General features: G+C 69.0%; 195 protein-coding genes, 2 tRNA genes, 2 pseudogenes and 1 riboswitch (2 of these 200 running past the window's edge). Of the genes and pseudogenes, 129 read left to right on the forward strand and 70 right to left on the reverse strand.

The window, feature by feature from the left end:
- Together BLT45_RS04335 and BLT45_RS04340 are read right to left on the reverse strand one after the other, a co-directional pair.
- A protein-coding gene (locus BLT45_RS04335; protein WP_093295636.1) for a glycoside hydrolase family 99-like domain-containing protein crosses the window boundary here: on the reverse strand, positions 1 to 1,255 show its 5' portion. The gene continues 749 nt to the left of window position 1, outside the view; only the first 1,255 of its 2,004 coding nucleotides appear in the window; it begins with the start codon at positions 1,253 to 1,255; its stop codon lies off the left edge, out of view.
- A gap of 7 nt (positions 1,256 to 1,262) precedes the next feature.
- A complete protein-coding gene (locus tag BLT45_RS04340) occupies positions 1,263 to 2,873 on the reverse strand; it encodes an electron transfer flavoprotein-ubiquinone oxidoreductase (RefSeq protein WP_093295638.1) in 1,611 nt (536 codons plus the stop codon).
- Between the two features lie 82 nt (positions 2,874 to 2,955).
- On the opposite strand from BLT45_RS04340, the gene BLT45_RS04345 reads away from it, so the two are divergent.
- Entirely contained in the window at positions 2,956 to 3,579 is a 624-nt protein-coding gene (locus BLT45_RS04345; RefSeq protein ID WP_093295640.1) for an alpha-ketoglutarate-dependent dioxygenase AlkB family protein, read from the forward strand.
- Positions 3,580 to 3,584: 5 nt separating this feature from the next.
- Here the strand turns inward: BLT45_RS04345 and BLT45_RS04350 are convergent, their stop codons facing one another.
- Genes BLT45_RS04350 through BLT45_RS04370 form a run of 5 tightly spaced genes read right to left on the reverse strand, consistent with a single transcriptional unit; the run spans position 3,585 to position 7,942 of the window.
- Positions 3,585 to 4,217: an ABC-type transport auxiliary lipoprotein family protein gene (locus tag BLT45_RS04350; protein ID WP_093295642.1), complete on the reverse strand. Its 633-nt coding sequence runs from the start codon at positions 4,215 to 4,217 to the stop codon at positions 3,585 to 3,587.
- Complete coding sequence (locus tag BLT45_RS04355) at positions 4,214 to 5,140, reverse strand: MlaD family protein (RefSeq protein ID WP_093295646.1); 927 nt, start codon at positions 5,138 to 5,140, stop codon at positions 4,214 to 4,216. Before BLT45_RS04355 ends, BLT45_RS04350 begins: the two co-directional genes overlap by 4 nt.
- A 3-nt stretch (positions 5,141 to 5,143) precedes the next feature.
- The gene (locus tag BLT45_RS04360; RefSeq protein WP_093295649.1) at positions 5,144 to 5,953 is read right to left on the reverse strand and encodes an ABC transporter ATP-binding protein; all 810 of its coding nucleotides are present in this window, start codon (positions 5,951 to 5,953) and stop codon (positions 5,144 to 5,146) included.
- Positions 5,954 to 5,957: 4 nt separating this feature from the next.
- The gene (locus BLT45_RS04365; protein ID WP_093295652.1) at positions 5,958 to 7,073 is read right to left on the reverse strand and encodes an ABC transporter permease; all 1,116 of its coding nucleotides are present in this window, start codon (positions 7,071 to 7,073) and stop codon (positions 5,958 to 5,960) included.
- Positions 7,070 to 7,942: a DMT family transporter gene (locus BLT45_RS04370; RefSeq protein WP_139187927.1), complete on the reverse strand. Its 873-nt coding sequence runs from the start codon at positions 7,940 to 7,942 to the stop codon at positions 7,070 to 7,072. Before BLT45_RS04370 ends, BLT45_RS04365 begins: the two co-directional genes overlap by 4 nt.
- A gap of 103 nt (positions 7,943 to 8,045) precedes the next feature.
- Between BLT45_RS04370 and BLT45_RS04375 the strand changes: the two genes are divergently transcribed.
- Positions 8,046 to 9,293: a threonine/serine exporter family protein gene (locus BLT45_RS04375; protein WP_093298497.1), complete on the forward strand. Its 1,248-nt coding sequence runs from the start codon at positions 8,046 to 8,048 to the stop codon at positions 9,291 to 9,293.
- Between the two features lie 67 nt (positions 9,294 to 9,360).
- On the opposite strand, the pseudogene BLT45_RS04380 reads toward BLT45_RS04375, so the two are convergent.
- The 4 genes and pseudogenes from BLT45_RS04380 to BLT45_RS04395 form a co-directional block, all read right to left on the reverse strand.
- A pseudogene (locus tag BLT45_RS04380) lies at positions 9,361 to 9,726 on the reverse strand (H-NS histone family protein); the annotation flags it as partial.
- 97 nt (positions 9,727 to 9,823) lie between these two features.
- Complete coding sequence (locus tag BLT45_RS04385) at positions 9,824 to 11,518, reverse strand: proline--tRNA ligase (RefSeq protein WP_093298500.1); 1,695 nt, start codon at positions 11,516 to 11,518, stop codon at positions 9,824 to 9,826.
- Positions 11,519 to 11,578: 60 nt separating this feature from the next.
- Positions 11,579 to 11,857, reverse strand: coding sequence for a hypothetical protein (locus tag BLT45_RS04390; RefSeq protein WP_093295658.1), 279 nt, complete (start codon positions 11,855 to 11,857; stop codon positions 11,579 to 11,581).
- 8 nt (positions 11,858 to 11,865) lie between these two features.
- Entirely contained in the window at positions 11,866 to 12,258 is a 393-nt protein-coding gene (locus BLT45_RS04395) for a DUF4124 domain-containing protein (RefSeq protein ID WP_093295660.1), read from the reverse strand.
- Positions 12,259 to 12,350: 92 nt separating this feature from the next.
- On the opposite strand from BLT45_RS04395, the gene pssA reads away from it, so the two are divergent.
- Genes pssA through rimI form a run of 3 tightly spaced genes read left to right on the forward strand, consistent with a single transcriptional unit; the run spans position 12,351 to position 14,073 of the window.
- Positions 12,351 to 13,130: a CDP-diacylglycerol--serine O-phosphatidyltransferase gene (pssA, locus tag BLT45_RS04400; protein WP_093295663.1), complete on the forward strand. Its 780-nt coding sequence runs from the start codon at positions 12,351 to 12,353 to the stop codon at positions 13,128 to 13,130.
- Positions 13,127 to 13,567 carry a hypothetical protein gene (locus BLT45_RS04405; RefSeq protein WP_093298503.1) on the forward strand — a complete coding sequence of 147 codons (441 nt, stop codon included), beginning with the start codon at positions 13,127 to 13,129 and terminating at the stop codon, positions 13,565 to 13,567. Before pssA ends, BLT45_RS04405 begins: the two co-directional genes overlap by 4 nt.
- Before the next feature lie 50 nt (positions 13,568 to 13,617).
- The gene (gene rimI / locus BLT45_RS04410) at positions 13,618 to 14,073 is read left to right on the forward strand and encodes a ribosomal protein S18-alanine N-acetyltransferase (RefSeq protein ID WP_093298506.1); all 456 of its coding nucleotides are present in this window, start codon (positions 13,618 to 13,620) and stop codon (positions 14,071 to 14,073) included.
- Positions 14,074 to 14,172: 99 nt separating this feature from the next.
- Here the strand turns inward: rimI and BLT45_RS04415 are convergent, their stop codons facing one another.
- From BLT45_RS04415 to BLT45_RS04425, 3 genes are all read right to left on the reverse strand, one after another.
- Positions 14,173 to 16,944: a valine--tRNA ligase gene (locus BLT45_RS04415; RefSeq protein ID WP_093295665.1), complete on the reverse strand. Its 2,772-nt coding sequence runs from the start codon at positions 16,942 to 16,944 to the stop codon at positions 14,173 to 14,175.
- 112 nt (positions 16,945 to 17,056) lie between these two features.
- Positions 17,057 to 17,479 carry a DNA polymerase III subunit chi gene (locus tag BLT45_RS04420; RefSeq protein ID WP_093295667.1) on the reverse strand — a complete coding sequence of 141 codons (423 nt, stop codon included), beginning with the start codon at positions 17,477 to 17,479 and terminating at the stop codon, positions 17,057 to 17,059.
- Positions 17,480 to 17,501: 22 nt separating this feature from the next.
- Positions 17,502 to 18,971 carry a leucyl aminopeptidase gene (locus BLT45_RS04425; protein ID WP_093295669.1) on the reverse strand — a complete coding sequence of 490 codons (1,470 nt, stop codon included), beginning with the start codon at positions 18,969 to 18,971 and terminating at the stop codon, positions 17,502 to 17,504.
- A gap of 130 nt (positions 18,972 to 19,101) precedes the next feature.
- Between BLT45_RS04425 and lptF the strand changes: the two genes are divergently transcribed.
- Both lptF and lptG read left to right on the forward strand, forming a co-directional pair.
- Positions 19,102 to 20,181 (forward strand): LPS export ABC transporter permease LptF, encoded by a 1,080-nt coding sequence (lptF, locus tag BLT45_RS04430; RefSeq protein WP_093295672.1) that lies wholly within the window; start codon positions 19,102 to 19,104, stop codon positions 20,179 to 20,181.
- Positions 20,178 to 21,281 carry an LPS export ABC transporter permease LptG gene (gene lptG, locus BLT45_RS04435; RefSeq protein WP_093295675.1) on the forward strand — a complete coding sequence of 368 codons (1,104 nt, stop codon included), beginning with the start codon at positions 20,178 to 20,180 and terminating at the stop codon, positions 21,279 to 21,281. Before lptF ends, lptG begins: the two co-directional genes overlap by 4 nt.
- Positions 21,282 to 21,290: 9 nt before the next feature.
- On the opposite strand, the gene BLT45_RS04440 is transcribed toward lptG, so the two are convergent.
- A complete protein-coding gene (locus tag BLT45_RS04440) occupies positions 21,291 to 21,761 on the reverse strand; it encodes an RDD family protein (RefSeq protein ID WP_093295678.1) in 471 nt (156 codons plus the stop codon).
- A 36-nt stretch (positions 21,762 to 21,797) separates the two neighbouring features.
- Between BLT45_RS04440 and xerD the strand changes: the two genes are divergently transcribed.
- The 6 genes from xerD (at position 21,798) to BLT45_RS04470 (ending at position 31,897) form a co-directional block, all read left to right on the forward strand.
- The gene (xerD, locus tag BLT45_RS04445) at positions 21,798 to 22,751 is read left to right on the forward strand and encodes a site-specific tyrosine recombinase XerD (protein ID WP_093295680.1); all 954 of its coding nucleotides are present in this window, start codon (positions 21,798 to 21,800) and stop codon (positions 22,749 to 22,751) included.
- Between the two features lie 100 nt (positions 22,752 to 22,851).
- The gene (locus BLT45_RS04450; protein WP_093298509.1) at positions 22,852 to 23,682 is read left to right on the forward strand and encodes a DsbC family protein; all 831 of its coding nucleotides are present in this window, start codon (positions 22,852 to 22,854) and stop codon (positions 23,680 to 23,682) included.
- Positions 23,683 to 23,761: 79 nt separating this feature from the next.
- A complete protein-coding gene (gene purL / locus BLT45_RS04455) occupies positions 23,762 to 27,646 on the forward strand; it encodes a phosphoribosylformylglycinamidine synthase (protein WP_093295683.1) in 3,885 nt (1,294 codons plus the stop codon).
- A gap of 92 nt (positions 27,647 to 27,738) precedes the next feature.
- A complete protein-coding gene (gspE, locus tag BLT45_RS04460) occupies positions 27,739 to 29,451 on the forward strand; it encodes a type II secretion system ATPase GspE (protein WP_093295686.1) in 1,713 nt (570 codons plus the stop codon).
- A 2-nt stretch (positions 29,452 to 29,453) separates the two neighbouring features.
- Complete coding sequence (locus BLT45_RS04465) at positions 29,454 to 29,903, forward strand: hypothetical protein (RefSeq protein ID WP_093295689.1); 450 nt, start codon at positions 29,454 to 29,456, stop codon at positions 29,901 to 29,903.
- 170 nt (positions 29,904 to 30,073) lie between these two features.
- On the forward strand, positions 30,074 to 31,897 hold the full coding sequence (locus BLT45_RS04470; protein WP_175455723.1) for a family 43 glycosylhydrolase: 1,824 nt from the start codon (positions 30,074 to 30,076) through the stop codon (positions 31,895 to 31,897).
- A 41-nt stretch (positions 31,898 to 31,938) separates the two neighbouring features.
- Here BLT45_RS04470 and BLT45_RS18300 read toward each other — a convergent pair whose 3' ends face one another.
- Positions 31,939 to 37,731, reverse strand: coding sequence for an ESPR-type extended signal peptide-containing protein (locus BLT45_RS18300; RefSeq protein ID WP_175455724.1), 5,793 nt, complete (start codon positions 37,729 to 37,731; stop codon positions 31,939 to 31,941).
- A 598-nt stretch (positions 37,732 to 38,329) separates the two neighbouring features.
- Here BLT45_RS18300 and BLT45_RS04515 point away from each other — a divergent pair.
- The 13 genes from BLT45_RS04515 (at position 38,330) to BLT45_RS04575 (ending at position 50,850) form a co-directional block, all read left to right on the forward strand.
- Positions 38,330 to 40,129, forward strand: coding sequence for a S8 family peptidase (locus BLT45_RS04515; protein WP_093295694.1), 1,800 nt, complete (start codon positions 38,330 to 38,332; stop codon positions 40,127 to 40,129).
- 119 nt (positions 40,130 to 40,248) lie between these two features.
- Positions 40,249 to 41,463 (forward strand): type II secretion system protein XpsF, encoded by a 1,215-nt coding sequence (locus BLT45_RS04520; RefSeq protein ID WP_093295696.1) that lies wholly within the window; start codon positions 40,249 to 40,251, stop codon positions 41,461 to 41,463.
- A 22-nt stretch (positions 41,464 to 41,485) separates the two neighbouring features.
- Positions 41,486 to 41,920 (forward strand): type II secretion system major pseudopilin GspG, encoded by a 435-nt coding sequence (gspG, locus tag BLT45_RS04525; protein WP_093295698.1) that lies wholly within the window; start codon positions 41,486 to 41,488, stop codon positions 41,918 to 41,920.
- Between the two features lie 16 nt (positions 41,921 to 41,936).
- Positions 41,937 to 42,446, forward strand: coding sequence for a type II secretion system protein XpsH (locus BLT45_RS04530; RefSeq protein WP_093295700.1), 510 nt, complete (start codon positions 41,937 to 41,939; stop codon positions 42,444 to 42,446).
- Complete coding sequence (locus BLT45_RS04535; RefSeq protein ID WP_093295702.1) at positions 42,446 to 42,874, forward strand: type II secretion system protein XpsI; 429 nt, start codon at positions 42,446 to 42,448, stop codon at positions 42,872 to 42,874. Before BLT45_RS04530 ends, BLT45_RS04535 begins: the two co-directional genes overlap by 1 nt.
- Positions 42,871 to 43,542 carry a prepilin-type N-terminal cleavage/methylation domain-containing protein gene (locus BLT45_RS04540; protein WP_093295704.1) on the forward strand — a complete coding sequence of 224 codons (672 nt, stop codon included), beginning with the start codon at positions 42,871 to 42,873 and terminating at the stop codon, positions 43,540 to 43,542. Before BLT45_RS04535 ends, BLT45_RS04540 begins: the two co-directional genes overlap by 4 nt.
- Positions 43,539 to 44,390: a type II secretion system minor pseudopilin gene (locus BLT45_RS04545; protein ID WP_093295707.1), complete on the forward strand. Its 852-nt coding sequence runs from the start codon at positions 43,539 to 43,541 to the stop codon at positions 44,388 to 44,390. The genes BLT45_RS04540 and BLT45_RS04545 overlap by 4 nt, the downstream gene beginning before the upstream one ends.
- A complete protein-coding gene (locus BLT45_RS04550; RefSeq protein WP_093295710.1) occupies positions 44,387 to 45,529 on the forward strand; it encodes a PilN domain-containing protein in 1,143 nt (380 codons plus the stop codon). Before BLT45_RS04545 ends, BLT45_RS04550 begins: the two co-directional genes overlap by 4 nt.
- Positions 45,522 to 46,130: a type II secretion system protein GspM gene (gspM, locus tag BLT45_RS04555; protein ID WP_254771787.1), complete on the forward strand. Its 609-nt coding sequence runs from the start codon at positions 45,522 to 45,524 to the stop codon at positions 46,128 to 46,130. The genes BLT45_RS04550 and gspM overlap by 8 nt, the downstream gene beginning before the upstream one ends.
- Complete coding sequence (locus BLT45_RS04560) at positions 46,120 to 46,950, forward strand: hypothetical protein (RefSeq protein ID WP_093295713.1); 831 nt, start codon at positions 46,120 to 46,122, stop codon at positions 46,948 to 46,950. Before gspM ends, BLT45_RS04560 begins: the two co-directional genes overlap by 11 nt.
- A gap of 9 nt (positions 46,951 to 46,959) precedes the next feature.
- Positions 46,960 to 49,164 (forward strand): type II secretion system secretin GspD, encoded by a 2,205-nt coding sequence (gene gspD / locus BLT45_RS04565; protein WP_093295716.1) that lies wholly within the window; start codon positions 46,960 to 46,962, stop codon positions 49,162 to 49,164.
- Positions 49,161 to 50,009: a glycosyltransferase family 2 protein gene (locus BLT45_RS04570; RefSeq protein WP_093298530.1), complete on the forward strand. Its 849-nt coding sequence runs from the start codon at positions 49,161 to 49,163 to the stop codon at positions 50,007 to 50,009. Before gspD ends, BLT45_RS04570 begins: the two co-directional genes overlap by 4 nt.
- On the forward strand, positions 49,993 to 50,850 hold the full coding sequence (locus BLT45_RS04575; RefSeq protein ID WP_254771788.1) for a glycosyltransferase family 2 protein: 858 nt from the start codon (positions 49,993 to 49,995) through the stop codon (positions 50,848 to 50,850). Before BLT45_RS04570 ends, BLT45_RS04575 begins: the two co-directional genes overlap by 17 nt.
- Positions 50,851 to 50,861: 11 nt before the next feature.
- Here BLT45_RS04575 and BLT45_RS04580 read toward each other — a convergent pair whose 3' ends face one another.
- From BLT45_RS04580 to thiS, 5 genes are all read right to left on the reverse strand, one after another.
- Positions 50,862 to 51,251, reverse strand: coding sequence for an ACT domain-containing protein (locus tag BLT45_RS04580; protein WP_093295719.1), 390 nt, complete (start codon positions 51,249 to 51,251; stop codon positions 50,862 to 50,864).
- Complete coding sequence (locus tag BLT45_RS04585) at positions 51,248 to 53,116, reverse strand: SLC13 family permease (RefSeq protein WP_093295722.1); 1,869 nt, start codon at positions 53,114 to 53,116, stop codon at positions 51,248 to 51,250. Before BLT45_RS04585 ends, BLT45_RS04580 begins: the two co-directional genes overlap by 4 nt.
- A gap of 33 nt (positions 53,117 to 53,149) precedes the next feature.
- Entirely contained in the window at positions 53,150 to 53,884 is a 735-nt protein-coding gene (gene trmB, locus BLT45_RS04590) for a tRNA (guanosine(46)-N7)-methyltransferase TrmB (protein ID WP_093295724.1), read from the reverse strand.
- Positions 53,884 to 54,678, reverse strand: a complete 795-nt coding sequence (locus tag BLT45_RS04595; protein WP_093295726.1) for a thiazole synthase — start codon at positions 54,676 to 54,678, stop codon at positions 53,884 to 53,886. The genes trmB and BLT45_RS04595 overlap by 1 nt, the downstream gene beginning before the upstream one ends.
- Positions 54,679 to 54,741: 63 nt before the next feature.
- Positions 54,742 to 54,942, reverse strand: a complete 201-nt coding sequence (thiS, locus tag BLT45_RS04600; protein ID WP_093295729.1) for a sulfur carrier protein ThiS — start codon at positions 54,940 to 54,942, stop codon at positions 54,742 to 54,744.
- A 174-nt stretch (positions 54,943 to 55,116) separates the two neighbouring features.
- Between thiS and BLT45_RS04605 the strand changes: the two genes are divergently transcribed.
- The 6 genes from BLT45_RS04605 (at position 55,117) to BLT45_RS04630 (ending at position 60,851) form a co-directional block, all read left to right on the forward strand.
- On the forward strand, positions 55,117 to 56,916 hold the full coding sequence (locus BLT45_RS04605; protein WP_175455803.1) for an autotransporter domain-containing protein: 1,800 nt from the start codon (positions 55,117 to 55,119) through the stop codon (positions 56,914 to 56,916).
- Between the two features lie 79 nt (positions 56,917 to 56,995).
- Positions 56,996 to 57,069, forward strand: a tRNA-Gly gene (locus BLT45_RS04610).
- Between the two features lie 71 nt (positions 57,070 to 57,140).
- Positions 57,141 to 58,013, forward strand: coding sequence for a 30S ribosomal protein S6--L-glutamate ligase (rimK, locus tag BLT45_RS04615; protein ID WP_093295734.1), 873 nt, complete (start codon positions 57,141 to 57,143; stop codon positions 58,011 to 58,013).
- Between the two features lie 320 nt (positions 58,014 to 58,333).
- Positions 58,334 to 58,810, forward strand: coding sequence for a hypothetical protein (locus BLT45_RS04620; RefSeq protein ID WP_254771789.1), 477 nt, complete (start codon positions 58,334 to 58,336; stop codon positions 58,808 to 58,810).
- Between the two features lie 9 nt (positions 58,811 to 58,819).
- Complete coding sequence (locus tag BLT45_RS04625; protein ID WP_093295736.1) at positions 58,820 to 59,503, forward strand: response regulator transcription factor; 684 nt, start codon at positions 58,820 to 58,822, stop codon at positions 59,501 to 59,503.
- Complete coding sequence (locus tag BLT45_RS04630; protein WP_093295740.1) at positions 59,490 to 60,851, forward strand: sensor histidine kinase; 1,362 nt, start codon at positions 59,490 to 59,492, stop codon at positions 60,849 to 60,851. The genes BLT45_RS04625 and BLT45_RS04630 overlap by 14 nt, the downstream gene beginning before the upstream one ends.
- A 16-nt stretch (positions 60,852 to 60,867) precedes the next feature.
- On the opposite strand, the gene BLT45_RS04635 is transcribed toward BLT45_RS04630, so the two are convergent.
- The 6 genes from BLT45_RS04635 to ahcY all read right to left on the reverse strand — a co-directional run bounded on the left by BLT45_RS04635 (position 60,868) and on the right by ahcY (position 68,423).
- Positions 60,868 to 61,461: a hypothetical protein gene (locus BLT45_RS04635; RefSeq protein WP_093295743.1), complete on the reverse strand. Its 594-nt coding sequence runs from the start codon at positions 61,459 to 61,461 to the stop codon at positions 60,868 to 60,870.
- 101 nt (positions 61,462 to 61,562) lie between these two features.
- A complete protein-coding gene (metF, locus tag BLT45_RS04640; RefSeq protein WP_093295746.1) occupies positions 61,563 to 62,396 on the reverse strand; it encodes a methylenetetrahydrofolate reductase [NAD(P)H] in 834 nt (277 codons plus the stop codon).
- 71 nt (positions 62,397 to 62,467) lie between these two features.
- Complete coding sequence (locus tag BLT45_RS04645) at positions 62,468 to 62,980, reverse strand: gluconokinase (protein WP_093295749.1); 513 nt, start codon at positions 62,978 to 62,980, stop codon at positions 62,468 to 62,470.
- Entirely contained in the window at positions 62,977 to 65,349 is a 2,373-nt protein-coding gene (locus BLT45_RS04650) for a GH36-type glycosyl hydrolase domain-containing protein (RefSeq protein ID WP_093295754.1), read from the reverse strand. The genes BLT45_RS04645 and BLT45_RS04650 overlap by 4 nt, the downstream gene beginning before the upstream one ends.
- On the reverse strand, positions 65,346 to 66,716 hold the full coding sequence (locus tag BLT45_RS04655) for an MFS transporter (protein WP_093298536.1): 1,371 nt from the start codon (positions 66,714 to 66,716) through the stop codon (positions 65,346 to 65,348). Before BLT45_RS04655 ends, BLT45_RS04650 begins: the two co-directional genes overlap by 4 nt.
- A gap of 264 nt (positions 66,717 to 66,980) precedes the next feature.
- Positions 66,981 to 68,423: an adenosylhomocysteinase gene (gene ahcY, locus BLT45_RS04660; RefSeq protein ID WP_093295756.1), complete on the reverse strand. Its 1,443-nt coding sequence runs from the start codon at positions 68,421 to 68,423 to the stop codon at positions 66,981 to 66,983.
- Positions 68,424 to 68,462: 39 nt separating this feature from the next.
- A riboswitch (S-adenosyl-L-homocysteine riboswitch) is annotated at positions 68,463 to 68,551 on the reverse strand.
- A gap of 147 nt (positions 68,552 to 68,698) precedes the next feature.
- Here ahcY and ppc point away from each other — a divergent pair.
- On the forward strand, positions 68,699 to 71,422 hold the full coding sequence (gene ppc / locus BLT45_RS04665; protein ID WP_093295759.1) for a phosphoenolpyruvate carboxylase: 2,724 nt from the start codon (positions 68,699 to 68,701) through the stop codon (positions 71,420 to 71,422).
- A 103-nt stretch (positions 71,423 to 71,525) separates the two neighbouring features.
- On the opposite strand, the gene BLT45_RS04670 is transcribed toward ppc, so the two are convergent.
- The 6 genes from BLT45_RS04670 to metK form a co-directional block, all read right to left on the reverse strand.
- Positions 71,526 to 73,391 carry an ATP-binding cassette domain-containing protein gene (locus BLT45_RS04670; protein ID WP_093295761.1) on the reverse strand — a complete coding sequence of 622 codons (1,866 nt, stop codon included), beginning with the start codon at positions 73,389 to 73,391 and terminating at the stop codon, positions 71,526 to 71,528.
- 35 nt (positions 73,392 to 73,426) lie between these two features.
- Entirely contained in the window at positions 73,427 to 74,329 is a 903-nt protein-coding gene (locus BLT45_RS04675) for a phosphatidate cytidylyltransferase (RefSeq protein WP_254771840.1), read from the reverse strand.
- Between the two features lie 89 nt (positions 74,330 to 74,418).
- On the reverse strand, positions 74,419 to 75,018 hold the full coding sequence (locus BLT45_RS04680; protein ID WP_093295767.1) for a lysophospholipid acyltransferase family protein: 600 nt from the start codon (positions 75,016 to 75,018) through the stop codon (positions 74,419 to 74,421).
- Complete coding sequence (locus BLT45_RS04685) at positions 75,015 to 75,644, reverse strand: CDP-alcohol phosphatidyltransferase family protein (protein ID WP_093295769.1); 630 nt, start codon at positions 75,642 to 75,644, stop codon at positions 75,015 to 75,017. Before BLT45_RS04685 ends, BLT45_RS04680 begins: the two co-directional genes overlap by 4 nt.
- A 64-nt stretch (positions 75,645 to 75,708) precedes the next feature.
- Positions 75,709 to 76,206, reverse strand: a complete 498-nt coding sequence (locus BLT45_RS04690) for an acyl-CoA thioesterase (RefSeq protein ID WP_093295772.1) — start codon at positions 76,204 to 76,206, stop codon at positions 75,709 to 75,711.
- Between the two features lie 177 nt (positions 76,207 to 76,383).
- Positions 76,384 to 77,595: a methionine adenosyltransferase gene (gene metK, locus BLT45_RS04695; RefSeq protein ID WP_093295777.1), complete on the reverse strand. Its 1,212-nt coding sequence runs from the start codon at positions 77,593 to 77,595 to the stop codon at positions 76,384 to 76,386.
- Between the two features lie 208 nt (positions 77,596 to 77,803).
- On the opposite strand from metK, the gene BLT45_RS04700 reads away from it, so the two are divergent.
- The 3 genes and pseudogenes from BLT45_RS04700 to BLT45_RS04710 all read left to right on the forward strand — a co-directional run.
- Positions 77,804 to 79,528 carry a bifunctional ornithine lipid synthase OlsF gene (locus tag BLT45_RS04700; protein ID WP_175455725.1) on the forward strand — a complete coding sequence of 575 codons (1,725 nt, stop codon included), beginning with the start codon at positions 77,804 to 77,806 and terminating at the stop codon, positions 79,526 to 79,528.
- Positions 79,525 to 80,343, forward strand: coding sequence for a UDP-2,3-diacylglucosamine diphosphatase (locus tag BLT45_RS04705; RefSeq protein ID WP_093298542.1), 819 nt, complete (start codon positions 79,525 to 79,527; stop codon positions 80,341 to 80,343). The genes BLT45_RS04700 and BLT45_RS04705 overlap by 4 nt, the downstream gene beginning before the upstream one ends.
- 32 nt (positions 80,344 to 80,375) lie before the next feature.
- A pseudogene (locus BLT45_RS04710) lies at positions 80,376 to 81,335 on the forward strand (metal-dependent hydrolase); the annotation flags it as partial.
- Between the two features lie 120 nt (positions 81,336 to 81,455).
- On the opposite strand, the gene BLT45_RS04715 reads toward BLT45_RS04710, so the two are convergent.
- From BLT45_RS04715 to BLT45_RS04740, 6 genes are all read right to left on the reverse strand, one after another.
- The gene (locus BLT45_RS04715) at positions 81,456 to 81,770 is read right to left on the reverse strand and encodes a hypothetical protein (RefSeq protein WP_093295783.1); all 315 of its coding nucleotides are present in this window, start codon (positions 81,768 to 81,770) and stop codon (positions 81,456 to 81,458) included.
- Positions 81,771 to 81,949: 179 nt separating this feature from the next.
- Positions 81,950 to 82,771 (reverse strand): class I SAM-dependent methyltransferase, encoded by an 822-nt coding sequence (locus BLT45_RS04720; RefSeq protein ID WP_093295786.1) that lies wholly within the window; start codon positions 82,769 to 82,771, stop codon positions 81,950 to 81,952.
- Between the two features lie 17 nt (positions 82,772 to 82,788).
- Positions 82,789 to 83,781, reverse strand: coding sequence for a tRNA dihydrouridine synthase DusB (dusB, locus tag BLT45_RS04725; RefSeq protein WP_093295788.1), 993 nt, complete (start codon positions 83,779 to 83,781; stop codon positions 82,789 to 82,791).
- Between the two features lie 61 nt (positions 83,782 to 83,842).
- Positions 83,843 to 84,829: a ribokinase gene (locus BLT45_RS04730; RefSeq protein WP_093295791.1), complete on the reverse strand. Its 987-nt coding sequence runs from the start codon at positions 84,827 to 84,829 to the stop codon at positions 83,843 to 83,845.
- Positions 84,830 to 84,924: 95 nt separating this feature from the next.
- A complete protein-coding gene (locus BLT45_RS04735; protein ID WP_093295794.1) occupies positions 84,925 to 86,223 on the reverse strand; it encodes a NupC/NupG family nucleoside CNT transporter in 1,299 nt (432 codons plus the stop codon).
- A gap of 70 nt (positions 86,224 to 86,293) precedes the next feature.
- On the reverse strand, positions 86,294 to 86,866 hold the full coding sequence (locus BLT45_RS04740) for a TMEM165/GDT1 family protein (protein WP_217629529.1): 573 nt from the start codon (positions 86,864 to 86,866) through the stop codon (positions 86,294 to 86,296).
- A gap of 312 nt (positions 86,867 to 87,178) precedes the next feature.
- Here BLT45_RS04740 and BLT45_RS04745 point away from each other — a divergent pair, with 312 nt between their 5' ends.
- From BLT45_RS04745 to BLT45_RS04765, 5 genes are all read left to right on the forward strand, one after another.
- Positions 87,179 to 88,150 carry an aldo/keto reductase gene (locus tag BLT45_RS04745; protein WP_093295797.1) on the forward strand — a complete coding sequence of 324 codons (972 nt, stop codon included), beginning with the start codon at positions 87,179 to 87,181 and terminating at the stop codon, positions 88,148 to 88,150.
- A gap of 79 nt (positions 88,151 to 88,229) precedes the next feature.
- Positions 88,230 to 88,436: a hemin uptake protein HemP gene (locus tag BLT45_RS04750; RefSeq protein ID WP_093295800.1), complete on the forward strand. Its 207-nt coding sequence runs from the start codon at positions 88,230 to 88,232 to the stop codon at positions 88,434 to 88,436.
- A gap of 137 nt (positions 88,437 to 88,573) precedes the next feature.
- Positions 88,574 to 90,811 (forward strand): TonB-dependent hemoglobin/transferrin/lactoferrin family receptor, encoded by a 2,238-nt coding sequence (locus BLT45_RS04755; RefSeq protein WP_093298548.1) that lies wholly within the window; start codon positions 88,574 to 88,576, stop codon positions 90,809 to 90,811.
- An 11-nt stretch (positions 90,812 to 90,822) separates the two neighbouring features.
- Positions 90,823 to 91,455 (forward strand): ChuX/HutX family heme-like substrate-binding protein, encoded by a 633-nt coding sequence (locus BLT45_RS04760; RefSeq protein ID WP_093295803.1) that lies wholly within the window; start codon positions 90,823 to 90,825, stop codon positions 91,453 to 91,455.
- An 11-nt stretch (positions 91,456 to 91,466) separates the two neighbouring features.
- On the forward strand, positions 91,467 to 92,426 hold the full coding sequence (locus tag BLT45_RS04765) for a DUF6607 family protein (protein ID WP_093295806.1): 960 nt from the start codon (positions 91,467 to 91,469) through the stop codon (positions 92,424 to 92,426).
- A gap of 100 nt (positions 92,427 to 92,526) precedes the next feature.
- Here the strand turns inward: BLT45_RS04765 and BLT45_RS04770 are convergent, their stop codons facing one another.
- From BLT45_RS04770 to BLT45_RS04780, 3 genes are read right to left on the reverse strand one after another with little or no spacing between them, the layout of a single operon-like run.
- On the reverse strand, positions 92,527 to 93,708 hold the full coding sequence (locus BLT45_RS04770) for a PDZ domain-containing protein (protein ID WP_093295809.1): 1,182 nt from the start codon (positions 93,706 to 93,708) through the stop codon (positions 92,527 to 92,529).
- Between the two features lie 27 nt (positions 93,709 to 93,735).
- Complete coding sequence (locus BLT45_RS04775) at positions 93,736 to 94,452, reverse strand: hypothetical protein (RefSeq protein WP_093295812.1); 717 nt, start codon at positions 94,450 to 94,452, stop codon at positions 93,736 to 93,738.
- A complete protein-coding gene (locus BLT45_RS04780; RefSeq protein ID WP_093295816.1) occupies positions 94,445 to 95,008 on the reverse strand; it encodes an RNA polymerase sigma factor in 564 nt (187 codons plus the stop codon). The genes BLT45_RS04775 and BLT45_RS04780 overlap by 8 nt, the downstream gene beginning before the upstream one ends.
- A gap of 136 nt (positions 95,009 to 95,144) precedes the next feature.
- Between BLT45_RS04780 and BLT45_RS04785 the strand changes: the two genes are divergently transcribed.
- From BLT45_RS04785 to BLT45_RS04815, 7 genes are all read left to right on the forward strand, one after another.
- The gene (locus BLT45_RS04785; protein ID WP_093295818.1) at positions 95,145 to 96,110 is read left to right on the forward strand and encodes an SPFH domain-containing protein; all 966 of its coding nucleotides are present in this window, start codon (positions 95,145 to 95,147) and stop codon (positions 96,108 to 96,110) included.
- Position 96,111: 1 nt separating this feature from the next.
- The gene (locus BLT45_RS04790) at positions 96,112 to 96,543 is read left to right on the forward strand and encodes an NfeD family protein (RefSeq protein ID WP_093295821.1); all 432 of its coding nucleotides are present in this window, start codon (positions 96,112 to 96,114) and stop codon (positions 96,541 to 96,543) included.
- A 4-nt stretch (positions 96,544 to 96,547) separates the two neighbouring features.
- Positions 96,548 to 97,069 (forward strand): hypothetical protein, encoded by a 522-nt coding sequence (locus BLT45_RS04795; RefSeq protein WP_093295824.1) that lies wholly within the window; start codon positions 96,548 to 96,550, stop codon positions 97,067 to 97,069.
- Positions 97,070 to 97,133: 64 nt separating this feature from the next.
- The gene (gcvT, locus tag BLT45_RS04800; RefSeq protein WP_093295826.1) at positions 97,134 to 98,255 is read left to right on the forward strand and encodes a glycine cleavage system aminomethyltransferase GcvT; all 1,122 of its coding nucleotides are present in this window, start codon (positions 97,134 to 97,136) and stop codon (positions 98,253 to 98,255) included.
- A gap of 82 nt (positions 98,256 to 98,337) precedes the next feature.
- Positions 98,338 to 98,733: a glycine cleavage system protein GcvH gene (gene gcvH / locus BLT45_RS04805; RefSeq protein ID WP_093295829.1), complete on the forward strand. Its 396-nt coding sequence runs from the start codon at positions 98,338 to 98,340 to the stop codon at positions 98,731 to 98,733.
- A 1,023-nt stretch (positions 98,734 to 99,756) separates the two neighbouring features.
- Positions 99,757 to 100,203 (forward strand): histone, encoded by a 447-nt coding sequence (locus tag BLT45_RS04810; RefSeq protein WP_093295832.1) that lies wholly within the window; start codon positions 99,757 to 99,759, stop codon positions 100,201 to 100,203.
- Between the two features lie 115 nt (positions 100,204 to 100,318).
- The gene (locus BLT45_RS04815; protein WP_093295834.1) at positions 100,319 to 100,852 is read left to right on the forward strand and encodes an SRPBCC family protein; all 534 of its coding nucleotides are present in this window, start codon (positions 100,319 to 100,321) and stop codon (positions 100,850 to 100,852) included.
- Between the two features lie 39 nt (positions 100,853 to 100,891).
- Here BLT45_RS04815 and BLT45_RS04820 read toward each other — a convergent pair whose 3' ends face one another.
- Positions 100,892 to 102,319, reverse strand: coding sequence for a serine hydrolase domain-containing protein (locus BLT45_RS04820; RefSeq protein ID WP_093295837.1), 1,428 nt, complete (start codon positions 102,317 to 102,319; stop codon positions 100,892 to 100,894).
- 85 nt (positions 102,320 to 102,404) lie between these two features.
- On the opposite strand from BLT45_RS04820, the gene BLT45_RS04825 reads away from it, so the two are divergent.
- From BLT45_RS04825 to BLT45_RS04835, 3 genes are all read left to right on the forward strand, one after another.
- A complete protein-coding gene (locus tag BLT45_RS04825) occupies positions 102,405 to 103,004 on the forward strand; it encodes a LemA family protein (protein ID WP_093295840.1) in 600 nt (199 codons plus the stop codon).
- Positions 103,005 to 103,091: 87 nt separating this feature from the next.
- A complete protein-coding gene (locus BLT45_RS04830; RefSeq protein ID WP_093295843.1) occupies positions 103,092 to 105,005 on the forward strand; it encodes a M48 family metallopeptidase in 1,914 nt (637 codons plus the stop codon).
- Between the two features lie 143 nt (positions 105,006 to 105,148).
- Positions 105,149 to 107,215: a phospholipid carrier-dependent glycosyltransferase gene (locus tag BLT45_RS04835; protein WP_093295846.1), complete on the forward strand. Its 2,067-nt coding sequence runs from the start codon at positions 105,149 to 105,151 to the stop codon at positions 107,213 to 107,215.
- An 18-nt stretch (positions 107,216 to 107,233) separates the two neighbouring features.
- Here BLT45_RS04835 and BLT45_RS04840 read toward each other — a convergent pair whose 3' ends face one another.
- Positions 107,234 to 108,814, reverse strand: a complete 1,581-nt coding sequence (locus BLT45_RS04840; protein ID WP_093295848.1) for a GMC family oxidoreductase — start codon at positions 108,812 to 108,814, stop codon at positions 107,234 to 107,236.
- 212 nt (positions 108,815 to 109,026) lie between these two features.
- Between BLT45_RS04840 and BLT45_RS04845 the strand changes: the two genes are divergently transcribed.
- Entirely contained in the window at positions 109,027 to 110,358 is a 1,332-nt protein-coding gene (locus BLT45_RS04845) for an NTP/NDP exchange transporter (RefSeq protein WP_093295850.1), read from the forward strand.
- 88 nt (positions 110,359 to 110,446) lie between these two features.
- Positions 110,447 to 110,797: a DUF1304 domain-containing protein gene (locus BLT45_RS04850; RefSeq protein WP_093295852.1), complete on the forward strand. Its 351-nt coding sequence runs from the start codon at positions 110,447 to 110,449 to the stop codon at positions 110,795 to 110,797.
- A gap of 31 nt (positions 110,798 to 110,828) precedes the next feature.
- Here the strand turns inward: BLT45_RS04850 and BLT45_RS04855 are convergent, their stop codons facing one another.
- From BLT45_RS04855 to BLT45_RS04870, 4 genes are all read right to left on the reverse strand, one after another.
- Positions 110,829 to 111,197, reverse strand: coding sequence for a hypothetical protein (locus BLT45_RS04855; RefSeq protein ID WP_093295854.1), 369 nt, complete (start codon positions 111,195 to 111,197; stop codon positions 110,829 to 110,831).
- A 1-nt stretch (position 111,198) separates the two neighbouring features.
- Positions 111,199 to 111,678 carry a hotdog fold domain-containing protein gene (locus BLT45_RS04860; RefSeq protein ID WP_093295857.1) on the reverse strand — a complete coding sequence of 160 codons (480 nt, stop codon included), beginning with the start codon at positions 111,676 to 111,678 and terminating at the stop codon, positions 111,199 to 111,201.
- 67 nt (positions 111,679 to 111,745) lie between these two features.
- A complete protein-coding gene (locus BLT45_RS04865; RefSeq protein ID WP_093295859.1) occupies positions 111,746 to 114,223 on the reverse strand; it encodes an acyl-CoA dehydrogenase in 2,478 nt (825 codons plus the stop codon).
- Positions 114,220 to 115,080, reverse strand: a complete 861-nt coding sequence (locus BLT45_RS04870) for an alpha/beta fold hydrolase (protein WP_343123877.1) — start codon at positions 115,078 to 115,080, stop codon at positions 114,220 to 114,222. The genes BLT45_RS04865 and BLT45_RS04870 overlap by 4 nt, the downstream gene beginning before the upstream one ends.
- A gap of 235 nt (positions 115,081 to 115,315) precedes the next feature.
- Between BLT45_RS04870 and BLT45_RS04875 the strand changes: the two genes are divergently transcribed.
- Positions 115,316 to 115,924, forward strand: coding sequence for a TetR/AcrR family transcriptional regulator (locus BLT45_RS04875; protein ID WP_093295865.1), 609 nt, complete (start codon positions 115,316 to 115,318; stop codon positions 115,922 to 115,924).
- Positions 115,925 to 115,987: 63 nt separating this feature from the next.
- Here BLT45_RS04875 and BLT45_RS04880 read toward each other — a convergent pair whose 3' ends face one another.
- From BLT45_RS04880 to BLT45_RS04890, 3 genes are read right to left on the reverse strand one after another with little or no spacing between them, the layout of a single operon-like run.
- On the reverse strand, positions 115,988 to 116,404 hold the full coding sequence (locus BLT45_RS04880) for a hypothetical protein (RefSeq protein WP_093295868.1): 417 nt from the start codon (positions 116,402 to 116,404) through the stop codon (positions 115,988 to 115,990).
- Between the two features lie 23 nt (positions 116,405 to 116,427).
- Positions 116,428 to 117,246, reverse strand: coding sequence for a DUF2145 domain-containing protein (locus BLT45_RS04885; RefSeq protein WP_175455727.1), 819 nt, complete (start codon positions 117,244 to 117,246; stop codon positions 116,428 to 116,430).
- Positions 117,247 to 117,250: 4 nt separating this feature from the next.
- Positions 117,251 to 117,697, reverse strand: a complete 447-nt coding sequence (locus BLT45_RS04890) for a hypothetical protein (protein WP_093295874.1) — start codon at positions 117,695 to 117,697, stop codon at positions 117,251 to 117,253.
- Positions 117,698 to 117,804: 107 nt separating this feature from the next.
- Between BLT45_RS04890 and BLT45_RS04895 the strand changes: the two genes are divergently transcribed.
- From BLT45_RS04895 to BLT45_RS04905, 3 genes are all read left to right on the forward strand, one after another.
- Complete coding sequence (locus BLT45_RS04895) at positions 117,805 to 118,548, forward strand: helix-turn-helix domain-containing protein (protein WP_093295877.1); 744 nt, start codon at positions 117,805 to 117,807, stop codon at positions 118,546 to 118,548.
- 465 nt (positions 118,549 to 119,013) lie between these two features.
- Positions 119,014 to 120,819 carry a phosphoenolpyruvate carboxykinase (GTP) gene (locus BLT45_RS04900; protein WP_093295879.1) on the forward strand — a complete coding sequence of 602 codons (1,806 nt, stop codon included), beginning with the start codon at positions 119,014 to 119,016 and terminating at the stop codon, positions 120,817 to 120,819.
- A 133-nt stretch (positions 120,820 to 120,952) separates the two neighbouring features.
- A complete protein-coding gene (locus BLT45_RS04905) occupies positions 120,953 to 122,590 on the forward strand; it encodes an NAD+ synthase (RefSeq protein ID WP_093295881.1) in 1,638 nt (545 codons plus the stop codon).
- 69 nt (positions 122,591 to 122,659) lie between these two features.
- Here the strand turns inward: BLT45_RS04905 and BLT45_RS04910 are convergent, their stop codons facing one another.
- A complete protein-coding gene (locus tag BLT45_RS04910; protein WP_093295883.1) occupies positions 122,660 to 123,547 on the reverse strand; it encodes an outer membrane protein assembly factor BamD in 888 nt (295 codons plus the stop codon).
- Between the two features lie 117 nt (positions 123,548 to 123,664).
- On the opposite strand from BLT45_RS04910, the gene rluD reads away from it, so the two are divergent.
- The 4 genes from rluD to BLT45_RS04930 all read left to right on the forward strand — a co-directional run bounded on the left by rluD (position 123,665) and on the right by BLT45_RS04930 (position 126,566).
- Positions 123,665 to 124,639, forward strand: coding sequence for a 23S rRNA pseudouridine(1911/1915/1917) synthase RluD (gene rluD, locus BLT45_RS04915; RefSeq protein ID WP_093295887.1), 975 nt, complete (start codon positions 123,665 to 123,667; stop codon positions 124,637 to 124,639).
- Positions 124,636 to 125,406 (forward strand): peptidoglycan editing factor PgeF, encoded by a 771-nt coding sequence (gene pgeF, locus BLT45_RS04920; RefSeq protein WP_093295890.1) that lies wholly within the window; start codon positions 124,636 to 124,638, stop codon positions 125,404 to 125,406. The genes rluD and pgeF overlap by 4 nt, the downstream gene beginning before the upstream one ends.
- Complete coding sequence (locus BLT45_RS04925; protein ID WP_175455728.1) at positions 125,391 to 125,930, forward strand: DUF4166 domain-containing protein; 540 nt, start codon at positions 125,391 to 125,393, stop codon at positions 125,928 to 125,930. Before pgeF ends, BLT45_RS04925 begins: the two co-directional genes overlap by 16 nt.
- A 219-nt stretch (positions 125,931 to 126,149) precedes the next feature.
- The gene (locus BLT45_RS04930; protein ID WP_093295895.1) at positions 126,150 to 126,566 is read left to right on the forward strand and encodes a thiol-disulfide oxidoreductase DCC family protein; all 417 of its coding nucleotides are present in this window, start codon (positions 126,150 to 126,152) and stop codon (positions 126,564 to 126,566) included.
- A gap of 279 nt (positions 126,567 to 126,845) precedes the next feature.
- On the opposite strand, the gene BLT45_RS04935 is transcribed toward BLT45_RS04930, so the two are convergent.
- A complete protein-coding gene (locus BLT45_RS04935) occupies positions 126,846 to 129,278 on the reverse strand; it encodes a TonB-dependent receptor plug domain-containing protein (protein WP_093295897.1) in 2,433 nt (810 codons plus the stop codon).
- A gap of 332 nt (positions 129,279 to 129,610) precedes the next feature.
- Here BLT45_RS04935 and BLT45_RS04940 point away from each other — a divergent pair, with 332 nt between their 5' ends.
- From BLT45_RS04940 to BLT45_RS04955, 4 genes are all read left to right on the forward strand, one after another.
- Positions 129,611 to 130,087, forward strand: coding sequence for a DUF3574 domain-containing protein (locus BLT45_RS04940; RefSeq protein WP_175455729.1), 477 nt, complete (start codon positions 129,611 to 129,613; stop codon positions 130,085 to 130,087).
- 73 nt (positions 130,088 to 130,160) lie between these two features.
- Positions 130,161 to 131,744, forward strand: a complete 1,584-nt coding sequence (locus BLT45_RS04945; protein ID WP_093295900.1) for a SulP family inorganic anion transporter — start codon at positions 130,161 to 130,163, stop codon at positions 131,742 to 131,744.
- A 163-nt stretch (positions 131,745 to 131,907) separates the two neighbouring features.
- Positions 131,908 to 134,496, forward strand: a complete 2,589-nt coding sequence (gene clpB / locus BLT45_RS04950) for an ATP-dependent chaperone ClpB (protein WP_093295903.1) — start codon at positions 131,908 to 131,910, stop codon at positions 134,494 to 134,496.
- Positions 134,497 to 134,644: 148 nt separating this feature from the next.
- Entirely contained in the window at positions 134,645 to 136,912 is a 2,268-nt protein-coding gene (locus tag BLT45_RS04955) for an EAL domain-containing protein (protein WP_175455730.1), read from the forward strand.
- 18 nt (positions 136,913 to 136,930) lie between these two features.
- Here the strand turns inward: BLT45_RS04955 and ybaL are convergent, their stop codons facing one another.
- Positions 136,931 to 138,619 (reverse strand): YbaL family putative K(+) efflux transporter, encoded by a 1,689-nt coding sequence (gene ybaL, locus BLT45_RS04960; RefSeq protein WP_093295909.1) that lies wholly within the window; start codon positions 138,617 to 138,619, stop codon positions 136,931 to 136,933.
- Positions 138,620 to 138,778: 159 nt separating this feature from the next.
- The gene (locus tag BLT45_RS04965) at positions 138,779 to 141,169 is read right to left on the reverse strand and encodes a TonB-dependent receptor plug domain-containing protein (protein WP_093295912.1); all 2,391 of its coding nucleotides are present in this window, start codon (positions 141,167 to 141,169) and stop codon (positions 138,779 to 138,781) included.
- A 205-nt stretch (positions 141,170 to 141,374) separates the two neighbouring features.
- On the opposite strand from BLT45_RS04965, the gene BLT45_RS04970 reads away from it, so the two are divergent.
- From BLT45_RS04970 to BLT45_RS04980, 3 genes are read left to right on the forward strand one after another with little or no spacing between them, the layout of a single operon-like run.
- Positions 141,375 to 143,225 (forward strand): ABC-F family ATP-binding cassette domain-containing protein, encoded by a 1,851-nt coding sequence (locus BLT45_RS04970; RefSeq protein WP_093295915.1) that lies wholly within the window; start codon positions 141,375 to 141,377, stop codon positions 143,223 to 143,225.
- Between the two features lie 56 nt (positions 143,226 to 143,281).
- Positions 143,282 to 143,611, forward strand: coding sequence for an FmdB family zinc ribbon protein (locus tag BLT45_RS04975; RefSeq protein ID WP_093295917.1), 330 nt, complete (start codon positions 143,282 to 143,284; stop codon positions 143,609 to 143,611).
- Between the two features lie 45 nt (positions 143,612 to 143,656).
- Complete coding sequence (locus BLT45_RS04980) at positions 143,657 to 144,256, forward strand: hypothetical protein (RefSeq protein ID WP_093295920.1); 600 nt, start codon at positions 143,657 to 143,659, stop codon at positions 144,254 to 144,256.
- A 15-nt stretch (positions 144,257 to 144,271) separates the two neighbouring features.
- Here BLT45_RS04980 and BLT45_RS04985 read toward each other — a convergent pair whose 3' ends face one another.
- Positions 144,272 to 145,171: a DUF3011 domain-containing protein gene (locus BLT45_RS04985; RefSeq protein WP_093295923.1), complete on the reverse strand. Its 900-nt coding sequence runs from the start codon at positions 145,169 to 145,171 to the stop codon at positions 144,272 to 144,274.
- 165 nt (positions 145,172 to 145,336) lie between these two features.
- Between BLT45_RS04985 and aspS the strand changes: the two genes are divergently transcribed.
- The 3 genes from aspS to BLT45_RS04995 are packed head-to-tail and all read left to right on the forward strand — an operon-like array spanning position 145,337 to position 147,925.
- Positions 145,337 to 147,088: an aspartate--tRNA ligase gene (gene aspS / locus BLT45_RS04990; protein WP_093295925.1), complete on the forward strand. Its 1,752-nt coding sequence runs from the start codon at positions 145,337 to 145,339 to the stop codon at positions 147,086 to 147,088.
- Between the two features lie 16 nt (positions 147,089 to 147,104).
- Positions 147,105 to 147,401, forward strand: coding sequence for a DNA primase (locus BLT45_RS18305; protein ID WP_175455731.1), 297 nt, complete (start codon positions 147,105 to 147,107; stop codon positions 147,399 to 147,401).
- Between the two features lie 2 nt (positions 147,402 to 147,403).
- The gene (locus tag BLT45_RS04995) at positions 147,404 to 147,925 is read left to right on the forward strand and encodes a GNAT family N-acetyltransferase (protein WP_093295928.1); all 522 of its coding nucleotides are present in this window, start codon (positions 147,404 to 147,406) and stop codon (positions 147,923 to 147,925) included.
- Positions 147,926 to 148,345: 420 nt separating this feature from the next.
- On the opposite strand, the gene BLT45_RS05000 is transcribed toward BLT45_RS04995, so the two are convergent.
- Positions 148,346 to 149,287 (reverse strand): alpha/beta fold hydrolase, encoded by a 942-nt coding sequence (locus BLT45_RS05000; RefSeq protein ID WP_093295931.1) that lies wholly within the window; start codon positions 149,285 to 149,287, stop codon positions 148,346 to 148,348.
- A gap of 41 nt (positions 149,288 to 149,328) precedes the next feature.
- Entirely contained in the window at positions 149,329 to 149,757 is a 429-nt protein-coding gene (locus BLT45_RS05005) for an organic hydroperoxide resistance protein (protein ID WP_093295934.1), read from the reverse strand.
- A gap of 122 nt (positions 149,758 to 149,879) precedes the next feature.
- On the opposite strand from BLT45_RS05005, the gene BLT45_RS05010 reads away from it, so the two are divergent.
- The 17 genes from BLT45_RS05010 (at position 149,880) to BLT45_RS05090 (ending at position 163,589) form a co-directional block, all read left to right on the forward strand.
- Positions 149,880 to 150,707, forward strand: a complete 828-nt coding sequence (locus BLT45_RS05010; protein WP_093295937.1) for an AraC family transcriptional regulator — start codon at positions 149,880 to 149,882, stop codon at positions 150,705 to 150,707.
- Between the two features lie 75 nt (positions 150,708 to 150,782).
- The gene (locus BLT45_RS05015) at positions 150,783 to 151,385 is read left to right on the forward strand and encodes an esterase/lipase family protein (RefSeq protein WP_093298553.1); all 603 of its coding nucleotides are present in this window, start codon (positions 150,783 to 150,785) and stop codon (positions 151,383 to 151,385) included.
- A 61-nt stretch (positions 151,386 to 151,446) separates the two neighbouring features.
- Entirely contained in the window at positions 151,447 to 152,178 is a 732-nt protein-coding gene (locus BLT45_RS05020) for a YebC/PmpR family DNA-binding transcriptional regulator (protein ID WP_093295939.1), read from the forward strand.
- A gap of 9 nt (positions 152,179 to 152,187) precedes the next feature.
- Complete coding sequence (ruvC, locus tag BLT45_RS05025) at positions 152,188 to 152,709, forward strand: crossover junction endodeoxyribonuclease RuvC (RefSeq protein ID WP_093295943.1); 522 nt, start codon at positions 152,188 to 152,190, stop codon at positions 152,707 to 152,709.
- The gene (gene ruvA, locus BLT45_RS05030) at positions 152,706 to 153,293 is read left to right on the forward strand and encodes a Holliday junction branch migration protein RuvA (RefSeq protein WP_093295946.1); all 588 of its coding nucleotides are present in this window, start codon (positions 152,706 to 152,708) and stop codon (positions 153,291 to 153,293) included. Before ruvC ends, ruvA begins: the two co-directional genes overlap by 4 nt.
- A gap of 52 nt (positions 153,294 to 153,345) precedes the next feature.
- Positions 153,346 to 155,262, forward strand: a complete 1,917-nt coding sequence (locus tag BLT45_RS05035) for a potassium transporter Kup (protein WP_093295949.1) — start codon at positions 153,346 to 153,348, stop codon at positions 155,260 to 155,262.
- A 36-nt stretch (positions 155,263 to 155,298) separates the two neighbouring features.
- Entirely contained in the window at positions 155,299 to 156,339 is a 1,041-nt protein-coding gene (ruvB, locus tag BLT45_RS05040) for a Holliday junction branch migration DNA helicase RuvB (protein ID WP_093295952.1), read from the forward strand.
- A 67-nt stretch (positions 156,340 to 156,406) separates the two neighbouring features.
- Positions 156,407 to 156,844, forward strand: a complete 438-nt coding sequence (gene ybgC / locus BLT45_RS05045) for a tol-pal system-associated acyl-CoA thioesterase (RefSeq protein WP_093295955.1) — start codon at positions 156,407 to 156,409, stop codon at positions 156,842 to 156,844.
- Between the two features lie 39 nt (positions 156,845 to 156,883).
- Entirely contained in the window at positions 156,884 to 157,657 is a 774-nt protein-coding gene (gene tolQ, locus BLT45_RS05050; protein ID WP_056879662.1) for a protein TolQ, read from the forward strand.
- 12 nt (positions 157,658 to 157,669) lie between these two features.
- A complete protein-coding gene (locus BLT45_RS05055; protein WP_093295958.1) occupies positions 157,670 to 158,113 on the forward strand; it encodes an ExbD/TolR family protein in 444 nt (147 codons plus the stop codon).
- Positions 158,103 to 159,143: a cell envelope integrity protein TolA gene (gene tolA / locus BLT45_RS05060; protein WP_093295961.1), complete on the forward strand. Its 1,041-nt coding sequence runs from the start codon at positions 158,103 to 158,105 to the stop codon at positions 159,141 to 159,143. Before BLT45_RS05055 ends, tolA begins: the two co-directional genes overlap by 11 nt.
- Positions 159,144 to 159,246: 103 nt before the next feature.
- Positions 159,247 to 160,566: a Tol-Pal system beta propeller repeat protein TolB gene (tolB, locus tag BLT45_RS05065; protein ID WP_093295964.1), complete on the forward strand. Its 1,320-nt coding sequence runs from the start codon at positions 159,247 to 159,249 to the stop codon at positions 160,564 to 160,566.
- 59 nt (positions 160,567 to 160,625) lie between these two features.
- The gene (gene pal / locus BLT45_RS05070; protein ID WP_093298556.1) at positions 160,626 to 161,141 is read left to right on the forward strand and encodes a peptidoglycan-associated lipoprotein Pal; all 516 of its coding nucleotides are present in this window, start codon (positions 160,626 to 160,628) and stop codon (positions 161,139 to 161,141) included.
- A gap of 33 nt (positions 161,142 to 161,174) precedes the next feature.
- The gene (gene ybgF / locus BLT45_RS05075) at positions 161,175 to 161,981 is read left to right on the forward strand and encodes a tol-pal system protein YbgF (RefSeq protein WP_093298559.1); all 807 of its coding nucleotides are present in this window, start codon (positions 161,175 to 161,177) and stop codon (positions 161,979 to 161,981) included.
- A 61-nt stretch (positions 161,982 to 162,042) separates the two neighbouring features.
- Positions 162,043 to 162,726: a 7-carboxy-7-deazaguanine synthase QueE gene (gene queE, locus BLT45_RS05080; protein ID WP_093295967.1), complete on the forward strand. Its 684-nt coding sequence runs from the start codon at positions 162,043 to 162,045 to the stop codon at positions 162,724 to 162,726.
- A gap of 47 nt (positions 162,727 to 162,773) precedes the next feature.
- Positions 162,774 to 163,439, forward strand: a complete 666-nt coding sequence (gene queC, locus BLT45_RS05085) for a 7-cyano-7-deazaguanine synthase QueC (RefSeq protein ID WP_093295971.1) — start codon at positions 162,774 to 162,776, stop codon at positions 163,437 to 163,439.
- Positions 163,440 to 163,513: 74 nt separating this feature from the next.
- Positions 163,514 to 163,589: transfer RNA gene (locus BLT45_RS05090), tRNA-Lys, on the forward strand.
- Positions 163,590 to 163,625: 36 nt separating this feature from the next.
- Here BLT45_RS05090 and BLT45_RS05095 read toward each other — a convergent pair.
- Entirely contained in the window at positions 163,626 to 164,234 is a 609-nt protein-coding gene (locus BLT45_RS05095; protein WP_093295973.1) for a GNAT family N-acetyltransferase, read from the reverse strand.
- Between the two features lie 241 nt (positions 164,235 to 164,475).
- Here BLT45_RS05095 and BLT45_RS05100 point away from each other — a divergent pair, with 241 nt between their 5' ends.
- From BLT45_RS05100 to BLT45_RS05110, 3 genes are all read left to right on the forward strand, one after another.
- Positions 164,476 to 166,503 (forward strand): M3 family metallopeptidase, encoded by a 2,028-nt coding sequence (locus BLT45_RS05100; protein ID WP_093295976.1) that lies wholly within the window; start codon positions 164,476 to 164,478, stop codon positions 166,501 to 166,503.
- A gap of 120 nt (positions 166,504 to 166,623) precedes the next feature.
- The gene (gene bglX / locus BLT45_RS05105; RefSeq protein ID WP_093295979.1) at positions 166,624 to 168,804 is read left to right on the forward strand and encodes a beta-glucosidase BglX; all 2,181 of its coding nucleotides are present in this window, start codon (positions 166,624 to 166,626) and stop codon (positions 168,802 to 168,804) included.
- Positions 168,805 to 168,809: 5 nt separating this feature from the next.
- Positions 168,810 to 169,961: an MFS transporter gene (locus tag BLT45_RS05110; RefSeq protein WP_093295982.1), complete on the forward strand. Its 1,152-nt coding sequence runs from the start codon at positions 168,810 to 168,812 to the stop codon at positions 169,959 to 169,961.
- A gap of 4 nt (positions 169,962 to 169,965) precedes the next feature.
- Here the strand turns inward: BLT45_RS05110 and BLT45_RS05115 are convergent, their stop codons facing one another.
- From BLT45_RS05115 to BLT45_RS05125, 3 genes are all read right to left on the reverse strand, one after another.
- Complete coding sequence (locus tag BLT45_RS05115; RefSeq protein ID WP_093295985.1) at positions 169,966 to 170,424, reverse strand: hypothetical protein; 459 nt, start codon at positions 170,422 to 170,424, stop codon at positions 169,966 to 169,968.
- Between the two features lie 103 nt (positions 170,425 to 170,527).
- Positions 170,528 to 172,324, reverse strand: a complete 1,797-nt coding sequence (gene recQ / locus BLT45_RS05120) for a DNA helicase RecQ (RefSeq protein ID WP_093295988.1) — start codon at positions 172,322 to 172,324, stop codon at positions 170,528 to 170,530.
- 126 nt (positions 172,325 to 172,450) lie between these two features.
- Positions 172,451 to 172,999 carry a Dps family protein gene (locus BLT45_RS05125; protein ID WP_093295991.1) on the reverse strand — a complete coding sequence of 183 codons (549 nt, stop codon included), beginning with the start codon at positions 172,997 to 172,999 and terminating at the stop codon, positions 172,451 to 172,453.
- A gap of 89 nt (positions 173,000 to 173,088) precedes the next feature.
- Here BLT45_RS05125 and hrpA point away from each other — a divergent pair, with 89 nt between their 5' ends.
- A complete protein-coding gene (gene hrpA / locus BLT45_RS05130; RefSeq protein ID WP_093295994.1) occupies positions 173,089 to 177,198 on the forward strand; it encodes an ATP-dependent RNA helicase HrpA in 4,110 nt (1,369 codons plus the stop codon).
- A 6-nt stretch (positions 177,199 to 177,204) separates the two neighbouring features.
- Here hrpA and BLT45_RS05135 read toward each other — a convergent pair whose 3' ends face one another.
- Positions 177,205 to 177,753 carry a hypothetical protein gene (locus BLT45_RS05135; protein ID WP_093295997.1) on the reverse strand — a complete coding sequence of 183 codons (549 nt, stop codon included), beginning with the start codon at positions 177,751 to 177,753 and terminating at the stop codon, positions 177,205 to 177,207.
- Between the two features lie 71 nt (positions 177,754 to 177,824).
- On the opposite strand from BLT45_RS05135, the gene BLT45_RS05140 reads away from it, so the two are divergent.
- Together BLT45_RS05140 and BLT45_RS05145 are read left to right on the forward strand one after the other, a co-directional pair.
- Complete coding sequence (locus BLT45_RS05140; protein ID WP_093296000.1) at positions 177,825 to 179,972, forward strand: RelA/SpoT family protein; 2,148 nt, start codon at positions 177,825 to 177,827, stop codon at positions 179,970 to 179,972.
- Positions 179,973 to 179,989: 17 nt separating this feature from the next.
- Positions 179,990 to 181,576: a hypothetical protein gene (locus BLT45_RS05145; RefSeq protein WP_254771790.1), complete on the forward strand. Its 1,587-nt coding sequence runs from the start codon at positions 179,990 to 179,992 to the stop codon at positions 181,574 to 181,576.
- Here the strand turns inward: BLT45_RS05145 and BLT45_RS05150 are convergent.
- Entirely contained in the window at positions 181,573 to 183,669 is a 2,097-nt protein-coding gene (locus BLT45_RS05150) for a glycosyltransferase (protein ID WP_093296003.1), read from the reverse strand. The genes BLT45_RS05145 and BLT45_RS05150 overlap by 4 nt on opposite strands.
- 95 nt (positions 183,670 to 183,764) lie before the next feature.
- On the opposite strand from BLT45_RS05150, the gene mrcB reads away from it, so the two are divergent.
- The 8 genes from mrcB (at position 183,765) to BLT45_RS05190 (ending at position 195,046) form a co-directional block, all read left to right on the forward strand.
- Entirely contained in the window at positions 183,765 to 186,182 is a 2,418-nt protein-coding gene (gene mrcB, locus BLT45_RS05155) for a penicillin-binding protein 1B (RefSeq protein WP_093296007.1), read from the forward strand.
- A complete protein-coding gene (locus BLT45_RS05160) occupies positions 186,179 to 186,766 on the forward strand; it encodes a hypothetical protein (RefSeq protein ID WP_093296010.1) in 588 nt (195 codons plus the stop codon). Before mrcB ends, BLT45_RS05160 begins: the two co-directional genes overlap by 4 nt.
- 58 nt (positions 186,767 to 186,824) lie before the next feature.
- Positions 186,825 to 188,873 (forward strand): ATP-dependent DNA helicase, encoded by a 2,049-nt coding sequence (locus BLT45_RS05165; RefSeq protein WP_093296013.1) that lies wholly within the window; start codon positions 186,825 to 186,827, stop codon positions 188,871 to 188,873.
- 42 nt (positions 188,874 to 188,915) lie between these two features.
- Positions 188,916 to 189,656, forward strand: a complete 741-nt coding sequence (tsaB, locus tag BLT45_RS05170; RefSeq protein WP_093298565.1) for a tRNA (adenosine(37)-N6)-threonylcarbamoyltransferase complex dimerization subunit type 1 TsaB — start codon at positions 188,916 to 188,918, stop codon at positions 189,654 to 189,656.
- Positions 189,657 to 189,748: 92 nt separating this feature from the next.
- The gene (locus tag BLT45_RS05175; protein WP_217629530.1) at positions 189,749 to 190,159 is read left to right on the forward strand and encodes a GntR family transcriptional regulator; all 411 of its coding nucleotides are present in this window, start codon (positions 189,749 to 189,751) and stop codon (positions 190,157 to 190,159) included.
- Positions 190,160 to 190,174: 15 nt separating this feature from the next.
- Entirely contained in the window at positions 190,175 to 191,083 is a 909-nt protein-coding gene (locus BLT45_RS05180) for an ABC transporter ATP-binding protein (RefSeq protein WP_093296016.1), read from the forward strand.
- Between the two features lie 10 nt (positions 191,084 to 191,093).
- Positions 191,094 to 192,935 (forward strand): hypothetical protein, encoded by a 1,842-nt coding sequence (locus BLT45_RS05185; protein ID WP_093296019.1) that lies wholly within the window; start codon positions 191,094 to 191,096, stop codon positions 192,933 to 192,935.
- 26 nt (positions 192,936 to 192,961) lie between these two features.
- A complete protein-coding gene (locus tag BLT45_RS05190; protein WP_093296022.1) occupies positions 192,962 to 195,046 on the forward strand; it encodes a S9 family peptidase in 2,085 nt (694 codons plus the stop codon).
- A gap of 6 nt (positions 195,047 to 195,052) precedes the next feature.
- On the opposite strand, the gene BLT45_RS05195 is transcribed toward BLT45_RS05190, so the two are convergent.
- The gene (locus tag BLT45_RS05195; protein WP_093296026.1) at positions 195,053 to 195,928 is read right to left on the reverse strand and encodes an energy transducer TonB; all 876 of its coding nucleotides are present in this window, start codon (positions 195,926 to 195,928) and stop codon (positions 195,053 to 195,055) included.
- A 1-nt stretch (position 195,929) separates the two neighbouring features.
- A complete protein-coding gene (gene gshB, locus BLT45_RS05200; RefSeq protein ID WP_093296029.1) occupies positions 195,930 to 196,874 on the reverse strand; it encodes a glutathione synthase in 945 nt (314 codons plus the stop codon).
- 243 nt (positions 196,875 to 197,117) lie between these two features.
- Here gshB and BLT45_RS05205 point away from each other — a divergent pair, with 243 nt between their 5' ends.
- The 6 genes from BLT45_RS05205 (at position 197,118) to BLT45_RS05230 (ending at position 207,872) form a co-directional block, all read left to right on the forward strand.
- Positions 197,118 to 197,519 carry a response regulator gene (locus BLT45_RS05205; protein WP_056879689.1) on the forward strand — a complete coding sequence of 134 codons (402 nt, stop codon included), beginning with the start codon at positions 197,118 to 197,120 and terminating at the stop codon, positions 197,517 to 197,519.
- A 53-nt stretch (positions 197,520 to 197,572) separates the two neighbouring features.
- Positions 197,573 to 198,103: a chemotaxis protein CheW gene (locus BLT45_RS05210; protein ID WP_175455804.1), complete on the forward strand. Its 531-nt coding sequence runs from the start codon at positions 197,573 to 197,575 to the stop codon at positions 198,101 to 198,103.
- A 35-nt stretch (positions 198,104 to 198,138) separates the two neighbouring features.
- Positions 198,139 to 200,175 (forward strand): methyl-accepting chemotaxis protein, encoded by a 2,037-nt coding sequence (locus BLT45_RS05215; RefSeq protein ID WP_093296035.1) that lies wholly within the window; start codon positions 198,139 to 198,141, stop codon positions 200,173 to 200,175.
- A gap of 90 nt (positions 200,176 to 200,265) precedes the next feature.
- The gene (locus BLT45_RS05220) at positions 200,266 to 206,172 is read left to right on the forward strand and encodes an Hpt domain-containing protein (protein ID WP_093296038.1); all 5,907 of its coding nucleotides are present in this window, start codon (positions 200,266 to 200,268) and stop codon (positions 206,170 to 206,172) included.
- Positions 206,138 to 207,391, forward strand: coding sequence for a chemotaxis protein CheB (locus tag BLT45_RS05225; RefSeq protein ID WP_093296041.1), 1,254 nt, complete (start codon positions 206,138 to 206,140; stop codon positions 207,389 to 207,391). The genes BLT45_RS05220 and BLT45_RS05225 overlap by 35 nt, the downstream gene beginning before the upstream one ends.
- A 10-nt stretch (positions 207,392 to 207,401) precedes the next feature.
- Entirely contained in the window at positions 207,402 to 207,872 is a 471-nt protein-coding gene (locus BLT45_RS05230) for a chemotaxis protein CheW (RefSeq protein ID WP_093296044.1), read from the forward strand.
- 105 nt (positions 207,873 to 207,977) lie between these two features.
- Here BLT45_RS05230 and BLT45_RS05235 read toward each other — a convergent pair whose 3' ends face one another.
- A complete protein-coding gene (locus BLT45_RS05235; protein WP_093296047.1) occupies positions 207,978 to 208,709 on the reverse strand; it encodes a 16S rRNA (uracil(1498)-N(3))-methyltransferase in 732 nt (243 codons plus the stop codon).
- Positions 208,700 to 210,100: an adenosylmethionine--8-amino-7-oxononanoate transaminase gene (gene bioA / locus BLT45_RS05240; protein ID WP_093296050.1), complete on the reverse strand. Its 1,401-nt coding sequence runs from the start codon at positions 210,098 to 210,100 to the stop codon at positions 208,700 to 208,702. Before bioA ends, BLT45_RS05235 begins: the two co-directional genes overlap by 10 nt.
- A gap of 74 nt (positions 210,101 to 210,174) precedes the next feature.
- Here bioA and nudE point away from each other — a divergent pair, with 74 nt between their 5' ends.
- The 6 genes from nudE to BLT45_RS05270 are packed head-to-tail and all read left to right on the forward strand — an operon-like array spanning position 210,175 to position 213,581.
- Positions 210,175 to 210,723, forward strand: a complete 549-nt coding sequence (nudE, locus tag BLT45_RS05245; RefSeq protein ID WP_093296053.1) for an ADP compounds hydrolase NudE — start codon at positions 210,175 to 210,177, stop codon at positions 210,721 to 210,723.
- Positions 210,720 to 211,556 (forward strand): 3'(2'),5'-bisphosphate nucleotidase CysQ, encoded by an 837-nt coding sequence (cysQ, locus tag BLT45_RS05250; RefSeq protein ID WP_093296056.1) that lies wholly within the window; start codon positions 210,720 to 210,722, stop codon positions 211,554 to 211,556. Before nudE ends, cysQ begins: the two co-directional genes overlap by 4 nt.
- Entirely contained in the window at positions 211,540 to 212,361 is an 822-nt protein-coding gene (gene mazG / locus BLT45_RS05255) for a nucleoside triphosphate pyrophosphohydrolase (protein WP_093296059.1), read from the forward strand. Before cysQ ends, mazG begins: the two co-directional genes overlap by 17 nt.
- 25 nt (positions 212,362 to 212,386) lie before the next feature.
- The gene (locus BLT45_RS05260; protein WP_093296062.1) at positions 212,387 to 212,710 is read left to right on the forward strand and encodes a YnfA family protein; all 324 of its coding nucleotides are present in this window, start codon (positions 212,387 to 212,389) and stop codon (positions 212,708 to 212,710) included.
- A 16-nt stretch (positions 212,711 to 212,726) separates the two neighbouring features.
- Positions 212,727 to 213,029 carry an Mpo1-like protein gene (locus BLT45_RS05265; protein WP_093296065.1) on the forward strand — a complete coding sequence of 101 codons (303 nt, stop codon included), beginning with the start codon at positions 212,727 to 212,729 and terminating at the stop codon, positions 213,027 to 213,029.
- Positions 213,030 to 213,035: 6 nt separating this feature from the next.
- Positions 213,036 to 213,581, forward strand: coding sequence for a hypothetical protein (locus tag BLT45_RS05270; RefSeq protein WP_093296068.1), 546 nt, complete (start codon positions 213,036 to 213,038; stop codon positions 213,579 to 213,581).
- A 29-nt stretch (positions 213,582 to 213,610) separates the two neighbouring features.
- On the opposite strand, the gene BLT45_RS05275 is transcribed toward BLT45_RS05270, so the two are convergent.
- A complete protein-coding gene (locus BLT45_RS05275) occupies positions 213,611 to 213,949 on the reverse strand; it encodes a DMT family protein (RefSeq protein ID WP_093296071.1) in 339 nt (112 codons plus the stop codon).
- A 130-nt stretch (positions 213,950 to 214,079) separates the two neighbouring features.
- Here BLT45_RS05275 and BLT45_RS05280 point away from each other — a divergent pair, with 130 nt between their 5' ends.
- From BLT45_RS05280 to BLT45_RS05320, 9 genes are all read left to right on the forward strand, one after another.
- Entirely contained in the window at positions 214,080 to 214,781 is a 702-nt protein-coding gene (locus BLT45_RS05280) for a response regulator transcription factor (RefSeq protein WP_056879702.1), read from the forward strand.
- 52 nt (positions 214,782 to 214,833) lie between these two features.
- A complete protein-coding gene (locus BLT45_RS05285; RefSeq protein WP_093296074.1) occupies positions 214,834 to 216,105 on the forward strand; it encodes a sensor histidine kinase in 1,272 nt (423 codons plus the stop codon).
- A gap of 95 nt (positions 216,106 to 216,200) precedes the next feature.
- Positions 216,201 to 217,739, forward strand: coding sequence for an efflux RND transporter periplasmic adaptor subunit (locus BLT45_RS05290; RefSeq protein WP_093296077.1), 1,539 nt, complete (start codon positions 216,201 to 216,203; stop codon positions 217,737 to 217,739).
- On the forward strand, positions 217,736 to 218,467 hold the full coding sequence (locus BLT45_RS05295; RefSeq protein WP_093296079.1) for an ABC transporter ATP-binding protein: 732 nt from the start codon (positions 217,736 to 217,738) through the stop codon (positions 218,465 to 218,467). Before BLT45_RS05290 ends, BLT45_RS05295 begins: the two co-directional genes overlap by 4 nt.
- Complete coding sequence (locus tag BLT45_RS05300) at positions 218,464 to 219,705, forward strand: ABC transporter permease (RefSeq protein WP_093296082.1); 1,242 nt, start codon at positions 218,464 to 218,466, stop codon at positions 219,703 to 219,705. The genes BLT45_RS05295 and BLT45_RS05300 overlap by 4 nt, the downstream gene beginning before the upstream one ends.
- A 46-nt stretch (positions 219,706 to 219,751) precedes the next feature.
- Positions 219,752 to 220,708 carry an isoaspartyl peptidase/L-asparaginase family protein gene (locus tag BLT45_RS05305; RefSeq protein ID WP_093296085.1) on the forward strand — a complete coding sequence of 319 codons (957 nt, stop codon included), beginning with the start codon at positions 219,752 to 219,754 and terminating at the stop codon, positions 220,706 to 220,708.
- On the forward strand, positions 220,709 to 221,395 hold the full coding sequence (locus tag BLT45_RS05310) for an RNA polymerase sigma factor (RefSeq protein WP_093296088.1): 687 nt from the start codon (positions 220,709 to 220,711) through the stop codon (positions 221,393 to 221,395).
- Complete coding sequence (locus tag BLT45_RS05315) at positions 221,392 to 221,769, forward strand: VOC family protein (RefSeq protein ID WP_093296091.1); 378 nt, start codon at positions 221,392 to 221,394, stop codon at positions 221,767 to 221,769. The genes BLT45_RS05310 and BLT45_RS05315 overlap by 4 nt, the downstream gene beginning before the upstream one ends.
- Before the next feature lie 205 nt (positions 221,770 to 221,974).
- A complete protein-coding gene (locus BLT45_RS05320; RefSeq protein WP_217629531.1) occupies positions 221,975 to 223,348 on the forward strand; it encodes a S8 family peptidase in 1,374 nt (457 codons plus the stop codon).
- Positions 223,349 to 223,408: 60 nt separating this feature from the next.
- On the opposite strand, the gene BLT45_RS05325 is transcribed toward BLT45_RS05320, so the two are convergent.
- Positions 223,409 to 224,149, reverse strand: coding sequence for an SGNH/GDSL hydrolase family protein (locus BLT45_RS05325; RefSeq protein WP_254771791.1), 741 nt, complete (start codon positions 224,147 to 224,149; stop codon positions 223,409 to 223,411).
- Between the two features lie 216 nt (positions 224,150 to 224,365).
- Here BLT45_RS05325 and BLT45_RS05330 point away from each other — a divergent pair, with 216 nt between their 5' ends.
- From BLT45_RS05330 to lgt, 6 genes are all read left to right on the forward strand, one after another.
- The gene (locus BLT45_RS05330; RefSeq protein WP_093296096.1) at positions 224,366 to 224,746 is read left to right on the forward strand and encodes a diacylglycerol kinase; all 381 of its coding nucleotides are present in this window, start codon (positions 224,366 to 224,368) and stop codon (positions 224,744 to 224,746) included.
- Positions 224,747 to 224,775: 29 nt separating this feature from the next.
- The gene (locus BLT45_RS05335; protein WP_093296099.1) at positions 224,776 to 225,510 is read left to right on the forward strand and encodes a TerC family protein; all 735 of its coding nucleotides are present in this window, start codon (positions 224,776 to 224,778) and stop codon (positions 225,508 to 225,510) included.
- A gap of 159 nt (positions 225,511 to 225,669) precedes the next feature.
- Positions 225,670 to 226,311: a LemA family protein gene (locus tag BLT45_RS05340; protein WP_093296102.1), complete on the forward strand. Its 642-nt coding sequence runs from the start codon at positions 225,670 to 225,672 to the stop codon at positions 226,309 to 226,311.
- 48 nt (positions 226,312 to 226,359) lie between these two features.
- Positions 226,360 to 227,226, forward strand: coding sequence for a TPM domain-containing protein (locus BLT45_RS05345; protein ID WP_093296105.1), 867 nt, complete (start codon positions 226,360 to 226,362; stop codon positions 227,224 to 227,226).
- Positions 227,226 to 227,717, forward strand: a complete 492-nt coding sequence (locus BLT45_RS05350; RefSeq protein WP_093296108.1) for a TPM domain-containing protein — start codon at positions 227,226 to 227,228, stop codon at positions 227,715 to 227,717. Before BLT45_RS05345 ends, BLT45_RS05350 begins: the two co-directional genes overlap by 1 nt.
- Positions 227,718 to 227,798: 81 nt before the next feature.
- Positions 227,799 to 227,871, forward strand: the start of a protein-coding gene (gene lgt, locus BLT45_RS05355) for a prolipoprotein diacylglyceryl transferase (RefSeq protein ID WP_093296111.1). The gene runs 812 nt beyond the window's last position; only the first 73 of its 885 coding nucleotides appear in the window; its start codon is at positions 227,799 to 227,801; its stop codon lies off the right edge, out of view.

Below are 227,871 nucleotides of genomic sequence, written 5' to 3' on the forward strand. Positions count from 1 at the left end.
CGAACGCCATGTCAGGTTCGAGAGCTGCACCCTCGGCCCATTCGTTCCAGGCATTGATGAATACCAACGGCGTATTTCCAGCGGGGGTTCCAGGCTTGGGGATGCAGGCAGCGAGCCAGTTGCGGAAGGCGCGCGCTGAGCTGTAGGCAAAGGTTCTGCCTCTCCCAGTGCGGCGCGCTTCGTTGTCCCAGGAGGGCGTCACTCCCCGGTAAAGGGGCAGGTCGCTGACGGGTTCCTTATGCAGGAACTCGGCGGCCATCTGCCTCCAGTCGATAACCTGACCTGCATAGTCCGGGTTCAACAGCTGCGGTGGAGCGACTGGGCGGGCGGTGGTGAGGTTGGGAGGGAACTCGATAGCCGCATCGAAGCCGATAGATTCCGGGGCGGGCGCAGCAAAACTTTGGACGTAGGCCAGGTGGATCTCACCAATTCCGGAACGTACGCAATAGTCGCGCCAGCGCTGCGTGCTGGAGGCCAGGTTGTCGAAAACCTCGGGTCGATACACCACGAGCATGGGCTTGCCATCGACGCGCAGATACCGCGGGTCCCGCATGTACTCCGCAACATGCTCGATGAACGCGAGGTCGTCCTCGGGGCTGTGTTGCTGGTCGATCAGGATTTCGTTTCCGCGGCCGTCCCAGGTACGGGTCCATTTTTCGTTCGCCCAGCACAGGCAGAACTTCAGGTCGATGGTCTTGTCGTTGAGCCAGTTGCGTAGCGGGGTTTCGAGCAGGGTCTTGCCGCCGAACCAGTAGAAGTAGAAGCAGAACGCGCTGATGCCGTACTCGCGGGCCAGGCGCGCCTGTTCGTGCATCACCTCGACGTTGCGCAGGTCGTAGAACCCGAGGTCGCCGGGAAGTTTGGGCTGGTAGTGGCCTTCGAACTGGGGCAGGGCGCGGGTTACGTTGCGCCACTCGGTGAAGCCCTTGCCCCACCATGCGTCGTTCTCGGGAATGGTGTGGAACTGAGGCAGGTAGAAGGCGACGAGCGTGGCGGGCAGCGGATCCGGCAGCTCGCCCTTCTCGTAAGGCACGTAACCGATGGCGCGCTCGTCCGAGCGGACGTAGGGCCTGCGCGGCAGAACGCCCTCGGGTGCCTTGCCCGTCGGGCCCTCCGGCACCCAATCGCCGCGCGTATCGAGGAAACGCTGACGCAGCCGGTCCCGCGTCGCCTGCGGCATGGGCGTAAGACGAAAGGCCGCGCGCAGCGCGTAGAACAGGGTGGTGCGGACCCGACGTGACAGGGGGTTCGTCACAGGCTTCCTAGAGGTTCTGGTAATTCGGCCCCGAGCCGCCTTCCGGCGTCACCCAGTCGATGATCTGGTAGGGGTCCTTGATGTCGCAGGTCTTACAGTGCACGCAGTTGGCGGCATTGATCTGCAGGCGCTTGCCGTTGCCGTCGTCGACGATCTCATACACCCCTGCCGGGCAGAAGCGCGTGCAGGGGTTGTCGTACTCCGCGGCGCAGCGGCTCACGCATACCGAGGTGTCGAGGACGCGCAGGTGGACGGGTTGGTCTTCGTCGTGCTCGGTGGCGGCGAAATAGACGCCCTGCAGGCGGTCGCGCGGGGCGAGCGTGCGGTCCACGTAATCGCGCTTGGGGTCCTCGTGTTCGCCGATCTTGTCGAGCGAGGACCAGTCGGGCTTCATCTTCAGCGTCCATGGCGAGTGACCGCCGGTGACGGTCTCCCAGGCGGCGTTGGCCATGCCGAACCACAGGCCTTTCTTGAAGCCGGGCTTGATGTTGCGTACCGACTTCAGCTCGGCCATCGCCTCGGAGCTGCGCAGTTTCGCGTCGAAACCTTCGGGCGCGAGTTGCGACGCCGCCAGGTGCTCGGCCGCCAGCATGCCGCTGCGGATCGCCTGGTGCGTGCCTTTGATCTTCGGCACGTTGAGCAGGCCGGCGGTGTCGCCGATCAGTAGGGCGCCCGGCATCTCCACCTTCGGCAGCGACTGCCAACCGCCGGTGACGATGGCGCGCGCGCCGGCCGACAGGATGCTGCCGCCCTCGAGAACCGGTTTGATCAGCGGGTGGTTCTTCCATTGCTGGAAAGCTTCCCACGGCTTGTACTCCGGATCCTTGTAGTCCAGGCCACTGACGTAGCCCAGCGCGATCTGGTTGTTGTCCAGGTGGTACAGGAAGCTGCCGCCGTAAATGTCGTTGCTCGCCGGCCAACCCAGGGTATGCACGATCTTGCCGGGCGTGACGCGGCCTTCCGGCACCTGCCACAGCTCCTTGATGCCGATCGAATACGCCTGCGGGTCGCTGTCCTTGTCCAACGCGAAGCGCTTCACCAGCCGCTTGGTCAGGTGGCCGCGTGCGCCTTCGGCCAGCACGGTGACCTTGGCCCGGATGTCGATGCCCTGCGTGTAGCCGGGCTTGTGGCTGCCGTCCTTCGCGATGCCCATGTCGCCGATGCGCACGCCGATCACCTTGCCGTCCTCGTCGTGCAGCGTCTCGGCGGCGGCGAAGCCCGGATATATTTCCACGCCCAGCGCTTCGGCCTGCGGCGCCAGCCAGGCGCACATCGCGCCGAGCGAGACGATGAAGTTGCCGTGGTTGCGCATGCCGGGCGGCACCATCGGGAACTTGCGGCCTCCCTCCTTGCTGAAGTACCAGAACTCGTCGTCCGCGGCCGGCACGCAGACCGGCGGCGGGCTGTCGCGCCAACCCGGGAGCAGGGCATCCAGCGGCGCGGGTTCTATCACGGCGCCGGACAGGATGTGCGCGCCGATGGTGCTGGCCTTCTCGATCACGCAGACGGAGATGTCGGGATTCAGCTGCTTCAGCCGGATGGCGAATGCCAGGCCCGAGGGACCCGCACCGACGGTCACGACGTCGTATTCCATTACATCGCGTTCGACATCGGACATCGCTGCGGCTCCGGCATGGCATTTGGCTGCCGGTATTTTCGGGGTTTGCGCGGACCGGGGCAAATCCGCCAGCATCGGCGGCATGACCATACCTCTGCCGCTGCCCACGGATGGAATCGGCACGGGCCTGCCCGGGGCCTCGCTTGGGTTCTGGCCCGACTGGCTGGGCGCGGACGCTGCGGATCGGCTGTTCGATGACCTGATTGATGCGCTGCCCTGGAGCGTGCACCGGATCCGGCTGTTCGGTCGCGAGGTCGATTCGCCCCGGCTCAGCGCGTGGATTGGCGACCCGGACGCGGTGTATCGCTATTCGGGTACGCGGTTCGCGCCCCTTCCCTGGACGGACGCACTGTCCGCGGTGCGCGTCAGGCTCCAGTCAGCGCTGGGCTCGCCGTTCAATAGCGTGCTGGCGAACCTGTACCGCGACGGACGCGATGCGATGGGATGGCACAGCGATGATGAGCCGGAACTGGGCCTCAAGCCGTTGATCGCATCGGTGAGCCTGGGGGCGCCACGACGATTCCTGCTGAAGCATCGGGAAAACCCGGCGGTGCGTAGCGCGCTCGTACTGCCGCACGGCAGCCTGCTCGTGATGTCGGGCGATACCCAGCGCCTCTATCGGCATGCGCTGCCGCGCACGGCGCGTCCTGTGGGACCGCGTATCAATCTGACGTTCCGCCATGTGGATTCCGGCAGGCGGCGCTGACGCGTTCAGCGACGCAGGGGCGCGTCGTCCTGGCCGGAGGCCAGCACCCAGCCCACCATGTCGCCCGTCACGGCCGCGAGCGCACCGTCGAACGCCTGCGCGACTTGGGCGACGTCGACGGACGTGGCGGCCTGCTGATTGAGGAACGTGCGCGATGCCACCACGCGCTGGTCGCGGCTGCTGACCAGCTTGGCGCTGACCTCCACGACGGCGGAAGGCACGGTGGCGCCCGCGTAGTCCGCTTCGAAGCGGCGCACATCCATCACCAGCTTGTAGTCGCCCAGGATGCCGGCATCGGCGCTCGCCACGGCAGGGATGCGCCCGGAATCCTCCAGCGTGCGTTGCACGGCGTCCTGCACCAGGTCGGTTGCCGGCTGCGCCCATGAAACGCCGCGGTAGACCTGCAGTTCGCCCGGCGTGGGCCGCACCGAGATGCGCGGGCTGTCCACGACGCGGGCCGCGGTGGGCTTTGCGATCACCAGCGACCAGCGAACGGTGGGCCATTCCGCGCGCACGGGCACGCGCACATCGGGGGCGTAGATCGTCACCGGATCGCGCTGCTCGCCGCCCAGCACCGAACAACCGGCCAGGGCGAACGCCAGCATCGAAACACACAGGGCGGAGCGCAGCGCTTTCATTTCGGGTCGAACTCCTTCGGTGCGTCGCGGCCCAGCAAGTAGCGCGCGGGATTGCCTTCGAGACGATCGCTGACGCGGCGGAGGTCGCGTACCAGTCCGCGCAGCTCGGTGAGGGTGGGGCCCAACTGGCCGAGGCCATCGTTGGCGAAGCTGTTGATGGCCGCGCGATTCTCGCCAATGATCGCATCGGCGTTGCCGGCGGCGGAATCCAGCTTGCCCAGCGTGCTTTCGAGCTTGGCCAGGATGTCGGGCAGCTCGCGCACCAGGTTCTGGTCCAGGCGCTCGATGGTGCCGTTGGTGGTGGTGAGGGTCTTGTCGAGGTTCTGAGCGGCATCGCGCGCGCTGACGATCAGCGACTCCAGCCCGTCTTCGCGACTGGCCAGCGAGGTGCTCATCGCCTCCAGGTTCTCGAGCGTGGTGGTGATGCTGGCGACGTTCTTGTCGCTGAGCACCTGGTCCAGCCGTTCGACGATGCGGTTGGCGGTGTCGGTGATGTTCTGCAGTGCGGAAGGCGCCGTCTGGATCACCGGCGCTTCGCGCGTGTCCACGCTGGTCAGCGACGGCGCCTGCGGGGTGCCGCCGCTGAGCTGGATGATGGTCGGGCCGGTCAGGCTGGTGATGGCGAGCTTGGCGCGCGTATCGGTCTTCACCGGGGTGTAGGACTCCACCCGGATGCGCGCGATCACCTGGCGCGGATCGTTGGGCGCCAGCGAGAGCTTCGTGATCGAGCCGACCGCGATGCCGTTGTACTGGACGGGGCTGCCGACCGACAGGCCGGTGACGGCCTCGCGGAAGACCACCTGGTATTCCTGCCAGGTGCGTTCGGACGAATACTTGGCCGCCCACAGGCCGAACAGCAGCAGCGCGGCGGCGATGATCAGCGTGAAGGCGCCGATGAGCACGTAATTGGCACGGGTTTCCATCGATCAGACCGCCGTTTGCGTGTGGGGTGGCCCGAAGGCCGTCTGTCCGTCGCGCGCGGCGCGTGCGCGGGGACCGTGGAAATACTCCTGCACCCAGGGGTGGTCGAACCGTTCGACTTCGCTGAGCGGCGCCACGGTGACGACCTGCTGGTCGGCCAGCACGGCGACGCGGTCGCAGATGGCGTACAGCGTATCCAGATCGTGGGTGATCAGGAACACGGTCAGCCCGAGCGCCTCCTGCAGCGTCTTGATCAGTCGGTCGAAGGCGGCCGCGCCGATCGGATCCAGGCCGGCCGTGGGCTCGTCGAGGAAGAGCAGGGGCGGGTCGAGCGCCAGCGCGCGCGCCAGGCCGGCGCGCTTGCGCATGCCGCCGGACAGTTGCGAGGGCAGCTTGTTGAGCGCGTCGGCGGGCAGGCCGGCCAGTTTCACCTTGAGCAACGCCAGTTCGTAACGCCAACTGTCGGGCAATTCCGGATGGTGTTCCTTCAGCGGCACCTGCACGTTCTCGCCGACGGTCAGCGACGAGAACAGCGCGCCATCCTGGAACAGCACGCCGGTGTTGCGTTCTATGTGCTGGCGCGCGGCAGGATCTTCGGAGCGCGCATCCTCGCCGAGCACCGTGATCTGCCCTTCATCGGGCTGGCGCAGGCCGAGGATCGAGCGCATCAGCACGGACTTGCCGGTGCCCGAACCGCCTACCACGCCGAGGATCTCGCCGCGGCGCACGTCCAGGTCCAGGCCTTCGTGCACGGTCTGCTCGCCGAAGCGGTTGACCAGGCCACGCACGCGGATGATGGGGCTGTCGTCGCTCATCGCCTCACCAGTCCATGTGCATGAACCACAACGCGGCGAGCGCGTCGATGATGATGACCAGCGAGATCGTCTGCACCACGCTCGAGGTGGTGCGCTCGCCCACCGACTGCGCGGTGCCTTCCACGCGCAGGCCTTCGAGGCAGCCGATCAGGCCGATCACCAGCGCGAATACCGGCGCCTTGGACAGGCCCACCAGGAAGTGTTTCACCTCGATCGTTTCGTGCATGCGCGAGATGTACATCTGCGGCGGGATGCCGAGGTCGAAGGCGCCGACGGTGACGCCGCCGGCCAGGCCGGCCATCATCGAGATGAAGGTCAGCAGCGGCAGCATCACCAGCAGCGCGATGAGGCGCGGGATCACCAGCAGGTCCACCGGGTCCAGGCCCAGCGTGCGGATCGCGTCGATCTCCTCGCGGCTCTTCATCGCGCCGATCTGGGCGGTGAACGCCGAGGCGGTGCGCCCGGCCAGGACGATCGCGGTCATCAGCACGGCGAACTCGCGCAGGAACGCGATGCTCACCAGTTCCACCACGTAGATTTCCGCGCCGAAGTCGCGCAGCACGGTGGAGCCGAGGAACGCGATCACCGCACCCACCATGTACGACAGCAGGATCACCAGCGGCACCGCATCCAGGCCGACCGCTTCCATGTGGGCGACGGTGGCGGTGGGGCGGAAGCGGCGCGGCTCCTTGACCATGCGCACCAGCTTGACCAGGTTCTCGCCGGTGAAGCTCAGCAGGGCGACGATCTCCTGGCCATTCTCGTGCACGCGGTAGCCCAGGCGCGAGAGCGCGGCCAGCACGCCGTAGTCGCGCTTGCGCGGCGGCCGGTCGTCGGCGACGTCTTCGATGGTGCTGACCAGCGCGCGATGGTCCTGGCGGAACGCGATGTCGGACAACTCCATGCCGCGGCGCTTGGCGAACCGCAGCAGCTGCAGCACGCCGGCCGAATCGATGCGGTCGATCGCGGTGGCGTCGATGCGCTCCACCGCATCGGGGAGCGCACGCAGCTGCTCCGCCACCACCAGCGCACTGGACAGCGTCCAGTCGCCGCCCAGCCGCACCTGTCCGGGCTCGGCGGGATCGGCTTCGCAGCGCGGGCGGGCAAGGGTGGGGGTCATGGCGTCGCTCGGCCAAGGAGCATACAGGCTATACCGCTGAACGTGAGGACCACGCCGATGAACGCCCGCTTGCCGAGCGGCTCGCGCAGCCACAGCGCTGCGAGCACCACCAGGAAGACCGACGCGGATTCGTTGAGGATCGCCGCCACCGAGGCCGACGTGAACTTGTAGCCGCCCAGCCAGAGCACCATGGACAGACCCTGGCCGATCAGTGCGGCCAGTACCAGACGATGCCACGGCACGTCGGCGGCGACGAAGCGCATGCGCGCCCGCATGGCGGGCAGCACGGCCAGCACGAGCAGGCCCGCGACCGCGCCCGCCAGTCGCAACAGGGTGACCCAGAGCAGCGGCTGGCTTTCCAGGGTCCGCTTGACCATCACGATGGCGATCGCCATCAGCGCGATCGCGACCAGCCCGATCATGACGCCACGCGCCGTGTGCTGCGGATGCGTCTTCCACTCGCCGGGCGGGCGGCTGACCAGCAGGACGCCCAGCCCCACCAGCGCGAAGCCCAGCCACTGCCCCGCGCCCAGGCGTTCGTCCAGGAACACGAAGCCGAGCAGCAGCACCAACGGGCTGTAGAGATTGCCGATCACGCCCATCCGTCCGGCGCCCAGTTCGTTGAGCGCACGGAAGTACAGCGTGTCGGCCAGCGCGATGCCGATGACGCCGCTGGCGACGACGATGGCGAGTTCGCTCGCCGGCAACACGGGCCATGCGCCGGCGTGGACCACCAGCGCCACCGGCGCCAGCACGGCGAGCACCAGCCCGTTCTTGAGCAGATTGAGCGCGAGCGGCGGCAGGTGCGCGCCCAGCTGGCGCGCCAGGATCACGCCCACCGCCCACGTCGCCGCGCTGCCCAGTGCCATGGCTTCGCCGATGCCCACCCGTTCCCCTGCCTGTCGTTTACCCGCGTAGTGTAAGCAGCGTCCGATGAAGGCGTCGGCCCGCGGCTTCGGCGATACTGTGGCGATGCCCGACGAGACGCTCACGACCGCCACCTACGCCCAGCGCATCGCCTTCGTGTGCGAGATCGCCGGCCGGCTGCACAGCTACGGCACCACCGCGCAGCGGCTGGAAGGCGCGGTCGTCGGCCTGTCCCAGCGCCTGGGCCTGGATTGCGAACCCTGGTCCAATCCCACCGGCCTGATCCTGAGCTTCAGCGATCCGGTGAGGCCGCTCGGCGCCAGCGACAGCACGCGGGTGATCCGGCTCGCGCCCGGCGAGACCGACCTGCACAAGCTGAGCGAAGCCGACCGCATCGCCGACGCCGTGTCGGCGGGCGAGATGAGCATCGCCCAGGGCCATACCGCGCTGCGCGCGCTGGACCGGACGCCCGGCGTCCGCTGGCGCGCGATGCAGATATTCGCCTCCGGCCTGGCGGCGGCCGCCGTCGCCGGCCTGTGGCGCCTGCCGTGGCTGGACATGGCGACCGCCGGCCTCATCGGCGTGATCATCGGCGTGCTGGGCGAACTGATCGCGCGCCGGCCGCAGATGAAGGAAGCCAGCGACGCGATCTCCGCGCTGGTGGCGGGCTTCGTCGCGATCCTCGTGGCGAATTTCATCGGCCCGTTGAACCTCAACACGGTGATCATCGCGTCGCTGATCGTGCTGTTGCCCGGCATGGCGCTGACCAACGCGGTGAACGAGCTCACCAGCCAGCACCTGGTCTCCGGCGTGGCGCGTTTCGCGGGCGCGCTGGCGACCGTGCTGAAGCTCGCCGTGGGCAGCATGATCGCGGTGACCCTGGCCCAGCTGCTGGGCCTGTATCCGGAGGTGCGTGCCTCGCGGCCGCAGCCGGAGTGGGTGGAGTGGGGCGCGATGGTGGTGGCGGCCTACGCGTTCGCGGTGCTGTTCAAGGCGCACCGGCGCGACTACTTCTGGGTGATGGCGGCCGCGATCGCCGGCTACAGCATCTCGCGTTACGCGGGTGCGGCGTGGGGAAGCCCGGTCGGCATCTTCCTGTCGGCGTTGACGCTGACCGCGGCCGGCAACGCCTTCGCACGCTGGGCCAACCGGCCTGGTGCGCTGATCCGCGTGCCGGGCATCCTGATGCTGGTGCCCGGCAGCACCAGCCTGCGCGGCCTGCTGACGCTGGTGCAGCAGCAGGACGTCGGCGTGGGCCAGTCGGCGCTGCTGGCCGTCACCAACGTGGTGATGGCACTGATCGCGGGCCTGCTGTTCGGCAACCTGCTGATCTCCTCGCGCAAGAATCTCTGAAGCCTGCGCAAACGAAGAACGGGAGGCCAGGCCTCCCGTTCGTATTCGCTTCCGAAACGGCTTACTTCTTCTTGATGAGGAAGTCTTCGGCCTTCTTGCCCTTGGTGATCAGCGCGGCCATCCAGCGCGGATGCTTGCCACGGCCGGTCCAGGTTTCCTTGGGGTTGGCCGGGTTGCGATACTTCGGCGCCACCTTGCCCAGCTTGCGGCCGGCACGCGAGACCGCGGGCTTGGCGGCCGTCTTCGGCGCGCTGCGTCCGGCGGTACCGAACAGCTCCTCCACCGTGTAGCCCTCGGCCTTCGCGAACTTGGTGATCTTGCCGCGCACGGTGGCGATGGGCGTGCGCTTGGCCAGCTTGGTCTGCTGTTCCTTGGCCTTCGCGATCAGGGCGCCAAGTTCCTTGGCGGACAGGTTACGCAGGTCGATCGACATCAACTATCTCCAGTCGGGAAGGGAAGGCCCGTCCATGGCAGTCGCCCGATCATAAGCGAGCGGGCGAGCGCGGCACAAACCGCGCCGCGCCCGATCTTCAGGCGCGCACGCGCGCCAGCAGTGCGTCGCGTCCGATGTTTTCCGCTTCGGTCTCACGGCGTGCGCGGTACTCGAACGTGCCAGCCGCGAGGCCGCGCTCGGACACCACCACGCGGTGGGGAATGCCGACCAGCTCGATGTCCGCGAACATCGCGCCCGGACGAAGGCCACGGTCGTCGAGCACCGCTTCGATGCCGGCCGCCTGCAGGTCCGCCAGCAACTGCTCGGCCGCCGCGTTTACCGCGGCATCGTTCTTCGGGTTGATCACGCAGACCGCCACTTCCCAGGGCGCCATCGGCACGGGCCAGATGATGCCGTTGGCATCGTGGTTCTGCTCGATGGCGGCGGCGACGATGCGCGACACGCCGATGCCGTAGCAGCCCATCGCCGGCGCGGCGGCCTTGCCGCTGTCGTCCAGCACGGTGAACTTCATGGCTTCGCTGTACTTGCGGCCGAGCTGGAACACGTGGCCGACCTCGATACCGCGGACGAGGCGGATCTCGCCGCCGTCGGCCGCCTTGTCGCCTTCCACCACGTTGCGGATGTCGGCCACGGTCTCGGGCTCCTGCAGGTCGCGGCCCCAGTTGACGCCGGTCAGGTGGTAGCCGGCCTCGTTGGCACCGACGACGAAGTCCGCCATCGCGGCGACGTCGCGGTCGGCCACCACGCGGATGGCGTCGCGCGGCTTCACCGGGCCGAGGAAGCCCGGCTCGCTGCCGAGGTGGGCGGCGATTTCCGCCTCGCTGGCCATGCGGTAGTCGGCCAGGCCGGCAACCTTGCCCAGCTTGATCTCGTTGACGGCGTGGTCGCCGCGCACCAGCGCCAGCACGAAACCGCCCTCCGTCATCACCGCGATCGACTTCACCGTACGCTGCAACGGGATGCTGAGCAGCGCGGCGACGTCCTCGCAGGTCTTCTGCGTGGGCGTGGCCACCTTGTTCATCGTTTCCGATGCGGCGGCACGCGGGCCCGGCGCGGCGGCCTGGGCCTTCTCGACGTTCGCCGCGTAGTCCGAACCGGTGGAGAACGCGATGGAGTCTTCGCCGGAGTCCGCCAGCACGTGGAATTCCTGCGAGGCGTCGCCACCGATGGCGCCGCTGTCCGCCTGCACGGCACGGAAGTCCAGGCCCAGGCGGGTGAAGATGCGCGTGTAGGCCGCATGCATGTTGCGGTATTCGCGCCCCAGGTCCTCGTCCGTGATGTGGAAGGAGTAGGCGTCCTTCATCACGAACTCGCGCGCCCGCATCACGCCGAAGCGCGGGCGGATCTCGTCGCGGAACTTCGTCTGGATCTGGTAGAAGTTGACCGGCAGCTGCTTGTAGCTGGACAGCTCCTGGCGCGCGAAGTCGGTGACCGCTTCCTCGGCCGTCGGGCTGTAGCAGAAATGCTGCTCCTTGCGGTCGGTGATCTTCAGCAGCTGCCCGCCGAACTTCTCCCAGCGCCCGGTCTCTTCCCACAGCTCGCGGGGCTGGATGGTCGGCATGATCATCTCGATCGCGCCTGCGCGGTCCATTTCCTCGCGCACGACGGTCTCCACCTTGCGCAGCACGCGCAGGCCCAGCGGCGACCAGGTGTACAGGCCGGCGGCCAGTTTGCGGATCATGCCGGCGCGCAGCATCAGCTGGTGGCTGACCAGCTCGGCGTCGGCCGGGGTTTCCTTGGTGGTGCGGAGGTGGAACTGCGACAGGCGCATCGGCATCGGCGTTCAGGGGATGAATCGCCTATTTTGCCAGCCTTGGCCGCGCGCGGGGCGTTATCGCTCCGTGTCCGCAGGCTCGCCGCTTACCCGGATGCCTGCCGCGGTCTCGCGGTCGATGCGCTCGAAGGGCCGGTGCCTGGGCGGCTTCTCGGTGATCTGGAGCACGCCGGCGTCGTCGCGCCAGCGGTACAGCGATGGCCGGGTGTCGACGGGAGTGGACGTCCGACGCGCCTCACGCCGCTCGTTGCCGGCGTCGGGTCCGTCTTTCGAAAGCCACCAGGCGATGCCGACGCCTATCCCGAGGCCTGCCGCGATGGCCAGCCACGCACGCATCTACCGGATCAGGGGCCGGCGGGAGTGCAATAGGCCTTCACGGCCGCTTCGGCGAGGCCGCGCTGGTTGGCGCGGGCGGTGTCATCGAGGGTCGTGTCGGGCTTGCCGTCGCCATCCGTATCCTGCCGGACCGCGCCCTTGCTGTTGGTCAGGATCTGCAGGTTCGAGCGGGCGGTCAGGCACTGCGGGTTCTCGACGGACTTGCCGACGGGCTGCGTGTCCGCCGTCGCAGCGCCGTACTGGTTGATGCGCCGGTTCTGGGTCGCCTGATTCGGCGGGGGACTGTCGGAGTAGTGGGTGACCCCGTTCTTGTCCTTCCACTGATAGACCTGCTGGGCCTGTGCGGTGGTGGCGACGGTGAGGCACAGCGCCAGCGCGGCGAGGCAGGGGGCGAGGCGCATGGCAGGCTCCGGGACCGGGGAACCGCGATTGCAGCACCCCAAGCGCGCGCAGGCAAGCCGGGAGGCGGAATCGTTGGGCTAAACTGCGACCCATGAACGAAATCAAACCGCCCCCGCGCTCCCGCGGGATCTACCTGTTGCCCAACCTGTTCACCACCGCGGGCCTGTTCGCCGGGTTCTTCGCGATCATCGCCGCCGCCAACGGCCAGTTCGTCAATGCGGCCATCGCCGTGTTCGTCGCGGGCTTGATGGACGGCATCGACGGCCGTGTGGCGCGCCTGACCGGCACCAGCAGCGACTTCGGCGTGCAGTACGACTCGCTGGCCGATCTGGTCAGCTTCGGCCTGGCGCCGGCGCTGGTGATGTACCACTGGTCGCTGTCCGCGCTGAAATTCGACGGCGGCGTGATGGGGCGGGTCGGCTGGGTGGTGGCGTTCCTCTACGCGGCCTGCGCGGCACTGCGGCTGGCGCGCTTCAACACCCAGGTCGGCACGGTGGACAAGCGCTGGTTCATCGGCCTGGCCAGCCCGGCGGCGGCCGGGCTGATGATGTCCTTCGTCTGGGCCTTCGCCGACGGCGAGCTGGGCTGGACCGGCGAAGAACTGCGCTACGTGGCGCTGGCGGTCACGCTGGTGGCGGCGTTGTTGATGGTCAGCCGGATCCGCTTCTGGAGCTTCAAGGGCACGGGCGAGGGCGGTGCCAAGGCCGACCGCATCCCGTTCGTCGTGCTCGCCCTGGTGCCGCTGGCGCTCGCGATCCTGTTCATCGATCTGCCGCGCACGCTGTTCGCGGTGGGCGTGGTCTATGCGTTGTCCGGGCCTGCCCATTGGCTGTGGCAGCGGACGCGCCGCACGCGGGACGGCGCCGCATGACGCTGGCGGCGGACCGTTTGTGGTCGGCCGAGCAGCAGGGCTGGCTCGGCGCGCTCGGCCACACGGTGTACCTGCCCGCGGACTGGCCGACCGAGGCCGGTGCGCCGACACCGGTCGCGGACGCGTCGACGGCGCGCGTCGAACGGATCGAACGCGAATCCCCCTCTCCCGCACCACGCAGCCGTCCGCCGGTACGCGAAGCTGAAGATCGTCCCACCCCCGCGCGGTCCGCACCGGCACCGCGTGCCCCGGGTGCGCGGCTGCCGGATCGCTTGCATTTCGCCCTGATCCGCGCGTCGGGATGCAATCCGAACGCGCCCGGTGCGGCTGAGCTGTTCGCGCAGTGGCCCAGTTCGGCCGAGTTGCGCGGGAATCCCGCGGCCAAGCGTGCGCTGTGGCCCACCTTGCGCCGCCTGCGTCGGAGTGCGCCGGCGTGAGCGCGCTGGGCGTCGAGGCTTCGCCCGCGTCCGCCCCCAGCCTGCGGCCGATGCGCGAGGCCGACCTGGATGCCGTGCTGGCGATCGAGCAGCGGGGCTATCCCTTCCCGTGGACACGCGGCATCTTCCGCGACTGCCTGAAGGCCGGCTATCCCTCGTGGGTGCTCACCGAACACGGCTTGGTGATCGGCTACGGTCTGTTGAGCATCGCCGCCGACGAAGCGCACGTGCTGAACATCTGCATCGCGCCGGAGCGCCAGGGGCGCGGGCTGGGCCGCTACCTGCTGCGTGCACTGGTGAAGATCGCCCGCGACCTGAGAGCGCAGCGTGTGTTCCTGGAAGTGCGTCCGTCCAACCCGGGTGCGATCGCGCTGTACCACAGTGAAGGCTTCAACGAGATCGGCCGCCGCCCGCGTTATTACCCGGCCCGCGACGGCCGCGAGGACGCGTTGGTGATGGCGATCGAACTGGTCGCCGACGACATCACCACGATGCCTCCGCTGTAGAGCGGAGCTTGCTCCGCTTCTTTCCGGTCAGTCGATCAACGGTGCCGCTTGCGCGGAGTCGAGCAAGCTCGACGCTACGGGGCCGGGATGACGTGAGCCTCAGAGCTTCGCGCGCTGGCCGTGCAGGGCGGCGAGCTGGTGGCTCCATTCGACCAGGCGCTGGCGCTCCTGCTCGACCACCGCGGCGGGCACCTTGTCGGTGAACTTGGCCAGCTTGGCTTCGCTCTTGTCCTTCTCGCCGGCCACGCGCGCGATCTCCTTGTCCAGGCGTGCGCGCTCGGCGTCCAGATCGACCAGGCCCTCCAGCGGGACCAGCAGTTTCAGCTCGCCGACCACCGCTGCGGCGGAGGCGGGCGCTTCGGCGCCGGCGTCGAGCCACGCGATCTCGTCCAGCTTCAGCAGGAACGACAGCGACGGCGAGAAGCGCGCGATGCGGACGCGGTCGTTGTCGGTGCCGTCCTGCAACAGCAGGCGGACCGTCTTGCCCGGCGAGACGTTGAGCTCGCTGCGCACGCGACGCAGCGTGGAGACCATCGTCTTCAGCCACTCCACGTCGGCGTCGGCCTGCGCGAAGTCATGACCCGCAACGTCGGCAGCGGCGGGGTAGGGTCGCAGCGAGATGGTGCCGCCCTCGAGGCCCAGCTTCGGCGCGACCTGCTGCCACAGTTCCTCAGTGACGAACGGGGTCAGCGGGTGCAGCAGGCGCAGCAGCGACTCCAGCACGTACAGCAGGGTGTGGCGCGTGCTGGCGGCGGCCGCGGCGTCGGTGCCGTTGAGCGCGGGCTTGGCCAGTTCGACGAACCAGTCGCAGAACTCGTTCCACGCGAACTCGTACAGCGCCTGCGACAGCAGGTCGAAGCGGTAACCGGCGAACTGCGTCTCGGCCTCGGCGGTGACCTTGGCCAGACGCGACAGGATCCACTTCTCCGCATCGGTCGTCGGTTGCGGTACGCCGGTGGCGGTGAAGCCGTCGGTGTTCATCAGCACGAAGCGGGTGGCGTTCCACAACTTGTTGCAGAAGTTCTTGTAGCCCTCGGCGCGGCCCATGTCGAACTTGATGTCGCGGCCGTGCGTCGCCAGCGCGGCGATGGTGAAGCGCAGCGCGTCGGCGCCGTGCGGCACGATGCCGTCGGGGAATTCCTTGCGCGTGGCCTTCTCGATCTTCTCGGCCATCTTCGGCTGCATCAGGCCGCCGGTGCGCTTGGCGACCAGGTCCTCCAGCGAGATGCCGTCGATGATGTCGAGCGGGTCGAGCACGTTGCCCTTCGATTTGGACATCTTCTGGCCGTCCTTGTCGCGGATCAGCCCGGTCATGTAGACGTCGCGGAACGGTACCTGGCCGACGAAGCTGTCGGTGGCCATCACCATGCGCGCGACCCAGAAGAAGATGATGTCGAAGCCGGTGACCAGCACCGACGACGGCAGGTAGCGGTCGAAGCCGCGCGCGGCCATCGCCTGCGTGTCCGGCCAGCCCATCGTGCTGAACGGCCACAGCTGCGAGGAGAACCAGGTTTCCAGCACGTCGCTGTCCTGCGTGAGCACGACGTCGGCGGACAGGCCGGCCTTCGCGCGCGCCTCGGCTTCGTCGCGACCGACGTAGCAGGTGCCATCGGCATCGAACCACGCCGGGATGCGGTGGCCCCACCAGAGCTGGCGGCTGATGCACCAGTCCTGGATGTTCTCCATCCAATGGCGGTAGGTGTTGATCCAGTTCGGCGGGACGAACTTCACTTCGCCCGACTCCACGAGCTCAAGGCCGCGCTTGGCCAGCCCGTCCATCTTCACAAACCACTGGTCGGTCAGGTAAGGCTCGATCACCTGGTTGGTGCGGTCGCCGCGCGGCACCTGCAGCTTGTGCGGCTTGGTCTCGACCAGCAGGCCGAGGTCCTCGAGATCCGCCAACACGACCTTGCGCGCTTCGTAGCGGTCCAGGCCGCGGTATTTCTCCGGCGCGTTCTCGTTGATTGCCGCGGTCGGCGTCAGCAGGTTGATCAGGGGCAGATCGTGGCGCAGGCCCACCTGGTAGTCGTTGAAGTCGTGCGCGGGCGTGACCTTGACCACGCCGGTGCCGAACTCGCGGTCGACGTAATCGTCGGCGATGACGGGAATCTCGCGGTCGGTCAGCGGCAGCTTCACCGCCTTGCCGATCAGGTGCGCGTAGCGCTCGTCTTCCGGATGCACCATCACGGCGGTGTCGCCGAGCATGGTTTCCGGACGCGTCGTCGCGACCACCAGCGCGCCGCTGCCGTCGGCCAGCGGGTACTCGATCGACCACAGGAAACCGTCTTCCTCGACGTTCTCCACTTCCAGGTCCGAGATCGCGGTCTTCAGTACCGGGTCCCAGTTGACCAGGCGCTGGCCGCGGTAGATCAGGCCCTGTTCGTGCCAGCGCACGAAGGCTTCGATGACCGCGGTCGAGGCGGCGTCGTCCATGGTGAAGGTGCTGCGCGACCAGTCGCCGGACGCACCCATGCGGCGCATCTGCCGCTCGATGGTGTCGCCGGACTGCGCTTTCCATTCCCACACCTTGGCGATGAAGCCGTCGCGCCCCAGCGAATCGCGGGTCTCGCCCTTGCCTTCCTGCGCCAGGTTGCGGCTGACGACCATTTCCGTCGCGATGCCCGCGTGGTCGGTACCCATCTGCCACAGCGTGTCGTAGCCGCGCATGCGGTGGTAGCGCACCAGCGCGTCCATCAGCGTGTGCTGGAACGCATGCCCCATGTGAAGCGTGCCGGTGACGTTCGGCGGCGGCAGCAGCACGGTGTACGGCTGGCCCGTGCCGCTGGGCTTGAAGTAGCCGGCGGCTTCCCACTGCGCGTACAGGCGGGATTCGAAGGATTTCGGGTCGTAGCTGGAGGCGAGGTCGGTCATCTTGTTCGTCGTTCCCGCGAAGGCGGGAATCCAGTGTCTTGGAGTGTCATTGATTGAGGTACTGCAGTGCTGAACGTCGCTGGGTTCCCGCCTTCGCGGGAATGACGATTCACTACATATCGTGCTTGTTCACTTCAAAGCCGCGCGCCTTGTACTGCTTCCAGCGCTCGCGCAGCGGCTCGCGCGCGGACGGGTCGGCGGGCACCACTTCCAGCACACGCTCGCACGCGCCGGCGAAGGCGTCGTCGCGCAGGTTGATCACCAGCGCGCGCGCCGGCACATCGACGTCCGGCGTGGCGATCAGCACGGGCGTCAGCTCGTCCTCTTCGTCGCCGGCGATCTGGTGCGGGATGTAGGCGTCCGGATCGAACTCCCACAACAACTCATCCAGTTCCTCGGCCTGTGCGGCGTCGCGCGCCAGCACCAGCGTCCACTGGTTGCTGTCGTAGGCCTTGCGGACCAGCTCGCAGACCAGCTTGAGCGGTTCTTCGAGGAAGCGCGGCTTGGCGATCAGGTAGAAGTCGGCACGGGCCATGGCGTCGGGCACGCGTCGCCGATCAGGCGACGCGGTCCAGCAGCCACTGGCTCAGCAGGCCGACCGGGCGACCGGTGGCCATGCCGCGCTTGCCCTCGTCGTTGGAGACGCCGGCGATGTCCAGGTGCGCCCAGCGCTGGCCTTCGGTGAAGCGCGCGAGGAAGCAGCCGGCGGTGATCGCGCCGGCCCAGCGGCCGCCGATGTTGTAGACGTCGGCGAAGCTGGATTCCAGCTGGGTCTGATACTCGTCCCACAGCGGCAGGCGCCAGGCGCGGTCGAACACGGTCTCGCCGGCGCCCAGCAGTTCGCTGCTGAGGTCGTCGTGCTTGCTCATCAGGCCGCTGGCGTAGCGGCCCAGCGCGACGATGCACGCGCCGGTCAACGTGGCCACGTCGACCAGCGCGGCGGGCTTGAAGCGCTCGGCGTAGGTGAGGGCGTCGCACAGGATCAGGCGACCCTCGGCATCGGTGTTGCCGACTTCGATGGTCTTGCCGGACATGCTGGTGATGACGTCGGACGGACGATAGGCGTTGCCGTCGATGGCGTTCTCCACCGCCGGCACCACGACCACCAGGTTGAGCGGCAGCTTCATCTTCGCGGCGGCCACGAAAGTGCCGATGACGCTGCCCGCGCCGAGCATGTCGTACTTCATTTCCTCGATGCCGCCCTGGGTCTTCAGGTTGACGCCGCCGGTGTCGAAGGTGATGCCCTTGCCGACCAGCACGTACGGCTTGGCGTCGCCGCCGCCGTTCCACTTCAGCACGATCAGGCGCGGACGATTGGCCGAGCCGCGAGCCACCGCCAGCAGCGAGCCCATGCCGAGCGCGTCCATCTGCGCTTCGTCGAGGATCTCGGCCTCGGCGCCGGTCTCGCCGGCGTACTTCTCGGCCTGCTCGGCCAGGTAGACCGGGTTGCAGATGTTCGGCGGCAGGTTGCCCAGCTCGCGGGTGACCTGCACGCCGGCGGCGATCGCCACGCCCTGCGCGAGGGCCTGCGCATCGTCGCCGCTGACGGCGAACTGGGTCAGGCCCGGGTCATCGTTCTTCTTCTTGCCCAGCGTGGCCGTGTAGCGGTAGCAGGCGTGGTCCGCGGCGATGACGGCCTGGCGGATCTTCCACGCGGCATCATGCTCCTTCACATCCACTTCGGACAGAGTGAACAGCGCGGTCTTCACCGGACCGATCTTCAGGGTGCGGGCGGCATCGCCCACGGCCTTCAGATACTGCGCGACGCCGAACTTGGCGGCCTCGCCCAGGCCCACGACCAGCACGCGCGGCGCGGTCACGCCGGGCAGGTCGTGCAGCAGGGTGGTCTTGCCGGTCTTGCCGCCGACATCGCCGCGCTGGACCAGGGCCGAGAGCTTGCCACCGCTGGCCGCGTCCACGGCCTGGGCCGCCGGCGTCAGGCTCTTGTCGGCGTAGGCGCCGACCACGACGCAGTCGACGCCGGCCTGGGCGGGGGCTTCGTGGTTCAGGGTGAATTCCAGCGTCATTGATCAGATTCCCGGTTCAGTTACGTACAATCGCGGGCCGGATGAAAGGTGGCTGATGCCATCCCGGACCGCAGAGACCGCCGCCGCAGGCGCGGCGCACAAGCCCGAGATTGTAAATCAAGCCCCCCTGATGCCGAAGCTGGACCGCTACCTCTTCCGGGAATTCACCCAGAGCTTCCTGGCCACCCTGATCATCCTGCTGATGGTCAGCGTGGGCGGCGTGATGGCGGACCTGCTGGGCGACGTGGCCGACGGCAAGGTGCCGGCACGCCTGCTGCTGTCGCAGCTGGGCCTGCAATTCCTGAACTACATGCCCTACATCATCCCGCTGGCGCTGATGCTGGGGTTGCTGCTGGCGTTCTCGCGCCTGTACCGGGATTCGGAGATGGCTGTGCTGACGGCGACCGGCATCGGCCCGCGCCGGCTGCTGCGCCCGCTGCTGATGCTGGTGGTGCCCGTCGTCGTCCTGGTGGGTGCCTGCTCGCTGTGGCTGGGCCCATGGGCGCTGCGCACGGCCCACGCGATGCTGGACCACGCCAACCGAAGCCTGGTCGTTTCCGGCCTGGATGCCGGCAAGTTCACGGTGCTGTCGAGCGGCGCCGTCGTCTACGTGAGCGCGCTGTCGCCGGACGGCACCGGGCTGAGCAAGGTGTTCATGCACCGCTCGAAGGACGGCCGCATCGACGTGGTGACGGCCAAATCCGGGCAGATGTTCTTCGAGGGCGAGCGCAACCGCTACCTGCGCCTGGACGACGGTTTCCGCGTCGAGGGACCCGATGCCGCGGGCCTGGATTACCGGCTGATCCGCTACCGGTCCAATGAAGTCGCCCTGCCGGACCGGGCCGACACGCTGGACAAGGACGATCCCGAACTGCTGCCCACCCCGCAGCTGCTGGCCGATCCGCGCCCGGAAGCCCATGCCCAGATCCATGCCCGCCTGACGCCGCCGCTGCTGGCGCTGGCGTTCGCCCTGCTGACCCTGCCGCTGTCGCGCAGTTCGCCGCGCCAGGCCCGTTACGGGCGGGTGATGCTGGGCTTCCTGGCTTACCTGGTCGGCGTCAGCCTGATGTTCAACGGCACCCAGCTGCTGGCCGACGGCAAGCTGCCGGGCCTGGTCGGCCTGTGGTGGCTGACGCTGCCGCTGCTGGCGGTCGCGATCTGGTTGTATCTGCGCGACGGCACGCTTTCCCGCCCGCGGAGGCGCGCATGAGGCTCACCCCGCGCCTGCACGACATCTACATCGGCCAGGTCGTCCTGGTCACGGTGCTGCTGACCTGGGCGGTGCTGGTGGGCCTGGACGTGGTGATGGCGCTGTCGGGCGAGGTCAGCGACCTAGGGCAGGGCAACTACACCTTCGGCCATGCCGTGGCCTGGGTGCTGTACACCGTGCCGCGCCGCGCCTACACGATGTTCCCGACCGCGGCGGTGATCGGTTCGCTGATGGGTCTGGGCCAATTGGCCGCGAGTTCCGAACTGACCGCACTGCGCGCGCTGGGCCTGTCGCGCCGGCGGCTGAGCATCTCCGTGGCCGCGGCCCTGGCCATCCTGACCGCCCTGATGGTGTTCAGCGGCGAGACCCTGGGCCCCTGGGGCCAACGCCAGGCGGACGTGCTGAAGATGAGCGCCCGCACCGGCAACGTGGCGATGGACCGGTATTCCGGCCTGTGGGCGCGCGAAGGCAATACCTTCCTGTACGCGCAGAGCGGCGAAGAGAAGGACCAGGGCGGCGGCAAGGTCGCGCTGCAGCTGCGCGACGTGCGCATGTATGAGCTGGCCGAAGACGGCCGCCTGGCGTCGATCGCGCACGCGGCCACGGCCGAGCACCTGGACGGCTACTGGCTGCTGAAGAACGTGCGCCGCACCACCTTCAACGAGCGTTCGGCCACCCAGACCACGGTACTGGGCGAGCGCTGGGAATCGGAGCTGGACGCGGCCGTGCTGTCGTCCAGCCTGGTGCGCGCGCGCAACATGCCCAGCCACGAGCTGAGCCAGAACATCGAGTACCGCAAGCGCAACGGCCTGGACGCGCGCGACTACGAAGACCAGTACTGGGGCCGGTGGTTCTACCCGCTCAACGTGCTGGCGCTGTGCTTGGCCGCGATCCCGTTCGCCTTCGGCAGCCTGCGCAGCGGCGGCATGGGCAAGCGCCTGTTCCTCGGCATCGTGTTCGCGGTCGGCTTCTGGGCGCTGCAGACGATGTTCGTGCGGCTGGCCGGCGCGTTCCGCCTCGACTACCGCATCGCGTACGCGGTCCCGCCGCTGGCGCTGCTGGCGATCTCGTGGGTCATGTTCGGCCGACGAAGCCGGTAGCGCGCGGGCTCAGCGACGCTTCGGCAGCCGGATCATGCGGGTGCCGCTGAAGCGATCGTGGAAGGTCAGGCGGTCGCGATCGACCCAACCCCACCAGAATCCCAGGCCACCCGCGAGCGTCGACAGGGTCGCCAGCGCGAACCGGCGCCACAGGGCGCCCAGCGTGGGCGCCGTGCCGTCGGCGGCCACCACTTTCAGGCGCCACGGGCGCATGCCCAGCGTCTGCCCGCCGCGCCGCCAGCTGAGCACGGCATAGAGGCCGGTGACCAGCCAGCAGCTGCCCCATTCCAGCCAGGCCAACAGGCTGAAGGGCTCGACGTTGTGGCGGACGTTGCCGCTGGCGGCCACGTCGACCAGCACGAACGGAACGGCGACGACGAACCACATCGCCAGCACAGGCCACACGTCGTACAGCAGCGACAGCAGGCGCCACACGATCAGTGCGCGGGGTTTTTCGGCAACGGCAGCGGCATCGGTCATCCGCACAGGATAGCGTTCAAGCCCTAAGCTTGCGGCATGACTGCACGCACCCCCGCCGAACGCCGCCAGCAGGCCCATGCGTTACCGCCCGTGCCGACGGAAGACGCGGCCGCGATCGCCGCCTTCCTCGATGCGATCTGGGCCGAAAGCGGACTGGCGCGTCCCACGCTGGACAGTTACCGGCGCGATCTGGAGGGCTTCGCGCGCTGGCGCAACGGACGCGAGGGCGGCCTGTCCGCGAGCGACCGCGCCGGCCTGTTCGACTACCTGGCGTGGCGGACGCGCGAAGGCTATTCGCCGCGCAGCAACGCACGCCTGCTGTCGGCGTTGCGCGCGTTCTTCGCCCATCGGTTGCGCCTGGGCCTGCGGCGCGACGACCCCACCGCGCTGCTCGATCCGCCGCGCCTGCCGCGCTCGTTGCCGAAGGCGCTGTCCGAGACCGAGATCGACGCGTTGCTGGCCGCGCCCGACACGGATGCGCCGTTGGGCCTGCGCGACCGCGCCATGCTGGAGCTGATGTACGCCGCGGGCCTGCGCGTCAGCGAACTGGTCAACCTGCCGTCGAACGCGGTGAACCTGCGTCAGGGCGTGCTGCGGGTGACCGGGAAGGGCAGCAAGGAACGGCTGGTCCCGCTGGGCGAAGAATCCCAGCACTGGCTCGAGACCTACCTCGCCCGCGCGCGGCCGGTGCTCGCCGGCAAACGCAGCCTGCCGTCGCTGTTCCTGGAGGCGGACGGCGAGCCGCCGACGCGCCAGCGCTTCTGGTCGTTGGTCAAGCGGCATGCGGGCACCGCCGGCATCGACCCGGTCCGGATCAGTCCGCATGGCCTTCGGCACAGTTTCGCCACCCACCTGCTGAACCACGGCGCCGATCTGCGTGCCCTGCAACTGCTGCTGGGGCACAGCTCGCTGTCGACCACCCAGATCTACACGCTGGTGGCGCGCGAGCACCTCAAGCAGCTGCATGGACGGCACCATCCACGCGCTTGAAGCCGGTCACACTTGTGGACGGTTAAGCCGCCCCGGTTGCCCGCTGTGCCAGAATCCCGGTCCTCGCCGCACGACGTGGCCCGCTGTCCGGATGCCCATGATGACCCGCCTGATCACCGCCGCCCTGCTGGGTGCCCTCAGCCTGACCGCCTGTGCGCAGGCGCCGCAGCCGGATGCCGCCGCGGCCAAACCTGCCGCGGCCAAGCCCGCCTCCGCCGCCTCGGCCGCCAGCGGTTCGGCGGATGACCGCGCCCGCGCCGCGATCGCCAAGCTCAACCCGCGCGCGAAGGTGGAATACGTCGGCGCCGCGCCGCTGCCCGGTTTCCGCGAAGTCATCGCCGGCGGGCAGCTGCTGTACGTCAGCGACGACGGCCGCTATCTGATGCAGGGCGCCGTGCTGGACCTGGAGCAGCAGGAAGACCTGATGCAGAACAGCCCCGCGCTGGCCGGGTACCGCAGCAAGCTGATCGCCACCATTCCGAAGTCCGAGCGCATCGTGTTCGCACCGCCGAACGCGAAGTACACGGTCACCGTCTTCACCGACATCGAATGCGGCTACTGCCGCAAGCTGCACGGCGAGATCGGCGAGCTGAACCGCCAGGGCATCGCGGTCGAGTACCTCGCCTTCCCGCGCATGGGCCTGGGCAGCCAGGACCACAAGGACATGATCTCGGTGTGGTGCTCGCCCGACCGCAAGCGCGCGCTGACCGACGCCAAGGCCGGCAAGCCGGTCGCGTCGCGCGACTGCAAGAACCCGGTGACGATGGAATTCGACGTGGGCCAGCGCATCGGCGTCAGCGGCACCCCGGCGATCTACTCGACCGAAGGCGTCCAACTGGGCGGCTACTTGCCCCCGGCCGCCCTGCGGGCCAAGCTCGACGAGCTGGCGGCCAAGAAGGCCCCGGCGGCGGCCGGCGGCGCCGCCCCGTGAACCCCGGAAGCCGGCCTCGCGCCGGCTTCGCTACAATAGCGGGCCCCGTCCTGACGGCACGCCCCCACGGTTCCCGGACATGATCGTCCTCGAAGGCCAATCGGCCTTGTCGCATTTCCGCCGCGCGCGGCTCGAATCCAAGCTCCAGTCCCTCGTTCCCGAAGTCCGCGTCCGCGGCGCCTGGCACGTGTACTTCGTCGAAGCCGAACCCGGCGCCACGCCCGATCCGGCCATCCTGCGCCGCGTGCTGCAGGCCAATGACGCGGATGCGCCGTCGGCATCCGGTACCGTCTCCCGCTTCGTCACGCCCCGCCTGGGCACGCTGTCGCCCTGGGCTAGCAAGGCCACCGAGCTGCTGCGCGGCGCCGGCCAGCCGGTCAAGCGCGTCGAGCGCGGCCTGCGCATCGACCTGGAAGGCTGGGACGACAGCTCGCCGGCACTGGCCAAGGCGCTGCACGACCCGATGACGCAATCCCTGCTCGCGAGCCGCGAACAGGCGCAGGCGCTCTTCGCCGCGCCGGCGCGCGGCGCACTGGAGCGCATCCCGCTGGCGCAGCTGGAGGCCGCCAACGCGCGCCTCGGCCTGGCGCTGGCCGAGGACGAGATCGACTACCTGCGCACGCGCTACACCGAACTCGGCCGCGATCCGTCGGACGTCGAACTGATGATGTTCGCGCAGGCGAATTCGGAGCACTGCCGCCACAAGATCTTCAACGCCAGCTGGACCATCGACGGCAAGGAGCAGGACCGTTCCCTGTTCCGGATGATCAAACACACCCACGCGCAGACGCCGGAGCACACGCTCAGCGCGTACAGCGACAACGCCGCCGTGATCGAGGGCTACGCGTCGGCGCGCTTCCGGCCCGATGCCGGCGGCCAGTACCGCCTGGAAGCGACGGTCGATTCGGCGTTCTGCATCAAGGTCGAGACCCATAACCATCCCACCGCGATCGCGCCGTTCCCGGGCGCGAGCACCGGTGCCGGCGGCGAGATCCGCGACGAGGGCGCTACCGGTCGCGGCGGCAAGCCCAAGGCCGGCCTGACCGGCTTCTCGGTCTCGCACCTGCGCATCCCCACGCTGCCGCAACCGTGGGAGGCGCCCCGCGCGCTGAACCCGCGCATGGCGCCGGCGCTGGAGATCATGCTCGACGGCCCGCTCGGCGGCGCGGCGTTCAACAACGAATTCGGCCGGCCAAACCTGCTGGGCTACTTCCGCAGTTTCGAACTGCCGGAAGGCGACGCCCTGACCCGCGCCTACGACAAGCCGATCATGCTGGCCGGCGGGCTCGGCGCGATCGACCGCATCCAGGTGGAGAAGAAGACGCTGTCGGCCGGCGATGCGGTGATCGTGCTCGGCGGTCCGGCGATGCTGATCGGGCTGGGCGGCGGCGCCGCCAGTTCGGTGGCCTCCGGCGAGAGCGCGGAGGAACTGGATTTCGCCAGCGTGCAGCGCGACAACCCGGAGATGGAGCGCCGCTGCCAGGAAGTCATCGACCGCTGCGTGGCGATGGGCGAGGACAATCCGATCCTGTGGTTCCACGATGTCGGCGCGGGCGGCCTGTCCAACGCGATCCCCGAACTGCTGCACGACTCGGGCGTCGGCGGCGTGATCGACCTGGGCAAGGTGCCCAGCGACGACCCCTCGCTGTCGCCGATGCAGTTGTGGTGCAACGAGTCGCAGGAGCGCTACGTGCTGGGCGTGCCGCAGGCGCGCCTGGCCGAGTTCGCGGCGCTGTGCGCGCGCGAGCGCTGCCCGTTCGCCGCCGTCGGCGTGGCGACGAAGGAAGAACACCTGGTGGTCGCCTACGGCGCCACGCCCGGCAACACCCCCGCGGATGCGCCCATCGATTTGCCGATGGACGTGCTGTTCGGCAAGCCGCCGAAGATGCACCGCGACACCGCGCACCCGGCGCCGCCGAAGTGGCCCGCGCTGCGGACCGACACGCTGGACCTACATGAAGCCGGCCTACGCGTGTTGGCGCACCCGACCGTGGCGGCCAAGCAGTTCCTGATCACGATCGGCGACCGCAGCGTCGGCGGCCTGACCGCGCGCGACCAGCTGGTCGGTCCGTGGCAGATGCCGGTGGCCGACTGCGCGATCACGCTGAGCGGATACGAAGGCTACGTGGGCGAAGCGATGGCCATCGGCGAACGCACGCCGCTGGCGCTGCTCGACGCCGCGGCCGCGGCCCGCATGGCGGTGGGCGAAGCGATCACCAACCTGTGCGCGGCGCCGGTGCAATCGCTGCATCGCGTGAAACTGTCGGCCAACTGGATGGCCGCCTGCGGCCACGCCGGTGAGGATGCGCTGCTGTTCGACGCGGTGAAGGCCGTGGGCATGGAGCTGTGCCCCGAGCTGGACATCAGCATCCCGGTGGGTAAGGACTCGCTGTCGATGCAGGCGCAATGGCACAGCGATGGCGAGGCGCAGAAGTCCGTGTCGCCGGTCTCGCTGATCATCAGTGCGTTCGCGCCGGTCACCGACGTGCGCCAGCAACTCACGCCGCTGCTGGCGCGTGAAGAGGACAGCGACCTGTGGCTGATCGGCCTGGGCGCCGGCAAGAAGCGCCTCGGCGGTTCGGTGCTGGCGCAGGTCCATCCGCAGTCGGGCGGTGACGGCGCGTGGCCGGCGTTCGCCGGCGAGGGCGTACCCGATCTGGACGATCCGCAGCGCCTGCGCGATTTCTTCCACCTGATCGCCGATGCGCGCGACGCCGGCGTACTGCTGGCCTACCACGACCGCAGCGACGGCGGCGCCTTCGCCGCGTTGTGCGAAATGGCGTTCGCCTCGCACGTGGGCCTGGACATCAACCTGGACGGCTGGGGCGACGATCCCTTCCGCACGCTGTTCGCCGAAGAGCTCGGCGCCGTCGTGCAGGTGGCCGCGGAAGACCGCGCCGCCTTCGCCGACCTGGTCGAGCGCCACGCGTTGACCGAGTGCGCGCAGCGCATCGCGCGGCCGACGACGGCCGCCGTGGTGCGCGTGCAGCAGGAAGGCGACGTGCTGGCCGAATGGCGTTGGGAAGAGCTGTTCGATGCCTGGTGGTCGGTCACCCACGCCATGCAGAAGCTGCGCGACAACCCGGACGCGGCGGACCAGGAGCGCGAGGTCGCGCGCCAGTTCGGTCGCACCGGCCTGAAGCCGAAGCTGTCGTTCGATGCCGGCGAGGATATCGCCGCACCTTTCATCGCCACCGGCAAGCGCCCGAAGGTGGCGATCCTGCGCGAGCAGGGCGTCAACGGCCAGATCGAGATGGCCTCCGCGTTCACGCGCGCCGGCTTCGACGCGTTCGACGTGCACATGAGCGACCTGATCGCAGGCCGCGTGGCGCTGGCGGATTTCAGCGGCCTCGCCGCCTGCGGCGGCTTCAGCTACGGCGACGTGCTGGGCGCGGGCCGCGGCTGGGCGACGTCGATCCTGGAGCGCAGCGACCTGCGCGATGCCTTCGCGGCGTTCTTCGCCCGCGCGGACACGTTCTCGCTGGGTGTCTGCAACGGCTGCCAGATGATGAGCCAGTTGAAGGACATCATCCCCGGTGCGCAGCACTGGCCGACGTTCCTGCGCAACCAGAGCGAGCAGTTCGAAGCGCGCGTGGCCTTGCTGGAAGTGCAGGAATCGCCGTCGGTGTTCTTCCGCGGCATGGCCGGTTCGCGCATCCCGGTGGCGGTGGCGCACGGCGAGGGCCGCGCGCAGTTCGACGGCGCCGTCGACCAGGCCGCCGCGCGCGTGGCGTTGCGCTACGTGGACGGCGACGGCCAGGTGGCCACGCTGTATCCGCAGAACCCCAACGGCTCGCCCGACGGCATCACCGGCCTTACCAGCGACGACGGCCGCGCGACCATCCTGATGCCGCATCCGGAACGCACGCCGCGCAGTGCCAACCACAGCTGGCATCCGGCCGGGTGGCCGGACGACTCGCCGTGGTTGCGCATGTTCCGCAACGCGCGGGTGTGGGTGGGTTGAACCCGTGGCCCGCGACGACGCGGGCCACGCCGGCCGAACGCGCCACCTGATACAGTCCGGGCCGATAGCGTCAACAGGCTCTAGGAACCCCCGTGAACGCAGCCGTGTCCGACCCCTCGCTTTCCGCTGATGAGCGCATCGTCGCGGCGCTGCTCGCCCGGGGGCGGCTGAAGGAAACCGACCTGGTGCGTGCGCGCCGGTTGCAGGAAGAGACCGGTGGCAGCCTGCTCGCGCTGCTGTCGCGGCTGGGCCTGGTGTCCGAACGCGACCACGCCGAGACCGTCGCCGACGTGCTCGGCCTGCCGCTGGTCAGCGCCAAGGATGCGCCGGACGCGCCGCCGGAATCGGTGGTGCTGTCGCAGCGCTTCCTCAAGCAGTTCCACGTCTGTCCGGTGGGCGAGGGCGAGCACCACGTGGACGTGCTGATGGCCGATCCGCAGGACGCCTACACGCTGGACGCCGTCCGCCTGGCCACCGGCCGCGGCGTGCGCCCGCGCGTGGCCCTCCGCTCGGAGATCGACGACCTGGTCGAGCGGTACTACGGCCAGGGCCGCAGCGCGATGGGCGCCATCGTCGAGAATGCCGACGGCGACGCCACCGCCGATCTGGACGACGTCGAGCACCTGCGTGACCTCGCCTCCGAGGCGCCGGTCATCCGCCTGGTCAACCTGGTGATCCAGCGCGCCGTGGAACTGCGCGCCTCGGACATCCACATCGAGCCCTTCGAGAACCGGCTGAAGGTGCGTTACCGCATCGACGGCGTGCTGGAAGAGGGCGAGAGCCCGCCGGCCAACCTCACCGCGGCCGTGATCAGCCGCGTGAAGATCATGGCCAAGCTCAACATCGCCGAGCGCCGCCTGCCGCAGGACGGCCGCATCATGCTGCGCGTGCAGGGCAAGGAACTCGACCTGCGCGTGTCCACCGTGCCCACCGCGCACGGCGAGAGCGTGGTGATGCGCCTGCTCGATCGCGAGACCGTGGTCTTCGACTTCAAGCGATTGGGCTTCACCGATGCCTTCCTGCCGCAGTTCCAGAAGGTGCTGGAGCAGCCGCACGGCATCCTGCTGGTCACCGGCCCCACCGGTTCGGGCAAGACGACCACGCTGTACACCGCGTTGAGCAAGCTCAACACCAGCGACGTGAAGATCATCACCGTCGAGGATCCGGTCGAATACCAGATCGAAGGCATCAACCAGATCCAGGCCAAGCCGCAGATCGGGCTGGATTTCGCCAGCGCGCTGCGCAGCATCGTGCGCCAGGACCCGGACATCATCATGATCGGCGAAATGCGCGACCTGGAAACCGCGCGGATCGCGATCCAGTCCGCGCTGACCGGCCACCTGGTGCTGTCCACGCTGCACACCAACAACGCGTCCGGCGGCATCACCCGCCTGCTCGACATGGGCGTGGAGGACTATCTGCTGACCTCCACCGTCAACGGCATCCTCGCCCAGCGCCTGGTGCGCCGGCTGGAGTTGTCCAACGCCGAGCGCTATCCGGCGTCGCCGGAGGAGATCGAGAAGTTCGGCCTGCGCCGGTTCCAGCCGGAGGGCGAGATCTTCCTGTTCCGGCCGCGGGCATCGGCCGCGGCGCCGACGGGTTACCTGGGCCGCACCACGATCATGGAATTCCTGGTCATGAGCGACGAGATCCGCCGCGCGGTGATGCGGCATGCCGGCATGGGCGAGATCGAACAGCTTGCGCGCGAGGCGGGCATGCGCACGATGTACGAGGACGGCATCGCGAAGGCGCTGGCCGGCGAGACCACGATCGAGGAAGTGCTGCGGGTCACCGAGGAGGGTTGAGCATGACGAAGATCGGGATGCGCGCGTGCCTGGTGGCGGTCCTGCTGATGGCGCTGCCTGCCGCCGCCAGGGACAAGGTCCCGCGCACGCTCGCGCGCGCCGAACTGCCGCACGGCTTCGCGATCGGCAGCGGTTCTCCGGTGCTGGCGCTGCAGGTGGAGGTCGCCGACGGCAAGGTGGCGTCCTGGAGCCCGGCGGGCGAGGGCACCGGCAACCTGCGCGGCACGCGCAGCGGCGACGCGGCGCAGACCACGCTGATGGTCTCCAGCGCGCTGCAAGAGGCGATCAAGTTCGACCTCTACGTGTCCACCGACGGCGAGCGGTTCGAGTACGCCAGCACCTGCGGCGTGACCCCGGGCGTGTCCTCGTTCGAGATGTGGGAGCGGCCGATCGCGGCGTTCGCGATGGGCAATCCGCGGGTGTTGCCGAAAGGGCGCATGGACTGCGACTGAGCGCGTCCACGATCACGACGCAGCTTCCGAAGGCCCGGCCCACGCCGGGCCTTTTTCATGCCGCGGCTCCTTCGCTGCACTGCGGCTTTCCGTTGCGCCCCCCGTAAGGAAAAATACCCTCGTGTAAACGTTTACATGGGGGTGCGATGGACAGGGTCCGGATCGTTGCGATGGGGATGGCAGCGGCGTCCTGCCTGGCGATGGCCGACGGGGCCCGTGGCGCGGAACGACGCACCTACGCGAATCCCATCGACATCGACTACCGCTACAACTTCGAGCAGGAAAGCCGCGGCATTTCCTACCGCACCGGTGCCGACCCGGTCGTGGTCCGGCATGGCGATGCCTACTACCTGTTCCAGACGCTGGCGGACGGCTACTGGCGCTCCACCGATCTGGTGGACTGGCAGTTCATCGCGCCCAGCCGCTGGCCGTTCGACAGCATGGTCGCGCCTGCGGTGATCTCCGACGGCGATCGTCTGATCCTCATGCGGTCCCTGTTCTCGCCGGGGGCGGTGCTGGTGTCGCGCGATCCCGCCAAGGGCCGTTTCGATTTCCTCACCCGCATGCTGCCGGAGCTGCCGAACGCGGTGCCCCCGGGGCGCGATGTCGGCTTGCCCGGTTGGCGCAATGGCGATCCGCAACCGGAAAAGGTGCCGCCCGGGCCGTGGGATCCCGCGTTCTTCAAGGACGACGACGGGCGCTGGTACCTCTACTGGGGCTCGTCGGACACGTTCCCGCTGTACGGCATCGAGCTCGACGTGTCGAAGGGCATGCGCTACCTCGGCACGCCGCGCGCGCTGCTGGCGCTGGATCCCGAGACGCATGGTTGGGAACGCTTCGGCCAGGACCATCGCGGCGCGTTCTTCCCCGACGGCAAACCGGTCGGCAACTACATGGAAGGCGCATGGATGACCAAGGTGGGCGGGCGCTATTACCTGCAGTACGGCGCACCGGGCACCGAGCACAACGCCTACGCGACCGGCACCTATGTCGGCGACAGTCCGCTGGGGCCGTTCGAGTACGCGCCCTACAATCCGGTGGGCTACAAGCCGGGCGGTTTCGTGCAGGGCGCGGGGCACGGCTCCACCTTCCAGGATCTTCACGGCAACTGGTGGAACACGGGCACGCCGTGGCTGGGCCGCAACTGGACGTTCGAGCGGCGCATCGCGATGTTTCCCGCGGCCTTCAGCGACGACGGCCAGATGTCGGTCAGCACGCGCTTCGGCGACTTCCCGCACTACGTGCCGGATGGTCCGAACGCGGATCCGGAGGCACTGTTCACCGGCTGGATGCTGCTCTCGTACCGCAAGCGCGCGATGGCTTCCAGCACACGGGACGGCTTCAGCGCCGGCGATGTCACCGACGAGAACCCGCGCACGCTCTGGGTGGCCGGGAAGAACGAGGCCGGGCAGACCCTGGACGTGGATCTCGGTGCCGTGAAGACGCTGCGCGCGGTGCAGGTGAACTTCGGCGACTACGAATCCGGGCGCTTCGGCGACGCCGACGACATCTATACCGAATTCACGCTCGAGCATTCGCTGGACGGCCGGCACTGGCAGCCGCTCGCGGCCACGCCGGCGACACGTCGGGACAGGCCGAACGCCTACTTCCCGTTGCCCGCACCCGTGCGCACGCGGTACGTGCGTTACGTGCACGGGCACGTGGGCGCCGCACACCTCGCCATCAGCGACCTGCGCATATTCGGTCATGCGGACGGGCGCGTGCCGGTCGCGCCGCGGCAGGTGACGGCCCGGCGCGATGCCGATCCGCGCAATGCGTTCGTGCGCTGGCGACCGGTGAAAGGGGCGGTGGGCTACAACGTGCGTTGGGGCATCGCACCCGATCGCCTGAATTCGACGTACCAGGTGTTCGCCGACCAGCCCACCCAGCTCGAGCTGCGTGCGCTCAGCCGCGGCGTGGGGTATCACGTCGCCGTGGAGGCATTCGACGAGAACGGCGTGTCCGCGCCGAGCCCGACGGTCGCTGTCCCCTGAAGAAAGACGGGGTCCGGCGGGATGCCGGACCCCGCTGCGGGTTACAGGTCGATACCGAAGCCCACGCCGGCCGACTTCTCGTCGCCACTGAACGCACCGCCGATGCTGAACGATGCGCGCTCACCGATCGGCTTCGAATAGCCGAGCGACAAGGCGTTCTCGCCGTTCTGCCAGCCCGCACCCACCGCGATGCGTCCGCGAGGACTGCGGCTGCCGGCCGCGTTGATCGCCATGTTGAGCATGGCCGAGCTCATCGCGCCCATCCTGTCGAGACGGCGGTCCTGTTCGGAGAACCGGCGGTCGACATCGCCGCGGAAGGCATTGAAGTCGTCCTCCAGCGCCTTGACCTGGAAGTCCGCGTAGGCCTTCGCGCTGGCCAGCGTGTCGGCGGATGCCGCGTCGGCATAGCTGCGCGCGCTGTCGAGTGTGGCGACATCGCCGGCATCGGCGTAGGCCGCCGCGGCGGCGGGCGCATCGGCAGGATCGGCCGATGCCGCCACCGCAGGCTGGCTGCCGGCGACGGCGCCGCCGTTGCTCTCCTCGGCGCCGGTGGCTCCGCCGCGCGCGGTTCCGTTGCCCGCGCCTCCCGACGACGCCGTGCCGGTGGAGGCCGTCTCGCTGGCGCCGGCCCCGCGCGCCTGGCTCGCCTGTGCGGGAGGCGTGCCGCCGGTGGGCGCAGTGCTGCCCGTGCTCAGCTCGTCGTACATCCCGAACAACTGGTTGAGCTTGGCGTCGACCGCCGTGAAGGCCGCGCCGATGTTGTTGTACGAGGTGCCCTGGATCGTGTAGCTGGGCGCGATGAACACGCCACCGGAGAAGCCCGCGCCGCCGCCGAGCGAACTGGCCACGGAACTCAGCTGCGACAGGTTCACCGCGTCGGTGGCCTGGGTACCGGCCGCCACGTTGGTGACCTGCCGTTCGCTGCCGGCGCTGCCGACGGACACGGTGTCCTCGCGATCGGCGACCGAATCGCCACCGATGGCCACGCTGTTGTCGGCTTCCGCGGTGGCGAGGTTGCCCAGCGCGACCGCGTTGAAACCGGGCGTGTACGCGCCGCCGCCCACTGCGACGGAATAGTCGCCCGAGGCTTCGGTGGGTACGAACCCGAAGAACGCACCGCCGACCGCCACGCTGTTGTCGCCGCTGGCGACCGCATTGGACCCCAGCGCGGTGGCGTCATAGTTGCTCGCCACGGCCCCGAAGCCCAGCGCCGTCGCGCTCTCCTGCGACGCCTCGGCGCCATAGCCGAAGGCCGAGGCGCCGAACGCCGACGCGCTGCTGTAACCGCCGACGGCGGCGGTCGCATCCTCGGAGGCATCGCTGCGGAAGCCCACCGCGGTGGCCTGGACGCCCGATGCGTTGGCCTCGGTACCGACGGCGGAGGCGTACGCGCCGGAGGCATTGGCGCCCGCACCGTTCGCGGTGGCGCCCACCTCGCCGGCCACCGCGCCGGCACCCACGGCCGTGGCGTCGTCCGCCGTGGCCTCGGTGCTCGCATAGACGGGGTTGCCGTCTTCGTCGAGCAGCGGGTCGCCGTTGTCGTCGAACAGCTGGCGCTGCCCGCCGATCGCGACGGCGCCCGCGCCCCCGGCCTGCGCACCGGTGCCGTTGGCAACGCTGTTCGCCCCGGTCGCCGTGGCATTGAAGCCCGTCGCCGTTGCGCCGTCGGCCAGCGCGAACGCGCCGGAGCCGGTCGCCGTCGCGCCCACGCCCTCGGCGAGCGCAGCGGAGCCCGACGCGGTGGCGTAGTCGCCGGTGGCGATCGCATCGTCGCTGCCGTCGCCTGCACCGTTCGCCTTGAAGTAGCGCGTCGCGTTCTCCGATGCTTCGGCTACCGCATTCAACTGGTCCAGGTTGACGGCATCGGTACCTTCGGTGCCTGCCGCGACGTTGGTGATCTGGCGTTCGGCGTCCACGTCGCCCACCGACACGGTGTTGTCGCGGTCGTTCCACGAGTTCGCGCCGATCGCGACGCTGTTGCTCGCGCCGGCCACCGAGTTCACGCCCAGCGCCACGCTCTCATCGCCGTCGGCATAGCTGTTGTGGCCGATGGCCGTGCTGTACTCGCCGGTGGCCCAGGCGCCGTTGCCGAACGCCGAACCGCCGGTCCCGCTCGCGCGGGTATTGATCAGCCCGAAGAACGTGGTGCCGCCGACGGCGGTACTTTCGTCGCCGCCCGCGCTCGCGCCTTCACCGACCGCGGTCGCCCCGCTGCCGCCGGCATCGGCGCCGTAGCCGAAGGCCGAGGCGAAGTCGCCGCCCGCGCTGCTGTAGCCACCGACCGTGGTCGACGCGAGTCCGCCTGCGCTGCTGCGGAAGCCGACGGCCGTCGACTGCGTTTCGGCGGCGGAGGCTTCCGTGCCCAGTGCGGTGGAGTAGGCGCCGGTGGCTTCCGCGCCGGCACCGACGGCGCTCGCACCGGCTTCGCCGGCGACCGCGCCGGCACCGATGGCGGTGGCGTCGTCCGCCGTGGCTTCGGTGCTCGCATAGACCGGGTTGCCATCCTCGTCGAGCAGGGGATCGCCGTTCTCGTCGAACAACTGGCGCTGCCCGCCGATCGCGACAGCGCCGGCGCCCGCCGCCTGCGCACCGGCACCGTTGGCGACGCTGTTCGCCCCGGTCGCCGTGGCATTGAAGCCGGTCGCCGTCGCGCCATCGGCCAAGGCGAACGCGCCGGAGCCGGTCGCGGTCGCGCCGACGCCTTCGGCCAGTGCGGCCGAACCGGATGCGGTCGCGTAGTCGCCGGTAGCGACCGCATCGTCGCTGCCGTCGCCTGCACCGTTCGCCTTGAAGTAGCGCGTGGCGTTCTCCGAGGCCTCGGCCACCGCGTTCAACTGATCGAGGTTGACGGCATCGGTGCCTTCGGTGCCGGCGGCGACGTTGGTGACCTGGCGTTCGTTGCCGGCATCGCCGACCGAGACCGTGTTGTCGCGGTCGGCCGTCGAGTTGGCGCCCAGCGCCACGCTGTTGTCGCCCAGCGCCGTGCTGTAGAAGCCGACCGCGGTGCTGTTGTCGCCGCTGGCCCACGATTCCGCACCCAGTGCCGTGGCGTAGTCGCCCGGCGCATAGGAGAAGAAGCCGGCGGCGGTGCTCTCGAGTCCCGAGGCTTCCGACAGGCTGCCGGCCGCGAGGCTGTAGTCGCCGGCCGCGATCGCGCCCGAGCCGAACGCCGCGGCGCTGAAGCCGCTGGCCTGCGTGTAGACGAGCAGGCCGAATCCGGGAATCAGGTCCGCCGGTCCGCCGACCGCCACGCTGTAGTCACCGGTGGCGCCGCTGGCGTGGCCGAAGCTGGACGCGTACGAACCGGTGGCGGTGCTGCCGTAACCGAACGCGGAACTGGCTTCGCCACTCGCTTCGCTGAGCACGCCGAACGACGCACTGCCGAGCCCCGAGGCCAGGCTGCCGGACCCGACGGCCGTCGCGCCCAGGCCGGAGGCCACGGTGTTGACGGTGATCGGGTTGCCGTCGGCGTCGAACGCGTCCACCTGGCCGCCGATGGCGATGCTGGATTCGCCGCTGGCTTCCGCGCTACTGCCGGTGGCCACGCTGTTGCCGCCGGTGGCGGTGGCGTTGAAGCCGGTCGCGGTCGCGCCATCGGCCAGCGCGAATGCGCCGGAGCCGGTCGCGGTCGCCCCCGCGCCGTCGGCGTAAGCAGCGGAACCGGACGCGGTCGCGTAGTCGCCATTGGCCACCGCATCGTCGCTGCCATCCTCCTCGCCATTGGCCTTGAAGTAGCGCGTGGCGTTTTCGGAGGCTTCCGCGACGGCGTCCAACTGGTCGAGGTTCACCGCATCGGTGCCTTCGGTACCCGCTGCGACGTTGGTGATCTGGCGCTCGCTGCCGGCGCTGCCGACGGACACCGTGTCCTCGCGGTCGGCGACCGAATCGCCACCGATCGCGACGCTGTTGTCGGCTTCGGCGGTCGCGAGGTTGCCCAGCGCGACCGCGTTGAACCCGGGCGTATAGGCGCCGCCGCCCACCGCGACCGAGTAGTCGCCCGACGCTTCGGTTGGAATGAGGCCGAAGAAGGCGCCGCCGACCGCGACGCTGTTGTCGCCGCTGGCGATCGAGTTGGAACCGAGCGCCGTCGCGTCCCAGTTGCTCGCCACGGCGCCGAAGCCCAGGGCGGTGGCGCTGTTGCCGCTGGCCTCCGCGCCATAGCCGAACGCGGATGCGCCGAAGTTGGACGCGCTGCTGTAGCCACCGACCGCCGTCGCGGCGTCATCGGAGGCGTCGCTGCGGAAACCGACCGCGGTCGCCTGGATGCCGGACGCGCTGGCCTCGGTGCCGACGGCCGAAGAATACGCACCGGACGCGTTCGCGCCCGCGCCTGCGGCCGTCGCACCGACCTCGCCGGCCCCCGCGCCGGCGCCGACAGCGGTGGCGTCGTCCGCCGTGGCCTCCGTGCTCGCGTAGACCGGATTGCCGTCCTCATCGAGCACGGGATCGCCGTTCTCGTCGAGCACCTGCCGTTGCCCGCCGACGGCGACGGCACCCGCGCCTGACGCCTGCGCGCCCGCACCGCTGGCGATGCTGTTCTCGCCCGTGGCGGTGGCATTGAAGCCGGTCGCCGTCGCGCCGTTCGCAAGCGCGAAGGCGCCGGAACCCGTGGCGGTCGCACCCACGCCCTCCGCCAGCGCGGCCGACCCGGACGCGGTGGCATAGTCGCCGTTCGCAACGGCGTCGTCCGTGCCATCGTTCGCGCCATTCGCCTTGAAGTAGCGGGTGGCGTTCTCGGACGCCTCGGCCACCACGTTCAGCTGATCGAGGTTCACCGCGTCGGTGCCTTCGGTGCCGGCGGCGACGTTGGCGATCTGGCGCTCGTTGCCTGCGCTGCCGACGGAGACCGTATCCTCGCGGTCGGCGACCGAGTCGCCGCCCAGCGCCACGCTGTTGTCGGCGCTCGCCGATGCCAGATTGCCGATGGCCGTGGCGTTGGTGCCGGGCGCCCAGGCACCGCCACCGACGGCCGTGGAGAAGTCGCCGGAGGCTTCCGTCGGCAGCAGGCCGAGCAGGGACCCGCCGACCGCGACGCTGTTGTAGCCGGTCGCGATCGAACCCGAACCCAGCGCGGTGCTGTCGCCGCCGCTGGCGTCCGCGCCATAGCCGACGGCCGTGTCGAAACTGCCCGAGGCGTTGGCGAATCCGCCGACGGCGACGGTCGCGATGCCGGTCGCGCTGCTCGTGTGGCCCGCGGCCAGCGCCTGCGTGCCCGAGGCGGTGGACGCACTGCCGAAAGCGCCCGCGTACGCGCCGCTCGCACGGCTTCCGGTGCCCACGGCACTGGCGCCCGCGCCGGTGGCGCTGGCCAGGGTGCCGACCGCGGTCGCCTGCGCGCCGCTCGCGTTGCTCTGGCTGCCGAGCGCCGTCGCGCCCTGCGCGGCCGCGCTGCTGTCGTAGCCCACGGCGGTCGCATTCACGCCCGTGGCTTCGGCATGCCCGCCCAGCGCGGTGGCGCCGCTCTTGTTCGCGATGGCCTTGTAGCCGACGGCGACCGCATGGCGCCCGGACGCATCGACACCTTCGCCGCAGGACACCGCGTTCTCGCCCGGACGACCATCCTTGATCGGATTGCCACGCGCATCCACGCAGTAGGCAGGACCCGTCCCGATCTGCGGCTTGTCGTTCTGCGGTTGGCTTTTCTGCTTGTCGTGGGCCAGCGCCGCGCCGAAGGGGGCACCGGCCAGCAGCGCAGAGACCAACAGCGTGATGCCGAGGCGCGCGCGCACGCGCGCGCCGGAGGTCATCACGCCGTGCGCACGACGCGCGAATTCAGAGGCCACCACCAGCATGCCGAGGGAGGGGTTCCACACCTTGCTGTAAATCCTGTTCATGGATCACGTCCTTCATCTGTGTTTTCGGGGGAATACGACAGCACCCATGCACGGACGGCATGGAGGTCAAGGCGGATTGCGTCAGGGAAACGGACGACGCGCCGCGCGACAGGGGAGACGCGCGATCGCGACGCACGAAGCGATGCCATCGGAAGAAGGTTGCTTGAGGCCGGAAAAGCGCGCGCCGTGGCGCCGCTTCGATCGCGAAGACGACGGCGCGTTCGCACCGCGTCGCAAAAGACGTGCAAGTGGATCCTTGAAACAAGAAATCGCGCCAGCGATGGATTTCCGCATTCCCCATCCCCTCATCCCGAGATGACACCAAAAAACTCCGTGTGATCGAACACTACAACCGCGTTGTGCAATTTGCGAGAGATTTGCTACGTTCAGCGCCACGCGAGAAAAACGCTGAAAACAAGGCGTTAACGCCATGTGTACGGCGCGTGCAGAAGATGTGTTCGTCGCGTGAAGAGTGTCGTGGCAGGTAAACAGGATTACGTGCACGACCCGCTTGAAATGGAAGTCGCAAGTCGTTGAGTACGCACGTCGTAAACGGGTTAATCAGTTCGTTCATCCTTGTAGACACGGAGCAGGTCAAGTGAACCCTCATTCTTCTTTCCGCAACTCGCGTCGCCATCCCCTCGTTGCTGCACTCGCCGCAATCGTCGCGCTGGGAGCGTTCGCCGGCTCGGCATCGGCCGGCGATGTCAGTACCGCCGGTCTGCGCGATGGCGAAACCTACGATCGTTTCATCGTGAAGTACCGCGACGGCAGCACCGCGCGCGCCAGCAGCGCGACGTTGCAGCGTTCGCTGCTCGGTGCGGTGTCCCGGGCCGCGCTCGGTCCGGCGAACGGCAAGGCCGTGAGCGCGGCGAAGCTGCGCCGACTCGGCATCGGCGCCGAGCTGGTCCAGACATCGCGCAAGCTGGACCGCGTGGAGGCCGAGAGCCTGCTCCGCCAGCTCGCCACGGATCCCGAGGTCGAGTTCGTCGAAGTGGACGCGCGCCGCTACGCGCGCCTGGTGCCCAACGACACCTACTACAACCAGTACCAGTGGCATTTCAAGGATCCGGTGGGCGGCATCAACCTGCCGGCCGCGTGGGACAACGCGACTGGTGCGGGCGTGGTGGTGGCGGTGCTGGACACCGGCATCACGACGCACAGCGACCTGGATGCGAACATCCTTCCCGGCTATGACTTCATCAGCGATACGTTCGTCTCGCGCGATGGCGACGCCCGCGATGCGAATCCGCGCGACGAGGGCGACTGGAATCCGGTGGCGGGCGAGTGCTACACGGGTTCACCGGTGCAGGACAGCAGCTGGCACGGCACGCACGTGGCCGGCACCGTCGCCGAGGTCACGAACAACGCGAAGGGCATGGCCGGCGGCGCGTTCAACGCCAAGGTCGTGCCCGCGCGCGTGCTCGGCCGCTGCGGCGGATACACCTCCGATATTTCCGATGCGGTGATCTGGGCGTCCGGCGGTACGGTGGCCGGCGTACCTGCGAACGCGAATCCCGCCGAAGTGATCAACCTCAGCCTCGGCGGTTCCGGCGCGTGCAGCGCGGTGGAGCAGAACGCGTTCAACATCGCCATCGCCAACGGCAGCACGGTGGTGGTGGCGGCCGGCAACGATGCCGGCAATGTCAGCGGCTATTCGCCCGGCAACTGCGCCGGCGTGATCACCGTCGGCGCCACGCGGATCACCGGCGGCATCGCGTCGTACTCCAACTACGGGACGCGGATCGACATCTCCGCACCGGGCGGCGGCGGCGGCGTGGACGGCAATCCGGGCGGATACGTGTGGTCCACCGGCAATTCGGGCACGACCGTGCCGACCACCGAAACCTACTTCGGCATGGGCGGAACATCGATGTCCGCGCCGCACGTGGCGGCCGTGGTGGCGCTGATGCAGAGCGTCGCGGAAACACCGCTGACCCCGGCGCAGGTGCTCGCCACGCTGAAGTCGACGGCACGCCCGTTCCCGGTGGCGCCTCCGGCGAACCGGCCGATCGGCGCGGGTATCGTCAATGCGGCGGCCGCGGTGCAGGCGGTCATCGGTGGCGGCGAGCCGCCCACCGCGACCGTGCTCACCAACAACGTGGCCGTCGGCGGCAACACCGGTGCGAAGGACGCGGTCGTGCAGTACGCGCTGGTCGTTCCGGCGGGCGCGACCAACCTGTCGTTCATCAGCTATGGCGGCACGGGCAATGCCGACGTGTACGTCAAGTTCGGCAGCGCGGCGACAGCGACGAACTACGATCTGCGTTCGACGCGGCCGGGCAACAACGACGTCGTCAACATCGCGGCCCCGCAGGCAGGCACGTACTACGTGTCGCTGGTGGGCAAGACGAAGTTCGCCAACGTCAGCGTGCGGGGCAGCTTCACCTCGCCCTGAGGGCGGCGGATGCGAAGGGGTGGCCCCGGCATGCCGGGGTCATCCGTTCCGCCCAGGCCGCGCATGACGGTTGCCGGGCGAATGCGGTAAGTTGGCGCATTCTTCCCGGCCCGTCCTGCATGCCGCTCTACCGCTACAAGGCCCTCAACGCACATGGCGAAATGCTGGAGGGCCAGATGGAGGCCGCCAGCGACGCCGAGGTCGTGACGCGCCTGCAGGAGCAGGGCCATTTGCCCGTGGAAGCGGCGTTGGCGGTGGCGGGCGCGGGCCGGAGCTGGAACCAGCTATGGCGTCCGAACGCCTTCGGCGGCGACCGGCTGGTGCAGTTCACCCAGCAACTCGCGACCCTGCTCGGCGCGGGCCAGCCGCTGGATCGCGCGCTGGGCATCCTGCTCGACCTGCCCGAAGACGAGAAGGCGCGCCGGGTGATCACCGACATCCGCGACGGCGTGCGCAGTGGCGCGCCCTTGTCCGCGGCGCTGGAGCGGCAGCACGGCATCTTCTCGCGGCTGTACATCAACATGGTGCGCGCCGGCGAGGCCGGTGGCAGCCTGCACGACACGCTGCAGCGACTGGGCGACTACCTGGAGCGCACGCGTGCGCTGAAGGGACGCGTGATCAACGCGCTCGTCTATCCGGCGATCCTGCTGGTGGTGGTGGGATTCGCGCTGTTGTTCCTGCTGGGCTACGTGGTGCCGCAGTTCGCGGTGATGTACGAGAGCCTGGACGTCGCGCTCCCCTGGTTCACGCGCGGCGTGTTGTGGGTCGGCAGCTTCGTCCGCGACTTCTGGTTCGTGCTGATCGCCGGGCCCGCGCTGGCGGTGCTGTGGTTCGACCGGCGTCGCCGCGACCCCGCGTTCCGGGGTCGGCTGGACGCCTGGCTGCTGGGTCGCCCGCTCGCCGGACCGCTGCTGGCCCGCCTCGAGACCGCGCGGCTGGCGCGCACGCTGGGCACGCTGCTGAAGAACGGCGTGCCGCTGCTGACGGCACTGGGCATCGCCCGCAACGTGCTGGGCAACCGCGCGCTGGCCGCCGATGTCGATGCGGCGGCCGACGACGTGAAGAACGGGCATGGCCTGTCCGCATCGCTGGGCAAGGGCAAGCGCTTTCCCCGGCTGGCCTTGCAGATGATCCAGGTGGGCGAGGAGTCGGGCGCCTTGGACAGCATGTTGCTGAAGACGGCCGAAACCTTCGAGCAGGAAACCGCTCAGGTGCTGGACCGTATGCTGGCCGCCCTGGTGCCTGCCATCACCCTGATCCTGGCCGCGGTGGTGGGTGTCGTCATCATCGCCGTGCTGGTCCCTCTGTACGATCTGACCGGCGCCATCAACTGAGTACACCGGAGAGCCCGCGACCATGTCCCGCACGCGTTCCAATCCCGCCTTCCGTTCCGTCCGCTCGCAGCAGGGTTTCAGCCTGCTGGAGATCATCATCGTACTGGTGCTGATCGGCGGCATCCTGGTCCTTGTCGGCAGCCGCGTCATGGGCGGCGCGGACAGCGGCAAGGTGAAGCTGGCGCAGTCGCAGCTGCAGACGCTCTCCGGCAAGATCGAAACCTACCAGCTGGATACCGGCAGCTATCCGGCGCAGCTCTCCGACCTGGTCGCGCAGCCCGGCAATGCGACCGGCTGGCTGGGGCCGTACGCGAAGGAGAGCGAGCTGCAGGACCCGTGGAAGAATCCGATCGAGTACCGCATTCCCGGCGAATCGCAGCGCTTCGACCTGATCAGCTTCGGCGCCGACGGCAAGGCCGGCGGCGACAGCGTGGACGCCGACATCAAGAACGAGTAAGCGTACGCGCCCGCCCATGGCTGCCTGCGTCCCGCCACCGCGTCCGCCCGCGCGTGTCGTCGCAGGACGTGCGTCGCTCGCGGGTTTCACGCTGCTGGAAACGCTGCTGGTCCTCGCCCTGATCGCGGCGGCGGCCTTGCTGGCGGCGATGGCGTTCACCGGCGGCCTGGAGGGCATCCGGTTGCGCGCCGAATCCAAGGAGATCGCCGCGCAGCTGCGCTACACCCGCGCGCGCGCGATCGCCACCGGCCAGCCGCAGCGTTTCCGCATCGATCCGCGCGGGCACCGTTGGGAAGCCGCGGGCGACCATCGCGGCCGCATCCATCCCGGCCTGTCGGTGAGCTTCACCGGTGCGCGACAGGCGCAGGCGCGCGCGGGCGAAGGCGCCATCCTGTTCTTCCCGGATGGCGGCGCGACCGGAGGGCGGGTGACGCTGAAGGCGGAGCGTGCGGCATGGAGCGTGGATGTCGCCTGGCTCACCGGCGAAGTGCGGGTGTCGCGCGAGACGATCGGGGGCGCGCCGTGATGCGCGGCGCGCGCGTCGGTCAACGCGGCTTCACCCTGCTGGAGGTGCTGGTCGCGTTCGCGCTGCTGGCGCTGGCGCTGACACTGGTGCTCGGTGCGCTCTCCGGTGCGGCGCGACAGGTACGGCACGCCGCCGACAGCAGCCGGGCCACCCTGCACGCGCAGTCGCTGCTGGCGCAGTTGGGCTCCGGCGAACCGCTGCAGCCGGGCCAGCGCGACGGTGAGATCGAGCGCGGGCGCTATCAGTGGCATCTGGACGTGACGCCGTTCGCCGATCCGCTCGCCGCACGCGCGCAACTCGATCCCGGTGCGCCGCAACTGCTCGATGTGCGCCTGGTCATGCGCTGGGGTAGCGCGCGCGGGCAATCGCTGGAATGGCACACGTTGCGATTGGCGCCGCGCGACATCAATCAGGCGACGCCGCCATGATGCGCCGCCACGCCGCCGGGTTCACGCTGATCGAAGTGCTGGTCGCCCTCGTGCTGATGGCGGCAGGCCTGGCACTGGCCTTCGCGACGCTGCGCTCGTCGACGGCGGTCGCCACGCGCGGCGAAGAGATGGCGCAGGCGAGCGAACGCGTGCGCGCGGTGCACGGCTACCTGCGCGCGCGGCTCACTTCGGCACAGCCCATCGTGTTCGCCACCGACCGCAGTACGCTGCGCCAGGCGCGCTTCATCGGCACGCCGCAGCGCATGCGCTTCGTGACCGACCTGCCCGATTACCTGGGTCACGGCGGTCCGTACCTGCACGACGTGGTGGCCGATGACGACGGTCGCCTGCTCGTCGGCTTCTCGGTGGCGCAGCCCGATACATCGCTGGAGGATCTGGACCAACGGGCGGAAACGCAGCGTCCGGAGCGGCTTGCCGACGGCCTGCGCGCGGTCCGTTTCCGCTACCGCGGTCTCGACGAAGAAAACCGCTTGGGTCCCTGGCAGGACCGCTGGGAAACCTCCGACATGCTGCCGCTGCAGGTGAAGGTGGAAGTCGAGGCCGCGCGCGGCGGACGCTGGCCGGACCTGGTGGTGACGCTGGCGCGCAGCGAAGGAGGCGCCGGTGGCGGCCTGCTGCCGGGCGGATCGAATCCGGTGTTGCCATGACGCACCAACGCGGCGCCGCGCTGCTGCTGGTCTTGTGGCTGGTGGCCTTGCTCACCGCGCTGGTCGGTGCGTTCGCGCTGACCGCGCGGATGGAGGCCATGCAGGGACAGGTGGGCAGCCGCGGCGCGGTGGCGCAGGAAACCGCGCGTGCAGGCCTCGAGTACGCCCTCGTGCGCGTGGCCGATCGGAATCCGCAGACGCATTGGCAGCCGAACGGGCGGCCCTACGCGTGGTCGTTCGATGGGCATGCGGTGGAAGTCCGCATCATCGACGAGACCGGCAAGGTCGATCTCAACCAGGCCGATGCGGGCCTGCTGTCGCGCCTCATGCAGGCGCTGGGCGAAGCGCCGGATGTCAGCGATGCGCTCGCGGGCGCCATCGTGGACTGGCGCGACGCGGACAACCTCAGCCAGCCGTCCGGTGGCGCCGAGGACGACGATTACGCTTCGGAAGGTCGCGACTACGGCGCGAAGGACGCGCCGTTCGAGACCGTGGCGGAAGTGGAGCAGGTGCTCGGCATGACGCCGGCGCTGTACGCGCGGCTGGCGCCCTTCCTTACGCTGTACTCGGGGCGCGGACAGCCCGATGCCACCTACGCGCAGGGGCCGGTGCTGGTGGCGATGGGCATGGATGCCGCCACGTGGCTGGCACAGCGCAACGCCATGGGCGCGACCGGGGACACCCAACTCGTCGGCACCGGCAGCGGCACGTATAGTATCGAGAGCCGTGCGCGGCTGACCGATGGCCGCGAGGCGTCACTAAGGACGGTGGTGCGCGCAGGCGCCAATCCCGTGCCGGGATCGGCCTACACCTTGTTGCGCTGGGAGGAGGGAGCGTCACCACAATGAGCGGCGTACGCGACACCTTGCAGCAGTTCCGGGCACGCCTGGGGCCGGGGCCGAAGAGCTTCCTGGCCTGGTGGGGCCAGGCGTTGGCCAGCTGCCTGCCCGCGCGCTGGCGCGTGCTGCTGGGGCTGACCCGTGAACGCGTGTTCTTCCAGCGCGAAGGCGACGAGATCGCGATGAGCTGGATGGAAGGCGCGACGCGGCGCGAACTCGCCCGCCTGCCGTCCACCGTGAGCCCCGCCGAACTCGATGCCGTGCTGGGCAGCCGCCTCTCCGGGTTGCCGCGCTGGTGGTTGGTGCCGGGCGGCATGGCCCTGCGGCGTCGCCTGCCGCTGCCGGCCGCCGCCGCGGACCGCCTGCGCGACGTGGTCCGGTTCGAACTGGACCGGCAGACGCCCTTCACCGCGCAGGACGCGTGCTTCGATGCGCGCGTTGTCGGCGTGCGCGAAGACGGCCAATTGGATGTCGAACTCGCCGTCGTGCCGAAACCGGCGTTCGACGCCGCACTCGCACAGCTGGGCGCACTCGCGCCCGTCCTCGCCGGTGCCGACGTCGAGGATGCCGCCGGCCTGCCGGCCGGCGTGAACCTGCTGCCGGAAAACCTCCGGGCGGCGAGCCGGGCACCGAATCGTGGCCTGCACCTGGCCCTGGCCGCCGTGGCGGTCGTCGCCCTGGTGCTGGGCGCCTGGCTGGTGCTGGACAACCGGCGCGCGGCCGCCGACGCCTTCGCCGAGCAGGTGGAAAGCCGGGCGGACGAGGCACGCCGCGTGGCGGCCGGTCGACAGCAGCTCGTCGACCTGGTCGCCGGCATCACCACGTTGAACGCCACGAGTGCGCGTCGTCCCACCGCGCTGGAGGTCATGACGGAGGTGACCCAGCGGCTGCCCGACAACACCTACCTGGAAAAGCTGGCCATCGAAGGCGACCGCCTGACCCTCATCGGATTCAGTCCGGAGGCGTCCGGCCTGGTCGCGCGGTTGCAGGGCTCGAAACTGTGGCGCAACCCGGCGTTGAGCGGCGCGCTGCAGCCGGACCCGCGCACCCGCATGGACCGTTTCACGCTGACGGCGGAGCTGCTGGGCAAGCAGGAACCCGCCGCCGCGGCCGCCAAGGGAGGGCCCGATGCCGCCGGCGATGACTGACCGCGACCGCGCGCTCGCCCTGGCGCTGCTCATCGCGGCGCTGCTGCTGGGCTACTTCGTGCTGGTGCACCCCTGGTGGACCGTGCCGATGCAGGAGGTGGGCACCCGCGTCGGCGAATTGCGCTCGCGCGAACTGCGCATCCGTACCCAGCTGACGCAGGCGCCGCAGGTGCAGCGCGAACTGTCCGCGGCACTGGCGCAGCAGGCGCAGCGTCCCGGCTTCCTGCCGGAGGCGACGGTGGAACTCGCCACGGCAGGGCTGGTGCAGCGCCTGGAAGCCATCGTCAAGCAGGCCAGCCCCGGCAACCGCAGCTGCGCCATCGCCAACCAGTCGCCGTTGGCGATGACGGGACGCGAGGTCTATCCGCGCGTGGTGGTGCAGGTGCGCCTGCGCTGCGGCGCGCCGGAGCTCGCGTCCGTGCTGCACCAGATCGAATCGGGCAGTCCGCGGCTGTTCGTCGAGAACCTCAACATCCTGGCGCAACGCTACGCCTTCCAGGCCAGCGAGAGCGGCGCTGGCGGGCTCGACGTGAACTTCGATCTCTACGGCTATCTCAAGCCCGCACCCGCCGCACCGCAGGAGGCGCCCGATGCGCCCTGAGGCCTGGACCGCGCGCACGTGGATCCTGGCCACCGTGGCCGGGTGGGCCGTGCTCGTGCTGGCACTGGCGGTGTTCGGCCTGGGCGGGCGCATCACTCCGCTGCCGGCGGACCCTTCCCTCGTTCAAGCGTTGCCGAAGCTGCCGCCCGCGCCGCCGGAGCGACTGGGGGACATGCCCCGGTACGCCGAGGTCGGTGAGCGGCCGCTGTTTTCCGAGGACCGGCGGCCGAAGCCGTTCTTCCTGTCCGGTGAGGAAGCGGCCGCACCGGCGTTCGACCTGGTCCTGAGCAGCGTGCTGATCACGCCGGCACTGGAGCTGGCGATCGTCCAGCCCGCCCAGGGCGGCGAAGGCCTGCGGGTGAAGGTGGGCGACGCGCCGGAGGGCTTCCCGGGCTGGCGCCTGACCGAACTGTCGCCGCGCCGCGCCGTGTTCGACGGGCCCGAAGGGCGTCGCGAGCTGGAGCTCCGGGTGTTCAACGGCGCCGGTGGCCAGCCGCCCACGGCGATCGCGGTGCCGCCGGCCGCGGGTCCTGCACCCAATGCGCTCGTCGTCCCGCCCGCTGCCCGCCCGACCGGTGGCAATGCGGGACCGGCGGTGATGCCGACGGTGCCGTCGCCGTCGTCGACCCCGTCGGCCGTGCCCGCACCGGTGCCGATGCCCACGCCGAATCCGTCGTCCCCACCGCCGACCGCGCCGGCCACGACGACCGAGCAGCAGATGGACGCGATCCGCCAGCGCATCGAACAGCGCCGCGCGCAGCTGCGCCAGCAGCAGGCCAACCCCAATCCGCCGCCGGCAACGCCCGGCAAGACACAGTAGAGTGCCGGCATGACGTCACGCGTGATCTTGTTTTCCCTCTGCCTGGGCCTGTTGGCCGGCTGCGCCAGCGCGCCCGTGCCGGACGTGCGCCGCACCGCGCCCGCCACGGCAGGCGAGGTCGTTCCCGGCACCGCGCAGACCGCGCCGCTGCAGGAAGCCGAGGCGCCTTCGGCCGGTCCGCAGGCGCAGATCCGCCGCGGCAGCGGGCAGATGATCAATCGCAGCGCGGCCGGCGCGCCGCTGCCGTCGCTGGGCGGGGCCAGCAGCGGGTCGGCCACGTTCAACTTCGAAGGCGAGTCCGTGCACGCGGTGGTGAAGGCCATCCTCGGCGACATGCTGGGACAGAATTACGTGATCGCGCCCGGCGTGCAGGGCACGGTGACGCTGGGCACCCCCAAGCCGGTTTCGCCGGCCGAGGCGCTGAACCTGCTGGAGATGGTGCTGGGCTGGAACAACGCGCGCCTGGTCTACACCGGCGGCCGCTACAACATCATTCCCGCCGACCAGGCGCTGGCCGGCAGCGTGGCCCCGCGTACGGGTCCGGCCGCCAACGCGCGCGGCTACGAGGCGCGCGTGGTGCCGCTGCGCTTCATTTCGGCCAGCGAGATGAAGAAGGTGCTGGAGCCGTACGCGCGCCCCAACGCCATCGTCAACGTCGACAGCACGCGCAACGTCATCACCTTGGCCGGCACGCGCAGCGAACTTGAGAACTACCTGCGCACCGTCGAGATCTTCGACGTTGATTGGCTGTCCGGCATGTCGGTGGGCGTGTTCCCGCTGCAGTCCGGTCGCGCGACGCGCGTGGTCGCCGACCTGGAGAAGGTATTCGGCAACGACAGCAAGACGCCCAGCGCGGGCATGTTCCGCTTCATGCCGCTGGAAGGCGCGAACGCGGTGCTGGTGATCACCCCGCAGCCCGCCTACCTGGACCAGATCCAGCAATGGCTGGAGCGCATCGACGGTGCGGGCGAGGGCAGCCGCCTGTATTCCTACGAGCTGAAGTACATCAAGGCGCGCGAACTCGCGCAGCGCCTGGCCGAAGTCTTCGGCGCTTCCGGCGGCAACGCCTCCAGCGACGGCCGTTCGACCGGCGGCAGCGGCAATGTCTCGCTGATGCCGGGCACCGACCCGGTGCAGATCAACGACAGTGGCATGAACGCCAACACCAGCTCCGTCGACTTCGGCGGCAGCAGCGGAAGCGGTTCCGGTGGCGGCCTCGGTGGCGGCTCGCTGTCGCTCAACCAGCGCGACAACGGCAACGGCGCGGTGACGCTGGAAGTCGATGGCGCGCGCGTGGGCGTGGCCGCTGTCGAGGAGACCAACACCTTGCTCGTGCGTGCGAGCGCCAGCGCGTGGAGCTCGATCCGCGAAGTGGTCGAGAAGCTGGACGTGATGCCGTTGCAGGTCCACATCGAGGCGCAGATCGCCGAAGTGTCGTTGACCGGCGACTTGAGCTACGGCGTGAACTGGTACCTGGAACGCGCGATGACGGACAACGGGCTCGGCCCGTTCGCCGAAGCGGCCGCGGGCGGTCCCAGCCGCTGGAGCACGCTGGCCGGCAGCATCGGCGGCGTGAGCGGCGCCGGTGCGGTCTGGACGCTGGTGAAGAACGACGCCGCCGCCGTGATCAGCGCGCTGGATGAGGTCTCCGACGTGCGCCTGCTGCAGACGCCGTCGATCTTCGTGCGCAACAACGCCGAAGCCACGCTCAACGTGGGCAGCCGCATCCCGATCTCCTCGGTGACGGTCAACCCCGGCCTGGGCACCGACAACACCTACAGCCAGGTGCAGTACCTGGACACCGGCGTGATCCTGAAGGTGCGCCCGCGCGTGACCAAGGACGGCATGGTGTTCCTCGACATCGTGCAGGAAGTGAGCTCGCCGGGCAGCGAGCCTGACGCCAACGGCAACGTGCGCATCAACACGCGCCGCTTCAAGACCGAGGGCGCGGTGCAGGCCGGCAACACGGTGATGCTGGCGGGCCTGATCAGCGACACCGCGACGCAGGGTTCGTCCGGCATCCCGGGCCTGAGCCGCCTGCCGATCATCGGCGGCCTGTTCGGCAAGAAGACCACCGGCACCGAGCGCAGCGAAGTCATCGTGCTGCTGACGCCGACCATCGTCAGCAACCCGCAGGAAGCCAACGACCTGACCGACGAATACGGCAAGCGCTTCCGCGCGCTGGAACCGCTGAACACACCGCGCTCCAAGTGACGTCGTCGGCCGCATCGTCCCTGCCCATCGTCCTGTTGCCCATCGGCACCGATGACGATGCGCTCGATGCGTGCCTGGGAGCATTGGATGCCGGCACCCCGGAAGGCGCGCGCCTCTGGCTCGCGGACGATGCCCAGGCCGGTCCGCGCGGTCTGGCCATCATCGAGCGCTGGCTGACGCGCACGCACCTGCAGGCCGACTACACGCGTCGCCCGCGCATGCTCGGCGAGGTGCCGCACATGGACCAGATGCTCGCGGCCTGCGGCGATGCGGACGTGGTCGTGCTGTCGCCGGATGCGCAGCCCTTGCCCGGCTGGCTGCAACAGCTCGCGGCCTGCCTGGCCCGCGATGCGGCCATCGCCACCGCGACGCCCTGGTGCAATGCCGGCGAAACCACGGCCTGGCCGCGGCTGGGCGAAGTGAGTCCGCCACCGGAAGATGTCGAACGCACCGCGCATGCGTGCGCCGCCATGCCCCCGCTGCATCCCGAACTCCCCGCCGCGGTCGCCCATGCGGTGGCCTTGCGCGGCAGCGCACGCAAGCGCGTCGGCGGACTGGATGCCGCGAGCTACGGCTCGTGGTACGCGGCGCTGGTGGATCTCTCGCTGCGCCTGTCCGGCCTCGGCTGGCGCAACGTGCTGTGCGAAACCGCGTTCGTCGCGCGCGGCGGCGAGGGCGGGCCGTCCGATGGCGACATGGATGCCTTGAATGCGCGCTGGCCCGCCTTCACGCCTCGGCTGGCGACCTTCCTGATGGCCGATCCGCTGCGCGAGCCGCGCGAGCGTCTGGCTGCCCTGTATGCCGATGTCGGATCGCCGGAGCGCCAGCGTGACCTCTTCGGCTGAGCGGGGCGGCATCGCCGTCGTGGTCGTGACCCACGCCAGCGCGAGCACCATCGACGACTGCCTGATGCGCCTGCGCGTGGCGCATGGCGTGGATGAGATCCGCGTGGTGGACAACGCCTCGAGCGATGGCACGATGGAGATCGTGCAGCGGCATGCGCTGCAGGACGCGCGCCTGCGCTTCATCGCCAATCCCGACAATCCCGGCTTCGCCGTGGGCTGCAACCAGGGCGCGCGCGATACGCAGTCGCCGTGGCTCTCCTTCGTGAACCCCGACCTGATGGTGGAGATCGACACGCTGTCGCGCCTGCGCGCGCACGCTGCCGGCGTCGCGGGCGACGCGTTGCTCGGTGCCGACCTGGTCGATGAGGACGGCGTGCGCGATGCGGCGGCGCGCCGGCGCGAACCGGTATTCGCCGCGATGCTGGCGTCGCCCGGCGCGGCCTCCAGGCTCGGCGTGCCGGTCGACGAGACCAGCATCCTGCAGCCCGTGGATATCGTCTCCGGCGCGCTGATGCTGCTGCCGCGCACGCTGTTCGAACGCCTGGGCGGCTTCGACGAGCGCTACCGGTTGCACGCCGAGGACATGGACCTGTGCCGCCGCGCGCGCCAGGCGGGTGCGCTGCTCGCCGTCGCCAACGACATCCGCGTCCTGCACATCCGCGGCGTGTCCAGCCGCTCGCGGCCGGTGTTCGTGGAATGGCACAAGCACCGGGGCCTGTGGCGCTACTTCCGTACGTTCGAGGCGCCGCAGCGCGGCGTCTTCACCCGGCTGGGCGTGTTCGGCGCGATCTGGCTGCATTTCGGCGCGGTGTTCGCGCGCATCCTGCTGCGGCGCGGCTAGCCGGAGACGGGTCAGGCCTCGACGCGATGGCCGGCGCCGCGCAGGGCCGAAAGCGCTTCGTCCAGCTGGTGCGCCTGCACCAGGACGTAGTCGGTGTCGTAGGTCGACAGGGCGAAGATGCCCACGCCGGCGGCGGCCAGCGGATCCAGCACCGCTTTCAGGATGCCGGTCAGTGCGAAATCGAACGGGCCCTGCAGCTTGAACATGCGCCAGCCGCGCTGGCAGCGCACGTCATCGGGAACGTGGCGTTCTTCGCAGACGAGCGACAGTTCGTCATCCGTCCAGCCTGCGTGGCGCATGCCGCTCGCCGGCCACCAGTGGGGCAGCGCGGCACCGGCAGGCAACTGCGCCACGGCATAGTGCGCCGGCAGCAGCGCAAGCGTCAGCGACGGCGCGGTCATCCGGCGCGGCCGTTCCACCAGAACAATGCATTCACCGCGAGCACCACCACGACGGTGTAGATCAGGGACAGCGGTCCGCCCACCCGCCACAACTGGCGTGAGGTGTAGTTGGCTGGTCCGACCACCATCGAGATCACCGGGTTCGAGGCCGTCATCAGGTTGTTGGACGCCGACAGCGCCACGATCAGTGCGAACGCGGTGGGATTGCCGCCCGCGGCCAGCGCCAGGTTGATCGCCATCGGCACCATCACGATGGTGGCGCCCACATGGCTGATGACCAGCGAGAACGCGGTCGTCAGCAGCGCGATGGCGATCTCCAGCACCCAGACCGGGATGCCGTCCGGCAGGCGCTCCACGGTGTGTCCTGCCACCCAGGCGGCCGCGCCGCTGCTGTCCATCGCCCAGCCCAGCGGGATCAGCCCGGCCATCAGGAAGACGGTCTTCCAGTTGATCGCACTGTAGGCCTCGTCCATGCGCAGCACGCCCGTCAGGAGCATGCCGGCGACGCCGGTCATCAGGGTCAGCGCGACCGGCAGCTTGGAGGTCAACGCGATGATGATCGTGATCGCGAAGATGGTCATCGCGATCTTGAACTTGTGCGGGCGTTGTTCGCCCTTGGGGTAGTCGGTGACGACGACGAAGTCGCGGCTCTCGGCCGCCAGGCCCAGGTCCTGCCAGATGCTGTGGAACACCAGCATGTCGCCCGCGCGCAACTTCTCCTCGCGGACGTTCTCGCGGATGACCTTCTTGTCGCGGTTGATGGCCAGCAGGCTGATGCCGTTCTGCTTGCGCAGGCGCAGCTCGCGAGCGGTCTTGCCGATGAAGCGCGACGTCGGCGGCACCACCGCCTCGGAGATGCCGGCGCGGCTCGGGTTGAACAGGTCGCCGAAATGGCGCAGTCGCGAGGACATGCGCAGGAACTGGTTCTGGGCGAAGTCGCTGATCGCCTGTCGCGTCCCCATCACGCCCAGCACGCTGCCGACCCAGATGCGCATGTCGGCCGGCGGCGCCAGCCGCGTGTCGTTGCCGGTCTGCAGCGCCAGCATCAGCGGCGCATCGTGCAACGCTTCGGCCTCGCCCAGCGACATGCCCACCAGCGGGCTTTCCGCACTCACCACCAGTTCGAAGACATCGCCCTCGATGCCGTAGGTGTTGGCGAAGTAGCTTTCGGTGCGCGCCGGCGTCACCGCGCCGTCGCCGCCCTGCGTTTCTTCCTTGAGCTTGCGGTCGCCGAAGTAACGGAAATAGACCAGCGATGCGATCACCAGCGCCAGGCCGATCGGCCATGGCGCGAACATCCGCAGCGGCTCCAGCGTCGCCATGCCGGAGGGCAGGTTGTTGTTCGCCGAGACCAACAGGTCGTTGAGCAGGATCAGCGGCGAGTTGCCGACCATGGTGAAGGCGCCGCCCATGACGATCGCGGCCGCGATCGGAAGCAGCAGCCGCTGCAGCGACAGCCCGGTCCGCGAGGACAGGCGCGAGGCCACCGGCATGAACAGCGCCATGACGGAGGGGTTCTGCATGAAGGACGAATTGAGGCTGGCGATGGCGGTGGTCATCAGCAGCAGACGCTGCTCGATGCCGTGGCCACGCCGCAGCAGCCAGGACGCGAGCCGGTTGAGCGCCCCCGTGCGGTCCAGTCCCGCCCCCAGGATCATCGTGGCGATGATGCTCATCACCGCGTTGCCGGAGAAGCCGCCGAAGATCTCCTCCGGCGCGATCAGGCCGGTGATGCCCAACACCACCAGCACGACCAGGGCGACCAGGTCCGCGCGGATGCGCTCGAACAGGAACATCGCCATCGTGAAGCCGACCAGCCCGAGGACGAGCTTCATGTCGTTGGTCAGCGTCAGCGCGTTTTCCATGTCGCGGTCGGGTTCCGTGGGGCCTGGTGGTGCTTACTCGCGGTCGTACAGAAGATCCCACACCCCGTGGCCGAGCTTCTGGCCGCGGGTCTCGAAATGGGTCTGCGGGCGCCACGCCGGGCGCGGCACGCTGCCGCGCGGGCCGGCACGATTGGTCAGGCCCGGCGTCGCATCCAGCACGTCCCACATGTGTTCGGCATAGGCCTCCCAGTCCGTGGCGCAGTGCAGGCGCCCGCCGGAACGCAGCTTGCGCGCGATGAGCGCGGCGAACTCGGGCTGCACCAGCCGGCGCTTGTTGTGGCGTTTCTTGTGCCACGGGTCGGGGAAGTAGATGCGCACTTCGTCCAGCGAGCCATCCGCCACTTCGTGCTGCAACACTTCCACCGCATCGTGGTGGTAGACGCGCACGTGGTCGCTGCCGTCCTCGGCCAGCGCGTTCAGCAGGCGGCCCACGCCGGGCGCGTGCACTTCCAGGCCGAGGTAGTCGCGGTCCCGGTCGTGGCCGGCGGCGAAGCGCAAGGCCTCGCCATTACCGAAGCCGATCTCCAGCACCCGCGGCGCATGGCGGCCGAACACCGCGTCGAAATCGCGCGGGGCGCCGGTGTAATCCAGCCCGAACCGTGGCCACTGCGTATCGAAGGCGCGCTGCTGGGCGTCGGTGAAGCGGCCCTGGCGCAGCACGAAGCTGCGGACCTCGCGCCGGCCTTCGGTGATGGTGAACGGTTTGGGCGGCGTCTTGGCGCCCGGACTGGAGAACGGATCGGTCATCAGCCGATCAGTCCGTCGATCGGGCTGGAGGCCGAGGCGTTGCGCTTGCGCGGAATGCGTCCGGCCAGGAAGGCTTCGCGGCCGGCTTCCACGGCCTTCTTCATGGCGCTGGCCATCAGCAGCGGGTGTTTGGCGCCGGCGATGGCGGTGTTCATCAGCACGCCGTCGCAGCCCAGTTCCATGGCGATGGCGGCATCGGATGCGGTGCCCACGCCGGCGTCCACCAGTACGGGGACCTTGGCGTTCTCGATGATTTCCAGCAGGTTGTACTTGTTCTGCACGCCCAGGCCCGAGCCGATCGGCGCGGCCAGCGGCATCACCGCCACGCAGCCGATCTCTTCCAGGCGGCGGGCGAGGATGGGGTCGTCGCTGGTGTAGACCATCACCTGGAAGCCGTCGGCGACGAGCTTCTCGGCGGCGGCCAGCGTCTGCACGACGTCGGGGTAGAGGGTCTTCGGGTCGCCGAGCACTTCCAGCTTCACCAGGGTATGGCCGTCGAGCAGCTCGCGGGCCAACCGGCACGTGCGGACGGCATCGTCGGCGGTATAGCAGCCGGCGGTGTTGGGCAGCAGGGTGTAGCGGTCGGGCGGCAGCACGTCGAGCAGGTTGGGCTCGTTCGGCGACTGGCCCAGGTTCGTGCGCCGGATGGCGACGGTGACGATCTCGGCGCCCGCGGCCTCGGTGGCCAGGCGGGTTTCCTCGAAATCCTTGAACTTGCCGGTGCCGGTCAGCAGGCGGGAACGGTAGGACTTGCCCGCGATCACCAGCGGGTCATGGGGGACGGTGTTGGACATCGCCCGATTATCGCCGATGTTGAGGGTGCGGTGGCACCGCGGGGAACGCCACGCGGGCCGGGATCAGCCGCCGCCGAGGGCGTGCACGATCTCGACGCGGTCGCCGGCTTTCAGCTGCGCATGCGCATGCTGGCCCCGCGGGACGATCTCGCCATTGACCTCGACCGCGACGCGGCGCTCGGCGAGGCCCTGCTGTTCGAGCAGCGCGAGGAGGGTGCTGTGCTCGGGCAGTGCGTGCGACTGCCCATTCAACTGGATGTCCATGGCGCATTGTCGCCCATGCCTGGTGTGATTGCCGCATTGCAGCGTGTGCGGTGCGGGGCTTGGTGAAAGGATGCCCGCCATGCGCAGCCGTACGGAAGAGCCGGCGCGTAGTCCAGTCCATCCAATGCCCCGGGAGAGTCCATGAAGCGTTCCAGTTCGCCCGTCCGTTCCCTGCTGGCCGTCGCGCTGGCGATGGCGGCAGTCCCCGCCCTTGCCCAGGACGGTCCCTACACGCAGACCGTGTTCTTCGGCGACAGCCTGACCGACGCCGGTTACTTCCGGCCGCTGCTGCCCGCCAACGTGCGTGCGGTGACCGGCCAGTTCACCACCAATCCCGGCTTCGTCTGGTCGCAGTACCTGGCGGAATACTACGGCACCAGCGCCTACGCGAACGGCAACGGCCAGGTGGGCACCAACTACGCCGCAGGCGGCGCCCGCGTGGGCACCAACACCACGGGTGCGCTGGGACCGATCCCCTCGCTCGCCACCCAGGTCAACACCTACCTGACCTCGACCGGCGGCCGTGCCGATCCGAATGCCCTCTACACCGTGTGGGGCGGCGCGAACGACCTGTTCACCATCACCAGCGGCGGTGCGAACCCGACCACCACGATCGGTGCCGCGGTGACGGCGCAGGTCGGCATCATCGGCACCCTGCAGAACGCGGGTGCGCGCTACATCCTGGTGCCCACCATCCCGGACCTGGGCGTGACACCCGGCTTCCGCGCGCAGGGCACGGCCGCGGCCGCCGCCGGCACGCAGCTCTCCACCACCTACAACACCGCACTGTTCAACGCGATCGATACAGCGGGTTTCCGCGTGATCCCCCTAGACACGTTCACCCTGTTGCAGGAAATCGTGGCCAGCCCGGCCGAGTACGGCTTCGCCAACGTCACGGGTACGGCCTGCCAGCCGCAGATCACGGCCAACTCGCTGACCTGCAACCCGACTTCTTACGTCACGCCCAACGCGCCGGACACGTATGCGTTCGCCGACGGCGTGCATCCGACCTCGCGCGCGCACAGCATCCTGTCGCAGTACGCCGTGTCGATGCTGGAAGGGCCGCGCCAGATCGCGCTGCTGCCGTACACGGCCTCGGTGCACGGGCGCGCACGCGCCGACCGCGTGGCCTCGCACGTGGCCGGCAAGCCGGAAGCCGACGGCATGCGCTGGTGGGGCGACCTGCGCGGGGATTTCCTGCGCTACGGCCACGGCGACCTGTACGACGGCGCGGGCCCGATGGGCACTTTCGGCGTCGATTGGTCGCGCGGTTCGCTGGTCTACGGTGCGTTCGCCGGCTATGGCCGCGCGAAGTACGACTTCGGCCAGCGCGCCGGCAGCTTCGACGAATCGGATGCCACGCTCGGTGGTTTCGCCGGCTGGTACGGCGATCGTCTGTGGGCCAACGCCCAAGTCAGCTACAGCTGGATCTCCTATGACGTGGACCGCGAAGTGCAGCTGGGCGACGTGACCCGCCGTCACAGCGGCTCACCGGACGGCACCAACCTGAGCCTGGGCTTGAGCGCCGGCTACCAGTGGGGCGAGGGCGCGTTCCGTCACGGCCCCGTGCTCAGCGTGGTGTCCCAGACCATCGAGATGGACGGTTACAGCGAGAGCAACCTCAGCTCGAGCGCGCTGGCCTATCCGGACCAGGACTTCGACTCGCTGATCGGCAGCGCGGGTTACGAGCTCAGCTATGCGATCAACGACCATCTGCAGCCGTACGCGCGCCTGACGGTAGACAAGGAGTTCGAGGATCCGGCGGAGGAAGTGTTCGCGCAGGCGCTGTCGCTGCCGGGCACGAGCGCGTATGCCGTGCCCGGTCTGAACACCGACGACGGCTATGGCACGCTGTTGATGGGCGCGCGCACCCAGCTGTTCGGCTTCGATGCCAACCTGGGCGTCACCACGACGGTCAACCAGGGCGGCGGCACTAACACCACGGCGTTCATGACGTTGGGTGGCAACTTCTGATGCACCTGCGCAATGCGGCGCCGGCCTCCGGCGCCGCATTGCCTTGCCGCCCCGAGCGGCATAGACTGCGCCCGTCCGCGCGGGTGTAGTTCAATGGTAGAACTGCAGCTTCCCAAGCTGCTAGCGTGGGTTCGATTCCCATCACCCGCTCCACTCCCTCTTCCCGTCATCGTCCAGCCTTCCGGACGTGCGATGCTGGCTGCGATCCCGGTGATCCCGTGCCCATGAAGCTCGCCATCCTGTCGCGCAACAGCAAGCTGTATTCGACCCGCCGGCTCGTCGAAGCCGCCCGTCAGCGCGGCCATACCGCGCGCGTGCTCGATCCGCTGCGCTGCTACATGCGCATTTCGTCCTCGGGTTTCCAGCTTCATTACAAGGGCAGGTCGCTGGCCGACTACGATGCCGTCATCCCGCGCATCGGCGCGTCCATCACCCGCTACGGGACCGCGGTGTTGCGGCAGTTCGAGCTGATGGGCACGTACAGCCCGAACCCCTCCGATGCCATCCTCCGTGCGCGCGACAAGCTGCGCGCGCACCAGTTGCTGGCGGCGCAGGGCATCGACCTGCCGGTGACGGTGTTCGGCGACAACCCCGACGACACCACCGACCTGCTTTCGATGCTCGGTCCGCCGCCCCACGTGATCAAGTTGAACGAAGGCGCGCAGGGCGCCGGGGTAATGCTCACCGAGAAACCTTCCGCCTCGCGCAGCGTGGTGGAGGCCCTGCGTGGCCTGTACGCGAGCTTCGTGGTCCAGGAGTTCATCGGCGAGGCCGCGGGCGCCGACCTGCGGTGCTTCGTGGTCGGTGACGAGGTGGTCGCGTCCATGCGCCGCCAGGCGCCCGAGGGCGACTTCCGCTCCAACCTGCATCGTGGTGGCACGGCCGAACGCATGGAGGCCACCGACGAGGAGCGTGCGGTCGCCGTCAGGGCGGCCCGGGTGCTCGGCCTGGGCGTGGCGGGGGTGGACCTGATCCGGGCGGCCCGGGGTCCCCTGGTCCTGGAGGTCAATTCGACCCCGGGGCTGGAGGGGATCGAGGCCGTCTGCGGGGTGGACGTGGCCGGGAAGATCGTGGAACACCTGGCCGCCAGGGCCTGAACAGGGGCGCGGCCGGGAAGCCGGTCAAAAATCCTGGATTTCACGCAGATTTAACGCCGTCTTTAACGGGTGTTTAATCGATTTCCGCGTAGCCTTGTCCGGACCGCAGCTCTGCGTTCCTCCCGGTGATACATCTGGAAAGCACAGGATTACGGTAATCGGGGCTTTATTTGGCCCAAGCGGGTGTCCACCCGCTTGGGCCTTTGTTTTTTTGCACGCCTCTGCCGCTGCGTGCTATGACAGAATCCGAATTATCGTGGCGCACCGATCGGTCCCTATCGGTCGGGCATGCCATTCCTTCCTGACGAACGAGGTGTTGAATGTACAAGGTGGTACTCGGCTCCATGCTGGCGCTGGCTGCGGTGACGGCTTCCGCCAAGATCGACAGCGACGGTGCTCCCACGAAGGTCAACCTCAGCGGCTCGTTCGAAGAGCAGCGCGTGGCCATCCTCAAGGATCTCGACGGCGGCAAGGTCTACTCCGAGATCTCGGCGAAGGAGCGCGGCGACGTCAAGGATGCGCTGAACCGCATCTCGGGCGTCCTGCAGGCGCCGAGCGGCGTGCAGGGGCTCAACGAGGAGCAGAAGGCGAAGGTCTTCAACGACCAGGAACTGGTCAACGCCATCCTGACCCGCGCCGGCGAAGACAGCCGCCTGGTCTGCACGCGCGAGAAGGTGGTGGGTTCGCACCGTCCCACGACGCAATGCTTTACCGTCGCAGAGCGCCGCCGTATGCGGGAAAGCGACCAGGACACGCTGCGGCAGAAGAACCGGGTCATTCTCCGCGGCAACAACTAAGGGCTCCTGATGCGCATCCTCGTCATCGAAGACAACAGCGACATCGCCGCCAACCTCGGCGATTACCTGGAGGAGCGTGGCCACACCGTCGACTTCGCGGCCGACGGTGTGACCGGGTTGCACCTCGCGGTGGTGCACGAGTTCGACGCGATCGTGCTCGACCTCAACCTGCCGGGCATGGATGGCCTGGAGGTCTGCCGCAAGCTCCGCAACGAAGCGCGCAAGCAGACGCCGGTGCTGATGCTGACCGCGCGCGATTCGCTGGACAACAAGCTGGCCGGCTTCGATTCCGGCGCGGACGACTACCTGATCAAGCCGTTCGCGCTGCAGGAAGTCGAGGTTCGCCTCAACGCGCTGTCGCGGCGCGGCAAGGGCGTGCAGACGCGCGTGCTGGAAGTGGGCGAGCTCGAGTACAACCTCGACACGCTGGAAGTGCGCCGCCAGGGCAAGCTGCTGCAGCTCAACCCGACCGCCCTGAAGATCCTGCAGGCGCTGATGGAAGCCTCGCCCGCGGTGGTGACGCGCCAGGAACTGGAAACCCGCGTCTGGGGCGAGGAGCTGCCCGATTCGGATTCCCTGCGCGTGCACATCCACGGGCTGCGCGCGGTAGTCGACAAGCCGTTCGACGCGCCCTACATCCAGACCCGCCACGGCATCGGATACCGCATCGCCGCGCCCGATGCCAGCAACTGAGTCGTCGAAACCCCGCCGCCACCGCCGCTTCCGGCGGCGGCTGCGCACCCGCATCATCCTGTCGTTCGTCCTGTTGGGTTTCGGCCTGACCCTGCTATTGGCGTTTTCCGCCAACTGGGTTCGGAACCGGGTCGAAGAGGACATCGTGGTTGATGCGATCAGCCAGAACATCATCGAGTACCAGCATCGTTACGAGGCAAGCGGCGGCCGCGAGCGCGACCTTCGCGTGCAGACAATGCGTGGATACGCGTTTGCGCCCGACAAGTTTGAGCAGCTGAAGCTCGATCAGCCCGAGTGGTACGAACTGCCGAACGGCATTCATACCGTCAGCGGCACGGATGATGACGGGTCGCCCTTCTCCTACTGGCTCGCGGTCCAGAAAACGCCGGAAGCCTGGTTCTTTCTCGCGTACGACAAGACCGAATCGGTCAAGGCCAAGAGCAAGTTCAACAACGCGCTCGTGGGTGTGGTCGTCGTGTTCACGGGCATTTCCTTGCTGATCGGCTGGTGGTCCGCTGCGCGCGTGATGAGTCCGGTCTCCGAACTGGCGGCTCGTCTGCGCGCCTACAGGGGGAGCAGCAATCCGAGGCCCTTGGCGGCGCACTTCCCGCAGGACGAAGTCGGCGAGCTCGCCAAGGCGCTGGACGATTACTCCGAGCGCCTGACCGAAGTCGTCCAGCGCGACCGGGAGTTCAACGCCGACGTCAGCCATGAGCTCCGTACGCCCTTGGCCATCATCCGGGGTTCGGTGGAACTGATGCTGTCGCGGCCGGACATGGACGAGAAGACGCGTACGCGCATCCAGCGCGTGCAGCGCGCAGAGCAGCAATGCACGGACCTGATCAGTGCGCTGCTGCTGTTGTCGCGCAACGAGCGCGGCCACGGCAATACGGATGTCGCGCGCGTGGTCGACCAGTTGCTGGACGCCCACCGGGCCACGCTCGGCGGCAAGCCGCTCACGCTGCGCGTGGAAGGCGAGGAGGGCGCACGGGTGGATTCACCGGAAGCCGCGCTCTCCGTGGCGCTGGGCAACCTGATCGGTAACGCGGTGAAGTACACGAAGGAAGGCGAGGTCGTGGTCCGCCTGCTGCCTGACGCCGTCGAAGTCGTGGACTCCGGACCCGGGCTGAGCAAGGAGGACGCCGCGCGCCTGTTCGAGCGGGGTTATCGTGGTACCCATGCCGGCCATTCGCAGGGCGGCGGCATCGGCCTGTCCATCGTCAGCCGCCTGTGCGCGCTGTACGGCTGGGAGGTGGGTGTGCGACCCGGCGAATCGAAGGGCGTCGTGGCGACGCTGCGGTTCGCGCCTGCGCGGGATGCGTCGGGCGAAGGTCAGGCGCGTCCCTGAGCGCCGCGTCGCCGCGCTACAGGGTGATCCAGAAGCAGTTGTAGGCGCGCCGCAGTCCGAAGGTGGTGTTGGACGGCGTGGCGCTGTTCTTCAGCGTCTGGATCACGCGCAGCCCCACGGGACGCGTGCGCTGCGCGGTGGTGGGGTAGTAGCCATCCTGGTTGGCGTCGACGACGGTGCCTTCGGCATCGAGCACCGGTGCAGGGTCGGGCCTCACGGGCACGATGTCCACGAGCGGCCGCTGGGCCACGGCATCGAGCTGGTTGAGGATGCGCAAGGCCGTGGCATCGGACACGCCGCTCCAGTGGTAGACGCCGGCCAGCCGGTTGACGTCGCCGGCGTTGATCGCCATCGACACCTGCGCCACCAGATCGCTCAAGGTACGGGAACACCCGCCCCGGTAGAGCGCGCCCGTCGCCGATGGTCCGGTGCTGCCGGCGGACGGCAGCCGATCCATCGCGCCGACGTCTTCGCAGTTCTTGTCCGTGTAGACGGTGTCGCCGGACATCGTCGTGCAGCGCTGCACGCCCTGTTGTTGCGCGCGCGCCGCGGGTGCTTCGAACGCGGCCCACAGGCAGAGGCTGGCGAAAGGGATGAGCAGGAAACGCATCCCCGCAGCGTAATCGGGGCACGGCATCCGGTCACGGCACGCATGCGCGGAGTGCGACCGCCGTTCACGTGCGGGTGGGGCGCACGGCGCGCCCCGGGTGTTCAGTCCGCCCAGCCGAGGCGGGCGAGGACCGTCTGGGTCGGCTTGGCGAGGTTCAGCGTGTAGAAGTGCAGCGCCGGCGCGCCGCCGGCGACCAGGCGTTCGCAGAGGCCGGCCACCACGTCGGCGCCGAAGTCGCGGATCGCGTCCGCGTCATCGCCGAGCGCCTGCATGCGCTTGCCGATCCAGCGCGGGATCTCGGCGCCGCAGGCTTCGGAGAAACGACGCAGCTGCGCGAAATTGGAGATCGGCATGATGCCCGGGATGATCGGGATCTCCACGCCGAGCTTGCGCGACGCATCGACGAAGTGGAAATACGCGTCCGGGTTGTAGAAATACTGGGTGATCGCGCCGTCGGCGCCGGCATCGACCTTGGCCTTGAAGTGGCGCAGGTCCGTCATCGCGTCCTCGGCCTGGGGGTGCGTTTCGGGGTAGGCGCCGACTTCGATGTGGAACGTGTCGCCGTGTTCGGCGCGGATGAACTCGATCAGTTCGGAGGCATAGCGCAGGTCGCCCGGATGGCCCATGCCCGAGGGCAGGTCGCCGCGCAGGGCGACGATGCGCTTGCAGCCGAGCGCGCGATACAGGCGCAGCAGTTCGCGGATCTCCTCGCGGCTGCCACCGACGCACGACAGGTGCGGCGCGGCGTCGAAGCCGTGGTGCTGGTTGAGATGGCGGACCGTTTCGGAGGTGTAGCTCAGGGTGGAGCCGCCGGCGCCGAACGTGCAGGACACGTAATCGGGCGCATGCGCCTTCAGTTTGTCCGCGGTGCGGTCGAGCTGGGCGCGCTGCTCGTCGGTCTTGGGCGGGTAGAACTCGAAACTGATGGCGGGCATGGCGGCGTCCTGTCGTGGCCCGGGATTATATCTCTTCATCCGGATGCGTGTGAATACTTGTCGGCGATCTGTCAGGCCGGAAACGTCCCGATCTGCGCCAGTGCCTGGCTCAGCTGGACGGCAGGAACGTCTTCCATCCGGATCGGGAAGATATCGGCTTCATCGCGGGGTTCTTCCAGTGCGGCGAACTGGCTGTCGACCAGCGCCACCGGCATGTAGTGGTCACGGCGTGCGAGGACGCGAGCGGCCACCAATGCCTTGTCGCCCTGCAGGAACAGGAAGCGCAGCGGCACGCCGCTGGCGCGCAGCCGGTCGCGATGGCGACGGCGCAGCCCGGAGAAGGCCAGCACCACACGTTCCCCGGCGGCCACGCGACGCTGCAGATCCAGCGCGATGCGGCGCACCCAGGGTGCCCGCATGCGGTCCGTGAGCGGGTAGCTCCCGGCCATGCGCGCTTTCGCCGCCGGACTGTGGAAATCATCGGCGTCCAGGAAGGTCGCCGGCCAGGCCTCGGCCAGTGCCTGCGCCAGGGTGGTCTTGCCACTCCCCGCCACGCCCATCACCACGACGACGCGGCCGCTCATGCCGGTATGTCCACCTGTACCTCGTACGTGCGCCCGGCCTGGAAGCCGCGAATGAGGAGCGCCTCCTGCCACAGGCCGTCCACGGCGACGCGCGGCTGCGAAAGACCCTCGACGCGTTCGATGCGCACGTCGAAGCGGGCGCCACGGAAGCGCCGCAGGGCGCGTGCCGATGGCCAGTGCGAGGGCAGTCGCGGTTCGACCCGCAAGGCATCGCCTTCGCCGCGCAGGCCGAAGAGTTCCTCCACCAGGCAACGGTACAGCCACGCCGCCGTGCCGGTGTTGAACAGCTGGCTGGAACGGCCTGCCGTGCGCGGGTGCAGGCGCCACGCGCCCCGGTAGTAGTTCGGTACGAACACCGGCAGCTGGCCGCGCTGGAGGCAGTCGGTGGGCGCCTCCGTCGGCAACATCGCGCGCAACACGCGCCAGGCACGGTCCCCATCCCGGACCTGGTACAGGCTGTACAGGTAGAACGCCGCGGCGTGGTTGTAGACCGCGCCGTTCTCCGCCGTGCCCGGAAACTTCTGCGTGACCCGTCCGATGTCTTCGCGCATGCGGGTGTAGGGCGGGTCGTACATCGCCACGCCGTAGGGCGAGACCAGATGCGTATCGATCGCCGCGAGCATGCGCGCCTGCCGCTCCGCATCCGCCGCGCCACTGAGCAGCGCCCAGCTCTGCGGGTTCAGGAAGATGCGGCCTTCGGTATCCGAGCCGACGCCGAAGGCGACGCCGTCATCGGTGATGCCACGGCCGTACCAGTCGCCATCCCACAAGTGCGTGTCCATGGCGGCATTGCAGGCGGCGGCGCCGTCGCGGAATTCGTCGGCGAGTCCGCTGTCGCCGCGTCGCTCGCACAGTCCCGCCCATTGCTTCAGCGCGTACGCGCTTGCCAGCGTCAGCCAGCCGGACACGCCACGGCCGCGCCAGCCCACCATGTTCATCGGATCGCACCAGTCGCCCTGTGCGATGTAACTCAGACCGCGCGCGTCCCGTGCCTGCAGCAACCAGCGCATGGCACGCGTGACGCGCTCGGCGACCGGCGCAGCGTGGCCTTCCCGGTCGACCACCACGGCGTCGAGGATCGCGTCATCGCCCGTCTCGTCCAGATAGGCGCGCAGGCACAGGGGCAGCCACACGCAGTGGTCGGTATGGGGGATCTGGTTGATGTACTTCAGCTCGGCGCCCTCCACCAGCAGGATGCCATCCGGCATCGCCCCGGACGATTCCTGCTGCGACAGCGCGTGCAGGAACGCCGCCCGGGCGACCTCGGGCTTGAGGAAGGCCATTCCCATGTGATCCTGCAGATAGTTGCGCGTCTGGGGATCGGTGGTCAGCCGGTTGACGTCGCCTTGATAGAACACCTGGCGCGGCAACCAGTGATTGGCGAACGCATCCAGCCAAGGATCCGGCGTTTCGATGCGAAGGCAACCCGCACCGTCGTCGATGTGCGCCGCATGTTCGTCGCGCGCGGCAGTGAAGCCTGCGTGCGACAGGTGGCGTGCACGCAGTCGCCGGACCTCGTCGTCGTCGCGCGCCGGCGCGAAAACGAAGCGATACTCCTGGACTTCGTCGTCTTCCAGCGCCACGGAGTACTGCAACACCGTGGTGGGCATTTCGTACGCAGCGTCGCCGCCGCCCAGGCGTGCCTGCGCGACGATCCCATGCGGCGCCTGCAGCCCGCCTTCGCCTTCGAACTGCGCCTGGTTGGCTTCCCATGCGTCCGGGACGCGCTCGTACAGCAGTACGGTACGGTCCTTGAAGTCGCGCTGGCGGAAGTAATCCTCGACCTTCTGGTACGGCGTGACGCTGTCGCAGACGATGCCGTTCAGATCGGGCCGGTGCCGGCCGGACTGGTGCATCCACGACATGTATCCGACCGGGAAGTACGGATAAAGGCTCAGGCGCCGGTGCCGACCCGAGCGGTTGCGCACGCGCAGCGTCCACAGTTCGGCCACGTCGTCGGCCGGCAACGTCACGCTCATGTCGACTTCGATGCCCGCGCAGCGCACGCGCCAGGCGACGTCGCTCAGGCCTACGGAGAACGAGAACGCTTCCGGCGCTCGGCGCACGGGTTCGTGCGGCACGGAAAACAGGCCGCCGTCCTCCTCGTCCTTGACGTAGCAGAACCGGCCCGGATGGTGGGCATAGTACGGCTGCTCCGGCTGCATGAACGTCCTGGCTTCCAGCGCAGGCGCGTGCGCGTACTTGGCCGGCTCCGGTTGCATGAATTGCGCGGTGGCGAAGCCGCGGCAGTTCAGTTGCAGCAGCATGCGCCGGTTCCACAGGAAGGTCGACGCCGCGGGCATCGCCGTGGCGCTGGTGAGGACGAAGCGGCGTCCGTCTTCCTCGAAGCCGTATGGACCCTCGGTCATGCCGTCGCCTCCCGACGCGAACGCAGGTCCGCCTGGACGTGCGACAGGGTGGTCGCATCCAGCGGATAGAACCGCATCACCCACGCCGCCAGCAGGGCGATGCCCCCCGGGATGACCGTCAACAACAGCGCGATGCCCAGGCGCGAGCCGTCCGATTGCGTCGCGTTGGCCACGTATCCCATGCCGGCGAGGATCCACGCGATCGTGGCGGATGCCAATGCGCCCCCGAGCTTCTGCGAGAACGCCGCGGCGGCGAACGTCATCGCGGTGGCGCGGCGACCGGTCTTCCATTCGGTGTAGTCGGCGCAGTCCGCGTACATCGAGAACGCGAGCGGCGATTTGGGCCCGAGCATCAGTCCGACCAGAAGATTGAGCGCCAGCATCAGCCAGACCGATTCTGGCGGGACGAGGAACATCGTGCAGCTCACCACGCCGACGCCCGCCATCAGCCATGCCATCAGCCGCCGCTTGTCCACGTAGCGCGTCATCAACGGGGTGAGGCCCGCACCCACCGCGAGGGCGAGGGCATAAGTGCCCAGGAAAAGACCGGTCAGGTCGGGGCGTCCGATGTGGTACTTGAGGTAGTACGCCAGCGATCCGCTTCGCATCACGATGGTGACCATGATGATCAGCGCGAGTGCGAACAGCACCATCCATGGCCGGTTGTGCAGCAGGTCCATCACGTCCTGGCGGACGGCGCTGCGTTGCTCGGGCGGCGGTGCGACACGCTCGCGCGTCGTCAGGAACGCCGTGACGAAGGCCGCGGTGGCAATCACCCCGTACAGCGACAGCGTCAGCTGCCAGCCGAGCGCGTCATCGCCGCGGCCGAGCCATCGGACCAGGTCGAGCGTGAGCCAGTTCACCGCCATCGTGCCGGCGAACGCAGCGATGAAGCGGAAGCTGATGAGCTGCGTGCGCTGCTGGCTGTCGGCGGTGATCACGCCGGACAGCGCCGAGTACGGAATATTCAGCACCGTATAGGTGAGCATCATCAGGGTGAAGGTCGCATAGGCCCATACCAGCCGTGCACCTTCGCCCACGTCGGGGACGGTCCAGGTCAGCACGCCCGTGAGGGCCATCGGGATCGCCGCATAGAGCAGGTACGGCCTGAACCGGCCGAACCGGCTGCGCGTGCGATCGGCCAGCGCGCCCATCAGCGGATCGGTGATGGCGTCCACGATCTTGGTGATGAGCATCATGGTGCCGACGGCGGCGGCGGCCAGGCCCATCACGTCGGTGTAGAAGATGAGCAGGAAAGCGGAGATGTTGGCCCAGTAGAGATTGAAGCCGAAGTCGCCGATGCCGTAGCCCACTTTTTCGCCCAGGCGAGGTCCCGTGTCGGGTGCCGTCGGGCGGGCGGGCTGCATGGCGTCGCCGCCTCCCTGATCGCGTCGCATGTCCACTCCGGGTGTTGGGTCGTTGCGCCGCAAGCGAAATGCCGGGCCAGGGCGACGGTACGGCGACCTCGCCATGACCGCAACAGGGAGGCAAGCGACCGGCTCCCAAGGATCGAACCAGGCGATCGCGCGCTTCGTCGCCGTACGTCATCGTACGTATGCCACGCACGTTCAAACGCAGAACGGGCGCCCTGAGGCGCCCGTTCCTTGCTTACAACGGCATGGCCGCAGCCATCAGTAGCGGTAGTGCTCCGGCTTGTACGGGCCTTCGACCGCCACGCCCAGGTAGTCGGCCTGGTCCTTGGTGAGCGTGGTCAGCTTCACGCCGATCTTCTCCAGGTGCAGGCGCGCCACTTCCTCGTCCAGCTGCTTCGGCAGGATGTAAACCTTGGCTTCGTACGTGTCCTTGTTCGCCCACAGGTCGATCTGCGCCAGCGTCTGGTTGGAGAAGCTGTTGCTCATCACGAAGCTGGGGTGGCCGGTGGCGCAGCCCAGGTTCACCAGGCGGCCTTCGGCCAGCAGGAAGATCGCGTTGCCGTTGCCGAAGGTGAACTTGTCGACCTGCGGCTTGATGTTGGTCTTCACCGCGCCGCTGGCGTACAGCGCATCGACCTGGATCTCGTTGTCGAAGTGGCCGATGTTGCAGACGATCGCCTGGTCCTTCATCGCCTGCATGTGGGCGAGGGTGATGATGTCCTTGTTGCCGGTGGTGGTGACGTAGATGTCGGCGCGACCGAGGGTATCCTCGAGCGTGGTCACTTCGTAGCCTTCCATCGCCGCCTGCAGCGCGCAGATCGGATCGATCTCGGTGACGATCACGCGGGCGCCATAGGCGCGCAGCGACGCCGCCGAACCCTTGCCCACGTCGCCGTAACCGCAGACGACCGCGACCTTGCCGGCCAGCATCACGTCGAGCGCGCGCTTCAGGCCATCGGCCAGCGATTCGCGGCAGCCGTACAGATTGTCGAACTTCGACTTGGTGACCGAGTCGTTGACGTTGATGGCCGGGACCAGCAGCTTGCCCTGCTCGGCGATCTGGTACAGGCGGTGCACGCCGGTGGTGGTCTCTTCGGAGACGCCCTTCCAGTCCTTGACCACGCGGGTCCAGAAACCGGGGCGCTCGCCGGCCACGCGCTTGAGCAGGTTCTTGATGATCTGCTCTTCATGGCTGCCGGAGGCGCCGTTGACCCAGCTGTCGTCGCCCTGTTCCAGCTCGTAACCCTTGTGGATCAGCAGGGTGACGTCGCCGCCGTCGTCCACCACCAGCTCCGGACCCGTCTGGGTACCGTCGGCCAGGGTGAAGGTCAGCGCGTCCAGCGTGCAGTCCCAGTACTCTTCCAGCGTCTCGCCCTTCCAGGCGAACACCGGCGTGCCGGTGGCGGCGATCGCGGCGGCGGCGTGGTCCTGCGTCGAGAAGATGTTGCACGAAGCCCAGCGCACGTCGGCGCCGATGTCCTTCAACGTCTCGATCAGCACCGCGGTCTGGATCGTCATGTGCAGCGAGCCGGTCACGCGCACGCCCTTCAGCGGCTTCGTGGCGGCGTGCTTGCGGCGGATGGACATCAGGCCGGGCATCTCGTGCTCGGCGATGTCGAGTTCCTTGCGGCCCCAATCGGCCAAGGAAATGTCGGCGACCTTGTAGTCGCCCTCGGTGGAAAACTTGCGTACGGCGTTCATGGTGTTGGCTCCGGGAAAGGTGGCGAGCGAGGCTCGCAGCTTGACCGGGCGCCGTTGCAAAAATCCTGCCGAGCCTGGCCGTGCTTGCCTGTTGAACAGACATCACGGTCGCAGCGCCCCTCGGCGGCCAGCATTATATCGCTTGTTCCGGATGAAACGATGAGGCACGCCCGGGCATGATCGGGTAGGCTTCGATGCTGCCCTGCAGCAGACCAATTGTCCGCAAGGACAATACCAATCCAGGCCAAACGATCGACGGGAACCACGCCGCACGCATGAACAGCCCCCGCAGCCTCGAGTTCGCCCCCCCCGATGTCCCGCTCCGTGAAGACGTCCGGCGCCTGGGTGCGCTGGTCGGGGAGATGCTGGCTGAACAGGTTTCCCCGGCGTTCCTGGCCGATGTGGAGCGCGTACGCACCACCGCCATTGCCCGGCGCCAGGCAGGCGAGCCGCCGCAGTCGCTGGCGGGCCTGCTCGATGGCCAGTCGCCGGCGCAGGCGGAATCGCTGATCCGCGCGTTCAGCACCTATTTCCAGGTGGTGAACATCGCCGAGCGCGTGCACCGCATCCGCCGCCGCCGCGACTACCAGCGGACCGGCAGCGAACGGCCGCAGCCCGATGGCCTGCACGATGCCCTGGTCCGCCTGAAGGCGCAGGGCGTCACCCTCGATGAACTCGCCGACTGGCTGCCGCGCATCGACGTGGAGCCGGTGTTCACCGCGCATCCGACCGAAGCGGTGCGTCGCGCGCTGCTGGAGAAGGAGCAGTTGATGGTGGCCAGCCTGATCAACGGGCTGGACGGCACGCGCACGCCGGGCGAACTGGCGACGGACACGGCGCGCTTCCGCATGGCGTTGACGTCCGCCTGGCAGACGTCCGATTCCTCGCCGGTGCGTCCGGGCGTGGAAGACGAGCGCGAGCATGTCGGCTTCTACCTGATCGAAGTGCTGTACCGGGTGATCCCCGTGCTCTACGAAACGCTCGAAAGCGCGATCACCGACGTCTACGGCGCCGCGCCCGAGGTCACCGCGCGGCTCCCGCGCGTGCTGCGCTTCGGCACCTGGGTCGGTGGCGACATGGACGGCAATCCCAACGTGGATGCGCGCACCGTGACCGCCACGCTAGACGCGCAGCGGCGCGCCATCCTCACGCGTTATCTGAAGGAACTGCGCCAGCTGACCACGCTGCTCAGCCAGTCGACGTCCGTCGTCGGGGTGTCGGACGAAGTGGTCGCACAGGTCGAACGTTATCGCGCCCTGATGCCGGATGCCGCGAAGAAGTCGCGCCCCCGGCACGGCGACATGCCGTACCGCCTGCTCAACGACCTGATGCGCGCGCGCCTGCAGGCCACGCTCGAGGATCGCCCCGAACGCTACGCGGCGCCGGAGGAGCTCGCGCAGGATGTCGAACTCATCCTGCGCAGCCTCGAGGCCAACCGGGGCATCCATGCCGGCTGGTTCGCGGTGCGTCGTCTGGCGTGGCGCGTGCGCACGTTCGGCTTCCACCTCGCGCGGCTGGACGTGCGGCAGGAGTCCAGCGTGCACGCGCGTGCGGTGGCCGCTGCGCTGGGCGATGAAGGTTGGGAACAGCGCGATGCCGTCGAGCGCGCCGCGCTGCTGGGACCGCATGCGAGCGGCGACAGCGTGCTGCCGGCGTCGGACCAGGAAGGCAACGAGCGGCTGGATGCGGTATTCAAGGCCCTGGCCGATGCGCGCGTGCGCCATGGCACCGATGCTCTGGGGACCTACATCATCAGCATGGCGCACAGCCGTGCCGACGTGCTGACCGTACTGGCGCTGGCGCGCCGGGGCGGCCTGGTCGACGACGCCGGGCAGGTGCCGCTCGACATCGCGCCGCTGTTCGAAACCATCGACGACCTCGGCCACGGCACGGAGGTGCTGCGCGACCTGCTGGCCGATCCGGTCTATCGCGCCCACCTCGCGGCGCGCGGCAACGTGCAGATGGTGATGCTGGGCTACTCGGACAGCGGCAAGGACGGCGGCATCGCCGCGTCGCGCTGGGGACTGCAGCGGGCGCAGGTCGAGCTGGTGGACGCCGCGCAGGAACTGGGCATCAGGCTGACGTTCTTCCACGGTCGCGGCGGTTCGATCATCCGCGGCGGGGGCAAGACCACGCGGGCGCTGGAAGCCGCGCCGCGCGGCAGCGTCGACGGGCGCCTGCGCGTGACCGAACAAGGCGAGGTGATCCATCGCAAGTACGGCATTCGTGCGTTGGCGCTGCGCTCGCTGGAACAGTCGGTCGGCGCCGTGCTGCTGTCGAGCCTGCGGCCGCGTCCGCCGGAGCCGCGGGAAGCGCGCTGGCGCGAGATCATGGCGTTGGTGGCGGGCGAGAGCACGCAGGCCTATCGCACCTTCGTGCAATCGCCGCGCTTCATGGATTACTTCCGCAGCGCCACCCCGATCGACGTGATCGAGCGGATGACGCTGGGCTCGCGTCCGTCGCGCCGCCTGGGCCAGGACGCCGCACTGGGCAACCTGCGCGCGATTCCCTGGGTGTTCGCGTGGAGCCAGGCGCGCGCCGTGATCCCGGGCTGGTATGGCGTGGGCACGGGCCTGCAGGCCGCGGTGGACGCTTACGGCGAAGACGCGCTGCGCGAGATGGCGCGCGACTGGCCGTTCTTCAAGACCTTCCTCGACGATGTCTCCATGGTGCTCGCCAAGGGCGACCTCAGCATCGCCGAGATGTACTCGAAGATGGCCGGCGACCTGCATGGGGAATTCTTCCCGAAGGTGCAGCATGAACATGCCGCCGCGGTGCGCTGGGTGCTGGCGCTCAACGGCAACGAATGGCTGCTGCAGCACGACCAGCGATTGGCGCTGTCGATCCGGCTGCGCAATCCCTACATCGACCCGATCAGCGTGATGCAGGCCGACCTGCTGAAGCGCTGGCGCGCCAGCGACCGCGAGGACGACGCGCTCCTGCATGCGCTGGTCGCCAGCATCAATGGCGTGTCGCAGGGTGTGCAGAACACTGGCTGAGCGCGAGATCTGTGGTGTAGGAGCGACGTAAGTCGCGATGAGGCGTTACCGGCATGCCATCGCGACTTACGTCGCTCCCACACCTGCTCCCACCGTCCTGGGCTTATCCATCCAGCTCCGACCAGCGCTGGTACGCATGGTCCAATTCCGCCTGCTTCGCGGCGAGCTCGTCGTTGGCACGCTGCAGGTCGGCCGGGGATTGCTGGTAGTAGGCGGCGTCGTTCATCGCTTCAGTGCGCTTGGCCACCTCGGCTTCCAGCGCTTCGATGCGCGCCGGAAGCTGTTCCAGCTCGCGCGCCTCCTTGAACCCCAGTTTGCGCTTCGCGGCCACCGGTTCGGGCTGCTTCGACAACCCCGGCTTGACCGGCGCGGATGCCGTGGCGGCGCCCGCCGGCATGCGGCGCTGGCGCAGCCAGTCCGAATAGCCACCGACGTAGTCGCCCAGTCGTCCTTCGCCTTCCAGCACCAGCGTGCTGGTGACCACGTTGTCGAGGAAGTCGCGGTCGTGGCTGACCAGCAGCAGCGTGCCCTTGTAGTCGAGCAGCAGTTCTTCCAGCAGTTCCAGCGTCTCGACGTCCAGGTCGTTGGTGGGTTCGTCCATCACCAGCAGGTTGGACGGCTGCGCGAACAGTTTGGCCAGCAACAGGCGGTTGCGCTCGCCGCCGGACAGTCGGGTGATCGGCGCGCGGGCGCGTTCGGGCGAGAACAGGAAGTCCTGCAGATAACCGATGACATGCTTGCGGCTGCCATTGATCTCGACGAAATCGCTGCCTTCGGCGACGTTCTCCAGGGTGGTGCGTGAATCGTCCAACTGGCTGCGGTGCTGGTCGAAGTAGGCGATCTGCAGGCCGGTGCCCAGCTTCACTTCGCCCTGCTGCGGGGCGAGCTCGCCCAGCAGGATCTTCAGCAGCGTCGACTTGCCCGCGCCGTTGGGTCCGACGATGCCGACGCGGTCGCCGCGCATGATCGTCGCCGACACGTCGTCCAGCAACGTGCGGCCGTCGTAGGCCTGGGTGATGTCCTTGGCCTCGATGACCTTCTTGCCTGACGACTGCGCGGCGGCGGCTTCCATCCTGACGTTGCCAGACAGGTCGCGCCGTTGCGCACGCTCACGGCGCATCGCCTTCAAGGCGGTGACGCGGCCCTCGTTGCGGGTGCGGCGCGCCTTGATGCCCTGGCGGATCCAGACCTCTTCCTGCGCGAGCAGCTTGTCGAAGCGCGCGTTCTCCTGCGCTTCGGCATGCAGCCGTTCCTCGCGGCGGCGCAGGTAGTTGTCGTAGTCGCCGGGCCAACTGGTCAGCTGGCCGCGGTCGATCTCGAGGATGCGCGTGGCCAGCGAGCGCAGGAAGCTGCGATCGTGGGTAACGAACACGATGCTGCCACCGAAGGACTTCAGGAACCCTTCCAGCCAGGCGATCGCCTCGATGTCGAGGTGGTTGGTCGGTTCGTCCAGCAGCAGGATGTCGGGGTTGCGCACCAGCGCCTGCGCGAGCAGCACGCGGCGCTTCATGCCGCCGGACAGCGCGGCGAAGTCGGTTTCCTCGGGCAGTTCCAGACGCGTCAGCACCTGCTGCACGCGCAGGTCCAGGTCCCAGCCATGCTGCGCCTCGATCTGCGCCTGCGCCTCGCCCATCGCGTCCATGTCGCCGTCGTGCAGCGCATGGTGGTAGCGCGCCAGCAGATGGCCCAGGTCGCCCAGGCCTTCGGCGACCACGTCGAACACCGTACCCTGCGTGTCCTGCGGGACCTCCTGGGCCATGCGTGCGACCACCACGCCGTTCTGCACGCGGATCTCGCCGTCGTCGGGCTTCAGTTCGCCGGCCATCAGCCGCATCAGCGTGGACTTGCCCATGCCGTTGCGGCCGACGATGCAGACGCGCTCGCCGGGTTCGATGGACAGGTCGACGTGTTCGAGGAGGAGCGGCCCGCCGACGCTGAAGTCGACCCGCTGGAATTGCATCAGGGACATGCGCCCATTGTAGCCGGCGCGAGGGGCGCGGCGGCTTACTGGAAGTTGTAGCGCACTACGTGGAAGAACACCGGCGCCGCGAAGACCACCGAGTCCAACCGGTCCAGGGCGCCGCCGTGGCCTTCGATCATCGTGCCCCAGTCCTTGGCGCCCAGGCTGCGCTTGGTCGCCGACAGCGCCAACCCGCCCAGGAAGCCGCACAGCACGATCAGCAGCGACAGCAGGGCCGACTGCAGCGGCGTGAACGGCGTCACCCACCACAAGGCGGCACCGATCAGCGCCGCGGACAGGCCGCCCCCGACCAGACCCTCGACGGTCTTGGACGGGCTGACCTTGGGCGCCAGCAGTCGCTTGCCGAACAGTTTGCCGAACACGTACTGGAGGACGTCGCTCAACTGCACCACCAGCAGCAGGTAGAACAGCAGCATCAGGTTCTGGCCTTCGTAGCCGGGGATGCTCAACAGCATCAGCGCCGGCGCATGGCTCAGGCAGTAGACGGTGAGCATCAGGCCCCATTGGACCTTGGTGTTGCGTTCCAGGAAATCCTCGGTGTCGCCCTGCAACGCCGTGATCGCGGGCAGCAGCAGGAAGCCGTAGACCGGGATGCACATGACGAACAGGCCGTACCAGTCCACGCCGATCAGCCAGTACTGCAGCGGGATCGCGACGTAGAAGCACAGGCACAGCGCCAGGTGATCGCCGCGCCGGGTAGGCGTGAGGGTGAGGAACTCGCGCAGCGCGAAGAACGACAGCAGTGCGTACAGCACCAGGGTGGCGATCTTGCCGATCAGGAAGCACACCAGCAGCACGCCGACCATCACCCACCAGGCGTTGATGCGCGCGTTGAGGTTGTCGACCACGGCCGAGGGCCTGCGCCTGCCCAGCAGCCAGCCGATGGTCGACGCCACCACCAGCAGGGCGATCACGCCGCCGATCATCCACCAGAACTTGCCCGGCGCCTGCGCGATGGCGGTGCGGATGAAGCCGTTGAAAGGCAGGGAGTCCATGGTCGCGGTCCTTCGTCGGATCAGGGAGCGAGCGCCAGCACGGCGTCGCGTGCGCGCTGCAGGAAGCCGGCCTTGTCTTCGCCCGGCTGCGTCGCCAACGGCGTGCCGAAGCGCACCGTGCAGATCAGCGGCACCGGCAACAGGCTGCCCTTGGGCATGCTGCGCCGGGCGTTGTCGAGGTAGACCGGGATCAGCTCGACCCGCGGATAGCGCTGCGCCAGGTGGTACAGACCGGATTTGAACGGCAGCAGCGTGGTGTCGGGATTGCGCGTGCCTTCCGGAAACAGGATCAGCGACGCACCCGCGTCCAGTGCTTCATACAGCGGCTGCAGCGGATCAGCATCGGCGTCCACGCGCTGTCGGTCGATCAGCACCACGTTGAGGCCCGGTCCCGCGATCAGGCCCTTGAGTCCGCCGCCGCCCCAGTAGTCGCGCGCGGCGACGGGCCGCGTCGTGCGACGCAGCGCGGGTGGCAGCGCCGACCACAGGGCCACCGTGTCGAGATGGCTGGCATGGTTGGCGAAGTAGATGCGCTGGCGGGGTTCGGGTTGGCTGCCGATCCAGCGCGGGTAGGCGCCGATCAGCGCTTTGCTGACAGCGGCCAGCAGGTGGCTGATCATGCGCCGTCCCGTGCGTGCAGCGCCGCGGCGATGGCATGGCTGCGGGTGATGCAGGTCAGCAACGCGCCCAACGCGATGACCCATGCGGCGATCCGCAACGCCCAGCCGGTGTGCGCGAAGGCCGCTTCCGCAGCGCCCAGCAGGCAGGCCGCCGTCAGTACCGCCATGCGGTGCTGCTTGGCCATCGGTCCCCTGAAATCCTGTGGCAGACCCAGGCTGCCGCCGGCCAGGCGCACGTAGGCCGTGAGCGCGGCCGCCAGTGCACCCAACCACCCCAGCCATGCCGCACCGCAGGCGTATCCGAGGGCGACGAACAGCAGCGAGTCGGCCACGCGGTCCGGGAACTCGTTGTACAGCGCACCGGTCGGCGTCTTCTTCCCGCCTTCCATCGCGACCATGCCGTCCAGCAGGTTGCAGACCAACCGCAGCTGGATGCACGCCGCCGCGGCGATCAGCGCGAGCGGCGTGGCGAGCCACAGCAGCCACGCACCCAGGGCGGCGAAGACGATGCTCAGCACCGAGATCTGGTTCGGGGTGACGGACGAGCGCGCGAGGGCGGCGCTGATCGAGCGCGCCCATCCGCTGGCGCGGGCGGCGATGGGACGCCGGTTGCTGTCGTGTGACATACGGTCTTCCTGACGTGTGCCGCGATCCTAGCGGCAGGCGAGGGGGCGCCGCCAGTCGCGCCGATCAGGCCGTTTCCGTTGCCCGGCTGCCCAGTTCGGCGTGGCGCCGTTCCATCTCCTCGCGCAGCTGGCGGCGCAGGCGCGCGGCGGCGAAGCGGCGGATTTCGTCCGGCGTGGTCGGCTCCAGCGGTGGCACCGGGGTGGTGCGGCCCTCGTCGTCGACCGCGACCATGGTGAAGAAACAGCTGTTGGCGTGGCGCACGCTCTGCTTGCGGATGTCTTCGGCCACCACCTTGATGCCGATCTCCATCGACGAGGTGCCGGTGTGGTTCACCGAGGCCAGGAAGGTCACCAGTTCGCCCACGTTGATGGCCTGGCGGAACATCACCTGGTCCACCGACAGGGTGACCACGTACTTGCCGGCGTAGCGGCTGCCGCAGGCGTAGGCCACCTGGTCGAGCAGCTTGAGGATGGCGCCGCCGTGGACCTTGCCGGAGAAGTTGGCCATGTCCGGCGTCATCAGCACCGTCATCGAAAGCTGGTGGCTCTTCAGCGATTCCATGGCATGCCTCCGCAGGGTGAGGCGCGCAGGCTAACCGATCCCGGGGTGGGGCGTGCGGCCTTCGCCGGAAAAGAAAACGGGCCGCGTGAGCGGCCCGTTTCTTGAGTCACTGGATCTCCGCCTGCGCGGGGATGACGGCCCGGCAAAGGCGCCTGCGAAGGCAGGCGCGCCGGGTCGTCACTTCAGCTTGGCGTCCTTGCGCAGGGCTTCGGCGCGGTCGGTCTTCTCCCAGGAGAAGGCGGTCGCGGTCTGCTTCTTGCCGGCGCCGTCCACGTAGCTGATCTCGCGCGGCTTGCGGCCGAAGTGGCCGTAGCTGGCGGTCGGCTGGTAGATCGGGTGCTCCAGGTCGAGCATCTTGGTGATGCCGTACGGGCGCAGGTCGAAGTGCTTGCGGATCAGCTTCTCGATCACGTCGTCACCGACCCGGCCGGTACCGAAGGTGGTCACCGAGATCGACGTCGGCTCGGCCACGCCGATGGCGTAGGAGACCTGCACTTCGCACTTGTCGGCCAGGCCGGCGGCCACGATGTTCTTGGCCACGTAGCGCGCGGCGTAGGCGGCCGAACGGTCCACCTTCGACGGATCCTTGCCCGAGAACGCGCCGCCGCCGTGGCGGGCCATGCCGCCGTAGCTGTCGACGATGATCTTGCGGCCGGTCAGGCCGCAGTCGCCCACCGGGCCACCGATGACGAACTTGCCGGTCGGGTTGATGTGCACCTTGTTCTTCGGCAGCGCGTCCAGCCACTTCTTCGGCAGCACCGGCACAAGGATCTCGGCGCGCACGGCTTCGATCAGGTCCTTCTGCTTGATGTCCGGGTCGTGCTGGGTCGACAGCACCACGGCGTCGAGGCCCAGGACGGTGTTGCCGTCGTAGCGCAGGGTGACCTGCGACTTGGCGTCGGGGCGCAGCCACTTCAGCTTGCCCTTCTTGCGCACTTTGGCCTGCTGTTCCACCAGGCGGTGGCTGTAGTACAGCGGGGCCGGCATGAATTCCGGCGCCTCGTTGCAGGCGTAGCCGAACATCAGGCCCTGGTCGCCCGCGCCCTGTTCTTCCGGCTTCTTGCGGTCGACGCCCTGGTTGATGTCGGGCGACTGCTTGCCGAGCATGTTGATGATCGCGCAGGTGTGGCCGTCGAAACCGACGTCCGAATTGTCGTAGCCGATGTCGTTGATGACCTTGCGGGCCAGCGACTCGATGTCGACCCACGCGGTGGTGGTGACTTCGCCGGCGACGATGGCGGCGCCCGTCTTCACCAGCGTCTCGCAGGCCACGCGTGCGCGCTTGTCCTGGGCCAGGATGGCGTCCAGCACGGCGTCGGAAATCTGGTCGGCGATCTTGTCCGGATGGCCTTCGGAGACCGATTCGGAGGTGAACAGGTAGCTGGACATCAGGCTTATTATCCTTTGATTCGGATGAAAAGATGGGCGCGAATGATACACGCCGGAGGCGGTGCGTGCATTCTGCGCCGTTCAGGGTCGCCGGGGGTTAAGCACGGATCAAGCGGCGCGCTGTCACCTGACTGCCAGAAAACGGAAACCGTGCTGTCGCCGGCCAGGCGCAGGCTGCGCGGCGAAACCCCGCCGCCAGCCCCTGCCCATGCACCCGCTGGAACGCCAGATCGCCGAACGCTATCCCCACTGGTTCCGCGGCCGCCGTGCGCGGCTGACGGGTCCGTTGCTGCGCACCCTGGGCCGCTGGTCCCGGCTGGACCAGGCCTACGCTTTCCTGGCCGACCATGGCCACCTGCTGGGCCTGGACTTCATCGACGCCGCCATCGACCACCTCAATCTGCGGCCTGCCGTCGCCGATGAGGACGCACGGCGGATCCCGGCGCAGGGACGCCTGCTGATCGTGGCCAATCATCCGTCCGGTGCGCTGGATGCGCTGGCGCTGCTGCAGATGGTCGGCCGGGTACGGCGCGACGTCCGCATCGTGGCCAACGACATGCTGTCCGGGATCACCCCGATCGCCTCGCTGCTGCTTCCGGTGCGCATCCTCGGCGGCAAGCCCAGCGCGGACAGCGTGCGCGCGGTGGAGCAGGCGCTGGAAGCCGAGCAGTGCGTGATCGTGTTCCCGGCCGGCGAAGTCTCCCGCCTGGGCCCGCGCGGCGTGCGCGACACGCGCTGGCGCCGCGGCTTCCTGCGCTTCGCCCGGGCCACCGGCGCACCGGTATTGCCGGTGCGCGTGGTGGCGCGCAACTCCGCGTTCTTCTACGGCGCATCGGCGCTGTTCAAGCCGGCGGGCACGGCCTTGCTGGCGCGCGAGATGTTCCGCCGCAGCCAGCGTCGCCTGCAGCTGCACGTGGGCCAGCCGCTGCGGCTGGATCCGGCCGTCGACCCCGCCACGCTCATCCGCCAGGTGCGCGAGGCGCTGTACGCGCTCGGCCGCCGTGCCGCCAAACGCGTGGCGCCGCCGGCCGAGGTGCAGGAACCCCTGGTCGACGCGCTGGCACCGGATGCGCTCGTGGTCTGCATCGATGCGCTCGACGTGCTCGGCGAGACCACCGACGGCAAGCGGATCTGCGTGGGCCGGCTGGCCGGCGGTTCGCCGCTGCTGCGCGAGATCGGGCGGCTGCGCGAACTGACGTTCCGCGCGGTGGGCGAGGGCACCGGCAAGCGCATGGACGTGGACGCGTTCGACACCTGGTACGAGCACATCGTGCTGTGGGATGCCGCGCAGAAGAAGATCGCCGGTGCCTACCGGCTTGCGCGCGGTGCGCCCGTACTGGCGGCGCAGGGCCTGAAGGGCCTCTACACCGCCTCGCTGTTCGACTACGCGGACGACGCCTTGCCCCGCCTGGCGTCCGGCATGGAACTGGGCCGCAGCTTCGTGGTGCCCGACTACTGGGGCAGCCGCAGCATCGACTACCTTTGGCAGGGCATCGGTGCCTACCTGCGCCGACATCCGCGGGTGCGTTACCTGTTCGGCGCCGTGTCGATGAGCGCGGCCCTGCCGCTGCATGCGCGCGAACAGATCGTGGCGTACTACGCGCACTACTACGGCGATCCGAACGGCGAGGCGCGCTCGCGCCATCCGTTCCGCTACACGGCCACGCCGCCCTGCTTCGATACGCTCGAGGCCGATACCGCTTTCCGTGTGCTCAAGACCAACCTCGATACCCTGGGGGCGACGGTGCCGATGCTCTACAAGCAGTACACCGAGCTTTGCGAACCGGGCGGCGCGCGCTTCCTCGCCTTCGGCGTGGACCCGGACTTCAGCGACTCGATCGACGGCCTGATCGAGGTGGACCTGCATCGCATCCGGCCGAAGAAGCGGGAACGCTACCTGGGCGACGCGTGGCCGACGGAGACGGCGGCATGAGTCCGCTGGCCGCGCCACCCCCGATGCGGCGCGCGGTCTTCGTCTCCGACGTGCACCTGGGTTCCAAGCACTGCCATGCGGCCGAGTTCGCGGACTTCCTCGGCGGCCTGCGCTGCCGGCGGCTGTACCTGGTCGGTGACATCGTCGACCTGTGGTGGATGGCGCAGCGCCGCGCGTCCTGGGACGCGGCCCACAACCGGGTGATCGAGGCGCTGCATGCGCTCGTGCGCAACGGCACCGAGCTCATTTATGTGCCGGGCAACCACGACAGGCCGATCCGTCGCTTCTGCGGCCTGATGCTGCCCGCCATGCAGGTCAGGCGCCGCGCGATCCACACCACGCTGGACGGACGCAGGCTGCTGGTCACGCACGGCGACGACTACGACGGCATCACCCACTTCGGCGGGCTGCAGGAAAAGTTCGGCGACTGGCTCTATTACCGCATCCTCACCGGCAACCGGCTGACCAACCAGCTGCGTCGCCGGTTCGGCCTCCGCTACTGGTCGCTGGCGGAATACCTGAAGCGGCAAAGCGATGCGGCCGAGCGCTACATCGCCCGTTTCGTGCAGGCGGGACTGGACGATGCCCGGCGCCGCGGACTGGACGGCATCGTCTGCGGCCACATCCATCGTGCGTCGCTGCTCCAGCGCGACGGCCTGCTGTACGCGAACGACGGCGACTGGGTCGAAAGCCTCACGGCACTCAGCGAGGAAGCCGACGGCAGCCTGTGCCTGCTGTCGCACACGGGCCAGATCCTGGCCGAGGTCGCGCCGCGCCTCCGCCTGGTGCCGCAGGACGTGCCGCGCGCGGCGTGAGGAATCCCGGCGGCGGCTGCTAGGATCGCCGCATGGATTCCCTCAGCCAGATCGTCCTCGGCGGCGCCCTCGCCGCCGCCATCGCCCCCGCGGCGCATCGACGTGCCGCCCTGCTCGCCGGCGCGGCCCTCGGCACGCTCCCCGATCTCGACAGCCTGCCGATCGCGTTGTTCTCGGACAACCCGGTCACGCTGATGACCGTGCACCGCAGCTTCAGCCATTCCCTGTTCGTCCTGCCGCTGCTCGGGTGGCTGCTGTGGTGGCTGTTCAAGCGCTTCGGCCACGGCCGCGTCGCTGCGGCGCCCACGCGCTGGTTCTGGGCGATCCAGCTGGCGCTGCTCACGCATCCGCTGCTGGATGCCTTCACCGTCTACGGCACGCAGCTGTGGTGGCCGCTCACTCCGCCACCGACGATGTGGTCCAGCGTCTTCATCATCGATCCGCTGTACACGGTCTGGCTGCTGATCGCCTGCGTGGCGGCGTGGTTCCTGCGCGAGCGCGCCACCGCGCAACGCGCGCTGGTGGCGGGCCTGGCGCTCAGCAGCGCGTACCTGGGCTGGTCGCTACTGGCAAAGGCCATGGTGGACCGCGAGGCCGAACGCACGCTCGCCGCCATGGGGCTGGGCGATGCGCCGTACTTTTCGGTGCCGATGCCGTTCAACACGCTGCTGTGGCGGGTGGTGGCGATGACGCCGTCGGGCTATGTCGAAGCCGAACGCTCGGTTTTGGTCGACGACGGCCGGATGCACTTCCGCGGCTATCCCTCGAACGTGCAGGCCTTGCGGCTCGCGCGGGGGATTCCCGCGGTCGATCGCTTGTCGTGGTTCAACCGCGGCTTCATGCGCGCGCAGGTCCGCCAGGACCGGCTGGTGCTCTCGGACCTGCGCATGGGACTGGAGCCGAACTACACCTTCAGTTTCGACGTGGCCGCGCTACGCGAGGGGCATTGGCAGGCGGTACCGCCCCGCCAACACCCCTGGGAGTCGCCGGTGAAAGGCTACGACGGCTTGCGCGACCTGCTCGATGCGATGAGGCAACGGATCGCCGACCCTTCATCGACGGCCCTGCATGCGCTGGCCGTCGATGCCGAAGGGCCGCCAGCCGCGCCCTGATCACGAGCCGGCGGCGGTGCCATTCTTGTCGGTCGCCGGTGCCTTGTCCGCAACGGCGCGCTCGGCGTCGGGCGCTGCCCGGCGTTCCAGCACGACCTGTTCGCCGTTCATCAGCCGCCGATAGTTCTCGTCGCCGACGGCGCGCTTCAGGGTCCAGTTCACCCGATCGAACTGGGTGCGGTACTCCGCATACGGGGTGCGGGCGCCGAGCACCATGCGGATGTTGCGTTCGCTAAGGCCGGTTTCACGTGCGAGCTGGGCGACGGAGTCGTCGGCATGTGCGGCGAAGGGAGAGACGGCCAGAACGGCCGCCATCAGGGACGCGGTTCTTGCGTTCATGGGGATCCTCCGGGGGAGGTGATTACCGCTTGTGGCTGCGGTGTCCTGCAGGCCGGCAGGGGAACCGGCGCGCTCATCCTCCTGCGGCGGAGCGCGGCGCCCCAGTGCCGGAACGCACCGTGACTCCGGTCATGTTTACCGTCCGCTTACCTTCGTCAGTAAACCGTTGCGCGGGCCTGCACGAAGGCATAGAAGAACACCGCATCGGGATCGTTCTGCACGTCGTGCATCTCGCGGCGCATGCCGTCGACGATCTCCTGCGTCACGCGGTCCGCGGCGACCAGCGAGTCCGCCGCCGACAGCAGCAGTTCTTCCCAGAACGCGATCATGTCCTTGCGCCGAGCGGGCTCGCGGTTGTCGAAGTGCACCGTCTTGATCTCGGTGACGACATCGCGGAAGCCGCCCGCCAGCAGCAGGTTGCCCAGTTTCGCGCCGATGAAGGGATCGCCGCCGCTGTCGTACTGGAAGTCGTTGAACGCCATCCAGTAGCGCCACGTGTTGGGCGAATAGGGGTGCAGCAGGAAGGAGGAATTCATCACCTCGGTGACGTAGATCGGCGAACCCGGTGCCAGCACGCGACGCACCTCGCTGAGCACGCGCGCGGGGTTGGGCACGTGCTCGAGGATCCAGCACAGGAACGCCGCATCGAAGTCCCGCGCGCCGTACGGCAGGCGGCTCGCGTCGGCCTGCTGCAGGGTGTAGCGGTCGCGGCACCACGGCATCCTCGCCAGGTTGTCGCGCGCGGCATCCAGTTGCACCTGGTTGAGGTCCACGCAGGTGGCATGCAGGTCGGGGAAGCGCCGGAGCAGGATCTCGGTCTGCGCACCCACGCCGCTGCCGACTTCGAGCAGGCGGCGCACGCCCGTGTAATCCACGTGGTTGAAGAGCGTGCTTTCGAGCAGTCGGGCCTGCTTCACCAGCCGGGCCTGTTCCACCGTCGAGAAGCCGTGCAGGTAGGGCGCGTCGGGTTCGGTCATGGGAGATCTCCGTGGCATCAGGCCGCTGTCGGCAGCACATCGCCGGCGATCAGGGCGTCGAAGTAGTCGCGGGTCAGGCGCAGTTGTTGCCCAGCGCTCTCCGCGCGGTTCACGACGGCACGGAAGGCGAGATTCTCGGGCCTGTCCTTCGCGTACCAGCCCAGGTGCTTGCGGGCGATCCGCACGCCCTGCGGTTCGCCATAGAACGCGTGCAATGCTTCCAGGTGGCCGAGCAGGATGTCGCGCACGTCCTCCAGCGCTGGCGGCGGCAGCAGCTCGCCGGTGGCGAGGAAATGCGCGATCTCGCGGAAGATCCACGGCCGGCCCTGCGCGGCGCGGCCGACCATCACCGCATCGGCGCCGGTCTTCGCCAGCACGTGCGCCGCCTTGGCCGGCGAGTCGATGTCGCCGTTGGCGACCACCGGGATGCGCAACGCGGCCTTGATCGCCGCGATGGTTTCGTACTCCGCAGTGCCCGTGTAGTGCTGGTCGCGCGTGCGGCCATGCACGGCCAGCGATGCGATGCCGCTTTCCTCCGCGATGCGCGCGATGGCCGGCCCGTTGCGGTGGTCGCAGTCCCAGCCGGTGCGGATCTTCAGCGTCACGGGCACGTCGACGGCCTTCACGACGGCTTCGAGGATGCGGCCCACCAGCGCCTCGTCGCGCATCAGCGCCGAGCCTGCCCAGGCGTTGCAGACCTTCTTGGCCGGGCAGCCCATGTTGATGTCGATGATCTGCGCGCCGTGGTCGGCGTTGTAGCGCGCGGCGTTCGCCAGCTGCTCCGGTTCGGTGCCGGCGATCTGGACGCTGACCGGGCTGGGCTCGCCGTCGTGATCCATCCGGTGCAGGGACTTGGCGGTGTTCCAGAAACGCGGGTCGCTGATCGTCATTTCCGACACCGCCAGGCCCGCGCCCAGCCGCTTGCACAGCAGCCGGAACGGCTTGTCGGTGACGCCGGCCATCGGGGCCAGCATCACGGGTGGGTCGAGGCGGTAGGGACCGATCTGCATGCCGGCATTATCCGCCGCTGCGCGGGCCGGCGAAACGGGCCGGCGAACCGGGCCGGAGCGTTTACTCCGGATGCCGCGCCAGCAACTCCGCACGCGTCGGCATCGCCAGCGCGGCGCCGGCGCGTTCCGTCGACAGCGCGGCATAGCGGTTGGCGAAGCGCACGTGGTCGGCGAAGGAAGACGCCGCGTTCTCCGCGAGCGACGCCGCGAGCGCGCCATTGAACGCGTCGCCAGCCCCGGTGGTATCCACCACGGTCGCCGCTTCGGCGGCGACGCGATAGTGCGGACGCGCGTCTCCCCGCAGCGCCTCGTCGGGGTGCGAGACATACACGCCGGTGGCGCCCAGCGTCACCACCACCGTGCCGTGGGGGAACAACTGGCGGCAATGCTGGTGCAGTGTCACGCCATCGAGCGTGGCCACGTCGTCCGCGCTCAGGCGTTCGCCAAGGTGGCGGGCCAGCAGCGCGGCGAACTCCGTCTCGTTCGGCGTGATGACGTCGGCCTGGGCCAGCAGTTCGGTCGTGGTGCCGGCGTTGGCCGGCGCCGGATTCAGGACGGTCGTCGCGCCCCGCTGGCGCGCGTTCTGCAGCGCGGCCAACACGGTGTCCGCGGGCGACTCCAACTGGGTCAACAGGACGGCGGCGGAGGCCAGGACCTCTTCCTGCGCCGCCAGGAACGCCGGATCCAGCACGGCGTTGGCGCCCGCACCGATCACGATGGTGTTGCGGCCGTGCGCGTCCACGTAGATGCCGGCGGTCCCGGTGGGTTCGTCGCTGGCCTGGGTGCGCAAATCGAGCCCGTCCTCCGCCGCCAGCCCGCGGGCGAGCGCGCCGCCCGCATCGTCGCCCAGCGCGCACACGAACGTGGTGGCCGCGCCTGAGCGCGCCGCGGCCATGGCCTGGTTGAAGCCCTTGCCGCCCGCACCGCTGGCGTAGCGGCCAGCGATGGTGGCGCCGGCGGCCGGCAAGGCATCGCAACGCCACACGTGGTCGACATTGAAGGAGCCCACGACGGCGACGCGGGCGGACAGGGAAGAGGACGTGGTCATTTCAGGGTACCTGGGGTCCGGACGGCAGCGATGCCGCCGTCACCGGAGGAGAACGTAAACAGGACGCCGGATGCGGCCGTCGGCCGCATCCGCGGTCAGCCGAAGTGCGACAGCACGCCGGCGATGGTGGCCGTCATCAGCGTGGCGATGGTGCCGCCGAGCACGGCGCGCAGGCCGAACCGCGCCAGGTCGGAACGCCGCTCCGGCGCCAGGCCGCCGATGCCGCCGATCTGGATCGCGATCGAGCTGAAGTTGGCGAAGCCGCACAGCGCGTAGGTCGCGATCAGGCGACCTTCCTCGGTCAGCGTCACGCCGGGCGTCTGCCCGTTCACGATGCCGGCCAGCTGCAGGTAGGCGACGAATTCGTTGATGACCACCTTCTGGCCGATCAGCGAACCCACCGTGGTCGCGTCCTGCCACGGCACGCCGATCACCCAGGCGATCGGCGCCAGCAGGTAACCGAAGATGGTGGCCAGGTCGGTCGGCTTGCCGATGGCCGACGCCAGGCCCGTGATCTCGCCCAGCCAGGTCAGCGGCGCGTTGATCAGGGCGATCAGGGCGATGAAGGCCAGCAGCATCGCGCCGATGTTCAGCGCCAGCCTCAGGCCATCGCCCGCGCCGGCGGCAGCGGCGTCGATGATGTTGCTGGACGTCTTCTCGACTTCCATCTTCACCGTGCCGCGGGTCAGCGGCGTGCCGGTTTCGGGGATGAGCAACTTCGCCACCACCAGCGTGGCGGGCGCCGCCATGATCGACGCGGCCAGCAGGTGCTTGGCATAGAAGGCCTGCTGTTCCGGATCGCCGCCGCCGAGCATGCCCACATAGGCCGCCAGCACGCCGCCTGCGATGTGGGCCATGCCGCCGATCATCATCGTGATCAGCTCGGACTCGGTCATCTTGGGAATGTACGGACGCACCGTCAGCGGCGCCTCCGTCTGTCCGATGAATACGCTCGCGCAGACGCTGGTGGTCTCGGCGCCCGACACACGCATCACCTTGGTGATCGCCAGCGCCATCATCCGCACGATGAACTGCATCACGCCGAGGTGGTACATCACGCCCATCAGCGCAGCGAAGAAGATGATGGTGGGCAGCACCTGGAAGGCGAAGATGAAGCCGAACTTTTCGGTATCCATCAGGCTGCCGAAGATGAAGCCCGAGCCTGCCTTCACGAACTCCAGGATCTTCACGAAGCCGTGGCCCAGCCAGTCGAAGACTTCACGCCCGCCCGGCACCAGCAACACCAGGGCGGCGAAGCCGATCTGCAGCGTGACGCCCGTGGCGACCAGCTTCCAGTCGATGGCCTTCCGGTTGTTGGAAAACAGCCAGACGATGCCGATCAGCACCGCCAGGCCGAACAGGCCGAAGCCGATCCGCCCCAAGACTTCCAGCATGTACTCCCCCAGACCTTGCGTGTTGTTCTGACCGGGCAGTCTAGCAGCCGTGCGGCCCCGTCCCGGTCGTTCAGCCTACGCCGCGCCAGGCCACCCACGCGGCGAGGGCGAGGAACACCACGGCCGCCAGACTGCGGGCCAGCTTCAGCGGCAGCTTGTCGGCGAAACGGTGGCCCAGCCAGACCACCGGCAGGTTGGCCAGAAGCATGCCGATCGTGGTGCCGGCGATGACCTGCCACAGCGGGTCGTACTTGGTGGCCAGCAGGACCGTCGCGACCTGGGTCTTGTCGCCGATCTCGGCCAGGAAGAACGCCACCGTGGTGGCCAGGAAGGCGCCATGCGCCGGCAGGTTGTCGGCTTCGTCCTCCAGGGTGTCGGGCTTGAGCGTCCACAGCGCCACGGCCAGGAAGCTGCCCGCCACGACCCAGCGCAGGACCTCGGGAGACAGCCATTCGGTCAACTCGGCACCCAGCCAGGCGGAGATCGCGTGGTTGACCAGGGTCGCGGCCAGGATGCCCAGCGCGATCGGCCACGGCTTGCGGTAGCGGGCGGCCAGCAGCAGGGCCAGCAATTGGGTCTTGTCGCCGATTTCGGCAAGCGTGACGGTGCCGGTGGAGACCAGCAGGGCGTGCAGGGACAACATCAAGGACTCCGGGGCCAGGCATTCGCGATGGACGCGAAGGCAAACGACGCACTGCCCGGCCCGGGTTAGCGCGACGCCTGCCTTCGGTCTTGCCCGGCGAAGCGTTTCGCTTCGTCCCGCGCACCATGGTCGTCGACCAAGTGTGTTGACGCGCGGACCCCGTCTGGACGGGTGGGCTACTCCCCGGAGGAGGAAAGTGCGCGGATTGTACGGCGCACGTCGCGCCGATGGCGGAGCCATTCTCATTTGTCGCCGTGCCGTCGACCGGAACGGGCGCTAGGATGGGGTGTTAAGCCACCGCTGGAGCACGCCATGCAGTATCGCCGCCTGGGTACGTCGGGACTTCAGGTTTCAGCGCTGTCCTTCGGCGCCTGGCTGACCTTCGGCCAGCAGGTCGGGCCGCGGGAGGCAGGCGAACTCATCGCGCTGGCCTGGGACCACGGGGTCAATTTCTTCGACAACGCCGAGGTCTACGGCCACGGCGAGGCCGAACGCGTGATGGGCGAGGCGTTGCGTGCGCTGGCCCTGCCGCGGGATGGCTATTGCGTGTCCAGCAAGGTCTGCTTCGGCGCGGCGGAAAATCCTCGGCCGACCCAGCGCGGCCTGTCGCGCAAGCATGTCACCGAGGCCTGCCACGACGCATTGCGTCGACTGCAGGTGGAGCACCTCGACCTGTTCTTCTGCCATCGCCCCGATCCGGACACGCCGGTCGAGGAAACCGTATGGGCGATGGACACGCTGATCCGTCAGGGCAAGGTGCTGTACTGGGGAACGTCGGAATGGCCCGCCGCGCGCATCCGCGAGGCGGCCGCGATCGCGCGCAGGCACCACCTGCACGGCCCCACCATGGAGCAGCCCCAGTACAACCTGCTGCACCGCCAGCGGGTGGAGCTGGAGTACGCGCCGCTCTACGCCGAACTGGGCCTGGGTACGACCACCTGGTCGCCGCTGGCGTCGGGCCTGCTGACCGGGAAGTACGGCAAGGACATCGCCGGCGACACCCGACTCGGCCGGGCCGGGCACGAGGATCTGCGCCGGATGATCCTGGGCGCGGCCGGCGCAAAGCGGCAGGAACGCGCGACCCGCTACGCCGCGGTCGCGGCCGAACTGGGCGAAAAACCGGCGCCGCTGGCGATCGCGTGGTGCCTGCAGAATCCCCACGTATCGACCGTGATCCTGGGGGCCAGCCGGCCGGAGCAGCTGCGGGAGAACCTGGCCGCGCTCGATCTGGCGGCCCGCTACGACGAAGGGGTGTGGGCGCGGCTCACGGCCGCCGCCGACTGATGCCTTCCATGTGGGCGAGGGTGTTGACTCGCAAATAAGAATCATTATCATCAGGAGCCGTTCCACCCGGAGCTTCCCGATGATCTCGAACGTCACTGCACTGCCCACGGCCGATTCGCTGGCGCTGCGCGAGCGCCTTTCCCTGCCGCACGCCGAACCGCGCGCCGAGGACGTCCTCGACAGCGCCGCGCTGCTGAAAGGTCAGCGCGAAGTGCTGATCCGCCACGGCGACCGCATCTACCGCCTGCGCCACACCAGCAACGACAAGCTGATCCTCACCAAGTAATTCGCGCACCGTCCCTGCGACGATGCGCCGCCACGGTGCCCCGCGGCGAACCACCTCTCTCCACCGGGCGCCAGCCAAGGAACTTCCGGCCGCCAGCCTTCCGGGTCTTCTTACCACCCACAGGAATGCTGTACGCCATGATGCGTCCCACGCTGCTCACCGCGGCCGTGTGGCTGGCCCTTGCCGGCCATGCCCATGCCGCTCCCGCCGCCGATGCGGCTTCGTCTTCCTCCCCCAGTGCCGATGCAAATGAGCTGACGCGCATCCAGGTCACCGCCACGCGCAGCGAGCGCGCTGTCGCCGACGTGCCGAACACCGTCAGCGTGATCGACCGCGAGGAACTGGACGACCGCCTGGTCCGCGACATCAAGGGCCTGGTGCGCTACGAGCCTGGCGTGACGGTGACCTCCAGCTTCGGTCGCTTCGGCCTGGGCGGGTTCCGCATTCGCGGCCTGGAAGCCAACCGCGTGCGCATCCAGACCGATGGCATCCCGGTGCCCGACGCGTTCTCGATCGGCAGCTTCTCCAACGCGAACCGCAACTTCGTCGATCTCGATACGCTGAAGCAGGTCGAGATCGTGCGCGGGCCGTCCAGTTCCCTGTATGGCTCGGACGCGCTCGGCGGCGTGGTCTCCTTCATCACCAAGGACCCGTCGGACTACCTCGACGACGGCAAGGATGCGTACTTCGGTTTCCGCCTGGGCTATGACGGCAGCTGGAACGGCTTGTTCGGCAACGCCACCGCGGCGTTCGGCGGCGAGCGCTGGAGCGGCCTGGTCAGCGTGGGTCACCGGCAGGGCCAGGAAACCGAGAACCAGGGCGATGTCGCCGGCATCGGCGCCGCGCGCACGCTCCCGAATCCGCAGGAGCGCGACGGCCGCAGCCTCCTGACGAAGCTGGTCTTCGCGCCGAGCGAGGGTCAGCGGTTCCGCCTGACGGTGGAAGGCAATGAAGACAGCGCCGATACCGACCTGCTGACCCAGCAGGGCTTCCAGTCGCTGACGCGCGCCACCAACGACCGCGTCATCGCCCGCGACCACCAGGCGCGCGCGCGCGTCGCCTTCGCCCACGAGTGGGACGATCTTTCGGCCGGCTTCGCCGACAGCCTGGACTGGCAGGTCTACCGCCAGGACAGCGAGACCACCCAGTACACGCGCGAGGAACGCACGCTGCCTGCGCCGACACTGCGCGACATCCGCGAGCGCGAATTCAACTTCGACCAGCGCACGTACGGCCTGCAGGCGAACTTCCGCAAGGCGTTCGGCGCGACGGTCCGGCACGATCTGATCTATGGCGTGGACGTGACGCGCACCGAAACGCGGCAGAAGCGCGACGGCCTGCGCACGTTCCCGCTGACCGGCGTGAGCACGCCGGTGATGTCGCCGGACACGTTCCCGGTGCGCGACTTCCCGGTGAGCAAGACCACCACCGCGGCGCTCTACGTGCAGGACGAGATCAGCTTCGCCGACGGCGCCTTCCGGCTGGTGCCGGGCCTGCGCGTGGACCACTACCGCCTCGACCCGCAGCACGACGCCATCTTCGATGCCGACAATCCTGGCGTCGCGCTGGCGGATATCCGGGAGACCAGCGTGTCGCCCAAGCTCGGCATGGTGTGGACCTTCGCGCCGGCCTGGTCGCTGTTCGGCGGATACGCGCATGGCTTCCGCTCCCCGCCCTACAACGACGTCAACATCGGCTTCACCAACGTGCAGTTCGGCTACACGGCGATCGCGAATCCCGACCTGAAGCCCGAAACCAGCGACGGCGTGGAGCTCGGCGTGCGATACGCCGGCAAGGTGGCGTACGCCAGCCTGTCGGGTTACTACAACCGCTACGACGACTTCATCGAGTCGATGCGCTTCATCGGCTACAACGATGCGGGATTGATGGTCTACCAGTCGCAGAACATCGCGGAAGCCCAGATCCACGGCGTGGAGCTGAAGGCCGGCCTCGATATCGGCGCGTTGTCCGACGCATGGTCCGGCTGGTCGCTGCGCGGTGCGGCGGCGTGGTCGCGCGGCAAGGACCGCAGCACCGATACGGCGCTGGACAGCGTCGATCCGTTGACCGCGACGCTGGGCCTGGCGTACGACGCCGACGTCTGGGGCGCGGAACTGGCGGGACGCTTCGTCGACCGCAAGCGCCGCGTCTCCGATCCGGACTATTACCGCCAGGGGGGCTATGGCGTGCTGGACCTGTACGCGCACTGGAACTTCGCACCCGGGGCCAAGTTCAACGTCGGCGTGTTCAACCTGGCCGATCGCCGTTACATCGATGCGGGCGACATGACGCTCGTCGCCACCGGCAGCACCACGCTGGATCGCTACACCGCGCCGGGCCGCACGTTGTCGGCCAGTCTGGCGGTGAGCTGGTAACCGCCATGCCGATGCTGCGGGCACTCCCGGGTCCCGTCGCGGGCGCATCCGCGGATGCGTTCCCGGGTGCCGCGCAACTGGCGGCGCTGGGCCCGGTGCTGTGCCTGTACCGCACGCAGCACGGCAGCGAACTCGCCGGCTGGCAGCAGGCAGTACGGGTGGAAGCACACACCGGCGTGGGCAGCGACGGCCTGGACGAACGCCTGCTGTTCTTCGACGCGCAGGGCCGCTGCTGCTGGCGCCTGTGCCTGTTGCCGGACAGCGACTTCGTCGCCTGGGATCGCCTGGTCGCGTCGCTGCCGCAAGGCACCGATGGCGAGGCCGCCGGCCTGGCCGACCGCCTGTGGCAGCGGCTTGCCGGGCGCCTGCTCGGCGGCCAGTGGCACGCGTGCGCGCTGCAGCTGCACGCGGTGCCGCAACCCGCCGCACTGCCCGTGCTCGCGGCCAGCCTGTCGCTGATGTCGGTGCTGGGCGTGAACACCGCGCGCCGCATTGCCCAAGCGGAAGGCGCGGAGCTGGAAAGCGGACTGCACGACTGCTGCTGCGCGTCGTCGCTCCGCTACACCGCGCCCGCGCCGGGCGCGGATCGACAAACCCCCAAGGAGACGGACGACAAGGTCGTTCCGCTGATCAGACTCACATGAGAGAAGCCACCATGAACACACCGGTCGCCACCCTGCTGTCCACCGCGTTGCTGCTGGCCGCAAGCCAGGCCAGCGCGGCCGATCCCGTCCGCGACCGCCAGTCGATCCTGGCGATGCAGGGCGATTACACCGTCGACTTCGCCTTCGACGAAACCGTCCTGCTGCAGCCCGGCTACGAGCGCCAGGCCGCCATGCGCAGCGGCGGCGACGAAACCGTCATCGTCGTCGAGGACACGCCGACGCGGATCGTCCTCCAGCACATCCTGGTCGATGCCAAGAGCGGACACGTCACCAAGCACTGGCGGCAGGATTGGACCTACGAGGCACCCATGCGCTTCGAGTTCAGCGCCGACCAGACGTGGAACGTGCGCGCGATTCCCGCCGATGCCACGCGCGGCGCGTGGACGCAGTGCGTGTACGAAGTCAGCGATGCGCCGCGCTACTGCGGTACCGGGCGCTGGGACTACACCAACGGCGTCGCCACCTGGACCAGCGACCTGAGCTGGCGCCCGCTGCCGCGGCGCGAATACACCAAGCGCAGCGACTACAACGCGCTCTCCGTGGTCAATCGCCACACGTTGACGCCGAACGGCTGGACCCACGAGCAGTTCAACACCAAGGTGCTGCGCAAGCCCGACGGCTCGCAGGTGGAACTGGCACGCGAGTTCGGCTTCAACGATTACCTGAAGACCACCGAGATCGACTTCAAGCCGGCGCGCGACTACTGGCAGGCGACCGCCGGGTACTGGGCCAAGGTGCGCGCGCATTGGAACGGCTTCCTGGCGCAGGCGCCCGGCGTGCGCCTGAAGACGAAGGTCGACGGCATGGCGATGATCATCCCGCTGTTCACCCAAGCCGGCGACGTGCAGGACGGCAAGCCCGTCGCGGATGCGGCCATCGCCAAGGTGTTCGCCGACTGGGTCGAGCCCGCACCCACGGAACGTGCCGCCACGGCCGGGCCGTCCCGCTGAAGGTTCTCTCCGGCACAGGGACGTGCCGCTCTTCGCCAAAAAAAGACCCCCGCGGATGCGGGGGCAGGGGATTCACGGGTTTCTCTTCTAATAATGCGTGTCAGAGCAGCGTGCCGCCCTTGCCGGAAGGGGGTGCGGGCGGCGCGGGCGGCGGAGGCGGCAGCGGCGTCTCGCCGCCGTCGTCCTCGAAGGTCTGCACTTTGCCGTCCTGGTCGACGATCATCACGCGCCGTCGCTCCACGACAGTCGGCGCCTTGCCGGCCGTTTCGGCCACGCGCGGCTTCACCACGACGCGCGAGGTCGACGGGAACCGGAACGCAGCGGCCTTGGGCACGGTGACGGTGCTGGTCCGCGTCTGCCGATCGCGCAGGTACTCGACCGCGACCTTGGCGTCCTCCGGCTTGTCGCGCAGTGCCTGGGTGACGTCGCGCGGCGTCGCCACCGGCTTGCCGTCCACCTTGCGGATCACGTCGCCGGCCTGCAGGCCGGCGAGTTCCTCGCCCACGGACAGGACGAGCACGCCGTTCTCGGTGCCGAAGTAGCGACCGAGCGAGGCATCGACCGTCGCCAGGTTGAGGTTGCTCCAGCGGAAGGCCTCGGCCAGCGCGGGCAGGCGGCAATCCTCGCCCTTGCAGTCGCCCAGCCGGCCGAGTTGGCGCAGCTCGCGTTGGACCTCGGGCGCGATGACGGTGTCGATCTCGCCCATCGGCATCGGCACGCCTTCGATCCGTGGCATGCCGCCTTCGCCCGTATGGAAGAAGACCGCGCCCGGACGTTCGCCCGCGAACGCGACGCGCGGCGACACCTGCGTGGGCGTGACGCCCGCCTCGTGCGTCTTGCCGTCGCGCTGGTAGGTGATCCGTACGGGCGTATCGACCTTGAGGTCGGCGAGCAACTTGCGTGCGTGCACCACGCGCGCGTCGCCGGTACTGCCGTTGACCGTTTCGCCGCCGACACGCACGAGGCGGTCGCCCGCCTTCAGCCCGGCCTTGGCAGCGCCGCTGTCCGGCGTCACCCCGGTGATCCGTACGCCTGTCGCGTCGTCGCCCGACAGCAGCACCCCCAGGCGCGGGCGGCGCACGATGAGGTGATCGATCTCGACCGGCGAACGGACGGCGCCGGCGCCTCGCGAGAGTTCGGCCACGCGCTTGGCGGCGCGCTGCAGGTCGGCGCGCGCGGCGTCGAGTTCCTTCTGCTGGGCGGCATCGTCCTGCTGCGCGAAGACCGGCAGGGGTGCGGCCAGGGCCAGGGCCAGCAGCGTCGTGGAAATGGGCTTCAGCATCGTGGGTTCCTCGTTGCGTGTGCTTGATCAGTAGATGGCGGTATCGGCGGTGTCGTCGTTCAGGGCGACCTGCCAGCGTTGGGTGGCTTCCACGCCGGTGAGCTGGCGCAGGGTGTCGACGCGCTGTTCCCACAGCGAGGTCCGGGTGGCGACCGGCAAGGCGGGCTGGGAAAGCGCGAGATCGATATGCGTGACCTGGTCCTGCAGGTCCGCGCTGACCGCGAGCGCGGCGACGTTGCCGGTGTTGCTGTCGGGCAGCTGCGCGAGCACGGCTTCGAGGCGGGCGGACTCGATATAGAGCGCATCAAGCCGGGCAGGCTCGCTCGCCGCCGGGGCGGGCGCGTGGCGCGCGACCGCCGAGCGCTTCGGCGGCGCATGGGCGACCCGCGGTGTCGTGGCGACGCCCGGCGGAACGACCGTCGCGGGTTCGGTATCCGCCGGACGACGCGGCGTGTCCGGACGCGCCGGTGTCGTGGTGGCGATGGCCGGTGCGCGCTGCAGCGGTGGCGCGGAGACCTCGGCGTTCCGCCATTGCATGAGCGGGATCACCGCGGCGAAGAAGACGGTCGCCGCCAGGGCCAGGGCGGGGCGCTGCCACCGCGCCGGTCGCGCGGGCGCCTGCACCGGCGGCAGCGTGGCGGCGAGGCGCTGCCATGCACCGTCGGGAGCTCCTTCCAGCGGCAGCGCGGCGAAAGCGTCGCCCCAATCGTGCGGCGAGGGTTCGCGGGCACGGGAATCAGGCATGGACGGTCTCCTCGATGTTCAACAACGCCCGCAGGCGGCGGGTGCCACGGGACACCTGGGATTTGGAGAAGCTCGGCGTGCGCTGCATGAGCGCGGCGATCTCCTCGTGGGTGTAGCCCTCGGCGTGGTACAGCCACAGCACGCTGCGGGTCGCCGCGGGCAGCGCCTCGAGCGCGCGCTGCAGCAGCGCGGCATCGGCAGCGGCCGCCGGCGGCAGGCCCTGGTCCTGCGGCAGGTCCTCTTCGTCCACCGAGATTTCCGTCACCAGCCGCTTCTGCCGGCGCAGGCGCAGCAGCGCCTCGTTGACGGCGATCTGACGCAACCACCCCCAGAAGGGGCAGTCGCCGCGGTAGTCCGGCAGATGGTGGAAGAGTTTCAGCATGGTGTCCTGCAACACGTCGCCCGCGTCCTCCCGGTCGCCGCAGATCCTGAGGGCCAGCGTGAACACCGGCCGCTCGAAGCGCCGGTAGATCTGTTCGAACGCTTCCCGGCACCCGGAGCGCGCGCGGGCGACCAGGTTCTCGGGGACGTCGATGGCGAACTGCGAGCGGCTCAAGCGGGAGGATTCTCGTGGCTGTCGGGAGTAGGGATGCCGCAGCGGGCAATACCGTCGCAGCAGCCGGAAAGTTCCTTCCGGCCGCCGGCTCCGGGCATGCCTATAATCTGATCCACATCACAGGAAGGGGGTCAGCATGGAGTTCGGTCTTTCGACATTGGTGGTCGCGGCGGTGCTGCTGTTCATCGTGGTCACCTTCTTTAAAGGTGTCCGCGTGGTGCCGCAGGGCTACGAGTTCACGGTCGAGCATTTCGGCAAGTACACCCACACCATGTCCCCCGGCCTGCATTTCCTGATCCCGTACATGCAGAGCATCGGCCGCAAGGTCAACATGATGGAGCAGGTGTTCGAAGTGCCGTCGCAGGACGTCATCACCAAGGACAACGCGGTGGTGAAGGTGGACGGCGTGGTGTTCTTCCAGGTGCTGGATGCGGCCAAGGCCGCCTATGAGGTGTCCAGCCTGGACCAGGCGATGATCGCGCTGGTGCAGACCAACATCCGCACCGTGATCGGCTCGATGGACCTGGACGAGTCGCTCAGCCAGCGCGAGACCATCAACGCCAAGCTGCTGGGCGTGGTCGACCACGCCACCAGCCCGTGGGGCGTGAAGGTCAACCGCATCGAGATCAAGGACATCCAGCCGCCGCGCGATCTGGTCGATGCGATGGCGCGGCAGATGAAGGCCGAGCGCGACAAGCGCGCCTCGATCCTGGAAGCCGAGGGTGCGCGCCAGTCGGAAATCCTGCGCGCCGAGGGCGACAAGCAGAGCGCCATCCTGGAAGCCGAGGGCAAGCGCGAAGCGGCCTATCGCGAGGCCGAGGCCCGCGAGCGCCTGGCGGAAGCGGAAGCCAAGGCCACCGAACTGGTGTCCAACGCCATCGCGCAGGGCGACGTGCAGGCCATCAACTACTTCATCGCGCAGAAGTACGTGGAGGCCTTCAAGGAACTGGCCACCGCGCCGAACCAGAAGTTCGTCCTGATGCCGATGGAGGCCACCGGCATCATCGGTTCGATCGCCGGCATCGCCGAGCTCGCCAAGGAGGCGCTGAACAAGCAGCAGGTGGTCGCGCCGCCGCGTCCGCCGCGCGTCCCGGGAGGCTGACATGAGCTTCAAGTTCGCGTTCTGGGCGATCGGGGCGCTGGTGCTGTTCGCCGCGGAGGCGATGGCACCGGGCGCCTTCATGCTGTGGTTCGGTTTCGCCGCCGTGGCGATGGCGGTCGTGGTGCTGGTGGCGCCGGGGTTGGGCTGGCTGGCGCAGGCCGTGCTGTTCTCCGTGCTCGCGCTGATCTCCGTGGCGGTCTACCGCAAGTGGTTCCGCGGCAAGGGGCGGCAGAGCGACAAACCGCTGTTGAACCGGCGTGCCGAGCAACTGGTCGGCACGGTCGCCGTGCTCGACCAGGCAACCGCCGGTGGTCGCGGCCGGGTCAAGATCGACGATGCGTTCTGGACGGTGGAAGGCCCCGACCTGCCGGTCGGCACCCGTGTGCGGGTGGTGGCCGTGGATGGCATGACACTGAAGGTCCAGGAGGCCTGAGCGCATGGGACAGGGCGTGGCGCTGGCGGCGTGGATGAGCATGCTGTTGCCGGCCGCGCCGGTCGGCGGGCAGCAGCTGGTCGGCCTGACCGTACCGCCGTATCCCGACGCGTTGGAGGACATGGGCGGCAGCTGCGTCTCCGAGTCCACCGCCTACGAACACGTATGCGACTACTCGGTGTCGGTGCTGGCGGTGCCGTCGCCCGACGCTGAGGCCGGGCCGGTGCCGCGCTTCGTCGTCGCCGGGAAGATGGCGGGGCGCGACGGCAATCGCGCGCGCTGGCAGATCACCGATGCCCGGCCCTACCCGCAGGGCCGGCAGGACTACTACCTGCAGTTCGGCACCTGCCGCATCGACCGCCAGCCGGATGCGCGCGTGGCCGCGCTCGTGCGCCAGCACGCGAACGATGGCGAATGGCTGCGCGATGTCGCCTGGGCCGGACGCCTGGAACTCCCTGCCGGCCGCTTCACCGCGTTGGATGCCGGGTCGGTGGACTGCATCAACACGGCCTACGAAGGCCTCTGAAGCCGGCGCACCCCGCTGGTGCGTTCTGGGATAATGGCCCTCTTTGCCTGTCCCAGGACCCGCCATGACCCAGAAGACCATCCTCAACGACACCCATCGCGCGCTCGGCGCCAAGATGGTCGACTTCGGCGGCTGGGACATGCCGATCCACTACGGCTCGCAGATCGAGGAACACCATCAGGTGCGCCGCGACGCGGGCATGTTCGACGTCAGCCACATGACCGTGGTCGATCTGCGCGGTGCGGGGACGCGCGAGTTCCTGCGCCACCTGGTGGCGAACTCGGTCGACAAGCTGCAGAAGCCGGGCAAGGCGCTCTACACGGCCATGCTCGACGAGGCCGGTGGCGTGATCGACGACCTCATCATCTATTTCATGGCCGACGACTTTTTCCGCCTGGTGGTGAACGCCGCCACCCGGGAGAAGGATCTCGCCTGGATCGGCCGACAGGCCGCTCCCTTCGATGTCGCCGTCACCGAGCGCCCCGACTACGCCATGGTCGCCGTGCAGGGCCCGACCGCGCGCGAGCGTGTGCACGGCCTGCTACGTGAGGAAGACCGCGCCAGGGTCGGCAAGCTGACGCGTTTCGCTGCGGCCGACGCCGCCAGCCTCGCCGGCGTGCCGCTGTTCGTGGCGCGCACCGGTTACACCGGCGAGGACGGCTACGAGATCGTCCTGCCGCAGGCCGACGCGGTCGCGTTCTGGAATGCGCTGCTGGAGGCCGGCGTGAAGCCCGCCGGCCTCGGTGCGCGCGACACGCTGCGCCTGGAGGCGGGCATGAACCTCTACGGCCAGGACATGGATGAATCCGTCTCGCCGTATGAGGCCGCCCTGGCCTGGACCGTCGCGCTCGACGAAGGCCGCGCCTTCAACGGGCGCGCCACGCTGGAGGCGCAGAAGGCCGCCGGCGCACCGCGCCAGATGATCGGTCTGGTGATGGACGAGAAGGGTGTGCTGCGCCACGGCCAGAAGGTGCTCACCCCGCACGGCGAGGGCGAGATCCTCTCGGGCACCTTCTCGCCGACGCTGGGCAAGGCGATCGCCTTCGCGCGCGTCCCCGCGGGCGACATTCCGCTGGGCGCCGCCGGCGACGTGCGCGTGGACATCCGCGGCCGCGAAGTGCCGGTGCGCGTGGTGAGGTTCCCGTTCGTCCGCGAGGGCCAGGCGCAGCCGGGCGTGCTCGAGTGATGGCGCCGCTTCCTTCACCGGCATCTTCCTCCGCTAAACTATCGTCTCTTCCCCGACCCACCGCACTTTTCCGGAGTACCCCATGAGTGAGATTCCTGGCGATCTGAAATTCCTCAAGTCCCATGAATGGGCCCGCCTGGAAGGCGGTGGCCGCGTCACCGTCGGCATTTCCGACCACGCGCAGGGCCTGCTGGGCGATCTCGTGTACGTCGAGCTGCCCAACGTCGGCGACCGCATCGAAGCGGGCAATGCCAGCGCCGTCGTCGAGTCGGTCAAGGCGGCATCGGACGTCTACAGCCCGGTGACCGGCACGGTGCTCGAGGTCAACGCGGCGCTTGCCGACAAGCCCGAGACCATCAACGAAGACGCCTATGGCGACGGCTGGATCTTCGTGATCCAGGCCGAGGAGCCGGAGCAGCTCAACGAGCTGCTGTCGCCCGACGACTACGCCGAGCTGATCGAGGACGAAGACCACTGAGGCAGCCCGGCACGCGGCTTCCTTGCGGGGAGCCGGTGGCGACGGAGCGGATCCGTCGTCGCCGGCTCCCCGTTTCGTTTCCGGCGACGCGAGCGGCCCGCATCGCCGATGCGTGACCGATGGCACGGGGCGTCGTTGCCTGCGCGCGCATGTCGGAATCCCGACGCGGTCGACCATCCGCGACCGACGAACGGCGAAATGGAATGCGCGGTACGCCTCCCTCGCGGCAGTCGCGAGCGTCGGAACGGGACGTCGATGCATGCCCGCGTGCGCGCGGTTCGCGTGCCCGATGCGGCGAAGTCATCGCCAACAGGCGGGAAATTTTTTGCGCAAATCGGCGCATTCGGGCTTGTGCGGCACGGAATCCGTTGCCCTTCGAGGAAGTTTTTTTAGCCTGCGTTCAAGCCGTTCCGACGCCCGTCTATGCACTTCCCGGCAACACGATGCGGGCGCGTCGTCGATGCCGGTGGGCGCGCATCGCAAAAAAAAATGCGCGTTTTCCCGATGTTTTTTTCATGCGTGCTTTTCAGGAGCGCGACGCGCGACGCGATCGGCGGCGGCCGATGGGGTGCATCCATGCCGGTCGCCGCCGACGCATGCGCCGGGCGGGACGAAAAAAAGTTGCGGCCAGGTGTTGACACCTTGAAAAACCGTGATTAGGTTTCGCCCCAAGCAGAGCATGCTGCGGAAGCGAGTGAGTCGAATCAACACGACAGCGCGAGAGACAACACAGCCCATCGTCACCCGTATCGGGGTGGACGCAGGCCTCGCTTCCCCCGGAAAAACGCAACGCACCCTATCCAAGACACCCGCGTCGCCAGGCGACGCGGGTGTTCTCGTATTTGTAGGGAGCCGGGTTTCGCACGCCCGGTCCCCTGGGGAATCCGCTTCGCCGCGCGTGTCGCGGTGGCGGCTGCCGACGGGTCCGACTCCCGCGGCGTTTCTTGCAGCTGGGCCTGCCTCCGGGCAGATGTGCTGTAACCAGACGTAAAAATCCATAGTTCACTGACGAGGAGCCATCACATGGCAACGAAGAAAGCTGCGAAGAAAAAACCGGCCGCCAAGAAGGCCGCCAAGAAGGCCACCAAGAAGTCGGCTGCCAAGAAGACCGTGAAGAAGGCAGCCAAGAAGGTCGCCAAGAAGGTCGCCAAGGCCAAGAAGGCGGTGAAGAAGGTCGCCAAGAAGGCCGCCAAGAAGGTCGCCAAGAAGCCGGCGAAGAAGGCCGCCAAGAAGTCCGTGAAGAAGGCAGCCAAGAAGGTCGCCAAGAAGCCGGCCAAGAAGGCTGCGAAGAAGGCCGCCAAGAAGACCGCGAAGAAGGCCACCAAGAAGGCCGCCAAGAAAGTAGCCAAGAAGCCGGCCAAGAAGGCTGCGAAGAAGGCTGCCAAGAAGCCCGCCAAGAAGGCTGCCAAGAAGTCCAAGAAGAAAGCGGCCCCGGTCGCGCTGCCGGCTACCCCGGCTCCGCTGATCTAAGCCAACCCCGATTAGCCGTAACACCATGAACTCTCTCCCTGTGCCCAGCGGGGGGAGAGTTTTTTTATGCGCGGCCGGCTAGGCTGTCGCCGTCGCGATTCCCCAGGAGGGAGACATGAAACTGATCAAGTGGGTGCTGGCCCTCATCGTCGGCTTCGGGCTGGTGCTGACCGTGGGCGGCCTGCTGCTGCCGGCGGCGACACACGTGGAGCGCAGCGTCGTCATCGCACGCAGCCCCGAGCAGGTCTTCGCCACGCTCGATTCTTTCCAGCGCTTCAATGCCTGGTCGCCCTGGGCGGAGTACGACCCGCAGGCGAAGTACACGTTCGAAGGACCGGCCCGCGGCGTCGGTGCGCGGATGCGCTGGGTCGGCAACCGTTCCGTGGGTAGCGGCAGTCAGGAGATCACCGCCAGCGAACCGAACCACCGCATCGCGGTCGCGCTCGACTTCGATGGCAGCCAGGCCGACGCGACCTATCTGCTGGCGCCGGAGGGGCAGGGCACGCGGGTGACGTGGGCGTTCGACACCGAGCACGGCTTGAATCCCTTCAAGCGCTGGCTGGGCCTGCTGTTCGACCGGATGATCGGTGCGGACTACGAGAAGGGCCTCGCCAAGCTCAAGGCGATGGAAGAAGGCGCGCAGCCCTGACGTCGTGAGGCGTGGCCGCGTGGCGGCCAGCGCAGGGGATCAATGGGGCGATGCGGTGCCGCGCTGGGAGGAGGTGCCGCTGTCCTTCGGAGCGTCGGCCGGCGCAGCGCCGGGCGACTCCGCCAGCAGCAGGTCGTAGTCCGCAGGTGTCTCGACCCACGGCTGGCCGGGCAGGCCCATCGCGCGATCGAGGATCGTCGGCAGCAGGCCCGACGGCAGCGAACTGTCGCTGTTCCAGACCAGCGCGATGCCGAGATCCTGGCCGGGCACCAGCGCGACCAGGCCGCGGTACCCCTGCACGGCGCCGGCATGGAACACGACTTCATGGCCCGCGTAATCGAACACGCGCCAACCCAACGCGTAGCTGGCCGAATGGATGCGCTCACGGCGCCAGCCACCGCGCATCTCGCCCGGCGTGGTCACCACGGGTGCGTGCAGCGTGGCCAGCAGCGGCGCAGGCAGCACGTCCGGACGATGGCCGGTCTGCGCGATCAGCCACTGCGCCAGGTCGCTGGCGCTGGCGTTGACGCCCGCCGCGGGCGGCAGGCGGTAGTAGGTCGGTTTCGGCGTGGACGACACCCAGCCGTTGCGGCTGCGCACATGCGGACGCGCCCAGCGCGTGCTCGCCTGGATGCCGGCCAGGCCCATGCTGGCGTCGTTCATGCCCAGTGGCTTGAAGATGCGGCGGTCCACCGCCTGGTCGTAGAAGGTGCCCGACGCCGCGAACACCACGTCGCCGATCAGGCTGAAGGCCACGTTCTGGTAGGCGTAGCAGTCGCCCGGGGCGCACTTCAGCGGCGCGTACGCCAGCTTGCGGGCGACGTCGTAGTACTCGCCATTGGCTTCGATGTCGCGGTCGAACGCGTTGTGCGCCTGCAGGCCCACGCTGTGGCTGAGCACGTCCGCCACGGTGACATGCGAGGTGGCATTGGGATCGCTCAGCTGGAAACCCGGCACGTACTGGCTGACCTTGCTGTCCCAGCGCAGCGAACCGTCCTGCACCATCAGGCCGGTGAGCGTGCTGGCGAACGCCTTCGAGAGCGAGGCCAGGCGGAACACCGTGTGCGCGTCGATCGGCTGCGGCGCGGCCACGTCGGTGACACCGTAGCCGCGCGCGCTGAGCACGCGGCCGTTGTGCACGATCGCCATCGCCATGCCGGGAACGCGCTGGCCCACCGTCAGGTGCTCGGCCATCTTCTCGAAGGCGGCCACGTCGAAACCCGCCGCCAGCGGCTGCACCGTCTGCCCCGACAGCGACGCGAGATACGGGCGTGGCTGGGTGGGCGACACATAGCGGGCCGCGTTGACCGATGCGGTAGTGGCCGAGGTCGTGCCGTTGTCCTGCGCCGTCGAGGTCCAGCGCAACGGGGTCTGCGCCGTGGACGAGAGCGTGAGGGGCAACAGCAGCCCGACCAGACCGATCCGGAAGGTGGAACGCAGCGGCCGCCGGCCTGCCTTGTCTTTCATCGTGCGTGACGCCTGCGTAAGCTCTGTCGAGGGGATCATAACGCCGCTTTTTTCGATTGCACAAACAGGGAGAAGTTCCGTGTCCATGTTGTTCATCCTGCTTCTGATTGTGGGTGTGGCGGTCGTCGCAGTTCTGTGGGGCGTGGGCATCTACAACGGGCTGGTGAGCGCCCGGAATGCGTTCAGGAATGCATTCGCCCAGATCGACGTGCAACTTCTGCGCCGTTTCGACCTGATCCCGAACCTGGTGGAGACCGCCAAGGGCTACATGAGCCACGAACGGGAGACGCTGGAGGCCGTCGTGGCGGCGCGTTCAGCCGCACAGGCGGGCCTGAACGCGGCAAAGGCCGCGCCCGGCGATCCTGACGCGATGGCGCAGCTGGCGGCCGCGCAGGGCCAGCTGAATGCGGGTCTGGGTCGTCTGCTCGCCGTGGCCGAGGCCTACCCGGAGCTGAAGGCGAACCAGAACATGATGCAGCTGACCGAGGAGCTGACGTCCACCGAGAACAAGGTGGCGTTCGCGCGGCAGGCCTACAACGACGCCGTGATGGCGTACAACAATCGGCGCGAGATGTTTCCTTCCAGCCTGGTGGCTGGGGCGTTCAACTTCGCGCAGGCGGCGCTGCTCGACGTGCCCGCGGACAAGGCGGCGCAGGTGCGCGAAGCGCCGAAAGTGCAGTTCTGAACAGGGCACCGCATGCGTGCGCATGCGGCGTCGGGGACGGCGCGGGTGGGGTCCGCGCCGCGATGATCGTGGCATGAAGGGGCGTGCATGAACTTCTTCGAACACCAGGCCGCGGCGCGCCGCGGTTCGTTCCGCATGGTGGCGCTGTTCGCGCTGGCCGTCGCCGGCATCGTGCTGGTCATCGACCTGATCGTGCTGCTGCTCGTCGGGATGCAGATGGAGAGCAGCGACGGTGGCGCGTTGCTGGGCCTGCTGGCGGTATCGACGCTGGCCACGCTGGCGGTGATCGGCCTGGGCTCGCTGTACCGCCTGGCCAGCCTGCGCACCGGCGGTGAAGCGGTCGCGCAGCAGATGGGCGGGAACGAGGTCTCGCACGACACCCAGGAGCCGTCGCTGCGGCGCCTGCGCAACGTCGTCGAGGAGATCGCGATCGCGTCGGGCGTGCCCGTGCCGAGGATCTTCGTGCTGGAGCACGAGGCCGGCATCAACGCGTTCGCCGCCGGCTACGCGCCCGCCGATGCGGTGGTGGCCGTCACCCGTGGCGCGCTGGACCGCCTCAATCGCGACGAGTTGCAGGGCGTCATCGCGCACGAGTTCAGCCACATCCTCAACGGCGACATGCGCCTGAATGTCCGCCTGATGGGCGTGCTGTTCGGCATCATGATGCTGGGCATCATCGGTCAGCGGATCCTCGTCTACGGCCGTGGCAGCCGTGGCAAGGACGCCTTGCCCGTGTTCGCGATCGCCGGCGCCGCGGCGCTCGCCGGTTTCGTCGGGCTGTTCTTCGGGCGGATGATCAAGGCCGGCGTCAGCCGCCAGCGCGAGATGCTGGCCGATGCCTCTGCCGTCCAGTTCACCCGGCAGACCGCCGGGCTCGCGGGTGCGCTCAAGAAGATCGCCGGCGTGGGCAGCGGTTCCGCGCTCGCGGACGCCGGCAAGGCGGAGGAAGTGAGCCACATGCTGTTCGGCGAGGGTCGCACGTACGCGCGCCTGTTTGCGACCCATCCGCCACTGCTCCAGCGCATCCGCATGCTGGATCCGCTGTTCGGCCAGCACCAGCTCGACGAACTCGCGCGCCGCTGGGCCGTCGCGCCGCCCGACGGGTTGCTGGAAGACCAGAGCCTGCGCGTGGCCCCGGGCGGACCGCCGCCGCTGCCGGCCGCGACGGCCGCGCTCCCGCTGACGCCGCCGATGGTGGTCGCCCAGGTCGCCACGCCGACGCCGGACGACTACGGACGGGCGCGCGTCATCGCCACCACGCTGCCCGAGCCGCTGTACCTGCTCGCCAAGCAGCGCGAGCAGGTCATGCCGCTGCTGTTGGCGCTGGTGATCGACGATGCGGCCCCCGTGGCGACGCGGCAGCGCTTCGAGATCGCGGCCCGGATGGGCGAAGCCACGGCGGCGCGCGTCATCGAACTTCGCGAGACACACGTTCGCGCGCTCCATCCCGCGCACCGCCTGCCGCTGGCGGCGCTCGCGTTCCCGGTGCTCCGGCGCTTTCCGCGCCCGGAACTGGATGCCTTCATCGACACGGTCGATGCCGCCGTGCACGCCGACGGACAGGTGTCCCTGTTCGAGTACTGCCTGGCGCGACTGCTGCAGGTGCAGGTCCGCGAAGCGTTGTCGCCTTCGCATGTACGGACGTTCGGCCGGCGCAAGCCGCACGACGTGCGTGTGCCGTTCGCCACCCTGATGGCCGTCGTCGCGCAGGCGGGCCACGACACGCCGGCGAAGGCGCAACATGCCTATCTCGCCGGCCTGCAGCGCGTGCTGCCGCGCGACCACCTGCCGTATGCGCCGCCGCCGCAGGGCGTGCTGGCCCTGGACGACGTCTGGGAGCCGCTCGACGCGCTCGATCCGTTGGCCAAGCAGCTGCTCGTCGAAGCCGTGACCGCCGCGGTCAGCCACGACAACCAGGTGCGGGTGGCCGAAGTCGAGCTGCTGCGCACCGTTTGCGGGGTGTTGCACTGCCCGCTGCCGCCGATGCTCGAGAAGGGCTGACTGGCCGATTGTCCGGCGGGCTCCCGTTGGATTCGGAGCCCCGGGGAACATGCTGCACGTGAAGCTGGCTGCAGGCGAGGCCGGGGCGCCTCACCGTCGTGTGCTGTTCCTTCGTTGTCCTGCCGGATACCGGGAGCCCCACCATGCGTCGTACGGCCCCATCCCCGACCGTCCAGCGTTGGCTGGCCGGTGGTCTGATCGTCCTGCTCGCGGCCCTGGCCGTCGCGCGTTCGTGGTACGGCACGCGCCTGGACAGCTTCACCATCGACGAGCCTTGGCACATCGTCGCCGGCACGGTCTACGTGCGGGGCGGCGACCGGCACCTCAACCCCGAGCATCCGCCGCTGGCGAAGTTGTGGGTCGGCGCCTGGATGCCGGCCACGTTCCGCGTCGGTCCCGAGCCGGGCCTGCGCGAGAAAGCGCAGGAACGCGAGTGGGTCGAGCAGACGATGTTCGAGCAGAACGACCCGGAGCGCATCCAGCAACGTGCCAGGGTCGCGATGTGGAGCTTGAACGCCCTGTTGCTGGTCGCGCTGGGCGGGCTGCTGTGGCGTGCCGCCGGTGTCGCGTGGGCGGCCGGCACGCTCGCGTTCCTGGCACTGGAGCCCACCCTCGGCGCGCACCTGCCGGTCGTGATGACCGACGGCTTGCTCGCGCTGACGCTCTCGCTCGTCATCGTGGCGGCGGGTGTGCTGGCGGCGACGTGGCAATGGCGGTGGGCGGCCGTATTCGGCATCGCGGTGGGATTGGCCTTGGGCGCGAAGCACTCCGCGCTGGCCGGGTTGGTCGGCGTCGGTGGCGTGCTCGTGGTGGCCGCCATCGCAGGTTTCCGAAAGGGCGGTGGGCGCGAGGTGCTGTGGCGACTCGCGAAGCTGGCGATGGCGATCCTGTTGGGCGTTGCATTGCTGTGGGCGCAGTACGGGTTCCGCTTCCATGCTGACGGCACGGGCGGCGACGCCTTCAACCTGGCAATGGACGCCAAGATCGCGGAAGTCACCAAGCCGGCATTGCGCGCGGCGATCGGTGTGTCCGATGACTTCCACCTGTTGCCGCGCGCCTATCTGTGGGGCTTGGCCGACACGGTCCGCACCGGCATCGAAGGCCGCGGCGGTGCCCTGCATCTGATCTGGGGCCAGGTGTTCGAAGGGCGCACGCCCTGGTTCACCTGGCCGGCGATCCTCGCCGCGAAGATCCCGCTCGCGTTGGCTGCGCTCTCGCTGCTCGGGCTCGCGCTGCTGGTGCGTTCGCCGCTGACACCCGCCACGCGCTGGATGCTCGCCGCCCTCGCCGCGGCGAGCACGCTCCACTTCGCCGCGCTCGTCGTCTCGCCGCAGGCGTGGGGCGGCGTCCGTCATGCGACGCCATTGCTGGCCGCCGCCGCGGTGCTCGGGGGTGGCGCGGTGGCGGAGGCCTGGCGACGGCGCTCGCGGGCCTGGGCCGGCGTGGTCGCGGCGCTGTTCGTGGCGGCCATCGGCATGACGATCCGCGAGCCGCGTTTGTGGGAGTACCACAACGAACTGGTCGGCGGCACCGAGGGCGGCTATCGCGCGTTCCGCAACGAGGGCGTGGACCTGGGCCAGCGCTTCGGCGAGATCCGCGACTTCCATCGCCGCGTGATCGCCGGCTCCGGCGAGCGCCTCTATCCCGACTACTGGGTGATGGAGCGGCAATGGCGCGCGGCGCACCTGGACTACCACCGCTTCGTCGAAACCCTCGACGACACCAACACGGCCGGCGTGTGGGAAGGCTGGTTCATCTACACCCCCGTCGACGAGCTGCCCTGGCCGCAGTACGAGTGGAATCCGGCCGAGGTGTTCAAGGACATGGAGAAGGTCGCGCAGCTGGGCTACGCCGGCGTCTGGCGTGGTCGGCTGATGCGGCCGGAGACGCGCGCATCGGGCATCGGCGAGAAGGTGATGGAATACCTCTACGAGGAGAACGGCCAGGACTACGCACTGGTCGCGCGACGGCTGGAAGAAGTCGCCGTCATCCGCCCGCAGAACGTCGGCGTGGGCGTCGAGTTGGGCAATGCCTACCTGCGGCTGGGCCAGGGCGACAGCGCCGCGCGCGCCTATCGTCGCCTGCTGGAGCAGACGCGGGTGAAGCTCGACCGCAAGGTCGAGCGTCAGTTGCGCGACCAGCTGGCGCGCATCGAGGCCGGCGAGGATCCGGCGAAGATCGCCCCGATGCGCAACCCCTGGATGGAATAAGCGACCGCGTGCGGCGCGTCAGGCGTGGCGGATCATGTCCGCCGCCTTCTCCGCGATCATGATGGTCGGCGCGTTGGTGTTGCCGCCGATCAGCGTGGGCATCACCGAGGCGTCGATCACGCGTAGCCCCTCCAGCCCGTGCACGCGCAGCGAGGGGTCCACGACGGCCTCCGCGTCGGTGCCCATCCGGCAGGTGCCGACCGGGTGGTACACCGTCTCGGCCTTGGCGCGGATGAAGGCGACCAGTTCGGCGTCGGACAGGTCGCTGCGCGTCGGGTGGATCGGCGCGCCGCGGTAGGCGTCGAACGCGGGCTGCGCGAACAGCTCGCGCGACAGCTTGGCGCATTCGACCATCATCTTCAGATCGAAGCCTTCCGGGTCGCCCAGGTAGTTCGCCTCGATCCGCGCATCCGCGCGCGGGTCGGCGCTCGCCAGCAGGATGCGGCCGCGGCTGCGCGGGCGCAGGAAGCAGGCGTGCGCCGTGTAGCCGTCGCCGGGCAGCCGGTTGCGGCCGTGGTCGTCCAGCATCGCCGGGACGAAATGCATCTGGATGTCCGGGCGCTCGTCCGGCGCCCGCGACGAGCGGACGAAGGCGCCGGCTTCGGCGATGTTGCTGCTGCCCGGGCCACGATGACCGCGCAGGAAGTAGTCGAACGCGGTCTTGAGTTCGCTGGTACGGTCGTAGGTGACGCGCTGGGTACTGTGCTGCAGCGTGCAGATGTCCAGGTGGTCCTGCAGGTTCGCACCCACGCCGGGCAAGGTGTGCCGCGCGGTAATGCCGTGCGAGACCAGGTGGTCGGCAGGACCGATGCCCGACAGCATCAGCAGTTGCGGCGAATTGATCGCGCCGCCGCTGAGCAGGACCTCGCCCTCGCAGCGGACGATCACTTCGTGGCCGTCGCGCGCATAGGCCACGCCGATCGCGCGACCCTTCTCCAGCAACACGCGGCGGACCAGCGCGCCGGTGACGATGTCGAGATTCTGGCGATCGCGCGCCGGGTCCAGGTAGGCCACGGCCGAAGAACAGCGGGCGCCATTCTTTTGCGTGACCTGGTAGAGGCCGAAGCCCGCCTGCGCCGGGCCGTTGAAGTCGCCGTTGCGCGCATGGCCGGCCTGCACGCCGGCTTCGATGAAGGCGGCCGACAGCGGGTTCGTGTAGCGCAGGTCGGAGACGTACAGCGGGCCCTCGGCGCCGTGCAGGGCGTCACCACCGCGGCTGTTCCGTTCCGAACGGCGGAAGTAGGGCAGCACGCTGTTCCAGTCCCAGCCCTCGGCACCGGCTGCGGCCCAGTCGTCGTAGTCCTGCGGTACGCCGCGGATGTAACACATCGCGTTGATCGAGCTGGATCCGCCGAGCACCTTGCCGCGCGGCCACCAGAGGCGCCGGTTGTCCAGGTGCGGCTCCGGCGCGGTGTCGTAGTTCCAGTTCACGCCCTTCTGGCCGACCAGCTTGGCGAGCCCGGCCGGCATGTGGATGAAGGGGTGCCAGTCGCGTGGACCGGCTTCCAGCAACAGCACGCGGCACGCGGGGTCTTCGCTGAGGCGGTGGGCCAGCACGCAGCCGGCGGAACCGGCGCCCACGATGATGTAGTCGTACACATGCAGCCCAATGACAAAGACCGGCCGAACCTAGCGGCGGGGGATAGAGCAAATGCTCTGCCGTCCTGCCTTCGCGCGCCGCATCGGAGCGGGCCGGGGCCTGGGCGTCGGTGGGTCCGCAAAAACGCTGGCGATGTTGCAGTGCATCGGATACCTTGCGCGCCACAGGCGGGCCTTGCCCGCGCCGAAGACGCGATCGCAGGCCGCAGACCATGGACCCGTCCCCCGCAGCGACTTCCCGGTTCGGCCGGTTCCGCTCGGCGATGTCCGAATCGCCGCCGCTGCTGTGGTCCTTCGTCTACTTCTTCTGCCTGCTGTCCGGCTATTACGTGCTGCGGCCGGTGCGCGACGCGATGGGTGCGTCCAGCGATGTCGAAGCGGTGTTCCCGCCGGCGATGATCGGGTTCTTCGCCGCGCGCGGCATTCCGTTGAAGGAGTTGATCCTGCAGGTGCTGTCCACCTGCTCCTTCATCCTGATCCTGATCGCACAGCCGATCTACGGCGCGCTGGTCAGCCGCCTGCCGCGCCGGGTGTTCCTGCCGGTGTTGTTCGGCTTCTTCATCGTGTGCCTGCTCGGTTTCCACCTGCTGTTCGACAGCCAGGTCGCCGGGCGCGGACTGGTGTTCTTCCTGTGGGTGACGGTGTTCAACGTGTTCTCGGTGGCCGTGTTCTGGAGCTTCATGGCCGACGTGTTCTCCCACGCCGATGCGAAGAAGTACTACGGCTACATCGGCGCCGCCGGCACTGTCGGTGCCTTCACCGGTCCGCTCATCACGCGCGCGCTGGCCGAGAAGGTCGGCCTGGCCAACCTGATGCTGGTGTCCGCCACCTTCCTGGCGGCGTGCGTGGTGTGCATCTGGCGCCTGCGCGGCTGGGCGTTGCTGCGCGAGGCGAAGGTCGGCCGCGACAACGAGAGCGCGATGGGCGGCGACGTGCTGGCCGGGTTGAAGCTGATCGCGAAGGAGCCGCTGCTGCGCTGGTTGGCGGCGCTGGTGTTCCTGGGCGTCGGCATCGGCCAGCTGCTCTACAACGAGCAGGCGGTCATCGCGCGCGAGGGCTTCGCCACCGCCGAGGCGCGCACCGCGTATTACGCCGGCATCGACATCGCGGTGAACGTGCTGACCTTGATCGTGCAGTTGTTCGCCACCCGCTGGCTGCTGTCGCGCTTCGGGCTGGCGCCGGTGCTCCTGATCCCCATGGCGGCCTTGCTGCTCGGTTTCGCGGTGCTGACCGCGTCGCCCCTGCCCATCGTGGTCGGCATCGTCCAGGTGGTGACGCGCTCCAACGAGTTCTCGCTGATGAAGCCGGGGCGCGAAACCATCTACACGCGCGTCGACCGGCAATGGCGCTACAAGGCGGGTGCGGCGATCGACACGGCGTTCTTCCGTGGGGGGGAGATCACGTTCTCGTGGACCTACAAGGCGCTTTCGGTGCTGGGCTCGCAGGTGGTGTTCGGTGCAGGCCTGTTGATCGCCGGTGTGATGACCGCCAGCGCGTGGCGGCTGCTGCGCGAGGAGAAGAAGATTCCGCACGACCCGCAGTGACGCGGCGGAGTGTCTTCGCACCCGAGCGCAGGAAGCCCACGCAATCCCGGGTTGACGTTATGCTTCCCGCCAACGACGGGAGGCGCGGATGGATGTGATCGCAGCGGTGTTGGTGGTGCTGGTGGCGGCGTTGCACGCTTGGTTCCTGGTGCTGGAGATGTTCCTCTGGACCAAGCCTGCGGGCCTCAGGACCTTCCGCAACACACCCGAGAAGGCCGAGACCACCCGCGTGCTAGCCGCCAACCAGGGGCTCTACAACGGCTTCCTCGCCGCCGGCCTGGTGTGGGGCCTGGCGACCTCGCAATGGAACGTCGTCGTCTTCTTCCTGCTCTGCGTCGTCGTCGCCGCGCTGTACGGCGCGTGGAGTGTCAGCCGGCGCATCTTCTACGTGCAGGGCCTGCCCGCCATCGCGGCGTTGGCCGCCGTGTTGTTCATCTGAGCGAGACGCGGGGAAGGCGCCGGCTGCGCGATCAGCGCAGCGACCACGCCAGCAACAACCCACCCGACGCGAACAGCACCACCCACGACAGGTGGCGGCCGCGAGTGAAGATCAGCGGCAGCAAGCCGGAAAGTCCCAGCGTGACGGCCAGGGTGGTGGCGATGCGGCGTCCGTCGGCATCGGGCAGATCACCGACCTGCAGCACCACGGCCGCGAGTCCCCAGGCGATGACCGTGGTCAGATGCCATGCGAAACGCAGCGTCTGCGTGGTGAACGCCGTGCCGCCGAGCAGCTTCGGCAGATCGGGGCGGCGGAACAGGCGGATGAGCAGGTAGCGTTCGCCCAAGACCGAATGCGCCAGCCCCAGCAGGAACATCAACGCGGCGGCGGCCACCAGCATGTCAGCCGCCCTTGCCGGCCTTCGGCGACACCCACATGCTGATGCGCGCGCGGAACACCGGTTCGCCCTGCGGGTTGCTGACCACCACGTCCATCGGCAGCTCATAGCCGTCGGTGGATTCGCGCGGCTCGAAGGCCGGGGTGGCGACCGCGGTCATGGTGCCGACGGCCTTCTTCAGGTATTCGACGGTCATGCCCTTGGGGATCCAGCGCATCGCGCGCGGGATGCTCACGTCGGTGGTGAGCCCGCCGACGAATTCGGCCAGGTTGCACAGCGCGATCGCATGCACGGTGCCGAGGTGGTTGGTGACCGAACGCCGGTGCCGGATCGTCGCCTCGCCGCAGCCCGGCTCCAGCCGCGTCATCCGCGGGCCGATGCTGCCGAAATAGGGCGCCTTGAAGCAGATCAGGCGCGAGAACAGCCAGTGGCCCAGGGGCTTGCGGCTCAGGTTGCGGTAGATCGCGAGGACGTCGGCGCTCATCGTGGGCTCCTGGTGCGACGACGGCGGGACATGCCCGCCGTCGTCGTGTCTTCCGGTGGTGGTGGCGTCAGGCCGCTTCGCGCGGCTGGCGCTTGTTCTGCGGCAGGTCGTAGTAGCTGGCGGCGCGCAGCTCGTGCACGTCGAAATCGTCCACGGTGATCGTGTCCAGCGTGATCGCGCGCAGTTCCTCGAGCTGCTTGCGCTCTTCCACGGTGATCCAGCCCTCGCGCACGCCTTCATCCAGCTGCGCGCTGTAGTCCAGGGCTTCGATGTCCTTGGTCTTCAGCGCCTTCAGGAACTTGCGCTCCACCGGCTCGGCGGCCACCGCCGCAGCCAGGTAGCTGTCGATGCGGCCACCCGGGTTGTTCTCGCACGGAGTCAGGAACACGCCCTGGCCCAGGCGGTCGCGCGCTTCATTCGGCGCCATCAGCAGCATGGCGACGCGATGGCTCAGGCGGTCGCCCGGGGCCACGGCGCGGCGACCGAACGGGAACACCACCGGCCACAGCAGCCAGCCCAGCGGCTTGATCGGGAAGTTGCGCAGCGCCTGCGACAGCGCCAGTTCGATCTCGTAGGCGCTGTTGTGGAAGGCCCAGGCCAGCAGCGGCTTGTCGGCTTCCGGCGCGCCTTCGTCATGGTGGCGCTTGAGCACCGCGCCCATCATGTACAGGTGGCTGAGCACGTCGCCGAGGCGACCGGACAGCGATTCCTTGAACTTCAGCTTGCCGCCCAGCGCGCCCAGCGAGATGTCGGTCAGCAGCGCCAGGTTGGCCGCGTAGCGGTCCAGCTTGCGGAAGAACTTCTTGGTGTACGCATCGCCCGGCACGCTGCCGATCTTGGAGCCGGTGATGCCGAACCAGAACGAGCGCACGGCGTTGGAGATCGCACCGCCGATATGCGGGTACAGCACGGCGTCCAACTGCTGGATGCCGGCCTTGGTGTCCGGGTCCTGCGCCGCGCGCATCTCCTTGATGATGTACGGATGGCACAGGATCGAGCCCTGGCCGAAGATCAGCAGGCTGCGCGTCATGATGTTCGCGCCTTCCACCGTGATGGCGATCGGCGAGGCCTGCCACGCGCGGCCGGCGAAGTTGCGCGGGCCCAGGATGATGCCCTTGCCGCCGACGATGTCCATCACGTCCTTGGCGACGTCGCGGCCCATGTTCGTGCAGTGGTACTTGGCGATGGCCGACGGCACCGACGGCACGTCGCCACGGTCCACGGCGGCGGCGGTGGCCTGCGACAGCGCGCTGATCGCATACGCCTTGCCGCCGATGCGGGCCAGCGCCTCCTCGACGCCTTCGAAGCGGCCGACCGACAGGCCGAACTGCTTGCGGATGCGCGCATAGCTGCCGGTGACGCGCGCGCCGAACTTGGCGCCGCCGCTGGCGGTGGAGGGCAGGGTGATCGAGCGGCCCACGGCCAGGCACTCGTTGAGCATGTTCCAGCCCTTGCCGGCCATTTCCACGCCGCCGATCAGCTGGCTCAGCGGGATGAACACGTCGCGGCCGTGGATCGGGCCGTTCTGGAACGGCGAGTTCAGCGGGAAGTGGCGACGGCCGACGTCGACGCCGGGGGTATCGCGCGGCAGCAGCGCCAGGGTGATGCCGATATCGCGGGTGTCGCCCAGCAGGCCATCCGGGTCGTACATGCGGAAGGCCAGGCCGATGATCGTGGCGACCGGTGCCAGGGTGATGTAGCGCTTGTCGAAGGTCAGGCGCAGGCCCAGCACGTTCGCGCCGTTCCATTCGCCCTTGCAGACGATGCCGTAGTCGGGGATCGAGGTCGCGTCGGAGCCGGCGAACGGACCGGTCAGGCCGAAGCAGGGCACTTCCTGGCCGATCGCCAGGCGCGGCAGGTAGTAGTCCTTCTGTTCCTGCGTGCCGTAGTGGTTGAGCAGCTCACCCGGGCCCAGCGAGTTGGGCACGCCGACGGTGGAGCTGACCACGCTGCTGACCGAGGCGATCTTCTGGATCACCTTGTGGTGCGCCAGCGCGGAGAAACCCAGGCCGCCGTACTGCTTCGGAATGATCATGCCGAAGAACTTGTTCTTCTTGATGTAGTCCCACAGCTCCGGCGGCAGGTCGGCGTGGATGTGGGTGATTTCCCAATCGTTGGTCATCTTGCACAGCTCTTCCACCGGGCCGTCCAGGAAGGCCTGCTCTTCGGCGGTGAGCTGCGGCTTGGGATAGGCCAGCAGCTTGTTCCAGTCGGGATCGCCGGTGAACAGGTCGCCCTCGAAGCCGACCGAACCGGTTTCCAGCGCGATGCGCTCGGTCTGCGACAGCGGCGGCAGTGCGCGCCGCAGGAAGCCCAGCGCCGGCGCGGTGATCAGCGGCTTGCGGATCGCCGGGATCAGCAGCGGCACCGCGATTGCCACGACGACCAGCGCCGCGACGAGGGTCGCCGTGGGATTGGCACCCAGCAACCAGCACGCCACCAGCAGGCTGGCGGTGATGGCCGCCCAGTAGGCGAGCCGGAGCCGGTGGTAGGCGGCGAACGCGCCCGCCAGCAGGAACGCGAGGAAGGGGATGGCGATGCTCATGGGGTTGCTCCGGACACGGATTCGGTTACATCGGACTCGGCATTACCCGGTGCGGCCGACAGGCCTGCCAGGTATTCCAGCACGGTGGCGGTAAATGCGTCGTTGTCGTCGCCGGCCACCATGTGGGTGGCCTGCGGCAGGTGCACGTGGCGCGCGTGCGGCACCAACAGCTTGAACTCCTCGACGGTCTTCTCCGAGACCAGGTCGCTGCGGCCGCCGCTGATCAGCAGCACCGGACACTGCACGCGGCGCGCGGCCTCGGCGATGGCGTCCTGGTGCTGGGCGCTGTCGCGCGCCAGTTCGTCGACCAGGCGCGGGTCCCAGTGCCAGCGCCAGCGGCCATCGGCGCCTTCGCGCAGCAGTTCGCGCAGGTCGTCGGGCGATTTGCGCGTGCGGCGCTGCGGCTGGTACGCCGCGATGGCGTCCGCCGCCTGTTCGAGCGAATCGAAGCCGTCCGGGAACGCGGTCATGAAGGCGAGGATGCGCTGCAGGCCGGCATGTTCCCAGCGCGGGGTGATGTCCACCAGCACCATGGCACGGAACAAGCCCGGCCAGCGCGATTCGGCGATCAGGCCGAACAGGCCGCCCATCGACGCGCCGACCAGCACCGGCGGTTCCGGCTGTTCGCCGGCCACCACGATCAGGTCGTCGGCGAACTGGTCGCCCGTGTAGGGCTGGTCCGCGGCATTGCGGTCCGAGTCGCCGTGGCCGCGCGCGTCGTACGCCAGCCCGGGGTAACCGTGCGCGGCCATGGCCTGGCCGGTGCGGTTCCACGCGCCGCGCGTCTGGCCGAAGCCATGCGCATAGATAAGTGCAGGGTGGCCCTGAAGTGCACGCGGTGAAGGGAAGCGGCGCACGGCGAGCGCGAAATCGCCCTGTCCGCTCAAGACGCGATCCGGTGCACCGACAGGGGTGGCGGTGGCGGCGTCATGGGCGGGAGAAGTGCTCTTCACCATACGGTCAAGTATGGGCTCTCGCATTTAGAGTAGTCAATCGGTTCGCGAAAGGCGTTTCGCATGCAACCGATTGATTTGGCTTTATTTGTTGTGCGGCGCAGCATACATACCGCTACACACCGCGCCGTATGGTTAAATGCGGAACATGAACACACCCAGCCCTGACAGCTCCTCCGCCACGCCGACCCGCAACGCGCGCCTCAGCGCGGACGACTGGGCGCAGGCGGCCCTCGACCTGATCGCGGAGCAGGGTGTCTCGGCCGTGGCGGTGGAACCGCTGGCACGCCGGCTCGGTGTCACCAAGGGCAGCTTCTACTGGCACTTCCCGTCGCGCGATGCCTTGTTGCAGGCGGCGCTGGAACGCTGGGAGGCGGTGGAACAGGAGAGCATCTTCGGCAGCCTGGAGCAGGTGGCCGATCCGCGCGAGCGCCTGCGCGCGCTGTTCCAGTTGGTCGGCCATGAAGTGAAGCCGCACATCATCTACAGCGAATTGCTGAAAGCGCTGGACCATCCGTCCGTGCAGCCGGTGATCGACCGCATCTCGCAGCGTCGCCTGGAGTACCTGGTGGCGATGTTCCGCCAGGCGGGCCTGCAGCGCACCGACGCCACGCACCGTGCGCGCCTGACCTACGCGGCCTATGTCGGTTTCCTGCAGTTGTCGCTGCAACTGCAGCAGCCGCGCATGACCTCGGAAGAATTCGAGACCTACCTCGAACACGTCATCTCGACGCTGATCCCGACCTGATCGTAGGGTGGGCCTTGGCCCACCGCGCGTGATCGTGTCGTCGATGGTGGGCCAAGGCCCACCCTACGGAGCCGCGGAGGACGCCGCCCGCTTCAGCTCCGACAGCCTCACCACCACATACGCCAGCAACGCCACGGCGAAGAACGCCAGCAGCATCCAGGCGATGCCCTGCAACGTCTCGATGATGGTGCGGTAGACCTCCAGCACCCAGCGTTCGGTCGTCAGCGCGATGATCTGCGCCTTTTCCTTGTCCATCCATTGCGGGGCGGTGATGTAGCGCTCCAGCTCGTGGATGCGAACGCCGGACGACACACCCACCACGAGCGTGGCGAACTGCATGTAGCGCAACCACGCCTTGCTGATGTCGTCGGCGATGATGCGGGTGAGGATGCGGTCGATGGGTTTGGAGAACATCCACGTCACGCACCAGGCGACGGTGGCGGACAGCAACAGCGTGACGGCAAGCAGGGTCAGGAACATGTCGATTTCCTCATGAAAGGCGGCTAAGCCGGCCCCATCGCACGCTGCCGCACGCCACCGCGCCATTCCCGTTGCTCGCGCACATGCCCGCTGCGTTCCAGCCAGCGGAAGATCGCGCGCACGGTGACGACGGGATAGTCGCCGGAGAGGCGGGTGCCGACGGAATGGTCGGTGAAGTCGGTGTTCGCTGAGAAAAGGCCGCCCAACACGCGCTTGGAATATGCGATGTGCACGGTGTCGGGCACGAAGCCGTCGCCGCGGGCGTAGGCGTAGGCGCTGCGGCGGTCGTAGAGGCCATGGTCAGCCAACGCGGCCGCCATCACTTCCACGATCCAGGCGGTGGAGTTCTGGTAGTCCTCGCTGCCCGGCCGGGCGATCAGGTTGTAGCGCGGGTGGTGCAGGCTGTGGCGCGGCATCTGTTGCAGGCGCGCGGCGAGCCGCTCAGCGACGTCGGGCGTGAACCACACGATGCGCAGGTCCTGGTTCACCAGATCGTCGGCGAAGAAGTTCACCAGCCCCTGTGCGTACAGGCCCGAGCGGTCGCTGCCGCATTCGTTGAGCAGGTGCACCACGGTCCAGCGGCCGTGCGCATTGTCGCGCACGGCGAAGCCGGCATGGCTGTAGACCAAGCCTTGCCTGGAAAGATCGGTACCGACGCGGGCGAGCAGGGCGACGGGCGCATCCACCTCGTCCAGCTGTTGCGCCGCCAGCAGCGCGGTGCGCGCCGCCTCGGCCACCTTCTGCGGCGGCATCTCCATCTGCTTGCAGGCATCGCCCGCGTGTGCCGTCCCTGGCAGCACGAGGACGAAGACAAAACTGGCCACCGCGAGCGCGCGCAGCATGCGATCACCCGCCGTAGCGATGGCTGTGGATGTGCGGGCGCGCGGCATCGTTGGCGATGAAGCACAGCGCTTCGCCGGCGGCGCTGAGGATCCAGCCCGTCGCCACCACGGTGACGCTGATCGCCGTGCCGACCGCGATGCCCAGGCGGCGGATCGCCTCCACGCTCAGGTAGACCACGAACGAGGCGCCGGCCACCGCGCCCGCCGCGGCGACGGAAACCGTCACCGCCACGCTGCCGGCCACCACCGCCACGCCGGTGACCACGGCCGAGGCGCCATGGCCCAGCGCGTGGATCACCGCCACCGGCACTTCGATGGAGGCCTCCAGGCTGGCCTGCGACATCCGGCTGGCGCCGTCGGATTGCGGTGCGGCCTGGGTGGGGAGGGCCAGGCCGCCGGACAGGGAGGTGGCCAGGGCGAGGGTCAGCGAGCGGGCGATCAGGCGGGGCATGCGGGAACCTCCGGGGTGCCGCAGCCTTGCCCCGGCCCGTGTCCCGGTTCAACCGGCATAGACGAGGTAAGCTCCTGCGCATCACCCGGTATAGGAATGCGCTACCGATGGCGGTCTCGGTCGACCTGATTGATGCACTGAAGCGTTGCCTGCGCGCACAGGCGATGACCTACCGCGAGCTGGCCGGCCGGATCCGGATGAGCGAAGCGGCGGTCAAGCGCATGTTCTCCCGTCGCGCGATGAGCCTGCAGCGGCTGGAGCAGATCTGCGAGGTGCTCGACGTGGGCCTGGCCGAACTCAGCGCCGAGGCCTCGCGCGGGCGCAAGGCGATGGCGCTGCTGAGCGAGGCGCAGGAGCAGGCGCTGGTCGACGAGCCCACCCTGCTACTGGCGCTGTTTCTGACCCTCAACCGCTGGCGGCAGGAGGACGCGCTGGGCCACTTCGGCTTCTCGCCGGCGCAGTGGACCGGGCTGCTGGTGAAGCTGGACCGGCTGGGCATCATCGAACTCATGCCCGGCAATCGCGGCCGTGCGCTGACGGCGCGCAACTTCCGCTGGCGCGCCGATGGCCCGATGGAGCGCTACTTCCGCCACACGCTGCTGACCGACTATTTCGCCGACGCCTTCGATGGCGAGCAGGACGCGCTGCTGCTGCTCAGCGGCAGCCTGAGCATCGACGGCGTGAAGCAACTGCGCCAGCGGCTGGAGGAAGTCGCGCGCGAGTTCGACGCGCTGCTGGCCCGCGACGCCACGCTCCCGGCGGAAGACCGGGTGGGCGTCAGCCTGGTGCTGGCGCAGAAGCCGTGGCTGCTGCAGCTGTTCAATCCCTACCGGCGCTCGCGCGAGGCCTAGCCGCCGGGGCGGAGATGAGCTCGGAGTGCCAAGGATCGGGCTCGGAAAGCCATCGATGGCCCTTTTTGCTCCATCGATCGCCCTTTGAGCCTCGTCGATGGCACTTCGAGCTCCATCGGCAGGGCCCTCGGGGCTCCATCGATCGGGCTCCGTGCTCCATCGATCACCTTCCGAGCCCGATCGATGAGGCTCCGCGGGCGATCGATGGCATCGGGAGCGCCATCGATGGCTTTCGGAATGCCATCGATGGGGTGTCGGTGCCCCATCGTTGACTCTCCGAGCCCGATCGATGGCCTTCAGCGCTCTGTCCACAGGGCGCAACGCCTTGTGCGCCGGGCTTTCTCGGGCTCCTCTGAGACGCAATCACCCTCGCCCGGCCCTCCGGGATGACCGCCTGCCGACGTTCTCCTCGTCTGAAGGACAAGACATTGGTATCATTTTGGTCTCACTTTTCGAGGGTGGCGCATGAACGCAGCGGTCGATGTTTTCAAACGCAACGAATTTCCGGGCAGTTCGCTGGATGCGTTGAACGCCTGGGTTGCCGAGGTCGCCGCGCTCACCCAACCCGACCGCATCCACTGGTGCGACGGCAGCGATGCCGAGAACACGCTGCTGACCAAGCAGATGCTGGCCGACGGCACCCTGCTGCCACTGAACCCGGAAACCCACCCGCACAGCTGGCTGCACCGCTCCAGCCCGAGCGATGTGGCGCGCGTGGAGCACCTGACCTTCGTCTGCACCGCGCAGCCCGAAGACGCCGGCCCCAACAACCACTGGATGGCCCCCGCCGAGGCGCACGCGAAGATGGACGCGCTGTTCGCCGGCTGCATGCGCGGGCGCACGCTCTACGTGATCCCCTACTGCATGGGTCCGATCGATTCGCCGCTCTCGCGCTGCGGCGTGGAGATCACCGATTCGCCGTACGTGGTGGCGAACATGCGCATCATGACCCGCATGGGCGCGGCGGCGCTGGCGCGCATCGAACGCGAAGGGACGTTCGTGAGGGGCCTGCATTCCACCGGCGAGCTGGACCCAGACCGCCGCTTCATCATGCATTTCCCCGACGAGCTGACCATCAAGAGCTTCGGCTCCGGCTACGGCGGCAACGCGCTGCTGGGCAAGAAGTGCCACGCCCTGCGCATCGCCTCGCACCAGGCGCGCAGCGAAGGCTGGCTGGCCGAGCACATGCTGATCGTCGGTATCGAGAACCCGCAGGGCGAAACGCATTACATCGCCGCCGCGTTCCCGTCGGCGTGCGGCAAGACCAACCTGGCCATGCTGATCCCGCCGGAAGGCTACCGCCAGGCCGGCTGGAAGGTGTGGACGGTCGGCGACGACATCTGCTGGATGCGCCCGGGCGCCGACGGTCGCCTGTACGCGATCAATCCGGAAGCCGGTTTCTTCGGCGTCGCGCCAGGCACCTCGGACAGCTCCAATCCGAATGCGCTGGCCACCATCAGCCACCACACCATCTTCACCAACGTTGCCGTCACCGACGAGCAGGAACCGTGGTGGGAAGGGCTGGACACGCGCACGCCTGCGCTGGACTGGCAGGGTCGCAAGTTCGACCCGGCCAACGGCCCGGCCGCGCATCCCAACTCGCGCTTCACCGTGTCCGCGCGCCAGTGCCCGAGCTATTCGGCCAAGGCTGAAGACCCGCAGGGCGTGCCGATCAGCGCCATCGTCTTCGGCGGCCGTCGCGCCTCGCTGGTGCCGCTGGTGTTCGAAGCGCGCGACTGGACCCATGGCGTGCTGGTCGGCGCGGCGATGGGGTCCGAAACGACGGCCGCCGCGACCGGCGCGGTCGGCGTGATGCGCCGCGACCCGATGGCGATGAAACCGTTCTGCGGCTACAACTTCGCCGACTACTTCGCCCACTGGCTGTCGTTCGGCGATGCCGATGCGAAGCTGCCGAAGACGGCTCTTCCCAAGATTTTTCACGTGAACTGGTTCCGCAAGGGCGGCGACGGCAAATTCCTGTGGCCCGGCTTCGGCGAGAACCTGCGCGTGCTGGAGTGGATGATCCAGCGCGTCGAAGGCACGGCCGACGCGGTCGAGACCCCGATCGGCCATCTGCCGCGCGCGGAGGACCTGAACCTGGACGGCGTGGCGCTGAGCGACGAAGCCCATGAGGTGCTGTTCGGCTTCGAGCGTGCCGGCTGGCAGGCCGAATTCGCCAGCATCGGCGCATACCTGGAGGAGTTCGGTGCCCGCACCCCGCAGGCACTGAAGGACGAACAGCAGCGCATCGCCGCCCGCTTGGCGCCCTGATTCCCCGCCTCGCGCATCCTGTTTCCTGCGCAGCCCCGCGCGCGTCCCGGACGCCGCGGGGCTTTTTTATGCGCGCCCGCCCGGCGCGTGCGGTCTGGGATAATGGCCGCGTTCGTTCCCATCGAAGGCCGACATGACCCAGACCCTCCGCATCGCGATGGCGCAGTTCGATTTCCCGGTCGGCGCGGTGGCGCAGAACAGCGAAAGCATCCGCCGCATGATCGCCGAGGCGCGCGACGAGTACGGGGCCGACGTGGTGCTGTTCCCGGAACTGGCCGTCAGCGGCTACCCGCCGGAAGACCTGCTGCTGCGGCCGCGCTTTCTCGCCGATTGCGAAACCGCGCTGACCGAGATCGCGGCCGGCACGCACGGCATCGTCGCCGTGGTCGGTTGGCCGCAGAGCGCGGGCAGCGTGGTCTACAACGCCGCCAGCGTGCTGCGCGACGGCGCCATCGAGACCACCTACCGCAAGCGCGAACTGCCCAACTACGCGGTGTTCGACGAACGCCGCTATTTCGACGTGGATCCGGACGGTGGCGCCTGCACGTTCGAGGTGAAGGGCGTGCCGCTGGGCCTGGTGATCTGCGAGGACCTGTGGTTCCCCGAGCCGCTGGCCGACACCGCCGACGCGGGTGCGGTGCTGACGCTGGTGCCGAACGCCTCGCCGTTCGACCGCGACAAGCACGCCCAGCGCGACGCGCTGATCGCCGAGCGCACGCGCGAGACCGGCATGGCCCTGGCCTACCTCAACATGGTGGGCGGGCAGGATGCGGTGGTGTTCGACGGCGCCTCCGTGGTCGCCGATGGCGATGCCACCGTGCATCCGGCGGCCGCGGCGTTCACCGACCAGTGGCTGGTGGTGGATTTCGACGTGGCCACGCGCAAGTTCAGTCCGGTGGTCTGGATGGACGACGGCGACGAGAGCCGCGATGCGCTGGCCTGGCGCGCCATCGTGCGCGGCATCCGCGACTACTGCGGCAAGAACGGATTTTCCAAGGTGTGGCTGGGCCTGTCCGGCGGCATCGATTCGGCGCTGGTGCTCGCGTTGGCGGTGGATGCGCTGGGCGCGGAGAACGTCACCGCGGTGCGGCTGCCGTCGCGCTACACCGCCGGCCTGTCCAACGACCTGGCCGCCGAGCAGTGCGCGGCGATGGGCGTGAAGCTCGAGGCGATCTCGATCGAAGCGCCGTTCAAGGGGTTCCTCGAAGCGCTGGGGCCGGTGTTCGGCGACAAGCCCGCCGACACCACCGAGGAGAACCTGCAGTCGCGCAGCCGTGGCGTGATCCTGATGGCGCTGAGCAACAAGTTCGGCGGCCTGCTGCTGACCACCGGCAACAAGAGCGAATACGCCGTCGGCTACGCCACCATCTACGGCGACATGTGCGGTGGCTACGCGCCGATCAAGGACCTGTACAAGACCGAGGTGTTCGCGCTGGCGCGCTGGCGCAACACCGTCGGCGGCGCGCCGGTGATCCCGCCGGCCGTCATCGACCGCCCGCCGTCGGCCGAGTTGCGCGAGAACCAGAAGGACCAGGACTCGCTGCCGCCGTACGACGTGCTGGACGCCATCCTGTTCCGCTACGTGGACCTGGAGCAGTCGCGCGACGAGATCGTCGCCGCCGGTTTCGACGCCGCCACCGTGGACCGCATGCTGCGGCTGGTGCGCCTCAACGAATGGAAGCGCCACCAGGCCGCGCCGGGACCGAAGGTCTCGCGCCGTGCATTCGGCCGCGAGCGCCGCTATCCCATCACCAACCGCTACACGCTGTAGCGCGCGCCCGGTCGCGCGGACAAAGAAAAAGGGCCTTGCGGCCCTTTTTCGTGCCTGACCGCGGCGCGGTCAGTCCTTGTTGCGCTTGTCCACGGTGTTGCTGGACTTCTCGCCGGCGAACGGGTTCAGGCGGCGGACCATCCACGGATAGTCGGGGAATTTGCCGGCCAGCCACGGGTGCTGCGGGTCGTTGAGTTCCAGCACGCGCTTGGCGTCGGCGGCCAGCGTCTCGTTGCCCAGCTGCGTGTAGGCCTCGGCCAGCACGGCGACGGCATCGTTCTGGTAGGCGCTCTGCGGGTAGGTTTCCAGCAGGTACTTGGCACGGCTGGCGGCGGACACCCACGCGTCGCGGCGCAGGTAGTAGATCGCCGTGTCCAGCTCGTGCAGGGCGAACTGGTTGCGCAGCTCCACCATGCGGTTGCGCGCATCGGCGGCATAGCGGCTGTTCGGATAACGCTCGGCGACGGTGTTGAAGTCGCTGTAGCCCTGCATCGGCGTGGCCAGGTCGCGGCGGCTGGCGTCCAGGCGCCAGACCTTCTGCAGGAACACGGTGTCGCGGTTGGAGTTGGCCAGCCCGCGCAGGTAGTACATGTACGGGATGTTGCGGTGGGTCGGATAGGTACGGATGAAGCGGTCAACCGTGGTCACCGCGTCGTCGAGCTTGCCGGACTTGTACTCGGCGTAGGCGGTTTCCATCAGCGCCTGCTCGGTGTACGGGCCATACGGGTACTGGGCGATCAACTGGCGGAAGCGGATCACGCCGCGCTCCCAGTTGTTCACCTGCATGGACTGGTGGGCCTCCTGGTACATGACCTCGACCGGCTGGTTCTCGGGCGCTTCCTTCTTCTTGAAGATCTTGCCGCAACCGGTCCCGGTGAAGGCAATCACCAGCGCCAGCAGGGCGAGGCGGGCGGACGCGGAGAGGCGGGCGGAGCGGGGAAGGGCACGCTGGGTCATGGGCTGGCGGCAGGCCGCGGCAGGGAAACAGGCCGTCGATGATAGCCTAGGCGCCGCCCTCGCCATGAACATTCGGCCAATAGGACCGAGGCCGAGGCCTCCCTGGACGCTTTCCGCATGACCGATACCGACTCTCCCGATACCCCCCGCACGGCCATCGTGCCCGCCAGCGCGGCCGGCCGGCGCTTCGACGCCGTGCTCGCCGAGCTGTTTCCCGAGTTCTCCCGCTCGCGCCTGTCCGAATGGATCAAGTCCGGGGACGCACGCCTGAATGGCGAGCAGGTCCGGCCCCGCGACCCCGTGCGCGGCGGCGAGACCGCCAGCCTGGACGTGGTGCTGGATACCCAGACCCATGCCGAGCCGGAAGACATCCCGCTGGACATCCTCTACGAGGACGAGCACGTCTTCGTGCTGGACAAGCCGGCCGGGCTGGTCGTGCACCCGGGTGCCGGCAATCCGACCGGTACCCTGGTCAACGCGCTGCTCTTCCGTGATCCGTCGCTTTCGGCGCTGCCGCGCGCCGGCATCGTGCACCGGCTGGACAAGGACACCTCCGGCGTCCTGGTGGTGGCCCGCACCCTGCCTGCGCACACCTCGCTGGTCGCCCAGCTGGCCTCGCGCGATGTGCACCGCCAGTACCTGGCCGTGGTCGTCGGGGCGATGGTCTCCGGCGGCACCGCCGACGCGCCCATCGACCGCCACCCACGCGACCGGCTGAAGATGGCCGTGCGCGACGACGGCCGCGACGCGGTGACCCACTACCGCCTGCGCGAGCGCTTCCGTGCGCACACCGCGCTGGAGTGCCGCCTGGAGACGGGCCGCACGCACCAGATCCGCGTGCACATGGCGCATATCAAGTACCCGATCGTCGGCGACCCGCTGTACGGCGGTCCGCTGCGCCTGCCCAAGGGCGCCAGCGATGACCTCGTCGCGGTGCTGCGCAGCTTCCGCCGGCAGGCCCTGCATGCGGAAACGCTGGAATTCGCCCACCCCGTCAGCGGCGAGCCCGTGCGGGTCACCGCGCCGGTGCCGGCCGACATGGTGGCGCTGCTGGCCGCGTTGCGCGCGGACACCCAGGCGCAGCGCAAGTGAACCGTGCGCCCGTCGTGCCGGCCAGCTGGCCCGCACCGGCGGGCGTGCACGCCTTCACCACGCTGCGCCATGGCGCCGGCGTGTCGGAGGCGCCGTTCGACGCCTTCAACCTCGGCAACAAGTACGCGGCCGACGGCGATGATCCGGCCGTGGTGGCGCGCAACCGCGCGCAGCTGGCCGAGCTTGCCGGCTTGCCGTCAGTACCGCACTGGCTGAAGCAGGTGCACGGCATCGAGGTCGTGCGCGTGGACGCTCCAGCGGACCCCGCCGCGGCCGAGCCCGTGGCCGATGCGCTGGTGACGTCGACGCCCGGCGTGGTGCTGGCCATCCTCACCGCGGATTGCCTGCCGGTGGTGTTCGCGGCGGAGGACGGTCGCGAGATCGCCGCCGCGCATGCCGGCTGGCCAGGCCTGTCCAAGGGCATGCTGGAGGCGACGCTGGCGGCGATGCGCACGCCGGCGGAGGCGCTGGTCGCCTGGATCGGTCCGGCGGCAGGGCCGCAGCGCTATGAGGTCGGCGAGAACGTCTTCGACGCCTTCGTTTCCCAGGATGCGGGCGCGGCCGCGGCGTTCGCGCCGACGCGTCCGGGCCATTGGTTGGCCGATCTGCCCGCGCTCGCGCGCCGCCGCCTCGTCGCGCGCGGCATGCGCGCCGATGCCATCCACGGCGGCGATCTCTGCACGATCAGCGAACCCGACCGCTTCTTCTCCCACCGTTGCGACGGCCGCAGCGGCCGCATCGCCACCCTGGCGTGGATGCAGCCGTAAGCCCGCTGTTCGCCGTGCTGCTGGGCCCGGCCTTCGATGCGCTGCCGGCGCCGGTGCGCGCGCTGCATGTCGCGCAGGGCCTACGCCGTTACACCGGAACAGTCGACGTCGACCGCGGGCCGGGGCTGCTGTCGCGGCTGGTCGCCTTCGCCACGCATCTGCCGCCGGCCGGGTCGGGTCCGCTGTGCGTGGAAATCGAGGCCACGCCGCAGCAGGAACGCTGGACCCGCTTCATCGGTGGCCGCGCCATGCCCTCGCGGCTGTGGCGCGACGGCGAAGTGCTGTGCGAGCGACTGGGTCTGGCGACCTTCGGCTTCCGATTGGAGGTCGAGGACGGTGCGCTCGCATGGCGCGTCGCCCGTGTCCGCGTGTTCGGCATGCCGTTGCCAGCGCGCTGGTTCACCGGCGTGGGCGCGCGCGAATCCGCCGAGGACGGGCGTTATCGGTTCGACGTCTGGGCGTCATTGCCTGTCGCGGGGCGGCTGGTGCATTACCGGGGGTGGCTCGATGTACGCGACGAGTGAATGGCCGTCCTTCTCCCCGCATGCGGGGAGAAGGTGCCCCGGAGGGCGGATGAGGGGCGCTTCTCGTTGCCGGCACGGGGAGCGCGCGTCAATGCATCGCGCATTGCACCTGTGCGGTGGCGCGATGGGTGGCAGGCTCCGTTCGCCCCTCACCCGCCGTTGGCACGCTCTCCCCGCATGCGGGGAGAGGGCAGTCATCCTGTTTGACGGAGACGTTGCGTGACGAAAGGGGATCCATCCAGCGCGCAAGCGCCGGTCATCGTCTTCGATGGCGTCTGCGTGCTGTGCAATGGCTGGGTGAAGTTCCTGCTCAAGCACGATCGTGAAGGACGCTATCGCTTTGCGGCGATGCAGTCGGCAGCCGGGCGGGCGTTGCTCGCCGGGCATGGTCTGGATCAGGACGATCCGGCGTCGTTCCTGCTGGTCGAGGGCGAGCGCGCGTGGACGGACAGCGATGCGATCCGCCGCGTGTTGACGGGGCTGGGCGGCGCGTGGCGGCTGGCGGCGGTGATGGCGGTGGTGCCGCGCGGTGTGCGCGATCCGCTCTACCGGTGGGTGGCACGAAATCGCTATCAATGGTTCGGGACGACGGCGTGCCATCTGCCGACAGACGAAGAGCGGGCGCGCTTCCTGTAGGTGTCCACGTTGTTCAACGTCCACGCGCATGGCGATGTCTTCGCTCAGCGTTAAGTCGCAAAGCGGTTTCCGCATGGTTTGCCATCCGGGCGCGTGGCGACGCGTTCTTCTTCCTGCACGCCGCTTGTTCCTTGCTGCGCGGTCTGACCGTCCGGGCGCCGGCGCGCAGCTGGCCAGCCAGCCGCTCCGCGCGACGGTTGCCCGCCCGTTCCCGTGCCGCGGCGCCCGTCCGATCAGTAGGTGGCCGCCCCCGCAGGGAGGCGGCGATGCACGTGGGTGTCAGAACGTGTAGCGCACCCGGGTGTAGTAGTACGCGCCGTTGCTGCCGATGGGCGACAGCACGTCGTAGGGCAGGTTGCCGAAGTAGTAGATGTCCTCGTTCGACAGATCCGGATATTCGTCGGTGAGGTTCAGGCCGCCGAGCGCGACGCTCCACTTCCGCGTGATCCTGTACTCCACTTCCGCGTCGAGCTGCCATTCGGCGCCGTAGCGCTGTTCCGGCTCGAAGCCGCCGCCGAAGTTGAACACGCGCTTGGCGCTGCCGTGGCGGCTGACGCGGCCCAGCAGGTTCCAGCGGTCGCTGCCCCAGTTCGCGGTGAACTGCGCCCGGGTGCGCGGCGCGGCATCGGTCAGCGTGTTGCTCTCTTCCACGCCGAACAGGACGTAATCCGGATCCAGCGCGAGCAGTTGCGCGGGGGTGGCGACGAGGTTCTTCAGCTCGGTCTTCGCATAGCTGTAGGTGCCGGTCAGCAGCAGGTTGCCGCCCGCCAGCGTCTGCCGCCAGTTCGTCACGAGCTCCACGCCCTGGGTGCGGGTGTCGGCGGCATTGGTGAAGTAGCTGACGCTCTGCACGCCCGGGACGCCGAATTCCGCGTCGATGAAATCGGTGAGCGCATCGCCGGTGATGCTCTCCGAAAGCGCCACGCGGTCGTCGATCTCGATGTGGAACACGTCCAGCGACAGGTCGAAGTGCTCGCCGATCCGGCTGGTGAAACCGAAGCTGGCGTTGATCGACTTCTCCGGATCCAGATCCTGTGCGCCGAGCGCGCGAGCGATCGGGTTGTTGACCGACAGCAGGCGGCCCTGGGTCAGCTGGCCGGCGGCGTTGTAGCCGGTCGAGGTCGACTCGTATCCGATCTGCGCCAGCGACGGCGCGCGGAAGTTGTTCGACAACGCGCCGCGCAGGGCGAACGCGGGCGCGAACTCGTAGCGGGCGGCTACCTTGCCGGTGAGTTCGCCGCCGAAGTCACTGTAGTGCTCGTAGCGCAGCGCGACGTCGGTGGTCAGCTTGTCGCCGAAGCGGCTGGACAGCGCGGCATACACGCTGGCGACGTCGCGGTCGAGGTTGGCCACGTCCTGCGGCGTCAGGCCGCCACCGGCCTGCGAGCCGGTCGGCCGGTCGGTGTAGGGGCCGGCCGCGTAGCTGGCCGGGTCGCCGGCGCCGGTCTCGTACTCCTCGAGGCGGAACTCCGCGCCGAACGCGAGGTCATGGCTGGCGGTCGCCCGGTCGAAGCCGCGGCTCAGGTCGAAGTTCGCCAGGGTTTGCGCGGACTCGTAGTCGCCGGTCTTGAAGCGGGTGGGGCTGGTCGGGCCGAGCGAGGCGTTGAGCGAGTTGCGCAGGCGGTAGGTGAAGGTGTTGCTGCCCCGGTTGAGGCTGGCGTCGTAGCGCCATTCGCCCCACTGTCCGCGCACGCCGCCGACGGCGGCGACGTCCTGGTTCTCGCCCAGCGACACCGGGCGGTAGCCGTCCGGATAGACCTCGGGCCAATTGGACACGCCGTCGGGGTAACGGAAGTAGTTGGCGCCCACGGTGTCGCGCTTGTTGTAGGTGCCGAACAGGTAGAACTCCGCGTTCTCGCCCAGCGGCACGCCGGTGTTGATCCAGGCGTTGAGGTCCTTCGAGGCGCCGTCGCCGAGGTGGTAGTTGCGCTGGCCCTGCACGGCGAGGTTGGCCGGGGTCTGGTCCCACGGCGGCACCTGGTCGAAGCCGGCGCGGTTGGTGGCCTCGCGGTTCTTCAGCTCGAAGCCCACGCGGAAGAAGCCGCCATCGCCCACCGCCGTGCCGACCTTGCCTGACAGGAAGCTGGTCTGGCCGTCGGTGAGCGTCTGGCCGATCGGTTCGACGTCGGTGTGGTGCAGGCCGAAGCTCGCTTCCCAGGCGCCGCCTTCGGGCGCGTCGTCGAGGATGATGTTGACCACGCCGGCCACCGCGTCAGAGCCGTACTGCGCGCCCGCGCCGTCGCGCAGGACTTCGATGCGCTTGATCGCGCTGACCGGGATCGCGTTGAAGTCGACCGGCGTGGTGCCGCGGCCGATCTTCGAACCCGTCGTCACCAGCGCGGTGGTGTGGCGGCGCTTGCCGTTGACCAGCACCAGCACCTGGTCCGGCGCGAGGCCACGCAGCTGCGCGGCGCGCACATGGTCGGCGCCGCCCGAATTGGACTGGCGCGGGAAGTTGAACGACGGCAACAGCGCCTGCAGCGCGCTGCCGAGCTCGCCGTTGAGCACGCCGGCCTTGCGGATGTCCTCGGCGGTCAGCACGTCGATCGGCGAAGTGGATTCCAGCGCCGTGCGATCGCTGGCGCGGGTGCCGGTGACGATCACCGCATCGAGGTCGGTGGTGCCATCGGCCGGGGCCTGCTGGGCGAGCGCAGGAAAGGCGAGGACGAGTGCGATGGCAGCGCCGAGCGGCGCCACGGTGGGGCGGGACATGGAAACTCCTGGCGGGTGGGGTACGGGAGAGGGTGGAGCGACGACGGAGGCCGGATCAGGGGCAACGACAGCCGCAGCCGCCGGTCCCGCGGGGGGAGAGACCAGGAGGGACGCGGGCGGCTACGGGTCGTGCGATCGGCATCGGGACAAGAGGTGTCGTGGGGGTCGTCGTCCCCGGTCTGTGGGCTGCGCCGGGGTGACGGAACATTACCCCGCGATGTCCATCGGAGGGCCAACGCAGGCCATGGCGTGATGCCATGTCGTCATTCCCAGCGGTTATTTCGATGCGCGATGATGTCGGCCGACAGTACGCGTCCCCACTGGAGTCCCCCATGCTGTTGAGAAGTCTCTTCCTGGCCACCGCACTGCTGGCCGTATCCGGATGCGCCAGCGTGCGCAGCGCCGATGCGCCGTCGGCCACCACCTCGTCGCTGCAGGGCGACGCATTGCGTCCCGCGCAGGCCGCAGGGTGGGTGCGCAGCGAGCTGTACTTCGGCGTGGGCAAGGAAGAAGGTCCGGCCGATCGCCCCCAGGCGGCGGCGATCACCGAGGAGACCTGGCGCGCCTTCCTGGACAAGGAAGTGACCGCGCGGTTCCCCGATGGCCTGACCGTGTTCGATGCGTACGGCCAGTGGCTGTTCCGCGGCGCCGGCGAGCCGAACCGGCTGAAGACCAAGGTGCTGGTGGTGCTGCACGAGGACACGCCGCAGCGCCGCGCCGACATCGAGGCGATCCGCCTGGCATGGAAACAGGCCACCGGGCACCAGTCGGTGCTGTGGTCGCGCCACGCGGTGGACGTATCGTTCTGAACCCGGTGCGCCCGCGGACCACGCAGGCGCTTATGCTGGCGGCCTCACGCCCTTCCCACTGATCGCAGCCTCCATGACCGCATCGGCTTCTCCCGTGCGCCGCTGGTTCGTTCCCGGCGACCTCAACGGTTTCTTCGGCCTGGTGGTGGACAACCTGTCCATCCTCGGCTTCATCGCCGCCGCGCTGATCGGCATCTTCCAGTTCCCGGCCGAGGTGGTGTTCACCCGCATGTTCCCGGGCACCGCGCTGGGCGTGCTGGTCGGCAACCTGATCTACACGTGGATGGCGCACCGATTGGCGGCGAAGACCGGGCGCGATGATGTCACCGCGATGCCGCTGGGCCTGGATGCGCCGACCAGCATCGGCATGGCGCTGCTCGTGCTCGGCCCGGCGTTCGTCGGCTTCAAGCAGGCCGGCCTGGACGAACAGGCCGCGGCCACCGCCACCTGGCAGCTCGGCATGGCGGCGCTGGTGGTGATGGGCGTGCTGAAGCTGGTGTTGTCGTTCTTCGGCGATGCGGTCACCCGCGCGGTGCCGCGTGCCGGCCTGCTGGGCTCCATCGGCGGCGCGGCGCTGACGCTGCTGGGGTTCCTGCCGCTGATCGAAACGCTGCGCCAGCCCATCGTCGGCTTCGTCACCTTCGGCCTGCTGCTGTACGTGCTGGTCGCGAAAGGCAAGTTGCCAGTGAAGCTGCCCGGTGTGCTGCTGGCCTTCATCGTCGGCACTGCGCTGTACTACGGGCTCGGCCTGGCCGGCCTGGGTGCACCGGGCTTCAAGGTGCCCGACGCGGTGCCGCTGGCCTTCACCCTGCCGCTGCCCACGCTGGGCTGGCTGGAGGGCCTGGCCTACACCGTGCCCTACCTGCCGCTGCTGCTGCCGTTCGGCCTGCTGATGGTGGTGGGCGGCATCAACGTCAGCGAAAGCGCGCGCGCCGCCGGCGACGACTACCGCACGCGCGACGTGCTGCTGGCCGAAGCGGTGTCCACGCTGGTGGCCGGTTTCTGCGGCGGCGTGGCGCAGACCACGCCCTACATCGGCCAGCCCGCGTACAAGCACATGGGTGCGCGCAAGGGCTACACGCTGCTAACCGGCCTCTTCATCGGCCTGGGCGGCGTGCTCGGCTACGTGTCCGGGCTCGTGCAGTGGCTGCCGGTCGCGGTGCTGGCGCCGATCATCGTGTACGTGGGCCTGGACATCACCGTGCAGGCCTTCACCGAGACGCCGCGCAAGCACGCCATCGCGGTGGCGCTGGGCTTCCTGCCGTCGGTGGCCTACCTGCTGACGATCAAGTTCGGCAATCCCGCGTGGATCGCGCCGGACCACTTCGCCGGCCTGTACGAAGGCGTGGATGGCCACGGCCTGCCGGACCTGGCCACCATCGTGACGCTGGGTAACGGCTTCATCATCACCGCGATGATCTGGACCACCGCGCTGGTGGCGATGATCGACGGCCGTAACGGCCGCGCGGTCGTCGCGCTGCTGGTCGGCGCCGTGCTGACGCTGTTCGGGATCATCCACTCGGTGGATCCGCGCGGCGGCATCTACCTGCCGTGGGAGGTCGAGGGCCTGCGCGCGACGATCCTGTGGCAGTTCGCCGGCGCCTACGCCGCGCTGGCGGTGCTGCTGGGCGCCCTGTCTCTCCAGAAGAAGGCGTAGGGCGGGCCTTGGCCCGCCATCCTGTTACGTGCGAAGACGGTGGGCCAAGGCCCACCCTACGGTGAATTTCGGTCTCAAGTGGACTTGAAACACCGGCGCTTAACCGCATCTGGGTAGCATCGGCTGGCGTTCGCCGGCCCCTTTCTTCCTAGAGGTTCTCCCGATGCGGATGGACAAACTGACCTCGCGTTTCCAGCAGGCGCTGGCCGATGCGCAGTCGCTGGCCGTGGGCCGCGACCACACCATGATCGAGCCGGTGCACGTGCTCACCGCCCTGCTGGAGCAGCAGGGCGGCAGCACGCGCCCCCTGTTGTCGCAGGCCGGCGTCAACGTGCCCGTGCTGCGCGAGCGGCTGGGCGAAGCGCTCGACAAACTGCCGAAAGTGACCGGCCAGGCCGGCAACCTCTCCATCGGCAACGACCTGGCCCGCCTGCTCAACGTCACCGACAAGCTCGCGCAGGACAGCGGCGATACCTACATCGCCAGCGAGTGGTTCCTGCTGGCCGCGCTGGACGACAGCGGGGCCGCCGGCCAGGAGCTGAAGGCCAGCGGCGCCGACAAGCAGAAACTGCGCGCGGCCATCGAACGCCTGCGCGGAGGGGAGAAGGTGCAATCGGAGAACGCCGAGGATCAGCGCCAGGCGCTGGAGAAATACACCATCGATCTGACCGAGCGCGCCGAGATCGGCAAGCTGGACCCGGTGATCGGTCGCGACGAGGAAATCCGCCGCACCATCCAGGTCCTGCAGCGCCGTACCAAGAACAATCCGGTGCTGATCGGCGAACCGGGCGTGGGCAAGACCGCCATCGTCGAAGGCCTGGCCCAGCGCATCGTCAACGGCGAAGTGCCCGAGGGCTTGCGCGGCAAGCGCGTGTTGTCGCTGGACATGGGCGCGCTGATCGCCGGCGCGAAGTTCCGCGGTGAATTCGAGGAGCGCCTGAAGGGCGTGCTCAACGACCTGGCCAAGAACGAAGGCCAGATCATCCTCTTCATTGACGAACTGCACACGATGGTCGGCGCCGGCAAGGCCGAGGGTTCGATGGATGCCGGCAACATGCTCAAGCCGGCGTTGGCGCGCGGCGAGCTGCATTGCATCGGCGCGACCACGCTGGACGAGTACCGCAAGTACGTCGAGAAGGACGCCGCGCTGGAGCGCCGCTTCCAGAAGGTGTTCGTCGGCGAACCCAGCGTGGAGGACACCATCGCGATCCTGCGCGGGTTGAAGGAGAAGTACGCCGTGCATCATGGCGTGGAGATCACCGACCCCGCCATCGTCGCCGCCGCGCAGCTGAGCCATCGCTACATCGCCGACCGCCAACTGCCGGACAAGGCCATCGACCTGATGGACGAGGCCGCCAGCCGCATCCGCATGGAAATCGACTCCAAGCCGGAGGAGATGGACCGGATGGAGCGCCGGTTGATCCAGCTGAAGATCCAGCGCGAGGCGCTGAAGAAGGAGAAGGACGCGCAGTCGAAGCAGCGCCTGGCCGACCTGGAAACCGAGATCGAGTCGCTGCAGCGCGCGTTCAACGACCTGGAAGAGATCTGGAAGGCCGAGAAGGCCACCCTGACCGGCGCGACGAAGATCAAGGAGCAGATCGAGCGAGTGAAGCTGGAGCTGGAGGCCGCGCAGCGCAAGCAGGACTACGCGCGCATGAGCGAGCTGCAGTACGGCCAGCTGCCCGAGCTGGAGAAGCAGCTGTCGGCCGCGCAGGAAGCCGAGCAGAAGGGCTTCCGCCTGCTGCAGGACAAGGTCACCGATGAGGAGATCGCCGAGGTCGTCAGCCGCTGGACCGGCATCCCGGTCAGCAAGATGCTGGAGGGCGAGCGCGAGAAGCTGCTGCAGATGGAGCAGTCGCTGCGCGGCCGCGTGATCGGCCAGGAGGAAGCGATCAAGGTCGTGTCCGACGCGGTGCGCCGTTCGCGCGCCGGCATTTCCGATCCCGACCGCCCGAGCGGTTCGTTCCTGTTCCTCGGCCCCACCGGCGTGGGCAAGACCGAATTGTGCAAGGCGCTGGCCGAGTTCCTGTTCGACAGCAAGGACGCGATGATCCGCATCGACATGAGCGAGTTCATGGAGAAGCACGCCGTGAGCCGGCTGGTCGGCGCGCCCCCGGGCTACGTCGGCTACGAGGAAGGCGGCTACCTGACCGAGGCCGTGCGGCGCCGTCCCTACAGCGTGATCCTGCTCGATGAAGTCGAGAAGGCGCATCCGGACGTGTTCAACATCCTGCTGCAGGTGCTGGACGACGGTCGCCTGACCGACGGCCAGGGCCGCACGGTGGATTTCCGCAATACCGTCATCGTGATGACGTCGAACCTCGGCTCCAGCCTGATCCAGGAGCTCTCCGACGACACGCCCGAGAGCTACACCCAGATGAAAGCCGCGGTGATGGGCGTGGTGCAGGCGCACTTCCGGCCCGAGTTCATCAACCGGCTGGACGACATCGTCGTGTTCCATCCGCTGGACAAGACGCAGATCCGCGAGATCGCCCGCATCCAGACGCGCTACCTGGCCAAGCGCCTGGCCGAGCGCCAGATCGCGCTGGAGCTGGACGATTCCGCGCTGATGCTGCTGGGCAACGTGGGCTTCGATCCGGTGTACGGCGCGCGGCCGTTGAAGCGCGCGATCCAGGCGCAACTGGAGAACCCGCTGGCGCAGAAGATCCTGTCGGGCGAGTTCGGCGCCGGCGACACGGTGCGCGTGCAGGCGCAGGGCGGCCATCTGGTGTTCGCGCGCGCATCGCAGTAAAGGCGTTCTAGCCGGCGGACCGACGAACGGTTCGCCGGCGCATTGGGTAATGCGTGAAGTTGCGTCGACGACGCAGCACTCCCCGCTCCTGCGTTTCCGTGTCAGGATGTTCGCCGCCAGGGGGAGGCACACACAGGATTCCGCAAGCATGGGCGACCACGCCGACAGCCGGGCGCGTGGCCTGGGCGTCAGCACGAAAGTGCTGTCGCTCGGCGGCCTGTGCCTGTTGCTGCAGCAGATTCCCGTCAGCTACCGCATCGACTTCTTCGGCCAGTTGGCCGACGCCTCGCTGATCCACCTGCATGCCGGCCTGCTGCTCGCCATCGCGATGCTCGAACGCGACCGCCGCGTGGTCGCCGGCTGCTTCCTGGTGACGTTCGCCGGCTGGACGCTGCGCCAGCTCTCTTTCGATGATTGGCAACCCGGCCCGGTCCTGGCCTGGGGCGCGGCCAGTTATGCGTTCACGTTCGGCTGGAGCCTGCTGTGCGCGCACTGGACGGGATGGCCGCGGGGCGAATGCCAGCGCGTGCAGCGCCGCGACCTGATCCGCTTCGCCGCCATCGCCCTGCTGCTGTATCCGCTGGTGCTGGCCCTCGTGGGGTTCAGCATCACGGTGGTGTCCACCTCGACGGCCGCGATCAGTACGGCGTTCCAGATGTTCTTCGCCAAGCAGTTCGGCGTGGCCGTGATGACGCTGCCGCTGGTGGTCGCCTGGCGCGAACGCGGGCATCCGGCGCCGCGCATGGACGCGGCATCGCACTGGCTCTGGCCCATCGCCCTCGGTGCGGGTCTTGCGGCCAGCGTGTGGGCGGCGGTGCTGGTGCGTCGCGCCTTCAACACCGGCCTGGCGGCGCCGGAGCTGGTGCTGATGGATTACCGCTTCGCCCTGCTGCTGGTGCTGGGCTGGGGCATGCTGCGTCTGTCCTCGCGCTGGGCGATGGCGGCGCTGTCGCTGACCTTGCTGTTGCTGGTGGGCATGGTCGCGGGCACGGCGGAGTACGCGAACAGCGCGGTGGGCTTCTTCAACCTGCTGCACATCACGCTGGAAGTGAACATCCTGTTGCTGGCGATGATGTACCTGTGGCTGACCCACCGGGACCGCTACGAACTGGCCGAACGCCTGTCGGCCGAGACCCTGCGCGACCAGATCACCGGGCTGCCCAACCTCAAGGCCCTGCGCGAACGCGTGGCCCGTCCGCTGACGCGCACCGAGCTGGGGTACCTGCTGCTCGACCAGACCGACACGCTGGTGGCGGGCTTCGGCCTGGACACCCAGGCGCAGGCGATGAACGCCGTGGCCCGCCGGCTGGAAGACCTGGTCGAGACCTACTACGTGGGCACCGGCCAGTTCGCCCTGTTGCCCAAACCGGGCGGCGACCCCGACCTGTGGGAGCGGGTGATGGCGCGGGTGGAGCATGCCGAGATCGATGTCGGTGGCCAGCCGATCCGCCTGCTGCCCTATCTGGGCGTGGCCGCGTTCAACGGCACCCAGGCCAGCGTAGTGGACAACGCCGTCGTCACGGCGTCGCACCTGGCCTTCGAAGCACGCCACCATGGCGAACTGCGCCCGCGCTACAGCGACGTCGGCGACACCCAGGTGCGGCGCACGCACCGTCGTCAGCTGCACGACGCCACCGAGGCGCTGGCCAGCCTGCGCAACGAGCGGGTGGTGCTGTACTTCCAGCCCATCCGCGATCTGGCGCCCACCGGTGACGCCGATCCGCGCGCGTTGAGCGGTGAGGTGCTGTGCCGCTTGCTGGACGAACGCGGCGAGATCATGTCGCCGGCGCGCTTCATGGCGCCGCTGGAGGCCGCGGGCCGCGGCGCCGAGCTCGACCTGGCGGTGGTGCGCGCGTTGTTCCGGCTGCTGCGCAAGTCGCCGTCGGCGCTCCCGCATTGCCGGGAGATCGCCATCAACCTCACCGGCCAGAGCCTGGCTTCGATGAGCTTCCAGGTGGAACTGCGCACGCTGCTGGCGGGCTCGCCGTTGCCGATGAGCGCGCTGTGCTTCGAGGTCACCGAGACCGCGGCCATCTCCAACACCGCGGCGGCCAGCCATCTGCTGGCCGACCTGCGCGCGTTGGGCTGCAGGATCGCCATCGACGACTTCGGCACCGGCATGCAGAGCTTCGCGCGCCTGCGCGAGCTGCCGGTGGACGTCATCAAGATCGACGGCTCGTTCGTCCGCAACGTGGCCCAGCTGGGCAAGGACTACGCCGTGGTGCAGGCATCGGTGGCGGTGGCGAAGGCCTTCGGTGCGGCGACCGTCGCCGAGTTCGTCGAGGACGAGGACACCGAATACTGCCTGCGCCGGATCGGCGTGCAGCGTGTGCAGGGGTATCTGTACGGCGCGCCACGCCCGCTGGTGGAGGTGCTCGCCGAGACCGCGGCCGAGCCGGCGGCCTCGGGAGAGTAGCCCGATCCGCCCGTACCGTCAGCCTGCCGGTCGTTGCGGGCGGTAGGGCGGGGTGGACATGACCATTTCGGCCAGCGAGAACGCCAGTTCGCGTTCGGCCAGCACCGCGCCGTCGGCACCGTGCCCGAGCAGGTGCTTCACTTCGCCCTCGCTGTGCGCGCGGGCCAGCAGGGTCAGCGAGGGATTGATCGCGCGCAGCTTCGCCAGCGCTTCGCCGGCTTCCAGCGGTTGCGGGATCGCCAGGACGGCGATCTTCGCGCGCTCGGGATGGGCTTCGGCGAGGACGCGGTCGGCGGCTGCGCTGCCGCGGATCGCGGGGATGCCGGCATCGTGCGCGCGCGCCACGTGGTCGCCGTTGTCGTCGATGACGATCAGCGGCACGCCGCGGTCGCGCAGCACGCGCGCGAGTTCGCTGCCCACCCGGCCGTAGCCGATGATGATGGCGTGGTCGGTCACGTCCAGCGAGGGGCCCGGCGGCACTTCGGGCGCGGCGGGCACCGGCGCGAGCGCCTCCTGCTTCTTCTGCCAACGGTCCAGCCAGGAGAACAGGAACGGGTTGGCGATGATCGACAGCAGCGAGCCGGCCAGGATCAGGTCGCGGCCGTCCGGCGGCAGGATCTTCAGCGACACGCCCAGCGCGGCGAGGATGAAGGAGAACTCGCCGATCTGCGCCAGGCTCACCGAGATCGTCAGCGCGGTGCCGGTGGGGTGCTTGAACGCGCGCACGATGAAGAATGCCGCCAGCGACTTGCCGATGACGATGATGCCGAACGTGGCCAGCACCTGCCATGGATGCGCCACCAGGATGGCGGGATTGAACAGCATGCCCACCGAGACGAAGAACAGCACCGCGAACGCGTCGCGCAGCGGCAGCGAATCGTTGGCGGCCTTGTGGCTCAGTTCCGATTCGTTGAGCAGCATGCCGGCGAAGAACGCGCCCAGCGCGAACGACACACCGAACAGGGTGGCCGAGCCGAACGCCACGCCCAGCGCGATCGCCAGCACGGACAGGGTGAACAGTTCGCGCGAGCCGGTGGCGGCGATCTTCTCCAGTGTCCACGGGATCACTCGCCGCCCGACCAGCAGCATGAAGGCGACGAAGGCGCCGAGCTTGACGAGGGTCCACGCGATCTCCACGGCGAAGCGCCCGAAGGTCGCCTTCTCGCCGCCGGTCTCCGGGCCGAAGGTGGATGCCAGTACCGGCAGCATGACCAGCGCCAGCACCATCACCAGGTCTTCGACGATCAGCCAGCCCACCGCGATCCGGCCGCGCTTGGTCTCCAGCAGGCGGCGCTCTTCCATCGCGCGCAACAGCACCACGGTGCTGGCCACCGACAGGGCCAGGCCGAACACGAAGCCGTTGAGCGGCGTCCAGCCCATGCCCCAGGCCAGCGCCCAGCCCAGGCCGGTGGCGACGACGATCTGCGCGATGGCACCGGGGATGGCGATCGCCTTGACCTCCAGCAGGTCTTCCAGCGAGAAGTGCAGGCCGACGCCGAACATCAGCAGCATCACGCCCAGTTCCGACAACTGGTTGGCCAGTTCCTGGTCGGCCACGAAGCCCGGTGTGAACGGGCCGACGAAGATGCCTGCGATGAGATAACCGACCAGCGGGGAGAAGCGCAGCTTGTGCGCGAGCGCGCCCAGCACGAAGGCCAGGGCGAGGCCTACCGCGATGATGTTGATCAGGTCGGCGTCATGGTGCATCGAATGGCGGAATTCCTCGGCGTGATCCGTCGAGTGTCGCCGATGCGGCGGTCATGCCGCAAACCCGGATGCGTGCGATCGCGGCGCCGCGCAGGCCGTACGAACGGAAACGCCCCGCGCGGGGCGGGGCGTTCCGGGTCGATCAGGTGAGCGTGCGCTTCACCACGTGTAGGCGACGCGCCCGTACACGTAGGCACCGTTGAAACCGCCCGGCGACTGGCTGCTGTAGGGGAACTGGCCGCTGTTGGCGTTCGGGAAGATGGTGCGGTCCGGGTACTCGTCCAGCAGATTGTCCGCGCCCAGGGTGAGCTTCCAGTTCTCGCTCGGGCGATAGCTGGTCGACGCGTCGAGGATCCACTTCGCGCCGTAGGTCTGGTCGTTCGCGGGGTTGCCGGTTTCGCTGACGCGGGTGGTGAACTCGCCGTAGCGGGTCGCGCCGAAGGTGAAGTCCCAGCGGGCCAGGTTCCACGCCGCGGTCAGCGTAGTCTTGTCGCGCGGATAGCCCTCCTCGATACGGCCCTGTTCGTCGCGGCCGATACGCCACAGATTCGCGCCGAGCGCGGTCAGCTCGGGCGGATTCGGCGCGATGCGTTCGATCTCGGTCTTGTTGTAGTTGTAGCCGGCGGTCAGGTTGAGGCTGCTGTTCTCGAACGGCACCGTGTATTGCGCGATCACGTCGACGCCGCGCGTGCGGGTGTCGGCGGCATTGGTGAAGTAGCGCGCGCTGGTGACGCCGTTGACGCCCAGGCTGGCCAGCAGCGCCTGCGCCGCCGCGTTGCCGCCGAGCAGCAGGTTGGAGGACAGCACGATGCGGTCGTCGATGTCGATCTGGTACGCATCGATGGTGACGTACAGGCGGTCCACCGGCTGCAGCACCAGGCCCAGGCCATAGGACAGCGAGGTCTCGGCGGTCAGCGGGTCGGCGCCGAGCGCCTGCGCCACCGCGCCAGTGGCCGGGAACGTGCCCGATTCGAAGAAGCGGTCGAGGGTCGCGTTGTACTGCGACGTGACCACCTGGTAGTACTGCTGCGCCAGCGCGGGTGCGCGGAAGCCGCTGGCCACCGTGGCGCGCAGCGCCACCGCATCGGTGAAGGCGTAGCGCGCGGACAGCTTGCCCGACACCTCGCTGCCGAAGTCGGAGTAGTCCTCGTAGCGTCCGGCGATGCCGGCGGAGAACTTCTCGGTCAGGTCGGCTTCCAGGCCCACGTACGCCGCATAGCTGTCGCGGTCGGAGTGCACGGCATTGGCGGGCGTGAAGCCGGCGAAGCCCTGGGCACCGCTGCCGGTGTAGGAATTGAGTTCGCCCGGCGACTGGTTCCACTTCTCCTGGCGGTACTCGGCACCGAACGACAGCGTGGCGGGATAGGCCAGCCCGATCTCCAGCGGCTTGCTGATGTCGGCGTTCAGCACGTTCTGGGTGTATTCCAGCGCGCCATCGTAGAAACGCCGCGGGCTGGTCGCGCCCAGGCTGTAGTTGATGCTGTTCTGCGTATAGAACTTCAGGTGGTTGTAGCCGTAGTTGTAGCTGACGTCCCACTTCCAGCCGCTCTCGGTGTCGCCCTTGATGCCCGCGACCAGCGAGCGGTCCTGCGACAGCTGGTTGATCTCCGGCACGTAGCCGTCCGGATAGACCTGCGGCACCAGCGCGTTGTGGCCGATCGAACGGTAGAACGCGAACGAGACGATGTCGCGGTTGCTCGCGATGGCGGTCGCGTAGGCGCTGATGTTGTCGCTCACCTCGAAGCCCGCGTTCGCCGATACGGCGCCGGCATCCACTTCGGGGTCGCCATAGACGAAGGCGACGCGACCGATCGCCGGGTTGTTGCCGGTGTTGGGCGCGGTGCCCTGGTAAGGGCCGGCGCGGTCGGTCTCGTCCTGCCGGGTCAGTTGCCCGGCGACGTGGACGAAGCCGCGGCCGTCGCCGAACGCCACGCCGGTGTCGCCCGACAACTGCGTGCTGCGGCCGTCGCCGGCGGAGTAGCCGCCGACGTCCGCGACCAGGCTGCCGCCCTTGCCCGAACCCTTGAGCACGATGTTCACCACGCCGGCGATGGCGTCCGAGCCGTACTGGGCCGAGGCGCCGTCGCGCAGCACTTCCACGCGCTCGATCGCCGATATGGGGATGGCGTTGAGGTCCACCGCCGAGGAGCCGCGGCCGATGCTGCCGTTGACGTTGACCAGCGCGGAGATGTGGCGGCGCTTGCCGTTGACCAGGATCAGCACCTGGTCGGGCGACAGGCCGCGCAGCTGTGCGGGACGCACGCCACTGGTGCCGTCGGTGACGGCCGGGCGGGGAAAGTTGAGCGACGGCAGCGCACGCGCCAGTGCGGTGGCCAACTCGGTGGTGCCGGTGGCCTGGAGGGCCTCGGGCGTGATGATGTCGATCGGCGACTGCGATTCGGCGACCGTGCGGTCGGACACGCGGGTACCCGTGACGATCAGGGTATCGAGCGTGCGGGCTTCGGCGGGGGCCGAATCCTGCGCGAAGGCGGCGGGTGCGACCAGGGCCAGGCTGATGGCGAGGGTCAGGGGCGACAGCGTGCGGGTCATGGGGGAGCTCCGGAAAGGACTGCGAAATGCGGCTGCAAGTGGATCAGGGCTTGCAAAGTTTCCTTTGAAACCATGGACTTAGGTGCTACGCACTCTGGTTATCAGTCCGCTGACATGCATGTCAATGGTTTCTTAACAACTGCGAGTGGGGACGCTATCGATAAACTACGCGGCCGCTCTCCCCCAAATCCCCGTAGGTTGTTTCTTGATTTCCCTTCGTAATTTCGCGCTCCGCCGCGGCGAGCGCCTGCTGTTGTCCAACGTCGACCTTACCCTGCATGCGGGCTACCGCGTGGGCGTGGTGGGGCGCAACGGCGCGGGCAAGTCCAGCCTGTTCGCCGCCGTGCAGGGCGAGTTGGAAGCCGACAAGGGCGACCTCGACCTGCCGGGCAGGGTCCGCATCGCCAGCGTGGCCCAGGAGACCCCGTCGCTGCCGGACCCGGCGCTCCTGTTCGTCCTGGGTGGCGACGCCGAGGTCGCGGCGGTGCTGAAGGCCGAAGCCGAGGCCTCCGAGCGCGAAGACTGGGAAGCCGTCGCCAACGCGCACCAGAAGATGGCCGAGATGGGCGCCTACGACGCCGAGGCGCGCGCCGGCAAATTGCTGCACGGCCTGGGCTTTCCCGCCGATACGCACCATCGCCCGGTCTCCTCGTTCTCCGGCGGCTGGCGCGTGCGCCTGAACCTGGCGCGCGCGCTGATGATGCCCAGCGACCTGCTGCTGCTCGACGAGCCCACCAACCACCTCGACATGGACGCGGTGCTGTGGCTGGAGCAGTGGTTGCTGAAATATCCCGGCACGCTGCTGCTGATCTCGCACGACCGCGAGTTCCTCGACAACGTCGCCACGCACACGCTGCACCTGCATGGCGGCGGCGCGAAGCTGTACACCGGCGGCTACACCGATTTCGAGCGCCAGCGCGCCGAACAGCTGCGCCAGCAGCAGATCGCGCACGAGAAGGAACAGGCCGAGCGCGCGCACCTGCAGAGCTTCATCGACCGCTTCAAGGCCAAGGCGTCGAAGGCGGCGCAGGCGCAGAGCCGCATGAAGCGCCTGGCCAAGCTGGCCGGCACCGAGGCGGTGCGCGCCGAGCGCGAGTTCCGCATCGAGTTCGCCGAGCCGGCGAAGCTGCCGTTCTCGCTGATCCGCCTCAACCATGTCGAAGCCGGCTACGGCGCCGACGCGGTGATCCTCCACGACGTCGGCTTCGGCCTCGAGGCGGGCCAGCGCATCGGCTTGCTCGGCCCCAACGGCGCCGGCAAGACCACGCTGGTGAAGACGCTGGTGGGCGAGCTGCCGCCGCTGGCCGGCGACCGCATGGCGCATCCGGACCTGAGGATCGGTTACTTCGCCCAGCACACGGTGGAATCGCTGCATGAAGGCCAGTCCCCGATGGACCATTTCCGCGAGATCTCGCCGGACGGCAGCAACCAGTCGTTCCGCGATTTCCTCGGCAAATGGAACTTCCCCGGCGACCGTGCGTTCGAGCCTGTGGACGGCTTCTCCGGCGGCGAGCGCGCGCGCCTGGCGCTTGCGCTGATCGCGTGGCAGCAACCCAACGTGCTGCTGCTCGACGAGCCTACGAACCACCTCGATCTGGAAATGCGCGAAGCGCTGGCAGAAGCGCTGAGCGATTTCGACGGCGCCATCGTCATGGTCTCGCACGACCGCCACCTGATCGGCCTGGTCTGCGACACCTTCTGGCGCGTGGCCGATGGCGTGGTGGAGCCGTTCGACGGCGACCTGGACGAATACGCGGCCTGGCTGCGTACGCGCTCGACCGCACAGGGCAGCAAGCCGCTGCGCAGCGAACCCGCTCCGCCGCCGAAGCCCGTGCCGGCGCCCGCGCGCAAGGTCAATCCGGTGAAACTGGCCGCCGCCGAAGCCAAGGTCGCCGAACTGGAAGGCAGGCTGGCCGACGTGGATGCCCAGCTCGCGGATCCGAAAAGCTATGCCGACGCCGACCTGGCCGCGCGCCTGGGCCGCGACCGCGAAGCCCTGCAGCAGCAGCTGGCCAAGGCCGAAGAAGCGTGGTCGTCGCTGTACGACGAAGCTTGATCCCTTACCGCCCAGCCCCCACAACAGCCCCGTACCTACGCCTGCCGATCACCGCCATGCCCATCTACGCTTTCGAATGCACCCAGTGCGGCCACAGTTTCGACCGCCTGCAGAAGCTGTCCGATCCGGATCCCGACACCTGCCCGTCGTGCGGCGCGCCGTCGGTGAAGCGGCAGCTGACCGCACCGTCGTTCCGGCTGGCGGGCAGCGGCTGGTACGAGACCGACTTCAAGAAGGACGGCGACAAGAAGCGCAACCTGGCCGATGGCGGCGAAGGCGCGAAGCCGTCCAGCGAATCCAAGCCGGCCGAATCGGCGCCCGCGAAGACCGAGAGCGCGCCCGCGAAGACGGAACCCAAGCCGGCGACGCCTTCGTCCTCGTCCTGAGTCCGCCCGGTGTAAGGTGCATCCCTTTCAGCAGGAGGGGATGCCATGAGGAATCATCGGGTCGCGCTGGCCGCGCTCTGTCTCGCCGGTTGCGCGTCATCGCCGCCCGGCGCGCCGGCGGATGCATTCCTCGCCTCGATGGCGGAGCACTGCGGGAAGGCGTACGCCGGCCGCATCACCGCCAACCAGCCGGCATCGGCCACGCCTGATCCGTTCGAGGGCAAGACGCTGGTCATGCACGTGCGCGGCTGCGATGACCCGACGCGCGAGATCCGCATCCCCTTCCATGTCGGCGACGACCGCTCGCGCACCTGGGTGCTGACGCGTACCGGCGCGGGCCTGCGGCTGAAGCACGATCACCGCCACGAGGACGGGAGTCCGGATGCAGTGACGATGTATGGCGGTGACACCGCGGAGGCGGGTACGACACAGCGGCAGGCGTTCCCGGTGGACGCGGCATCGATCGCGATGTTCGAACGCGAAGGCCTGGCGGCCTCGGTGACCAATACCTGGGCGATGGAACTGGTGCCCGGGAAGACCTTCGTCTATGCACTCAGCCGGCCCAACGGCCGGTTGTTCCGGGTGGAGTTCGATCTCGCCACGCCGGTCGAAACGCCGCCGGCGCCCTGGGGCGCCGGCGGTTGAGCCGGTGAGGCGCGGTCAGCGCGGTCCGAAGCGACCGCGGCAGCCGCGGTCCACCCACACCTGCGTGCCCGTGTAGCCCCAGCTGTAGCCTTCGCGGCAGCTGGTGTTGGAGATCTGCTGCAGCAGGATCGGCCGGCCCTGTCGCGGGTCGTAGGCGCAGGTCTTGCGGCGGTTGTCCTCGCTGTTGCAGGTCACGGAGTAGTTGCTGGAACCGCCGCCGCTGCCGACGCGCGGGCCGAACTCGGCGCGGCAGCCGTTGCCCACGTAGACCTGTCCCTGTTGCGACTGCCAGCTCCGGCCCTCGACGCAGGCGGTGCTCGACAGTTGCCGGGTCAGCCGCGAATGGCCGTTCCACGGCGTGCGGCAGGTGCGGCCGCGGCCATCCGTGCTTTCGCAGCGGATCGTGCCGCCGGTCGCCGTGCCTTGGGCGAACTCGCCGCGGCAGCCCTTCCACACCGTGATCAGGCCGTCCTGCGAACTCCAGGTCGCGCCCTCTTCGCAGCGGCTGTTCGAGAGCTGCCGCACCAGCCGCGACTGCCCGCGCCACGGCGGCGTGCAGCGCTTGGCGTCGCCGCTCTTGCTCTCGCAGAGGATGGTGTTCCCGTTCGACGGCGGATTGGGATTCCAGCCGCCGTTGTTGCCGCCCAGCGACTGGGCGATGTCCTGCTTGATCCGGCTGAAGGTCCAGTTGGAGCGGTTGACCTGGTCCAGGTAGAAGCGGAGCTGGTCGTCCGGGATGCGGCGACCGCGGGCCTGTTCCGAATACTCCAGGCTGATCACCCGCGTCTGGTCCTGGACGGACAGCTGGCGCAGGTTTTCCGGCGCGTAGGCCCGGGTACCGACCTGGGCGACGGCGCTGCCGGCCACGAAGGCCAGCAACAGTACGAGGACGGACTGCAACAACGGCTTCTTCATGGTGGCACCCTCCTAGGGAGGCGCCAGCATACGCTGGACCTGTTAAGCCCGTGCAGGGGCCGGAGTGGGGCCGGCGGGCGGGGGACCGGGTAAACTAGGCGGCTTGACCGGCCTGTCCCGGCCGCGGAATGTCCCGGCCCCGGTCCGAACCCCAGTGGAGCCCCCATGCGTACCCATTTCTGCGGCCTCGTCGACGAGGCCATGATCGGCCAGACCGTGACCCTGTGTGGCTGGACCGACGTCGCCCGCAACCTCGGCGGCGTGTGCTTCATCGACCTGCGCGACCATGAGGGCATCGTGCAGGTGACGGTGGACCCGTCCAGCGCCGAAGTGTTCAAGGTCGCCGCCTCGCTGGGCTACGAGGACGTGCTCCAGGTCGAGGGCGTCGTGCGTGCGCGCGAAGCCGTCAACACCAAGATCCGCACCGGCAAGGTGGAAGTGATCGCCACCAAGATCACCGTGCTCAACAAGGCCGAGCCGCTGCCGTTCCACGCGCATGAGAACCCGGGTGAAGACATCCGCCTGAAATACCGCTACCTGGACCTGCGCACGCCCGACATGCAGCGCAAGCAGCGCACCCGCATCAAGCTGGTGCAGGCGCTGCGCCGCTGGCTGGACGCGCGCGGCTTCCAGGACATCGAGACGCCGATCCTCACCAAGGCCACGCCGGAAGGTGCGCGCGACTTCCTGGTGCCGGCGCGCATGCACCCTGGCGAGTTCTACGCGCTGCCGCAATCGCCGCAGCTGTTCAAGCAAATCCTGATGGTCGCCGGCTTCGACCGCTACTACCAGATCGCGCGCTGCTTCCGCGATGAGGCGCTACGCGCCGACCGCCAGCTGGAATTCACCCAGCTCGACATGGAATTCGCCTTCGTGCGCGAGCGCGACGTGCAGGACGCCGTGGAAGGCATGATCCGCGACATCTTTGCCGAAGTGATGGACGTGCAACTGGATGCGCAGTTCCCGCGCATGACCTGGGCCGAGGCGATGCGTCGCTACGGTTCGGACAAGCCCGACCTGCGCATCGCGCTGGAGCTGGTGGACGTCGCCGAACTGGTGAAGTCCAGCGAATTCGCGGTGTTCACCGCCGCCGCCAACGACGCGGACGGCCGCGTGGCCGCGCTGCGCATCCCCGGCGGGGCCGCGCTGAGCCGCAAGCAGATCGACGAATACGCCGCGCATGCCGCCAAGTACGGCGCCAAGGGCCTGGCGTACATCAAGATCGACGAGGCTGGCGCGGTCAGTTCGCCGATCCAGAAGTTCTTCGCCGAAGACGCCTTCGCTGCGCTGGTGAAGCACATCGGCGCCGGCAACGGCGACATCGTGTTCTTCGGCGCGGGCGGCTACAACAAGGTCAGCGACTTCATGGGCGCGCTGCGCCTGAAGGCCGGCAAGGACTTCGGTCTGGTCCAGGACGGCTGGAAGCCGCTGTGGGTTACCGATTTCCCGATGTTCGAGTACGACGACGAAGCACAGCGCTACGTCGCGCTCCACCACCCCTTCACCGCGCCCGCGGTGGACGACATCGCCGACCTGCGCGCGAACGCCAAGACCGCCGTGTCGCGCGGCTACGACATGGTGTTGAACGGCAACGAGATCGGTGGCGGTTCGATCCGTATCCATCGCCCGGAGATGCAGAGCACGGTGTTCGAGCTGCTCGGCATCGGCGCGGAAGAAGCGGAAGCGAAATTCGGCTTCCTGCTGGATGCGCTGCGCTTCGGCGCGCCGCCGCACGGCGGCATCGCCTTCGGCATCGACCGCATCGCGGCGCTGATGGCGGGCACGGAGTCCATCCGCGACGTCATCCCGTTCCCGAAGACCGCCACCGCGCAGTGCCTGATGACCGGCGCGCCGTCGCCGATCCCGGATGAGCAGCTGGCGGAAGTGCATATTCAAGTGCGCCCCAAGAAAGACTGATCGAGAGAACCAAGAAATGACGGAAGTTGCTTTTTCGCTGGAGTGGGAACGCCTGGGCAATGAAGGCGCCGATGCGGCGCTGGTGACGGAGCGCGCGCGCGTGTTCGGTGGCTGGCTGGTGCGCGTCGGCACGTCGCCGGCGGCGATGGCGGTCACCTTCGTGCCGGACGGCCAGGGCCGCTGGGACGGCGAAGACTTCGGCGAAGACGATTACGAAGAAGAAGACGAAGAAGAGTACGAAGAGGAAGAAGACGAGGACGCCGACGAGGAAGACGAGGCGGACGAAGACGAAGAGGAAGAAGAGGACGCCTAAGCGTGCAGATCCGTCGCGCCACCGTCGATGACGCCGCCGTGCTGTCGGAGCTGGCGTCGCGCACGTTCACCGAGACCTTCGGCCATCTGTATCCGGCCGAAGATCTTTCGGCATTCCTCACCGACGCCTACGACGTCGACAAGCAGCGGATCATCCTGTCGCACCCGGACTACGCGGTGTGGTTGCTCGAAGCCGATGGCGTGGCCGTGGGCCATGCGGCCGCCGGACCATGCGGGTTGCCGCATGCGGACGTGGCGAAGGGCGATGGCGAGCTGAAGCGGTTGTACGTGCTGGCCTCCCACCAGAACGGTGGGTGGGGCGGGAAGTTGTTCGCCGAGGTGGAGCGGTGGTTGTTGAAGGACGGGCCGCGGACGTTGTGGATCGGGGTGTGGTCGGAGAATTTCGGCGCGCAGCGGTTCTATGAGCGGCAGGGGTTCTCGCGCGTGGGTGGGTACAAGTTCGCGGTGGGGAAGACGCTGGATGATGAGTTCATCCTGAGGCGAGACGCTTCTGCCGTTGGTTGATGGGGAAGTGGTGTAGCCCGGGTAAGGCCTGAAGGCCGCACCCGGGGATCAAGCTCCCGTTGATGGTTGAGCTGGGGGCGTTCCGTTAGTCCTGCGACAAGACGGTGCACCAGACGTGTCGCGCGCCGCAGTGCGTCCTGATCTTTCCGCGCTGAAGTACGAAGCTTCCGCTAGCCCTTCGGGCCAGCGGGTAACTTTTCTTTGTCTGGCCAAAGAAAAGTCACCAAAAGAATGGCCATTCCCCGACGAAACAATCCCATGACTCGGGTGCTATCGGGATTTTCCGACTCGCCTTCCTGGCGAGGCGGAAAACGGCGGACATCCCTGTCCGCCGCCCTTCGGGTCTGGCGACGAAACGGGTGTTCAAAGCAGAAAAGCAAACGGCCGCTGATGCGGCCGTTGCTGTCTGTGGCGGGCTGCTTACTTCTGCAGGAAGTCGAGCAGGTCCTGGTTGACGCGGTCCTTGTGGGTGTCCGTGAGGCCGTGCGGGGCGCCGGGGTAGACGATCAGCTTCGCACCCTTGATCAGCGCGGCGGAGGCCTTGCCGGAGGCGTCGATGGGGACGATCTGGTCGTCGTCGCCGTGGATCACCAGGGTGGGGATGTCGAACTTCTTCAGGTCGGCGCGGAAGTCGGTGGCCGAGAACGCGGCGATCGAGTCGTACGTGTTCTTGTGGCCGGCCTGCATGCCTTGCGCCCACCAGCTGTCGATCAGGCCCTGCGAGGCCTTCGCGCCGGGGCGGTTGAAACCGTAGAACGGGCCCGAGGCGATGTCCACGTACAGCTGCGAGCGGTTGGCCAGCGAGCCCTTGCGGAGGCCGTCGAAGACTTCGATCGGCAGGCCGCCGGGGTTGTCGGCGGTCTTCAGCATCAGCGGCGGTACGGCGCTGATCAGCACGGCCTTCTTGACGCGGCTCGTGCCGTGGCGGCCGATGTAGCGCGCCACTTCGCCGCCACCGGTGGAGAAGCCGACCAGGGTGACGTCCTTGAGGTCCAGCGTGTTGATCACGGTGGCCAGGTCGTCGGCGTAGTGATCCATGTCGTTGCCGTCCCAGGGCTGGCTGGATCGGCCGTGGCCACGGCGGTCGTGCGCAACCACGCGGTAGCCCTTGGAGGCCAGGAAGATCATCTGCGATTCCCAGCTGTCCGAGGACAGCGGCCAGCCGTGGCTGAAGGTGACGACCGGGCCGTTCTTCGGGCCCCAGTCCTTGTAGTACAGCTGCACGCCGTCGGCGGTGGTGAGGGTGCTGGCGGTGTGCGCGACGGCGACCGGGGCGGTGGTGGGGGCGGGCTGCGCGGCGAAGCTGGCCTGGGTGGCGACGGCCAGCAGCGTGGCGGCGATCGTGCGGGTGAAGACGTTCATGGATTCGATTCCTGCGAAGGGTGGTGGGTCAGGAAGAAGGATCAGTCGGCGATCACCAGCGTCACGTCGATGTTGCCGCGCGTGGCGTTGGAGTACGGGCAGACGATGTGGGCGGCGTCGACCAGGGCCTGCAGCTGCTCGCGGGCGACGCCCGGGGCGGCGATGGTCAGTTCGGCCTGGATGCCGAAGCCGGTGGGGATCTGGCCGATGCCGACCTTGCCGGTGACGGTGGTGGAGGCGGGCAGGGCGACCTTCTGCTTGCCGGCGACGAACTTCAGCGCGCCCAGGAAGCAGGCCGACCAGCCGGCCGCGAACAGCTGTTCCGGGTTGGTGCCGTCGCCGCCGGCGCCGCCCAGCTCGCGCGGGGTGGACAGCTTGACGGCCAGCACGCCGTCGGATGAGGTGGCCTGGCCTTCGCGGCCGCCCGTGGCGGTGGCGGTGGCGGTGTAGAGGATCTTTTCGATGGACATGGCGGTACTCCTGGGAAGGTGGGTGGTCCGGGGCGGGTGGCCGTCCGGTGAGGTGTACTTTGCGCCGTCCGCCGGGACTCATGGTGATGTAGAATCCTGAAAACTTGATCTGGAGTACTGCCATGGTCGACCGGCTTGCGGTCCTGCTGGAGCGGTTCTCGGTCTCGGCCGAGGTCTTCCACGCCGGCGCGCTCTGCGGCGTCAACACGCTGGACGGGGAGGGCGGGGCGGGCCAGCTGCACCTGATCCAGCGCGGTCCGCTGGAGGTGTTCCATGGCGGCACCTCGCTGCGCATCGACCGGCCCAGCCTGCTGCTCTATCCGCGGGCGATGGCGCACCGGTTCGTCAGCGACGAAACGCGCGGTGCCGACATGGCCTGCGCGAACGTGGTGTTCGAAGGCGGCGCGCAGAACCCGATCAGCGCCGCGTTGCCCGACGTCGTCTGCCTGCCGCTGGACAGCCTGCACGGCGCGCAAGACGTGTTGCCGCTGCTGTTCGAAGAAGCCTTCACCCAGCGCTGCGGACGCACTGCACTGGTCAACCGGCTGTTCGAGGTCGTGATGATCCAGGTGCTGCGCCAGCTGATGGAAACCGGCGACGTGAAGGGCGGCATGCTGGCCGGCCTGTCCCATCCGCGCCTGCGCAACGCGATCGTCGCGATGCACGAAGCCCCGGCGAAGGAGTGGACGCTGGACGAACTGGCGCGCGTGGCCGGCATGTCGCGCAGCGTGTTCGCCACTCAGTTCCGCGAGGCGCTGGGTACTACGCCAGGCCAGTACCTGCAGGCGTGGCGCGTGGGATTGGCGCAGCAGGCGCTCCGCCGCGGCAGGCCGTTGAAAGTGGTGGCCTCGGAGGTCGGATACGGCAGCGAGGCGGCGCTGTCGCGCGCCTTCAAGGCGCACAGCGGGCTGTCGCCGCGCGAATGGAAGCGTCAGACGGCTGCGCACTGACTGCGCTGGCGTGCGGCCATCGCGTCCTCCACACTGCGCCGCATGACGAACGAACAAGACGCTGCGCCGCGCGTGATGCTGGTGCACGGCATCTGGAACGCGAAATCATGGCTGACGCCGCTGGCGCGACGCCTGCGGCATGAGGGCTTCGAGGTGGAGGTGTTCGGTTACCCGAGCATCCTGGGCGGCACCGAGCCGGCGATCGCGGCCCTGATCCAGCGCCTGCAGGCGGGGCCGCCGACCCATCTGGTGGGGCACAGCCTGGGCGGCATGATCGGAATCGAAGCCTTGCGCCGTGCGCCCGGCTTGCCGGTGCAACGGATGGTCTGCCTGGGGTCGCCCCTCTGCGGCAGCGGCGCAGCGCGGGATCTGGGCCGGCGCGCATGGACCGCACCAGTGCTCGGCCGCAGCGGCACGCTGCTGCAGGCCGGCTGCGCACCCTGGCAGGGCGCCGTGCCGGTCGGGATGGTGGCAGGCAACGTGGCTCGCGGCATCGGTCGGCTGATCACCCGGTTCGAGGGCGCTTCCGACGGCACGGTGGGCCTGGAGGAAACCCGCCTGCCGGGGTTGGCGGCGCATTGCGTGGTGCCGGCCAGCCACACCGGGCTGGTGTTCTCGGCCGATGCGGCCCGCCAGGCGGCGCACTTCCTGCGCGAGGGGCGCTTCACGGACGCGTGATCGGAGGCTGCATGGGGACGCGTATAATCCGCGCCCTTGTCTGAGCACTCCGGAAGTCCCCATGGGTAGAGGCCCGTCCATCGAAGCCCGCAAGAACGCCACCGACGCCAAGCGTGGGAAGATCTTCACCAAGATCATCCGCGAGATCGGCGTGGCGGCCCGTGCCGGCGGCGGCGATCCCGCCAACAACCCGCGCCTGCGGGTGGCGGTGGACAAGGGGCTGGCGGCGAACATGTCGAAGGACGTGATCGAACGCGCCATCAAGAAGGCGACCGGCGAACTCGAAGGCGTGGTCTACGAGGAAATCCGCTACGAAGGCTACGCCCCCGGCGGCGTGGCTGTGATCGTCGACTGCCTGACCGACAACCGCGTGCGCACCGTGGCCGATGTGCGCCATGCCTTCAGCAAGTGCGGCGGCAACATGGGCACCGAAGGCTCGGTGGCCTTCATGTTCAAGCGCCTCGGCGTGCTCAGCTACGCGCCCGGCGCAGATGAAGAGAAGATCACCGAAGCCGCGATCGAAGCCGGTGCCGACGACATCGTGGTCTATCCCGACGATGCCTCGATCGACGTGGTCACCGCGCCGGACGCCTTCCAGGGCGTGAAGGACGCGATGGAGGCGGCCGGCCTGAAGCCGGACCATGCCGAGATCACCTTCCGCGCCGACAACGACATCAGCGTGCAGGGCGACACCGCGCTGCAGGTGAAGAAGCTGCTGGACATGCTGGAAGACCTGGACGATGTCCAGGACGTCTATTCCAACGCCGAGCTGGGCGCGGACGCGTACGCGTAAGCAGGCGATGTGACCCGCATCCTCGGCATCGACCCCGGTTCCCAGCGCACCGGCATCGGCATCATCGATGTCGATGCGACGGGCAAGGTGAGCCATGTCCACCATGCGCCGCTGGTGCTGCTGGGCGCGGAGGATTTCCCGCAGCGCCTGCGCGTGCTGCTGGACGGTCTGACCGACATCATCGCCACCTGGCAGCCGGATGAGGTCGCCATCGAGAAGGTGTTCATGGCGCGCAATCCCGATTCGGCCCTCAAGCTGGGGCAGGCGCGCGGCGCCGCGATCAGCGCGGTGGTGCTGCGCGACCTGCCCGTGCACGAGTACGCGGCCAAGGAAGTGAAGCTGGCCGTCGTCGGGCGCGGCAGCGCCGAGAAAACCCAGATCCAGCACATGGTCGGCATCATGCTCAACCTGCACGGCAAACTGCAGGCCGATGCCGCCGACGCGCTGGCCGTCGCCATTACCCATGCGCACGTGCGCGCCACCGCCAAGCGGCTGGGCGTGAGTTCGCAGCTGGCCTGGAGCAGGAAATGATCGGACGTCTGCGCGGCATCCTGGCGTACAAGTCGCCGCCATGGCTGGTGATCGACGTGGGCGGTGTGGGCTATGAGCTCGAAGCCCCGATGAGCACGCACTACGATCTGCCCGACGTGGGTCGCGAGGTGCTGCTGTTCACCCACTACGCGCAGAAGGAAGACAGCGTGTCGCTGTACGGCTTCCTGCGCGAGGGCGAGCGCCGGCTGTTCCGCGATGTGCAGAAGGTCACCGGCATCGGCGCGAAGATCGCGCTGGCCGTATTGTCTGGCGCCAGCGTGGACGAGTTCGCCCGCATGGTGCAGGCCGGCGACATCACCGCGCTGACCCGCATTCCCGGCATCGGCAAGAAGACCGCCGAGCGCATGGTGGTGGAACTGCGCGACCGCGCGGCCGATCTGATGGGCACCGGCGTGGGCGGCATCAGTGCGCTGCCGGCCGACCCGCAGTCCGAAGCGACCATCGCCTTGCAACAGTTGGGCTACAAGCCGGCCGAAGCGACCCGCATGGCGCGCGATGCGACCGCGCCCGGCGACGATGCCGCGACGATCATCCGCAAGGCGCTGCAGTCGGCCCTGCGCTGACCGCGGTTCTAGAGCACCCCTTCACTTTCGCAGCGCTACCCTGCCGGCCGCCATGTCCACCCCCTCACATTCCCACGACGCCGGGCAGCACGGCCATTCGAAGGCCGGCAAGGTCGCCCTGGTGGCCGGCGCCGTCGGCGTGGTGTTCGGCGACATCGGCACCAGCCCGCTGTACACCATCAAGGAAATGTTCCACCCGCACTTCGGCCTGACGCCGGATCCGGACACGGTCCGCGGGCTGCTGTCGCTGGGCTTCTGGTCGCTGCTGCTGGTGGTGACGCTGAAGTACGTCATCGTGATCATGCGCGCCGACAACGACGGCGAGGGCGGCATCATGGCGCTGACCGCGCTGGCGCAGCGCAGCCTGGCCAAGGGCTCGCGGCTGAGCTACACGGTGGGCATCCTCGGTATCTTCGGCGCGGCGTTGTTCTTCGGCGACGGCATGATCACGCCGCCCATCACGGTGCTGGGTGCGGTCGAAGGTCTGGAAGTGGTCTCGCCCGTGTTCAAGCAATGGGTCGTGCCGATCAGCCTGGTGATCCTGACCGGCCTGTTCGCCGCACAGCGCTTCGGCACGGCCAAGGTCGGCAAGGCCTTCGGGCCGGTGATGATCACGTGGTTCATCGTGCTGGCCGTGTTTGGGGTGATGAACATCGCGCAGAACCCGTCGGTGCTGGCGGCGCTGAATCCCTATTGGGCCTGGAATTTCTTCGTCACCCACGACTGGCATGCGGTGCTGATCCTCGGCGCGGTGGTGCTGACGGTGACCGGCGGCGAAGCGCTGTACGCCGACATGGGTCACTTCGGCAAGCAGCCGATCCGCTGGGGCTGGTTCGGCTTCGTGCTGCCGGCGCTGGTGTTGAACTACTACGGCCAGGGTGCCGTGCTGCTAAAGCACCCCGAAGCGGTCGCCAACCCGTTCTACATGTCGATTCCGGGCTGGGCGCAGATCCCGATGCTGGTGCTGGCGACGACCGCCGCGGCGGTGGCCTCGCAGGCCGTCATCACCGGCGCGTTCTCGGTGACGCGCCAGGCGATCCAGCTGGGTTACCTGCCGCGATTGGCCATCAAATACACCTCGAAGGACACGATCGGCCAGATCTACGTGCCGTCGATCAACATGATGCTGTACCTGGCGGTGATCGTGCTGGTGCTGAGCTTCCAGAGCTCCGGCGCGCTGGCGACGGCCTACGGCCTGTCGGTCACCGGCACGATGCTGATCGATACCTTGCTGCTGGCCATCGTCGCGTACACGCGCTGGCCGGATTCGCGCCGCTGGGTGCTGCCGCTGTGCGGCGTGTTCCTCGTGATCGACCTCGCGTTCCTGTTCGCCAACGGCGCCAAGCTGGTCACCGGCATCGGCGCCTGGGTGCCGCTGTTCATCGGCATCACCGCCTTCACCATGATGCGCACCTGGCGCCGCGGCCGCGAGTTGCTGCACGGCGAAGTGCAGAAGGAAGGCATCCGCCTGGACACCTTCCTGCCGGGCCTGATGCTGGCCCCGCCGGTGCGCGTGCCGGGCACGGCGATCTTCCTCACCGCCGACAAGGGCGTGGTGCCGCACGCGCTGCTGCACAACCTGAAGCACAACAAGGTGCTGCACGAGCGCAATGTGTTCCTGACGGTGGAAACGCTGACGGTGCCGTATGCGCCGAAGAAGAAGCGGCTGAAGATCGAGCCGATCGGCGACGACTTCTACCGCGTGGTGATCAGCTACGGCTTCGCCGAGACGCCGGACGTGCCGCAGGCGCTGATGAGCTCGTGCGACCAGGGCGGTGTGTACTTCGACCCGATGGAAACCACGTACTTCGCCAGCCGCGAAACGGTGGTGGCGAGCCGTCACGGCGGCATGCCGATCTGGCGCGACAAGCTGTTCGCGGCCATGCACCGCAACGCCGCGCCGGCGACCGGTTTCTTCCGCATCCCGGGCAACCGCCTGGTCGAACTGGGCGCGCAGGTCGAGATCTGACGGGGAACCGGCCGGCATTTCGGCCATAATCCCGGCATGACCGCCGACCGCATCATCGATTCCTCCGCCACCCGCGAAGACGACGCCATCGAGGCCAGCATCCGGCCCAAGCGGCTGGACGAGTACCTCGGCCAGAAGCCCGTGCGCGAGCAACTGGACATCTACATCCGGGCGGCGAAAGGGCGGGGCGAGGCGCTCGATCATGTGCTGATCTTCGGCCCGCCCGGCCTGGGCAAGACCACGCTCAGCCACGTGATCGCCAACGAGCTGGGCGTGAACCTGCGGGTCACCTCGGGCCCGGTGATCGAGAAGGCCGGCGACCTGGCCGCGTTGCTGACCAACCTGCAGCCGCACGACGTGCTGTTCGTCGACGAGATCCACCGCCTCTCGCCCGTGGTGGAGGAAGTGCTGTATCCGGCGATGGAAGACTTCCAGATCGACATCATGATCGGCGAGGGCCCCGCGGCCCGTTCGATCAAGCTCGACCTGCCGCCGTTCACCCTGATCGGCGCCACGACGCGGGCCGGCCTGCTGACGGCGCCGCTGCGCGACCGGTTCGGCATCGTGCAGCGGCTGGAGTTCTACACGCCCGAGGAGCTGACCCGCATCGTGCAGCGCTCGGCGCGCATCCTCGGCATGGATTGCGAACCCGAAGGCGCCGCGGAGATCGCGCGCCGCGCACGCGGCACGCCGCGCATCGCCAACCGCCTGCTGCGTCGCGTGCGCGACTACGCGCAGGTCAAGGCCAACGGCCACATCGACACCGACGTGGCGCGCGCGGCGATGCAGATGCTGAAGGTGGACCCGGAAGGCTTCGACGAGCTCGACCGCCGCATGCTGCGCACGATCATCGACAGCTTCGATGGCGGACCGGTGGGCGTGGAATCGCTGGCCGCGGCGCTCAGCGAGGAGCGCGGCACGCTGGAGGATGTCATCGAACCCTATCTGATCCAGCAGGGGTTCCTGATCCGCACCGCGCGCGGCCGCATGGCGACGCGCAAGGCCTACCTGCACTTGGGGCTCGCGCCGAAGGGGCGGGTGCCGGACGCGGGCGAGGCCAGCGGCGAACTCTTCTGATCCACTGGTCGCAGGTTGGTATGCACGATTCCGTGCGGGAGCGCATGTTTTGACGACGGATTCCCCGATGATCGCCGCGGATGCGGCCCCGTTCATCTTTCCGACACGCGTCTATTGGGAAGATACCGACGCCGGTGGCGTGGTCTACCACGCGCAGTACGTCGCCTTCCTGGAACGCACCCGTACCGAATGGTTGCGGGCCCGCGGGCATCACCAGGAACAACTGCGCCAGACCCACGACCTGGTGTTCGCCGTCCGTGCGATGCGCCTGGATTTCCTGCGCCCCGCACGGTTGGACGACCTGCTGCAGGTGACCGCGCGCATCCACCAGTGCAAGCGGGCCAGCGTGGTGTTCGCCCAGACGATCGAGCGCGACGGTGAGCGGTTGCTCACCGCCGAGGTCAAGGTCGCGGCGCTGAGCGCATCCGGGTTCAGACCCGTTGCGCTCCCCGACACGTTGTACGAAGAGTTCCGCCGGCTCGAGACCCCGGGCCAGCCGCTTTAACCGAAACGCAAGACAACACGAGAATCAGAGGAACGACGGATGATCGCAACACTGCTGGCCTTCCAGGACACCGTGGTGGAGGCGCTGCCGCCGGAAACCGCCGCCGCCGCCGCCCAGGCGACGGCCGAGACCGTGCATAGCGGGATCAACTACATCGACCTGATGCTCAAGGCCAGCCTGCCGGTCAAGCTGATCGTGCTGCTGCTGCTGGCCGGTTCGCTGATCAGCTGGATCATCATTTTCCGCAAGGCGCGGGTGTTCAAGACCGCCAACCGCGATGCGGACGAGTTCGAAGGCCGGTTCTGGTCCGGTGCCGAACTGCACAAGCTCTATGCCGGCGCCGCCGACCGCAACCGCGTGGTCACCGGCCTGGAGGCGATCTTCGAAGCGGGCTTCCGCGAATTCACCCGCCTGCGCGACAAACGCGGCCTGGACGGGCGTGCGCAGCTGGAAGGCGCGCAGCGCGCGATGCGCGTGACCTACACGCGCGAGGTCGACCAGCTGGAGCGCAACCTGGAACTGCTGGCCAACATCGGCTCCACCGCGCCGTACGTCGGCCTGGTCGGTACCGTGTTCGGCATCATGGTGACCATGCACGACATGCTCAACAGCGGCGAGCAGGCAGGCATCGCTGCCGTTGCACCGGGTATCTCCGAAGCGCTGTTCGCGACCGCGATCGGCCTGTTCGTGGCGATCCCGGCGGTGTGGGCCTACAACCGCTTCACCACGCGCGTCGAGCGCCTGTCGGTGCGCTACGAGAGCTTCGCCGAGGAATTCAGCTCGATCCTGCAGCGCCAGAACTCGGGCGAGTAAGCGGAGCTCCCCATGGCCGGAAGCATCTTCCACCGCAAGCGCCGCAAGCTGAAGTCCGAGATCAACGTCGTGCCGTACATCGACGTGATGCTCGTGCTGCTGATCATCTTCATGGTCACCGCGCCGCTGCTGACGCTCAGCGTCGACGTCAAGCTGCCGTCCTCGAACGCGAAAGCGGTCGAGACGCGCAACGAGCCGATCATCGTCATCGCCTATCCGGACGGCCGCTTCGGCCTGAAGCTGCCGGAAGCCAAGCAACCGGAGGTGCTGGACGCCGCCGGGCTGGAGGCCAAGGTGGCCGCGATCCGGGGCGAGCAGGGCAACGAGCTGCGCATCATGGTGGCCGCCGAGGGATCGGCGCCTTACCAGAAGGTGCTCGACGCGATGGACGTGCTCCGTCGCGCCAAGGTCAGCAACGTCAGCCTGATGACCAACGCGGGTGGCAATGCACGCTGACGTCGCCCCGCGCCATCCGGCCCAACGCGACGAAGGGCTGGGCAGGGCGGTCGCCTGGGCGGTCGGCCTGCACCTCCTGCTCGCCGTGCTGCTGATCGTGTCGCCGCTGCTCACCTGGGATCGCGACCGCCTCAACGCCGCCGGTGCGCCGACGATGGAAGCCACGCTGGACGCCTCCGCGGCCGACCAGCGAGCCGTCGAACGCGCGCTGGACTTCACGCCTGCCCCAATGCCCGAGCCGGTGGATGAACCGGCGCCCGAGGACACGGTGCCCCCGCCGCAGCCGATTCCCGAGCCGGCGCCGCAGGACGCGCCGGTCGAGCGCCAGGCCGATGCGCAGGAACGTATCCCGGTGCCCGATACGACCGAGCAGGACGAAGCGCGCCTAGATGCGATCTCGCAGGAGAAGGCGCGACAGGAGCAGGAAGCCAAGCGCCGGCAGGAGCAGATCGACCTGACCGAACGCAAGCGCCAGGAGCAGGCCGAGCAGCAGCGCCGCCTGGCCGCCCAGCAGGAAGAGGACCGGCAGAAGCGCGTCGCCACCGAGGCGCAACAGAAGGCCGAGGCCGAACGTCAGAAGAAGATCGAGGACATCCGCCGTCAGCGTGCGCAGGCCGCGCGCGAGGCCCAGTTGGCCGAACAGAAACTGCGCCAGCTGGCCGATGCGCGCGCGCGACAGGCGGCGGGCGCCGCGGCGCCCGCACCGGCGGCAACCGGCGGCCCGGCAGGTAACAACGGCACGGATGAAGACCTGCGCGGTCGCTATGCCGCAGCGATCCAGGAGGCCGTCCTGCGCCAGTGGACCCGGCCCGAATCCGTGCCGGTGGGGACCCGCTGCAAGGTCGTGATCCGCCAGCTGCCCGGCGGCGAGGTGGTGAGCGCCGAGGTCCAGTCAGGGTGCGCCATGGATGCCGCGGGACAGGATTCGGTCGAGCGCGCGGTCCTGAAGGCCCAGCCGCTGCCGTACCGGGGTTACGAATCGGTGTTCGCCCGGACCCTGACGCTGAACTTCGAGGCCCGGGACCGCTGACTTCACGCGGCGTTTCGGCGCCTCTCGTTCACAATTGTTAAAACGTTCACGCGGGGGCTGGTATCCCTTTCCCGCCCCGCCCAACCGCAGAGTTGCCGTGCCCATGATGAAATCGCTGCGCTGGTTCGCCCTCGTTCTCTTCACGCTCCTCCCCGCCCTGGCGTCCGCCCAGCAGCAGGGTCTGGAGATCGACATCATTGGCGGCAACGCCTCCGCATTGCCCATCACGGTCGTGCCGATGCCGTACCAGGGGTCGGCCGCAGCGCCGCCCACCGACGTCGCCGACGTGGTGCGCTCCGATCTGGAGCGTTCGGGCGCGTTCCGCACGCTGCCGGAAGCCAGCGTCACCGAGCGCCCCACGCGCGGCGGTGAGATCCAGTACCCGACCTGGCGCGCCCTGCGCCAGGACTACATCGTCGTCGGTCGCGTGGCCGATGCCGGCGACGGCAGCTATCGGGTGGAATACGAGCTGTTCGACGTCGCCAAGCAGGAGCGCATGCTCGGCCTGGCGATGACGGCGCGCGCCAACGCCATGCGTGACGTCGCCCACCAGATGGCCGATGCCATCTACGAGAAGATCCTCGGCGTGCGCGGCGCCTTCTGGACCCGCATCGCGTACGTGACCGCCGCCGGTACCGGCAAGGCGACGCGCTATGCGCTGATGGTGGCCGATTCGGATGGCTACAACCCGCAGACCGTGGTGCGCTCGGCCGAGCCGCTGCTGTCGCCGTCGTGGAGCCCCGATGGCCGCAGGCTGGCCTACGTCAGCTTCGAAGGCGGCAACTCGGCGATCTACATCCAGGACATCTCTACCGGCGCGCGCGAAAAGGTCGCCAGCTTCCGCGGCATCAACGGCGCGCCGTCGTTCTCGCCGGATGGACGCCAGCTGGCGCTCACCCTGTCGCGCAGCGGCAACCCCGAGATCTACGTGATGGACCTGGGCAGCCGCTCGCTGCGCCAGCTGACCAACACCTCCGCGATCGACACCGAGCCGGTCTGGAGCGCGGACGGCAGCACCCTCTACTTCACCTCCGACCGCGGTGGCCGCCCGCAGATCTACCGCGTTTCTTCGGCAGGCGGCAGCGCCAGCCGGGTGACGTTCGAAGGCACGTACAACGCCACCGCCAGCGTCTCCTTCGACGGCAAGAAGATCGCGGTGGTGCAGGGCGCGGGCAACAACTACCGCATCGCCCTGATGGACAGCAGCCTGGGTGGCGCGCGCTGGTCGTCGCTGTCGCCGGGCTCGCTGGACGAATCGCCGAGCTTCGCCCCGAACGCCAGCATGGTGCTCTATGCGGCGCGCGAGGGCGGACGTGGCGTGTTGTACGCGGTCTCCGCCGATGCGCGCGTACGCCAGCGTCTGGTCGTGGCCAATGCCGACGTCCGCGAGCCGGCGTGGTCGCCTTATCGCACCGCGCGTTAAGTTTATGTCTACAATATCGAACCCCTGATCCCCCTGTTCAAACGACGCAAGGAATGACCATGAACAACACCACCCGTGTTCTGATGCTGTCCCTGATGTCGGTCGCTGTGCTGGCCGGCTGTAAGAAGGACGTCAAGCCGACTCCGCCGGCCGATACCACCACCACGACGCCGACCACCCCGACCACGCCGACCGCCTCGGGCGTGTACGGCCCCGGCGACCTCGATACCGATGCCTGCCTGCGTCAGCGCGTGGTGTACTTCGACCTCGACCAGGACGCCCTGAAGCCGGAGTTCCAGGCCATCATGGGTTGCCACGCCAAGTACCTGCGCGACCGTCCGTCCTCGCGCATCTCGCTGGAAGGCCACGCCGACGAGCGCGGCAGCCGCGAGTACAACTTGGGTCTGGGCGAGCGCCGCGGCAATGCCGTGAACTCGGCCCTGCAGGCCGCCGGTGGTTCGGCCAGCCAGCTGACCGTGGTCAGCTACGGCGAAGAGCGCCCGGTCTGCACCGATTCCAGCGAGTCCTGCTGGTCGCAGAACCGTCGCGTCGAGATCGTGTACACGGCGAAGTAAGCCGTCGTCGTCACGATGATCGCGAAGACGTACATGCTGGTTCTCGCGGCGGCCCTCGTGGCCGCCGCACCCGCCCACGCGCAGCGCGTGAGCCTGGCTGACCGCGTCGCGGCGCTGGAAACGAAGGCCAACAACCCCCAGCAGAACCTCGACCTGCTCAACAAGGTCGCGCAGCAGGAAAGCGAGCTGCGGGAACTGCGTGCGCAGCTGGAGCAGCTGCAGAACGAGAACGAGCAGCTCAAGCAGCGCAACCGCGACCAGTACCTGGATCTGGATGGTCGCCTGAATCGCCTGGAAGGCGGTGCTGCACCCACCGCACCTGCGCCTGCTGTGACCCCGCCGCTGAGCAGTGCCCCGACGACCAGGCCGGCCACCGTGCCGGCCCCGGCTGCCGCCACCGCCGAACGGCCGCCCAGCGTGCATGGCGACATGGGCGCGATGTCGGCGACCGGCGACGAGCGCACGGCCTACAACGTGGCATTCGACAAGCTCAAGGCCGGCGACTACGCCGATGCCGCGCAGCTGTTCACCAGTTTCCTGCAGCTCTACCCGTCCGGTGTCTACGCGCCCAACGCGCTGTACTGGCTGGGCGAGAGCTATTACGTCACCCAGAACTACGCGCTGGCCGCGGACCAGTTCCGCGCGCTGCTGGCGCAGTACCCGACCCACGACAAGGCCCCCGGCGCATTGCTGAAGCTGGGCCTGTGCGACTACGGCCTGGGCAAGCTGCCCGAAGCTGAGCGCACCCTGGGCGAGGTCATGGCCAAGTACCCGGGCACCGACGTCGCCCGTACCGCCGACGACCGCCTGCGCGCGATCCAGCTCGGCCGCCTGCGCTGACCCGGCCGCGTCCGGCGCCCCCGCGGGCTGCCGGGCCGACAGGGCGTATCATGCGCACCCCATGAACGACGACGCCCGCCCGAGCGAGATCGTCCAGTCCCCGCTGGAACGCCTCAAGATCACCGAAATCTTCCTGTCCCTGCAGGGAGAGGCGAACGCGGTCGGCTGGCCGACGGTGTTCGTGCGCCTCACCGGCTGCCCGCTGCGCTGCCAGTACTGCGACACGGCCTATGCCTTCCATGGCGGGCAGTGGTGGGAGATCGACGACATCGTGGCCGAAGTCGCGCGCCAGGGCGTGCGCCACGTCTGCGTGACCGGCGGCGAGCCGCTGTCGCAGAAGCGTTGCCTGCTGCTGCTGCAGAAGCTCTGCGACGCCGGCTACGACGTCTCGCTGGAGACCTCGGGCGCGATCGACATCGCTGGCGTGGATCCGCGCGTGTCGCGCGTGGTCGATCTGAAGACGCCCGGTTCGAAGGAAATGGCGCGCAACCGGCTGGAGAACCTGCCGCTGCTGACCGCGCGCGACCAGGTGAAGTTCGTGCTGTGCGGCCGCGAGGACTACGAATGGGCGCGCGGCATGCTGGCCGAACACGGCCTGGCCGAGCGTTGCGACGTGTTGTTCTCGCCGAGCAAGAGCGAACTCGATCCGCGCGATCTCGCCGACTGGATCGTCGCCGACCGGCTGCCCGTGCGTTTCCAGATGCAGCTGCACAAGCTGCTGTGGAACGACGAGCCGGGGCGCTGAAGCCGCGCCTGCGATAGCCTACCCCTCACCCCACGAAGCACCGCCCCATGAAGAATGCCGTCGTCCTGTTGTCCGGAGGCATGGACTCCGCCGCCGTCGTCGCGATCGCCCGCGAGCAGGGTTTCGCCGTGCATGCGCTCAGCGTGCGCTATGGCCAGCGGCACACCTCCGAACTCGATGCGGCCGCGCGCGTGGCGGCGTCGCTGGGCGCCGTCGCCCACAAGACCGTGCACGTGGACCTGCGCAGCATCGGCGGCTCCGCGCTGACCGATGACATCGACGTGCCCGACGCGGGCGGCCCCGGCATTCCCGTCACCTACGTGCCGGCACGCAATACCATCATGCTGTCCGTCGCGCTGGGCTGGGCCGAGGTGCTGGGCGCCAACGACATCTTCTGCGGCGTCAACGCGGTGGACTATTCCGGCTATCCGGATTGCCGTCCGGAATTCATCGAAGCCTTCGAGAAGCTCGCCAACCTCGCCACCAAAGCGGGCGTGGAAGGCGCGGGGCTGCGCATCCATGCACCGCTGCTCCGCCTGAGCAAGGCCGACATCGTGCGCGAAGGCCTGCGCCTGGGCGTGGACTTCGCGCAGACCGTGTCCTGCTACCGGGCCGACGACCAGGGCCGCGCCTGCGGCCATTGCGACGCGTGCCGCCTGCGCGCGGCGGGCTTCGCCGACGCCGGCGTGCCGGACCCCACGCACTACGCGTGAGCCGCGCCGGTTTCGCGCCGTTCCGGTCGATGGGGTAGAATGCCGCTCCCGGTGCAAGGCCGGGTGTTGTTTCCGGGCCGTTAGCTCAGTCGGTAGAGCAGAAGACTTTTAATCTTTTGGTCGAAGGTTCGAATCCTTCACGGCCCACCAAACATCCGTTGTCCACGAATCACGTCATTGGGTAACTCACTCGTCATCGCGCGCGTGGGGCAGGTACATGCACCACAGCGTCGCCGATCCCATCGTCCCACGCCCGGCTTCGACGAAGCCGGCGCGTTCGTAGAACCGCACGTTCGACGGCTCCCCGGTCTCCAGATACACGCCATGGGAAAGGCCATCCGCGGCGGACAGGTCGCAGAACGTCTTTATCAGGCGCATGCCGATGCCATGGCCATGCTTGGCCGGATCGACCCCGATGACACCCAGGTAGTAGTGCGGCACGGCGGGCGCAAACTTCGCCGCGAGCCCTTCGTAGATCGCCAGCCGATCGACCATGCCGGGGACGGCCCGCTCGAAGTCCTCCCACTCGTGGGCAATGTCGTCGGGCCATGCCGGCGGCGACGGGACGTTGCCCATCACCATGCCGTGGATCTCGGCGCCGTCGCGCGCCACCAGCACGGGCATCCCGAGCGCGATGCGCGCCCGCATCAGCAGCGAGAAGAATCGCGCGAGGCGTTCCCGGTATGCGGGTCCGTCCTGCAGCAAGAAGCCGGTGATCGGGTCGTGGGCGAAAGCGAGGGTCAGCCGATCCACGGTCTGGAGCAGATCGGCAGGCGTTGCGCGCGTGATCTCCATGGTGCCGTTGCCTGGCGGCGGGATGCCGGGAGCGGGTTATATGCCATATCCAGGGCGTGATGGGTCGTCCGTCTGGCGGGGTCTCGGCCGCCCCCCGCTGTGCTACCGCCCGCTAGAATGCGCGGCCGGCCTTTGCGGGCGCTTCCGGCGCCCCCATATCGAGGTGCAGGGTGGGCTGCCCCGTGTCGCGACGTTCCCCGTCCCCGCGCCCTCGCTCGAACAACTTTTCCCAGGTGTTTCCATGACCAATCCCTTGCTCGACTTCTCCGGCCTGCCGCGTTTCGACGAGATCCGCGCCGAGCACATCGCGCCGGCCATCGACGAGTTGCTGGCCGAGGCGGAGGCCGCCGTCGCGGCCGCCGAAGCCGTCACACCGGTGGCATGGGACAGCTTCGTCGTGCCGCTCGATGACGCCACCGAGCGCCTGGCGCGTGCGTGGAACCAGGTGACCCACTTGGAGGCCGTGGTGAACACGCCGGCGCTGCGTGGCGCCTACAACGCGCTGCTGCCGAAGGTGACGCGCTTCTGGAGCGCGGTGGGGCAGAATCTGGCGCTGTATCGCCAGTACCGCGCGCTGTCCGATGCGCCCGAGGCCGCGCAGTACGACGATGCGCGCCGCAAGGTGCTGGAGAATGCGCTGCGCGATTTCCGCCTCGGCGGCGCGGAACTGCCGGAGGCGCAGAAGGTGCGCTTCGGCGAAGTGAAAGAGGAACTCGCGAGCCTGTCGGCGAAATTCTCCCAGAACGTGCTCGATGCCACCGACGAGTACGAATTCTGGATCAAGGACAAACAACATCTCGGCGGCTTGCCGGCCGACGTGGTGTCCGCCGCGCGCGCCGCGGCCAAGGCCGACGATGAGCCGGGCTGGAAGTTCACCCTGCAGATGCCGTGCTACCTGCCGGTGCAGACGTACGCCGACGACCGCGCGTTGCGCGAGACGCTGTACCACGCCAACGCGGTGCGCGCGTCCGAACTGGCCGACAACGAAGCGCTCGACAACTCCACGCTGATCGACCGCATCCTCGCGCTGCGCGGTGAACTCGCGGCGCTGTTGGGTTTCCCCAGCTACGCGGCGTATTCGCTGGCGACCAAGATGGCCGACACGCCGGATGAGGTCCTGCATTTCCTCCGTGACCTGGCCGCACGCGCGAAGCCGCATGCGCAGCGCGACCGCGCCGAGCTGGAAGCCTTCGCGCACGAGCATCTGGGCCTCGAGGCCGTCGAAGCCTGGGACCTGGCCTATGCGAGCGAGAAGCTCAAGCAGGCGCGCTACAGCTTCTCCGCGCTGGAGGTGAAGCAGTATTTCACCGAGCCGGCGGTGCTGGCTGGCCTGTTCGGCGTCATCGGCGATCTGTATGGCCTGCGGGTTGAGCAGGACACTGCGCCGACCTGGCACCCCGATGTGCGCTTCTACCGGCTGGTGGATGGCGAAGGGGCCCTCGTCGGCCAGTTCTATCTCGACCTGTACGCGCGCGAAGGCAAGCGCGGTGGTGCGTGGATGGACGATTGCCGCAACCGCCGCGCGACGGCGCGCGGCGCGCAGACGCCGCTGGTCTACCTGGTCTGCAACTTCGGCAAGGGCGTGGATGGCAAGCCGGCCACCTTCAGCCACAACGACGTCACCACGCTGTTCCACGAGATGGGCCACGGCCTGCACCAGCTGCTCACCCAGGTCGGCGAACTCGGTGTGGCCGGCATCAATGGGGTCGAGTGGGATGCGGTGGAACTGCCCAGCCAGTTCATGGAGAACTTCTGCTGGGAGTGGGCGCGCGTGCAGGCGATGACCGCGCACGTGGACAGCGGCGAGCCGCTGCCGCGCGCGCTGTTCGACAAGATGGTCGCGGCGAAGAACTTCCAGAGCGGCATGGCGACGGTCCGGCAGCTGGAGTTCGGTCTGTTCGACATGCAGCTGCACAGCGGCTTCGACGCCGCCGGCGACACGGTGCTCGCGCTGCTGGACCGCGTACGCGCCGAGGTGGCGGTGAACCTGCCGCCCGAGTGGAACCGCTTCCCCCACCAGTTCAGCCACATCTTCGCGGGCGGCTACGGGGCCGGTTACTACAGCTACAAGTGGGCCGAGGTGCTCAGCGCGGATGCCTACGAGGCCTTCGAGGAGGCGCCCGACAAGGTGGCCGAGACCGGCGCGCGGTTCCGCCACGAAATCCTGGCCCGGGGCGGCAGCCGTGGCGCGGCCGAGAATTTCCGGGCCTTCCGCGGTCGTGCGCCCCGCATCGACGCGCTCCTGCGCCATGCCGGCATGGCCGGATGAGGTCCGCGGCGACCGCGCCGGGGCCGGCATTCCGGGTCCCGGCGGCGGGTTTGACCGTGACTGTAAACGTTTTCATAATGGCTTCCCCGTAACACCCGCGTTCCCGGGAGGACCGCTTACATGCCGCATCAGCGCAGGATCGAGGGACTGATCGCCGAGATGACGCTGGAGGAGAAGATCGGCCAGCTCGGCGCCTTCGCCGATGCGCTGCGGCCGTTCGCCTTCGAGGTCAATCCGGAGACCTTCGCGCGCGATGCCGAGCAGGTCCGCCAGCAGATCCGCGCCGGTCGCGTCGGCGCGCTGTTCAACGGCGTGGGCGCGGCGGAAGGCCGCGAGGCGCAGCGCATCGCGGTGGAGGAAAGCCGCCTGGGCATTCCGCTGCTGCTCGGCGCGGACGTCATCCACGGCATGCGCACGGTGTTCCCGATTCCGCTGGGCGAAGCCGCCAGCTTCGAACCCGACCTCGCCGAGCGCACCGCGCGTGCCACCGCGAAGGAGGCCACGGCCGCCGGCATCCACTGGACGTTCGCGCCGATGGTGGACATCGCGCGCGACCAGCGCTGGGGTCGCGTGGCCGAAACCTCCGGCGAAGACGTGCATCTGTCCTGCGAATTCGCCGCCGCCCGCGTGCGCGGCTTCCAAGGCGCCGACCTGACCGCGCCCGATTCGCTGCTGACCACGCCGAAGCATTTCGCCGCCTACGGCGCGATCTCCGCCGGCCTGGACTACAACTTCGTGGACATGGCGCCGCAGACCCTGCGCGATGTGCACCTGCCGCCGTTCAAGGCGGCGCTCGACGCCGGCGCGCTGACGCTGATGAGTTCGTTCAACGACATCAACGGCGTGCCGGCCTCGGCGAATCGCGAACTGCTGACCGACATCCTGCGCGGTGAGTGGAAGTTCAAGGGTTTTGTCGTTTCCGACTACACCTCGGACCTGGAATTGATCGCCCACGGCTATGCGGCCGACGAGGCCGATGCTGCGCAGAAGGCCCTGTCGGCCGGCCTGGACATGAGCCTGCAGAGCGGCGTCTACGCCAATCACGTGGCTGCCCTGGTCGAGCAGGGCCGGCTGTCGCTGGCCGAGGTCGACGGGGCCGTGCGTCGCGTGCTGCACGTCAAGGCGGCCGCTGGGCTGTTCGACGATCCGTACCGCTGCCTGGATGCCGCCCGTGAAGCGGACCAGTCGCACCTCCCGGCGCACGATGCGCTGGCGCGCGACTGCGCGCGCCGCTCCATCGTCCTGCTGAAGAACGAAGGCGACGTGCTGCCGCTGAAGAAGGCCGGCCAGCGCATCGCGCTGATCGGGCCGTTCGCGCAGGACACCGCCAACCTCGGTGGCTGCTGGAACATCTTCGGCGATGCCTCGCGCATGGTGGATCTCGAAACCGGCCTGCGTGCAGCGCTGGACGACCCGTCTTCGCTGGTGGTGGTGCCGGGCAGCGGCTTCGAGGACGCGATCGAGGGTGGCATCGACGCCGCCGTCGCGGCCGCGCGCGCGGCCGACGTCGTGCTGCTGGCGCTGGGCGAGCCGCATGAGTTCTCCGGCGAGGCGCAGTCGCGCACGCAGATCGTGATCCCCGCCGCGCAGCAGGCGCTGGCCGAGGCGGTCGCCGCCACCGGAACACCGGTTGTTGTGGTGCTGCGCAACGGCCGCGCGCTGGCACTGGACGGCGCCGTGCGCGATGCGCAGGCGTTGCTGGTCACGTGGTTCCTCGGCACGCAGACCGGGCCGGCCGTGGCCGACGTCGTGTTCGGCGACTACAACCCGTCCGCACGCCTGCCGGTGAGCTTTCCGCAGGACGCCGGCCAGCAGCCGTATTTCTACAACCATCCCGCCACTGGCCGCCCCAACGTGCCGGGCACGCCGCGTTTCTTCCAGACGCGCTGGCGCGAAGTCACCCATGCGGCGCTGTATCCGTTCGGCCACGGCCTGACGTACACGCGCTTCGACTACGGCGTGCCGCAGCTCGATGCCGCGCAGCTGGGCTGGGACGACACCCTGACGATCCGCACGCGCATCACCAACAGCGGTGCACGCGACGGCGAGGAAGTCGTGCAGCTGTACCTGCGCGACCGTACCGCCAGCCGCGTGCGTCCGGTGCGCGAGCTGAAGCGCTTCCGCAAGATCGCGCTCGCGGCCGGCGAATCGCAGGATGTCGAGTTCACGCTGGCGCGCGCCGACCTGGAATTCCATGGCGTCGACAACCGACCTGTCGCCGAACCCGGTCTCTTCGACCTGTGGGTGGCGCCGTCCAGCGCGGCCGGCGAGGCGGTGCCGTTCGAACTGCGGGCCCGCTGAGCCGCATGGCCGCGCTTGAAACCGCGCCGCCGGTCCTCGGCGCGCGCGAACGCATCGCCACCCGCATCGCCTTCTTCATCGGCGGTTTCGCCATCTCGGCCTGGGCGCCGCTGATCCCCTTCGCCAAGCGCAAGCTCGCGCTGGACGACGGCCAACTCGGCCTGATGCTGCTGTGCCTGGGCGTGGGCTCGGTGCTGATGATGCCGTTGGCAGGCGGGTTGGCCGCACGCTTCGGTTGCCGTCGCATGATCCTGGTGGCGGGCGCGACGATCTGCCTGTGCATGCCGGCACTGATGCTCGCGCCCAGCATTCCTGTCCTCGCGCTGGTGCTGGCCGTCTTCGGCGCCAGCATGGGTGTGCTCGACGTGGTGATGAACGTGCAGGCCGTGATCGTCGAGCGCGACAGCGGCCGCGCGATGATGTCCGGCTTCCACGGCATGTACAGCGTCGGCGGCATCGCCGGTGCCGGCGGCGTGGCGGGGGCGTTGACGTTGGGCGCGTCGCCGCTGCTGGCGATCGGCGGCATGGCGATCGTCGCCGCGCTGCTGCTGGCGGCATCACGCCGCGGACTGCTGGTCGAGGGCGGCGACGGGGACCACCCGGCGTTCGTGCTGCCGCGCGGACGCGTGCTGCTGATCGGCGCCGTGTGCTTTGCGATGTTCCTCTCCGAAGGCGCGGTCCTGGACTGGAGCGCCGTCTTCCTCACGTCGATGCGCAACGCCGATCCCGCGACCGCCGGCTTCGGCTACGTCGCGTTCGCGGTGACGATGACGATCGGGCGTCTGACCGGCGACCGCATCGTGCAGGCGCTGGGTGCGTTCCGTGTTGTCGTGTGCGGCGCGCTGGTCGCGGCATCCGGGTTCGCGCTGGCGATCTTCGTGCCGTCGCCGCTGGCCGGGCTCGCGGGCTTCGCCCTGGTGGGCGCGGGCGCGGCGAATGTGGTGCCGGTGATGTTCTCGGCTGCGGGGCGCCAGCGTGGCATGCCCACGCATCTGGCGGTCGCGGCGGTCACCACGATGGGCTATGCAGGGGTGCTGTTGGGGCCGGCGGCGCTGGGCTTCATCGCCAAGGGCACCTCGCTGGCGGCGGCGCTGGGACTTCTGGTCGTGCTGCTGGTGGCCGTGTCCCTGGTCGCACGCGTCGCCACGCGCGACTGACCGGTCATGGGCGCGGTGCGCCGCGCATCATCGGGCCGCCGGGGTAGCCGCCATACGGGCCACCGTAATAGCCGCCCGGGCCGTCGTACTGGTCGACGTTGATGTTGAAGTTGAATGTACGCGGCTTGCCTTCGTCGTTGTACGTGGTCTTGCACAGGTTGAGGTTGACGCCGTTGTAGGTGCTGCGGCCGTGGCCCTTGCTGTAGCCGATGCCCGTGGTGAAGCTGCCCGACACGCCGTCGCCATCGTCATCGCCGTAGTAGACGCAGGGATCGACCGGGGCAGCGGATGCAGCGTCCTTCTTGGGACGGGCCGGCCGGGTGTCGCCATACCAGGTGCCCGGCGGATCCTTGGCGTAGGTGGCCGCCTGGGGCAGGCTGAGGTCCAGCGCTTCGGCATTGGACTGCGCCCATGCGGGGGCGATGGTGAGCAGGGCCAGCAAGGCGACGGGCAGGGTCTTCATGGGGAATCCCGGAAGCGCGGCCCGCCGGACGACGGACCTGTAGGGCAACCTAACAGCCGCGGATTGAATGCCGGCTGATGCCCGCGCCCGCGTACCGAGAACTTCACTCGGGCGAGGCGCCCAGCATGTCCAGCACGCGTTGTCCGTAGCGCTCCAGCTTGGCACCGCCGATGCCGCCCACACGCGCCAGTTCGGCCAGGGTGGTGGGCTGCTGCTCGGCGATGTTGCGCAGCGTGCTGTCGTGGAAGATGACGTAGGCCGGCACGTTCTGCTCGCGTGCCAGTTGCGCACGCAGGTCGCGCAGCGCCTGGAAGCGCGGCAGGTCGGCGGCCTGCACCGGCACGCCGCTGCGCGGGGTGCGGTCGCGCTCGCGGCGTTCGCGCTGTTCCTTGCGCAACTGCAGGCGGCGCTCGCCGCGCAGCACCGCGCGGCTGCCCTCGGTCAGGCGCAGGCTGCCGAATTCGGCCTCCACTTCCAACAAGCCGCAGGCCACCAGCTGGCGGAACACGCTGCGCCACGTGGTGGCGTCCAGGTCCTTGCCGATGCCGTACGTGGTCAGGTGCTCGTGGCCGCACTGGCGGATGCGCTCGCTCTCGCTGCCGCGCAGGACGTCGATCACGTGGTTCACGCCGAAGCGCTGGCCGCTGCGGTACACGCAGCTCAGCGCCTTCTGCGCGGCTTCGGTCGCATCCCAGGTCTCCGCCGGGCTCAGGCAGTTGTCGCAGTTGCCGCAGTCGTGCGGATACACCTCGCCGAAGCCGGCCAGGAGCACCTGCCGACGGCACTGGGTGGACTCGCAGTAGCCCAGCAACTGGTCCAGCTTGCGGCGTTCCAGGCGCTTGCGTTCCTCGCCGGCCTCGCCCTGTTCGATCATCTGCTTCAGCAGCACGACATCGCCCAACCCGTAGCAGAGCCAGGCCTCGGCCGCTTCCCCGTCGCGACCGGCACGGCCGGTTTCCTGGTAGTAGCCCTCCATCGACTTGGGCAGGTCCACGTGGGCGACGAAGCGGACGTCGGGCTTGTCGATGCCCATGCCGAAGGCGATGGTCGCCACCATGACGATGCCGTCCTCGCGGAGGAAGCGCCGCTGGTTGCGCGCGCGCACCTCGGCGTCCAGCCCGGCGTGGTAGGGCAGGGCGTTGAAGCCCTGTTCCGCCAGGTAGTCGGCGAACTGCTCGACCCGCTTGCGCGACAGGCAGTAGACGATGCCGGCCTCGCCGCGATGCTTGCGCAGCATGTCGCGCAGCTGCTGCCGCGCGTTGTCCTTCTGCACCACGGTGTAGCGGATGTTGGGGCGGTCGAAGGAGCTGACGAAGCGCTGCGCCTCCTCCAGGTTCAGGCGCTCGGCGATCTCGCGCTGGGTGGGCGGGTCGGCGGTCGCGGTCAGGGCGATGCGCGGCACGTCCGGCCAGCGCTCGTGCAGCAGGGTCAGTTCCAGGTATTCGCGGCGGAAGTCGTGGCCCCACGCCGACACGCAATGCGCTTCGTCGATGGCGAACAGGGCGATCCGGCTGCGGTCCAGCAACGACAGGAAGCGGCCGGTCAGCAGTCGTTCCGGCGCCACGTACAGCAGGTCGAGTTCGCCGCGCAGCAGGGCCTGTTCCACCTGGGCGGCTTCGTCGGCGGCCAGCGAGGAGTTCAGGAACGCCGCGCGCACGCCCAACTGGCGCAGCGCATCCACCTGGTCCTGCATCAGGGCGATCAGCGGCGAGACGACGATGCCGGTGCCCTCGCGCAGCAGCGCGGGCACCTGGTAGCACAGCGACTTGCCGGCGCCCGTGGGCATCAAGACCAGGGCATCGTGGCCGGCGGCGAGGTGTTCGACGATGGCCTGCTGGTGGCCACGGAAGGCGCTGTAACCGAAGACGCGCTGCAGCGTTTCAAGTGCGGGGGACGACATGCGTACAGGATACCGCGGCGGGCGGCGGCGGCCCTGCGCCGCTGGCGCATGGCGGGGTGGGAAATCACTGACCTGAAACGCGGACGCCCGGCCGAAGCCGGGCGTCCAGGGCACCGCCGGGCGGGCTTACTGTAGCAGCGAGCGCAGCATCCAGGCGTACTTCTCGTGGGTCTGCAGGCGCTGGGTCAGCAGGTCCACGGACGGGTCGTCGCCGGCGTCGTCGGCCACCTTGAGCACCCTGCGCGCGGTGCGGCAGACCGCTTCGTTGCCGACGGTCAGCTGGCGGACCATCTCGCGCCAGTCGGCGCTGTCGGTCAGGCCGGGCTCTTCCGGGATCGAGGTCAGGCTGACGAACTCGCGGTAGGAGCCGGGCGCGTTGTAGCCCAGCGCACGGATGCGCTCGGCGACCTCGTCCAGCGCGGTCCACTGCTCGGTGTACTGGGCTTCGAACATGTTGTGCAGCGAGTTGAACATCGCGCCGGTCACGTTCCAATGGAAGTTGTGGGTCTTCAGGTACAGCGTGTACGCATCGGCCAGGTAGCGCGAAAGGCCGTCCGCGATCTTCTTGCGGTCGCCGGTGCTGATCCCGATATCGATGTTGGGCGCGGTCGGCGCCGACGGGATGGGCGCGGTGACGGCCGGGGCCTTGGCCGGCTTGGACTTCGTCTTGGCCATGCGGATTCTCCTGAGGGTGGGTTGAGACGGCACAATAGACACACTAGAACATGTGGCGTGAGCAAAAAGTTTCAACCGCTTGCTGAAGAATGAATATCCCTCGTGACCCGTCCCCGCCTCCTCCCGACCGCGCTGCCCTCGAGCAGGGCCGGCGTGCGCTCGATGGCGCGCTGAGCCGGGACCGCGGCCGCCTGCACGGCCTGTGGTCGCGCTGGCAGGGCAAGCCGGGCGACGCGGGCGCACGGCAGGCGTTCGAACAGGCCCTGGACGCCTCGGTCGCCACCCGCGAACGGCGCCGGTCCACGGTGCCGGAAGTGACGCTCGACGACAGCCTGCCCATCGCGCGCGAAGGCGAGCGCATCGTCGAGCTGATCCGCAACCACCAGGTGGTGGTGATCGCCGGCGAGACCGGGTCCGGCAAGACCACCCAGCTGCCCAAGCTGTGCCTGGCGGCCGGGCGCGGCGTGGCCGGCATGATCGGCTGCACCCAGCCGCGCCGCATCGCCGCACGCGCGGTGGCGCGCCGCGTGGCCGAGGAACTGAAGACCGAAGTGGGCCGCGGCGTCGGCTTCCAGGTCCGCTTCAACGACCAGGTGGGCGAAGACACCCACATCAAGTTCATGACCGACGGCATCCTGCTGGCGGAGATCGCCAGCGACCGCTGGCTGTCGGCCTACGACACGATCATCGTCGACGAAGCGCACGAGCGCAGCCTCAACATCGACTTCCTGCTCGGCTACCTGAAGCAGCTGTTGCGCAAGCGCCACGACCTGAAGGTCATCGTGACCTCGGCCACCATCGATACCGAACGCTTCGCCCGGCATTTCGACGACGCGCCGGTGATCAGCGTCGAGGGGCGGACCTTCCCGGTGGAGGTCCGCTACCGCGCGCTGGAAGGCGAGGGCGAGCAGGAAGGCGAGCGCACCGTCAACGATGCGATCGTGGCGGCGGTGGACGAGATCACCCGGCTGGACGCGCGCGGCGACGTGCTGGTCTTCCTGCCCGGCGAACGCGAGATCCGCGACGCGCACCAGGCGCTGGAGCGGCGCAAGTACCGCCAGACGGACGTGCTGCCGCTGTACGCGCGCCTGTCCAACCAGGACCAGGACCGGGTGTTCAACCCGGGGCCGAACCGGCGCATCGTGCTGGCGACCAACGTGGCCGAGACCTCGCTGACGGTGCCGCGCATCCGCTACGTGATCGATCCCGGGTTCGCGCGCGTCAAGCGCTACAGCCCGCGCAACAAGCTCGACCGCCTGCACATCGAGCCGATCTCGCAGGCCAGCGCCAACCAGCGCAAGGGCCGCTGCGGACGCATAGCCGAGGGCATCTGTTATCGCCTGTATGCCGAAGCCGATTTCCAGGCGCGCGCCGAATTCACCGATCCGGAGATCCGCCGCTCCAGCCTGGGCGGAGTGATCCTGCGCATGCTGCAGTTGGGCCTGGGCCGGATCGAGGACTTCCCGTTCCTGGAGGCGCCCGACGAACGTGCGATTGCCGATGGCTGGCAGCAGCTGACCGAACTCGGTGCGATCGACAGCGAGCGGCGCATGACCGCCATCGGCAAGCAGATGGCGCGGCTGCCGGTGGACGTGAAGCTGGCGCGCATGCTGGTCGCGGCGCAGGCCGCGGGCTGCCTGCGGCCGATGCTGGTGATCGCCTCGTTCCTCGGCATCCAGGACCCGCGCGAGCGCCCGGCCGATGCGCGCGGCGCGGCCGACGCCGCGCACGCGCAGTTCGCCGATGGCCGCTCCGAATTCGTCGGCGTGCTGCGCCTGTGGGACGCCTACCGGCAGGCGCACGAAGACCTCACCCAGTCGAAATTGCGCGACTGGTGCGGCCGTCACTTCCTCGGGTTCCTGCGCATGCGCGAGTGGCGCGAGCTGCATCGACAGCTGCGCCTGCTGTGCGAGGAACTGGGTTGGAAGGAAGAAGACGCCGAGGCCTCGATGGCGCCCTTGCTGGCCGGCAGCAGCGCGCCGCCGGCCGCGCGCGATGATGCGGCCGCTGCAAAGGCCACCCGCGGCCAACTCCACCGCGCCGCGCGCCTGGCACGCGAAGGGAAGGCTGATGCCGCAGCGGCGCCCGTCCCCGTACGCGCTCAGGAGGACCGGGTGCCGGCCGCTGGCGGCTACAGCGAACGCGCGCGCGCCAGCGCCTACCAGACCCTGCACCGCGCGCTGATCGCGGGCCTGCCGACGCAGATCGGCCATCGCACCGACAAGGGCGATTTCCAGGCGCCGCGGCAGCGCCGCTTCCTGCCGTTCCCCGGCTCGGCGTTGTCAAAGCGACCACCACCGTGGCTGCTGGCGGCCAACCTGCTGGATACGCAGAAGGTGTGGGGTATGACCCTCGCGGCGATCGAGCCGGACTGGGTGATCGCCGAAATCCCGCACCTGCTGCTGCGCAAGCACTTCGATCCGCACTGGTCGCGCGCGCAGGGGCAGGTGCTGGCCTCGGAGCAGATCAGCCTGTTCGGGCTGGTGCTGGCGCCGAAGAAACCCGTGCACTACGGCCGCATCGAACCGGTCGAAGCGCACGACATCTTCGTGCGCCAGGGCCTGGTCAGCGGCGAGATCAACACCCGCGCCGGTTTCGTCGCCGACAACCTGAAGACCCTCGAGCAGGCCCGCGAGGAAGAAGCCAAGCTGCGCCGGGCCGGCCTGGTCGCGGACGAGGACTGGCAGGCGCGCTGGTACCTGGATCGCGTGCCGTCGGACCTCCACTCGGCCGCCGGGCTGGATGCCTGGTGGAAGACGCTGCCAGCCGACAAGCGCCGTGCGTTGCACTGGTCGCTGACCGACCTGTTGCCCGGCGAGGGCAGTGAAGAGGATCGCTACCCCAAGTACTTCGCGCTCGGCGATGCGCGCCTGCCGCTGCATTACCGTTTCGAGCCGGGTGCGGTGGACGACGGCGTGACGCTCGAGGTGCCCCTGCATCTGCTCAACGCGCTGGATCCTGCGCGCCTGTCGTGGCTGGCGCCGGGGTTCGTCGCCGACAAGGCCTCGGGACTGATCCGCAGTCTGCCCAAGGCGATGCGACGCAACTATGTGCCGGCGCCGGACTTCGGCCGTGCGTTCTTCGAGGCGTTCCCGAAGCCGACCGCCGACGACGTGCGCGGCGAGCTCGCCCGCTTCCTGTCGCGGGCGACGGGCGTGGCGGTGGCCGCACTCGATTTCGATGACGCCGCACTGGAGCCGCACCTGCGCATGAACCTGCGGCTGCGCGAAGACCCGCGAGGCGGTGGCGAGGGCCGCGTACTGGCCGAATCGCGCGACCTCGATGCCTTGCGCGCCCGCTTCGGCGCGAAGGCAGGGGAGGCCTTCGCCGCACGTGCGGGGCGCGCGATGGCGGCGAACGGCCTGCGTGAATTCCCTGCGCAGGCCATCCCGCATGAAGTTCCTGGCGAGGCCGGCGTGCCCGCCTATCCGGCGCTGCGGGACGAGGGCGATACGGTGGCATTGCAGGTGTTCGCCGACCGCGCCGAGGCGGACGCGGCGCATCCGCGCGGTGTCCGCCGCCTGCTGGAGATCGCCCTCGCCGACAAGGTGAAGCAGGCGCGCAAGCAGCTGCCGGTGCCGCCCAAGACCGGCTTGCTGTATGCGGCCATCGAATCGCAGGAGCGCCTGCGGGGTGACATCGTCGATGCGGCGATGAATGCGGTGCTGGCAGACGGACTGGGCGCGATCCGCGACCGCACCGCGTTCGAGCAGCGGCGCGAGGAGGCCGGCAAGCGGCTGTTCGGCGAAGCGATGGAGCGGCTGAAACTGGCCGAGGCGATCCTGTCCGCTGTGGCCGACCTGAAGCCGCAACTGGAGGCGCCGCTGATGGGCTGGGCGCGCGGCAATCTCGACGACCTGCGTGCGCAGCTCGCGGCGCTGGTGCATCCCGGGTTTCTCCGCGACACGCCGGCCGATGCGCTCGCGCAGCTGCCGCGTTACGTGAAGGCGATGCGGCTGCGGGCGGAGCGCGCGGTACGCGACCCGACCCGGGACCAGTCGCGGATGCTGGAGATCAAACCGTTCGTCGATGCGCTGGCCCAGGCCGTGAGCGACGGCGTCGCGGGATCGCCGGACTGGCAGGCCCTGCGCTGGGACCTGGAGGAACTGCGCGTGTCGATGTTCGCCCAGGAACTGGGCGCGCGCGCCGGCGTTTCGCCGAAGAAGCTCGCGCAGCGCCTGCAGGCGCTGCGCGGCTGACCGTGCCTACTTGATGCGGCGCACCTTGGCGGCGGTGTTGTAGCCGCCGATGCGCAGGAACCAGTTGTTGAACAGTCCCGGTTTGACGACGACGTCCGGATTGGTCTTGCGCACGCCGGGCAGGCTCGCGGGCTCGATCTGTTCCCACACCTGGCCATTGGCCAGCGTGTAGCGGTTGCCCTCGGCGAAGCCCTTGAACTCCCCTACGAGCGTGCTCTTGATGGGTTCGTCCGAACCGAAATCGAAGAAGCCGCGGTTTTCCTGCTCGACCCGCTTGCGCGTATCGGCCTGGGCCTGCGCGACGGCGGTCTGGGTTTCCTGGCGCACCTGCTCGACGGCGCGGGCCGTTTCCGTGCCGACCTTGCGGTTCAGCCACGTGCTCAGCGCCGACAATTCGGCGTCGCTGAGCTTGTCGAGGCCCGCGGCCTTGAACTCCTCCGGCGTCATCGACGCGCGCAGGTCGGCGAACCTGGCGTCGGCCGCGGCATCCTGCGCGAAAGCGAACAGCGGAGCGGTCAGCAACACGAGGGATAGAAACAAGCGGCTCATCTTCATGGTTGTTCCTGCGGGCGACTGGCCGGTAGTGTAGTCATTCCGGCGGCGCCTGACCGCCTCGCTCCCCCGCCATGGTGGCCCCCGTTCACGACATCGCCACGTTGCTGCAACGGCCCGCGCTGCACGGGCTGCCAGCGCCGTTGCGGCACGCTCTCGCCGAAGCCGCGACCCACCCCGGCGTGGATGCCGGCATGCCCGATGCGCCGGGCGTGGTCGCCGATACCCTGGATACGCTCGCCGCGCTGTCGGCGGATGGCGATGTCCTCCTGGCCGCGCTGCTGTACGGGCTTCCCTCACTGCAATCCGCCCTGCCGGCAGGCAAGCCGGTCCCCGGCCTGGCGGACCTGCTGGAGGGCCAGGCGGCCGCCGCACAAGTCTGGGCGTTGCACGCGGAACAGGCACGCGGAGCGAATACGGAGGGCTTGCGCCGGCTGCTGTTGGCGATCGTGCGCGACCTGCGCGTCGTGCCCATCCTGCTCGCGCGCCAACTGGCGCGGATGCGCGCGGCGGGCAGCCTGCCTGAGGAACAGCGGCAGGCGCTGGCGCGATTGACCCGCGACATCCACGCGCCGCTGGCCAACCGTCTGGGCATCTGGCAGCTCAAGTGGGAACTCGAGGACCTCGCGTTCCGCTACCTGCAGCCGCAGACGTACAAGCAGGTCGCCGCGCAGCTCGACGAGAAGCGCACCGGTCGCGAACGCTACATCGCGGCCGTCATCGCCAGCCTGCAGGCGGCGCTGGCGGAGCACGGCATCCACGCCGAGATCAGCGGCCGTCCGAAGCACATCTACAGCATCTGGCGGAAGATGCAGCGCAAGCAGGTGGGTTTCGACGAACTCTACGACCTGCGCGCCGTGCGCATCGCGGTGGACGATGTCGCGGCGTGCTACGCCGCGCTCGGCATCGTGCATGCGCTGTGGGTGCCGATCCCGAGCGAGTTCGACGATTACATCGCGCGCCCGAAGGCGAACGACTACCGCTCGCTGCATACCGCCGTGGTCGGTCCGGAGGGACGCACGCTGGAAGTGCAGATCCGCACGCATGAGATGCACGCGCAGGCCGAACTGGGCGTGGCCGCGCACTGGAAGTACAAGGAAGGCAAGAGCGGCGGCGATGCCTTCGACCGCAAGATCGCGTGGATGCGGCGGCTGCTCGACGGGGCCGGCGACGGCGCAGGGGAGGGCGCGCTGGCCGGCGACCTGGACGCGGAGCTGGTCGAGGATCGCGTCTACGCGCTGACGCCGAAGGGCGAGGTGGTGGACCTGCCGCAGGGCGGCACCGTGCTGGACTTCGCTTACCACGTGCACACGATGGTCGGCCACCGCACGCGCGGGGCGAAGGTCAACGGCCGCATCGTGCCGTTGAACCACGCGCTCGCCAGCGGCGATCGCGTCGAGATCATGACCTCGAAGGAGCCCGAACCGCGGCGCGACTGGCTGCTGCCGGCGAACGGCTTCCTCGCCAGCGGACGCTCGCGCGACAAGGTGCGCGCGTGGTTCCACAAGCTCGACCGGACGCGCAACCTGCAGGCCGGTCGCGAGCTGCTGGAAAAGGAGCTCAAGCGCCTGGGCCTGCACCACGCCGACCTCACCGGCGTGGCGAAGAAATTCCACGCCGAGACCATCGACGACCTGTACATCCAGGTGGCGCTGGGCGACGTCGGGCCGCACCAGGTGGGCCGCGCCCTGCACGAAGAGCAGCGCAGCGCCGCGGAGCCGGACGAGCCCGTGCTGCCGGTGCGTCGGCCGCCGCGCAAGGTGGCCGCACCGGGCAAGTCGAAGTTCACCGTCCAGGGCGTGGGCAACCTGCTGGTGCAACTGGCCCGCTGCTGCCAGCCGGTGCCGGGCGAGCCCATCGCCGGCTATCTGACACGCGGTCGCGGTGTCACCGTGCACCGCACCGATTGCCCCGCCTTCGCCCGGCTCGCCGCGGCCAGCCCGCAGCGTGTGCTGCCCGTGGAGTGGGGCCAGGCCGGGGGCGGATACGAAGTCGACGTGCAGGTCACGGCGATCGATCGCAAGTGGCTGCTCAAGGACATCACCACCCTGATCGCCCAGGAAGAAGCCAACGTGCTGGACATCAACAGCCAGAACAACCGCGCCAGCGGGCGCGTTCACCTGCGCCTGCGCTTGAAGGTGGCGGACTTCGGCCAGCTCTCGACGCTGCTGGGCAAGCTGGATGCGCTGCCGGGCGTGGAAGACGCACGGCGTTCAGGCTGAGTCGCTATCCTGCGGGGGTGACCCGCGAAGACCGCCCCGACACCGGCCGCGATCGCCGCATCGAACCGCGCATCGACTGGACGCGCGTCATCGCGGCGGCGCGCACGCACCACGAGCCACCCATTCCCGCGTGGCGCGAGCGGCGGTATTGGCGATGGGGCGCTGCGGTCGCGCTGATGCTGGTCGTGCTGCTGGTGGTCTTCCGCCGCCCGATGGCGGACGTGCTCTGGCCCGAAACGCGCGTGCAGGCCCTGCTCGACCAGGCAGGGCGCGCGCTGGCCGAGGGACGGCTTGATGCCGACGACGGCACTGGCGCGCGTCAACTCTATGAAGCCGCCCAGGCGCTCGATACCGACCGGAACGAAGCGGCCATCGGGCTGCGGCGCGTGGCGCAGGATGCCTTGCGCCAAGCGGCCGCCGCGCTGGTGCAGAACCGGTTCGAGGACGCGCGGGATCGGCTGGCACTCGCGCGGGACCTGCAGGTGCCACGCGCACAGGCGGACGCGTTCGCCGCACGGTTGCGCGCGCGCGAAGCGGAGCATGCCGGTCTCGACGGCGTACTGCAGGCGGCGACGCAGGCGCACGAGGCCGGCAGGCTCGTCGGCAGCGAAGACGCCGCGCTTCCCCTCTACCAGCGCGTGCTCGCGCTGCAGCCGGCTCGGCTGGAAGCGCTCGAAGGCCGGGAGGATGCGTTGTCGGATCTCTTGCAGGAGGCAGGGCGTCATCTGGCCCGCAACGAACCGGGGCAAGCAGCGGCGTTGATCGCCGAGGCGCAGACGTTCGATGCGGGGCATGTCGACCTGCCGCAGGCGCAGGCGGCGCTCGCGACCGCGCTGGAGTCGCGTCGTCGTGCGGCCGCACGCGACATCGCGCGCGGGCGACTGGCGCCGGCGCGCGCGGCGTACGAGGCGGTGCTGGCGGCGGTGCCGGACGATGCCGCCGCGCGCCAGGGGCTGGAGCAGGTGGGCGTGGCCCATGCGGCGTTGGCGGAGCGGCAGGCGGCGGACTTCCGCTTCGACGAGGCACGACAGGAACTGGCCCAGGCCCGCGCGCTGGCGCCACAATCGGTGCGCGTCACCCAGGCGGAGCAGGCCGTGGTCCGCGCCGAGCAGGCGCGCGGCCGGTTGGGCACGGTCCTGCCGACGCGCGAACGCGACCGACGCATGCAGGTCCTGCTCGCCGCGATGGCCCAGGCCGAGGCGCAGGGACAGTGGCTCACGCCGCCGGGCGAAAGCGCCTACGACAAGTTGCGTGCCGCGCAGGCGCTGGCGCCCGACGCGCCTGCGGTGAAACAGGCCGCGGCGCGCCTGCTGCCTGCCGTACGCACGTGCTACGAAGACGAACTGCGCGCGAACCGCATCCGTCGCGCGCAGGCCTGCCAGCAGGCATGGCAGACGCTGCAACCGCGCGATGCAGGATTGGCCGATGCCCGCCGGCGACTGGCGGAGAAGTGGATCGCGGTAGGCAGCGAGCGCCTCGGCGCGGGCGACATCGCGTTCGCCTCGCAGGCATTGGATGAGGCGCGCCGGCTCGATGCGACGGTGTCCGGCCTCGAAGACTTCCAGGCGCGCGTGCGCCTGGCGCAGGCCCCTCCGCCGCGCTAGCGCAGGAACACGCGACGCACCACGTCGCGCGCCGCGTCGAGCGAGAAATGGCGGCGGATGTTTTCGCGACCGTTCGCCGACAGGCGTTCCCACAGCACGGCGTCGTTGTACAGCGAGACGACGGCGTCCGCGAACGCGTCTGCCGTGTCGGCGACCCAGACGTCGTGTCCATCGACGAGTCGCATACCCTCGACCGCGCAGGATGTGGCGACGACGGGCTGGCCGTGCGCCATGCTCAGGTTCACCTTGCCCTTGACGCCCGCACCGAAGCGCAGCGGCGCGACGGCCACGCGGGCGCCGTCCATGTAAGGCGCCAGATCCGGTACGTGCCCATGCACGGCGATGCCGGGCAGCTGCTGCAGCGCAAGCACGTCCGCCGGGGGTTCGGCGCCGATGCAGTGGAAACGCACGTCCGGAAGACGCTCGCGGATGCGGGGGAAGACGTCGCGGCCGAACCACAGCACGGCATCGACGTTCGGCGGATGGCGGAAACCGCCGACGAACACCAGGTCCCGCCGCTGCGCGTAGGGGGCGCCGCCGTCCGCGACCTCATGCAGGTTCGAGAGGACGTCGATCCGCGCGTCGGGCAGCAGGGGCACGAGCATATCGGCCTCGGCGGGGCTGACCACCAGCGTCGCGTCCGCCTGGCGCATCAGCGCGAGCTCGCGCTCGCGTGTCCGCTCCGCGCTGCGTCGCAACGCCTCGTCCCCGGCCACCTCCGCACCGCGCGTCTCGCGCAGGAAATGCAGATCGACCGTGTCGAACACGACACGCGCCTGCGGCGCGAACCGGCGCACGAGCGGGAGGAATTCGGAGGCGACGTAGTGACGGGACAGCATCACCACGTCGAAGCGCGGCCCGTGCTCGCGCAGCCAGGATGCGACGGTGCCGGTGAACGGCGCATGCCATGTCTCGATGCCGCGCTGCCGCAGGTCCGTGGTGTCCCTGCCGGCGTGGCGCAGGTCCGCCGGCAGGAACACGACGTGCGCCCCTTCGTCGACCAACAGGCGCATGAGGTTGGACATCCGCAGCGACGCGGAGTCGTGCTGCGGCCGGGGTGTTTCCGCATCGACGACCAGCACCTGGCGTCGGCCGCGCGCGAGCACCGCGGGCGATGGCAGCGTGCCCGCCGCAGGCTGCCGGCCGAGCGCGGCGGCCCACTTGCGGGCGAACACGTCGCGGTTGCGGACCTGGTAGGCCTTCGCGCCGCTGCCCGTGTCGGTGCCTGCGGTGATGCCTTCCAGGTGCACCACGCGCGACGCGGGCTGATAGATCACGCGGCGTCCGTGCGCACGCACCGCGAAGGCGAGATCGGTGTCCTCGTAGTAGGCCGGCGCATAGCGCGTGTCGAAGCCGCCGACCTCGCGGAACAGCGACGTCGGCAGCATGATCGCCGCACCCGAGCAGTAGTCCGCATCGCGCACGCTCGCGTAGCGCGGATCGTCCGGCGAATCGAAGCGCCCGTAGTTCCACGCCGATCCGTCATCGAAGACCACGCCGCCGGCCTCCTGCAGGCGACCGTCCGGATACACCAGCTGTGCGCCGACCAAGCCGGCTTCCGGCCATGCGCCGAAGGTATCCAGCAGCGCTTCGAGCCAGCCGGGCTGTGGAAACGTGTCGTTGTTGAGGAAGACAAGATAGTCGCCGCGGGCGAGCGCGGCACCGTCGTTGCACGCGGCGATGAAGCCGCCGTTGGTGGTGCGCCGGTGGTAACGCAGGCCGGCGACCGATGCCATCCAGTCGCGCGTCTCGTCGCGCGAACCGTCGTCGACGACGATGATTTCGCAGGCCACGGACGGCGGATGCTCGGCCAGTGCGCGCAGGCAGCCCAGCGTGTGCATCGCCTGGTTGTAGACGGGGATCACGATACTGACGCGTGGCGATTCGCTCGCGGGCACGGCGAAGGGCGCGAACGCAGCGTCGGCCGGCCGGTACAGGACGCCAGGGGCGAGCGGAGGACGAGGGGCGAACTGGCGCCGCACCCGTGCCCAGGTCGCCGACAGGCCGCGCGTGCGCAGGCTGGCCAGTCCCCGGCGGACCAGGCCGCGCGTGCGTTCCAGCATGAAGCGCAGGTCCGCCCACGACATCGACATTCCGTTGCAACTCCAGCTGAGTGGGGGGCGCTCGGGCCGGGCGCACCCTTGGCGGCTGCGCTAGACTCGCCCGAATTCCCATTGTCGCATCCCCTGTGGCCCGCAACGACTACGACGACGAAGCGCTGGACGAAGACGACATCGACGACGGTGACGACGGCCGACCCGTATGGCGGCAACGCCTGCTCGGCTGGGGGCTCGCGGCCATGGGGCTCGGCCTGGGTTTCCTGATCCCGTACACGTTGTACCTGAACCACCAGGTCACCCAGCGGTTCGGCGAACTGCAGTGGCAGATTCCGACGCGTGTCTATGCGCGTCCTCTGCAACTGGCGCCCGGGCTGGCGATGGACGCGCAGACGTTGAAGACCGAACTCGACGCCGCGTCCTATCGCGACGACGGCGCCGGGCAGAGTCCGGGCACGTATGCGCGCGATGGCGGTCGTTTCACGATTTCGAGCCGCGGTTATGTCGATGTCGACGGCCGCGTGGCGCCTCGACGCATCCAGGTGAGCCTCTCGGGCGGGCGCGTCGGCGCCGTGCGCGACGTCACGCGCAAGCAGTCGTTGAAGGTGGTGCGGCTGGACCCCGCCCGCATCGCGACGCTGTATGGGCAGAAGCAGGAAGAACGTCGCCTGGTGCGGCTCGAGGAAGTCCCGGATCTGCTGGTGACGGGCTTGCAGGCGGTCGAGGACCGCGATTTCAAGGACCACCACGGCGTCGACCTCTCGGGCATGGTGCGCGCGGCGTGGCTGCTGGTGAAGTCCGGCGGCGATACCCGCCAGGGCGCCAGCACGCTGACCCAGCAGCTGGCGCGCAGCGGACTGCTGGGCATCGGCAAGGAACAGACGCCGACCCGCAAGTTCAACGAGATCCTGTACGCGTTGATCCTTGAGGCGCGCTACGACAAGCGCACGATCCTGGAGGCGTACTTCAACCAGGTCTACCTGGGGCAGCGTGGCAGCCAGGCTATCCATGGCGTGGCCGCGGGCGCGGAGTTCTGGTTCGGCCGGGACCTCGACAGTCTGACCACCGAGCAGGTGGCGTTGCTGATCGGCATGGTGAAGGGACCTTCGGTCTACGACCCGCGCCGGAATCCGGAGCGCGCGAAGGAGCGCCGCGACTACGCGCTGTCGAAACTGCACGAGACGGGGCTGATCGACGATGCGGAATACAAGCGCGCGCAGGCCGCGCCGCTGGGCGTGACCAAGACGCCCGGCATGGCCGCGGCGAACCGCTTCCCCGCGTACGTTGACCTGGTGCGCCGCCAACTGGCGCGCGATTATCCGGAGAGCGCGCTGCAGGGCGCCGGTCTGACCGTGTTGTCCGGCATGTCGCCTTCCGCACAGGCGTATGCCGAAGCGTCGGTGACGCGTACGGTGAAGGCGCTGGAGAACAAGCGCCGGCCTCCGTTGCAGGCCGGCATGGTGGTCACCGACGTGCACGACGGCGACGTGCTCGCCGTGGTCGGCAGCCGCCATGTCGCCGAGCAGGGCTTCAACCGCGCCGTGGAGGCGCAACGTCCGGTGGGTTCGCTGCTGAAGCCGTTCGTCTATCTGCTGGCGTTGGCGCAGCCGGATGAGTATTCGCTCGCCAGCTGGGTGGACGATTCGCCGGTCACCGTGCAACTGGGCAAGAACAAGCGCTGGACGCCGGCGAACTCCGACCGTCGCAGTCACGGCACCGTGCGCATGGTCGATGCGCTGGCGCAGTCGTACAACCAGGCCACCGTCCGCGTCGGCATGAAGGTCGAGCCCGACCGTCTCGCCCAGCTGATCCGCGTGCTGGCCGGCATCCAGGCCGAACCCAACCCGGCCCTGATCCTCGGCGCGACCGACCAGAGCCCGTACGCGATGGCGCAGCTGTACCAGTTCCTGGCATCCGGCGGCGAGATCCAACCGCTGCATGCGGTGCGCGGCGTGCTCGATCCGAACGGCAAACTGCTCAAGCGCTACGACAAGACGCCTGCGCCGGCGCAGGAAGGCGACTCCATCGCCGCCAACCTCATCACCGTGGCGCTGCAGCAGGTCGTTTCCAACGGCACCGGCCGGCAGCTGCTCGGCGATGGCCTCGGCCGCCTGCAGTCGGCCGGCAAGACCGGCACCAGCAACGACGGCCGCGACAGTTGGTATGCCGGCTACACCGGCGACCACCTTGCCGTGGTATGGATGGGCAACGACCAGAACCAACAGACCGGCCTGTACGGTGCGACCGGCGCGATGCGCGTGTGGTCGGGCCTGTTCGCCCGCCTGCCCAGTGCGCCGCTGAAGGCGTCGGGCAAGGGCCTGGACTGGCAGTGGGTGGTGTCGTCCAACAGCACCGACCCGGGTTGCCCGGGCGCCCGCCAGCTGCCGTTCGTATCCGGCTTCGCGCCGGCCTATGCCGCCTGCGTGGTCGAACAACCGCCGCTCGAAGGCGAAGAAGCCGACAGCGGCGGCGGATGGCGCAGCTGGTTCGGCCTGGACCGAAAAGAAGAAGCACCACCGCCCCAGGATCCTCCCCCGCAACAGCCATGATGATGAAGTACGCCGTTCCCCTGTTCCTGCTCGTCCTCGCCGGTTGCGCGTCCGCGCCGGCGCCCGAACCGCCCGCCGCGAACGATCCGGTCACCCCCCAGCAACGCGTCGCCGCGATCCATGCCGCCGCCGGCCACGACGACCGCGAGCTCGCCGTGCAGCCGCTGCGCGATCCGGAAGTCGATGACTTGCGCGAAACCGCCCAGCGGGCCGTCGCTGCGCGCGAGCTGGCCGCCGCGGCGTCCGCGCTCGACCGTGCGGTGGCGATCGTGCCGGAGGACCCCGCGGTCCTGCAGGAACGCGCCGAGCTGGCCTTGCTGCAGGGCGACTACGCGCGCGCCGACGCGCTCGCGCACCGGGCGTTCGAACTGGGCTCCCGGGTCGGTCCGCTGTGCCGCCAGCACTGGGAGACCGTGCGCCAGGTACGCCAACACCAGCGCGCCGTGCTGGCCCCGTTGCCGGTGCGCCATACGCCGGAAGACGCCGCGCAGCATGCGGCCCGCGCGGCCACCCAGGACGCATCGATCGGCGATGCCGAACGCCAGCGCGATGCGTGCACCGTGCCGGTGATCGAGCGCATGTGAGGCGCGCGGCGGGCGCGACGCGGTACTCTTGCCGCCGCAACCGCCCGTCCTTTTTCCGATGTCACAGCTCGCCCAGGCCAGCCGCGACGCCCTCAGCGAAGGGGGCGCGCTGGCGGACCGCCTCGATGCCTTCACGCCCCGCGACGCCCAGCAGCGCCTGACCGCGGCGATCGCCGATGCGTTCGACGGGCGCGACGTGCTGCTCGCCGAAGCCGGCACCGGGACCGGCAAGACCTTCGCCTATCTCGTGCCGGCGCTGCTGTCGGGACTCAAGACCATCATTTCCACCGGCACGCGCGCGCTGCAGGACCAGCTGTACCACCGCGACCTGCCGCGCGTGCGCGACGCGCTGGGCGTGGCCGGACTGAAATCGGCGCTGCTGAAGGGACGCAGCAACTATCTGTGCCGCTACCGCCTCAACCAAGCCAAGGGCGAGCCGGCGCTGTTGCGAACCACCTTCACAAGCCGCGAGCAGGTGGACCAGTTCCAGCGCGTCGTCGCATGGAGCGGGCGCACCCAGTTCGGCGACATGGCCGAGCTGGCCGCACTGCCGGACGATTCGCCGCTGCTGCCGCTGGTCACGTCCACCATCGACAACTGCCTGGGCAGCGAGTGCCCGTTCTGGGACGACTGCTTCGTGGTGCAGGCACGCCAGCGTGCGCAGGCGGCGGACATCGTGGTGGTGAACCACCACCTGCTGCTGGCCGACCTCGCGCTCAAGCAGGAAGGCTTCGGCGAAATCCTCCCGGGCGCGCAGGCCTTCGTGATCGACGAGGCCCACCAGCTGCCCGAACTGGCGGCGAACTTCTTCGGCGAAGGCTTCGGCATGCGGCCGCTGCAGGAACTGGCGCGCGATTGCCTGGCCGAGTGCAAGGACGTCGCCGGCGCGCTGTCCGCGCTGCAGCCGCCGGTGCGCGCGCTGGAACAGGCCCTGCGCGAAGCCCGCGCGGCGATGGAAGGGCTGCCGGCGCGCGGCACCCAGCAGCGGTTGCTGGCCAAGCCGGAGGTGACCGCGGGCTTCGATGCCATCGAACACGCACTCGCGGACCTGTCGGCCGCGCTCGCCCCGCTGGCGCAGGCGTCGCTGGGCCTGGAAGCCTGCGCGGCACGGGCCGCCGAATTCGCCAAGCGCTTGTCGCGTTGGTACGCGGCGCCCACCCGCGCAGGCGCATTCGACGACAAAGACGCGGCCCCGCAGGACGATGACGGCGACGTGCTCTGGTACGAGCTCACCCCGCGCGCGTTCCGCTGCCAGCGCACGCCGCTGGATGTGTCCGGTCCGCTGCGCCAGCACCGCGAACAGTCGCGTGCGGCCTGGGTGTTCACCTCGGCCACGCTCGCCGTCGGCGGCCGCTTCGATCACTTCGCCGTGCGCCTGGGCCTGGAAGATCCGCCCACGCTGCTCCAGCCCAGTCCGTTCGACTGGCCGCACCAGGCGTTGTGCTACCTGCCCACCGGCCTGCCGGATCCCAACGCACCCGCCTACGGCCAGGCATTGATCGCCACGGTGCGGCCGGTGCTGGAGGCCTCGCAGGGGCGGGCGTTCCTGCTGTTCGCCTCGCATCGTGCGCTGCGCGAAGCGGCCGACGCGCTGCGGGGCGGGCCGTGGCCGCTGTTCGTGCAGGGCGAGGCGCCGCGCGGCACGTTGCTGCAGCGTTTCCGTGAATCCGGCAACGGCGTGCTCCTCGGTGCGGCGAGTTTCCGCGAGGGCGTCGACGTGGTCGGCGACACGTTGAGCGTCGTCGTGGTGGACAAGCTGCCGTTCGCCGCGCCGGACGATCCGGTGTTCGAAGCCCGCCTGGACGCCGTGCGACGCGCCGGCGGCAATCCGTTCCGCGACGAACAGCTGCCGCAGGCCGTCATCGCGCTCAAACAGGCGGTCGGCCGCCTGATCCGCAGCGAGACCGACCGCGGCGTGCTGGTGCTGTGCGATCCGCGTCTGACCGGCAAGCCCTACGGGCGCGTCTTCCTCGATTCGCTGCCGCCGTTCGCGCGCACGCAACGGGTGCAGGACGTACAGGGGTTCTTCGGCGCCGCGATCAGCGACGATGCGCCCGCGGCGGCGGCTCCGCCGACCGACGACTGGTTCGCCGATGCCCGCTTCTGAACCACGCAGGTATCCTTGCGCCATCTGGTCACGCCGATCCGCATGAAACTGCTCGCCTTCGAAACCGCCACCGAAGCCTGTTCCGTCGCCGTCTACGTCGATGGCGAGGTGCGCGAACGCTTCGAGATCGCCCCGCGCCGGCACGCCGAACTCGCGCTGCCGTGGGCCGAACAGCTGTTGGCCGACGCTGGCCTCTCCCGCTCGCAGCTCGATGCGGTGGCACTCAGCCGTGGACCCGGTGCCTTCACCGGCGTCCGCCTCGCGATTGCCATCGCGCAGGGCATCGCCCTGGCCCTCGACCGGCCACTGCTGCCGGTCTCGACGCTGGCGGTGCTGGCCGCGCAGGTACCGGCGCCTGCGGTATTGGCGGGCGAGGGCGGCTGCGATGTCGGTGCCCCGCACGCGATCCTGGCGGCCATCGATGCGCGGATGGGGGAGGTTTACACCGGCACGTTCGTGCGCCAGGGCGAGGATCTGTTCGCGACGACCGAGGAAGCGGTCATTGCACCCGCCGACTACCGGTTGCCCGGGGACGCGATCGGCTGGATCGGCGTCGGGACCGGGTTCGCAGCGGCCGAAGGAGCGCTGGCGACGGCGCTGCAGGCACGCCTCGCCCGCATCGACGCCCAGGCGCTGCCGCATGCCGCCGACCTTGCGCGGCTGGCGGTGCAGGCGTGGCAGCGCGGCGAGGCCATCGCGCCGGAGCGCGTGGAGCCGGCCTATCTGCGCAACAACGTCGCCCTGACCCTGGAAGAACAGAAAGCCCTTCGCGCCAGCCGCTGAGGCGACCACCCGGAGGGGTGCCGTCGGTCAGGGTTGACGTCCGCTGGCCTAACTGTACTATTTGTATTAGTACAGTTGCCTGGAGGTCCCGCATGGCCCGCACCGTCCCCCTGATGCTGCAGATCGCCACGGGCGATCCGCGACCCATCGTCCGCCAGATCGTCGATGGCGTGCGCATGCAGATCGCCACGGGCGGCCTGCGCGCCGGCGACCAGCTGCCCAGCGTGCGCGGCCTGGCGCAGCAGCTGTCGATCAACCCCAACACGGTGGCCAAGGCGTATGCCGAGCTGACCACCGAGGGCTGGCTGGAATCGCGGCAGGGCATGGGCCTGTATGTCGCAGCGCCGCGCCAGCGCCTGTCCGATACCGAACGCGAGCGTCGCCTCGACGACGCCGTCGGCCGCTTCGTCAACGACGTGATCCCGCTCGACTTCGCCGCCGACGAGGTCGAGTCGCGCGTATCGCACGCCCTGCGGCGCCTGGCGCCGCGCCGCACCGCCTGAGCCAGGACCGCCGACATGTCCGACGACTACGTGATCGAAACCCGCGCACTGACCCGCCGCTACGGCGCGAAGTTGGCGCTGGACCACCTGGACCTGGCGATCCCGCGCGGGCGCATCCACGCGATCGTGGGCGCGAACGGTGCGGGCAAGTCGACGCTGTTCCGGATCCTGCTCGGCTTCCTGCCGCCGACCTCCGGCACGGCGCGCATCCTCGGCCGCGACAGCCAGCAGCTGCGGCCCGAAGACCGCGCACGGGTCGGCTTCGTCAACGAAGAACACACGCTGCCGGGCTGGATGCGGGTCGAGCAGGTGCGCGCGATGCAGCAGCACCAGTACCCGCGCTGGAACGCGCGCGCCTACGACGACGTGATCGGCCATTACCACGTGCTGCCGCAGCAGAAGGTGGCGGAGCTCTCGCGCGGCGAGCGCGCCGGGCTCAACCTCGCGCTGGCCCTGGCGCAGACGCCGGAACTGCTGGTGCTCGACGAACCCACGCTGGGGCTGGACGTCGTCGCCAAGCGCGCCTTCCTGGAATCGCTGATGTACAGCAATGCGGCCGAGCAGTGCACGGTCGTCTACTGCTCGCACCAGATGGAAGAGATCGAGCGCGTCGCCGACAACCTGATCATCCTCGAGCGCGGCCAGCTGAAGAACATGTCCGCACCGGAGGATTTCACGGCGCGCGTCGCGCTGTGGGTGGCGGACATCCCGTTCAAGGGGCCGGAGCCGCATACGGTGCCCGGCCTGTTGGAAGTGCAGCGCCTGGATGGCCTGCACCACTACCTGGTGCTGGACCAGGACGAGCGCTTCGCCGATTACCTGCGTGCGCAGGGCGCGCGCTCGATCCGGAGCATGCCGGTGAGCCTGGACCGTGCGGTCAACGGCTTCCTGGCCAAAAACCACGCCACGCCGGCCGCGGCCTGAGGAACGCCCCATGTACGACTTCTTCAAGAGCGAACTGATCCGCTTCCGTGGCTGGGCCGTACTCGCCGCGGTGGTGCACCTGCTGGCGCTGGCCTTCATGGCGCGCGTCGTGGACCTGGCACAGCAGCCGCTGCTCGTGCACCGGGTGATCGGCGGCGTCTACGCGCTGTGCGGCCTGCTGCTCGGCCTCTACCAGATGGGCACGTACCGCAAGCCGAGCCAGTGGCTGAGCCTGCTGCACCGGCCGATGGCGCCGACGCGGGTGGCGTTCGCGCTCGCCGCTGCCGCCGCGGTGCTGCTCGCGGTGGCCGTCGCGCTGCCCTTGCTGCTCGTTGCACTCTGGCAACACGCGCTCACGCCGCGCGTGGTCGACCTGCGCCATTGGCTGCTGCCGCTCTCCGGTGCGCTGATCGCGACGTCCGCCTATCTCGCCGGTGCGTTCTGCAGCTTGCGCGGGTGGCGTTGGGCGGGCGCGGCCTTGATCCTGCTGGTGTGGTTGCTGGTCAGCCGGGCCTATGGCGTCGGCATGATCGCGATCGAGCTGATCGTGCTGGCCTGGCTCGCCGTGCTGCTGCGCGTGGCGTTCGCGGCCGACCTGGACGCGCCGCCGCGCGGGGTCTTCGCGACGGCCGCCGTCGCGCTGCCGCTGCAGGTCGCGGTGCAGGTGCTGGTGCTGGTCGTACTGTTCGGCCTGGAGATGGTGTGGATCGCGCAGGGCAGCCACCCGAACAACACGCCGACGCCGCCGGTCGGCGGGCACAACGAAGTCGAGAAGATGGATCCGCGCGACCGCATGGTGGCGGGCCTGCGCGGCAGCCATCATCCGGATGCGCCGCTGCTGCGCGAGCAGATCCGCCTGTCCGACCCCGAAGGCGTGGGCGTGCAGGTGCCCAAGCTGCCGCAATACCAGGAACTGGCGAACTTCCGCCCGATGGAGTTCGACGACGGTGAGCGCCGCGAGCGGTGGGTGTTCAGTCACGACGACATGCGCCTGCATGGCTATCGCCTGGCCGACAACCGCACCGCCGGCGTGCTCGGCATCGGCAAGGAAGCAGCGCCGTTCCCGGCGGTGGTGTTGCCGGGCGACGGCCTGCCCGGGATGGAACCGGGTGATGCGGTGCTGGTCGGTGGCGACACGCTCTACCAGTACATCAGCGCCGAACACCGCGTCGTGCCGCGTGTGCGCGTCGCGGCCGGCGAAACGCTGATGGGTGGCAGCCCGCTAGGGCAGGGCATCGGCATGCTCAGCGATCGTGCGCTGTATTTCTACGACGGGCGTCCGCTGGTCGAAAGCCATGCGTTGATGGTGCCTCGCCTGCGCGTGCCGCTGCCGGGCGCGATGGGCGACCTGCGCAATCTGGACCTGGTGGAACTGGTCGACGGCCATCTGATCTCGCTGGCTTACTCTGCGCGATCGCACGCCGACGGCGCGGCGCCGCTGCAGATCACGCTGCGCACCCACGACGATGGCCGCATCGAGACGGTCCACACCCGCCCACTGGCCTACGACTATCCGCCGGTCTACCGATACCGCAGCGGCTGGCCCTCGCCCGTGCTGCGCGTCGCGACCGAGGCGGCTCGCAACCTGTTCGCACCGCCGTTGCCGCTGGATGTGGTCCAGCCTGCGGCGATTCCCGCCTCGATGGTGTGGCTCGCGGGCGTGCTGTCGCTGCTGTCGCTCGTCGGTGCCGTCTGGCTCACGGCGCGCTCGCAGCTCTCGACGGCGGGCCGCTGGGGGTGGATCGCGGTGTGCGCACTGATCGGGCTGCCGGCACTGGCCAGCCTGTGGCTGCTGATCCCCCGCCGCGAGGTTGTCGTTCGCGTGTCGCTGGCCCAGCCGGCACGCGCTTGAGCACACGACGACGTGAGGAGACGACCATGAACCTGTTCCCGTTGCGCGCCAGGGTGCGCATCGCGCTGTCTGCATGCACGCTGCTGGGCTCCACCCTGCTCGCAAGCGTGCCGGGCGCTGCAGGCGGCGGAGGATTGCAGGCCTACGTCGCCGCCGAGCGTGCGCGGCCGGTCGCGCCCGCGTTGCCCCGCAGTGCCTTCCTGCAGCGCGGCGCGATCGTGGCGATCCGGTTGTCGCGCGATGGCAGGCACGCGGCTTGGCTGCGCGATCGTGGCGAGCAGCGCGAGGTGTGGCTGCAGAACACCGCGGGCGGTCCGCCGCGGCGCCTGCTGGGGAACACGCCGGCGGACGCGCTGGACTGGAGCCGCGATGGCGGCTGGCTGCTGCTGCGTTCGCCGCGCGACCTGCAGGCGCTGGCCGTGGCGAGGCAGGCGGGATCGGGACGGATCGCGACGCTGGGAGGTGCGACGGCGGTCGCGATGCTCGATACCGATCCCAGCCAGCCGGCCGCCGTGCTGCTGATCGAACGCGAGGGCCCGGCCGCGGCGCCACGCGGCTGGCGCTTGCTGCGCGTGGACATGCGGGGTCGGCGCACCGTGCTGTGGCAGGACCGCCAGCGCATCGTCGACGCTGCGATCGATGCGCGAGGCGAGGTGGCCTGGCTGCAACGCGTGGAAGGCGGCGCGTTGGTCGTACACCGGGTCGCGCGCGGCGCGGCGCACCCGGTCCTGCATTGCGTGCCGAGCCGGCGCTGCGCGCTGCGCGGCCTCGCGCCCGACGGCGGTGTCTGGATGCGTACCGACCTGCAGGGCGATCTGTCGCGGTTGGCGCGGCTGCAGGTGGACGGGCGGATCGTCGAGGTCCATGCCGATCCGCAACGCACCGCGGATGTGGACGCGATCATCGAAGACCCGGTGGGGCGACAGCCGCGCTTAGTCGCGTATCGCAGCACGACGTCGCAGCTGTACGCGCTTGCCCCTGACGATGGCGCGCACCTGGACGCACTGCGCGCGGCACTGCCCGGCCGGGACCTGGACCTGCAACCGGGCGTCGGTTCCGGCGCGCGCTGGCTGGTCGAAACCGCTTCACCGCAGGCACCCCTGCGACGCTGGCAGGTGTACGACCCGGCGACGCGCACGTTGTCGCCGCTGCTGGACGACATGCCCCTGGACCGGCGTTCGGGCGCGCCGGCCGCCGCGCTGGATGAAGCCCTGCTCGCGCGGCCGGTGTCGGTGGCGTGGACGGCCTCGGATGGCCGCCGCGCGCACGGCTTCCTCTGGTTGCCGCCGGGGCGCGATGCCGCGCGGCTGCCGCTGGTGGTCGTGCCGCACGGCGGACCCTGGAACCACTGGAAGCCCGAATACCGGGCGCTGAGCCAGTTGCTCGCCAACCGCGGCTACGCGGTGTTCGAACCCAACTTCCGTGGCTCGACCGGGCATGGCCGCGACTACGTGCTGGCGGCGCGCGGGGATTTCGGGCATGGCCGCGTCCAGGCGGACATCGTCGAGGGCACGCGTTGGCTGCTGGACCAGGGCATCGGTGATCGCGAACGCGTGGGCATCGTCGGCGCCTCGTTCGGGGGCTACTCGGCGTTGCTCGGCGCCACCTTCGACCCGGACCTGTTCAAGGTGGCCGTGGCCATGGTGCCGCCGCCGGATTTCGGATGGGTGCTGCGCTGGGTGTTGCGCAATCCGGAAGCGCTGGAAATCGGCGGCGTCGTGCCGATGGAGGACTGGTTGCTCGGCCAGGGCATCGACGTGGCGGACAGGGCGACGATGGCCCGGCTGCACGCGCAGTCGCCGCTGGCGAATGTCGACCGCCTGCGCCGGCCCGTGTTGCTGGTCGCCGGCGGTGAGGATCGCCGTGTCGGCCTGGCGGGCGTCATCGAGTACGCCGCGCGGCTCAAACTCGCCGGCAAGGACGTCGCGTTGCTGGTCGACGAACAGGCCGGCCACGACGGCGGCTCGCCGACCGCGCGCGAGGCGCGGGCCTACCTGATGGAGATGATCCTGCAGCGGGAACTGGGCGGCGTCGCGCCGGCAGCACCCGACCCGGAGCTGCGCGGCTACCTGCGCCGCAATCTCAGGCTGCCGGGTACGCTGGCGCCCTGAGTCCGCTCAATCGTCGCGGACTTCGCCGCCCGGCAGGAAACGCCACGTGCGGGTGACGTGCAGGATGTCCACGTTCTCGCTGGTCTCGGGCAGCGGCGGGAACGGCGCGGACAGCTGCACGATCCGTTGCGCCGTCGAATCCAGCAGCGGGATGCCGCTGGACTGGATGATGCGGGTCTGCTCCACGCTGCCGTCGCGGCGCACCGCGACGCTGATCACCAGGGTGCCGGCCAGGCGCTTGCGCCGTGCTTCGTCGGGGTAGTTGAGGTTGCCGACGCGTTCCGCGCGGTCCACCCACGCGCGCAGGTAGTTGGCGTAGACGTACTCCTTGGTGCTCGCCGAAACGAATTTGCGCTTCGGGCGCTTGGCGTACAGCTCAGAGCGCAGGTGGTACTCCGCGGCCAGGCGCGCCATCTCGGCATCGCGCTGCACCTTCTGTTCGCCCTGCGGGAGATCGGGCTGGTCCGGCTGCGGGCGGGCTTCCGGCGTCGGCGTACGCACGTCGCTGTCGCGCGTGGCGACCACGCGGCTCTCCGGCGGCGGCACCGGCGCGGTCGTCTGCGCGCGCAGCGGTTGCGGGGCCAGCCCGGTATCGGGTTGAGGAATCCAGCCCGCCTGGCTGTCGCGCGGACGCTTGGCCTGGTCGCTTTCGCCGCCGCCCTCCTGGTTGGCCGCGGCCAGGAAGTCGGCCTCCTTCGGCGTCAGTGGCGTGCTGGTCTGGCTGAGGATCACGTCCAGCGTGGGCATCACCGGCGCGGCGTCGTCGAGGGCGAAGCCCACGCCCAGCACCAGCAGGCCGTGCACGATCAGCGACAGCGCCAGGGTGGCGCCGAGGCGCTCGTTCGCGCCGATCTTCGGTGGGGTGACGGGGACCGCCGACATCTCAGGCGAGCTTCTTCTCGATGGCGTCGAACAACTGGCCGGCGATGTTCAGACCGTACTGGGCGTCGAGCTCGCGCACGCAGGTCGGGCTGGTGACGTTGACTTCGGTCAGGTAGTCGCCGATGACGTCCAGGCCGACGAACAGCATGCCGCGGCGCTTCATCTCCGGGCCCACCTGGGCGGCGATCCAGCGGTCCCGGTCGCTCAGCGGGCGGCCTTCGCCACGGCCGCCGGCGGCCAGGTTGCCGCGGAACTCGTCGCCCTGCGGAATGCGGGCCAGGGCGTAGTCGACCGGTTCGCCGTCGATCAGCAGCACGCGCTTGTCGCCGTCCTTGATGCCGGGGATGAACCGCTGCGCCAGAGTCAGATGGCCGGGCCCGACCAGGGTTTCCAGGATGACGTTGGTGTTGGGGTCGCCGGCCTTCACCCGGAAGATCGAGCGGCCGCCCATGCCGTCCAGCGGCTTCAGCACCGCCTCGCCGTGCTCGGCGACGAAGGCCTTCAGTGCGGCGGGGTCGCGGCTGACCAGAGTCGGCGGACAGCACTGCGGGAAGAGCAGGGCGGCCAGCTTCTCGTTGTAGTCGCGCAGGCCCTGCGGGTCGTTGACGATCAACGCACCGGCCTGTTGGGCGATGCCCAGCACGTGGGTGTCGTAGAGGTACTGGTCGTCGACGGGCGGGTCCTTGCGCATCAGCACGACCTGGCCGGGGCCGAAGGCGAGCTCATGCGCCTCGCCCAGGGTGAACCAACCGGCCTTGTCGTCCTTGACGGTCAGCGGGGCGACCTGGGCGAAGGCGCGGCCATCGCGCAGGGCCAGCCGGCCCGGGGTGACGTAGTGCAGCCGGTGCCCGCGCCGCTGGGCCTCCAGCAGCATGGCGAAGGTGGTGTCCTTGGCGATCTTGATGGACCCGATCGGGTCCATGACGACGACGATGTCCAGCGGCATGGGGGCGGTTCTGCGGATGAGCGTGCGATGGTATCAGGCGGCACCGGACGGCCTGCCCGGCAAGGGCGGAACGGGGCATTCCGCGGGCGTCCGGAAATTGAGACGTGGATCGCATCGCGCCGTTCAGCCAAATGGCCCGCGGGGGCGCGGCTTGACAGTGCGCGCCGGGATAGGGGATATAAGCAGGCAACGCAGCGCGGCCAGTTCGTCAATGAAGCCGCGCGCGCATGGGGAAAACAGGTAATGACGCAGAATGAAGGCCAGGCCGGCGGACTCAACGGCCTACGGGTCATGGTCATCGATGACTCGAAAACCATCCGCCGCACCGCGGAAACCCTGCTGAAACGCGAGGGTTGCGAGGTGGTGACGGCGACGGACGGGTTCGAGGCGCTCGCCAAGATCGCCGACCAGCAGCCGCAGATCATCTTCGTGGACATCATGATGCCGCGCCTGGACGGGTATCAGACCTGCGCGCTCATCAAGAACAACCAGGTCTTCAAGTCCACGCCGGTCATCATGCTCTCGTCCAAGGACAGCCTGTTCGACAAGGCGCGCGGACGCATCGTCGGCTCGGAGCAATACCTGACCAAGCCGTTCACGCGCGAGGAACTCCTCGACGCCATCCGCGCCCACGTCAGCACCTGAGGGGCTGGCGACATGGGGACCAATCGCACTGAGTGCACAGGGGGCGCGCGATGATCCGCACACCGTTCGATACGCTGGCCGAATACGAGCGCCGCAGCCTGGCGCATGCCGTGGCCCAGCCCGCGCGCGAAATCGCGCAGGACCAGTACCGCGGCGTCGGCTACCGGGTAGGCAAGCGCCGGCTGATTTCCAACTTCGGGGAAGTGGTGGAAATCGTGCCGATGCCGCCGGTCACGCCGGTGCCGGGCGCGCAGCCGTGGCTGCTGGGGATCGGCAACCTGCGAGGCAACCTGTTCCCGGTGGTGGACCTGAAGCAGTTCCTCGAGGGCGAGCGCACCGTGCTGCACGAAGGCCAGCGCGTGCTGGTCATGCGGCAGGCCGGCGGTGACGTCGCGCTGACCATCGACGAGCTGTATGGCCAGCGCAGCTTCCACGAATCGCAGCAGGTCGAGCCGGGGGATCTGGCGGACGGCCGCTACGCGCATTTCATCGAGCGGGCTTTCGCCAGCGACGACCAGCAGTGGGGTGTGTTCGCGCTGGGTCTGCTCGCGCGCACGCCCGAGTTCCGCCAAGCCGCGCTCTGAGCGCGGACGACACGCTATTTTCCAGGGGTTGAAAAATGAGCACTGCGTCGGATTCTCCTACCGCCAGCAAGATCGGCAGTTTCAGCAATAGCTTCTGGCTGGCGCTGCTGGCGATCTCGGTGATCGTATTCGGTGCCAACACGGGCGTGGCCACCTACCAGGGCAGCCGCCTCTCCGGCGCCAGCACCGGCGCATCGGACATGCGCGTGCTCTCGCAGCAGCTGGCCAACCAGGGCCGTGAGGCGGTCGCCGGCAACGCGACGGCATTCAAGGCATTCAAGGAAACCAAGCAGTCCGTCGAGTCCACCGTATCCGACCTGCAATCGCGCTTCGGCAACGAGGGCGCGATCTCCGGTCCGCTGGAGAAGCTGGCCGCTACCTGGGCGCCTTTGGGCAAGAGCGCGGACCAGATCGTCGCTTCGGAAGCGGCCGTGCTGGCGCTGGCCGGCAACGCCGACCGCTTCGCCGGCCAGGTGCCGAGCCTGCAGGCGCAGCTCAACGAAGTGGTGCGCGCCATGTCGGCCGGCGGCGCGCCGTCGTCGCAGATCTACAGCGCCCTGCAGCAGGTCGTGCTGGCGGGCACCATGGCCCGCCGCGTGACGGAAATCCGCGCGGGTGGCGCGGGGGCCTCCACCGCCGGCGACGCGCTGGGCCGCGACGCCGTGCTGTTCGGCCAGGTGCTGGAAGGCCTGCGCAACGGCAACGCCGAACTGGGCATTGCTCCGGTCCGCAATGGGGCCGCGCTGGCCGCGCTACAGAATTCGCAGACGCTGTGGGCGACGATGAAGAAGGACCTGGACGCCATCCTGGCCAGCTCGCGCAACCTGTTCGCCGCGCAGGGCGCGGCGGCGGCGCTGACCAACGGCTCCGGCCAGATGCTCCAGGACAGCACCAACCTGTTCCAGGCGTTCTCCGCGTTCGGTTCCGTGCGCGATACGCGCCTGTTTCCGAACTTCTGGCTCGGCATCGCCTCCGGTATCGCGGCGCTGATCTCGATTATCGGTCTGCTGTGGTCGCTGTACCGCACCCGTCAGCGCGAGCAGGAAATGCGCTACCAGACGCAGGTGGAATACAACAGCCGCAACCAGCAGGCGATCATGCGGCTGCTGGACGAAATCAGTTCGCTGGGTGAAGGCGACCTGACGGTGAAGGCCTCGGTGACCGAGGACATGACCGGCGCCATCGCGGACGCCATCAACTACGCCGTGGACGAGCTGCGCAACCTGGTGACCACGATCAACGACACCTCGGTGCAGGTGGCGGCGTCGACCCAGGAAACCCAGGCCACCGCGTTGCAACTGGCGGAGGCTGCCGGCCACCAGGCCGACCAGATCACCACCGCGTCCGACCGCATCAGCGAAATCGCGACCAGCATCGACCAGGTGTCGAAGAACTCCACCGAGTCCGCGGAAGTGGCGCAACGCTCGGTGCAGATCGCGACCGAGGGTGCCGGCGTGGTGCGCGAGACGATCCGCGGCATGGACCAGATCCGCGACCAGATCCAGGAAACCTCCAAGCGCATCAAGCGTCTGGGCGAGTCGTCCCAGGAAATCGGCTCGGTCGTGGAACTGATCAACGACATTTCCGAGCAGACCAACATCCTGGCGCTCAACGCGGCCGTGCAGGCGGCCTCGGCCGGCGAAGCGGGCCGCGGTTTCGCGGTCGTGGCCGACGAAGTGCAACGCCTCGCCGAACGCACCTCGGGCGCGACGCGCCGCATCGAATCGCTGGTTCAGACGATTCAGGCCGACACCAACGAAGCGGTCAGCTCGATGGAGCAGACCACCGCCGAGGTGGTGTCCGGTGCGCGCCTGGCCGAGGACGCCGGTACCGCGCTGGGCGAGATCGAACGCGTGTCGAACGACCTCAACAACCTCATCAAGAACATCTCCTCGGCCGCACAGCAGCAGTCCACCGCGGCACTGGACATCACCCAGACCATGGGCGTGATCCGGCAGATCACTTCGCAGACGTCGTTGGGCGCGGGGCAGACCGCCGAGTCGATCGGCCATCTGGCGCAGCTCGCGTCCGACCTGCGCCGTTCGGTCGCCGACTTCAAGCTGCCGGGCTGAGGACGGGACGTACCGCATGAATTTCCTACCCCATCCCGCCCGCCTGCAGTGCGAGGCTGACGGTTCCACCGCCACCGCGGGGGCTCGCCGATGAGCGCGCTGCGCGAGGCCATGAGCCATGCCGTGCTCGGCTGGGTGAAGCCCGAGCTGGACGAGACCCTGCGACTGGTGAGGCAGGAGATCGAGTCTTTCGTCGAGGCGCCCGCGGACACCAGCCGCATGCGCTTCTGCGCCGGCTACCTGCACCAGGTGCAGGGCACCCTGCGCATGGTGGAGCTGTATGCGCCCGCGATGGTGGCGGAAGAGCTCGAACTGCTCGCCAGGGCGTTGCAGGATGGCGGCATCGGCGACCGCGACGAAGCCTGCGCCACCCTGATGCGTGGCGCGGTGCTGCTGCCCGACTATCTCGAGCGGCTGCAGGAGGGGCACCGCGACATCCCCATCGTGCTGCTGCCGCTGCTCAACGAGATCCGTGCGGCGCGCGGCGCCGCAGGCCTCAACGAAAGCATGCTGTTCCCGGGCGGTACGACGGACGAGGCGACGCCCAGCGAAGCCGAGATCGACCACGCGCGCAGCAGCCTGACCGGCCGCAACCGCGAACTGCTGGACACGGTCGGCAACGCGGTGAAGGAAGAGCTGCTGCGCGTGAAGGACGCGCTCGACCTGCACCTGCGCACCGGCAACGATGCGCAGGAGCTCGAGCCGCAGGTGGCCGAACTCGGCAACGTCGCGGATACGCTCGGCATGATGGGCCTGGGCGTGGCGCGCGACGTGGTCATGCAGCAGCGCGACACCCTGCGCGAGGTCGTGGCGGGCAGCCGCCCGGCGGACGAGGGCACGCTGCTCGATGTCGCCGGCGCCTTGCTCTACGTGGATGCCTCGCTGGACGACCAGGTCGCCCGACTGGGTAGCGCCGGCGATGCGGGCCCCGACCCGAGCGCGGCCGAATCGCAGCGCACCGTCGAGGTGCTGGCGCAGGAAGCGATCATCAATTTCGCCGGTGCGCGCGAGCGTTTCGTGGCGTTCATCGAGACCAACTGGGACCACGGCGAGCTGACCGATGTCCCGCGCCTGCTCGACGAAGTGGCCGGCGCGCTGCGCATGCTCGAACTGGCCCAGGCCGGTGACTATGTGGTCGGCGTGCGCCGTTATGTCAGTAGCGAATTGATCGGCAAGAAGCGCGTGCCCGGCGGCCAGCAGCTGGACACGCTGGCCGACGCGATGGCCAGCCTGGAGTACTACCTGGAGGCGCTGCGCGAGCGCCGGCCGAACCGCGAGGACATCCTCGAGATCACCCGCGGCAGCCTGGAAGCCTTGCGTTACTGGCCGTTGCCGCCGGAAGCGCCGGCTGCCGTCGAGCCGGCGATCGCGGCGGTCGCCGCCGTGCCGGAACCGGTGGCCGAAGCGGTGACGGCACCGGCCGACGCATCCGTGCCTGCCGAAACGGCGGCGGAAGCTGCCGATGCGTCCACCTTCGGCGCACTGACGCTGGAGCCGGTCGACGCCGCGCCGGCGCTGGCCGAAGCGAATCCGTTCGATCCCGTGGGCTTCGAAGAAGCCGATGCGGGCCCTGAAGCCACGACGTTCACCGTCGAGCTGGAGCACGACACGGCCGCCGAAGCGCCGATCGTCGAGGCCCCCGCGGAGATCGACGAGCCCGCCGCCATCGCGGGTGCACCGGTCGAGGCGGAAGAAGAAATCCTGCCGGACCTGCGCCATGAAATCGCGGCTGCCGCAGCGGCCCTGCCGGCGGCGACGGTGGTCGGTGGCTTCGACAGCGATGCGACCGACATCGACGACGAGATCCGCGAGGTCTTCCTCGAGGAATTCGACGAGGAGATCGTCAACCTCCGCCAGCTGCTGCCGGCGTGGCGCAGCAATCCCGAGGACCTGGAGCGCCTGCGGCCGATCCGCCGCGTGTTCCACACGCTCAAGGGCAGCGGCCGTTTGGTCGGCGCCAAGACGCTCGGCGAGTTCAGCTGGAGGGTCGAGAACATGCTCAATCGCGTGCTCGATCGCACGCGCGAACCCAGCCATGCCGTCGAGGCGTTGCTCGAGCTGGCCTGCGATGCGCTCCCGCAGCTCAATGCCGCCTTGCGCGGCCAGGGCAGCGTGACGGCCGACCTGGCCGGCATCCAGGACGTCGCCGACCGCCTGGCGGCAGGCGAGGAGGCGTACTACAGCGCCCAGCCGACCGTCGTGGACGAAGACGCCGAGTTCGTCGAACCCGCGCCTGCGGCGATCGCCACCCCGGCGATCGAGGATGTGCCGGCGGTGTTCGAACCGGAGACCGAAGGTACGCCCGCCTCCGTCGATGCCGTGCTGCGCGAGATCCTGGAAGTCGAGGTCGACAACCATCTCGACACGGTCGATACCTGGCTGCTGAAGGCGCAGGTCGACGCGGTCCCGGTGACCGAGGAACTGCTGCGTGCCGTGCACACGATGAACGGTGCGCTGGCGATGGCCGACGTGCCGGAAATCACCGAGGTCACCTCGTCCGCGGAGCAGTACGTGAAGCGCCTGCTAGCCGCCGGCGAAACGCCGACGCCGGAAGGCGTGTCCGCCATCGCCGACACCGCGCAGGCGATCCGTCGCAGCGTGGCGGCGTTGCAGGCGCCTTCGCCGCGCATCCCCGTGTTCGCCGCACTCGCTGGTCAGCTGGTCGCGTTGCGCGACAGCCTCCCCGAGCAGCGCCACGGCGCGCAGATCGTCGACGACACGCATCAGGGCACTTACGTCGAGCAGATGCCGACGATCGCGCCGCCGGTCACGCCGACCGACGTCGAACTCGCCGCGCTCGACCTGTCGGCGTACCTGGACGACACGGCGCATGGCGCCGGCGGCGATCTGGTGCCGGATGTCGCCGCGGTCGAGAGCACCGAACAGTCCGCGACCGCCGAGGTATCTCCGGTGGCAGCGTCGCCGGAAGTGACGTTCTACGACATCGATTACCGCATCCTGCCGCGCAGCCGTGCGGATGAAGTGGACGCCGCGGCAGGTACCGTCGACGCCGACGAACCCTCCGCCGCTCCCGCGGACAGCACAGCGGATGCGGCCATCGGGACGGTGGACGATGGCGCCATCGACGATGCGCTCGTCGTGGACGCCGACCTGCCTGCCTTCCTGACGGAAACGGCCGATGGCGGGGCCGGGGATGCCGCCGCGCCCGTCGACGACATCGGCGCCGAAACGATGCCGGCGGAAGACGGCGCGATCGATGAGCCGTCCGTCGAAGATGTCCCGGTCGAAGCGATCGTGGAGCCCGCATCCGAAGAAGCCGCTATCGATGAGACCGCTGTCGAAGCGGATACCGTCGACGCGAGCGTGAGCGAAGAGACGGCTGTCGAGGTTCCGATCATCGAAGAAGCGGCCTTCGAGGCGCCGGCCGTCGAAGAGGCGATTGCCGAAGACGTCGCCGACGCGGAAGCGTCCACCGCCGACGAGAGCGTCGCAGACGCCGCCGGGGAAGAAGCAACCCTCGAAGAGATCGTCGCTGAAACAGCGGCGCCTGAAGAGGTGTCCGTCGCGCAGCTCGTTGACGCCGTCGTCGGCACGTCCGCCGACACGCCGGACGCCAGCGAACCTGCCCTGCCTGAAGTCGTCGCCTCCGCCGAAGCCGAGGAGTCTGTCGTGACCAGTGCGCCCGCCGACATGCCGGAGCCGGAAGAGGCCCTCGACCTGACCGGTCTGGACCTGGACCTGGTGGAGATCTTCATCGAGGAAGGCAACGACCTGCTCGATCACTCCGACGACCTGCTGGCCAAGCTGCGCGAGACGCCCGAGGACCGCACGCTGATCATCAGCCTGCAGCGCGATCTGCATACGCTGAAGGGCGGCGCGCGCATGGCGGGCATCCACGCCGTCGGCGATCTGGGCCACGCGATCGAATCGATGTTGGAGTCGATCGTCGGTCAGCGCACCGAACTGGACCGCCGCGCGATCCAGCTGCTGGAGCGGGGTTTCGACACGCTGCACGGCCAGCTCGCGCGCGTCACTGCCCGTCGCACCGTGACCATCCCCGACGGGATGATCGCCGAGTTCAACGCGCGTGCCCGTGGCATCGAACTGCCGGATGCGCCGGCCGAGATCGATGCGCCGGCCGCACCGGTGGAGCTGGCGCCGTTGTCGGCGCCGATCGAGACCGACCTGACGGCGCACGCGGAGGAAGAATTCTTCCCGATGGGCCAGCAGGAGCAGGTGCGCGTCCGCGCCGACCTCCTGGACCGCCTGGTTAACCATGCGGGCGAAGTCGCCATCTACCGCGCGCGCCTGGAACAGCAGCTCGGTGCGTTCCGCGGGGCCATGGCCGAACTGGACCGCACCAACATCCGTCTGCACGACCAGCTGCGTCGTCTCGACCTCGAGACGGAAGCGCAGATCGTCGCCCGCTACCAGCGCGAGCACGAGAAGCAGGACCCCACGTTCGATCCGCTCGAGCTGGACCGTTTCTCCACGTTGCAGCAGCTCAGCCGCGCGCTGGCCGAATCCGCCGCCGACATCAGCGGTCTGCAGGGCGTGCTGGACGACCTGTCGCGCCAGTACGACAGCCTGCTGCAGCAGCAGTCGCGCGTCAGTTCGGAGCTGCAGGATGGCCTGATGCGTGCGCGCATGGTGCCGTTCGAAGGCATCGTGCCGCGCTTGCGCCGTGTGTTGCGCCAGGCCGGTACCGACACCCACAAGCAGGTCAGCCTGCAGCTGTCGGGTACCCACGGCGAAATGGATCGCAACGTGCTGGAGCGGATGACCGCGCCGCTGGAGCACCTGTTGCGCAACTCCGTGGCGCACGGCCTGGAATCGCCGAAGGATCGCCGCAAGGCGGGCAAGGCGGAAGAAGGCACCGTGCAGGTCGCGCTGCGTCGCGAAGGTTCGGAAATGGTGCTGGTCGTGTCCGACGACGGCGCCGGCCTCAACCGCGACGCGATCCGCCGCCGCGCCGAACAGCGCGGGCTGATCCAGCCCGGTGCGACGTTGGCCGATGCCGACCTCGATCGTCTGATCCTGGAGTCCGGCTTCAGCACCTACGACAAGGTCAGCCAGCTGGCGGGCCGTGGCGTGGGCATGGACGTCGTCCACAACGAAGTCCGCCAGCTCGGCGGTTCGCTGGACATCGCCTCCACGCCCGGCAAGGGCGCTGTCTTCACCCTGCGCCTGCCGCAGACGCTGGCGGTCACGCAGGCGGTGTTCGTGCAGATCGGCGAGGCCCAGTTCGCCGTGCCGGTCGCCGCGGTGAGCGGCATCGGCCGCATCAGCCACGCGCGCTTCAACGCCGGTGCTGGCACGTACCACTACGCCGGCGAAGACTACCCGCTGTACAACCTCGGCCACCTCGTGGGCCACAGCCCCGCCAAGGCGGAAGGCCAGGCGCAGGTGCCGCTGCTGCTGGTGCGCGCGGGCGACCTGCGCGCCGCCGTCGCCGTAGACCAGGTGCTGGGCAACCGCGAAATCGTGGTCAAGCCGGTGGGCCCGCAGATCGCCTCCATCCAGGGCATCTACGGCGCGACCATCACCGGCGATGGCAGCGTCGTGGTGATCCTCGACGCCGCGCCGCTGGTGCGTCGCCATCTGTCGCAGCCGGCGCAACCCGCGCAGCCGACGGCAGCCGTCGAGCAGCGGCGCGTGCCGCTGGTGATGGTGGTGGACGACTCGCTGACCATGCGCAAGGTGACCAGCCGCGTGCTGGAACGCCACAACTTCGAAGTCGCCGCCGCGCGCGACGGCGTCGAAGCGCTGGAGAAGCTGGAAGAGCGCGTCCCCGACCTGATGCTGCTGGACATCGAGATGCCGCGCATGGACGGCTACGAGCTGGCCACGGCGATGAAGGCCGATCCGCGCTTCAAGGACGTGCCGATCGTGATGATCACTTCGCGTACCGGCGACAAGCACCGCCAGCGCGCGTTCGACATCGGCGTGCAGCGCTACCTCGGCAAGCCGTATCAGGAGCTCGATCTGCTGCGCAACGTCTATGACCTGCTGGGAATCGCCCGTGTCCGTGAGTGAAGCCAAGCGCGTTGCCCTGTTGGCCCGCCCGGGCGAAGCGCGCGAGCGCCTGCGGGTGGCCCTGCACGAAGCCGGCGCCGATATCGTGCTGGAAGACGATCCGAACACGCTCGACGCGGAGGCGCTGGGCACCAGCGCGCCGCAGGTGGTGCTGGTCGCGCTCGAGCCGGCGATCGAGGACAGCCTCGAGCGCTTCGACGGCGTGCTGCACGATCCGTCGGTGTCGGTGATCTTCGACGAGGCCGAGCTGGCCGCGCGCCGGCAGGGCTGGGAAGCCCAGCGCTGGGCGCGCCACCTCGCCGCCAAGCTGCATGGCCACCAGGACGTGTTGCCGCCGGGCCGGGAAGAAGAAGTCGGCCTGCAACTGGAACCGGGACTGCCGGTAACGCCGGCGCAGTTGCACCAGGACGCGGAAATCTCGCTGCACCTGGAAGAAGCGGCGGACATCGCCCAGGAACTCCCGCGTGACGACTTCGCCTATACCGGCGGGCCCGCCGTGCGACAGGGCGACGACAACGTGATCGATGCGGACGACTGGCTGCGCAACGCGTCGCAGGCTGCGGCGCCTGCCGCACCGGTGCCGCCACCGCTGCCCGAACCTTCCGCGGCGACCCCGCCGCCGCTGCCCGCGCCGAAGTTCGACCTGTCCTCGCTTTCGCTGGAACCGCTCGACGCCAGTGGCAACGCCGCCCAGCGCGTGCAGGGTGCGGTGCTGGTGTTCGCCGGCATCGGCGGTCCCGACGCCGTGCGCAAGCTGCTGGCGGAACTCCACGAAGGGTTTCCCAAGCCGGTGCTCGTGCACCTGCGGCTGGATGGCGGCCGTTACGACAACCTCGTGAGGCAGATGGAGCGCGTGGCGCACATGCCGGTCGCGCTGGCGGAGGCCGGCACGCCCGCCGAGCCCGGCCACATCTACGTGATGCCCGGCGACGTCGTGCCGCTGGTCGACGCCGGCGTCGTGGGCTTCCGTCCCGGTGCCGTCATCCACACCATGATTTCGCAGCTGCCGCCCGCCGACAGCGCCGTACTGCTGCTCAGCGGCAGCGATACCGCGCTGGTCGAGCCGGTGGCCGCGCTCGGTGCGCAGGGCGCCCTGGTGATGGGCCAGTCGCAGGACGGCTGCTACGACCCCGCCGCGCCGCGCGCACTCGCTGCCCATGGCGCCGAACTCGGCTCGCCCGCGCAGCTCGCGCAGCGCCTGATCGACCGCTGGTTCTGAGGAACACACGATGGCCCATTCCAACGACGAAATCCGCGGCGTCCTGATCCAGGCGGGCGAAGACCGCCTGCTGCTGCCCAATGCCACCGTCGCCGAAGTGCTGACCCGTGCGCCTGTCGAACCCATCGATGGCATGCCGGACTGGCTGCCCGGCCGGATCGACTGGCATGGCTGGCCGGTACCGCTGGTGGCGTTCGGCCGCCTGAGCGGCAATTCCAACGACCCGGTCGCGCTCAACAGCAAGATCGTGGTGCTGAAGGCGTTGAGCGGCGACAAGGACCGGCCGTATTTCGCCCTGCTGACGCCGTCCTTCCCGCGCCTGGTGTCGGTGCCGCGCGATGGCCTGCTGGCCGACGCGACCGAAGAAGACCTGCCGGTCGGCGTCAAGGTGCGTGTGCTGCTCGGCGACGAAGCCGCGGTGCTGCCGGACCTGGAAATCATCGAAACGATGATCGGCGACGCGCTGGCCAACGCGGCCTGAGGCTAAGTAGGTGGGCCCCGGCCCACCTGCCGCCGCCGCGAACCAGGCGCTCCGCTCCGCCGCTTGCTGGATGGGATGTCGCGCGACGGCGGGCTTGAGCCCGCCCTACAGGTCGCCGAACCGGGACTGCAGCGCAGCGATCGCAGCCAATCCGGCGGTTTCCGTGCGCAGGATGCGCGGCCCCAACCGCAATCCGATGAATCCCGCGGCCGAGAGGATCTCGCGGTCGCGCGGCGACCAGCCGCCTTCCGGTCCGATCGCCACCACCACTGCACCGGTCGCGACCTGTACGGTCGCCAGCGAGACGGCGCCGGCGGGGTCGAGCGTCAGGCGCATCGCATCGCCGTCGATGGCGCGTGCGGCATCGTTGAGTGCCGCCGGCGCCGCCAACGTCGGCAACCGGGCACGGCCGCTCTGTTCGCAGGCCGAAGCGATGACGCTGCGCCAGTGCGCCACGCGCTTCTCCGTGCGCTCGGCATCCAGCTTGACCTCGGTGCGTTCGGCCACGACCGGAACGATCGCGGCGACGCCCAGTTCCGTCGCCTTCTGCAGGATCAGGTCCATCTTCTCGCCGCGCGCGATGCCCTGCAGCAGGGTGACGTGCAGCGGCGATTCGGTCTCGATGGCGCGCGCGTCCCCGAGCTCGACGACGACCTCGCGCTTGCTGATGGTGATGATGCGGCCGCCATGATCGTGGCCGTCGCCGTTGAACAGCACGCAGGCATCGCCTTCGCGCAGGCGCAGTACGCGGGCGAGGTGGTTGGCGGTCGCGTCGGGCAAGGCGACGCGCGTGCCTGTGCGCAGCGGCAGGTCCACGTAACAGCGGGTCATGCGCATGCGGTGGCCTCCTCGATGGCGTGGCGGGTGACGTCGGCGAGATGCTGCAGGTCCTCCGCATCCACGCAGTAGGGTGGCATCCAGTACAGCACGTCGCCCAGCGGGCGCAGCACGACGCCGCGCGACAGGGCGGCACGATAGGCCTTCAGGCCGACGCGCGCCGCGGCGGGGAAGGGCGTGGCCCGGTCGCCGTCGCGGGTGAGTTCGAAGGCCAGCACCATGCCGGCCTGGCGTACGTCGGCGACATGGCGGTGCGCGGCCAGCGGTTCCGCGAGCGCGGTCATCGCGCGCGCCGTCGCGCGATTGCGCGCGAGGATGTCGTCGTCGCGGAAAACGTCCAGCGATGCCAGCGCGGCTGCACACGCCAGCGGATTGCCGGTATAGCTGTGCGAATGCAGGAAGGCGCGTTCTCGCGAATCGTCCAGGAATCCGTCGTAGAGCGCCTGGGTGGCGAGCACTGCCGCCAGCGGCATGAACCCGCCGGTGAGGCCCTTCGACAGGCACATCAGGTCGGGCATCACGCCGCTTTGCTCGCTCGCGAACAACGTGCCCGTGCGGCCGAAGCCGACGGCGATCTCGTCAGCGATCAGGAAGGCGCCGTTCGCGTCGCAGAGTTCCCGCACCCGCGCCAGGTAGTCGGGATGGTGCATGCGCATGCCGCCCGCGCACTGGACGCGGGGTTCGACGATGACCGCGCAGACCTCCCCGGCATGCCGGTCCAGCAACGCCGCCAGCGCATCGGCGGCACGCGCCGCGCAGTCCGCGGGCGATTCCCCGTCGCGGGCGAGATAGGCGTCCGGCGAGGGTGCGAACACGGCCTCGGTGAGCAGCGGTGCGTACACGCGCCGGTACAGCGGGATGTCGCCCACCGCCAGCGCGCCCAGGGTCTCGCCGTGATAGCCGTTCTCCAGCGCGATGAACTTGGTACGCCGGTGTTCGCCGCGGTTGTGGAACCAGTGGAACGCCATCTTCAGTGCGACCTCCACGCCGGCCGAGCCGTTGTCGGCGTAGAACACCTTGGACAGCGGCGCACGGTCGGGCTGGCGCGGGGCGAGGGCCAGCAGGCGCTCGGCCAGCTCCACCGCCGGCGCATGGGTGAAGCCGGCCAGCATCACCTGTTCCAGCGCGCCGGCCTGGGCCGCGATGGCAGCGCCGATGCGGGGCTCTGCATGGCCGAACAGGTTCGTCCACCAACTGCTGACCGCGTCCAGGTAGCGCGTGCCGTCGTAGCCGACCAGCCAGGCGCCCTCGCCGCGCGCGATCGGCACCAGCGGCAAGGTGTGCGGATGCTCACGCATCTGGGTGCAGGGATGCCACACCGCCGACAGGTCGCGGGCACGCCACTGGTCCGCCTCTGTTAGCATGCTGGCTTGATGATCCGTTTGTCGCATGCCCCCATGATATCGGCCCCCGCCCCCTGCCGTCGCTGCGCCCCGCGCGCCTGGCGTGGATGCCGTTCCCGCGCATGAGCCGCCTGCCGATCATCCACGGGATCACCCAGCGCACCGACGGGCCGGACCGCCATGTCGAGGAGCTGGACCTGGAGTTCAGCAACGGCGAGCGGCGGCGCTACCACCGCCTGCGTTCGCAGGGCCACGGCGCCGTGGTCGTGGTGCCGATGCGCGACGACGACACGGTGCTGCTCGTGCGCGAGTACGCCGCCGGCATGCACCGCTACGAACTGGGCCTGGTGAAGGGCCGGATCGATGCGGGCGAAACGCCGGAGCAGGCGGCCGACCGGGAACTGAAGGAAGAAGCCGGTTTCGGCGCGCGACAGCTCGACGTCCTGCGCAGCCTGACCCTGGCGCCCACCTACATGAGCCACCAGTCCTGGCTGGTGGTGGCAAGAGACCTGTACCCCGAGCGCCTGCCGGGGGATGAACCCGAGGAGTTGGAAGTAGTGCCCTGGAAGTTGCAAGACCTCGACCAGCTGATGCTGCGCGAGGATTTTTCGGAAGGCCGTTCGCTCGCGGCGTTGTTCATCGCCCGCGAATGGTTGAAAGACCGGACATGACGCGTATGACCGCAGACCTGCACGAAGCCGTCATCGTCATCGCCCGCGAAGCGGGCCAGGCCATCATGGCCGTGTACGAAGGCGCCTTCGACGTCCAGCAGAAGACCGACGACAGCCCGCTGACCGCCGCCGACATGGCCGCGCACCGCGTCATCACCGACGGCCTGCGCCGGCTGACCCCGCAATGGCCGGTGCTGTCGGAGGAAGCCGCGGACATCCCGTGGGCCGAACGCAGCCAATGGCCGACCTACTGGCTGGTGGATCCGCTGGACGGTACCCGCGAGTTCATCAAGCGCAATGGCGAATTCACCGTCAACATCGCGCTGATCGAACAGAACGAACCGATCTTCGGCGTGGTCCACGCGCCGGTGACCGGCGAGACCTGGCACGCGCGCCAGGGCCGCAATGCCTACCGCCGCGTGGGCGACGTGGACACCCAGATCCGCACGCGCTCGCCGGCCGCTGCGCCGCTGAAGGTCGCCGCCAGCCGGTCGCACCGGGATGCGCGCACGCAGGCGTTCCTCGACGCGATGGGCGGTATCGAGGAGATGTCGCTGGGCTCGTCGCTGAAGTTCTGCCGCATCGCGGAGGGCACGCTCGACGTGTATCCGCGTTTCGGACCGACCAGCGAATGGGACACCGCCGCCGCGCAGTGCGTGCTGGAAGCCGCCGGTGGCGCGCTGCTGGCGCCCGATGGGCGCGCGTTCCGCTACAACCGCCGCGAGACGCTGCTCAACGGCGACTTCGTCGCGATGGGCGACATGACGCTGCCGTGGCGCACGTGGCTGTCCGGGGCGCTCGGGGACGAGCATGGACATGTCCTCAGCGCCTGAGCCGGGCATCGCGCGGCTGCTGGCCATCATGGCCCGCCTGCGCGATCCGGACGGGGGTTGCCCGTGGGACCTGGAGCAGGATTTTTCGACGATCGCCCCGTACACGGTCGAAGAAGCGTATGAAGTCGCCGACGCGATCGACCGCGGCGACCTGCCCGCGCTGAAGGACGAACTGGGCGACCTGCTGCTGCAGGTCGTCTTCCACGCGCAGATGGCGCAGGAGCAGGGCGCCTTCGCATTCGACGACGTGGTGGACGCCATCTGCGACAAGATGGTGCGCCGGCATCCGCATGTCTTCGGCGATGCCTCGTTCGCCGATGCCGAGGCGCAGACCGTCAACTGGGAAGCGATCAAGGCGGAAGAGCGCAAGGCCGCCGGCGAAGAAGACACCTCTGCGCTCACCGGCGTGTCGCGCGGGCTGCCCGAGTGGCAGCGCGCGGTGAAGCTGCAGTCGCGCGCGGCGCGCGTGGGTTTCGATTGGCCGAACCCCGCACCGGTGATCGACAAGCTGCACGAGGAGATCGACGAGGTCCGCGTCGAACTCGCCGCGGCGCCTTCGCCGGAACGCGATGCGCGGTTGGAGGATGAGATCGGCGACCTGCTGTTCGTCGCCGCCAACCTCGCACGCCACGCGAAGGTGGACGTAGGCGGTGCGCTGCGGCGGGCCAACCTGAAGTTCGAACGCCGCTTCCGTGCGATGGAAGCGCTCGCGGCCGCCGATGGCACTGCGATGTCCGCGCTGGACCTGGACGCGCAGGAAGCGCTGTGGGCGCGCGTGAAAGCGGGTGAGCGCGGCCCGGCGTGAACCGGGCCTGCGGTAGGCTTGCCGCATGAAGACCCTGCTGCTGTTCCTCGTCACCGCGCTGGCCGAGATCGTCGGCTGCTATCTGCCTTACCTGTGGCTGCGCAAGGGCGGCAGCGCCTGGCTGCTGGTGCCGGCGGCGGCCAGCCTCGCCCTGTTCGCCTGGTTGCTGACCTTGCATCCCACGGCCTCGGGCCGGGTCTATGCGGCCTACGGCGGCGTCTACGTATGCATGGCCATCGCGTGGCTGTGGGCAATGGACGCGGTGAAGCCCACCCGTTGGGACCTGCTGGGGGCCGGCTTGTGCCTGGCCGGCATGGCGGTGATCATGTTCTCGCCACGCGCCGCCTGACCCTGTGGGAGGGGACATGAGCCGCTTCGCCAGCTTCCGCGAGTTCTATCCGTTCTATCTCAACGAGCACAGCAACCGCACCTCGCGCCGGCTGCACTTCATCGGCAGCTGCGGGGTGCTGGCGTTGCTGGCGTGGGCCATCGTCGACCGCAATGCCTGGTGGCTGCTCGCCGCGCTGTTCTGCGGCTACGGCTTCGCCTGGGTCGGCCACTTCTTCTTCGAGAAGAACCGGCCCGCCACCTTCAAGCATCCGTTCTATTCCTTCGCCGGCGACTGGGTGATGTTCAAGGACATCATCGTCGGCAAGATCCGGTTCTAGCCCCGCGTGAGCCGCGTGGTCCGGCATGCCGTCCACGCGGTCGCTGTGCTGGTCGGGCTGCCGTTGGCCGGGTTGCTCGCTTACGACCTGTGGGCGGTCAGGCCGCATGTGGCCGGAATCGAAGCGCTGCTCGCGCAGGCCGACCCGCAGGACGCGTCGCCCCCGCGGGCCATCCGCGATCTCATCGATGCCGGTGTGGGCTCACCTCGTCCGCATGCGACGCGCCTAGTGCTGAATCATGTCTACGGGACAGAGGCGGTGGGAGCGACCCAGCGTCACGCGCAGGAGCTGCTGTGGCGGATGCTGCTCCCGGTTCACTTGGACGACACGCAGCTATATGGCCTTTTTGCATCGCAGTCATACAACGGCATCGACACCGGCCTGAGTCACTTCGCACAGCGTGAATACGGCAAGCGGTTGGATGCATTGTCTCCCCGACAGGCGGCGCTGACGGTGGCGGTCACCCACGCACCGTCTTCTCATCTTCGCGACCGAACTCGCCTGGAAGCACGTGCCGACTGGCTCCTGGCGCGATCAGGCCATGGTCGCTGAGCCCCGGCACTGCACTCCACCGCGACCGCTCATTCGTAGAACATCAGGAACGCCGCGCCCACGATCAGGGCGAAGGCGGCGTAGTGGTTCCACTTCAGCGGCTGGCCCAGGTACCAGGTGCTGAAGCCGGCGAACACCAGCAGGGTCAGGATCTCCTGGATGGTCTTCAGCTGGACGACCGAGTAGACGGCGCTGCCCATCCGGTTGGCCGGCACCATCAGGGTGTACTCGAAGAAGGCGATGCCCCAGCTGGCCAGGATCACCACGAACAGGGGGGCGGACTTGTACTTGAGGTGTCCGTACCAGGCGAAGGTCATGAAGACGTTGGAGGCCAGCAGCAGGAACAGGGGCAGGACGCGTTCGATCATGGCGGGGCGGTCTGGGGAAGGATGGCGAAGCCTAATCCCAACTGCCGGCTGAATGCAGCGGCCATCTTCACATGACGTCTACCCGCGCCCGGGTAGTTTCACAAACCTGAAGCTTTTAGAAGGAGCCGTCATGCGACACAGTCAGGAAACCGCAGGTCTCGTGCTGGTGGTGGAAGACAACCGCAACATCTCCGAGATGATCGGGGAGTACCTGGAAGGGCGCGGATTCGAGGTCGACTACGCCACCGACGGACTGGACGGTTACCGCCTGGCCGTGGAAAACAGCTACGACGTGCTGGTGCTGGACCTGATGCTGCCGCGCCTGGACGGTATGGAAGTCTGCAAGCGGCTGCGCAACGAGGCGCGGAAGTCCACGCCCGTGCTGATGCTGACCGCGCGCGACACCCTGGACGACAAGCTGACCGGCCTGAGTTCCGGCGCCGACGACTACCTGACCAAGCCCTTCGCGATCCAGGAACTGGAAGCCCGCCTCCGCGCCCTGATCCGCCGCGAGCGCCGCCAGGTGGGCGCCGAGGTGCTGAAGGTGGCCGACCTGGTGCTGGATCCGGTGAGCATGCGCGCCACCCGTGGCGGCACCGAGCTGATGCTCTCGCCCATCGGCCTGCGCCTGCTGACCATCCTGATGCGCGAATCGCCGCGCGTGGTGACGCGCCAGGAGATCGAGCGCGAGATCTGGGGCAACGGGTTGCCGGATTCGGACACCCTGCGCAGCCACCTGTACAACCTTCGCAAGGTGATCGACAAGCCGTTCGACAAGCCGCTGCTGCACACCGTGCAGAGCGCGGGCTACCGCATCGCCGACATAGGTTGAGCCCGCTGCGTCGGCGCGCGGCATAATCCGCCCTTCGCCCGACGACACGCCGATGCGCCACGGACTGCCACGCAAGCTCAGGATCGCCTTCATCCTGCAGGCCGTCATGGTCAGCCTGGCCATCGTGCTGGGCGTGTACCTGATCTCCGCGGTGATCAAGCACAGCCTGATGAACACCGCGCTGCAGGAAGAGGCCACCCATTTCTGGGAGCTGTACAGCGCCTCCACCGCGCAGCCGCCGCCGAATACCCACAACCTGCGCGGCTACCTCGTGCTGAAGGGGCACTCGAACCTGGTGCTGCCGGAGAACCTGCGCGAGCTGAAGCCGGGCTTCCACGAACTCAAGGCCGACGACCTGCTGGTGCTGGTGGACGAGCAGCCGGCGGGCCGGCTCTACCTGGTCTTCCTGCGCTCGCAGGCCGAGCGCCTGGCGTTCTACTTCGGCACCGTGCCGATCATCATGACGTTGGTGGCGATCTACCTGGTGTCGTGGCTGACCTATCGGGCCTCCAAACGGCTGGTGTCGCCGGTCAGCTGGCTGGCAAGGCAGGTCGCCGAGTGGGATCCGCGCCGTCCCGACGTCAGCGTCCTGGCGCCGGACCGCCTGCCCAACGACGTGCAGGGCGAAGCCCGCCAGCTGGCCTCGGCCCTGCACGGGCTGGCCCAGCGCGTCACCGCGCACATCGCGCGCGAACGCGACTTCACCCGCGACGCCAGCCATGAGCTGCGCACCCCGCTGACGGTCATCCGCGTGGCCACCGACATGGGCATGGCCGAAGACGCGCCGCCGCGCGTGGCCCGGGCATTGCAGCGCATCCAGCGCGCCGGCCGCGACATGGAGGCGGTGATCGACGCCTTCCTCATCCTCGCCCGCGAGGCCGAGGTGGAGCCGCAGAGCGAGGACTTCGACGTGGCGGACATCGTCATGGACGAGGCCGAGAACGCACGCACCCTGCTGCTCAACAAGCCGGTCGACCTGGAAGTGACCCTGCACGCCCGCCCGCGCCTGCACGCGCCGCCACGCGTGTTCCAGGTGGTGGTCAGCAACCTGCTGCGCAACGCCTGCGCCTATACCGACCGCGGCCGGATCGACGTGATCCTGGAGCCGGACCGGGTGGTCGTGCGGGACACCGGCATCGGCATGTCGGCCGAATCGATGGTGCGGGTCTTCGAGCCCTTCTACCGCGCCGACCCCAACCGGCCCCACGGCAGCGGCCTGGGCCTGTCCATCGTCAGCCGGCTCTGCGACCGGTTCGGCTGGAAGATCGAGCTGGACAGCGAGCTCGGACGCGGCACCACAGCGACGATCCGCTTCGTTCCGTAATCTATACGGCAACTGACCGGCGTCCGGCGCTGTCAACGCCACGGCCTCCGGTGCGTTCCCGTTTCCGAATCCCCCCTTCCGAGCCGACTCACTGCATGAGCCAGCCTGCACGTTCCTCCCTCCGCAAGAAGTCCATCGTCCCCAACGTCCTGCTCGGCATCGCCGTGGTCGCCCTCCTCGGCGGCGGCGCCTGGTGGTGGACGTCCCGCAAGGGCGACGCCGCGGAGAGCGCCTATCGCACCGCCACCGTCGAGCGCGGCGACATCCGCGTGGCCATCTCGGCCACCGGCACGCTGAGCGCGATCTCCACCGTCACCGTCGGCAGCCAGATCTCCGGCCAGGTGACCGACGTGCTGGTCGACTACAACAGCGAGGTCAAGAAGGGCGAAGTCCTCGCCCGCATCGACCCCAGCACCTACGAGGCGCAGATCGCGCAGGGCAACGCGCAGATCGCCAATGCCCAGGCCAACCTGAAGCAGGCGCAAGCCACCCTGGCCAACGCCGAGCTGGACTACACGCGCAAGGCGGACCTGGGCAAGCAGAAGCTGGTTGCCCAGAGCGATGTGGACCTGGCCCGCGCGTCGCGCGACCAGGCCCGCGCGCAGGTCAATGCGGCGCAGGCCTCGATCCGCCAGCAGACCGCTTCCACCCAGACCACCCGGGTCAACCTGGACCGCACGGTGATCCGTTCGCCGGTGGATGGCGTGGTGCTCACGCGCACCATCGAGCCCGGCCAGACCGTGGCCGCCAGCCTGCAGGCGCCCGAGCTGTTCACCATCGCCGAAGACCTTTCGAAGATGAAGATCGAGCTGGCCGTCGACGAAGCCGACATCGGCCAGGTCAAGGTGGGCCAGTCGGTGTCCTTCACCGTTGACGCCTTCGCGGACCGCCAGTTCCGCGGCGAGGTGCAGCAGGTGCGGCTGTCGGCGACCACCACCAACAACGTGGTGACGTATCCGGTCGTGGTCAGCGTGGACAACACCGATGGCACGCTGCTGCCGGGCCTGACCGTCAACGCCGAGATCGAGGTCAGCAAGCGCGACAACATCCTCAAGATCTCCAACGCCGCGCTGCGCTACAAGCCGACCGGCGAGGAAGCCAATGCCGCTGCGGCCGCGCAGGCGCCGCAGCAGGGTGGGCAGAACCGCGGCAGCGGCATCAGCGACGACCTGGTGCGCGTGGCCGGCACCCTTGAGCTCAAGCCCGAGCAGCAGGCCGCGTTCGATGCCGCGCTGTCCGCGCTGCGCGAACGCCAGGCCGCACGCATGGCGCAGGCGCAGCAGCGCGGCGGGGCCAGCATGTTCGGCGGCGGTCCGGGCGGCGGGCCGCGCTCCGGAGGCAACACCGGCGGCAGCGGCGCGATGCAGGCGCAGATCCGTCAGCGCATGGCAGAGCGCATGCAGCAGGACTTCGCGCCGTTCCGCGCGACCCTGGACGATGCGCAGAAGCAGCGCTGGGACGGCGAGCTGCGCACGCTGCTCGGCGCCAAGCGCGCGCCGATCTACAAATTGGTCAACGGCAAGCCCGAGTCGGTGCAGGTCCGGATCGGCGCCAGCGACGGGACCAGCACGGAGGTTTCCGGCCCGGTGAAGGAAGGCGACGTCGTGGTCGTGGGCGAGCGCGCGAAGGAATGAGCACGCCGTCCCCGAACGCCGCCGACCGCGTGCCGGTCATCCAGACGCATACGCTGGGCAAGGTCTATTCCGCCGGCACCGAGGCGGAAGTGGTCGCGCTCCGGGGCGTGGACATGCGCGTGGACCGCGGCGACTTCGTCGCGATCATGGGCCCGTCCGGGTCGGGCAAGTCGACGCTGATGAACCTGATCGGCTGCCTGGACACGCCTACCGACGGCCGCTACCTGTGCGACGGCATCGACGTGGCGACGCTGGATGCCGAACAACTGGCGATCCTGCGCCGGGAGAAGATCGGTTTCGTGTTCCAGGGCTTCCACCTGCTGCCGCGCATGACCGCGCTGGAGAACGTGGCGATGCCGCTGGGCTATGCGCAGGTACCGCCGGGCGAACGCACCGAACGCGCGCGCCAGGCGCTGGCCGCGGTCGGCCTGGCCGAGCGCGCCGGACATCGCCCGAACGAGCTGTCCGGCGGCCAACAGCAACGCGTGGCGATCGCCCGCGCGCTGATCAACCAGCCGCCGATCCTGCTGGCGGACGAGCCGACCGGTGCGCTGGACAGCAAGACGGGCGAAGAGATCCTGGGCCTGTTCAAGCGCCTGCGCGACGATGGCCACACGGTCATCCTGATCACCCACGACGCGGAAGTCGCCGCGCATGCCGACCGCATCCTGGTGATGCGCGATGGCGAACTGCACGAAGACCTCGATCACGCGGGAGGCCGTCCATGAAGTTTTCCGACATCCTGCGCACCGCCCTGCATGCGCTGCGCGGCAACTGGATGCGCAGCGCGCTGACGTCGCTGGGCGTGATCATCGGCATCGCCGCGGTCATTGTGATGGTGTCGGTGGGGCAGGGCACGCAGGCCGAGATCGACAAGCTGGTCTCCGGCCTCGGTTCCCAGCGCCTGGACATCAGCCCCGGCGCTGGCCGTGGCCCCGGCGGCGGTGGCGTGCGCATGAGTTCGAGCAGCTTCTTCACCCTCAAGGAAGGCGATGTCGACGCGATCCGCAACGAGATCCCCGAAGTGCAGTACGTGGCCGGCGCACTGCGCGGCAACACTCAGGTCGTGTTCGCCGAGAACAACGCCTCGACCAGTTGGCAGGGCGTGCAGGCGGATTTCTTCGACATCAACAGCTGGGTGATCGCCAACGGCGAGGGTTTCGATGCGCAGGATTACTCCAGCGCCGGCAAGGTGGTGATCCTCGGCGAAACCGTGCGCCGCACGCTGTTCGGCGACGACAGCGGCGTCGGCCAGACCGTCCGCCTGGGCCGCGTGCCGTTCACTGTGGTCGCCACGCTGGCGCCCAAGGGGCAGGGCGGTTTCGGCCAGGACCAGGACGACGTCATCATGGTGCCGCTGGAGACCGCGCGCCGCCGCCTGATGGGCTCGATGGGCCTGCCGCCGGGCGCGGTGATGCAGGTGGCGCTGACCGTGTCCGATGCGAAGGACCTGAGCTATGTGCAGGGCGAGGTGGAAGCCCTGCTGCGCCAGCGGCACAAGATCAACCCGGGCGAAGAGGACGACTTCAACGTCCGCAACATTTCCGAGATCGTCGCCACGCGCACGGCCACGACCAAGCTGATGTCGCTGCTGCTCGGCGCGGTGGCCACCATCTCGCTGATCGTTGGCGGCATCGGCATCATGAACATCATGCTGGTGTCGGTGACCGAGCGCATCCGTGAGATCGGCCTGCGCATGGCCGTCGGCGCGGGCCCCAGCGACGTGCGCAGGCAGTTCCTCGCCGAGGCCATGCTGCTGTCGCTGGGCGGCGGTGTGCTGGGCATCGTCATCGGCATCGTCGGCGCGTTGCTGGTCGGCAAGTTCAGCGAGCTGCCGGTGGCGTTGAACGGGCAGGTGATCGGCCTCGCCGCCGGCTTCTCGATCGCGACGGGTCTGTTCTTCGGGTACTACCCGGCGCGCAAGGCCTCGCAGCTGGATCCGATCGAAGCGCTCCGTTCGCAGTAGCGCGGAGTATGCTGGCGCCGTCGGGTCACGCAGACCGGAGGGCGCCATGAGCACGCATTCCCCGCGCAGGCCGCTTGCGCTGGCCATCCACGGCGGGGCGGGCGTGATCGACATGGCGACGCTCGGCGACGCCACCGCGCAGCGGATCCACGCGGACCTCGACCACGCCCTCGATGCCGGCCACAGCGTGCTCGCCGTGGGCGGCAGCGCACTGGACGCCGTGGAAGCCGCGGTCTGCGTGCTGGAGGATTCGCCCTACTTCAATGCAGGGCGCGGCGCGGTGTTCACCGCCGACGGTCGCCACGAACTCGATGCCTCGATCATGGACGGCCAGCACCGCCGCGCCGGTGCGATCGCCGGCGTGTCCAGCGTGCGCCATCCGGTGCGGCTCGCCCGGCGCGTGCTGGAGGATTCGCCGCATGTGTTCCTGATCGGGTCCGGTGCAGAGCAGTTCGCCGACCTGCATCCGGAGATCGAGCGGGTGCCGAACGAATGGTTCTCCACCGAACCGCGCCGGCTGCAACTGGCGGAAGCGCAACGCCACGAACAGCAGACCTGGCAGGCCAGCCCGGACTTGCGCGGGCGCTATTTCGGCACGGTGGGGGCGGTCGCGCTCGACAGTCGCGGCCATCTCGCCGCGGCGACATCGACGGGTGGCATGACGAACAAGCGCTGGGGCCGCGTGGGCGACTCGCCGCTGATCGGCGCAGGCACCTGGGCCGATGCGCATTGCGCCGTATCCTGTACCGGCTGGGGCGAGTACTACATCCGCAACGTCGTCGCCCACGATATCGCGGCGCGGGTGGCGTACCGCGGCGACCGGCTGCGCGACGCCGCCGAGGACGTGGTGCTGGGCGAAGTGCCCGCGCACGGGGGCGACGGCGGCGTGATCGCACTGGACCGCGACGGCAACGTGGTGCTGGTCCTCAGTACGCGCGGCATGTACCGGGGTTGGATCCGTCCCGACGGCAGTCGCGGTACCGCCATCCATCGGGACGACTGAGTGACGCACGCCGAGGGGCAGGATGCATTGACGCTGGTCGCCTATCGCCGGTTGCGCGCGCAGGCCCTGCGCCTGTGCCGGCGCGTGGAGGACGCCGAAGACCTCGTGCAGCAGACGCTGCTCGCCGCGTGCGTGGCCGGCCGGCACGATCTGCCGTGGCTGTCCGGCGTACTGCGGCGCCAGGCCGCCCTGGCGGCGCGCGGGAGCGTGCGCCGGCGACGTCGCGAGGCCGCGGTCGCGCTGCAAGGCGACGACTCCTTCGATACCTTATCCATGCCGCCGGAACACCGCGTGCTGCCTGCCTGGCTCACGACGCTGCCGCCTTCGGCACGCCGGCTCGCGGTGCTGGCCCTGCACGGGCTGTCGGCGGACGAGATCCGCTGGATCCTGCGGATCGAGCCCACGGCGTTCCGCCAGCGGCTGACGCGGATCCGCCGCGCGCTGGCACTGCAGACGCCTGAGATGCGCGCCGAAAGCCTGGCCCTGGCCTACGTGCGCGATCCGCCCCGGTCCGTCGACCTGCAGTTCGGCCTGGTGCGGCGGGCGCTGAAGGCCGCCATGCGGGTCGGCGAGGGTCTGGGTACGCACGATCCGGACGGCCACCTCGTCCTGATCGATGCGCGCGCTCACACATCGCGGCGCCGCGGCAACGAAGAGAAGGGAATCACACAGGAGGAACTCCCATGATCAACAACTGCAAGGTGGGCGCCATCGTCTTCTTCGTCTCCGACCTGACCCGGTCGGTCGTCTTCTACCGCGACACGCTCGGCCTGCCCGTGCAGGTCGTGGAGGGCCACGACGGTCCGTTCGCCGTCGGCGATGTCGGCGACCTGAACCTGGTGTTCATCCCACGCGAGGCGCGCACGGGCGAATCGCCGGTGGTCGTTTTCAGTCTGCAGGGCGGCATCGACGAACACGCCGAAGCGCTGGCCGCGAAAGGCGTGGAGATAGTGGTGCCGGTGAGCGAATCGCCGGACGGCGGACTGTCGCTGGATTTCCTCGATCCGGATGGCAACGTGCTCAGCCTGCACCAGCCGGAAGGGGCGCCGCGCAGGCGTTGATCGTCTGCGAATGGCGCGTCGCATCGCAGCGGATCCAGTCGCTGCGATGCGAGCGATTCTCATGGCTACCGGTGCCATCTTGCACGCGCGCGAGTGCGCTGAAAGTGTGAGTCAAATTGAACATCTAGAATCGAAATTACAAGCTAGATTCGGCCCGCTGCGTCGCTCGGCGCAGTCATCACAACACGCGGAGTCGGATCGTTCTATGAAGAAGAATCGCATGGCGGTATGGGTGGGACTGACGCTGGTGGCCATGGGAGCGGCACAGGCGGCCAGTGCGGGCGGCAGGCCCGATCTGGTGATCAAGGGACTGAAGGAAGGCAAGCCCCATGCCAGCGGCGAATTGCTGGTGAAGTACCGTGACGGTGCCGTCGCCGCCGACCGCGACGCCGTCGCCCATGGCCTGGGTGCGCAGAAGCTGGACACGGTGCGTCGCGGCAACGGTCGCCGTGGCGAGATCGCGCTGCTGAAGCTGCCCGGCAACGTCGACCTGTCCGCCGCCGTGCAGGCGCTGAGCGCCGATCCGGCCGTCGAGTACGCCGAGCCGAACTGGACCTACCAGCACAACGCGGTCTCCAACGACACCTATTCCACCAACGGTTCGCTGTGGGGCATGTACGGCGATGCGGGCACGCCCGCGAACGCATACGGCTCGCAGGCCTCCGAAGCGTGGGCCGCGGGTCACACCAGCTGCGGCAATGTCGTGGTCGGCGTGATCGACGAAGGCATCTACTACACCCACGAAGACCTCGCGGCCAACATCTGGACCAACCCGTACGATCCGGTCGATGGCGTGGACAACGACGGCAATGGTTACGTCGACGACGTACGCGGCTGGGACTTCGACGGCAACAGCAACGACATCAATTCCGGCGGCGCCAACGACGATCACGGCACGCACGTCTCCGGCACCATCGCGGGTGCGGGCGGCAACGCAAAGGGCGTGGCCGGCGTGTGCTGGAGCGGCGTGAAGCTGATCAGCGGCAAGTTCCTCGGCCGCCGTGGCGGCAACACGGCCAATGCCGTCAAGGCGCTGGATTACTTCACCGACCTCAAGACCCGCCACGGACTGAACCTGGTGGCGACCAACAATTCGTGGGGCGGTGGTGGCTATTCGCAGGCATTGAGCGATGCCATTGATCGCGCGGGCCAGGCCGAGATCCTGACGATCGTCGCCGCCGGCAACGACAGCGTGAACTGCGAAGGCAATACGTCGGGTGCGTGCTATCCGGCGGCGTACCCGAACGCGAGCATCATCTCGGTGGCCGCGATCCGCTCGACCGGTGCGCTGGTCTACAACTACGGTGCCACCACCGTCGACCTGGGTGCGCCCGGCTACGGCATCTGGTCGACGGTACCGACGTCGTCGAAAGGCAAGCTGGTATCCGGCTATGCCAGCTACAGCGGCACCTCGATGGCGACGCCGCATGTGACGGGCGCAGCGGCGCTGTATGCGTCCACGCGTCCTGGCGTGACCGCCGCCCAGATCAAGGCGGCGATCCTCGGGGCGACCGTGCCGACGCCGTCGCTGCAGGGCAAGACGGTGACCGGCGGACGCCTCAACGTCAGCGGCTTCTGACGCGAACGCACGGTGAAACGAAGAAGCCCGGCATCGCCGGGCTTCTTTTTTTGCGAGTCGTTACTTCACGTAAGGCGCGATCACGCGTTGCCAGATGACATAGCCGGCGCGATTCATGTGCAGGCGGTCTTCGATGAACAGGTTCTCGTCCGGCTGGCCCGTCGCATCCAGCATGGGCGTGAAGATGTCGATGTAGTCCACGCCCAGGCGCTTGGCTTCGGCCTGGATCAAGGTATTCGCCTCGCGCTGCACGGACAGCAGTTGCGCACGCGACGGGCTCGGCTTGTTGCTGATGTAGGCGATCTTCGCCTTCGGCAGGTCGCGGCGCACGCGTTCGACGAACGCGATGAAGTCCGCATGCAATTGCTGGGGCGTGCGTCCGGCGTTGAGGTCGTTGTCGCCGGCATAGATCAGGATCTGGCGCGGCGCGTACGGCACGAGGATGCGGTCGGCGTACCAGGTGCTGTCGCGCAGCTCGGAGCCGCCGAAGCCGCGGTTGATGACGGGCACACCGGGGAAGTCCTGCGCCAGCGTGTCCCAGAAGCGGATCGACGAACTGCCGATGAACAGCACGCCGCCGCGTGGCGGCGGCGACTGCGCGTCGGCGGCTTCGAAGCGCTGCATGTCGGCTTCCCAGGCCGGGTTCGACACCTGTTCGGGAATGCGCGGTGCGCTCTTGGCCGGGGCAGGTGTCGCAGCGGCGGCCGGGGTCGTCGTCGTCGGGCTGCTGGCGCAGGCGACCAGCAGAGCGGCCAGCGCGGCGGAGAACAGCGGCAGGCGAGCGGCATTCAGGAAAGGCACGGGGGAGGGCTCCTTCGGCTCGGGCGGGCCCCCAGTGGACCAGCCCATCCGGGGCGATGCAAACCGCGCGGGCACGTCCCGGTGGCGCCTTGTGGCAAAATCGACACCTTGGCGCGGTGACTGCGCCGGCTCCACCCGACATGTCCCTTCGCTGGATCCGGCCTCGGCCCGACCGGCCAGGGCCGATGCGGGGCCACTTCCGCCTCTACCCGCCCCATGGCAGACGAAACCGGACATCTACCCCGCGGCCCCGGCCGCATCCTGAAAGCCACCGTCTGGTCCCTGCAGGGCCTGCGGGCGGCCTGGATGCACGAATCCTCGTTCCGCCTCGAGGTCTACCTGCTGGTGGTCCTGGCGCCGCTGGCCCTGTGGCTGGGGCAGACCGGCCTGGAACGCGCGGTGATGATCGGCAGCTGCCTGCTGGTGCTGGCGGCCGAGTTGCTGAATTCCGCCGTGGAAGCGGTGATCGAACGCTATGGCCCGGAACACCACGAACTGGCCGGCCGGGCCAAGGACATGGGCTCCGCCGCCGTGTTCGTGCTGATGATGAACGTGCTGCTGTGCTGGGCGCTGATCCTCGCGCCGCGCTTCCTGTGAACTCCTGATCTGAACCTAGGTACTCCCCGATGATGGAATTGCTTACCGATCCGCAGGTGTGGATCACGCTGGTCACGCTGAGTGCGATCGAGATCGTGCTGGGCATCGACAACCTGGTCTTCATCTCCATCGCGGTCAGCAAGCTGCCGCCGCACCAGCGCGAAGTGGCGCGCAAGTTCGGCATCGCGGTGGCCTGCATCACGCGCATCCTGCTGCTGCTGACCCTGGCCTGGCTGGCCGGCCTGACCGCCGACCTCTTCACCCTGTTCGGCCAGGGCATCTCGGTGCGCGACCTGGTGCTGATCCTGGGCGGCGTGTTCCTGCTGGTGAAGGGCACCAAGGAAATCCTGGAGCTGGTGAAGGGCGAGCCCGATTCGGAAGACGTGCACACGCGTCCGGCCGTGTCGTTCGCCGGCGTGATCGCGCAGATCGCGGTGATCGACATCGTGTTCTCGCTGGACTCGGTGATCGCGGCCGTCGGCATGGCCAATCACACACCGGTGATGGTGGCGGCCATCCTGCTGGCGGTGGCGGTGATGCTGCTGGCGGCGCGCCCGCTGGGCCAGTTCATCGACAACAACCCGACCATCAAGATGCTGGCGCTGGCCTTCATCGTGGCGGTCGGCGCCTACCTGCTGCTGGACGGCTTCGAGCTGCACATCGAGAAGGGCTACCTGTACGGCGCGATGGGCTTCTCGGCCCTGGTCGAATGCCTCAATCTGTGGGCGAAGAAGCGCGCCAACCAGCGCATGCTGCGCGAGTAACGCGGCGCGCTACCGACGGCTTGGCGAAGGGCTCCCTCGGGAGCCCTTCCTTTTTCACGGAAGCCTAACGGACGCGCCCCGTGCATCGCGCCGTGCATGCTTGCGCCGTCATGGGCAAGGTGCTGCAATCGGTGTCGTCCATCCAGGGAGTGTCGTGCCATGCGCCAGGTGTCGCGTCTGTGGTTGCTCGTCCTGTTGGTCGCGCTGTTGTCCGGCTGCGGCTACAACACCATCCAGCAGAAGGACGAAGCGGTGAAGGCCGGTTGGTCGGAAGTGCTGAACCAGTACAAGCGCCGCGCCGACCTGATCCCCAACCTGGTGAAGACCGTGCAGGGCTACGCCCAGCAGGAACGCCAGGTGCTGACCGACGTCACCAACGCGCGTGCGCGGGTGGGACAGATCCAGGTCAATGCCGACGATGCGGCGTCGCTGGCGCAGTTCCAGCAGGCGCAGACGGAACTGGGCAGCGCCCTGTCGCGCTTGCTGGTCGTCACCGAGAACTATCCGAACCTGAAGTCCGACCAGTCCTTCCGCGACCTGCAAGCGCAACTCGAAGGCACCGAGAACCGCATCACCGTCGCGCGCGGCCGCTACATCCAGACGGTGCAGGACTACAACACCTACATCCGCCAGTTCCCGCAGGTGATCACCGCCAAGGTCACCGGCGCCAAGGAAAAGCCCAACTTCACCGTCGAGAACGAGGCCGCGATCTCCGAAGCCCCGGCCGTCGATTTCGGCACGCCGCCGCCGGCCGCGCCGCAGGCACCCACGCCGCCACCGCCTCCGTCGCCCGGCAACTGAGCCACGTCCATCGCCCCCATCCTGCGCGCGATCGCGTTATGCCTGCTGATGTGGGCGGCGCCCGCTTGGGCGCAGTCGTTGGCCGCGATTCCGTCGCTGGATTCGCCGGTGGTCGACACCACCGGCACGCTGGATGCGGCACAGAAGCAGCAGCTCGAACAGCAGGCGCTGGCGTTGCAGCAGCGCAAGGGCAGCCAGCTGCAGGTGCTTATCGTGCCCAGCACCCAGCCCGAAGACATCTTCGACTACACCCAGCGCGCGTTCGACCAGTGGAAGCTGGGCCGCAAGGGCGTGGATGATGCGGTCATCCTGGTGGTGGCGAAGGACGACCGGCGCGTGCGTATCCACACCGGTTACGGATTGGAGGGTGCGATTCCCGATGCGATCGCCAATCGGGTCATCCAGGAATACCTGGTGCCCAGGTTCCGCGCCGGCGACTACGCCGGCGGCATCACCGACGCCACCGGCGTGCTGGTGAAACTGATCGATGGCGAAGCGCTGCCGGCCCCCGTCAGCACCCATCGCGGCAGTCCGGGTGGCGGGCGTGGCGGCGATTGGTTCTTCGCGCTGTTCGCCGCCTTCATCGTGGCGACCATCGTGCGCGGCATGTTCGGCCGTGCGCCGGCCGGCCTGCGGGGCCTGTTCACCGGCGCTGCCGCCGGTGGGGTCGCGCTGCTGCTCGCCTCGCTCATTCCCGCCGGCATCGCCGGTGTCTTCGGCCTGCTGTACGGCCTGGCATCGGTGTCGACGCGGGGCGGCTATGCCCGGCATCGCGACTGGGGTGGCTGGGGCGGCGGTGGGGGCGGTGGCTGGGGAGGCGGCGGTTTCGGGGGAGGCGGGGGTGGTTTCGGCGGCGGCGGTTGGGGTGGCGGGGGTGGCATGTCCGGAGGCGGTGGCGCCTCGGGGAGTTGGTGATGCGCCTGCTACGCCATCTGTTCGCGCGCTCTTCGCGCCGGCTGTTCCCGGAAGACAGCCTGCACCGCATCACCGACGCCATCGCAGCCGGCGAGCGCCTGCATCGGGGCGAAGTGATGTTCGCGGTGGAATCCAACCTGCCGCCCAGCGCCGTGATTTCCGGCGTGGAGCCGCGCGAGCGCGCGCACGAGGTGTTCGTCCGCCTGCGCACCTGGGACACCGAGGCCAACAACGGCGTGCTGATCTACCTGCTGCTGGCCGACCACCGCATCGAGATCGTCGCCGACCGCGGCCTGGCCGGCCGGGTCAGCGACGCGCAGTGGCGCGAGGTCTGCCAGCTGATCGAGACGGGCATGGGCGAGGGCCGGGCCGAACAGGCGGTCCTGGATGGCATCGCGGCGGCTTCGGCGCTGCTCGCCCAGCACTTCCCGCAGCAGGACGGCCAGGTCGACGAGGACGAACTGCCCAACCGTCCGCACCTGCTGGATTGAGCGGGCGGGACTGCGCGCGGTCATCCACGCGTGGGCGGGGTGGGGCAAAATAGCCCATCTCCACCGGCCACGCCGAGGCGCATGATCTACCTCCACCAGATCGATCCGATCATCTTCTCGCTGGGGCCGGTCAAGCTGCACTGGTACGGCCTGA

This window comes from Pseudoxanthomonas sp. CF385 (genome assembly GCF_900104255.1).
GTDB lineage: Bacteria > Pseudomonadota > Gammaproteobacteria > Xanthomonadales > Xanthomonadaceae > Pseudoxanthomonas_A.

Excerpts from the sequence above, each read along its gene's own strand:
- BLT45_RS04845 (WP_093295850.1), top strand. The coding sequence starts at position 109,027 with ATGGACCCGTCCCCCGCAGCGACTTCCCGGTTCGGCCGGTTCCGCTCG.
- BLT45_RS04890 (WP_093295874.1), bottom strand. The coding sequence starts at position 117,697 with ATGCCCCGCCTGATCGCCCGCTCGCTGACCCTCGCCCTGGCCACCTCC.
- BLT45_RS05320 (WP_217629531.1), top strand. The coding sequence starts at position 221,975 with ATGAAGAAGAATCGCATGGCGGTATGGGTGGGACTGACGCTGGTGGCC.
- BLT45_RS04440 (WP_093295678.1), bottom strand. The coding sequence starts at position 21,761 with ATGACCGATGCCGCTGCCGTTGCCGAAAAACCCCGCGCACTGATCGTG.
- BLT45_RS04975 (WP_093295917.1), top strand. The coding sequence starts at position 143,282 with ATGCCCATCTACGCTTTCGAATGCACCCAGTGCGGCCACAGTTTCGAC.
- BLT45_RS04905 (WP_093295881.1), top strand. The coding sequence starts at position 120,953 with ATGACCCAGACCCTCCGCATCGCGATGGCGCAGTTCGATTTCCCGGTC.
- BLT45_RS04425 (WP_093295669.1), bottom strand. The coding sequence starts at position 18,971 with ATGACGCTGGAATTCACCCTGAACCACGAAGCCCCCGCCCAGGCCGGC.
- BLT45_RS04985 (WP_093295923.1), bottom strand. The coding sequence starts at position 145,171 with ATGAAGAAGCCGTTGTTGCAGTCCGTCCTCGTACTGTTGCTGGCCTTC.
- BLT45_RS05160 (WP_093296010.1), top strand. The coding sequence starts at position 186,179 with ATGATGATGAAGTACGCCGTTCCCCTGTTCCTGCTCGTCCTCGCCGGT.
- BLT45_RS05285 (WP_093296074.1), top strand. The coding sequence starts at position 214,834 with ATGCGCCACGGACTGCCACGCAAGCTCAGGATCGCCTTCATCCTGCAG.
- BLT45_RS04765 (WP_093295806.1), top strand. The coding sequence starts at position 91,467 with ATGAACACACCGGTCGCCACCCTGCTGTCCACCGCGTTGCTGCTGGCC.
- BLT45_RS04935 (WP_093295897.1), bottom strand. The coding sequence starts at position 129,278 with ATGTCCCGCCCCACCGTGGCGCCGCTCGGCGCTGCCATCGCACTCGTC.
- ahcY (WP_093295756.1), bottom strand. The coding sequence starts at position 68,423 with ATGAACGCCGTACGCAAGTTTTCCACCGAGGGCGACTACAAGGTCGCC.
- BLT45_RS05340 (WP_093296102.1), top strand. The coding sequence starts at position 225,670 with ATGCGCCAGGTGTCGCGTCTGTGGTTGCTCGTCCTGTTGGTCGCGCTG.
- BLT45_RS05295 (WP_093296079.1), top strand. The coding sequence starts at position 217,736 with ATGAGCACGCCGTCCCCGAACGCCGCCGACCGCGTGCCGGTCATCCAG.
- BLT45_RS04865 (WP_093295859.1), bottom strand. The coding sequence starts at position 114,223 with ATGAGCATCGCCATCCCCTTCCTCGCGTTCCTGCTGGCGGGCGCGTTC.
- BLT45_RS05175 (WP_217629530.1), top strand. The coding sequence starts at position 189,749 with ATGGCCCGCACCGTCCCCCTGATGCTGCAGATCGCCACGGGCGATCCG.
- BLT45_RS05305 (WP_093296085.1), top strand. The coding sequence starts at position 219,752 with ATGAGCACGCATTCCCCGCGCAGGCCGCTTGCGCTGGCCATCCACGGC.
- BLT45_RS05220 (WP_093296038.1), top strand. The coding sequence starts at position 200,266 with ATGAGCGCGCTGCGCGAGGCCATGAGCCATGCCGTGCTCGGCTGGGTG.
- BLT45_RS04545 (WP_093295707.1), top strand. The coding sequence starts at position 43,539 with ATGACGCACCAACGCGGCGCCGCGCTGCTGCTGGTCTTGTGGCTGGTG.
- BLT45_RS04635 (WP_093295743.1), bottom strand. The coding sequence starts at position 61,461 with ATGCGTTTCCTGCTCATCCCTTTCGCCAGCCTCTGCCTGTGGGCCGCG.
- BLT45_RS04770 (WP_093295809.1), bottom strand. The coding sequence starts at position 93,708 with ATGCTGAAGCCCATTTCCACGACGCTGCTGGCCCTGGCCCTGGCCGCA.
- lptG (WP_093295675.1), top strand. The coding sequence starts at position 20,178 with ATGAGGCTCACCCCGCGCCTGCACGACATCTACATCGGCCAGGTCGTC.
- BLT45_RS04580 (WP_093295719.1), bottom strand. The coding sequence starts at position 51,251 with ATGACCGCGCCGTCGCTGACGCTTGCGCTGCTGCCGGCGCACTATGCC.
- BLT45_RS04405 (WP_093298503.1), top strand. The coding sequence starts at position 13,127 with ATGACGCTGGCGGCGGACCGTTTGTGGTCGGCCGAGCAGCAGGGCTGG.
- BLT45_RS04895 (WP_093295877.1), top strand. The coding sequence starts at position 117,805 with ATGGCGGTCTCGGTCGACCTGATTGATGCACTGAAGCGTTGCCTGCGC.
- BLT45_RS04815 (WP_093295834.1), top strand. The coding sequence starts at position 100,319 with ATGAAACTGATCAAGTGGGTGCTGGCCCTCATCGTCGGCTTCGGGCTG.
- BLT45_RS05205 (WP_056879689.1), top strand. The coding sequence starts at position 197,118 with ATGACGCAGAATGAAGGCCAGGCCGGCGGACTCAACGGCCTACGGGTC.
- BLT45_RS04520 (WP_093295696.1), top strand. The coding sequence starts at position 40,249 with ATGCCGCTCTACCGCTACAAGGCCCTCAACGCACATGGCGAAATGCTG.
- BLT45_RS04825 (WP_093295840.1), top strand. The coding sequence starts at position 102,405 with ATGTTGTTCATCCTGCTTCTGATTGTGGGTGTGGCGGTCGTCGCAGTT.
- BLT45_RS04835 (WP_093295846.1), top strand. The coding sequence starts at position 105,149 with ATGCGTCGTACGGCCCCATCCCCGACCGTCCAGCGTTGGCTGGCCGGT.
- gshB (WP_093296029.1), bottom strand. The coding sequence starts at position 196,874 with ATGCCGCTGGACATCGTCGTCGTCATGGACCCGATCGGGTCCATCAAG.
- BLT45_RS05055 (WP_093295958.1), top strand. The coding sequence starts at position 157,670 with ATGGCCGGAAGCATCTTCCACCGCAAGCGCCGCAAGCTGAAGTCCGAG.
- BLT45_RS04370 (WP_139187927.1), bottom strand. The coding sequence starts at position 7,942 with ATGGCACTGGGCAGCGCGGCGACGTGGGCGGTGGGCGTGATCCTGGCG.
- BLT45_RS04560 (WP_093295713.1), top strand. The coding sequence starts at position 46,120 with ATGCGCCCTGAGGCCTGGACCGCGCGCACGTGGATCCTGGCCACCGTG.
- BLT45_RS04945 (WP_093295900.1), top strand. The coding sequence starts at position 130,161 with ATGACCGCATCGGCTTCTCCCGTGCGCCGCTGGTTCGTTCCCGGCGAC.
- BLT45_RS04795 (WP_093295824.1), top strand. The coding sequence starts at position 96,548 with ATGGGACAGGGCGTGGCGCTGGCGGCGTGGATGAGCATGCTGTTGCCG.
- BLT45_RS04850 (WP_093295852.1), top strand. The coding sequence starts at position 110,447 with ATGGATGTGATCGCAGCGGTGTTGGTGGTGCTGGTGGCGGCGTTGCAC.
- metK (WP_093295777.1), bottom strand. The coding sequence starts at position 77,595 with ATGTCCAGCTACCTGTTCACCTCCGAATCGGTCTCCGAAGGCCATCCG.
- gcvT (WP_093295826.1), top strand. The coding sequence starts at position 97,134 with ATGACCCAGAAGACCATCCTCAACGACACCCATCGCGCGCTCGGCGCC.
- BLT45_RS18305 (WP_175455731.1), top strand. The coding sequence starts at position 147,105 with ATGACGGAAGTTGCTTTTTCGCTGGAGTGGGAACGCCTGGGCAATGAA.
- tolQ (WP_056879662.1), top strand. The coding sequence starts at position 156,884 with ATGATCGCAACACTGCTGGCCTTCCAGGACACCGTGGTGGAGGCGCTG.
- BLT45_RS04940 (WP_175455729.1), top strand. The coding sequence starts at position 129,611 with ATGCTGTTGAGAAGTCTCTTCCTGGCCACCGCACTGCTGGCCGTATCC.
- BLT45_RS04340 (WP_093295638.1), bottom strand. The coding sequence starts at position 2,873 with ATGTCCGATGTCGAACGCGATGTAATGGAATACGACGTCGTGACCGTC.
- trmB (WP_093295724.1), bottom strand. The coding sequence starts at position 53,884 with ATGACCGATCCGTTCTCCAGTCCGGGCGCCAAGACGCCGCCCAAACCG.
- ybaL (WP_093295909.1), bottom strand. The coding sequence starts at position 138,619 with ATGCACCATGACGCCGACCTGATCAACATCATCGCGGTAGGCCTCGCC.
- BLT45_RS04375 (WP_093298497.1), top strand. The coding sequence starts at position 8,046 with ATGCCCGACGAGACGCTCACGACCGCCACCTACGCCCAGCGCATCGCC.
- BLT45_RS05335 (WP_093296099.1), top strand. The coding sequence starts at position 224,776 with ATGATGGAATTGCTTACCGATCCGCAGGTGTGGATCACGCTGGTCACG.
- BLT45_RS05125 (WP_093295991.1), bottom strand. The coding sequence starts at position 172,999 with ATGGCCAAGACGAAGTCCAAGCCGGCCAAGGCCCCGGCCGTCACCGCG.
- BLT45_RS05010 (WP_093295937.1), top strand. The coding sequence starts at position 149,880 with ATGGTCGACCGGCTTGCGGTCCTGCTGGAGCGGTTCTCGGTCTCGGCC.
- metF (WP_093295746.1), bottom strand. The coding sequence starts at position 62,396 with ATGCCCGCCATCAGTTTCGAGTTCTACCCGCCCAAGACCGACGAGCAG.
- nudE (WP_093296053.1), top strand. The coding sequence starts at position 210,175 with ATGAGCCGCCTGCCGATCATCCACGGGATCACCCAGCGCACCGACGGG.
- BLT45_RS04350 (WP_093295642.1), bottom strand. The coding sequence starts at position 4,217 with ATGAAAGCGCTGCGCTCCGCCCTGTGTGTTTCGATGCTGGCGTTCGCC.
- BLT45_RS05135 (WP_093295997.1), bottom strand. The coding sequence starts at position 177,753 with ATGAAGATGAGCCGCTTGTTTCTATCCCTCGTGTTGCTGACCGCTCCG.
- rimI (WP_093298506.1), top strand. The coding sequence starts at position 13,618 with ATGCGCGAGGCCGACCTGGATGCCGTGCTGGCGATCGAGCAGCGGGGC.
- BLT45_RS05265 (WP_093296065.1), top strand. The coding sequence starts at position 212,727 with ATGAGCCGCTTCGCCAGCTTCCGCGAGTTCTATCCGTTCTATCTCAAC.
- BLT45_RS05000 (WP_093295931.1), bottom strand. The coding sequence starts at position 149,287 with ATGAACGTCTTCACCCGCACGATCGCCGCCACGCTGCTGGCCGTCGCC.
- BLT45_RS04365 (WP_093295652.1), bottom strand. The coding sequence starts at position 7,073 with ATGACCCCCACCCTTGCCCGCCCGCGCTGCGAAGCCGATCCCGCCGAG.
- hrpA (WP_093295994.1), top strand. The coding sequence starts at position 173,089 with ATGAATATCCCTCGTGACCCGTCCCCGCCTCCTCCCGACCGCGCTGCC.
- BLT45_RS04585 (WP_093295722.1), bottom strand. The coding sequence starts at position 53,116 with ATGGAAAACGCGCTGACGCTGACCAACGACATGAAGCTCGTCCTCGGG.
- BLT45_RS05020 (WP_093295939.1), top strand. The coding sequence starts at position 151,447 with ATGGGTAGAGGCCCGTCCATCGAAGCCCGCAAGAACGCCACCGACGCC.
- recQ (WP_093295988.1), bottom strand. The coding sequence starts at position 172,324 with ATGTCGTCCCCCGCACTTGAAACGCTGCAGCGCGTCTTCGGTTACAGC.
- BLT45_RS04715 (WP_093295783.1), bottom strand. The coding sequence starts at position 81,770 with ATGGCGGCCGTTCTGGCCGTCTCTCCCTTCGCCGCACATGCCGACGAC.
- BLT45_RS04785 (WP_093295818.1), top strand. The coding sequence starts at position 95,145 with ATGGAGTTCGGTCTTTCGACATTGGTGGTCGCGGCGGTGCTGCTGTTC.
- queE (WP_093295967.1), top strand. The coding sequence starts at position 162,043 with ATGAACGACGACGCCCGCCCGAGCGAGATCGTCCAGTCCCCGCTGGAA.
- purL (WP_093295683.1), top strand. The coding sequence starts at position 23,762 with ATGATCGTCCTCGAAGGCCAATCGGCCTTGTCGCATTTCCGCCGCGCG.
- clpB (WP_093295903.1), top strand. The coding sequence starts at position 131,908 with ATGCGGATGGACAAACTGACCTCGCGTTTCCAGCAGGCGCTGGCCGAT.
- BLT45_RS05300 (WP_093296082.1), top strand. The coding sequence starts at position 218,464 with ATGAAGTTTTCCGACATCCTGCGCACCGCCCTGCATGCGCTGCGCGGC.
- BLT45_RS04625 (WP_093295736.1), top strand. The coding sequence starts at position 58,820 with ATGCGCATCCTCGTCATCGAAGACAACAGCGACATCGCCGCCAACCTC.
- BLT45_RS05275 (WP_093296071.1), bottom strand. The coding sequence starts at position 213,949 with ATGATCGAACGCGTCCTGCCCCTGTTCCTGCTGCTGGCCTCCAACGTC.
- BLT45_RS04395 (WP_093295660.1), bottom strand. The coding sequence starts at position 12,258 with ATGCGCCTCGCCCCCTGCCTCGCCGCGCTGGCGCTGTGCCTCACCGTC.
- tolB (WP_093295964.1), top strand. The coding sequence starts at position 159,247 with ATGATGAAATCGCTGCGCTGGTTCGCCCTCGTTCTCTTCACGCTCCTC.
- BLT45_RS04385 (WP_093298500.1), bottom strand. The coding sequence starts at position 11,518 with ATGCGCCTGTCGCAGTTCCACCTCCGCACCACCAAGGAAACCCCGGCC.
- BLT45_RS04740 (WP_217629529.1), bottom strand. The coding sequence starts at position 86,866 with ATGTTGTCCCTGCACGCCCTGCTGGTCTCCACCGGCACCGTCACGCTT.
- xerD (WP_093295680.1), top strand. The coding sequence starts at position 21,798 with ATGACTGCACGCACCCCCGCCGAACGCCGCCAGCAGGCCCATGCGTTA.
- BLT45_RS05095 (WP_093295973.1), bottom strand. The coding sequence starts at position 164,234 with ATGGAGATCACGCGCGCAACGCCTGCCGATCTGCTCCAGACCGTGGAT.
- BLT45_RS04355 (WP_093295646.1), bottom strand. The coding sequence starts at position 5,140 with ATGGAAACCCGTGCCAATTACGTGCTCATCGGCGCCTTCACGCTGATC.
- ppc (WP_093295759.1), top strand. The coding sequence starts at position 68,699 with ATGAACAGCCCCCGCAGCCTCGAGTTCGCCCCCCCCGATGTCCCGCTC.
- BLT45_RS04360 (WP_093295649.1), bottom strand. The coding sequence starts at position 5,953 with ATGAGCGACGACAGCCCCATCATCCGCGTGCGTGGCCTGGTCAACCGC.
- BLT45_RS04955 (WP_175455730.1), top strand. The coding sequence starts at position 134,645 with ATGGGCGACCACGCCGACAGCCGGGCGCGTGGCCTGGGCGTCAGCACG.
- BLT45_RS05110 (WP_093295982.1), top strand. The coding sequence starts at position 168,810 with ATGGCCGCGCTTGAAACCGCGCCGCCGGTCCTCGGCGCGCGCGAACGC.
- BLT45_RS04655 (WP_093298536.1), bottom strand. The coding sequence starts at position 66,716 with ATGCAGCCCGCCCGCCCGACGGCACCCGACACGGGACCTCGCCTGGGC.
- BLT45_RS05225 (WP_093296041.1), top strand. The coding sequence starts at position 206,138 with ATGACCTGCTGGGAATCGCCCGTGTCCGTGAGTGAAGCCAAGCGCGTT.
- ybgC (WP_093295955.1), top strand. The coding sequence starts at position 156,407 with ATGATCGCCGCGGATGCGGCCCCGTTCATCTTTCCGACACGCGTCTAT.
- BLT45_RS04530 (WP_093295700.1), top strand. The coding sequence starts at position 41,937 with ATGGCTGCCTGCGTCCCGCCACCGCGTCCGCCCGCGCGTGTCGTCGCA.
- BLT45_RS04690 (WP_093295772.1), bottom strand. The coding sequence starts at position 76,206 with ATGGAATCGCTGAAGAGCCACCAGCTTTCGATGACGGTGCTGATGACG.
- BLT45_RS04790 (WP_093295821.1), top strand. The coding sequence starts at position 96,112 with ATGAGCTTCAAGTTCGCGTTCTGGGCGATCGGGGCGCTGGTGCTGTTC.
- cysQ (WP_093296056.1), top strand. The coding sequence starts at position 210,720 with ATGACGCGTATGACCGCAGACCTGCACGAAGCCGTCATCGTCATCGCC.
- ruvA (WP_093295946.1), top strand. The coding sequence starts at position 152,706 with ATGATCGGACGTCTGCGCGGCATCCTGGCGTACAAGTCGCCGCCATGG.
- thiS (WP_093295729.1), bottom strand. The coding sequence starts at position 54,942 with ATGGACATCCAGTTGAATGGGCAGTCGCACGCACTGCCCGAGCACAGC.
- BLT45_RS05100 (WP_093295976.1), top strand. The coding sequence starts at position 164,476 with ATGACCAATCCCTTGCTCGACTTCTCCGGCCTGCCGCGTTTCGACGAG.
- BLT45_RS04820 (WP_093295837.1), bottom strand. The coding sequence starts at position 102,319 with ATGAAAGACAAGGCAGGCCGGCGGCCGCTGCGTTCCACCTTCCGGATC.
- BLT45_RS04860 (WP_093295857.1), bottom strand. The coding sequence starts at position 111,678 with ATGAGCGCCGACGTCCTCGCGATCTACCGCAACCTGAGCCGCAAGCCC.
- BLT45_RS04900 (WP_093295879.1), top strand. The coding sequence starts at position 119,014 with ATGAACGCAGCGGTCGATGTTTTCAAACGCAACGAATTTCCGGGCAGT.
- BLT45_RS04680 (WP_093295767.1), bottom strand. The coding sequence starts at position 75,018 with ATGATCAGCCACCTGCTGGCCGCTGTCAGCAAAGCGCTGATCGGCGCC.
- BLT45_RS04855 (WP_093295854.1), bottom strand. The coding sequence starts at position 111,197 with ATGCTGGTGGCCGCCGCCGCGTTGATGTTCCTGCTGGGGCTGGCGCAT.
- BLT45_RS05150 (WP_093296003.1), bottom strand. The coding sequence starts at position 183,669 with ATGTCGATGTCGTGGGCGGACCTGCGCTTCATGCTGGAACGCACGCGC.
- BLT45_RS05165 (WP_093296013.1), top strand. The coding sequence starts at position 186,825 with ATGTCACAGCTCGCCCAGGCCAGCCGCGACGCCCTCAGCGAAGGGGGC.
- rluD (WP_093295887.1), top strand. The coding sequence starts at position 123,665 with ATGACCGATACCGACTCTCCCGATACCCCCCGCACGGCCATCGTGCCC.
- aspS (WP_093295925.1), top strand. The coding sequence starts at position 145,337 with ATGCGTACCCATTTCTGCGGCCTCGTCGACGAGGCCATGATCGGCCAG.
- BLT45_RS04470 (WP_175455723.1), top strand. The coding sequence starts at position 30,074 with ATGGGGATGGCAGCGGCGTCCTGCCTGGCGATGGCCGACGGGGCCCGT.
- BLT45_RS05230 (WP_093296044.1), top strand. The coding sequence starts at position 207,402 with ATGGCCCATTCCAACGACGAAATCCGCGGCGTCCTGATCCAGGCGGGC.
- BLT45_RS04630 (WP_093295740.1), top strand. The coding sequence starts at position 59,490 with ATGCCAGCAACTGAGTCGTCGAAACCCCGCCGCCACCGCCGCTTCCGG.
- lptF (WP_093295672.1), top strand. The coding sequence starts at position 19,102 with ATGCCGAAGCTGGACCGCTACCTCTTCCGGGAATTCACCCAGAGCTTC.
- BLT45_RS18300 (WP_175455724.1), bottom strand. The coding sequence starts at position 37,731 with ATGAACAGGATTTACAGCAAGGTGTGGAACCCCTCCCTCGGCATGCTG.
- gcvH (WP_093295829.1), top strand. The coding sequence starts at position 98,338 with ATGAGTGAGATTCCTGGCGATCTGAAATTCCTCAAGTCCCATGAATGG.
- BLT45_RS04390 (WP_093295658.1), bottom strand. The coding sequence starts at position 11,857 with ATGCGTGCGTGGCTGGCCATCGCGGCAGGCCTCGGGATAGGCGTCGGC.
- BLT45_RS04735 (WP_093295794.1), bottom strand. The coding sequence starts at position 86,223 with ATGCTGGAAGTCTTGGGGCGGATCGGCTTCGGCCTGTTCGGCCTGGCG.
- BLT45_RS05140 (WP_093296000.1), top strand. The coding sequence starts at position 177,825 with ATGGTGGCCCCCGTTCACGACATCGCCACGTTGCTGCAACGGCCCGCG.
- BLT45_RS04910 (WP_093295883.1), bottom strand. The coding sequence starts at position 123,547 with ATGACCCAGCGTGCCCTTCCCCGCTCCGCCCGCCTCTCCGCGTCCGCC.
- BLT45_RS04745 (WP_093295797.1), top strand. The coding sequence starts at position 87,179 with ATGCAGTATCGCCGCCTGGGTACGTCGGGACTTCAGGTTTCAGCGCTG.
- BLT45_RS05190 (WP_093296022.1), top strand. The coding sequence starts at position 192,962 with ATGAACCTGTTCCCGTTGCGCGCCAGGGTGCGCATCGCGCTGTCTGCA.
- BLT45_RS05280 (WP_056879702.1), top strand. The coding sequence starts at position 214,080 with ATGCGACACAGTCAGGAAACCGCAGGTCTCGTGCTGGTGGTGGAAGAC.
- pssA (WP_093295663.1), top strand. The coding sequence starts at position 12,351 with ATGAACGAAATCAAACCGCCCCCGCGCTCCCGCGGGATCTACCTGTTG.
- BLT45_RS04685 (WP_093295769.1), bottom strand. The coding sequence starts at position 75,644 with ATGTCACACGACAGCAACCGGCGTCCCATCGCCGCCCGCGCCAGCGGA.
- gspM (WP_254771787.1), top strand. The coding sequence starts at position 45,522 with ATGACTGACCGCGACCGCGCGCTCGCCCTGGCGCTGCTCATCGCGGCG.
- BLT45_RS05005 (WP_093295934.1), bottom strand. The coding sequence starts at position 149,757 with ATGTCCATCGAAAAGATCCTCTACACCGCCACCGCCACCGCCACGGGC.
- bglX (WP_093295979.1), top strand. The coding sequence starts at position 166,624 with ATGCCGCATCAGCGCAGGATCGAGGGACTGATCGCCGAGATGACGCTG.
- BLT45_RS04760 (WP_093295803.1), top strand. The coding sequence starts at position 90,823 with ATGCTGCGGGCACTCCCGGGTCCCGTCGCGGGCGCATCCGCGGATGCG.
- BLT45_RS04465 (WP_093295689.1), top strand. The coding sequence starts at position 29,454 with ATGACGAAGATCGGGATGCGCGCGTGCCTGGTGGCGGTCCTGCTGATG.
- BLT45_RS05035 (WP_093295949.1), top strand. The coding sequence starts at position 153,346 with ATGTCCACCCCCTCACATTCCCACGACGCCGGGCAGCACGGCCATTCG.
- tolA (WP_093295961.1), top strand. The coding sequence starts at position 158,103 with ATGCACGCTGACGTCGCCCCGCGCCATCCGGCCCAACGCGACGAAGGG.
- BLT45_RS05290 (WP_093296077.1), top strand. The coding sequence starts at position 216,201 with ATGAGCCAGCCTGCACGTTCCTCCCTCCGCAAGAAGTCCATCGTCCCC.
- BLT45_RS05185 (WP_093296019.1), top strand. The coding sequence starts at position 191,094 with ATGTACGACTTCTTCAAGAGCGAACTGATCCGCTTCCGTGGCTGGGCC.
- pal (WP_093298556.1), top strand. The coding sequence starts at position 160,626 with ATGAACAACACCACCCGTGTTCTGATGCTGTCCCTGATGTCGGTCGCT.
- ybgF (WP_093298559.1), top strand. The coding sequence starts at position 161,175 with ATGCTGGTTCTCGCGGCGGCCCTCGTGGCCGCCGCACCCGCCCACGCG.
- BLT45_RS04675 (WP_254771840.1), bottom strand. The coding sequence starts at position 74,329 with ATGATCGGCGGCGTGATCGCCCTGCTGGTGGTGGCGTCGACCATCGGC.
- BLT45_RS05015 (WP_093298553.1), top strand. The coding sequence starts at position 150,783 with ATGCTGGTGCACGGCATCTGGAACGCGAAATCATGGCTGACGCCGCTG.
- BLT45_RS04535 (WP_093295702.1), top strand. The coding sequence starts at position 42,446 with ATGCGCGGCGCGCGCGTCGGTCAACGCGGCTTCACCCTGCTGGAGGTG.
- BLT45_RS04595 (WP_093295726.1), bottom strand. The coding sequence starts at position 54,678 with ATGTCCAACACCGTCCCCCATGACCCGCTGGTGATCGCGGGCAAGTCC.
- BLT45_RS05330 (WP_093296096.1), top strand. The coding sequence starts at position 224,366 with ATGGCAGACGAAACCGGACATCTACCCCGCGGCCCCGGCCGCATCCTG.
- BLT45_RS05315 (WP_093296091.1), top strand. The coding sequence starts at position 221,392 with ATGATCAACAACTGCAAGGTGGGCGCCATCGTCTTCTTCGTCTCCGAC.
- BLT45_RS04720 (WP_093295786.1), bottom strand. The coding sequence starts at position 82,771 with ATGACCGAACCCGACGCGCCCTACCTGCACGGCTTCTCGACGGTGGAA.
- mazG (WP_093296059.1), top strand. The coding sequence starts at position 211,540 with ATGTCCTCAGCGCCTGAGCCGGGCATCGCGCGGCTGCTGGCCATCATG.
- BLT45_RS04730 (WP_093295791.1), bottom strand. The coding sequence starts at position 84,829 with ATGACCACGTCCTCTTCCCTGTCCGCCCGCGTCGCCGTCGTGGGCTCC.
- gspG (WP_093295698.1), top strand. The coding sequence starts at position 41,486 with ATGTCCCGCACGCGTTCCAATCCCGCCTTCCGTTCCGTCCGCTCGCAG.
- BLT45_RS05180 (WP_093296016.1), top strand. The coding sequence starts at position 190,175 with ATGTCCGACGACTACGTGATCGAAACCCGCGCACTGACCCGCCGCTAC.
- BLT45_RS04810 (WP_093295832.1), top strand. The coding sequence starts at position 99,757 with ATGGCAACGAAGAAAGCTGCGAAGAAAAAACCGGCCGCCAAGAAGGCC.
- BLT45_RS04345 (WP_093295640.1), top strand. The coding sequence starts at position 2,956 with ATGACCATACCTCTGCCGCTGCCCACGGATGGAATCGGCACGGGCCTG.
- ruvB (WP_093295952.1), top strand. The coding sequence starts at position 155,299 with ATGACCGCCGACCGCATCATCGATTCCTCCGCCACCCGCGAAGACGAC.
- rimK (WP_093295734.1), top strand. The coding sequence starts at position 57,141 with ATGAAGCTCGCCATCCTGTCGCGCAACAGCAAGCTGTATTCGACCCGC.
- BLT45_RS04540 (WP_093295704.1), top strand. The coding sequence starts at position 42,871 with ATGATGCGCCGCCACGCCGCCGGGTTCACGCTGATCGAAGTGCTGGTC.
- BLT45_RS04550 (WP_093295710.1), top strand. The coding sequence starts at position 44,387 with ATGAGCGGCGTACGCGACACCTTGCAGCAGTTCCGGGCACGCCTGGGG.
- tsaB (WP_093298565.1), top strand. The coding sequence starts at position 188,916 with ATGAAACTGCTCGCCTTCGAAACCGCCACCGAAGCCTGTTCCGTCGCC.
- BLT45_RS05235 (WP_093296047.1), bottom strand. The coding sequence starts at position 208,709 with ATGCGCATGACCCGCTGTTACGTGGACCTGCCGCTGCGCACAGGCACG.
- BLT45_RS04875 (WP_093295865.1), top strand. The coding sequence starts at position 115,316 with ATGCGGAACATGAACACACCCAGCCCTGACAGCTCCTCCGCCACGCCG.
- BLT45_RS04700 (WP_175455725.1), top strand. The coding sequence starts at position 77,804 with ATGCACCCGCTGGAACGCCAGATCGCCGAACGCTATCCCCACTGGTTC.
- BLT45_RS04420 (WP_093295667.1), bottom strand. The coding sequence starts at position 17,479 with ATGGCCCGTGCCGACTTCTACCTGATCGCCAAGCCGCGCTTCCTCGAA.
- BLT45_RS04705 (WP_093298542.1), top strand. The coding sequence starts at position 79,525 with ATGAGTCCGCTGGCCGCGCCACCCCCGATGCGGCGCGCGGTCTTCGTC.
- BLT45_RS04885 (WP_175455727.1), bottom strand. The coding sequence starts at position 117,246 with ATGCTGCGCGCGCTCGCGGTGGCCAGTTTTGTCTTCGTCCTCGTGCTG.
- gspD (WP_093295716.1), top strand. The coding sequence starts at position 46,960 with ATGACGTCACGCGTGATCTTGTTTTCCCTCTGCCTGGGCCTGTTGGCC.
- BLT45_RS05215 (WP_093296035.1), top strand. The coding sequence starts at position 198,139 with ATGAGCACTGCGTCGGATTCTCCTACCGCCAGCAAGATCGGCAGTTTC.
- BLT45_RS05115 (WP_093295985.1), bottom strand. The coding sequence starts at position 170,424 with ATGAAGACCCTGCCCGTCGCCTTGCTGGCCCTGCTCACCATCGCCCCC.
- BLT45_RS04450 (WP_093298509.1), top strand. The coding sequence starts at position 22,852 with ATGACCCGCCTGATCACCGCCGCCCTGCTGGGTGCCCTCAGCCTGACC.
- BLT45_RS05260 (WP_093296062.1), top strand. The coding sequence starts at position 212,387 with ATGAAGACCCTGCTGCTGTTCCTCGTCACCGCGCTGGCCGAGATCGTC.
- BLT45_RS04415 (WP_093295665.1), bottom strand. The coding sequence starts at position 16,944 with ATGACCGACCTCGCCTCCAGCTACGACCCGAAATCCTTCGAATCCCGC.
- BLT45_RS04650 (WP_093295754.1), bottom strand. The coding sequence starts at position 65,349 with ATGACCGAGGGTCCATACGGCTTCGAGGAAGACGGACGCCGCTTCGTC.
- bioA (WP_093296050.1), bottom strand. The coding sequence starts at position 210,100 with ATGCGACAAACGGATCATCAAGCCAGCATGCTAACAGAGGCGGACCAG.
- BLT45_RS05345 (WP_093296105.1), top strand. The coding sequence starts at position 226,360 with ATGTGGGCGGCGCCCGCTTGGGCGCAGTCGTTGGCCGCGATTCCGTCG.
- BLT45_RS04620 (WP_254771789.1), top strand. The coding sequence starts at position 58,334 with ATGTACAAGGTGGTACTCGGCTCCATGCTGGCGCTGGCTGCGGTGACG.
- BLT45_RS04750 (WP_093295800.1), top strand. The coding sequence starts at position 88,230 with ATGATCTCGAACGTCACTGCACTGCCCACGGCCGATTCGCTGGCGCTG.
- dusB (WP_093295788.1), bottom strand. The coding sequence starts at position 83,781 with ATGCAGATCGGTCCCTACCGCCTCGACCCACCCGTGATGCTGGCCCCG.
- BLT45_RS04980 (WP_093295920.1), top strand. The coding sequence starts at position 143,657 with ATGAGGAATCATCGGGTCGCGCTGGCCGCGCTCTGTCTCGCCGGTTGC.
- BLT45_RS04830 (WP_093295843.1), top strand. The coding sequence starts at position 103,092 with ATGAACTTCTTCGAACACCAGGCCGCGGCGCGCCGCGGTTCGTTCCGC.
- BLT45_RS04645 (WP_093295749.1), bottom strand. The coding sequence starts at position 62,980 with ATGAGCGGCCGCGTCGTCGTGGTGATGGGCGTGGCGGGGAGTGGCAAG.
- queC (WP_093295971.1), top strand. The coding sequence starts at position 162,774 with ATGAAGAATGCCGTCGTCCTGTTGTCCGGAGGCATGGACTCCGCCGCC.
- BLT45_RS04755 (WP_093298548.1), top strand. The coding sequence starts at position 88,574 with ATGATGCGTCCCACGCTGCTCACCGCGGCCGTGTGGCTGGCCCTTGCC.
- BLT45_RS04965 (WP_093295912.1), bottom strand. The coding sequence starts at position 141,169 with ATGACCCGCACGCTGTCGCCCCTGACCCTCGCCATCAGCCTGGCCCTG.
- BLT45_RS04775 (WP_093295812.1), bottom strand. The coding sequence starts at position 94,452 with ATGCCTGATTCCCGTGCCCGCGAACCCTCGCCGCACGATTGGGGCGAC.
- BLT45_RS05350 (WP_093296108.1), top strand. The coding sequence starts at position 227,226 with ATGCGCCTGCTACGCCATCTGTTCGCGCGCTCTTCGCGCCGGCTGTTC.
- BLT45_RS05195 (WP_093296026.1), bottom strand. The coding sequence starts at position 195,928 with ATGTCGGCGGTCCCCGTCACCCCACCGAAGATCGGCGCGAACGAGCGC.
- BLT45_RS04670 (WP_093295761.1), bottom strand. The coding sequence starts at position 73,391 with ATGTCCCTGATGCAATTCCAGCGGGTCGACTTCAGCGTCGGCGGGCCG.
- BLT45_RS04880 (WP_093295868.1), bottom strand. The coding sequence starts at position 116,404 with ATGTTCCTGACCCTGCTTGCCGTCACGCTGTTGCTGTCCGCCACCGTC.